The organism is Mesorhizobium sp. P2_B5, assembly GCF_056404775.1.
Genome location: NZ_JBFUDJ010000005.1, coordinates 113,713 through 341,694, shown reverse-complemented (window position 1 = coordinate 341,694; position 227,982 = coordinate 113,713). Strand labels below are relative to the sequence as shown.

General features: G+C 63.3%; 207 protein-coding genes, 1 tRNA gene, 1 other RNA gene and 1 pseudogene. 96 read left to right on the top strand and 114 right to left on the bottom strand.

Annotation, left to right across the window (positions count from 1 at the left end; all coding sequences use genetic code 11):
- The first annotated feature begins 21 nt into the window (after nt 1-21).
- The 4 genes from AC1D1N_RS19515 to AC1D1N_RS19500 are packed head-to-tail and all read left to right on the top strand — an operon-like array spanning nt 22 to nt 2,930.
- Nucleotides 22-777, top strand: a complete 756-nt coding sequence (locus AC1D1N_RS19515; RefSeq protein WP_436257964.1) for a molybdopterin-synthase adenylyltransferase MoeB — start codon at nt 22-24, stop codon at nt 775-777.
- A gap of 4 nt (nt 778-781) precedes the next feature.
- Nucleotides 782-1,270 carry a GNAT family N-acetyltransferase gene (locus AC1D1N_RS19510; RefSeq protein ID WP_477350440.1) on the top strand — a complete coding sequence of 163 codons (489 nt, stop codon included), beginning with the start codon at nt 782-784 and terminating at the stop codon, nt 1,268-1,270.
- Entirely contained in the window at nt 1,267-2,520 is a 1,254-nt protein-coding gene (locus AC1D1N_RS19505; RefSeq protein WP_477350438.1) for an aconitase X, read from the top strand. Before AC1D1N_RS19510 ends, AC1D1N_RS19505 begins: the two co-directional genes overlap by 4 nt.
- Nucleotides 2,517-2,930, top strand: a complete 414-nt coding sequence (locus AC1D1N_RS19500; protein ID WP_477350436.1) for an aconitase X swivel domain-containing protein — start codon at nt 2,517-2,519, stop codon at nt 2,928-2,930. The genes AC1D1N_RS19505 and AC1D1N_RS19500 overlap by 4 nt, the downstream gene beginning before the upstream one ends.
- A gap of 12 nt (nt 2,931-2,942) precedes the next feature.
- Here AC1D1N_RS19500 and AC1D1N_RS19495 read toward each other — a convergent pair whose 3' ends face one another.
- Nucleotides 2,943-3,944, bottom strand: a complete 1,002-nt coding sequence (locus tag AC1D1N_RS19495; RefSeq protein WP_112560544.1) for a 2-hydroxyacid dehydrogenase — start codon at nt 3,942-3,944, stop codon at nt 2,943-2,945.
- Between the two features lie 157 nt (nt 3,945-4,101).
- On the opposite strand from AC1D1N_RS19495, the gene AC1D1N_RS19490 reads away from it, so the two are divergent.
- Nucleotides 4,102-4,659 (top strand): SH3 domain-containing protein, encoded by a 558-nt coding sequence (locus AC1D1N_RS19490; RefSeq protein ID WP_436257960.1) that lies wholly within the window; start codon nt 4,102-4,104, stop codon nt 4,657-4,659.
- An 18-nt stretch (nt 4,660-4,677) separates the two neighbouring features.
- Here AC1D1N_RS19490 and AC1D1N_RS19485 read toward each other — a convergent pair whose 3' ends face one another.
- Together AC1D1N_RS19485 and irrA are read right to left on the bottom strand one after the other, a co-directional pair.
- Nucleotides 4,678-5,037, bottom strand: a complete 360-nt coding sequence (locus tag AC1D1N_RS19485; RefSeq protein WP_112560545.1) for a DUF4260 domain-containing protein — start codon at nt 5,035-5,037, stop codon at nt 4,678-4,680.
- Nucleotides 5,038-5,048: 11 nt separating this feature from the next.
- Complete coding sequence (irrA, locus tag AC1D1N_RS19480) at nt 5,049-5,480, bottom strand: iron response transcriptional regulator IrrA (RefSeq protein ID WP_436257959.1); 432 nt, start codon at nt 5,478-5,480, stop codon at nt 5,049-5,051.
- A 242-nt stretch (nt 5,481-5,722) separates the two neighbouring features.
- On the opposite strand from irrA, the gene fabA reads away from it, so the two are divergent.
- The 4 genes from fabA to AC1D1N_RS19460 all read left to right on the top strand — a co-directional run bounded on the left by fabA (nt 5,723) and on the right by AC1D1N_RS19460 (nt 10,285).
- Nucleotides 5,723-6,238, top strand: a complete 516-nt coding sequence (gene fabA, locus AC1D1N_RS19475; protein WP_023669566.1) for a 3-hydroxyacyl-[acyl-carrier-protein] dehydratase FabA — start codon at nt 5,723-5,725, stop codon at nt 6,236-6,238.
- A gap of 124 nt (nt 6,239-6,362) precedes the next feature.
- Entirely contained in the window at nt 6,363-7,583 is a 1,221-nt protein-coding gene (fabB, locus tag AC1D1N_RS19470) for a beta-ketoacyl-ACP synthase I (RefSeq protein WP_477350433.1), read from the top strand.
- A 31-nt stretch (nt 7,584-7,614) separates the two neighbouring features.
- Complete coding sequence (fabI, locus tag AC1D1N_RS19465; RefSeq protein ID WP_112566379.1) at nt 7,615-8,427, top strand: enoyl-ACP reductase FabI; 813 nt, start codon at nt 7,615-7,617, stop codon at nt 8,425-8,427.
- 304 nt (nt 8,428-8,731) lie between these two features.
- On the top strand, nt 8,732-10,285 hold the full coding sequence (locus AC1D1N_RS19460; RefSeq protein ID WP_477350431.1) for a putative bifunctional diguanylate cyclase/phosphodiesterase: 1,554 nt from the start codon (nt 8,732-8,734) through the stop codon (nt 10,283-10,285).
- Between the two features lie 31 nt (nt 10,286-10,316).
- On the opposite strand, the gene AC1D1N_RS19455 is transcribed toward AC1D1N_RS19460, so the two are convergent.
- From AC1D1N_RS19455 to AC1D1N_RS19395, 13 genes are all read right to left on the bottom strand, one after another.
- Nucleotides 10,317-11,330 carry a class I SAM-dependent methyltransferase gene (locus AC1D1N_RS19455; protein ID WP_477350429.1) on the bottom strand — a complete coding sequence of 338 codons (1,014 nt, stop codon included), beginning with the start codon at nt 11,328-11,330 and terminating at the stop codon, nt 10,317-10,319.
- Between the two features lie 90 nt (nt 11,331-11,420).
- Nucleotides 11,421-13,568, bottom strand: coding sequence for a polyribonucleotide nucleotidyltransferase (gene pnp / locus AC1D1N_RS19450; protein ID WP_112566388.1), 2,148 nt, complete (start codon nt 13,566-13,568; stop codon nt 11,421-11,423).
- A 280-nt stretch (nt 13,569-13,848) separates the two neighbouring features.
- A complete protein-coding gene (gene rpsO, locus AC1D1N_RS19445; protein WP_436257955.1) occupies nt 13,849-14,223 on the bottom strand; it encodes a 30S ribosomal protein S15 in 375 nt (124 codons plus the stop codon).
- A gap of 33 nt (nt 14,224-14,256) precedes the next feature.
- Nucleotides 14,257-14,403, bottom strand: coding sequence for a hypothetical protein (locus AC1D1N_RS19440; RefSeq protein WP_436257954.1), 147 nt, complete (start codon nt 14,401-14,403; stop codon nt 14,257-14,259).
- Complete coding sequence (gene corA / locus AC1D1N_RS19435; RefSeq protein ID WP_436257953.1) at nt 14,403-15,497, bottom strand: magnesium/cobalt transporter CorA; 1,095 nt, start codon at nt 15,495-15,497, stop codon at nt 14,403-14,405. The genes AC1D1N_RS19440 and corA overlap by 1 nt, the downstream gene beginning before the upstream one ends.
- 44 nt (nt 15,498-15,541) lie before the next feature.
- Nucleotides 15,542-16,507, bottom strand: coding sequence for a tRNA pseudouridine(55) synthase TruB (gene truB, locus AC1D1N_RS19430; protein ID WP_436257952.1), 966 nt, complete (start codon nt 16,505-16,507; stop codon nt 15,542-15,544).
- Nucleotides 16,507-16,926, bottom strand: a complete 420-nt coding sequence (gene rbfA / locus AC1D1N_RS19425; RefSeq protein WP_352555306.1) for a 30S ribosome-binding factor RbfA — start codon at nt 16,924-16,926, stop codon at nt 16,507-16,509. The genes truB and rbfA overlap by 1 nt, the downstream gene beginning before the upstream one ends.
- A 171-nt stretch (nt 16,927-17,097) precedes the next feature.
- Entirely contained in the window at nt 17,098-19,662 is a 2,565-nt protein-coding gene (infB, locus tag AC1D1N_RS19420; protein ID WP_112566400.1) for a translation initiation factor IF-2, read from the bottom strand.
- A complete protein-coding gene (locus tag AC1D1N_RS19415; protein ID WP_112566403.1) occupies nt 19,659-20,309 on the bottom strand; it encodes an RNA-binding protein in 651 nt (216 codons plus the stop codon). The genes infB and AC1D1N_RS19415 overlap by 4 nt, the downstream gene beginning before the upstream one ends.
- A gap of 38 nt (nt 20,310-20,347) precedes the next feature.
- The gene (gene nusA / locus AC1D1N_RS19410) at nt 20,348-21,943 is read right to left on the bottom strand and encodes a transcription termination factor NusA (protein WP_112566406.1); all 1,596 of its coding nucleotides are present in this window, start codon (nt 21,941-21,943) and stop codon (nt 20,348-20,350) included.
- 51 nt (nt 21,944-21,994) lie between these two features.
- A complete protein-coding gene (gene rimP, locus AC1D1N_RS19405) occupies nt 21,995-22,627 on the bottom strand; it encodes a ribosome maturation factor RimP (protein WP_436257951.1) in 633 nt (210 codons plus the stop codon).
- A gap of 162 nt (nt 22,628-22,789) precedes the next feature.
- The gene (locus AC1D1N_RS19400; RefSeq protein ID WP_436257950.1) at nt 22,790-23,077 is read right to left on the bottom strand and encodes a type II toxin-antitoxin system RelE/ParE family toxin; all 288 of its coding nucleotides are present in this window, start codon (nt 23,075-23,077) and stop codon (nt 22,790-22,792) included.
- Nucleotides 23,074-23,319, bottom strand: a complete 246-nt coding sequence (locus AC1D1N_RS19395) for a CopG family ribbon-helix-helix protein (protein ID WP_477350425.1) — start codon at nt 23,317-23,319, stop codon at nt 23,074-23,076. The genes AC1D1N_RS19400 and AC1D1N_RS19395 overlap by 4 nt, the downstream gene beginning before the upstream one ends.
- A gap of 212 nt (nt 23,320-23,531) precedes the next feature.
- On the opposite strand from AC1D1N_RS19395, the gene AC1D1N_RS19390 reads away from it, so the two are divergent.
- Nucleotides 23,532-23,696, top strand: coding sequence for a hypothetical protein (locus AC1D1N_RS19390; RefSeq protein WP_352587157.1), 165 nt, complete (start codon nt 23,532-23,534; stop codon nt 23,694-23,696).
- Nucleotides 23,697-23,741: 45 nt separating this feature from the next.
- On the opposite strand, the gene trmB is transcribed toward AC1D1N_RS19390, so the two are convergent.
- The 18 genes from trmB to AC1D1N_RS19300 all read right to left on the bottom strand — a co-directional run bounded on the left by trmB (nt 23,742) and on the right by AC1D1N_RS19300 (nt 40,965).
- A complete protein-coding gene (gene trmB, locus AC1D1N_RS19385; protein ID WP_436257948.1) occupies nt 23,742-24,443 on the bottom strand; it encodes a tRNA (guanine(46)-N(7))-methyltransferase TrmB in 702 nt (233 codons plus the stop codon).
- A gap of 20 nt (nt 24,444-24,463) precedes the next feature.
- A complete protein-coding gene (gene metK, locus AC1D1N_RS19380) occupies nt 24,464-25,729 on the bottom strand; it encodes a methionine adenosyltransferase (RefSeq protein ID WP_436257947.1) in 1,266 nt (421 codons plus the stop codon).
- Between the two features lie 204 nt (nt 25,730-25,933).
- The gene (locus AC1D1N_RS19375; protein ID WP_112393171.1) at nt 25,934-26,353 is read right to left on the bottom strand and encodes a helix-turn-helix domain-containing protein; all 420 of its coding nucleotides are present in this window, start codon (nt 26,351-26,353) and stop codon (nt 25,934-25,936) included.
- A 137-nt stretch (nt 26,354-26,490) separates the two neighbouring features.
- Complete coding sequence (lnt, locus tag AC1D1N_RS19370; RefSeq protein WP_436257946.1) at nt 26,491-28,083, bottom strand: apolipoprotein N-acyltransferase; 1,593 nt, start codon at nt 28,081-28,083, stop codon at nt 26,491-26,493.
- An 87-nt stretch (nt 28,084-28,170) separates the two neighbouring features.
- The gene (locus tag AC1D1N_RS19365) at nt 28,171-28,641 is read right to left on the bottom strand and encodes a VOC family protein (RefSeq protein WP_477350423.1); all 471 of its coding nucleotides are present in this window, start codon (nt 28,639-28,641) and stop codon (nt 28,171-28,173) included.
- A gap of 10 nt (nt 28,642-28,651) precedes the next feature.
- The gene (locus AC1D1N_RS19360) at nt 28,652-29,743 is read right to left on the bottom strand and encodes a hemolysin family protein (protein ID WP_477350421.1); all 1,092 of its coding nucleotides are present in this window, start codon (nt 29,741-29,743) and stop codon (nt 28,652-28,654) included.
- Nucleotides 29,744-29,771: 28 nt separating this feature from the next.
- On the bottom strand, nt 29,772-30,278 hold the full coding sequence (gene ybeY / locus AC1D1N_RS19355) for an rRNA maturation RNase YbeY (protein ID WP_436257943.1): 507 nt from the start codon (nt 30,276-30,278) through the stop codon (nt 29,772-29,774).
- Nucleotides 30,279-30,295: 17 nt separating this feature from the next.
- Complete coding sequence (locus AC1D1N_RS19350) at nt 30,296-31,288, bottom strand: PhoH family protein (protein WP_477350418.1); 993 nt, start codon at nt 31,286-31,288, stop codon at nt 30,296-30,298.
- An 83-nt stretch (nt 31,289-31,371) separates the two neighbouring features.
- Entirely contained in the window at nt 31,372-32,781 is a 1,410-nt protein-coding gene (miaB, locus tag AC1D1N_RS19345; protein ID WP_477350416.1) for a tRNA (N6-isopentenyl adenosine(37)-C2)-methylthiotransferase MiaB, read from the bottom strand.
- A 75-nt stretch (nt 32,782-32,856) separates the two neighbouring features.
- Nucleotides 32,857-33,657, bottom strand: a complete 801-nt coding sequence (gene olsA, locus AC1D1N_RS19340; RefSeq protein WP_477350414.1) for a lyso-ornithine lipid O-acyltransferase — start codon at nt 33,655-33,657, stop codon at nt 32,857-32,859.
- Nucleotides 33,658-33,788: 131 nt separating this feature from the next.
- Complete coding sequence (gene rimI / locus AC1D1N_RS19335; protein WP_112566442.1) at nt 33,789-34,283, bottom strand: ribosomal protein S18-alanine N-acetyltransferase; 495 nt, start codon at nt 34,281-34,283, stop codon at nt 33,789-33,791.
- Complete coding sequence (tsaB, locus tag AC1D1N_RS19330; protein ID WP_477350412.1) at nt 34,283-34,960, bottom strand: tRNA (adenosine(37)-N6)-threonylcarbamoyltransferase complex dimerization subunit type 1 TsaB; 678 nt, start codon at nt 34,958-34,960, stop codon at nt 34,283-34,285. Before tsaB ends, rimI begins: the two co-directional genes overlap by 1 nt.
- 96 nt (nt 34,961-35,056) lie before the next feature.
- Nucleotides 35,057-36,163, bottom strand: a complete 1,107-nt coding sequence (locus AC1D1N_RS19325; protein WP_477350411.1) for a DUF1513 domain-containing protein — start codon at nt 36,161-36,163, stop codon at nt 35,057-35,059.
- 2 nt (nt 36,164-36,165) lie between these two features.
- Nucleotides 36,166-37,239 (bottom strand): imelysin family protein, encoded by a 1,074-nt coding sequence (locus AC1D1N_RS19320; protein WP_477350409.1) that lies wholly within the window; start codon nt 37,237-37,239, stop codon nt 36,166-36,168.
- Nucleotides 37,239-38,840: a di-heme oxidoreductase family protein gene (locus AC1D1N_RS19315; protein WP_477350407.1), complete on the bottom strand. Its 1,602-nt coding sequence runs from the start codon at nt 38,838-38,840 to the stop codon at nt 37,239-37,241. Before AC1D1N_RS19315 ends, AC1D1N_RS19320 begins: the two co-directional genes overlap by 1 nt.
- 12 nt (nt 38,841-38,852) lie before the next feature.
- Nucleotides 38,853-39,338: a bacterioferritin gene (gene bfr / locus AC1D1N_RS19310; RefSeq protein WP_142868533.1), complete on the bottom strand. Its 486-nt coding sequence runs from the start codon at nt 39,336-39,338 to the stop codon at nt 38,853-38,855.
- On the bottom strand, nt 39,304-39,612 hold the full coding sequence (locus AC1D1N_RS19305) for a (2Fe-2S)-binding protein (RefSeq protein WP_477350405.1): 309 nt from the start codon (nt 39,610-39,612) through the stop codon (nt 39,304-39,306). The genes bfr and AC1D1N_RS19305 overlap by 35 nt, the downstream gene beginning before the upstream one ends.
- Before the next feature lie 60 nt (nt 39,613-39,672).
- On the bottom strand, nt 39,673-40,965 hold the full coding sequence (locus AC1D1N_RS19300) for an imelysin family protein (protein WP_352587124.1): 1,293 nt from the start codon (nt 40,963-40,965) through the stop codon (nt 39,673-39,675).
- Nucleotides 40,966-41,459: 494 nt separating this feature from the next.
- Here AC1D1N_RS19300 and AC1D1N_RS19295 point away from each other — a divergent pair, with 494 nt between their 5' ends.
- Nucleotides 41,460-42,713 carry an NAD(P)/FAD-dependent oxidoreductase gene (locus tag AC1D1N_RS19295; protein ID WP_477350403.1) on the top strand — a complete coding sequence of 418 codons (1,254 nt, stop codon included), beginning with the start codon at nt 41,460-41,462 and terminating at the stop codon, nt 42,711-42,713.
- A gap of 15 nt (nt 42,714-42,728) precedes the next feature.
- Here AC1D1N_RS19295 and AC1D1N_RS19290 read toward each other — a convergent pair whose 3' ends face one another.
- A complete protein-coding gene (locus tag AC1D1N_RS19290) occupies nt 42,729-44,006 on the bottom strand; it encodes a 4-aminobutyrate--2-oxoglutarate transaminase (protein ID WP_142868528.1) in 1,278 nt (425 codons plus the stop codon).
- Between the two features lie 256 nt (nt 44,007-44,262).
- Here AC1D1N_RS19290 and AC1D1N_RS19285 point away from each other — a divergent pair, with 256 nt between their 5' ends.
- From AC1D1N_RS19285 to AC1D1N_RS19275, 3 genes are read left to right on the top strand one after another with little or no spacing between them, the layout of a single operon-like run.
- Complete coding sequence (locus tag AC1D1N_RS19285) at nt 44,263-45,393, top strand: efflux RND transporter periplasmic adaptor subunit (RefSeq protein ID WP_477350401.1); 1,131 nt, start codon at nt 44,263-44,265, stop codon at nt 45,391-45,393.
- Nucleotides 45,390-46,475 carry an efflux RND transporter periplasmic adaptor subunit gene (locus tag AC1D1N_RS19280; protein WP_436257933.1) on the top strand — a complete coding sequence of 362 codons (1,086 nt, stop codon included), beginning with the start codon at nt 45,390-45,392 and terminating at the stop codon, nt 46,473-46,475. Before AC1D1N_RS19285 ends, AC1D1N_RS19280 begins: the two co-directional genes overlap by 4 nt.
- On the top strand, nt 46,472-49,543 hold the full coding sequence (locus tag AC1D1N_RS19275) for an efflux RND transporter permease subunit (RefSeq protein WP_477350399.1): 3,072 nt from the start codon (nt 46,472-46,474) through the stop codon (nt 49,541-49,543). Before AC1D1N_RS19280 ends, AC1D1N_RS19275 begins: the two co-directional genes overlap by 4 nt.
- A 234-nt stretch (nt 49,544-49,777) precedes the next feature.
- Here the strand turns inward: AC1D1N_RS19275 and AC1D1N_RS19270 are convergent, their stop codons facing one another.
- From AC1D1N_RS19270 to ffs, 11 genes are all read right to left on the bottom strand, one after another.
- The gene (locus AC1D1N_RS19270) at nt 49,778-50,524 is read right to left on the bottom strand and encodes an ABC transporter ATP-binding protein (RefSeq protein ID WP_436257931.1); all 747 of its coding nucleotides are present in this window, start codon (nt 50,522-50,524) and stop codon (nt 49,778-49,780) included.
- Complete coding sequence (locus AC1D1N_RS19265; RefSeq protein WP_436257930.1) at nt 50,521-51,366, bottom strand: ABC transporter ATP-binding protein; 846 nt, start codon at nt 51,364-51,366, stop codon at nt 50,521-50,523. The genes AC1D1N_RS19270 and AC1D1N_RS19265 overlap by 4 nt, the downstream gene beginning before the upstream one ends.
- Nucleotides 51,363-52,283 (bottom strand): nickel transporter permease, encoded by a 921-nt coding sequence (nikC, locus tag AC1D1N_RS19260; protein WP_352555365.1) that lies wholly within the window; start codon nt 52,281-52,283, stop codon nt 51,363-51,365. The genes AC1D1N_RS19265 and nikC overlap by 4 nt, the downstream gene beginning before the upstream one ends.
- Nucleotides 52,280-53,347, bottom strand: a complete 1,068-nt coding sequence (locus tag AC1D1N_RS19255) for an ABC transporter permease (RefSeq protein WP_436257929.1) — start codon at nt 53,345-53,347, stop codon at nt 52,280-52,282. Before AC1D1N_RS19255 ends, nikC begins: the two co-directional genes overlap by 4 nt.
- An 18-nt stretch (nt 53,348-53,365) precedes the next feature.
- Entirely contained in the window at nt 53,366-55,003 is a 1,638-nt protein-coding gene (locus AC1D1N_RS19250; RefSeq protein WP_477350397.1) for an ABC transporter substrate-binding protein, read from the bottom strand.
- A gap of 261 nt (nt 55,004-55,264) precedes the next feature.
- Nucleotides 55,265-56,542 carry a lytic murein transglycosylase gene (locus AC1D1N_RS19245; RefSeq protein ID WP_477350395.1) on the bottom strand — a complete coding sequence of 426 codons (1,278 nt, stop codon included), beginning with the start codon at nt 56,540-56,542 and terminating at the stop codon, nt 55,265-55,267.
- A gap of 179 nt (nt 56,543-56,721) precedes the next feature.
- Nucleotides 56,722-57,327, bottom strand: coding sequence for a recombination mediator RecR (gene recR / locus AC1D1N_RS19240; RefSeq protein WP_192249870.1), 606 nt, complete (start codon nt 57,325-57,327; stop codon nt 56,722-56,724).
- A gap of 97 nt (nt 57,328-57,424) precedes the next feature.
- On the bottom strand, nt 57,425-58,393 hold the full coding sequence (locus AC1D1N_RS19235; RefSeq protein WP_436257926.1) for a cell wall hydrolase: 969 nt from the start codon (nt 58,391-58,393) through the stop codon (nt 57,425-57,427).
- A gap of 216 nt (nt 58,394-58,609) precedes the next feature.
- Nucleotides 58,610-58,933 (bottom strand): YbaB/EbfC family nucleoid-associated protein, encoded by a 324-nt coding sequence (locus AC1D1N_RS19230; RefSeq protein WP_112560695.1) that lies wholly within the window; start codon nt 58,931-58,933, stop codon nt 58,610-58,612.
- A 30-nt stretch (nt 58,934-58,963) separates the two neighbouring features.
- On the bottom strand, nt 58,964-60,781 hold the full coding sequence (locus tag AC1D1N_RS19225; RefSeq protein ID WP_436257925.1) for a DNA polymerase III subunit gamma/tau: 1,818 nt from the start codon (nt 60,779-60,781) through the stop codon (nt 58,964-58,966).
- A 105-nt stretch (nt 60,782-60,886) separates the two neighbouring features.
- Nucleotides 60,887-60,983: signal recognition particle sRNA small type (ffs, locus tag AC1D1N_RS19220), an RNA gene on the bottom strand.
- Between the two features lie 158 nt (nt 60,984-61,141).
- Here ffs and AC1D1N_RS19215 point away from each other — a divergent pair.
- The 3 genes from AC1D1N_RS19215 to AC1D1N_RS19205 are packed head-to-tail and all read left to right on the top strand — an operon-like array spanning nt 61,142 to nt 62,867.
- Nucleotides 61,142-61,561, top strand: a complete 420-nt coding sequence (locus AC1D1N_RS19215; protein WP_112560693.1) for an HIT domain-containing protein — start codon at nt 61,142-61,144, stop codon at nt 61,559-61,561.
- Nucleotides 61,562-61,598: 37 nt separating this feature from the next.
- Entirely contained in the window at nt 61,599-62,540 is a 942-nt protein-coding gene (gene nudC / locus AC1D1N_RS19210) for an NAD(+) diphosphatase (RefSeq protein WP_436257924.1), read from the top strand.
- 21 nt (nt 62,541-62,561) lie between these two features.
- On the top strand, nt 62,562-62,867 hold the full coding sequence (locus AC1D1N_RS19205; RefSeq protein WP_436257923.1) for a Dabb family protein: 306 nt from the start codon (nt 62,562-62,564) through the stop codon (nt 62,865-62,867).
- Here the strand turns inward: AC1D1N_RS19205 and AC1D1N_RS19200 are convergent.
- Nucleotides 62,864-63,727, bottom strand: a complete 864-nt coding sequence (locus tag AC1D1N_RS19200) for a prephenate dehydratase (protein ID WP_436257922.1) — start codon at nt 63,725-63,727, stop codon at nt 62,864-62,866. The two genes, AC1D1N_RS19205 and AC1D1N_RS19200, sit on opposite strands and share 4 nt — an antisense overlap.
- A gap of 9 nt (nt 63,728-63,736) precedes the next feature.
- Complete coding sequence (locus AC1D1N_RS19195; protein WP_477350391.1) at nt 63,737-64,465, bottom strand: 3-deoxy-manno-octulosonate cytidylyltransferase; 729 nt, start codon at nt 64,463-64,465, stop codon at nt 63,737-63,739.
- Nucleotides 64,466-64,656: 191 nt separating this feature from the next.
- Between AC1D1N_RS19195 and AC1D1N_RS19190 the strand changes: the two genes are divergently transcribed.
- The 7 genes from AC1D1N_RS19190 (at nt 64,657) to AC1D1N_RS19160 (ending at nt 74,087) form a co-directional block, all read left to right on the top strand.
- Entirely contained in the window at nt 64,657-65,316 is a 660-nt protein-coding gene (locus AC1D1N_RS19190) for a c-type cytochrome (protein ID WP_112560688.1), read from the top strand.
- A 152-nt stretch (nt 65,317-65,468) separates the two neighbouring features.
- On the top strand, nt 65,469-67,346 hold the full coding sequence (locus AC1D1N_RS19185) for an extracellular solute-binding protein (RefSeq protein ID WP_477350389.1): 1,878 nt from the start codon (nt 65,469-65,471) through the stop codon (nt 67,344-67,346).
- Nucleotides 67,346-69,214, top strand: a complete 1,869-nt coding sequence (locus AC1D1N_RS19180) for an extracellular solute-binding protein (RefSeq protein WP_477350387.1) — start codon at nt 67,346-67,348, stop codon at nt 69,212-69,214. Before AC1D1N_RS19185 ends, AC1D1N_RS19180 begins: the two co-directional genes overlap by 1 nt.
- 30 nt (nt 69,215-69,244) lie before the next feature.
- Nucleotides 69,245-70,342, top strand: coding sequence for a microcin C ABC transporter permease YejB (locus tag AC1D1N_RS19175; RefSeq protein WP_436257918.1), 1,098 nt, complete (start codon nt 69,245-69,247; stop codon nt 70,340-70,342).
- Nucleotides 70,342-71,481, top strand: coding sequence for an ABC transporter permease (locus AC1D1N_RS19170; RefSeq protein ID WP_112560684.1), 1,140 nt, complete (start codon nt 70,342-70,344; stop codon nt 71,479-71,481). Before AC1D1N_RS19175 ends, AC1D1N_RS19170 begins: the two co-directional genes overlap by 1 nt.
- Complete coding sequence (locus AC1D1N_RS19165) at nt 71,478-73,106, top strand: ABC transporter ATP-binding protein (protein WP_477350385.1); 1,629 nt, start codon at nt 71,478-71,480, stop codon at nt 73,104-73,106. Before AC1D1N_RS19170 ends, AC1D1N_RS19165 begins: the two co-directional genes overlap by 4 nt.
- A 39-nt stretch (nt 73,107-73,145) precedes the next feature.
- Nucleotides 73,146-74,087, top strand: a complete 942-nt coding sequence (locus AC1D1N_RS19160; RefSeq protein ID WP_477350383.1) for a 2-hydroxyacid dehydrogenase — start codon at nt 73,146-73,148, stop codon at nt 74,085-74,087.
- Between the two features lie 12 nt (nt 74,088-74,099).
- Here the strand turns inward: AC1D1N_RS19160 and AC1D1N_RS19155 are convergent, their stop codons facing one another.
- Both AC1D1N_RS19155 and AC1D1N_RS19150 read right to left on the bottom strand, forming a co-directional pair.
- Nucleotides 74,100-74,459, bottom strand: coding sequence for a hypothetical protein (locus AC1D1N_RS19155; protein WP_477350381.1), 360 nt, complete (start codon nt 74,457-74,459; stop codon nt 74,100-74,102).
- Between the two features lie 108 nt (nt 74,460-74,567).
- Nucleotides 74,568-75,497 carry a methyltransferase domain-containing protein gene (locus AC1D1N_RS19150; protein ID WP_477350379.1) on the bottom strand — a complete coding sequence of 310 codons (930 nt, stop codon included), beginning with the start codon at nt 75,495-75,497 and terminating at the stop codon, nt 74,568-74,570.
- A 105-nt stretch (nt 75,498-75,602) separates the two neighbouring features.
- Between AC1D1N_RS19150 and AC1D1N_RS19145 the strand changes: the two genes are divergently transcribed.
- Entirely contained in the window at nt 75,603-76,613 is a 1,011-nt protein-coding gene (locus tag AC1D1N_RS19145) for a ligase-associated DNA damage response exonuclease (RefSeq protein ID WP_477350524.1), read from the top strand.
- A 1-nt stretch (nt 76,614) separates the two neighbouring features.
- Nucleotides 76,615-78,210 (top strand): cisplatin damage response ATP-dependent DNA ligase, encoded by a 1,596-nt coding sequence (locus AC1D1N_RS19140; protein ID WP_477350377.1) that lies wholly within the window; start codon nt 76,615-76,617, stop codon nt 78,208-78,210.
- A 10-nt stretch (nt 78,211-78,220) separates the two neighbouring features.
- Here the strand turns inward: AC1D1N_RS19140 and AC1D1N_RS19135 are convergent, their stop codons facing one another.
- Complete coding sequence (locus tag AC1D1N_RS19135; protein WP_477350375.1) at nt 78,221-79,429, bottom strand: hypothetical protein; 1,209 nt, start codon at nt 79,427-79,429, stop codon at nt 78,221-78,223.
- A 353-nt stretch (nt 79,430-79,782) separates the two neighbouring features.
- On the opposite strand from AC1D1N_RS19135, the gene AC1D1N_RS19130 reads away from it, so the two are divergent.
- The 7 genes from AC1D1N_RS19130 (at nt 79,783) to AC1D1N_RS19100 (ending at nt 88,345) form a co-directional block, all read left to right on the top strand.
- Nucleotides 79,783-79,858: transfer RNA gene (locus AC1D1N_RS19130), tRNA-Thr, on the top strand.
- Nucleotides 79,859-81,275: 1,417 nt separating this feature from the next.
- Nucleotides 81,276-82,259, top strand: a complete 984-nt coding sequence (locus tag AC1D1N_RS19125) for a LysR family transcriptional regulator (protein WP_477350373.1) — start codon at nt 81,276-81,278, stop codon at nt 82,257-82,259.
- A 207-nt stretch (nt 82,260-82,466) separates the two neighbouring features.
- Nucleotides 82,467-82,739: a hypothetical protein gene (locus tag AC1D1N_RS19120; RefSeq protein ID WP_436257911.1), complete on the top strand. Its 273-nt coding sequence runs from the start codon at nt 82,467-82,469 to the stop codon at nt 82,737-82,739.
- A gap of 479 nt (nt 82,740-83,218) precedes the next feature.
- Nucleotides 83,219-84,397, top strand: coding sequence for an acyltransferase family protein (locus AC1D1N_RS19115; RefSeq protein WP_477350371.1), 1,179 nt, complete (start codon nt 83,219-83,221; stop codon nt 84,395-84,397).
- Entirely contained in the window at nt 84,394-85,506 is a 1,113-nt protein-coding gene (locus AC1D1N_RS19110) for a glycosyltransferase family 2 protein (RefSeq protein WP_477350369.1), read from the top strand. Before AC1D1N_RS19115 ends, AC1D1N_RS19110 begins: the two co-directional genes overlap by 4 nt.
- A complete protein-coding gene (locus tag AC1D1N_RS19105; protein ID WP_477350367.1) occupies nt 85,503-86,549 on the top strand; it encodes a glycosyltransferase family 2 protein in 1,047 nt (348 codons plus the stop codon). Before AC1D1N_RS19110 ends, AC1D1N_RS19105 begins: the two co-directional genes overlap by 4 nt.
- Nucleotides 86,549-88,345: an ABC transporter ATP-binding protein gene (locus AC1D1N_RS19100; protein WP_112560675.1), complete on the top strand. Its 1,797-nt coding sequence runs from the start codon at nt 86,549-86,551 to the stop codon at nt 88,343-88,345. The genes AC1D1N_RS19105 and AC1D1N_RS19100 overlap by 1 nt, the downstream gene beginning before the upstream one ends.
- Nucleotides 88,346-88,466: 121 nt before the next feature.
- Here the strand turns inward: AC1D1N_RS19100 and AC1D1N_RS19095 are convergent, their stop codons facing one another.
- The 5 genes from AC1D1N_RS19095 to AC1D1N_RS19075 are packed head-to-tail and all read right to left on the bottom strand — an operon-like array spanning nt 88,467 to nt 93,706.
- Complete coding sequence (locus tag AC1D1N_RS19095; RefSeq protein ID WP_112560674.1) at nt 88,467-89,297, bottom strand: dipeptide ABC transporter ATP-binding protein; 831 nt, start codon at nt 89,295-89,297, stop codon at nt 88,467-88,469.
- Entirely contained in the window at nt 89,297-90,142 is an 846-nt protein-coding gene (locus AC1D1N_RS19090) for an ABC transporter ATP-binding protein (RefSeq protein ID WP_112560673.1), read from the bottom strand. The genes AC1D1N_RS19095 and AC1D1N_RS19090 overlap by 1 nt, the downstream gene beginning before the upstream one ends.
- Nucleotides 90,142-91,026 (bottom strand): ABC transporter permease subunit, encoded by an 885-nt coding sequence (locus tag AC1D1N_RS19085; protein WP_477350522.1) that lies wholly within the window; start codon nt 91,024-91,026, stop codon nt 90,142-90,144. Before AC1D1N_RS19085 ends, AC1D1N_RS19090 begins: the two co-directional genes overlap by 1 nt.
- A gap of 26 nt (nt 91,027-91,052) precedes the next feature.
- Nucleotides 91,053-92,060: an ABC transporter permease subunit gene (locus AC1D1N_RS19080; RefSeq protein WP_192249812.1), complete on the bottom strand. Its 1,008-nt coding sequence runs from the start codon at nt 92,058-92,060 to the stop codon at nt 91,053-91,055.
- 47 nt (nt 92,061-92,107) lie between these two features.
- Entirely contained in the window at nt 92,108-93,706 is a 1,599-nt protein-coding gene (locus AC1D1N_RS19075) for an ABC transporter substrate-binding protein (protein ID WP_477350364.1), read from the bottom strand.
- 476 nt (nt 93,707-94,182) lie between these two features.
- On the opposite strand from AC1D1N_RS19075, the gene AC1D1N_RS19070 reads away from it, so the two are divergent.
- On the top strand, nt 94,183-96,162 hold the full coding sequence (locus AC1D1N_RS19070) for a long-chain-fatty-acid--CoA ligase (protein WP_477350362.1): 1,980 nt from the start codon (nt 94,183-94,185) through the stop codon (nt 96,160-96,162).
- A 66-nt stretch (nt 96,163-96,228) separates the two neighbouring features.
- A complete protein-coding gene (locus tag AC1D1N_RS19065) occupies nt 96,229-96,930 on the top strand; it encodes a class I SAM-dependent methyltransferase (RefSeq protein WP_436261873.1) in 702 nt (233 codons plus the stop codon).
- 243 nt (nt 96,931-97,173) lie between these two features.
- Here AC1D1N_RS19065 and AC1D1N_RS19060 read toward each other — a convergent pair whose 3' ends face one another.
- The 4 genes from AC1D1N_RS19060 to pgi form a co-directional block, all read right to left on the bottom strand.
- Nucleotides 97,174-99,642, bottom strand: coding sequence for an adenylate/guanylate cyclase domain-containing protein (locus AC1D1N_RS19060; protein WP_436261872.1), 2,469 nt, complete (start codon nt 99,640-99,642; stop codon nt 97,174-97,176).
- 80 nt (nt 99,643-99,722) lie between these two features.
- Entirely contained in the window at nt 99,723-100,817 is a 1,095-nt protein-coding gene (locus AC1D1N_RS19055; RefSeq protein WP_112560666.1) for a branched-chain amino acid ABC transporter substrate-binding protein, read from the bottom strand.
- A 403-nt stretch (nt 100,818-101,220) separates the two neighbouring features.
- Entirely contained in the window at nt 101,221-101,952 is a 732-nt protein-coding gene (locus AC1D1N_RS19050) for an HAD family hydrolase (protein ID WP_477350360.1), read from the bottom strand.
- Nucleotides 101,949-103,592, bottom strand: coding sequence for a glucose-6-phosphate isomerase (gene pgi, locus AC1D1N_RS19045; RefSeq protein WP_477350520.1), 1,644 nt, complete (start codon nt 103,590-103,592; stop codon nt 101,949-101,951). Before pgi ends, AC1D1N_RS19050 begins: the two co-directional genes overlap by 4 nt.
- A gap of 367 nt (nt 103,593-103,959) precedes the next feature.
- Between pgi and pdxR the strand changes: the two genes are divergently transcribed.
- Both pdxR and AC1D1N_RS19035 read left to right on the top strand, forming a co-directional pair.
- Nucleotides 103,960-105,453: a MocR-like pyridoxine biosynthesis transcription factor PdxR gene (gene pdxR, locus AC1D1N_RS19040; RefSeq protein ID WP_477350358.1), complete on the top strand. Its 1,494-nt coding sequence runs from the start codon at nt 103,960-103,962 to the stop codon at nt 105,451-105,453.
- 207 nt (nt 105,454-105,660) lie between these two features.
- Nucleotides 105,661-107,283, top strand: coding sequence for a trimethylamine methyltransferase family protein (locus tag AC1D1N_RS19035; RefSeq protein WP_477338256.1), 1,623 nt, complete (start codon nt 105,661-105,663; stop codon nt 107,281-107,283).
- A 16-nt stretch (nt 107,284-107,299) separates the two neighbouring features.
- Here AC1D1N_RS19035 and AC1D1N_RS19030 read toward each other — a convergent pair whose 3' ends face one another.
- The gene (locus tag AC1D1N_RS19030) at nt 107,300-107,698 is read right to left on the bottom strand and encodes a hypothetical protein (protein WP_477350356.1); all 399 of its coding nucleotides are present in this window, start codon (nt 107,696-107,698) and stop codon (nt 107,300-107,302) included.
- A gap of 131 nt (nt 107,699-107,829) precedes the next feature.
- Between AC1D1N_RS19030 and AC1D1N_RS19025 the strand changes: the two genes are divergently transcribed.
- Nucleotides 107,830-108,249, top strand: coding sequence for a GFA family protein (locus AC1D1N_RS19025; RefSeq protein ID WP_112560661.1), 420 nt, complete (start codon nt 107,830-107,832; stop codon nt 108,247-108,249).
- Nucleotides 108,250-108,319: 70 nt separating this feature from the next.
- Here the strand turns inward: AC1D1N_RS19025 and AC1D1N_RS19020 are convergent, their stop codons facing one another.
- Nucleotides 108,320-110,125, bottom strand: coding sequence for an IlvD/Edd family dehydratase (locus tag AC1D1N_RS19020; protein WP_477350354.1), 1,806 nt, complete (start codon nt 110,123-110,125; stop codon nt 108,320-108,322).
- A gap of 145 nt (nt 110,126-110,270) precedes the next feature.
- On the opposite strand from AC1D1N_RS19020, the gene AC1D1N_RS19015 reads away from it, so the two are divergent.
- Nucleotides 110,271-110,723 carry an SRPBCC family protein gene (locus tag AC1D1N_RS19015; RefSeq protein ID WP_112560659.1) on the top strand — a complete coding sequence of 151 codons (453 nt, stop codon included), beginning with the start codon at nt 110,271-110,273 and terminating at the stop codon, nt 110,721-110,723.
- 235 nt (nt 110,724-110,958) lie between these two features.
- Here AC1D1N_RS19015 and AC1D1N_RS19010 read toward each other — a convergent pair whose 3' ends face one another.
- Entirely contained in the window at nt 110,959-112,137 is a 1,179-nt protein-coding gene (locus AC1D1N_RS19010; RefSeq protein WP_477350518.1) for an Mrp/NBP35 family ATP-binding protein, read from the bottom strand.
- Between the two features lie 157 nt (nt 112,138-112,294).
- Between AC1D1N_RS19010 and AC1D1N_RS19005 the strand changes: the two genes are divergently transcribed.
- The 10 genes from AC1D1N_RS19005 (at nt 112,295) to AC1D1N_RS18960 (ending at nt 122,469) form a co-directional block, all read left to right on the top strand.
- On the top strand, nt 112,295-113,194 hold the full coding sequence (locus AC1D1N_RS19005) for a LysR family transcriptional regulator (protein ID WP_352582093.1): 900 nt from the start codon (nt 112,295-112,297) through the stop codon (nt 113,192-113,194).
- Between the two features lie 135 nt (nt 113,195-113,329).
- Entirely contained in the window at nt 113,330-113,809 is a 480-nt protein-coding gene (locus AC1D1N_RS19000) for a formate dehydrogenase subunit gamma (RefSeq protein ID WP_112560655.1), read from the top strand.
- Nucleotides 113,806-115,362: a formate dehydrogenase beta subunit gene (locus AC1D1N_RS18995; protein WP_477350351.1), complete on the top strand. Its 1,557-nt coding sequence runs from the start codon at nt 113,806-113,808 to the stop codon at nt 115,360-115,362. Before AC1D1N_RS19000 ends, AC1D1N_RS18995 begins: the two co-directional genes overlap by 4 nt.
- Before the next feature lie 10 nt (nt 115,363-115,372).
- Nucleotides 115,373-118,285 (top strand): formate dehydrogenase subunit alpha, encoded by a 2,913-nt coding sequence (gene fdhF, locus AC1D1N_RS18990; protein ID WP_436257898.1) that lies wholly within the window; start codon nt 115,373-115,375, stop codon nt 118,283-118,285.
- 2 nt (nt 118,286-118,287) lie between these two features.
- The gene (gene fdhD / locus AC1D1N_RS18985) at nt 118,288-119,118 is read left to right on the top strand and encodes a formate dehydrogenase accessory sulfurtransferase FdhD (protein ID WP_436257897.1); all 831 of its coding nucleotides are present in this window, start codon (nt 118,288-118,290) and stop codon (nt 119,116-119,118) included.
- Nucleotides 119,108-119,422 (top strand): formate dehydrogenase subunit delta, encoded by a 315-nt coding sequence (locus tag AC1D1N_RS18980; protein ID WP_192249786.1) that lies wholly within the window; start codon nt 119,108-119,110, stop codon nt 119,420-119,422. The genes fdhD and AC1D1N_RS18980 overlap by 11 nt, the downstream gene beginning before the upstream one ends.
- Before the next feature lie 139 nt (nt 119,423-119,561).
- A complete protein-coding gene (locus AC1D1N_RS18975; RefSeq protein ID WP_477350348.1) occupies nt 119,562-121,115 on the top strand; it encodes an alpha/beta fold hydrolase in 1,554 nt (517 codons plus the stop codon).
- A gap of 109 nt (nt 121,116-121,224) precedes the next feature.
- A complete protein-coding gene (locus AC1D1N_RS18970; protein ID WP_477350346.1) occupies nt 121,225-121,704 on the top strand; it encodes a carboxymuconolactone decarboxylase family protein in 480 nt (159 codons plus the stop codon).
- 77 nt (nt 121,705-121,781) lie between these two features.
- Nucleotides 121,782-122,144 (top strand): nuclear transport factor 2 family protein, encoded by a 363-nt coding sequence (locus tag AC1D1N_RS18965; RefSeq protein ID WP_023688799.1) that lies wholly within the window; start codon nt 121,782-121,784, stop codon nt 122,142-122,144.
- A gap of 10 nt (nt 122,145-122,154) precedes the next feature.
- Complete coding sequence (locus AC1D1N_RS18960) at nt 122,155-122,469, top strand: hypothetical protein (protein WP_352582106.1); 315 nt, start codon at nt 122,155-122,157, stop codon at nt 122,467-122,469.
- Nucleotides 122,470-122,488: 19 nt separating this feature from the next.
- Here AC1D1N_RS18960 and AC1D1N_RS18955 read toward each other — a convergent pair whose 3' ends face one another.
- The 10 genes from AC1D1N_RS18955 to AC1D1N_RS18910 all read right to left on the bottom strand — a co-directional run bounded on the left by AC1D1N_RS18955 (nt 122,489) and on the right by AC1D1N_RS18910 (nt 132,232).
- On the bottom strand, nt 122,489-123,187 hold the full coding sequence (locus AC1D1N_RS18955) for a hypothetical protein (protein WP_477350344.1): 699 nt from the start codon (nt 123,185-123,187) through the stop codon (nt 122,489-122,491).
- A gap of 152 nt (nt 123,188-123,339) precedes the next feature.
- Entirely contained in the window at nt 123,340-124,767 is a 1,428-nt protein-coding gene (locus AC1D1N_RS18950) for a gamma-aminobutyraldehyde dehydrogenase (RefSeq protein WP_436257892.1), read from the bottom strand.
- 26 nt (nt 124,768-124,793) lie between these two features.
- Complete coding sequence (locus AC1D1N_RS18945) at nt 124,794-125,609, bottom strand: ABC transporter permease (protein ID WP_477350342.1); 816 nt, start codon at nt 125,607-125,609, stop codon at nt 124,794-124,796.
- Nucleotides 125,599-126,567 (bottom strand): ABC transporter permease, encoded by a 969-nt coding sequence (locus AC1D1N_RS18940; RefSeq protein WP_477350340.1) that lies wholly within the window; start codon nt 126,565-126,567, stop codon nt 125,599-125,601. The genes AC1D1N_RS18945 and AC1D1N_RS18940 overlap by 11 nt, the downstream gene beginning before the upstream one ends.
- A complete protein-coding gene (locus AC1D1N_RS18935) occupies nt 126,564-127,562 on the bottom strand; it encodes an ABC transporter ATP-binding protein (protein WP_477350338.1) in 999 nt (332 codons plus the stop codon). The genes AC1D1N_RS18940 and AC1D1N_RS18935 overlap by 4 nt, the downstream gene beginning before the upstream one ends.
- A gap of 176 nt (nt 127,563-127,738) precedes the next feature.
- Nucleotides 127,739-128,893, bottom strand: coding sequence for an ABC transporter substrate-binding protein (locus AC1D1N_RS18930; RefSeq protein WP_112560642.1), 1,155 nt, complete (start codon nt 128,891-128,893; stop codon nt 127,739-127,741).
- Nucleotides 128,894-129,103: 210 nt separating this feature from the next.
- On the bottom strand, nt 129,104-130,015 hold the full coding sequence (locus tag AC1D1N_RS18925) for a LysR family transcriptional regulator (RefSeq protein WP_436257889.1): 912 nt from the start codon (nt 130,013-130,015) through the stop codon (nt 129,104-129,106).
- An 80-nt stretch (nt 130,016-130,095) separates the two neighbouring features.
- Entirely contained in the window at nt 130,096-130,713 is a 618-nt protein-coding gene (locus AC1D1N_RS18920; RefSeq protein WP_477350335.1) for a DedA family protein, read from the bottom strand.
- A 45-nt stretch (nt 130,714-130,758) separates the two neighbouring features.
- A complete protein-coding gene (locus AC1D1N_RS18915; RefSeq protein ID WP_477350333.1) occupies nt 130,759-131,307 on the bottom strand; it encodes a class I SAM-dependent methyltransferase in 549 nt (182 codons plus the stop codon).
- 160 nt (nt 131,308-131,467) lie between these two features.
- Complete coding sequence (locus AC1D1N_RS18910) at nt 131,468-132,232, bottom strand: DeoR/GlpR family DNA-binding transcription regulator (protein ID WP_352555466.1); 765 nt, start codon at nt 132,230-132,232, stop codon at nt 131,468-131,470.
- A gap of 416 nt (nt 132,233-132,648) precedes the next feature.
- On the opposite strand from AC1D1N_RS18910, the gene AC1D1N_RS18905 reads away from it, so the two are divergent.
- Nucleotides 132,649-133,533 (top strand): phosphotransferase, encoded by an 885-nt coding sequence (locus tag AC1D1N_RS18905; protein ID WP_477350331.1) that lies wholly within the window; start codon nt 132,649-132,651, stop codon nt 133,531-133,533.
- Nucleotides 133,530-135,983: a GcvT family protein gene (locus AC1D1N_RS18900; protein ID WP_477350329.1), complete on the top strand. Its 2,454-nt coding sequence runs from the start codon at nt 133,530-133,532 to the stop codon at nt 135,981-135,983. Before AC1D1N_RS18905 ends, AC1D1N_RS18900 begins: the two co-directional genes overlap by 4 nt.
- Before the next feature lie 8 nt (nt 135,984-135,991).
- Here AC1D1N_RS18900 and AC1D1N_RS18895 read toward each other — a convergent pair whose 3' ends face one another.
- Nucleotides 135,992-136,624 (bottom strand): class I SAM-dependent DNA methyltransferase, encoded by a 633-nt coding sequence (locus AC1D1N_RS18895; protein ID WP_436257883.1) that lies wholly within the window; start codon nt 136,622-136,624, stop codon nt 135,992-135,994.
- Between the two features lie 106 nt (nt 136,625-136,730).
- Here AC1D1N_RS18895 and AC1D1N_RS18890 point away from each other — a divergent pair, with 106 nt between their 5' ends.
- Entirely contained in the window at nt 136,731-137,633 is a 903-nt protein-coding gene (locus tag AC1D1N_RS18890) for a phosphotransferase family protein (protein WP_112560634.1), read from the top strand.
- A gap of 10 nt (nt 137,634-137,643) precedes the next feature.
- On the opposite strand, the gene AC1D1N_RS18885 is transcribed toward AC1D1N_RS18890, so the two are convergent.
- The 3 genes from AC1D1N_RS18885 to AC1D1N_RS18875 form a co-directional block, all read right to left on the bottom strand.
- Nucleotides 137,644-138,117 carry a DUF805 domain-containing protein gene (locus AC1D1N_RS18885; RefSeq protein WP_436257881.1) on the bottom strand — a complete coding sequence of 158 codons (474 nt, stop codon included), beginning with the start codon at nt 138,115-138,117 and terminating at the stop codon, nt 137,644-137,646.
- Between the two features lie 228 nt (nt 138,118-138,345).
- On the bottom strand, nt 138,346-139,269 hold the full coding sequence (locus AC1D1N_RS18880; RefSeq protein WP_112560632.1) for a DMT family transporter: 924 nt from the start codon (nt 139,267-139,269) through the stop codon (nt 138,346-138,348).
- 297 nt (nt 139,270-139,566) lie between these two features.
- A complete protein-coding gene (locus tag AC1D1N_RS18875) occupies nt 139,567-140,862 on the bottom strand; it encodes an amidohydrolase family protein (RefSeq protein ID WP_477350326.1) in 1,296 nt (431 codons plus the stop codon).
- 153 nt (nt 140,863-141,015) lie between these two features.
- Between AC1D1N_RS18875 and AC1D1N_RS18870 the strand changes: the two genes are divergently transcribed.
- Nucleotides 141,016-142,770: an ABC transporter ATP-binding protein gene (locus tag AC1D1N_RS18870; protein ID WP_477350324.1), complete on the top strand. Its 1,755-nt coding sequence runs from the start codon at nt 141,016-141,018 to the stop codon at nt 142,768-142,770.
- Nucleotides 142,771-142,801: 31 nt separating this feature from the next.
- On the opposite strand, the gene ilvD is transcribed toward AC1D1N_RS18870, so the two are convergent.
- Nucleotides 142,802-144,646 carry a dihydroxy-acid dehydratase gene (ilvD, locus tag AC1D1N_RS18865; protein ID WP_477350323.1) on the bottom strand — a complete coding sequence of 615 codons (1,845 nt, stop codon included), beginning with the start codon at nt 144,644-144,646 and terminating at the stop codon, nt 142,802-142,804.
- A 273-nt stretch (nt 144,647-144,919) separates the two neighbouring features.
- Here ilvD and AC1D1N_RS18860 point away from each other — a divergent pair, with 273 nt between their 5' ends.
- Entirely contained in the window at nt 144,920-145,390 is a 471-nt protein-coding gene (locus AC1D1N_RS18860) for a VOC family protein (RefSeq protein WP_436257877.1), read from the top strand.
- Between the two features lie 156 nt (nt 145,391-145,546).
- Here AC1D1N_RS18860 and AC1D1N_RS18855 read toward each other — a convergent pair whose 3' ends face one another.
- The 3 genes from AC1D1N_RS18855 to AC1D1N_RS18845 form a co-directional block, all read right to left on the bottom strand.
- Nucleotides 145,547-147,139 carry a peptide chain release factor 3 gene (locus tag AC1D1N_RS18855; protein ID WP_352582142.1) on the bottom strand — a complete coding sequence of 531 codons (1,593 nt, stop codon included), beginning with the start codon at nt 147,137-147,139 and terminating at the stop codon, nt 145,547-145,549.
- Between the two features lie 91 nt (nt 147,140-147,230).
- Nucleotides 147,231-148,160 carry a haloalkane dehalogenase gene (locus tag AC1D1N_RS18850; protein WP_477350321.1) on the bottom strand — a complete coding sequence of 310 codons (930 nt, stop codon included), beginning with the start codon at nt 148,158-148,160 and terminating at the stop codon, nt 147,231-147,233.
- Nucleotides 148,157-148,753 (bottom strand): TetR/AcrR family transcriptional regulator, encoded by a 597-nt coding sequence (locus AC1D1N_RS18845; RefSeq protein ID WP_477350319.1) that lies wholly within the window; start codon nt 148,751-148,753, stop codon nt 148,157-148,159. Before AC1D1N_RS18845 ends, AC1D1N_RS18850 begins: the two co-directional genes overlap by 4 nt.
- Before the next feature lie 112 nt (nt 148,754-148,865).
- Between AC1D1N_RS18845 and AC1D1N_RS18840 the strand changes: the two genes are divergently transcribed.
- Nucleotides 148,866-149,933: an NAD(P)/FAD-dependent oxidoreductase gene (locus tag AC1D1N_RS18840; protein ID WP_477350317.1), complete on the top strand. Its 1,068-nt coding sequence runs from the start codon at nt 148,866-148,868 to the stop codon at nt 149,931-149,933.
- On the opposite strand, the gene AC1D1N_RS18835 is transcribed toward AC1D1N_RS18840, so the two are convergent.
- From AC1D1N_RS18835 to AC1D1N_RS18825, 3 genes are all read right to left on the bottom strand, one after another.
- Nucleotides 149,927-151,300 carry an amidase gene (locus AC1D1N_RS18835; RefSeq protein WP_477350315.1) on the bottom strand — a complete coding sequence of 458 codons (1,374 nt, stop codon included), beginning with the start codon at nt 151,298-151,300 and terminating at the stop codon, nt 149,927-149,929. The two genes, AC1D1N_RS18840 and AC1D1N_RS18835, sit on opposite strands and share 7 nt — an antisense overlap.
- A gap of 135 nt (nt 151,301-151,435) precedes the next feature.
- On the bottom strand, nt 151,436-152,230 hold the full coding sequence (locus tag AC1D1N_RS18830; protein ID WP_477350313.1) for a class II glutamine amidotransferase: 795 nt from the start codon (nt 152,228-152,230) through the stop codon (nt 151,436-151,438).
- 15 nt (nt 152,231-152,245) lie between these two features.
- Nucleotides 152,246-152,500, bottom strand: a complete 255-nt coding sequence (locus AC1D1N_RS18825; protein WP_112560713.1) for a DUF6356 family protein — start codon at nt 152,498-152,500, stop codon at nt 152,246-152,248.
- A 115-nt stretch (nt 152,501-152,615) separates the two neighbouring features.
- Here AC1D1N_RS18825 and AC1D1N_RS18820 point away from each other — a divergent pair, with 115 nt between their 5' ends.
- From AC1D1N_RS18820 to AC1D1N_RS18795, 6 genes are all read left to right on the top strand, one after another.
- Complete coding sequence (locus AC1D1N_RS18820) at nt 152,616-153,086, top strand: Lrp/AsnC family transcriptional regulator (protein WP_181056435.1); 471 nt, start codon at nt 152,616-152,618, stop codon at nt 153,084-153,086.
- A gap of 85 nt (nt 153,087-153,171) precedes the next feature.
- The gene (gene dut / locus AC1D1N_RS18815; protein ID WP_112560621.1) at nt 153,172-153,657 is read left to right on the top strand and encodes a dUTP diphosphatase; all 486 of its coding nucleotides are present in this window, start codon (nt 153,172-153,174) and stop codon (nt 153,655-153,657) included.
- The gene (locus AC1D1N_RS18810) at nt 153,658-154,317 is read left to right on the top strand and encodes an HAD family hydrolase (protein ID WP_477350311.1); all 660 of its coding nucleotides are present in this window, start codon (nt 153,658-153,660) and stop codon (nt 154,315-154,317) included.
- Nucleotides 154,318-154,391: 74 nt separating this feature from the next.
- A complete protein-coding gene (locus AC1D1N_RS18805) occupies nt 154,392-155,246 on the top strand; it encodes a hypothetical protein (RefSeq protein WP_477350309.1) in 855 nt (284 codons plus the stop codon).
- Between the two features lie 78 nt (nt 155,247-155,324).
- Entirely contained in the window at nt 155,325-156,128 is an 804-nt protein-coding gene (locus AC1D1N_RS18800; protein ID WP_436257868.1) for an isocitrate lyase/PEP mutase family protein, read from the top strand.
- A 14-nt stretch (nt 156,129-156,142) separates the two neighbouring features.
- Nucleotides 156,143-157,141 carry a proline racemase family protein gene (locus AC1D1N_RS18795; RefSeq protein ID WP_436257867.1) on the top strand — a complete coding sequence of 333 codons (999 nt, stop codon included), beginning with the start codon at nt 156,143-156,145 and terminating at the stop codon, nt 157,139-157,141.
- A gap of 5 nt (nt 157,142-157,146) precedes the next feature.
- Here the strand turns inward: AC1D1N_RS18795 and AC1D1N_RS18790 are convergent, their stop codons facing one another.
- Together AC1D1N_RS18790 and AC1D1N_RS18785 are read right to left on the bottom strand one after the other, a co-directional pair.
- Nucleotides 157,147-157,848 (bottom strand): sulfate transporter family protein, encoded by a 702-nt coding sequence (locus AC1D1N_RS18790; RefSeq protein WP_436257866.1) that lies wholly within the window; start codon nt 157,846-157,848, stop codon nt 157,147-157,149.
- 97 nt (nt 157,849-157,945) lie between these two features.
- Nucleotides 157,946-158,848 carry a DMT family transporter gene (locus AC1D1N_RS18785; protein WP_477350306.1) on the bottom strand — a complete coding sequence of 301 codons (903 nt, stop codon included), beginning with the start codon at nt 158,846-158,848 and terminating at the stop codon, nt 157,946-157,948.
- A gap of 307 nt (nt 158,849-159,155) precedes the next feature.
- Between AC1D1N_RS18785 and AC1D1N_RS18780 the strand changes: the two genes are divergently transcribed.
- Nucleotides 159,156-160,148 (top strand): adenosine kinase, encoded by a 993-nt coding sequence (locus AC1D1N_RS18780; protein WP_112560614.1) that lies wholly within the window; start codon nt 159,156-159,158, stop codon nt 160,146-160,148.
- 96 nt (nt 160,149-160,244) lie between these two features.
- On the opposite strand, the gene AC1D1N_RS18775 is transcribed toward AC1D1N_RS18780, so the two are convergent.
- The 3 genes from AC1D1N_RS18775 to AC1D1N_RS18765 all read right to left on the bottom strand — a co-directional run bounded on the left by AC1D1N_RS18775 (nt 160,245) and on the right by AC1D1N_RS18765 (nt 165,059).
- Nucleotides 160,245-161,324 carry a diguanylate cyclase domain-containing protein gene (locus tag AC1D1N_RS18775; RefSeq protein WP_477350304.1) on the bottom strand — a complete coding sequence of 360 codons (1,080 nt, stop codon included), beginning with the start codon at nt 161,322-161,324 and terminating at the stop codon, nt 160,245-160,247.
- 207 nt (nt 161,325-161,531) lie between these two features.
- Nucleotides 161,532-163,811 carry an NADP-dependent malic enzyme gene (locus AC1D1N_RS18770; RefSeq protein ID WP_477350302.1) on the bottom strand — a complete coding sequence of 760 codons (2,280 nt, stop codon included), beginning with the start codon at nt 163,809-163,811 and terminating at the stop codon, nt 161,532-161,534.
- Nucleotides 163,812-163,964: 153 nt separating this feature from the next.
- The gene (locus AC1D1N_RS18765; RefSeq protein ID WP_477350300.1) at nt 163,965-165,059 is read right to left on the bottom strand and encodes a glycosyltransferase; all 1,095 of its coding nucleotides are present in this window, start codon (nt 165,057-165,059) and stop codon (nt 163,965-163,967) included.
- Between the two features lie 222 nt (nt 165,060-165,281).
- Between AC1D1N_RS18765 and mutS the strand changes: the two genes are divergently transcribed.
- Nucleotides 165,282-168,011, top strand: coding sequence for a DNA mismatch repair protein MutS (mutS, locus tag AC1D1N_RS18760; RefSeq protein WP_477350299.1), 2,730 nt, complete (start codon nt 165,282-165,284; stop codon nt 168,009-168,011).
- Between the two features lie 101 nt (nt 168,012-168,112).
- On the opposite strand, the gene AC1D1N_RS18755 is transcribed toward mutS, so the two are convergent.
- Both AC1D1N_RS18755 and AC1D1N_RS18750 read right to left on the bottom strand, forming a co-directional pair.
- Nucleotides 168,113-168,784, bottom strand: coding sequence for a methyltransferase family protein (locus AC1D1N_RS18755; RefSeq protein ID WP_477350297.1), 672 nt, complete (start codon nt 168,782-168,784; stop codon nt 168,113-168,115).
- Nucleotides 168,774-169,451, bottom strand: coding sequence for a DUF3313 domain-containing protein (locus AC1D1N_RS18750; RefSeq protein ID WP_477350295.1), 678 nt, complete (start codon nt 169,449-169,451; stop codon nt 168,774-168,776). Before AC1D1N_RS18750 ends, AC1D1N_RS18755 begins: the two co-directional genes overlap by 11 nt.
- A 397-nt stretch (nt 169,452-169,848) precedes the next feature.
- Here AC1D1N_RS18750 and AC1D1N_RS18745 point away from each other — a divergent pair, with 397 nt between their 5' ends.
- The 3 genes from AC1D1N_RS18745 (at nt 169,849) to AC1D1N_RS18735 (ending at nt 171,592) form a co-directional block, all read left to right on the top strand.
- Entirely contained in the window at nt 169,849-170,439 is a 591-nt protein-coding gene (locus AC1D1N_RS18745; RefSeq protein WP_112560712.1) for a TetR/AcrR family transcriptional regulator, read from the top strand.
- Nucleotides 170,440-170,543: 104 nt separating this feature from the next.
- Nucleotides 170,544-171,008 (top strand): nuclear transport factor 2 family protein, encoded by a 465-nt coding sequence (locus AC1D1N_RS18740; protein WP_436257856.1) that lies wholly within the window; start codon nt 170,544-170,546, stop codon nt 171,006-171,008.
- Nucleotides 171,009-171,016: 8 nt separating this feature from the next.
- Entirely contained in the window at nt 171,017-171,592 is a 576-nt protein-coding gene (locus tag AC1D1N_RS18735; RefSeq protein ID WP_477350292.1) for a TetR/AcrR family transcriptional regulator, read from the top strand.
- Here AC1D1N_RS18735 and AC1D1N_RS18730 read toward each other — a convergent pair.
- From AC1D1N_RS18730 to AC1D1N_RS18715, 4 genes are all read right to left on the bottom strand, one after another.
- The gene (locus AC1D1N_RS18730) at nt 171,589-172,398 is read right to left on the bottom strand and encodes an MBL fold metallo-hydrolase (RefSeq protein WP_477350290.1); all 810 of its coding nucleotides are present in this window, start codon (nt 172,396-172,398) and stop codon (nt 171,589-171,591) included. The genes AC1D1N_RS18735 and AC1D1N_RS18730 overlap by 4 nt on opposite strands.
- Nucleotide 172,399: 1 nt before the next feature.
- The gene (locus AC1D1N_RS18725; protein ID WP_477350288.1) at nt 172,400-173,245 is read right to left on the bottom strand and encodes an aldo/keto reductase; all 846 of its coding nucleotides are present in this window, start codon (nt 173,243-173,245) and stop codon (nt 172,400-172,402) included.
- Nucleotides 173,246-173,388: 143 nt separating this feature from the next.
- Nucleotides 173,389-173,781: a CopM family metallochaperone gene (gene copM / locus AC1D1N_RS18720; protein WP_477350287.1), complete on the bottom strand. Its 393-nt coding sequence runs from the start codon at nt 173,779-173,781 to the stop codon at nt 173,389-173,391.
- A 43-nt stretch (nt 173,782-173,824) separates the two neighbouring features.
- Nucleotides 173,825-176,338, bottom strand: a complete 2,514-nt coding sequence (locus tag AC1D1N_RS18715; RefSeq protein WP_477350285.1) for a heavy metal translocating P-type ATPase — start codon at nt 176,336-176,338, stop codon at nt 173,825-173,827.
- Between the two features lie 187 nt (nt 176,339-176,525).
- On the opposite strand from AC1D1N_RS18715, the gene AC1D1N_RS18710 reads away from it, so the two are divergent.
- From AC1D1N_RS18710 to AC1D1N_RS18685, 6 genes are all read left to right on the top strand, one after another.
- Nucleotides 176,526-177,368: a glycosyltransferase family 25 protein gene (locus AC1D1N_RS18710; protein WP_477350283.1), complete on the top strand. Its 843-nt coding sequence runs from the start codon at nt 176,526-176,528 to the stop codon at nt 177,366-177,368.
- A gap of 33 nt (nt 177,369-177,401) precedes the next feature.
- On the top strand, nt 177,402-180,197 hold the full coding sequence (locus AC1D1N_RS18705) for a [protein-PII] uridylyltransferase (protein ID WP_477350281.1): 2,796 nt from the start codon (nt 177,402-177,404) through the stop codon (nt 180,195-180,197).
- A 58-nt stretch (nt 180,198-180,255) separates the two neighbouring features.
- Nucleotides 180,256-181,854, top strand: coding sequence for a murein biosynthesis integral membrane protein MurJ (gene murJ, locus AC1D1N_RS18700; protein WP_477350279.1), 1,599 nt, complete (start codon nt 180,256-180,258; stop codon nt 181,852-181,854).
- A 352-nt stretch (nt 181,855-182,206) separates the two neighbouring features.
- Nucleotides 182,207-183,274: a tryptophan--tRNA ligase gene (gene trpS, locus AC1D1N_RS18695; RefSeq protein WP_112560601.1), complete on the top strand. Its 1,068-nt coding sequence runs from the start codon at nt 182,207-182,209 to the stop codon at nt 183,272-183,274.
- Between the two features lie 106 nt (nt 183,275-183,380).
- Complete coding sequence (locus tag AC1D1N_RS18690; RefSeq protein WP_023672856.1) at nt 183,381-183,872, top strand: universal stress protein; 492 nt, start codon at nt 183,381-183,383, stop codon at nt 183,870-183,872.
- Nucleotides 183,873-184,149: 277 nt separating this feature from the next.
- A complete protein-coding gene (locus tag AC1D1N_RS18685; protein WP_112560600.1) occupies nt 184,150-184,719 on the top strand; it encodes a NifU family protein in 570 nt (189 codons plus the stop codon).
- A 159-nt stretch (nt 184,720-184,878) separates the two neighbouring features.
- Here the strand turns inward: AC1D1N_RS18685 and AC1D1N_RS18680 are convergent, their stop codons facing one another.
- Entirely contained in the window at nt 184,879-185,496 is a 618-nt protein-coding gene (locus AC1D1N_RS18680) for a L,D-transpeptidase (protein ID WP_112560709.1), read from the bottom strand.
- 238 nt (nt 185,497-185,734) lie between these two features.
- Here AC1D1N_RS18680 and cueR point away from each other — a divergent pair, with 238 nt between their 5' ends.
- From cueR to AC1D1N_RS18650, 6 genes and pseudogenes are all read left to right on the top strand, one after another.
- Nucleotides 185,735-186,157, top strand: a complete 423-nt coding sequence (gene cueR, locus AC1D1N_RS18675) for a Cu(I)-responsive transcriptional regulator (protein WP_112560599.1) — start codon at nt 185,735-185,737, stop codon at nt 186,155-186,157.
- A gap of 51 nt (nt 186,158-186,208) precedes the next feature.
- Nucleotides 186,209-186,613, top strand: coding sequence for an OsmC family protein (locus tag AC1D1N_RS18670; RefSeq protein WP_477338367.1), 405 nt, complete (start codon nt 186,209-186,211; stop codon nt 186,611-186,613).
- A gap of 365 nt (nt 186,614-186,978) precedes the next feature.
- Nucleotides 186,979-187,116: pseudogene (locus tag AC1D1N_RS18665) on the top strand (MmcB family DNA repair protein); the annotation flags it as partial.
- 307 nt (nt 187,117-187,423) lie between these two features.
- Nucleotides 187,424-187,924 (top strand): MmcB family DNA repair protein, encoded by a 501-nt coding sequence (locus AC1D1N_RS18660; RefSeq protein ID WP_477350276.1) that lies wholly within the window; start codon nt 187,424-187,426, stop codon nt 187,922-187,924.
- A gap of 175 nt (nt 187,925-188,099) precedes the next feature.
- The gene (locus tag AC1D1N_RS18655) at nt 188,100-188,846 is read left to right on the top strand and encodes an SDR family NAD(P)-dependent oxidoreductase (RefSeq protein WP_477350275.1); all 747 of its coding nucleotides are present in this window, start codon (nt 188,100-188,102) and stop codon (nt 188,844-188,846) included.
- Between the two features lie 43 nt (nt 188,847-188,889).
- A complete protein-coding gene (locus AC1D1N_RS18650) occupies nt 188,890-189,915 on the top strand; it encodes an RNA polymerase subunit sigma-70 (RefSeq protein WP_477338374.1) in 1,026 nt (341 codons plus the stop codon).
- Here AC1D1N_RS18650 and nhaA read toward each other — a convergent pair.
- The 5 genes from nhaA to AC1D1N_RS18625 form a co-directional block, all read right to left on the bottom strand.
- Complete coding sequence (gene nhaA, locus AC1D1N_RS18645; protein ID WP_477350273.1) at nt 189,912-191,096, bottom strand: Na+/H+ antiporter NhaA; 1,185 nt, start codon at nt 191,094-191,096, stop codon at nt 189,912-189,914. The genes AC1D1N_RS18650 and nhaA overlap by 4 nt on opposite strands.
- 360 nt (nt 191,097-191,456) lie before the next feature.
- On the bottom strand, nt 191,457-192,020 hold the full coding sequence (locus AC1D1N_RS18640) for an ActR/PrrA/RegA family redox response regulator transcription factor (protein ID WP_112560594.1): 564 nt from the start codon (nt 192,018-192,020) through the stop codon (nt 191,457-191,459).
- 143 nt (nt 192,021-192,163) lie between these two features.
- Entirely contained in the window at nt 192,164-193,489 is a 1,326-nt protein-coding gene (locus AC1D1N_RS18635) for an ActS/PrrB/RegB family redox-sensitive histidine kinase (RefSeq protein ID WP_162712055.1), read from the bottom strand.
- Nucleotides 193,490-193,521: 32 nt separating this feature from the next.
- Nucleotides 193,522-195,984: an ATP-dependent helicase HrpB gene (gene hrpB, locus AC1D1N_RS18630; RefSeq protein WP_477350271.1), complete on the bottom strand. Its 2,463-nt coding sequence runs from the start codon at nt 195,982-195,984 to the stop codon at nt 193,522-193,524.
- Between the two features lie 47 nt (nt 195,985-196,031).
- On the bottom strand, nt 196,032-196,922 hold the full coding sequence (locus tag AC1D1N_RS18625) for a DMT family transporter (protein WP_477350269.1): 891 nt from the start codon (nt 196,920-196,922) through the stop codon (nt 196,032-196,034).
- Nucleotides 196,923-196,948: 26 nt separating this feature from the next.
- On the opposite strand from AC1D1N_RS18625, the gene AC1D1N_RS18620 reads away from it, so the two are divergent.
- From AC1D1N_RS18620 to dhaK, 14 genes are all read left to right on the top strand, one after another.
- Entirely contained in the window at nt 196,949-197,647 is a 699-nt protein-coding gene (locus AC1D1N_RS18620) for a PIG-L deacetylase family protein (RefSeq protein ID WP_477350267.1), read from the top strand.
- Nucleotides 197,648-197,881: 234 nt separating this feature from the next.
- Nucleotides 197,882-199,213 carry an ABC transporter substrate-binding protein gene (locus AC1D1N_RS18615; RefSeq protein WP_477350265.1) on the top strand — a complete coding sequence of 444 codons (1,332 nt, stop codon included), beginning with the start codon at nt 197,882-197,884 and terminating at the stop codon, nt 199,211-199,213.
- 116 nt (nt 199,214-199,329) lie between these two features.
- On the top strand, nt 199,330-200,277 hold the full coding sequence (locus AC1D1N_RS18610) for a carbohydrate ABC transporter permease (protein WP_112560707.1): 948 nt from the start codon (nt 199,330-199,332) through the stop codon (nt 200,275-200,277).
- Nucleotides 200,274-201,224 (top strand): carbohydrate ABC transporter permease, encoded by a 951-nt coding sequence (locus AC1D1N_RS18605; RefSeq protein ID WP_112560588.1) that lies wholly within the window; start codon nt 200,274-200,276, stop codon nt 201,222-201,224. The genes AC1D1N_RS18610 and AC1D1N_RS18605 overlap by 4 nt, the downstream gene beginning before the upstream one ends.
- Nucleotides 201,221-201,427, top strand: coding sequence for a hypothetical protein (locus tag AC1D1N_RS18600; RefSeq protein ID WP_112560587.1), 207 nt, complete (start codon nt 201,221-201,223; stop codon nt 201,425-201,427). Before AC1D1N_RS18605 ends, AC1D1N_RS18600 begins: the two co-directional genes overlap by 4 nt.
- Nucleotides 201,428-201,429: 2 nt before the next feature.
- Complete coding sequence (locus AC1D1N_RS18595; protein ID WP_436257836.1) at nt 201,430-202,542, top strand: ABC transporter ATP-binding protein; 1,113 nt, start codon at nt 201,430-201,432, stop codon at nt 202,540-202,542.
- Entirely contained in the window at nt 202,535-203,548 is a 1,014-nt protein-coding gene (locus tag AC1D1N_RS18590; RefSeq protein WP_477350263.1) for an ABC transporter ATP-binding protein, read from the top strand. Before AC1D1N_RS18595 ends, AC1D1N_RS18590 begins: the two co-directional genes overlap by 8 nt.
- Nucleotides 203,549-203,612: 64 nt before the next feature.
- Complete coding sequence (locus tag AC1D1N_RS18585; RefSeq protein WP_477350261.1) at nt 203,613-205,256, top strand: dihydroxyacetone kinase subunit DhaK; 1,644 nt, start codon at nt 203,613-203,615, stop codon at nt 205,254-205,256.
- 70 nt (nt 205,257-205,326) lie between these two features.
- Nucleotides 205,327-205,929 (top strand): dihydroxyacetone kinase subunit DhaL, encoded by a 603-nt coding sequence (gene dhaL / locus AC1D1N_RS18580; RefSeq protein ID WP_477350259.1) that lies wholly within the window; start codon nt 205,327-205,329, stop codon nt 205,927-205,929.
- Complete coding sequence (gene dhaM, locus AC1D1N_RS18575; protein WP_142867578.1) at nt 205,926-206,315, top strand: dihydroxyacetone kinase phosphoryl donor subunit DhaM; 390 nt, start codon at nt 205,926-205,928, stop codon at nt 206,313-206,315. The genes dhaL and dhaM overlap by 4 nt, the downstream gene beginning before the upstream one ends.
- A 21-nt stretch (nt 206,316-206,336) precedes the next feature.
- Nucleotides 206,337-206,639, top strand: coding sequence for an HPr family phosphocarrier protein (locus tag AC1D1N_RS18570; RefSeq protein ID WP_192249570.1), 303 nt, complete (start codon nt 206,337-206,339; stop codon nt 206,637-206,639).
- Nucleotides 206,623-208,209: a phosphoenolpyruvate--protein phosphotransferase gene (ptsP, locus tag AC1D1N_RS18565; RefSeq protein WP_477350256.1), complete on the top strand. Its 1,587-nt coding sequence runs from the start codon at nt 206,623-206,625 to the stop codon at nt 208,207-208,209. The genes AC1D1N_RS18570 and ptsP overlap by 17 nt, the downstream gene beginning before the upstream one ends.
- Before the next feature lie 11 nt (nt 208,210-208,220).
- Nucleotides 208,221-208,646, top strand: coding sequence for a hypothetical protein (locus AC1D1N_RS18560; RefSeq protein WP_477350254.1), 426 nt, complete (start codon nt 208,221-208,223; stop codon nt 208,644-208,646).
- Nucleotides 208,647-208,672: 26 nt separating this feature from the next.
- Nucleotides 208,673-209,659, top strand: a complete 987-nt coding sequence (gene dhaK, locus AC1D1N_RS18555; RefSeq protein ID WP_477350253.1) for a dihydroxyacetone kinase subunit DhaK — start codon at nt 208,673-208,675, stop codon at nt 209,657-209,659.
- Nucleotides 209,660-209,709: 50 nt separating this feature from the next.
- On the opposite strand, the gene AC1D1N_RS18550 is transcribed toward dhaK, so the two are convergent.
- Nucleotides 209,710-209,814: a lasso RiPP family leader peptide-containing protein gene (locus AC1D1N_RS18550; protein WP_192249562.1), complete on the bottom strand. Its 105-nt coding sequence runs from the start codon at nt 209,812-209,814 to the stop codon at nt 209,710-209,712.
- A 407-nt stretch (nt 209,815-210,221) separates the two neighbouring features.
- Between AC1D1N_RS18550 and AC1D1N_RS18545 the strand changes: the two genes are divergently transcribed.
- Nucleotides 210,222-211,247, top strand: a complete 1,026-nt coding sequence (locus tag AC1D1N_RS18545) for a nucleotidyltransferase family protein (protein ID WP_477350250.1) — start codon at nt 210,222-210,224, stop codon at nt 211,245-211,247.
- A gap of 7 nt (nt 211,248-211,254) precedes the next feature.
- Here the strand turns inward: AC1D1N_RS18545 and AC1D1N_RS18540 are convergent, their stop codons facing one another.
- From AC1D1N_RS18540 to AC1D1N_RS18520, 5 genes are all read right to left on the bottom strand, one after another.
- The gene (locus AC1D1N_RS18540) at nt 211,255-212,250 is read right to left on the bottom strand and encodes a serine kinase (protein WP_436257828.1); all 996 of its coding nucleotides are present in this window, start codon (nt 212,248-212,250) and stop codon (nt 211,255-211,257) included.
- Nucleotides 212,247-212,681: a lasso peptide biosynthesis B2 protein gene (locus AC1D1N_RS18535; protein WP_112560577.1), complete on the bottom strand. Its 435-nt coding sequence runs from the start codon at nt 212,679-212,681 to the stop codon at nt 212,247-212,249. Before AC1D1N_RS18535 ends, AC1D1N_RS18540 begins: the two co-directional genes overlap by 4 nt.
- Nucleotides 212,681-212,968 carry a PqqD family protein gene (locus AC1D1N_RS18530; RefSeq protein WP_436257827.1) on the bottom strand — a complete coding sequence of 96 codons (288 nt, stop codon included), beginning with the start codon at nt 212,966-212,968 and terminating at the stop codon, nt 212,681-212,683. The genes AC1D1N_RS18535 and AC1D1N_RS18530 overlap by 1 nt, the downstream gene beginning before the upstream one ends.
- Nucleotides 212,969-213,488: 520 nt before the next feature.
- A complete protein-coding gene (locus AC1D1N_RS18525; protein ID WP_477350515.1) occupies nt 213,489-213,842 on the bottom strand; it encodes a DUF2259 domain-containing protein in 354 nt (117 codons plus the stop codon).
- A 186-nt stretch (nt 213,843-214,028) separates the two neighbouring features.
- Nucleotides 214,029-214,328 carry a DUF2259 domain-containing protein gene (locus AC1D1N_RS18520; protein ID WP_477350248.1) on the bottom strand — a complete coding sequence of 100 codons (300 nt, stop codon included), beginning with the start codon at nt 214,326-214,328 and terminating at the stop codon, nt 214,029-214,031.
- Between the two features lie 172 nt (nt 214,329-214,500).
- Here AC1D1N_RS18520 and AC1D1N_RS18515 point away from each other — a divergent pair, with 172 nt between their 5' ends.
- Both AC1D1N_RS18515 and AC1D1N_RS18510 read left to right on the top strand, forming a co-directional pair.
- Entirely contained in the window at nt 214,501-216,408 is a 1,908-nt protein-coding gene (locus AC1D1N_RS18515; RefSeq protein ID WP_477350246.1) for a propionyl-CoA synthetase, read from the top strand.
- A 291-nt stretch (nt 216,409-216,699) separates the two neighbouring features.
- Nucleotides 216,700-217,428 carry a metallophosphoesterase family protein gene (locus AC1D1N_RS18510; protein ID WP_477350244.1) on the top strand — a complete coding sequence of 243 codons (729 nt, stop codon included), beginning with the start codon at nt 216,700-216,702 and terminating at the stop codon, nt 217,426-217,428.
- Between the two features lie 178 nt (nt 217,429-217,606).
- On the opposite strand, the gene AC1D1N_RS18505 is transcribed toward AC1D1N_RS18510, so the two are convergent.
- Nucleotides 217,607-218,593: an NmrA/HSCARG family protein gene (locus AC1D1N_RS18505; RefSeq protein ID WP_352582245.1), complete on the bottom strand. Its 987-nt coding sequence runs from the start codon at nt 218,591-218,593 to the stop codon at nt 217,607-217,609.
- Between the two features lie 174 nt (nt 218,594-218,767).
- Here AC1D1N_RS18505 and AC1D1N_RS18500 point away from each other — a divergent pair, with 174 nt between their 5' ends.
- The gene (locus AC1D1N_RS18500; RefSeq protein WP_477350241.1) at nt 218,768-219,694 is read left to right on the top strand and encodes a LysR family transcriptional regulator; all 927 of its coding nucleotides are present in this window, start codon (nt 218,768-218,770) and stop codon (nt 219,692-219,694) included.
- A gap of 117 nt (nt 219,695-219,811) precedes the next feature.
- Here AC1D1N_RS18500 and AC1D1N_RS18495 read toward each other — a convergent pair whose 3' ends face one another.
- The 6 genes from AC1D1N_RS18495 to AC1D1N_RS18470 all read right to left on the bottom strand — a co-directional run bounded on the left by AC1D1N_RS18495 (nt 219,812) and on the right by AC1D1N_RS18470 (nt 227,513).
- On the bottom strand, nt 219,812-222,190 hold the full coding sequence (locus tag AC1D1N_RS18495) for a polysaccharide biosynthesis tyrosine autokinase (protein ID WP_477350239.1): 2,379 nt from the start codon (nt 222,188-222,190) through the stop codon (nt 219,812-219,814).
- 182 nt (nt 222,191-222,372) lie between these two features.
- Nucleotides 222,373-223,269 carry a UTP--glucose-1-phosphate uridylyltransferase GalU gene (gene galU, locus AC1D1N_RS18490; RefSeq protein ID WP_192249535.1) on the bottom strand — a complete coding sequence of 299 codons (897 nt, stop codon included), beginning with the start codon at nt 223,267-223,269 and terminating at the stop codon, nt 222,373-222,375.
- A 141-nt stretch (nt 223,270-223,410) separates the two neighbouring features.
- Entirely contained in the window at nt 223,411-224,361 is a 951-nt protein-coding gene (locus tag AC1D1N_RS18485) for a glycosyltransferase family 2 protein (RefSeq protein ID WP_477350237.1), read from the bottom strand.
- Nucleotides 224,351-225,301, bottom strand: a complete 951-nt coding sequence (locus tag AC1D1N_RS18480) for a glycosyltransferase family 2 protein (protein ID WP_477350236.1) — start codon at nt 225,299-225,301, stop codon at nt 224,351-224,353. The genes AC1D1N_RS18485 and AC1D1N_RS18480 overlap by 11 nt, the downstream gene beginning before the upstream one ends.
- A complete protein-coding gene (locus AC1D1N_RS18475) occupies nt 225,298-226,296 on the bottom strand; it encodes a glycosyltransferase family 2 protein (RefSeq protein ID WP_477350234.1) in 999 nt (332 codons plus the stop codon). Before AC1D1N_RS18475 ends, AC1D1N_RS18480 begins: the two co-directional genes overlap by 4 nt.
- A 44-nt stretch (nt 226,297-226,340) precedes the next feature.
- A complete protein-coding gene (locus tag AC1D1N_RS18470; RefSeq protein WP_436257818.1) occupies nt 226,341-227,513 on the bottom strand; it encodes a glycosyltransferase in 1,173 nt (390 codons plus the stop codon).
- Nucleotides 227,514-227,982: the final 469 nt, after the last annotated feature.

Here is a 227,982-nt window from a genome sequence, read left to right as displayed (position 1 = left end):
CTCTCACTATATGGTCCGGCAATGACCCCTGCCGCCCTCACCGACGAAGAGCTTGAACGTTACGCCCGCCACATCGTGCTGCCTGAGATCGGCGGCGCCGGCCAGCAGAGGCTGAAGCGGGCGCGGGTGCTGGTCATCGGCGCCGGCGGGCTCGGCGCGCCGGTGCTGGAGTATCTTGCTGCCGCCGGCGTCGGCACGCTCGGTATTGTCGACGACGACATCGTCTCGCTGTCCAATTTGCAGCGGCAGGTGATCCATGCCACCGACACGGTCGGCACCGCAAAGACCGGAAGCGCCAAGGCGGCGATCGCCCGTATCAATCCCCATGTCGCTGTCGAACAGCACGAATTCAGGCTGACGGCCGAGAACGCCGCTGCCCTCATTGCGCGCTACGACATCGTCGTCGACGGCTCCGACAATTTCGAGACGCGCTATGTCGTGGCCGATGCCTGCGCGGCGGAAAAGCGGCCGCTGGTGCACGCCGCCGTCGGCCGCTTCGACGGCTCGGTGACGGTGCTGATGCCGTTCGATACCGGCGCGGACGGCAAACCTAACCCAAGCTATCGCGACCTCTTTCCCGAGGCGCCGCCGGAAGGGTTGGTGCCGTCCTGCGCGGTGGCCGGCGTCATCGGCGCGCTGACCGGCGTCATCGGCACGCTGCAGGCGATGGAAGTGATCAAGCTGATCACCGGTATCGGCGAGCCGCTGGTCGGCCGGCTGCTGCTTTACGATGCGCTGTCGGCGCGCTTCGATACGATCCGCTACAAGAGAAGCTGACCGTATGGATCGCTCCATCGGCGTTTTGGTCACGCAGCTTGCCCCCGGCTTCGAGTGCTGGGACGAACTACGTGGCCTGATCATGCGGGCCTTTGCGCCGATGGACGGCGTCATCGATCCACCTTCCTCGGCCCATCTGCTGAGCACTGAAAGCCTCCGGGACAAGGCCGGCCAGGAGACGGTATTCCTGGCGCTGCAGGATGGCCGGATCGCCGGTTGCGTTTTCGCGCTGGAGAGGTCCGCCGATTTCTATGTCGGCAAGCTCGCCGTCGAAGCTGAATTTCAGGGGCAAGGCATCGGCAGGCGACTGATACAGGCTGTCGAGGATTTTGCCCGCGGCCGCAACAAGCCAGCCATCGAACTTCAGACACGGATCGAACTTACGGCAAATCACGCGACCTTTGCCCGTCTCGGCTTTCACGAAATCGCGCGCACCGCGCATCAGGGCTATGACCGGCCGACTTCCATCACCATGCGCAAGGAGCTCAAGTGAGCCTCGCCCTCAGCGCGCAGGAGCAAGCAGTCGCCGCCGGCCATGACGGGGCGGCGATGGCAATGCGCATCGTTGCCGAAAGCGCTGCGCTGCTTGGCGCGCCGCGGCTGATCCCGATCGCCTCGGCGCATATTGACGGCGCGCTCTATCATGGCGATTCCGGCACGCTGTTTGCCGAAAGGCTGGTCGAAGGCGGCGCGCGCGTTGCCGTGCGCTCGACGCTCAATGTCGGCGCACTCGATTTGATGGGCTGCTCGCGCGTGCGCCTCGAAGAGCCGGCGCGCGGCATGGCGCGGCGGATGATGGAGGCCTACCGCAAGCTGGGCTGCGAGCAGAGCTGGACCTGCGCGCCCTATCAGGCCGGCCACAGGCCAGCCCAGGGCAGCGACGTCGCCTGGGGTGAATCCAACGCCGTGGTCTTCTGCAATTCGGTGCTCGGCGCGCGCACCAACCGTTATGGCGACTTCCTCGACATCGCCTGCGCCATATCGGGCCGGGCGCCGGATTACGGCTTGCACCGCGTCGAGAACCGGCAGGCGCGGCTGGTGTTCGATGTTTCAGGCCTCTCCGCCTCGTTCCTCGGTTCGGAGATCGTCTGGCCGGTGCTGGGCAGTCTCTATGGCCGCGAGGTGGGCAATGCCGTCGGCGTCGTCACCGGCGTATCCCACCATCCCGGCGAGGACGCGCTGAAAGCCTTCGGCGCGGCGGCGGCATCATCGGGAGCGGTCGGGCTCTTCCACATTGCCGGCGTGACACCTGAGGCACCCGACGCCGAGACCGTCCTGGCCGGCGGCAAGCCGGAAACGGTGATCCGCGTCACGTCGGAAATGGTCGCGAAGGCCCGCGTCGGCCTGTCCACCGCACTGACGCAAACCGCCATCGATGCGGTGGCGATCGGCAGTCCGCATTTGTCTTCGGCCGAATTCGATGCGCTGGAGCGGTTGATCGCTGGGCGGCGGCTTAGCGTGCCGATTTATGCCTGCACCGGCCGCCATGTGCTCACGACGCTCGAACGGAACGGCCAGCGCAAGACACTCGAGGGGAGCGGCGTGGTCATCGTCGCCGACACTTGTGTTGTGGTGACGCCGATCCTGCCGGAGCTTGCCGGCGGCGTGCTGATGACCAATTCGGGAAAGTTCGCGCAATACGCGCCGGGCAATACCGGCTACGCCGTGCTTTACGGATCGCTGGCCGACTGCGTGGAAAGCGCCGTCATCGGTAAGCCGCACTTTACGGATATTGCCGCATGAGCGCCTTGGCCGAAATCCTGGTGCCGGGTCGTGCCGGCGAAGGCGAGGCGCTGGTGCTGACCGCGCCTATCAGCTTCTGGGGCGGCGTCGATCCGCTGAGCGGCCGCATCGCCGATGTCCGCCACCCGCAGCATGGCGAGACCATTGCCGGCCGCGTGCTGTTCCTGCCAGGCACGATCGGTTCGTCCTCCGCCTCCGCCGTGCTGATGGAACTCGTCCACAACGGCCATGCGCCGGCGGCGCTCGTGCTGCACGAACCGGACGCGATCCTGCTGCTCGGGTTGATTGTTGGCAGGGAAATGGGCTGGCGGACGCCGGTGGCGCTCAGGCTGGAGCGCGATGCGTTCGCGGCCTACCGTGGAAAGCGGGTGAGCGTCGCTGACGACGGCGCTCTTACAACCGCCATCTGAACGCCGTCGACTTCAGGTCCTGAGCGGCAGCACGCGGTCCGGCGGACGGTGGCCGTCGAAGAAGGCGCGTATATTGATGATCACCCTCTCGCCCATGTCGATGCGGCCTTCGAGCGTCGCCGAGCCCATATGCGGCAACAGCACCACCTTGTTCTTGGCGGCGAGCTTCAGCAGCTTCGAGTTCAGCGCCGGCTCGTGCTCGTAGACGTCGAGGCCCGCGCCGGCGATCTTGCCGTCCTGGATCAGCTTGACCAGAGACTCCTCGTCGATGATGTCGCCGCGCGCGGTGTTTACGATGTAAGCGGTGGGTTGCAGCAGCGCCAGCCGCCGCGCTGACAGCAAATGAAAGGTGGCTGGCGTCGACGGACAATTGACCGAGATAATGTCCATGCGGGCAAGCATCTGGTCGAGGCTTTCCCAATAGGTCGCCTCCAGCCCTTCCTCGACCGCCGGCAGCACGCGATGGCGGTTGTGGTAGTGGATCGACAGGCCGAAGGCCTTGGCGCGCCTGGCGACCGCGGTTCCGATGCGGCCCATGCCGACAATGCCGAGGCGCTTGCCCCAGATGCGCCGCCCGAGCATCCAGGTCGGCGACCAGCCGGCCCATTTCTTGTCGCTGGTCAGGACATTGGCGCCTTCCGCCAGCCGACGCGGCACCGCCAGCATCAGCGCCATGGTCATATCGGCGGTGTCTTCGGTGAGCACGTTCGGCGTGTTGGTGACGGTGATGCCTTTCTTGGCTGCCGCCTCCACGTCGATCTTGTCGACACCATTGCCGAAATTGGCGATCAGCTTGAGATTGTCGCCGGCCTGGGCGATCAGCGCCGCATCGATCTGGTCGGTTATGGTCGGCACCAGCACGTCCGCTTCCTTGACCGCCGCGACCAGCTCCGGCTGCGTCATCGGCCTGTCCTCGACATTCAGCCTGGCGTCGAAGAGTTCGCGCATGCGGGTCTCGACCGGATCAGGGAGCTTGCGCGTGATGACGACGAGGGGCCGTTTTTTGCCTGCCATTGTTTCCTCGAACCCGATCTCGTTGAGACCTCTTTAACCAAGACAGGCGAAACTGAATACCGGTCGCGGTGCCTGCCACTCCTGTAACAAGCGGTGCCGCCGAAGACAAAGAAAAAGGGGCGCCATGGCCAAAGGGCAGGCGCCGAAAGGAACGAAAGTGTCTGGTTTCGCGTCGCTTCGCCTGGTCCTCAGCGCAGCGCTTCTCGGCGCTCTCCTGCATTCCCCGCAAGCCGCGGCGCAAGGTGCTGCCGCACCTGCGCAGACGGTGACGCTTGGGCCGAGCGGCCTGCCGCTGCCGCGTTTCGTCAGCCTGAAATCAGCCCGCGTCAACTCACGCGTCGGCCCGGGCGCTAACTATTCCGTCGACTGGATGTACACAAAGGCCGGGCTGCCGATGGAAATCATCCAGGAATTCGATACGTGGCGACGCGTGCGCGATGCCGACGGTTCGGAGGGCTGGATCAACCAGTCGCTGCTGTCGGGCCGCCGCACGGCGATCGTCGCCCCCTGGCAGCGCAGCAAGGGTGGCCGAATCAATCTGCTCGACGATGCGGACAAGGACGCCAGCGTCGTCGCCATCATCGAGCCGGGCGTGACGGGCACGATCAGAACCTGCGATGGCCAGTGGTGCGAAATGACCTTCGACGGCCACACCGGCTGGATCGCCCAGTCGCAGGTCTGGGGCGCCTATCCCGGCGAGCACGTCAAGAACTGAGATTGCTGGAAGGGCCGGCTAGCGGCCGATGCGGCCGAGATGGGTATCCTGGAAGCCGCTCGACAATTTCAAACCGTAGCCGAGAGCACGGTCGACCGCGATGTGGATAATCCAGATCAGCCCGATTGCCGTCGCCATCGAATTGGCCAGGACGTATCCGGCGAGCGCCAGGAAAAGCGGGACAATCAGGATATGCAAAGCATTGTAAGCGACGGCGCCAACGCGCGGCCCGGCGAGATAGCCCAGCATCGACAGGTCGGGCGCCAGGATGAGCAGGGCAAACAGCCACCAGGAAGTACCCGACAGCGCGTAAAGGACGATGCCCACCACTGCGACGGCGGCCCATTCGAGCCGGATCACCAGATCGACCGGTTTCATTGATGTGCTATTCAGGCGCCGCGCTTCGGGCGCAGCCGCACCACGATGTCGACATTGGCGATCTCCATGCCCGCGGGTGGCTCCGGCAGGTTGGAGACGGTCACCGGACCGCTTTCGATGTCGAAAATCCTGTTTTCGCCTTCGATGTAGAAATGATGGTGATCGGAGGTGTTGGTGTCGAAATAGGTCTTCGACCCCTCGACCGCGAGGATGCGCAGCATGCCGGCCTGGGTGAACTGGTGAAGGGCGTTGTAGACGGTGGCAAGCGAGACCGGCACGCCGGCGGCGATCGCCTCCTCATGCAGTTCCTCGGCCGAAAGGTGGCGGTCGCCTTTGGCAAAAAGCAGATCGGCCAGCGCAATGCGCTGGCGCGTCGGCCTTAGGCCGGCTTCGCGAACCCGCTTGTCCACAGCGACATTTTCCTTCCGGCAGCCCAGATCCATCTATTCGTCCAAGCCCACAGTTCCGCCTCAAGACACCCCCAGAGTGGCGAAAAAACGTCATCGACCGAAACTGGACACCTCTCGACATATATTCTGTTGGCCGAATGCGATCAATAGCGCGCATTGACCCGGGCAGACGGGCGGGTTAAGCGCAAACGCCGGTTTCCGGCTCGAAATGGATTGTGTTAGGAAACCAACGACAAGGGCGCCCACCGCCCGGGACTGTTATGGGGACGAGATTGATGGCGGGTTCGAAATCCAGCTACGGTTACGAGGAATTGCTGGCCTGTGCCCGCGGCGAGCTGTTCGGGCCCGGCAACGCCCAGTTGCCCTACCCGCCGATGCTGATGTTCGACCGCATAACCGAGATCAGCGAGACCGGCGGCGCCCACGACAAGGGCTTCATCCGCGCCGAATTCGACATCAAGCCGGACCTGTGGTTCTTCGCCTGCCATTTCATCGGCAATCCGATCATGCCGGGGTGCCTCGGCCTCGACGCCATGTGGCAATTGACGGGGTTCTACCTCGGCTGGCTCGGCGAACCCGGCAAGGGCATGGCGCTGTCGACCGGCGAAGTGAAATTCAAGGGCATGGTGACGCCATCGGTCAAGAAGGTCGAATACGGCATTGATTTCAAGCGCGTCATGCGCGGGCGCCTGGTGCTCGGCATCGCCGATGGCTGGCTTAAGGCCGACGGCGAACCCATATACGCGGCGACAGACCTCAAGGTGGGGCTGTCCAAGCAATCGGCCGCCTGACCGGCGCCACTGCAGCAGGGCGTTTCCCGGAACGCGCAATGACGCTGCAGCATTTTGATTTTGCGTATGATCGCCGGCCAAAACCGGCTACGGTTTCGGGATCATCCGCTGGAAGGAGTTGCGAATGAGAAGGGTCGTCGTCACAGGCCTCGGCATCGTATCGTCGATCGGCAACAATGCCAATGAGGTGCAATCCTCGCTCTACGATGCCAAATCCGGCATCAGCTTCTCCGATTCCTTCGCCGAACACGGCTTCCGCTGCCAGGTCTGGGGCGCGCCGACGCTTGACCCGTCGGCCATGATCGACCGTCGTGCCATGCGCTTCCTGAGCCAGGGTGCAGCCTGGAACCATGTCGCCATGGACCAGGCCATCGCCGACGCCGGCCTTGGCGAAAGCGACATCACCAATGAGCGCACCGGCATCGTCATGGGATCGGGCGGTCCGTCCACCCGTACCATCGTCGAGGCGGCCGAGATCACACTCAAGAACAACAGCCCCAAGCGCATCGGTCCTTTCGCGGTGCCGAAGGCGATGTCGTCAACCGCATCGGCGACGCTCGCCACCTGGTTCAAGATCCACGGCGTCAATTATTCGATCTCGTCGGCGTGCTCGACCTCCGCGCATTGCATCGGCAATGCCTACGAGCTGATCCAATGGGGCAAGCAGGATGTGATGTTTGCCGGCGGCCATGAAGACCTCGACTGGACGATGTCGGACCTGTTCGACGCCATGGGCGCGATGTCGTCGAAGTATAACGACAAGGCGTCAACGGCGTCCCGTGCGTACGACGCCAATCGCGACGGTTTCGTCATCGCCGGCGGCGCGGGCGTCCTCATCCTGGAGGAACTCGAACACGCCAAGGCGCGGGGCGCCAAGATCTATGCCGAGATCGTCGGCTACGGCGCGACGTCGGATGGCTATGACATGGTGGCGCCGTCCGGCGAAGGCGCGGTGCGCTGCATGCGCCAGGCGCTGGCGACGGTGTCTACGCCGGTCGACTACATCAACACCCACGGCACCTCGACGCCGGTCGGCGATTCCCGGGAAATGGCCGCCATCCGCGAGGTGTTCGGCGACAAGATGCCGTTCATCACCTCGACCAAGTCGCTGACCGGCCATTCGCTGGGCGCCGCCGGTGTGCAGGAATCGATCTACTCGATCCTGATGATGCAAGGCGGCTTCATCGGCGAAAGCGCCCATATCGAAAACCTCGATCCGGAATTCGAGGGCATGCCGATCGTGCGCAAGCGTATCGATGACGCCAGGGTCGACACGGTTTTGTCCAATTCGTTCGGTTTCGGTGGCACCAACGCAACGCTCGTTTTCCAGCGCTATTTCGCATAAGGCCAGCGCTTTTATATAAGGATTGCCGGCCATGGACGGACTGATGAAGGGCAAGCGCGGGCTTGTCATGGGCGTCGCCAACGATCATTCGATCGCCTGGGGCATCGCCAAGAAATTGTCCGAACACGGGGCGGAGCTCGCCTTCACCTATCAGGGCGATGCCTTCGGACGCCGCGTCAAGCCGCTCGCCGAGAAGCTCGGGGCGTCGCTGGTCGTGCCCTGCGACGTCGAGGATAGCGCATCAGTCGCGGCCACCTTCGAGACGCTCGGCAAGGAATGGGGCGGGCTCGACTTCGTCGTCCACGCCATCGGCTTTTCCGACAAGAACGAACTCAAGGGGCTCTACGCCGACACCAGCCGCGACAATTTCGTCCGCACCATGGTGATCTCCTGCTATTCCTTTACCGAGATCGCCAGGCATGCCGCCGCTCTGATGAGCGATGGCGGCGCGATGATCACGCTGACCTATGCCGGCTCCGTCCGCGTGATGCCGAACTACAACGTCATGGGCGTCGCCAAGGCCGGGCTCGAGGCCAGCGTGCGTTATCTCGCCAATGATTACGGCCCGCGCGGCATCAGGGTGAACGGCATATCGGCGGGGCCGGTACGTACGCTGGCCGGCGCAGGGATTTCGGACGCGCGGCACATGTATTCCTACCAGCAGCGCAACTCGCCGCTGCGCCGCACGGTGACCATCGATGAGGTCGGCGGCTCGGCGCTCTATCTTTTGTCCGACCTCTCGTCAGGCGTGACCGGCGAGATCCATTATGTCGATTCCGGCTATCACATCGTGTCCATGCCGACGCTGGATGAATTGAAGCAGACCGACAGCGGACGCGATTAGAGCCTGTTCCATCCCGATGAAATCGGGGCTCTATCTCTTTTGGTTAAGCATGATCTCCGGACAAACGGCTCCCGTTTGTCCGAGAAAAGCTGAGACCACCTTTCGCAATCATGCTCCAGTTCTTCCAGTAAAATTAGATGCATTGGTAGAAACTCATTTTAAGGAGATACCTGTTATACCTCCTACGGCTAGGGCACTGCGCGTTCTTGCTGGGCGCAAAGGATGCTTTAGGATCTATGAATTCGCGTGTGATCTTTCCGGAAAGTCGAGTTGATTTTTGGGATCATGCAACAGGGACTGAGTAATGCCTGCTGTCAGCAACCCGAAGCGAACACCTGTGTTCCGGCTGCTCACCGTCGCCGCCTCGGGCCTTGGCAGCTTCGTTCTCGGACTCTGGGGTCTCCGGTTCGGTTTCGGTGACGGCTTTGCCGGCATGCAGGCGGGAACCATGGTCGGCATCGCATCGGCTTTGTGCGCGCTGGCCGCTGCCGGCGCTGCACTCTCGTTCTTTGCCGGCGTCGATGAATCGGTGGACTACGTCTTCAACGAAACCCAGTTCGACAAGCTGACCGGGCTTTTGGCGCGGCCGGCCATGGTCGGCAAGATTGCCGACGCGGCGTCGGCGACGATCAAGACCGGCGAGCCGGTGTTCCTCATCGACATCGACATCGACCGCTTCAAGCAGATCAACGACGCGATCGGCTACAGCGATGGCGACGAACTGATCCGCGCCTTCACCAAGCGACTGAGGGCTTGCATGCCTGAAGGCACGGTGATGGGGCGCATCGGCGCCGGCGAGTTCGCCATCCTCGTCTCGGAACATGAGATGCAGGGATCGATGGAAGCCACTGTCGAAACCCTGATCGAGGAGATGCTGAAGCCCTACCAGCTTGATTCCCACCTGCAATCGGTCGGCCTGTCGATGGGTATCGTGGCGATGCCGAAGGACGGCGTCGATCCGGTCCTCGTCCTGCGCCGCTCCAACCTGGCGCTGCAGAATGCGCGCGCCGGCGGAGTGGGCAACTGGGCGGTCTTCCATTCCGACATGGGCCAGGTAGCCGATTACCGCCATTGGATCGAATCCGAGCTGCACATTGCCTTCGACCGCGGCGATTTCGACCTCCACTACCAGCCGCAGCTCGACCTGCCGAGCGGCCGCATCGTCGGCTACGAGGCGCTGATCCGCTGGAAACATCCCGAGCGGGGCATGATCCCGCCGATGGAGTTCATTCCGATCGCCGAAGAGACCGGCATGATCCACCCGATCGGCAATTGGGTGCTGCACAAGGCCTGCAGCGATGCCCGCCATTTGCCCGAGGACTGCTTTGTTGCCGTCAACATCTCGCCGGTCCAGTTCATGACCAAGGATTTCGTTGGTATCGTGCGCGACACGATGGCCAGCACAGGCATCAAGCCGTCACGGCTGGAGCTCGAACTGACCGAGACGGCGATGATGCAGGACCGCGACCGCGCCGCCATCATCCTGCAGCAGCTTGCCGACATGGGCATTTCGGTGGCCGTCGACGATTTCGGCACCGGCTATTCCAATCTGAGCTATCTGATCGACTTCGCCTTCGGCAAGCTGAAGATCGACCGCTCCTTCATCAGCCGCATGGACACCGATTCCAATTCGGGTGCTGTCGTCTCCACCATCGTCGGCCTGTCCCGGGCGCTTGGTGTCGGCATTATCGCCGAAGGCGTCGAGACCGAGAACCAGGCGACGCTCTTGAGAGCAGCCGGCTGCGAGATGGTGCAAGGCTATCTGTTCGGCAGGCCGGCGCCGCTCAAGATCAAGCCCGGCGAGATCAGAGCGACCATTCCCGTCCACGAGCCGGCGCGCATCGTCAGCATGCATTGAGGCGGCGCTACGCGCCTTTCCGGAAGTTGTCCTATCGACGCGCGGCAAAGACCTTGAACATGCCATCGCGGGTGATTTCGGTGTGGCTGGAGAACGCGGCCTTCAGAACCGGCTCGTAAGGCAGCTGGCGGTTGGCCACGATGAACAGCCGCCCGCCCGGCTTCAGCGCCTTGCCCGCCGCCTGGATCATGCCGGCGCCGATTTCCGGCTCGGCCGCCCGGCTGCGATGGAAGGGCGGATTCATGACAATGGCGTCATAGCGCCGCTCGACCGGCTCGCTCAGCAGATCGATCCAGAAGAAGCCCGGCTCGAAGCCTATGTTGCCGATATTGTTTTTGGCCGCCTCAAGCGCGTCGAAATCCGCCTCGTAGAGGTCGAGCCCGGTTATGCCGGGTGAACTTGCCGCAATCTCGGCAGCGACATAGCCCCAGCCGGCGCAGAAATCGGCGATCTTGCCACGCAGGTCTTTGGGCAGGTTGTCGACCAGAAGTTTTGAACCGGCGTCGATACGATCGAAGGAAAACATGCCGGGCGCGGTGCGGAAGCGGCCATCGATCAGCGCGACAGGGTTGGCGATCCGGAGTTTTTCCGCGGCGACCAGATCGACAGGACGGCGAAGCCAGAAGGCAATGCCGTGATGTTTCGGCAGATGGCCTTCGAGCGGCACAAGCTCGTCGATCCGCTTGCGCAGGCTGTCGATGCCGTCCTCCTTGCCGCCGGCGACAACGATCAGCCCGCCAGGGGCGACGCATTCGATCGCCTCGGCAATGCGCATTTCGTTCTGGCCGCGATGGCGGCCAACGAGGACGAGCGCTGCATCGAATGCATCGCCTTCCGGACGCGGCGTCACCGTGTTGCCGGCACGCTCCAGCGCGCGGAAATGCGGCCGGAAGCCCTGCACGAGGTGAAGCGCCGCCTCAAAACCTCCCGGCAGGCGGAAGCCGGGCTCGGCGCCGAGGAACAGCACACATTCGCCCTTTTGCGGCAGAGGCAGCGCCTCGGCCTCGAAGGGATGGAACAGTGTCCTCAGCGGCTCAGCGGCCATTCTTCGATCTCATGCCTGAAACAAACCGGGTCTTAAACGAAAACGGGCGCGACCTATGCCGCGCCCGTTTCAATTTCACTATCAGGCCGCTCAGGCGGCGTTTTCTTCGCCTTCGGCCTTCTTGTCGCGGACGATTTCCTTGCCGGTGGCCTGGTCGACGACCTTCATCGACAGGCGGACCTTGCCGCGCTCGTCGAAGCCCATCAGCTTGACCCAGACCTTGTCGCCTTCCTTGACGACGTCCGAGGTCTTGGCGACCCGGTCGTTGGCAAGCTGCGAGATGTGGACGAGGCCGTCACGCGGACCGAAGAAGTTGACGAAAGCGCCGAAGTCGGCGGTCTTGACGACCGTGCCTTCGTAGATCTCGCCGACTTCCGGCTCGGCGACGATGGTGTGGATCCACTTCTTGGCCGCCTCGATCTCCTTGGCGTTCGACGAAGCGATCTTGACCGTGCCGTCATCCTCGATGTTGATCTTGGCGCCAGTCTTCTCGACGATCTCGCGGATGACCTTGCCGCCCGAGCCGATTACATCGCGGATCTTGTCGGTCGGGATGTGCATGACCTCGATGCGCGGCGCGAACTCACCGAGTTCCGGGCGGGCGCCGGTCAGAGCATGCGCCATCTCGCCGAGGATATGCTGGCGGCCATCCTTGGCCTGGTCCAGCGCGATCTTCATGATCTCCTCGGTGATACCCTCGATCTTGATGTCCATCTGCAGCGAGGTGATGCCGTTGGCGGTGCCGGCGACCTTGAAGTCCATGTCGCCGAGGTGATCTTCGTCACCCAGGATGTCGGAGAGAACCGCGAAGCGCTCGCCTTCCTTGATCAGGCCCATGGCGATACCGGCGACGGGCTTGGCCAGCGGCACGCCGGCATCCATCAGCGCCAGCGAAGTGCCGCAGACGGTGGCCATCGACGACGAGCCGTTGGACTCGGTGATCTCCGAGACGACACGCAGCGTATAGGGGAACTGGTCAGCGGAGGGCAGCATCGGACGGATGGCGCGCCAGGCGAGCTTGCCGTGGCCGATTTCGCGGCGACCCGGCGAACCCATGCGGCCGGTCTCACCGACCGAGTAGGGAGGGAAGTTGTAGTGAAGGAGGAACTTCTCCTTGTACATGCCGGTCAGCGAATCGACGTACTGCTCGTCCTCGCCGGTGCCCAGCGTGGCAACAACCAGCGCCTGGGTCTCGCCGCGGGTAAACAGCGCCGAACCGTGGGTGCGCGGCAAAACGCCGACTTCGGAGACGATCTTGCGGACCGTCTTGAGGTCACGGCCGTCGATGCGCGAGCCGGTGTCGAGGATGTTCCAGCGCACGACCTTGGCCTGGAGTTCCTTGAACACCGAACCGATCTGCTCCGAGGTGTACTTGGCGTCTTCGCCTTCGGCCGGGGCAAACGCTGCCTTGACCTTCGCCTTGACGGCGTCGACGGCGGCGTAGCGCTTTTGCTTGTCGACATTCTTATAGGCATTGCTGAGTTCGTCGCCGACGATCTTCAGCATCTCGGCTTCAAGCGCGGAATAATCCGGCGCGGTGAAATCGCGCGGCTCCTTGGCGGCAACTTCGGCCAGCTTGATGATGGCGTCGATGACCGGCTGAAAGCCCTTGTGGCCGAACATGACGGCGCCGAGCATCAGCTCTTCGCCGAGTTCCTTGGCTTCGGACTCGACCATCAGAACGGCGTCGGCGGTGCCGGCGACAACGAGGTCGAGCTTGGATTCCTGCATCTCGTCGACATGCGGGTTGAGCACATATTCGCCGTTGATGTAGCCGACGCGGGCGCCGCCGACCGGGCCCATGAAGGGGACGCCCGAGAGCGTCAGAGCGGCCGAGGTGGCAACGATCGACAGGATGTCCGGATCGTTTTCGAGGTCATGCTGGACGACGGTGACGACAATCTGGGTGTCGTTCTTGTAGCCGTCGGCGAAGAGCGGGCGGATCGGGCGGTCGATGAGACGGGAAACCAGCGTTTCCTTTTCGCTCGGACGGCCTTCGCGCTTGAAGTAGCCGCCCGGGATCTTGCCGGCGGCGTAGGTCTTTTCCTGGTAGTTGACGGTCAGCGGGAAGAAATCGAGACCCGGCTTCGGCTCCTTCATCGAAACGACGGTGGCGAGAACCTTGGTTTCGCCGTAGGTCGCGAGCACCGCGCCGTCAGCCTGACGCGCGATCTTGCCGGTTTCCAGGATGAGCGGGCGACCGCCCCATTCGATTTCCACTTTGTGGTGATTGAACATGTCTTGTCCTTAATAAGCGGAAAGGGCCGCGCCGTTTCTCGGTGCGCGGATGCCCTTTCCCTGGCTTCCTTTCTCGGGCAGCCACGGGCAAGACAACGGGAAGCTCGGGTAAATTTCGGCGCTGGATAAGCGCACGAGCGTCCTGCAATCCTGCCCCATGACCGTCCATGGGCGGTTTCGAGTGGCCCTCTGCACGCTCGAAACCGGGTCTGGCCAATCGATGCGACTGGCAGAATGCGCGACCGGCGGGCCCTCCGAAGAAAGCCCGCCGGTCAATTCGTCAACGGCGCAGACCGAGCTTCTCGATCAGCGTCTGATAGCGCGCGTCATCCTTGCGCTTGAGATAATCAAGCAGGCTGCGGCGCTGGGAGACGAGAGCGAGCAGACCACGGCGGGAATGGTTATCCTTCTTGTGGTCCTTGAAGTGGTCGGTCAGGTTCTTGATGCGCTCGGAAAGGATGGCCACCTGGACTTCCGGAGACCCGGTATCGCCCTTGGCGGTTGCGAATTCACCCATCAGTTCCTTTTTGCGCTCGGCAGTAATCGACATCGTGTTTTTCCTTATCTGTTTGAGGAAACGGGTCGCCCTCAGCCGGGATGTCGTCCAGCAGGGGCCGGTGCAAGCAAAGCGACATGGCGCGATGCTGCGGCGCATATAGGGCAATTCCCCGGAAAACACCAGCCCAATTCATAAAGCCGGCTTGTCGCAGGCTTTTGCTGGGGAATCCAAGATTTCCCTGATGCCGGAGGCCTCAAGCGCGTGGGGTACGCGCTTGAGATCTTTGTTCTGCATGTCGTTGACCCAGAACCGCTGACACTTCTGGGCGACATGCATTAGAGCCACTTCCTGCGTTTGAAGAAGACGATCAGGCCGACAGCAACGGCCAGCATGAACAGCAGCGAGGCCGGGTAGCCATAATAGGCTTTCAGTTCCGGCATATTCCATGGCGAGCTTTCAGGGTCGAAATTCATCCCCCAGATACCAACCAGGAAGGTTAGCGGCATGAAGATCACCGAGACGATGGTCAGATAAGAGATGACATCGTTGGTGCGCGCCTGGCTCAGCGACAGATGCATTTCGATAAGGCCGGTCAGCATGTCGCGCTGGTTCTCGACCAGTTCGATCAGTCGCAGTGCGTGGTCGAGCGTGTCGTTGAAAAAGATCTTCGTCTCGGGCTTCACATAGGGCACGTCGTTGCGGATCAGCGTCGCCAGTGCGTCGCGCATCGGCCACAGCACGCCCTTGAGCACATTGGCGTCGCGCCGCAATTCGTGCAGTTGCCGCATCTGATGCTTGTGCGGGGTGTTGAGCATCTCGTCCTCGATGCCGTCGACCTCCTCGCTCGCGGCCTCAATCGGCGGGAAATAGCTGTCGACGATGGAGTCGATGAGCGCATAGGCCAGATAGTCGGCGCCGCGCACCCGCAAGCGGTTGGGCAGCGAGGCGGCAATGCGCTTGCGCACGGGATCGAACGGATCGCCTTCGCGCTCCTGGAAGGTGACGACGAAATTCCTGCCGAAGAACACCGCGATCTGCTCGTAGCGATGCACCTTGACGTCGTCGATCATGCGCATGACGACGAAGGCGTGATCCTCGAAGAAATCGACCTTCGGCCGCTGGCCGGTGTTGACGACATCTTCCAGAGCCAGCGGATGCAGGTTGAAAATCCGGCCGATCTCCTCGATCAGTTGGATGTTGGCCAGCCCGGTGCAATCCAGCCAGACGACCGGCCAGTTGTCGCAATGGGTGTTGAGATCATCGATGCTGGCCTTGTCGATGGTCTTGAATTTTTCCGGTGAGATCAGCGTCAGCCGGAGCTCGGAGCGGCGCGCCGCCGGATCGGCGATCAGCGTGCCCGGCGAGGCGCCGACCGGCGGTCGCCGCGTTTTCACCGGCGCCCGCTTCTTCACACCCTCAGCCTTTGCCATCTGCCCCTCGGATGTAACCTCGAAGTGAAACTAGACGAGAGTGGTCAGCCGGCAAAGACCCGCTTCGGCTTGAACATGCCTTGCTCGATGGCGCCTATGGCGACCAGCTTGCCGCGCGCGGTTGCGCAGGCTTCCTCGGCTTCCACGGGCGCGTCGCGACCGCGGATGATGACGGGATTGCCAAGACGAATCTTGGTCGCCGCTTCGTCGCTGATTGCGATCTGCGGCAGGCAGTCGAGCGCGGCCGCCGTATCGACAAGCAGCGCATCGATGGCGCCGAAGTCGATCGGCGCATCGACAACATCGGCGTCGCCGTCAGCTTCGCGCTGTTCGCCGAAACGGGCGGCCTCCAACTCAGCGACGGTGACGAAATCTTCCTGGGTGAACGGCTCTACCTCAACCCGGCGTAGTTCGGCGATATGACCGAAGCAGCCAAGGTCGCGGCCCATGTCGCGGGCCAGCGAGCGCACATAGGTACCCTTGCCACATTCGACCTCGAACAGGGTGCGGTCGGCAGCGTGCTCCACAATATCGAGGCGGCCGATTTCAATCTCCCGCGCGGGTATGTCGACCGTCTCGCCCTCGCGGGCGAGGTCGTAGGCGCGTTCGCCCGCTATCTTGATGGCCGAGAATTGCGGCGGCGTCTGCATGATGACGCCGGTGTATTTCAGCAGCAGCGTCCTGACGTCGACCTCGGCCGGACGCCGGTCGGAGTTTTGCGTTACCGGACCCTCGAGGTCGTCAGTCGAGCGCTCCTCGCCCCAGGCGACGGTGAAACGATAGATCTTGGCGCCGTCCTGGACGTAAGGCACGGTCTTGGTGGCCTCGCCGAGCGCGATCGGCAGCATGCCGGAGGCCAGCGGGTCGAGCGTGCCGGCATGGCCGGCCTTTTCGGCCTGGAACAGCCATTTGATCTTGGAGACGGCTTCGGTCGAGCCCATGCCGACCGGCTTGTCCAGCACCACCCAGCCGGAAATCGGCCGGCCCTTCTTCTTGCCGCGGCGCCCCACTATTTCTGGTCCTTGTCGTTGTCTTCGCCATCGGCACCCAAGTCTCTCGCGACTTCGGGCGACTTCAAGAGATCGTTGATCCTGGCAAAATTGTCGAAGGACGTGTCGAGCTTGAAGCGGAACTCAGGCATGAACTTCATCTGCCGCAGCGCGCCGGAGACGCGGCCACGGACGAATTTCGCGTGCTTGTTGAGCGCGTCGATCACTGCACCGGTATCCTTGGCGCCGAGCGGCGAGACAAAAGCAGTGGCAACCCTCAAGTCGGGCGACATGCGCACTTCCGAGACCGACACCACGGTATTCTCGATCAGCGGATCGATGATCTCGCCGCGCTGCAAGGTTTCGGAGAGTGCATGGCGCACCTGTTCGGCGACGCGCAACATGCGCTGGGATGGGCTGGAGACGGTTGGACGGGGCATTTTTCTCAATCCTGAAAGCGTGAGGCGCGGGATAGGACCGTGCCGCACGTCTCATACTTGTTCTATGCATGTCGTTTATCCCAAAACCGCTACGCACTTTTGGGCGACATGCATTAAAGTTAGGGCGGCGGTCTTTCGACCACCGCCCGGTCGTATCGACAGTATACGAACTCAGAGCGTCCGGGTCACCATCTCGACGCGGAAGCACTCGATGATGTCGCCGACGCGCATGTCCTCGTAGTTCTGGAAGGCCATGCCGCACTCCTGACCGCCCGGGACTTCCGCAACTTCGTCCTTGAAGCGCTTGAGCGTCTTCAGCGTGCCTTCGTGGATGACGACGTTGTCGCGGATCAGGCGTACGCCCGCACCGCGCTCGACCTTGCCTTCGGTGACACGGCAGCCGGCAATCTTGCCGACCTTGGTGATGTCGAAGATCTCGAGGATCTCGGCATTGCCGATGAAGGTCTCGCGACGTTCCGGCGACAGCAGGCCAGAAAGCGCCGCCTTCACGTCATCGACGAGGTTGTAGATGATCGAGTAGTAGCGGATCTCGATACCGGCAGCGACAGCGGCAGCACGTGCCTGCGCATTGGCGCGGACATTGAAGCCGATGATGGCGGCGCCCGAAGTCTCCGCCAGCGACACGTCGCTCTCGGTGATGGCGCCGGCGCCGGCGTGAACGATGCGTGCACGCACCTCGTCGGTGCCGAGCTTGTCGAGAGCAGCGCTGATCGCCTCGATCGAACCCTGGACGTCGCCCTTGATGACCAGCGGGAATTCCTTCAACCCGCTCGTCTGCAACTGCGACATCATCTGTTCGAGCGAGCCGCGCTGGCCGGCATGCTTGGCCACCGCCTTCTCACGGGCCAGACGCTGACGATACTCGGTGATCTCGCGGGCGCGGGCCTCGTTGTTGACGACGGCGAAGCGGTCACCGGCCTGCGGCGTGCCTTGCAGGCCAAGCACCTCGACCGGCATAGCCGGAGGGGCTTCCTTAACCTGTTCGCCACGGTCGTTGACCAGCGCGCGCACCCTGCCCCACTCGTTGCCGGCGACGAGAATGTCGCCCGGCATCAAGGTGCCGGTCTGCACCAGCACGGTGGCGACGGGGCCGCGGCCTTTGTCGAGCTGGGCTTCGATGACGACGCCCTCGGCGGTGCGGTCCGGATTGGCCTTGAGATCGAGAATTTCGGCCTGCAGCAGGATCGCCTCGAGCAGCTTGTCGAGATTGGTGCCCTTGGTCGCCGAGACTTCGACGTCCAGCACTTCACCGCCCATCGATTCGACGAACACCTCATGGCGCAGCAGTTCCGAACGTACCTTCTGCGGATCGGCGCCGTGCTTGTCGATCTTGTTGATCGCCACGATGATCGGAACGCCGGCTGCCTTGGCATGGCTGATCGATTCGATCGTCTGCGGCATGACGCTGTCGTCGGCCGCCACCACCAGGATGGCGATGTCGGTGGCCTGGGCGCCGCGGGCGCGCATCGCCGTGAAGGCGGCGTGGCCGGGCGTGTCGATGAAGGTGATCTTCTGACCGTTCTTCTCAACCTGATAGGCGCCGATATGCTGGGTGATGCCGCCGGCTTCGCCCGAGACGACATTGGCGTTGCGGATGGCGTCGAGCAGCGAGGTCTTGCCGTGGTCGACGTGGCCCATGATGGTCACGACCGGCGGCCGCGACACCAGGTCCTCGGCATTGTCGGCGATGTTGAACAGGCCTTCCTCGATGTCGGACTCGGCGACGCGGCGGACCGTGTGGCCGAATTCGGTGGCGACCAGTTCAGCCGTGTCGGCGTCGATAATGTCGCCCGGCTTCAGGATCTGGCCCTGCTTCATGAAGTACTTGACCACATCGACGGCGCGCTCGGACATGCGCTGCGCCAGTTCCTGGATGGTGATGGTTTCGGGCAGGATCACTTCGCGCATAACCTTCTCGCGCGGCTCGTTGTGCATCGCGCGCTTGAATTTTTCCTGGCGGCGACGCATCGACGACAGCGAGCGGGCGCGCGCATCCTCGTCGGAAAGCGCCGTGTTGAGGGTCAGCTTGCCGCGACGACGGTCTTCCTCAGCCTTGGTCGGCTTGGCCGGACGCGCCACTTCGGGCGTGACCGGACGGCGAACCGGTGCCCCGACGCCGGTGCGTTTCGGCTTGACCTCTTCCTCGTCATCGACCGTCGCCAGTTCGGCGGCCAGCGGCGCGCGACGGCGCGCCTCTTCCTCGGCACGGCGGCGGGACTCGGCCTCAGTCTGCAGACGAGCTTCTTCCTCGGCCTGACGGCGCGCGGATTCCTCGCGCTCGCGCTTTCGGCGTTCCTCGTCCTCAGCACGGCGCTTGGCGTCTTCGGCGGCGCGCTGGCGATCCTCGACTTCGCGAACCTTGGAACCTTCGAGCGCCCTGCGCCGGGCTTCCATTTCGCCACGCGACAATTCGTTCAGCACCATGCCGCTGCGTTCGACCGGCGGCGGCGGGGGCGGCGCCTTGGGCGCTTCCTGCACCACGGGGGCTGCCACAACCGCGGGCTTGGGCGTCAAAACGGGTGCAGCCACCGGCTCCGGCTTGTCGCCGGGCATGGAGAATTTGCGCTTCTTGATCTCGACCTGGACCTGCTTGGTGCGGCCATGCGAGAAATTCTGGCGCACGACGCTCTGCTCGGTACCGGGGCGCTTCAGCGTCAAGGTCTTCTTCGGTGTAACACTCAACGTCTTGTCGTCGCCCGATTTCGTATCGCTCATTCCATATCCTCTGCAGCATCATCTTCGTCAGCAACGGCCGCAAGCATTGCCAGATCGTCGGGGGTTCCGCCCCGATATCGGTCGAGCGCAACCATGCGCTTCTCAACCGCCTTGCCCGCGTCTCCCGCGAGAACGGCAGCATGTATCACATTTGTGCCCCCCAATGCCAAGCTCAACTCGGCCTCGGAGAAAAGTTTGTAGGCAAGGACTGCAGGCCCGCCGAGGTGGACAGTTGCCCGCCGCGCCTGGCTGATCTTGCGCACGCCGTCGTCGGATGCTTCGGTCGCGTGGAGCACGAAAAGCGCCAGTCCACTGCGCACCGCGCTCTCGACCTTGGTGGCGCCGAGAGCGATCGCGCCGGCCTTGCGAGCAAGGCCGAGCATGCCCAGAGCGGATCGTGCAAGCAGTCCGTCGACCATGCCACCGAGATCGGGCGGCACGGTCACTTGCGCCTTGAAGGCGCGGGCAAACAGGTTCTTCGCCGCCGCCTTGTCGATATGTAGGCGGTCGGCGCTCACCCAACAACCACGGCCGGGCAGGTTTCTCTTGATGTCCGGAACGACGGCCGAATCCGGGCCGACGACGAAACGGATCAGCTCATCCGGCTCGGCTTGCCTGCGGGTAACGATGCAGGTGCGATCGTTCATCTCGTCCTGGGGCGGGTTGTGTGCGATGCGGTTTCACCTCACGCACCAACAGCTTCGTCAGCCGGGACCTGTTCGGCTGCAAGCTCGTCTTCGGTGATCCAGCCGGCCTTGAGGCGGGCTGCCAGAACCATCTGCTCGGCATCGGCGCGCGACACGCCGTGATTGGCGAGCACGCCCGGATAGACCTTGGTCTCGCCGTCCTTGCGTTCCTTCCAGCCGGTGAGGTCGTCGGCGGCATAGCCGGCGAAATCCTCGATCGTCTTCACGCCATCCTCGCCGAGCGTCACCATCATGGCGGTGGTGACGCCGGGGATTTCGCGCAGCTCGTCGGTGACGCCCAGCGCCTTGCGCTTCTCGTCATGCTCGGCTTCGATTTTCTCCAGATATTCGCGGGCGCGGGTCTGGATCTCTGAAGCGGTGTCTTCGTCGAAGCCGTCGATCGAGGCGATCTCGCCCGAATCGACATAGGCAACTTCCTCGACGCTGGTGAAGCCTTCGGAAGCCAGCACCTGGCCGACCATCTCGTCGACATCGAGCGCTTCCATGAACAGCGACGAACGTTCGACGAATTCCTTCTGGCGGCGCTCGGATTCCTCGGCCTCGGTCAGGATGTCGATATCCCAGCCGGTGAGCTGGGAAGCAAGACGCACGTTCTGGCCGCGGCGGCCAATGGCCAGCGACAGCTGATCGTCCGGCACCACCACCTCGATGCGCTCGGCATCTTCGTCGAGCACGACCTTGGCGACTTCCGCCGGCTGCAGCGCGTTGACGATGAAGGACGCGGCCGAAGGCGACCACGGAATGATGTCGATCTTCTCGCCCTGCAATTCGCCGACGACGGCCTGAACGCGGCTGCCGCGCATACCGACGCAGGCGCCGACCGGATCGATCGAGCTATCGCGCGAAATGACGGCGATCTTGGCGCGCGAGCCCGGATCGCGGGCGACCGACTTGATCTCGATGATGCCGTCGTAGATTTCCGGCACTTCCATGGTGAAGAGCTTGGCCATGAACTGCGGATGGGTACGCGACAGGAAGATCTGCGGGCCGCGCTGTTCGCGGCGCACGTCGTAGACATAGGCGCGGACGCGGTCGCCATACTTGTAGTTTTCGCGCGGGATCAGCTCGTCGCGGCGGATAATCGCCTCGCCACGGCCGAGATCGACGATGACGTTGCCATATTCGACGCGCTTGACGGTGCCGTTGACGATCTCGCCGATGCGGTCCTTGTATTCGTCATACTGGCGGTCACGTTCGGCCTCGCGCACCTTCTGCACGATGACCTGCTTGGCCGACTGGGCGGCGATGCGGCCGAAATCCATCGGCGGCAGCTGCTCGGCGATGAAGTCGCCGAGCTGGGCGTCGGGATTGCGCTCGCGCGCCGAGGAGATGGCGATCTGGGTGGCGTAGTCGTCGACCTTCTCGACCACTTCCATCAGCCGCTGCAGCTTCATCTCGCCGGTGGTGGCGTTGATGTCGGCGCGGATGTTGGTTTCCTGGCCGTAGCGCGAGCGCGCAGCCTTCTGGATCGCATCGGCCATGGCGGCGATGACGATCGACTTGTCGATCGACTTTTCACGCGCGACCGCATCGGCGATCTGCAGCAGTTCAAGTCTGTTGGCGCTTACAACCATGTCTTTATCTCCCGAACTGGGTGCCGGAGCTTTGGCCCGGCAGCTCAATCGTTATTCCTGTTCGTGTTCTTCCGTGGCGTCTTCGGAAGCATCATCTTCCGGCTCGCCGCGGCGTTTCTTGGCTTCCTTGCGTTCCCGATTGTCCTTCGACAGGGCGTCGCGGATGAGGTCGTCGGTGAGGATCAGCCGCACATCGGCGATCGCGTCATAGGGCACGCGCACCGTCGGCTCTTCGCCATAAGCGGCCTTGTCGCGCTCGATCAGCACATCGTCTTCAGCGGCTTCGGCGATCTTGCCTTTGAAACGCTTGCGGTCGGCAACCAGCACCGAGGTTTCCATCTTCACCAGATGGCCGGTCCAGGTGACGAAATCCGACTTGCGCACCAGCGGCCGGTCGATGCCGGGCGACGACACTTCGAGATGATAGGCCTTCTCGATCGGATCGTCGACGTCGAGGGCCGGCGACACCGCGCGGCTGACCTCTTCGCAATCCTCGACGGTCATGGTGCCGTCCTCGCGCTCGGCCATGATCTGCAGCGTCAGCCCGTTCTGGCCCGACAGATGCACCCGCACGAGGCGGAAACCGATGCCGCGCAACACCGGCTGAACGATCAGCGCGATGCGCGCATCGATGCCGCTTTCGCGGATGATGCGGTCGTCGGCTTCGCTTGCCGTTGCAGTCATGCGGTTCCTGTCGTTTTCTGATACCGAGCGGCAGGTAATAAAAAAGAGCGGGACCGGGTGGACCCACTCTTCGTCATACCGACCAAGAATTTGAGGCTGATATAAACGATCCCGGCCGGTGTTTCAAGTCTCGATGCCAGCGCTGATCGTGACGGCGGCTGCTTATAGCTGCCGCGGCCATTTCTGGGATGCATGCATGACCGTGATGATCTCGATCTCGCGACCGACCACCCGATACGGAACGAGGTACGGGATATCGGTCAGCACAAGCTCTCGCGTGCCCCTTATTCGCCCGATGCGTCCCATTGCCGGTTGTTCGGCAAGGTTGTCCGCCGCGGAGACGATGCGGGCAACGACCCGTGCGGCGGCGTTGGGGTTGTCCTTTGCTATAAAGGCGCCAATCTGATCGAGCCGTCGCAGTGCGCGGATCGTCCAGCGGACCCGGCTCATCGGTCGAGAGACGGCTTGACGTATTTCGCCACCACTTCGGCCAACTCTTGTTCGCTTGCAAATTCACCGCGGTCGGCCTCGCCCAACCCAGCCTCGATCTCTGCAAGTTGCCATTCTTCCCTGGCAACGTAGTCTTCGATCGCCTGAGCCGCGACGTAGGAGCGGGAGCGGTCAACTTTACCCGCCAAGCGGTCAAGCTTGGCTGCCATCTCATCAGAGAGCCGTACCGTAAAAGCAGCCATCGGCGCCTCCATTCTGGTTAATGTTGAAACCAATCTGGTTCACATTGAATGTGGTGGAACCAATCCGGTTCGTCAATTGCTATAGACAGTCGCATTGCGCGGGGCGCATGCCGCCTATGCGGTAACGGCCCTGTGATTTCAGACGTCGCATCCCTATCTGTGTTGCACTGCACAAACCGAGATGGCGCGGTGGCGCGCGAAAGGTCAAGACAATGAACAAGCGTACTGTGTTTTCCACCATAGGCGACGCCTTCGCCCTGTTCGGAAGCGCCGTTGCCGCCTCGCGGGCCGTCGAAGCCGGCCGCAAGCCGCGCGCGAACGATTTGCGCCGGCTCGGCATGGACCCGACCGCTTTCGACAAGATCGGCCGTTTCTAAATCTGAAGCGGACCACGATGCCGGGACCGTTGGTCCCGCATCGGACTATTTCCTGACGAAGGTGAGATAGGCCGGCCGCCGGCCCTCGCGAATGGCTTTTGCCTCGTAGCGTGTGCCAGGCCAGCCTTCATAGGGCCGATGCCAGTCGGCCGCGTCCTCAGCCTGCCACAGGAGCGCGCCATGCGCCCGGCAGTGCAACAAGGTCCAATTAACATAGGTGTCGATGTCGGACGCGAAGCGGAATTTTCCGCCGGGCCTCAGAACACGCGCGAACCGATCGAGATTGAGCGGGCTGACAAAGCGCCGCTTCCAGTGCTTTTTCTTCGGCCAGGGATCGGGGTAGAGCAGGTCGATGCCGTCGAGCGAAGCCTGAGGCAACCAATCGAGCAGCCGCGTGGCGTCGTCATTGTGAACGCGAAGATTGGCGAGCGGCTTTTCCCGCACCGCCATCATCAGCTTGGCCATGCCGTTGACGAACGGCTCGACACCGATGAAGCCGGCCGCCGGGGCCTCCGTGGCCCGATGCAGCAGATGCTCGCCACCGCCGAAGCCGATTTCCAGCCGAACCGTTGAAACATCCGCTGCGAACAGCGTGCGCAGCTCTGCCGGCGCATCGGCGGAGAGGTCGAGGCCATAGGCGCCAAGACCGCTTTCCAGCGCCGCCGCCTGCTGCGGGCGAATGGTCTTGCCATGCCGGCGGCCGAAGAACCCTTCGGTCGCCCGGCTCCGCCTTTCCTTTGGATCCATGGCTGGGTCGCGCGCCGCCCTCAGGCGGCGACCGCGTCCTTGAGCGCCTTGGCCAGATCGGTCTTCTCCCAGGAGAAGGACCCGTCGCGGCCGGCCTTGCGGCCGAAATGGCCGTAGGACGACGTCTTGGCGTAAATCGGCTTGTTGAGGTCGAGATGCCTGCGGATGCCGGACGGCGACAGATCCATCACGGTGCGCAGCGCCTCCTCGAGCTTAGCCTCGTCGACCTTGCCGGTGCCGTGCAGGTCGACATAGACCGACAGCGGCTGGGCAACGCCGATGGCGTAGGAAAGCTGGATGGTGCAGCGATCGGCGAGCTTGGCCGCCACGACATTCTTGGCGAGGTAACGCGCCGCATAGGCAGCGGAACGGTCGACCTTGGTGGTATCCTTGCCGGAGAAAGCGCCGCCGCCATGCGGGGCCGCGCCGCCATAAGTGTCGACGATGATCTTGCGGCCGGTCAGGCCAGCGTCGCCATCCGGGCCGCCGATGACGAACTTGCCAGTCGGGTTGATGTACCACATGCAATCGTCGGCAATCTTGAGGTCGCCGAGCGCCTCGCGGATATAAGGTTCGACGACCTTGCGGACCTTCTTGGAATCCCAGCTCGCATCGAGATGCTGGGTCGACAGCACGATCTGCGTCGCTTCCGCCGCCTTGCCGTCGATGTAGCGGACGGTGACCTGGCTCTTGGCGTCGGGACCGAGCTTGCCGGCCTCGCCGTTGTTTTCGTGACGGGCGGCTGCGAGCAATTCGAGGATCTTGTGGCTGTAATAGATCGGTGCCGGCATCAGGTCCGGCGTTTCGCGGCAGGCATAGCCGAACATGATGCCCTGGTCGCCGGCACCTTCCTCGCCCTGGCGGTCGGCGGCGTTGTCGACGCCCTGGCCGATGTCAGGCGACTGGCCGTGCAGCAGAACCTCGATCTTTGCCGTTTTCCAGTGGAAGCCGGCCTGCTCGTAGCCGATCTCGCGAATGGCCTTGCGGGCGACCGACTTGAACTTGGCCGGATTGACGACCGGGTGGCCGGCGGCATCCATCAGGATCTTGCCAGCCTTATCCTTCTTCAGCAGCGTCTCGGGAACGCGGACCTCGCCGGCGATGACAACACGGTTGGTGGTGGCCAGAGTCTCGCAGGCGACGCGGACTTTCCACGGGTCCATGCCGGTCTTCTTGGCCTCGCGATAGACCAGATCGACGATCTCGTCGGAGATGCGGTCGCAAACCTTGTCGGGATGACCCTCGGCAACGGATTCCGAGGTGAAGAAGTAGTTCTGCCGCGTCACGGGTGTCCCCTCTTGAAAAAACGATCGGCAGGGCTGCCGATTTTGGCGCGCCACGTGTTAACGGTGCCGGGCGCCGCTCGTCAAGCGGTGCCGCGGTTCTGGCATGAATGTCGCAGCAATATATCTTGTACCACCGGCGGCTTGGCGCCGCCGGCAGTCGAGCCCTTGAGCTACTCCGGCCAATGGGTCAATCGACGCACCGGATCACTCGGCATCTTCGGCAGCAAGGGATTTCACCAGATCAATGATCCGGCGGCGCACCTTCACATCCGCTATCTTGACGAAGGCGCGGTTGAGCTGAAGTCCTTCCGGACTGCCGCAGAATTCGACGGCGAAAGCCATCGAAGCGTCCTCGGCAAATCCTCTGTTACCCACCGGCTCCTGCCCTGGCGCATCCTCGAAAAAGAAGGCGACAGGCACGCTGAGTATCGAGGCTATTGCCTGCAGGCGGCTGGCGCCGACGCGATTCGTTCCCTTTTCATATTTTTGGATCTGCTGAAACGTAATACCGAGATTTTCACCCAGCTTTTCCTGGCTCATTCCAAGCATATTGCGCCGAAGCCGGACGCGACTTCCGACATGGATGTCGATCGGATTCGGTTTTTTCTTGTTTTCTTCTGTCATTTTTTCCTCGCCGAATTTTTCCGGCCTTTTCTATTTTTCTCGCCCAAACGAAGCCGGAGCCAACTGCCCCAACAGAAACACCAACCGACTTCGAGAAAATTAGGCGGGAACAGTATGAGTTTCTAATGTGTCGACTGTCAATTCACCCGTAGCCGTTGCCTTACGTTCAAGCCGAGGGCGATCACGGCAAACAGGAACATGATCAGCATTCCGTTAATGCGCCGTTGACCGGCGGAGATGAAGGCCTGCCCGGAGATGGGCACCCGCACGTCGATGGCGCCGCGCGCATCGACCGCCAGGGCGTCGACGATGCGCCCGCGCGTATCGACAACGGCCGAAATGCCGTTGTTGGCTGCGCGCAACAGGGGCAATCCATTTTCCACCGCACGAATCTGCGCCTGCCTGAAATGCTGGTACGGCCCGGGTGTGTCGCCGAACCAGGCGTCGTTGGTGACATTCACAATAAGCTGGGATGACGTTGCGTCAACTGCCACCAGATCGGGAAAGATCACCTCGTAGCAAATAAACGGCAAGGCGCTTATGCCGCCGGGCAAGACGATCGGGTGGCGTTCATTGCCGGCCGCAAAGTTCATCGGTCCGGCGACAAGCTGTTCGATGCCGAAGCGGCTGAGCAGACCGGAAAACGGCAGATACTCGCCGAAGGGCACCAGATGGACCTTGTCGACGGCGTCGGCAATCTCGCCCTTGTCGTCGATCGCCACCACGGAATTGTAATAGCGGCTGCCGGCATCGGCCCCCGATCCGCCCTCCTCGCGCACAACGCCGGCAATCAGCATCTGCCCAGGCTGCAGCATGTCGCCGAGCGCGGTCAGCGCATCGGGGCGCTCGGTGAACAGAAACGGCACCGAGGTCTCCGGCCACAGGATCAGCTGCGGTTTGTTATGACCTGGATCCGGCGCTGCGGCCGACAGGCCCATCATGGTGGCGAAGATGCGGTCGCGCACCGAAGCGTCCCACTTCTCGCTGAGATCTACATCCGGCTGCACGATGCGGACATCGAGATTGTGCGTTGCCGGCTTGTCGGGGGTCGCCAGCCTGAAATAGCCGAAGCCGACATGGGCGGCGACGAGAGCGGCAAGCAATACCAGTCCGAGGCGCAGATGCCGGCGCGCGGCGAGCAGAGCCGGCATGGCAAAGACAAAGACCGCCAGCGCGTTCATGCCGATCATGCCGGTCACCGACACGCTCTGCATCAACAGCGGCACGGGCATCGCCGCATAGCCGACGGCATTCCAGGGAAAGCCGGTGAACAGGAAGCCTCGCAGCCATTCGGTCAGGCCAAAAGCAAAGGCAAGAGCGGCGATGCGGCCGATGTCGTTGGTCCATAACAGCCGGGCGACGACCGCGGCGAATCCGTAGAAAAACGCCAGCGCCAAAGGAATGCCGACGACCGCGAAGGGCAAGGCCCAGGCGAAACTGTCGGCCTCGACCAGAAGCGCCTCGCCGATCCACCACAGGCCGGCGAGGAAATAACCGAAACCGAACCACCAGCCGATGGCAAAGGCTGGCCGCAGGCGCCTGAGCCAGCTGTCAGAAGCTTCGCCGGTGGCGCCGTCGAGCAGCCAGACCAGCAGCGGAAACGAGACGAAACAGACGGCGAAGAAATCGTAAGGAGCCTGGGCGAGAACCGCGAGCGCGCCGGCAAGAAACGCCACCAGCGCGCGCCGCCAGCCCCAAAGCAGAATTATCCGGCCGGCCAGGCGCTCCATGCAGACTTCCCAAGTCGTGCGAATCAGGAGCCAAGATTTATCAGATTTATTGAAATACGACTCGCTGCGAACCGGCCAATCACTGCGTTACCGGTGCCAGCCGTCGATGCTGAAGCCGCTCAGCTGCTCGGCCTCCTCGCGCGAAACGGCACGCAAGGTCTGGGTGAAGGTCCAGATATGGCCTTCGGGATCGCGCGCCCGGTATTGCCGCTCGCCGTAGAAATGGTCGGCAGGCGCCTCGACTATCTCGGCTCCGGCCGCCCTCGCCCGTTCGCAATGCGCGTCCAGGCCGTCTTTCAGCCGCACACAAACCGCCTGGGTGTTCTTGCCGCCGACGGTTGCCGGGCTGGCGACGTGATCGGCCCATTCGGAATCGACGATGATGTAGCCGTCGCCGAAACGCATTTCGGCATGGACCAGCTTTCCGTCGGCGTCGCTGACCACCATGCTCGGTTCGAAACCGAAAGCGGCTTCAAGCCAGATCAGTGCAGCCCTTGGATCCCTATAGAAAACCCCGGAACCGAACGTGGTGTGCTTGAACGGGTCTTCGACCGTCATGCGGCGCGAATCAGGCCTGCTCGGTGCGAGGGGTGGCGCGGCGGCGGCGCTCGCCTTTCTGGTTCTGGACGATGCGCACGCGCTTGACGCGGCGCGGATCGGCGTCGAGCACGTGGAACTCGAAGCCGGGTATCGCCTGGACCACTTCGCCACGCGCGGGCACGCGGCCCAGCGTGTTGAAGATCATGCCGCCAATGGTGTCGACATATTCGCCATGTTCGCCGGCGGTAAAGTCCTCGCCGATCATCTTGGCGACCTCGTCGATCTCAGCCTTGCCGTCGACGACGAAGACGCCCTCGCCGGTCTGGGTGATCAGCGGCTCATCTTCGTCATGCTCGTCCTCGATGTCGCCGACGACCATTTCGACGATGTCTTCCAGCGAGGCCAGGCCATCCGTGCCGCCATATTCGTCGATGACCAGCGCCATCTGGGTGCGCGTTGTCTGCATGCGACCCATCAAGTCGGAGGCAAGCATGGAGGGCGGCACGAACAGTACCGGGCGGATCAGATTGAGGTCGCCGATGGTGCGTCGGAGATCTACCTGGGCGAGGTCGAGAAGCGTCGTTGCTGGCGTCTTCCTCGATGTCCTGCCCTTCTTGACGCGGGCGACCTTGGTGATGTGCGCCAGCACGTCACGGATGTGAACCATGCCGCGCGGGTCGTCGAGCGTCTCGGAATAGACCGGCATGCGCGAATGGCCGGATTGCTCGAACAGGCCGAGCAGATCGCCCAAAGTCGTGGTGATCTCGACCGCCTCGATGTCGGCGCGCGGCACCATGACGTCCTCGACGCGCACTTCGCGCAGGCGCAGTATGTTGTTGAGCATGGCGCGTTCGCCGGGCGAAAAAGACTCGGCATCGCTTGTCGTTTCGGCAAGCGCGCCGGCGATTTCCTCGCGCAGGCTGGTGCCGTTGCGCTGCCGGAACAGGCCCAAAACGCGGTCGAACAGAGACGGACCGGCAGGCGATGGCTCGCTGGCAATACTACCAGAAGCGGGGCTGCCGGTGATGGTACTCGGACTCGATCCCTCTTCCGTAGTATCGGAAGGCTTGGTCGCACTGCCAGCCTCGGGGCGGGCGGCAGTTTCTGGTTTGTCGTTCATCGTCGTCCGGTCAATTGGTCTTTTGTCATTACGTGTAGGGATCGGGAATGGCAAGCCTTGCAAGCGCCGCGCGCTCGATAGCTTCCATCTCCTCGGCCTCTGCATCGGTCTCGTGATCGTAGCCCAGCAAATGCAGCAGGCCGTGGATGACGAGATGGGTGATATGGTTCTCGAAGGGCTTCTCTTCCAGGGCCGCTTCGCGCGCGACCGTCTCGGCAGCGAGCACGATATCGCCCAGCATCGGCGGCAGCTTGCCGCCCTTGGGGAACGGAAAAGCCGGGAAAGACAAGACGTTGGTGGCCTTGTCCCTGCCGCGCCAGCCAGCGTTGAGGGTGCGGATATGGGCATCGTCGGAAAAGACGATGCTGAGCTCGGAAGGGCCGGCAGCAGCGGTTTCGGCAAAGGCGGCCGCTACGGCGCGGTCGACCAAAAGGGTCAGCGCCGCCTCGCCGGGCCAATCGCCGGCCTCGACCGATAGGTCGATCTCGACGGGGATCGAACTACCCCCGCCACCAGTCTTTATGTCTTCAGGCATGAGCCCGCATCGTCACATCAATTCTCGGCGCCGAGGCCGCGCGACAGCTTGGCGTCGCGGTCATAGGCCCTGACAATTTCCGCCACCAGCGGATGGCGCACGACGTCGCCATCGTTGAAGCGCACGGTTACCGCGCCGGCCACGCCGTCAAGGACACGCAAGGCTTCGACCAGGCCCGATTTGGTGCTTGGAGGCAGATCGATCTGCGTCGGATCGCCGGTGACGATCATGCGCGAATTCTCACCGAGGCGGGTCAGAAACATCTTCATCTGCATCGGCGTGGTGTTCTGCGCCTCGTCGAGGATGACGGCGGCGTGTGCCAGTGTTCGTCCGCGCATGAAGGCCAGCGGCGCGATTTCGATGACTTCGGCGGCGATAGCACGCTCAACCTTGTCGGCCGGCATCATGTCGTAGAGCGCATCATAAAGCGGCCGCAGATATGGATCGACCTTTTCCTTCATGTCGCCAGGCAGGAAGCCCAGCCGCTCGCCGGCCTCGACCGCCGGTCGCGACAGGATGATGCGCTCGACCATGCCGCGTTCGAGCAACATCGCCGCATGCGCCACCGCCAGATAGGTCTTGCCGGTGCCGGCGGGACCGATGCCGAACACCAGTTCCGAGCGCTCCAGCGCCCGCATATAGGCGTCCTGGTTGAGCGAACGGGCATAGATGGTCTTCTTGCGGGTGGATATCTGGGCGGCCGAGACCTTGCCCTTGCGCTCCAGCGTCGGCAGCGTCAGCTGGTCGTCGGCGGCAACCGCCATGCGCACGGCTCCGTCCACGTCGGACTGGCCGATATCGGTGCCTTTCTGGAGAATGCCATAGAGATTGTCGAGCGCGCGGCGCGCCTGCTCGGCCGCCGAGGCCGAGCCCTTGATGGTCAACTGGTTGCCACGCGAGCGGATGTCGACGCCGAGCTTCTGCTCGAGCCGGGCCAGGTTCTCGTCAAACTGGCCGTACAGGGCGCTGGCAAGCTTGTTGTTGTCGAAAGTCAGAACGATGTGCGCCATGTCAGAGGCCCCGGATGTCTGGTTCTGGGGCAGAGTCTTCACTTCAGCAGCGCTCAACCGTCTCTCCTCATCTGCCGAGGCCATCAGGCCAATTCGGCGAACAGGCTATTGTAGCCCGTCTTCGTGATTCGCACCCGGATAATGTCACCGATTTCGCCGGCCTTTTCATCAACAATAACCGGCTGCAGCCAAGGCGAACGGCCGACCTTCTGGCCAGCCTGACGGCCGGGCTTCTCGATCAGCGTATCGATGGTGCTGCCGACCAGGCTCAGGCCGAAATCCTGCTGCTGTTTGAGCAGCAGCGCCTGCAGCCGCTGCAAGCGCTCATCCTTGATCGCTTCCGGCACGTGATCGGGCATATCGGCCCCCGGCGTGCCGGGGCGCGGCGAATATTTGAACGAGAAGGCCGAGGCGTAGTTGACCTGGCGCACCAGTTCCATCGTCGCCTCGAAATCGGCGTCAGTCTCGCCGGGGAAGCCGACGATGAAGTCACCGGACAGCGCGATGTCGCCGCGGGCGGCGCGGATGCGCTCGAGTAGCGCCAGGTAATCCTTGGCCGTGTGCCTTCGGTTCATCGCCTTGAGGATGCGGTCGGACCCGGATTGCACCGGCAAATGCAGATACGGCATCAAAGCCGGCAGGTCGCGGTGGGCAGCGATCAGTTCGTCGTCCATGTCGCGCGGATGGCTGGTGGTGTAGCGCAGCCGCGCCAGGCCGGGGATCTCGGCCAACCGGAACAACAGGCGGCCCAGGCCCCATTCCGCGCCGTCTTCGCCCTTGCCGTGCCAGGCGTTGACGTTCTGGCCAAGCAGCGTCACCTCACGCACGCCGGCGTCGGCCAGGCGCTCGGCTTCGGCGACGATCTGCGCCACCGGCCGCGACACTTCCGAGCCCCTGGTATAGGGCACGACGCAGAAGGTGCAGAATTTGTCGCAGCCTTCCTGAACGGTGAGGAAGGCGGTGACGCCGCGCTTGATGACTTCGGCACGCTTCGGCTGCGGCAGGTGCTCGAACTTGTCCTCGATGGCGTATTCGGTCTCGACAATCTTCTCGCCGCCGCGCACCCGCGCCAGCACGTCGGGCAACCGGTGATAGGTCTGCGGACCGATGACAAGGTCGACGGCGGGCGAACGGCGGATGATTTCCGCGCCCTCGGCCTGCGCGACGCAGCCGGCGACGCCGATCAGCATTTCGCGCCCTGCTGCGGCGCGTTCGGCCTTCATGTCACGAATGCGGCCGAGTTCGGAATAGACCTTTTCCGCCGCCTTTTCCCTGATGTGACAGGTGTTAAGCAGCACAAGGTCGGCTTCGGCGATGGTGTCGGTCGCGGTATAGCCGTCGGCGGCCAGCGCATCGGTCATGCGTTGTGAATCATAGACATTCATCTGGCAGCCATAGGTCTTGACGAAGACCTTTTTGGCCGGGGCGGACGCCACAACCTTGCTTTCGGCGGCAATGTCGGTGTCGTTCCGCTCTATCGTGTTCAAATCCATCCGGCGGCTTCTAACGCCTTTCCGTGACAAAAAACAGACGATTCTCGAGATGCGCCGATAGGCGCACTGCCTGCGCTAGCGGCTCGGGAGGGGGTCGGCGATTGCCGCCTGCATCATCGCGCGCACCTGGCTTTCCATCAGCCTCGATGTCTCCTTGCGGTTCGAGCCCTTGGAAAAGACGATTGGCTCGCCGAAATGCACTTCGACGTCGAGGGCGCCTTCGGCCATCAGCACCTTGAGATGCGGCATCAGGTCCTGATCGCCGATCCAGGCGGCGATCGACCTGTGACGGCGGCCGAGCGGCACGCCGTGCACCCGTGTATAGGCGATCGCCAGCGGCTGGATGAAGACCTGCTCGGCCGCGCCTTCCGAAATCGCCATCGAGGCGGCACCGAACAAGGTGCTCTTGAACGGCAGCATGGTGTTGCCATCGCCAGTCGAGCCCTCGGCAAACAGAACCATGGCATCGCCCTTGGCCATGCGGCTGGCGATCTCGCTGGCCTGGTCGCCCGCCGTGCGCTTGCGCTCACGCTCGATGAAGACTGTGCGTTGCAGCTTCGACAGCCAGCCGATCAGCGGCCACCCCTCCATGTCCGCCCTGGCGATGAACGTCACATCGGCAAAAGAGCCGAGCACCATGATGTCGGTCCAGGAGATGTGGTTCGAGGCGACCAGCAGCGGGCGCTGGCTGGACAATTTGCCTTTGACGTGGATGCGCAAGCCGAGTGTGCGGACAATGAGCCTGTGCCAGACCTTCAGAATGACCGTCTCGCGCCAGATTCCGGTCTTCATCGACAGCAGTTGCAGCGGCACAAGCGCCAGCGAGCCGACGACAACGAGGCTCAGCGCCAGGAAAATCCTGATTTTTCCGATCATGCGCCTGGCCGCCTTATCGCTACAGCGCCGCGCGTCCCATTGGTCGCGCAAAGGACGCTGTACCCCTTAGATTGGCGCATGATCCCTTTCTGAAAATCGTTCCGATTTTCAGGGTCATGCGCGCGCTCTCGCTAACGAAGATCGCGGCGCATGACAAGCGCGCCGGTCGGGCCATGTTCGGTCGAGCGGTAATAATTGGCGCGGTGGCCGACCTGGCGGAAGCCGAGCCGTCGGTACAGGGCGATCGCGGCGACATTGGTCTCGTCGACTTCGAGGAACAGCGCCTCGGCGCGCTGCGCGTGCAGTTCGCGCAGCACCGCGTCCATCAACTGCCAGCCGAGCCCCTGGCGGCGATGCGAGCGCGCCACCGCCACGGTCAGGATCTCGCCTTCGCCGGCGGCAAGCCTGGCCAGCACGAAGCCGACCGGCGGCTTGGCGCCCTGGCCGATCTCACGCGCAGCATAGCCGAACACGGTGTCCTGCTCGAGCAGCGCGGCGAACTCACCATCGGTCCACGGCCGGACGAAATCCTCGCGATGCAGCGCCGAGACCGCCGGGCTGTCGGCGATGGTCAGCGGTTCGAGCGCATAGTCCCTGCGGCGCGGCTGGAGGAAGGGAATGCGCATTATTTGTCCTGCCGCGATAAAATGAACCCCGCCTGCGGCTTGGCGTCGGCGCCGCGCAGATAGAGGGGTTTCGGTTTTTCGCCCTCGCCTTTTGCCGCTGCCAGCCGGGCGTAGATCGCAATGTCGGCAGTGGCCGTTGTGGGGCCGATATCGAAGATGTGTCCGACCGCCGCGGCGATCTGCTCAGCCGCCGTGCCGGCAAGCACCGGACGATTGTTCGCCGCCATTCCCGCGGCTTGCGCAAGTGTGGTCACCGCCGGACCATAGCGCAAAATCGCATCCGCATCGTAAAACGCGGCATGGATCTCCTCGCGGCCGGCGTCGAGCGCGGCCAGGACCGGGCGGCCGGGGAATGGCGCGCTTGCTTCTGCCGCCAACGCTTCCAGCGTCGTCACGCCGATCGCCGGGATTTTCAGCGCCAGCGCCAGGCCGCGCGCCGCCGACACGCCGACACGCAGGCCAGTGAACGAGCCAGGGCCAACGGACACCGCGACCGCGCCAAGGCCGGCATAGTCGGTTTCGCCCGCCTTCAGCGCTTCATCGATGACGGCCATCAGGTGTTCGGCATGGCCCTTGCCGAGATCGCGTACGGAGCGGCCGAGCTCCTTGCCGGCCGCCGCGTCATAGACGCAGGCGGCGCAGAGATTGGCGGCACAGTCGATGGCAAGCAGTTTCATGGGCGACCGGTTCGAAAAACAGTCTCCCTCTGCCCGCCATGGCTCGCCGCCGCAAGAGCCAGCGTGTAAATTGTTAAGCGGCTTCGCTTCGGCGGCCTATGCCACCGCCTCGATGCGCAGCATGTGGTTGTCCCAGACATAATCGGGCTCGGAGCGCGTCGTGCCGCTGCCTTCGATGATTTCGCCAGCACCTGTCGTCGCCATGAAGCCCGGCCCGTCGGGTGCCAGGCCGCAGACCTCGACCAGCACCTTGGTGGCGACGATCTTGCCGCTGGCGGCATCGATCACGGCCAGCGAATTGCCTTCCGGTGACGACACCGCGACCGTTCCAGCAACCGGATTGGCCGCGACCGAACCGATATAGTTCTTGAAGCCGGACAGCACGTCCTGCGGCATGTCGATCAGCTGCAGGTCCTTGCCACGGGCCGCGCGGCCGACCAGCAACGGACGGTCGGTGCCTGGACCACGATACTGGCAGCCGAACCAGATGGTGCCGGACGCATCGGCATCCATGTGGCGGATCGACAGTTGGTGCAGGGAAGCCGGCAGCTCGTGTTTTTCGATGAGGTCGCCGGTCACGCGGTCGACCAGCACATAAGACGGCTTCATCGTCGCGATGTTGAGTTCGGCGCGGCCATAGTCCGGATGGGTCTCGATGCCGCCATTGGCGATGGCGACCGTCCTGCCGTCGCCAAGCAGCAGAAGCTCGTGCGGCCCCATGCCATAGGTCGGGAACTCGCCGATGCGGCTGAATTTGGCGCGTGCGTCGTAGATTCCGACGACGCCGGCGGCATTGTCGAAATCATTCTCGGTGGCGTAAAGCAGCGCCCCATCGGCCGAGAACACGCCATGGCCGAAGAAGTGCCGAGCGGTGATGCTGGCAATGGTCTGCGGCGCTTCGCGGCCGCTGTGGTCGAAGACCACGGCGAAGGTGCCGGGCTGCCTGGCGAAGACCACGGAGCGCTTCGATACCGGATCGAAGGTGACGTCGTGGCCACGGTCGGGCAGGTCGATCGCATGCAGTAGTTTGCCGGCTTCCGACAGCATAGCCGCGCCAAAACTGCCGTCGCGCTTGACGAAGGCGGTGGCAAAGACCGCATCCGTGCTGAGCGTTTCCGCCCAGGCCCGAGGCGCCATAGCCGCTATGAAGCCAGCGCCGGCGGCCTTCAGAAAATCGCGGCGATCGATCAGTGGCGTCCTCATGATCAGTCTCCGTCGAGCGAGGAGAAGCCGGCGGTCAGGCCGAATTCGGCCGTCAACCTGGTGCCGATCAAGCCTGACAGGCTGGAGGTGATCAGCGCGAAATGTTCGAGCTTCTCGCGCTGCGCCGGATCGGCCAGCGCCTTGTCGATCGGGCCCTGGACTGACCTGGCGGTGGCGATGCCGTTGACCAGCTGGATATGGATCGATTCCGCCATCCAGCGTGCATCCTCCGGCAGCGCGTCGCCGAGTTTCGAGGCCTCAAACAGCGTGTCGATGCCTGAGAGATTGCCGGCTAATGACAGGCCGGTGTTCTGCGAGCGCCAGAAGATCGCCTGCCTTGGCTTGTCGGCATCCGGCTTGGCGCCGAGAAAACCCTTGAGGCGCACGTCTCGGACCATCTCCAGCTCGTTGATGAAGACGCCGACCAGTTCGTTCACCGCTTCGGTGCCGTCGCGATAGAGCGCGTTGTCGGGTCCCGGATTGGCCCACAGGGCCGCAAAGCCGTCCGGCTTTTTCCAGGCTGCGTCGACGTCGGCGGCCATCGTCTCGATATTCTTGGCAATCGCCGCGCCGTAGGCGCAGCGGTACGGATCGTCCTTGCCGGCGAGCGCGTCAGCGCCATCGCCATAGAGCACGAACTCCAGCGCCCCTAACCCCTGCATGGCGACGCTCTTGCCCGCCAGCTGCGCCGGGTCGCTGGCGGTCGGGTCCTTGGCGGCCAGAGCGGCCTGCACCTGCTTCAGGCCGATGCTCTTGCGGTCCGGCCAGTAGAGCATGCGCTCCAGCCGGTTGTTCTCCTTGATCGGCCCGAAGCCGATGATTTCGGCCGACGACCAGGCTGCGACCGTAGCCGAGAATTCGGCATGCGCGGCGTCGAGATTGCCCTGCGAAGGTGCCTGGCAAAGCGCGTCCATGGCCTTGGCTAGGCCGTCCGCATGATCATGCAGACTGGCATAGGCGGGACGGACAAAGCCGTCGATCGCGCGCTGGATGACGTCGGAGGCTTTCACCGCGGCCGATGCCGGGGAGGACATGGCCAGCGCTAGCGCGAGGGCAGGCAAAAAGCGCTTCAGCATCAGAGTGACTCCAGGAATTTGATGAGAGCATCGCGGTCGGCCGCATCGGTAGCGGCAAAGCGGTCGCGCGCCTTCTGCCCCTCGCCGCCGTGCCAGAGGATAGCTTCGGTAAGCGTACGCGCACGCCCGTCATGCAGGAAGAAGCTGCTGCCGTTGACCGTCCTGGTGAGCCCGATGCCCCAGAGCGGCGGTGTGCGCCATTCGCTGCCCGTCGCCTCGCCAACGACCTGGCCATCGGCGAGACCGGGACCCATGTCGTGTAGCAGGAAGTCGGAATAAGGCCAGACCAGCTGGAACGCTTGAGCTTTGTTGGGCGTGCCGCGCATGGTGACGAATTTCGGTGTGTGGCAGGAGATGCAGCCCATGTCGTAGAACAGTTTCTTGCCGGCGAGCACGGCGGGATCGCCGACATCGCGCCGCGCCGGCACGGCAAGGTTCTGCGAATAGAAAGTGACAAGGTCCATCACCGGCGACGGCGCCTCGACAGTACCGAGCCGCTTCTGGACGCCGTTCGGCATGACGAGGCAGGCCTTTTCGGCCGTGGTGCAATCGCCCCAATGGTTGGGCTCTTCCGGCGTCGAAATGCCGATATCGCCGTCAAAGGCATCCGCCGCCTGCTGGCGGATCGAGGCGGTTTGCGCCTTCCAGCCGAAGCGGCCGAGTGTCAGTTCGCCGCTGCTGACGTCGCGTACGATGTTGGGTTTGCCGGAAATGCCGTCGCCATCGCGGTCGTCCGGATCGGCGTGGGCAAGAATATCGGCCGGTGCGATCTGTTCGATCAGGCCAAGGCCGATCATCGGCGGCGTCAGCCGCGGCGACACTGTGGTGTGCGGGTCGAGCGGGCCGTAGCCAAGACCATCGATGGCATAACTCGGTTTACGCAGCGAAACGACGGTGCCGTCGCCAAGCGCAACCTTTTCATCGCCATAGTCGACACGCATGCGGCCTTCGCCCTTGAGGCCGGGAACCGCCAGTTCCTGCAATTGCGTGCCGTAGACAGGGTCGGGGAAGTTCAACACTTTGTGCCCGGCGATCTCGGCCTTTTCCTCCGCTGTGCTGGCATCGCGCGCCAGCCGCAGGAACATCGAGGTGGTGCGGCTGTCGGCTGACGGCGGACGGCCGCGGCCGTCCTTCAAATGGCAATTCTGGCAGGCACGCTCGTTGAACAGCGGCCCGAGACCATCCGAGGCCTGGGTCGAGGACGGCGACGACACCCAGTTCTTGCGAAAAAGCGCGTTGCCGAGCTTGAAATTGCCCTCTTCCTCGAAGGTGATGTTTTCAGAGGGTTGCGAGAAGGCGTCGCGGTCGACCTGCTTGCGCGAGGTGCCGGCGCCGCCTTGCATCGTTTCGAAGGCTTCCGGTTTGGAGAAATCGGCGGTCGGCCTGGTGACGGCAATGACGCGGGCCTCATCCTTCGGCGTCAGGTCGGTGCGGCTGGTGGCGGGGCCGGTCGGGTCCACAGCACCAGCCAGCGCCGGGGCCGAAACAATCGCAAGGATGGCAATCGAAAGCCCGCGAAACGGCTGGTATCGCGGGTTTTCGAGGAGCGGCAGGCCGTTAGCCCGACGCAAGCGGCGCGGAAAATCTAGGAGGCGCCGCATTCCCGCATGGTCCTATTCCGCCTCATCCGCCGATGCGGCGTTGAGCTGGCCGTACTTTTCCTCGCCGATCGAGGCCAGCAGGTCGAGCTGCGTCTCGAGGAAGTCGATATGACCTTCCTCGTCGGCCAGCAATTCCTCGAACAGCTTCATCGTCACGTAGTCGCCTGCTTCTTCACAGATCTCGCGCGAACGCTTGTAGGCGGTGCGCGCGTCATACTCGCCGGCAAGATCGGATTCGAGCACTTCCTTGACATTCTGGCCGATGCGCAAAGGCGCCACGGACTGCAGATTGGGATGGCCTTCGAGGAAGATGATACGGGCCACCAGCCGATCGGCATGGTGCATTTCCTCGATCGATTCGGCGCGTTCCTTCTTTGCCAGCTTGGCGTACCCCCAGTCCTCCAGCAGACGGAAGTGCACCCAGTACTGATTGACGGCGCCGAGCTCCAGGAAAAGAGCTTCGTTAAGCCGCTCTATGATCTGCTTTTCGCCTTTCATGGGTTCTGCTCCCGTATTGGACGCGCAGGCCTCTAACGCGATCCAGATGTGAAACGATGTCGCTGCTCGCCTCCGAGCGGGCGTGGTAATTTTCGGTGACCCGAATGATCGTTTCGACCACATTTGGGAAGCAGCCGCAACAGCGACCGCGCTTTTGCATCGTGTGATAGACTTTCGCCGGCACGATGAGCTGCCAGGGATCCTGATCCAGCAGATCGACGATCGTCTGCTCAATCTCCTTTTCGGTGATGATATTGCAATGGCAGATCAGCATGGATTGGCTCTGGCTGACGGCGCCTCCTCCGCGCCGTTTGGCTGGTGGTTGGTTGGGGTGTTACTTGAACACCTTCTCCGGTGCATCAAGGCTGTCGGAACCCTCAAAAGCAATATCGTTGAGCTTCAAGGCACCAACGGCGCGTTCGATCGACTTGGTCTGGTCGACCAGCGCGTCGATTGCCGCCTGCACCGTGGCGTTGCCTTCGGTGTTGCCCTCGGCGATCTGCTGGTCATAGGCCTCACCGGCCACAGCCCGCGCCTTGATCGCCTCCATCTTGGCGACCGAGACGTCGAGCTTGTCGGACAGTTCCTTGTCGATCGCCGGATCGGCCGCCTTGACCATATCGTGCACCGACGGGCCCGAAACGACGGTGCCGTCAAGGCGCGCGTAGCTGGCGAGGTAGGCGGCGCGGATGCCGATCGCGTCATAGAGATGCGAGTTGTAGGTGTTGTCGGAGAAGCAGTCGTGCTCCTCTTCCGGATCGTGCAGCAGCAGGCCGAGTTTCATGCGCTCGCCGGCAAGTTCGCCGTAGGACAGCGAGCCCATGCCGGTGAAGATCACCGAAATGGCGGTGTTCGGCTGGCCGTCGAGGAGGTTCTTGCGGGCGGCGCCGTCTTCCTTCCAGTTGCCGACCATCTCCTGCAGGTCGGAGACCAGCAGATCGCTGGCCGACTTCAGATACTGCGCGCGGCGGTCGCAATTGCCGCCGGTGCAGTTCTTGAGGTCATAGTCGGTATAGGGTCGCTCGCCGGCGCCCGGGCCGGTGCCGTGCAGATCCTGGCCCCAGAGCAGGAATTCGATGGCATGATAGCCGGTCGCAACATTGGCTTCGATGCCGCCGGCTTCCTGCAGCGTGCCGGAGAGGAACTCCGGCGTCAGCTTCGAGGCGTCAACCTTCTTGCCGTTGATCTCGATTTCCTTGTTGGCGATCACATTGGCGGTGTAGAGCGCGTTGGCATCGGACTCGGTGCCATAGCTCTTGGCGACATAATCGATCAGGCCTTCGTCCAGCGGCCAGGAGTTCACCTTGCCTTCCCAGTCGTCGACGATCTTGTTGCCGAAGCGATATACCTCGGTCTGCTGGTAAGGCACGCGCGACGCCTTCCAGGCATCGCGGGCGGCGTTGAGCGTGTCGGCCGATGGATTGGCGAGCAGCGCGTCGACTGCCTTGTCGAGCGCCTGCGCGGTGGTCAGCGAATCCTCGTACTTGGCCAGCGCGATGTCGGAATAGGTTTTGATGACCGCCTTGGCGTCGGTCTCCGCCGCCTTGGCAGGCAGGATGAAAACCGCCGCCGTCAACATTGCCGTGGCACCGATCGCAGCCAGCCTGCCGCCATATCGTGCTGTCATCATCATTCTCCAGTTCAAAGGGAATTCGCTAAAAGGCGCGCGTGCCAAACGGTGCCAGGACACAGGCATGCCATAGGTCACAACGGATGCCGCGCCGTTGCGCGGCTCACGGTAGAAAGACACCAAATGCCTCCAATCGAACGGGTTCAAGGCCCAAACATCAAAGGGATGCGCTGACGCGCGAGCCTCCATAAAGCGATGGCGGCGCTGGAAGTCAACTGGCGAACCCCAGAAAATTCAATTGAAACAACAGTTTAGAATTATTCTAAACTAGGACTATCAACTTTAAATCGTATCCCCAGCAGCCCTGGTAAGAGACACCGAGATTGACAGACGACCATTCCGGGTGCGACCCGGACCCGGGCTCTTGCGACGGCGGCAGACAATCGCCATCTGGCGGAACAGCTCACAATCAGAGAGCATGATGTCGTCCGCAAACCGCTTCACACTTTTCGGCATCATGCTCCAGATTTGAAACAGGAATTCGGGTTGCGATGAAGAACGGTGTCGTCATTGTCGGTGCGGGTCATGCGGGCGTGCAAGCGGCCGCCAGCCTGCGCGAGGAAGGCTATGACGGACCAGTCATCCTGATCGGCGACGAAAACGAGCTGCCCTACCACAAGCCGCCTTTGTCGAAGACCTTCATCAAGGATGCCGAGGCCAAGGCGCAGCCATTGCGCGGCGAGGCTTTTTACACCGGCAGCACCATCGACTTCAGGCCGGGCATCCGAATCGACCGCATCGATACGGCAGACCGCAGGCTGGACATAGTGGGCGGCGGCGCGCTTGCCTTCAGCCGCCTTATCCTGGCCACCGGTTCGCGGCCGCGGCTTCTGCCGCTGCCGGGCGGGGACCTCTCGGGCGTGCTGTCGCTGCGCTCGATCGCCGATGCGCGGCTGATCCGCGAACTCAGTGCGCAGAGCGACGATGTAGTCATTCTCGGCGGCGGCTTCATCGGGCTGGAAATTGCGGCGACGCTGCGAGTGGCCGGCCGCAACGTCACCGTGGTCGAAGCCGTCGACCGGCTGCTCGGCCGCGCCGTGGCGCCGGTGGTGGCGAGCCATGTCCGCCAGCGGCTGGAGGCGCTGGGCGTGCGCATCCTCACCGGCACCACCATTGCCAGGCTGGAGGGCGAAAACGGCCATGTCTCAGCCGCCCTCACTTCCACCGGCGAAAGGCTGCCGGCACGCATGGTCATTGTCGGCATCGGCGCGGTGCCGAATGTCGAACTGGCGCAGGCCGCCGAGCTGACTGTCGCCAATGGCATCCGCGTCGACCAGCAGATGCGCTGCTCGGTGCCTGACATCCTCGCCATCGGCGACGCCGCTTCCTATCGCCACTGGTCGACCGGCGGCGACGTGCGGCTGGAATCGGTGCAGAACGCCACCGACCAGGCCCGGCTTGCCGCGCGCACCATAACCGGCCACGCCGACAGCTATTCGGCCGTGCCTTGGTTCTGGTCGGACATCGGCGACATGAAGTTGCAGATGGTCGGGCTGACGTCGGGCGGCGACAGTCATGTCGTGCTGGGCGACCTCGGCGATAACAAGTTCTCGATCTACCATTATGCCGGCAAACGGCTGCTCGGCATCGAATCGGTCAATCGCCCCGGCGACCATATGCTCGGCCGCAAGATGCTCGGCGTCGGGTTTTCGCCGACGCCGCAGACGGTAGCGGAAGGCCCTGATGGGCTGAAGGCGGCGCTGGCCGCCTTCCAGCAGGACGAGCCGGCCAGAGCTGCCGGCTAGCCCAATGTCTATCGACTAAGCAGCGCAGACTTCGCGGATCGAGCTTTCCAGAATGTCGAGCGCCTCGTTCATGACGTTGTCCTGGATGGTGATCGGGGCCAGGAAGCGGATGACGTTGCCGTAGACGCCGCATGTCAGCAGGATCAGGCCCTTGTCGAGCGCCTTCAGTCGAATGGCGTTGGCGATCTCAGCCGACGGCAGGCCTTTCTTGACGTCGTTGAATTCGACCGCGTTCATGAAGCCGAGGCCCCTTATATCGACAATCTCGGGCACGTCGTCACGGATCGCCTGCAGCCGTTGCTTCAGCCTGGCGCCCAGCGTGTTGGCGCGGTCGCAGAGCTTTTCGTCCTCGATTACGTCGAGCACGGCGTGTGCTGCAGCGACACCGATCGGGCTGCCGCCATAGGTGCCGCCGAGGCCGCCGGGGCCGGGCGCATCCATGATTTCGGCGCGGCCGGTGACCGCCGCCAGCGGGAAGCCGCCGGCCAGGCTCTTGGCCATGGTGGTGATGTCGGCCGCGACTTCATGATGGTCCATGGCAAACATCTTGCCGGTGCGGGCAAAGCCGGTCTGCACCTCGTCGGCGATGAGCAGCATACCGTGCTGGTCGCAGAGTTTGCGCAGCGCCGTCAGGAACTCGCGCGGCGCGTCATAGAAGCCGCCCTCGCCCTGCACCGGCTCGATGATGATGGCGGCCACGCGGGCCGGATCGACATCGGCCTTGAACAGTCTGTCGAGTGCCGCAAGCGAATCCGCCACCGACACGCCGTGTAGCGGCACCGGGAACGGCGCATGGTAGACGTCGCCCGGCATGGCGCCGAAACCGACCTTGTAGGGCACGACCTTGCCGGTCAGCGCCATGCCCATGAAGGTGCGGCCGTGGAAGCCGCCCGCAAAGGCGATGACGGCCTGGCGACCGGTGGCGTTGCGGGCGATCTTGATGGCGTTCTCGACCGCCTCGGCGCCGGTGGTGACGAAGATGGTTTTCTTCTCGAACTTGCCGGGCAGCATGGCGTTCAGCCGTTCGGCCAGCCTGACATAGCTCTCATAGGGCACCACCTGGTGGCAGGTGTGGGTGAAGCGGTCGAGCTGCGCCTTGACCGCCTCGATCACCTTGGGGTGGCGATGGCCGGTGTTGACGACGGCGATGCCGGAGGAGAAATCGATGTAGCGGCGGCCTTCGACGTCCCAGATCTCCGAATTCTCAGCGCGGTCGGCATAGATCTGCGTCGTCATGCCGACACCGCGCGAAATTGACTGGTTCTTGCGTTCGGAAATGGCTGCGTTCTTCATGGTCATCCCTCGTCGGGCTGGCGCCCGCCCTTGCTTGACAGGTCTCAAGCCTGTTCTGGCCTTATTTCACGTTTTCCTCAAGTCGGCACCGTCGCCCGGCGATTGGGCCTGCCGTCGGTGCGCGGCACGTCGACAGGTCCTAACCCGCTGACCGATACGCGTACGAGATCGGTTTCCTTTTCCTTGGGATCGACTATCCTCCCGGTGTCTGTGACAGCTCACCCGTCATGAGCGTGCCGGATCGGTGAGGGACCCTATGAGCAGAAACGCGACATCGTCCGCCCCGCAGCCCCCCGCCTCAGGCCTTTTTTCGTTTTCTCCCATCCTCTTCGCCTGTGCGATCGCGCCGTTCATTCTAGCCGGCTGCCAGAAGCAGGAGGCGGCGGCCAAGAAACTGCCGATCATGGTGCGCACCAAGACGGTGGCCATGGCCGATTATGCGCCGCGGACCTCGCTGACCGGAGTGATCGCGGCGCGCACGCTGAACAATCTGTCGTTCCGTGTCGGTGGTCGCGTCGCCGAACGGCTCGTCGATGTCGGCCAGCATGTCGACAAGGACGCCGTGCTTGCCCGCATCGATCCGCAAGAACAGGAATCCGATTTGCGCTCGGCGCAGGCCGATCTCGATGCCGCTCAGGCGCAACTGACCCAGGCGGCCGCCACCTTCGAACGGCAGAAAACCCTGCTTGCCCAGGGTTTTACAACCAGGCGGGACTATGATGCGGCCGACCAGGCGCAGAAGGTGGCGCAAGGCAGTGTCGATCAGGCGCAGAGCGCGCTTTCCAACGCCAGGGAGAACCTGTCCTTCACCGAGCTCAAGGCGGGCGCTGCCGGCGTCATCACCGCTCGGCAGGTCGAAGCCGGGCAAGTGGTGCAGGCGGCACAGACGGTCTTCACCGTCGCCGAGGACGGTGACCGCGATGCGGTGTTCAATGTCCAGGAAACGCTGGTCGCCAAAACGGCGCCATCGCCCACGGTGACGATCACGCTGCTGGCCGACCCGCAGGTGAAGGCCTTGGGCAAGGTGCGCGAAGTCTCCCCGGCGGTCGATCCGGCTTCGGGGTCGGTCCGGGTCAAGGTCGGCATTGCCGACACGCCGGAAGGCATGCCGCTCGGCGCCACCGTCATCGGCTCGGTCAACGCCAGACCGGCGAAAGCCGTCATCCTGCCCTGGCAGGCGCTGACCTCGATCGAGGGCAAGCCGGCTGTCTGGATTGTCGATCCCTCGACCAAGGCGGTGGCGACAGCCTTGGTCAATGTGCTGGCCTTCGATTCCGGCGTGGTCGTCGTCGACAAGGGGCTGGAGGCCGGACAAAGCGTCGTCACCGCCGGTGGCCAGTTGCTCAGCCCCGGACAGGCGGTCGAGATATCGGGAGCAGCACAATGAGGCGGCTGCGTATCCTGCCTTTTGTACCTGCCCTGGTTGCACTGGCGACACTCACTGCCTGTTCGAAGTCGGAGGAAAAGCCGCCAGAGATCATCCGGCCGGTGCTGTCGATGGTGATCGAGCCGCAGACGACGCGGACCTTCGGCTTCGCCGGCTCCATCGAGCCGCAGGTCAGCGCCGACCTCGCCTTCCGCCTGCTCGGCCGCGTCGTCTCGCGCGACGTCAAGGTCGGCGATATCGTCAGCAAGGGCACGACGATCGCCACGCTCGATCCGACGGCGCTCGAGCTTGCCGTACAGGCTGCAAAGGCCGAACTCTCCAATACCGAGGCGCAATTCGCCAACGCCGCCGCCAGCGAGGACCGCCAGCGCCAGTTGCTCGCCGCGGCCAACACCTCGCAGGCCGTCTTCGATGCCGCGCAGCAGGCCAGGCAAGCGGCCGAAGCCGGCGTCGAGCGGGCCAAGGCAGCGCTTGCCAAATCGCAGGAGCAGCTTGGCTATGCCAGGCTGTTCTCGGACTTCGACGGCGTCGTCACCGCCACCGGCGCCGAGGTCGGCCAGACGGTTTCGGCGGGCCAGACCATCGTCACCGTGGCGCGCTCGGATTTGCGCGAAGCGGTGGTCGACATTCCCGACCAATTGATCGGCGACCTGGCTGTCGGCACGTCGTTCGAGGTCATCCTGCAATCGCTGCCGTCGATCCAGACCAAGGCCACGCTGCGCGAGATCGCGCCGCAAGCCGATAGTTCGACCCGCAGCCGCCGCGTCAAGCTGACGCTCACCGATCCGCCGCAGGCCTTCCGGCTCGGCTCGACGGTGACGGCGACACGGGTGGCTAAGGTGGCGCCGACGATCGAGCTGCCGCTGTCGGCGCTGCTGCAGAAGAATGGCGGCGACAAGGTCTGGATCGTCGATGAAAAGACGTCGAGCGTCTCGACGCGCGACATCAAGATCGCCTCGAAGGGCGCCGCCAGCTTCATCGTCGCCGAAGGACTTGAGGCCGGGATGCGCGTCGTCACCGCCGGCGTCCACAGCCTGGTGGACGGCCAGAAGGTCAAGATTCCACAAGGAGGGGCGTCATGAAGGGGTTCAACCTCTCCGACTGGGCGCTCAACCACCGCTCGCTGGTCTGGTACTTCATGCTGGTCTTCGTCGTCGCCGGCATCTTCGCTTACCTCAATCTCGGCCGCGAGGAAGATCCGAACTTCACCATCAAGACCATGATCGTCCAGGCCAATTGGCCGGGCGCCTCGGTCAACGAGACGGTGCGGCAGGTCACCGACCGCATCGAAAAGAAGCTCGAGGAACTGGACAGCCTCGACTTCACCCGCTCGGTCACCACCGCCGGCAAGACCGTCATCTTCGTCAACCTGAAGGACACCACCAAGGCGCGCGATGTCGTGTCGAACTGGACCCAGGTGCGCAACATGGTCAACGACATCGCGCCCCAATTTCCGCAAGGCGTGCAGGGGCCGTTCTTCAACGACCGCTTCGGCGACGTCTTCGGCAATATCTACGCCTTCACCTCGGACGGGCTGACGCCGCGCCAGTTGCGCGACTATGTCGAGGATGTCAGGACCCAGATCCTGACTGTGCCCAATGCCGGCAAGGTCGATCTGGTCGGCGCCCAGGACGAAGCCATCTATCTCGAATTCTCGACCCGCCAGATCGCAGCCCTCGGCCTCAACCAGCAGGCGATCGTGGCCAGCCTGCAAGCGCAGAACGCCATCACGCCGTCGGGCGTCGTCGAATCCGGACCCGAGCGCGTCAGCGTGCGGGTCGGCGGCCAGTTCACCTCCGAGGAGAGCCTGCGCGGCATCAATCTGCGCGTCAACGACCGCTTCTTTCGGCTGAGCGATGTGGCGACGATCCGACGCGGCTATGCCGACCCGCCGACGGCGCTATTCCGCTTCAACGGCCAGGACGCGATCGGGCTTGCCATTGGCATGAAGCCCAACGCCAATCTGCTCGAATTCGGCGCCGCACTCGAGCAGAAAATGGACGAGGTGCTGGCCGACCTGCCGGTCGGCGTCGGCGTGCATCTGGTCGCCGACCAGCCGGTGATCGTGGAGGAAGCCGTTTCGGGCTTTACCCGGGCGCTGGCCGAGGCCGTCGCCATCGTGCTTGCCGTGTCCTTCATCAGCCTCGGCATGCGCGCCGGCTTCGTCGTGGCGCTGTCTATCCCGCTGGTGCTGGCCATCACCTTCACGGTCATGGCCTATCTCGGCATCTCGCTGCAGCGCATTTCGCTGGGCGCGCTGATCATCGCACTCGGGCTGCTGGTCGACGACGCCATGATTGCGGTCGAGATGATGGTGGCGCGGCTGGAGGTCGGCGACAATCTGCGCAAGGCGGCGACCTATGTCTACACATCGACCGCCTTTCCGATGCTTACCGGCACGCTGGTGACGGTCGCCGGCTTCATCCCGATCGGCCTCAACAACAGCGCCGCCGGCGAATACACGTTTACACTGTTCGTCGTTATCGCGGTCTCGCTTTTGGTGTCATGGATCGTGGCAGTGCTGTTTGCGCCGCTGTTGGGCGTCACCATCCTGCCTGCGACGATGAAGCAGAAGCATGAACAGCCCGGACGTTTCACCAGCCTGTTCCGGCGCGTGCTGGTGGGCTCGGTGCGCCACCACTGGCTAACTATCTTCGTCACGGTGTTGTTGTTTGCCGGCTCGATAGCCGGCTTCGGCCTCGTCCAGCAGCAGTTCTTCCCGCCTTCGGACCGGCCTGAGCTGATTGTCGACTGGAACCTGCCGCAGAACTCGTCGGTCACCGAGACGCGCGACCAGATCGAGCGCTTCGAAGGCCGGGCGCTGGCCGGCAATCCCGACGTCGACCATTTCTCGTCCTATATCGGCCAGGGCGCGGTGCGCTTCCTGCTTGCCTTCGACGTGCAGCCGGCCAATCCCTATTTCGGCCAGACCGTCATCGTCACCAAGAGCATCGAGGCGCGCAACCGGGTCAAACCGGTGCTGGAGAAGCTGCTGCGCGAGGAATTCGTCGGCACCGATGCCTTCGTCAAGCCGCTTGAACTCGGGCCGCCGGTCGGGCGCCCGGTGCAGTACCGCGTCGGCGGACCCGACATCCAGACGGTGCGCGATCTGGCGCAGCAATTTTCCGGCCTGATCTCGGTCAATACGAAGCTGGCGGCGCCGACTTTCGACTGGAATGAGCCGCAGCGCGTGCTGAGGGTCGACGTGCTGCAGGACAAGGCGCGTCAGCTCGGCATCACCTCCTCCGACATCGCCAGCGCGCTGAACAGCACGGTCGGCGGCGCCACCATCACCCAGGTGCGCGACGCCACCTATCTGATCAACGTCATCGCCCGCTCGCGCGAGGCCGAACGCGGCTCGATCGACACGCTGCATAACATGCAGCTGCCGACTGGAAACGGCGAGGCGATCCCGCTCGCGGCGGTGGCCAATTTCCGCTACGACCTCGAACAGCCCACGGTGTGGCGGCGCAACCGCATTCCAACGATCACCGTGCGCGCTGGGCTGGTCGGCGATGTGCTGCCGGCAACCGTCGTCAACGAATTGAAGCCGTCGGTCGACGCCTTCATCGCCAAGCTGCCGCCGGGCTATTCGGTCGCCACCGCGGGCTCGGTCGAGGAAAGCGCCAAAAGCCAGGGACCGATCGCCGCCGTCGTGCCGCTGATGCTGTTCGTCATGGCGACCATCCTGATGATCCAGCTGCAAAGCTTCCAGCGCCTGTTCCTGGTGGTGGCGGTGGCGCCGCTCGGCCTGATCGGCGTGGTCGCGGCCCTGGTGCCGAGCGGCGCGCCGCTGGGCTTCGTCGCCATTCTCGGCGTGCTGGCGCTGATCGGCATCCTGATCCGCAACTCGGTCATCCTGATCGTGCAGATCGAAGACCTCGTCGCCGAGGGCAAGGACCGCTGGGCGGCGGTGATCGAGGCTACCGAGCACCGCATGCGCCCGATCGCGCTGACGGCGGCGGCGGCGAGCCTGGCGCTGATCCCGATCGCGCGCGAAGTGTTCTGGGGGCCGATGGCCTACGCCATGATGGGCGGCATCATCGCCGGCACGGCGATCACGCTGCTGTTCCTGCCGGCGCTGTACGTGACGTGGTTCCGGATCAAGGAGCCGAAGGAAGCGGAGAGGGGCGAGCTTGGACACGGGTGAGACGGTAACGGAAGGCGGAGCGGCCTGAGCAAAGTTCGATCGCCGAGTTCCCGCCCACCCCCCTCTGGCCTGCCGGCCATCTCCCCCGCAAGGAGGGAGATCAGCAGCTTCCGCCGTATCGCATATCTTGCAACGTTGGAAATTGGCGAAACCATTCGCGGGATCCGATCTCCCCCCTTGCGGGGGAGATGTCCGGCAGGACAGAGGGGGTGCGACGGATCGCGACCTTTCGCACTACCCGCGCACAAACCCCTCGCTCGCCCTCAACAGATTGCGCGTGTAATCCTTCTCCACCCGGTGCCCGATCAGCTGGCTCGCGGTGAGATTCTCTACCGCCTCGCCGCTCTGCATCACCATCAGCCGCTCGCACATATGGGTGATGATGGCGAGGTCGTGGCTGACCATCAGGAAGGTCAGCTTGCGCCGCCGGCGAACCTCTTCCAGAAGGTTGAGCACTTCGGCCTGCACCGAGGCGTCGAGCGCCGAGGTCGGCTCGTCGAGCAACAGGATCGAGGGCTCGAGGATGAGCGCGCGGGCAATGGCGACGCGCTGGCGCTGGCCGCCGGACAGCTGGTGCGCGTAGCGGAAGCGAAAACCGTTGCCGAGGCCGACCTCGTCCAGCGCCTGCTGGATACGCTTTTCGCCATCGGCAAAACCATGAATGGCGAGCGGCTCCTGCAGCAGGCGATCGACGGTCTGGCGCGGATGCAGCGAGCCATACGGGTCCTGAAAGACCATCTGCACCTCGCGGTAGAAGGCCTTGTCGCGGCGCAGTCCCAATGTCTTGCCGTTGACGGTGATGGTGCCGGATTTGGCCGGCACCAGGCCAGCGATGGCTTTCAGCAGCGTCGATTTGCCGGAGCCGCTCTCGCCGACCAGACCGAAGGAATCGCCGGACTTCACTTCAAGGCTGACACCCTTCAGCGCGCGAAAACGGTCGAACACCACCTCCAGCCCGTCAATGGAAATGGCTGGCGTCATGCCGCCCACTCCGGCTTGCGGTCGAGCACCGGCAGCGGATGGCGTTCGTAGCCGATCCTGGGCATGCAGTTGAGCAGGCCGCGCGTGTAGGGATGTTGGGCGTCGCGCAATTCCGAGGCCTTGAGCTGTTCGACCACCTTGCCGGCATACATGACAATCACCCGGTCGCAGAAGGAGGCTACCAGCCGCAGATCATGCGAGATGAAGATCAGGCCCATGCCACGCTCGCTGACCAGGCGGTCGAGGATGCCGAGCACGTCAAGCTGCACGGTGACGTCGAGCGCCGAGGTCGGCTCATCGGCGATCATCAGTTCCGGCCCGGCGATCAGCATCATGGCGATCATGGCGCGCTGCCCCATGCCGCCGGAGACCTCGTGCGGATGCAGGTCAAAGACGCGCGCCGGGTCGCGTATCTGCACCGCTTCGAGCATGGCCAGCGCCCGCTCGCGCGCCTCGGCCTTTGAGACCATCTCGTGGGTGCGCAGCGTTTCGACGATCTGACGGCCGATGCTCATCACCGGGTCGAGCGAATATTTTGGATCCTGCAGGATCATGGCAATGCGCTTACCCCGCAGCGCCCGACGCTGGCGGGCCGGCATGGCCAGAAGGTCGGCGCCGTCGAAGGCGAGCGTCTTTGCCGACACACGCGCCTGCGGCGGCGTCAGCCCCATGATGGCGCGGCCGGTCTGCGACTTGCCGGAACCGCTCTCGCCGACAATGCCCAGTCGCTCGCGGCCGAGCGAGAAGGAGACGCCGCGCACCGCCTGGATGAGGCCGGTGCGAGTTGGGAAATCGACACGCAGATCGTCGACATCGAGAAGCGTGCCCTTCACAGCGCTCATTGGTCTCCGCTCCTTGGATCGAGCGCGTCGCGCAGGCCGTCGCCGAGCAGGTTGAAGCCGAGGCTGACGATCAGGATGGCGAAGCCCGGCGCGCCGGCAACCCACCACTGATCGAGCACGAAGCGGCGGCCGGACGCGATCATGGTGCCCCATTCCGGCAGCGGCGGCTGCGCGCCGAGGCCGAGGAAGCCGAGGCCGGCGGCGGTGAGGATGATGCCGGCCATGTCGAGCGTCACCCGGATGATCAGCGAGGAGATGCAGAGCGGCATGATGTGACGCAGCACGATGCGGAACGGCGAGGCACCCATCAACTGCACCGCCTTGATGTAATCCGAGTTGCGAACCGTCATCGTTTCGGCACGGGCAATTCGGGCGTAAGGCGGCCAGGAGGTGATGGCGATGGCGAGTACGGCGTTTTCGATGCCGGGACCAAGTGCTGCGACAAAGGCCAGCGCCAGGATCAGCTTGGGGAAGGCAAGAAAGATATCGGTGATGCGCATCAGAATGGCATCGGTCCAGCCGCCGGCATAGCCAGCGACGGTGCCGACCAAAAGGCCGATGGGGGCTGCGATGATGGCGACGAGGATGACGACATAGAGCGTCCAGCGCGAGCCGTAGAGAATGCGAGAATAGATATCGCGGCCGAGATCGTCGGTGCCAAACCAATGCGCGCTGCTCGGCGCTAAAAGCCGCGCGTTCTTCAAATCGCCGACGGTCGGGGAATAGGGCGCCAGCACGTCGGCGAAGGCAGCGACCACCAGCAAGGCGATGATGATCAGCAGGCCAAGAAATGCCAGCCGGTTGGCGGAAAAGCGCCGCCAGGCGACATAGGCACGGCCGAGCCTTGCCTGCACGCGCGAGGCCGGCCGCTCGCTGAGCAGCCAGTCACGACGGGTCTGGACGGTCGCGATACTCATCCTGTCTTGGTCCTCGGGTCGAGCAGCTTGTAGAGAAGGTCGGACAGGAGATTGATGCCGATGAACACCGAACCGATGACGATGGTGCCGCCAAGCACGGCGTTCATGTCGGCGTTCTGCAGTGAATTGGTGATGTAGAGGCCAATGCCGGGCCAGGAGAACACGGTCTCGGTCAGCACCGAACCTTCGAGCAGCCCGGCGTACGAGAGCGCGATCACCGTGACCATCGGCACCGCGGCGTTGCGCAGCGCATGGCCCCAGATGATGCGCGTTTCCGACAGGCCCTTGGCGCGTGCGGCGACGATGTATTCCTGCGACAGCTCGTTCAGCATGAAGGAGCGCGTCATGCGGCTGATATAGGCAAGCGAGAAATAACCGAGCAGCCCTGCCGGCAGGATGATGTGGCGGTAGGCGTCATAGAATACATCCCACTGCCCCTGCATCGCGGCATCGAGAAGATAGAAGCCGGTGATCGGTGTGAAGGTGTATTCGTAGACAACGTCGAGCCGCGCCGGGAAGGCGACCCATTGCAGCTTGGCGTAGAACAGGACCAGCGCCAGAAGGCCGAGCCAGAAGATCGGGACGGAATAGCCGATCAGGCCGATTATACGCACGATCTGGTCGATCAGGCTGCCACGTTTGACCGCCGCCAGCACGCCAAGCGGCACGCCGATGACCGAGCCAATCAGAGTTCCCAAAGTCGCCAGTTCGATGGTTGCTGGAAAGGCACGACGGATGTCGGTCATGACCGGATTGGTGGTCAGCACCGACGTGCCGAAATCGCCGTTCAGCGCAGCCTTCACATAGAGGTAGAACTGCTCGACCAACGGCAGGTCGAGCCCCATCTCGCGGCGCGTTCGCTCAACGACATTGAGAGGCGCCCGGTCGCCCAACACCGCCAGCACCGGGTCGATCGGGATGACACGGCCGATGAAGAAGGTCACCGCGAGCAGACCGAGATAGGTCGTGATCGCGATGACCAGGAAGCGGCCGATGAATGATGCGACAGCGACGGCGCGAGCGCTGCCGCGCCCCGCCGCCACTTCGTTTTCAGCTGCGCTCATGCGGCGCGTCCGCCGGCGCTATTCCTTGGAGACCGGACCGACGAAGTTGCTATCGAAGCTCGGGCCGAGCGCGAAGCCCTTGAGGTTCTTGCGCAGGCCAGCCACTTCGAGCTGCTGGTGAATGATCACGAACGGGCTGGTGTCGAGGATCTTCTGCTGCAGATCCTTGTACATGTCAGCGCGCTTGCCGGCATCCTTCTCGAGCAGAGCCGCTTCCGTTTCCTTGGTGAGTTCCGGAATATCCCAGGAGTTGCGCCAGGCGAGCGTGCGCGACTTGCCGGCATCCGAATTGTCGGGGTTCGACGCAAAGGTCTGGGCATTGGAGTTCGGATCGAAGTAATCCTGGCCCCAATTGCCGATATAGATGTCATGGTTGCGGGCGCGGTACTTGGTCAGCGTCTGCTTGCCGTCGCCGGGGATGATCTCCAGCTTGATGCCGGCCTGGCCCAGCGTCTGCTGGATCGATTCCGCCATACCTGTGGTCGGCTGTCCCGTGCGTACGTCCATGGTGACGCTGAAACCGTCTGGCAGGCCGGCCTTGGCCAGCAGTTCCTTGGCCTTGGCGACGTCGAGCTTGAAGGGATTGTCGTCGACGGCGCCGAGGTCACCCTTGGGCAGGAAGGACTGGTGGATTTCGCCGATGCCCTTGAGGATGGTCGTGCTCAGCGCATCGTAGTCGACCAGATATTTGAACGCCTGACGTACCTCGGGCTTGGCGAGGTTCGGGTTCTTCTGGTTGAGGCTGATGTAATAGACCGTGCCCTTTGGCGCGCTGGTCGTGGTGATGTCGGCGTTCTTGCCGATGGCGTCGAGATCATTCGGCTCGAGGTTGCGGGCGACGTCGATGTCGCCGGCTTCGAGCGCCAGACGCTGGGCCGAGCTTTCCTTCATGTTGCGATAGATGACGCGGGCAAGCTTGGCCTTTTCGCCATAATAATTGTCGTTGCGCTCCAGAACAACTGCCTCGTTGGCGCGCCATTCGCGCAGCTTGAAGACGCCGGAGCCGGCATAGCCGGTCTTCAACCAGGCATTGCCGAAGTCATTGTCCCATTTGTAGTCGGCGCTCGGTGTGGCCGCAGCGACATGTTCCTTGACCAGCTTGGCGTCGACCACCGAAGCAACTGTTGCCGACAGGCAGTTCAAGACGAAGCTCGGCGCGTAGGCCTTGTCGACGGTGAACTGAAAGGTGGTTTCGTCGACAGCCTTGGCCTTGTCGGTGACGTTGTCGCCACTGATGCCGAACTGGCCGATGATGAAGGCCGGGCTCTTGTCCAGCTTGACGGCGCGCTCGAACGAATAGGCGACGTCGGCCGCGGTGATCGGATTGCCGGAGGCGAATTTCAGGCCGGGCTTCAGCTTGAACGTATAGACCAGGCCATCGTCGGAGACGGTCCAGCTTTCGGCGAGATCGCCCTTGACCTTGGAGGTGTCGCTGAGATCGAGGCGGACCAGCAGGTCATAGGTGTTGCCGGTAACCTCGGCGGTCGACAGTTCGAACGCTTCGCCCGGATCCATGGAGATGATGTCGTCGATGGCGAAACCTTCGACCAGCGTGTCGGCAGGCGTCACGGCGAAGGCTGGCGCCACAAGCAGCGCGGACAGCGCGGCTCCTGCGAGCAAGGCGCGAGAGCGTAGAGCAAACTTTTCCATCATCATGGTGATTATTCCCTGTTTTGTTGATTGTTGACCCCGAGATCCCGGCTCAGGGCTGCAGCGTTCTTTTTCGCGGTCGTAGGACGGCCGTTCACCCCTTACCGTGTTGGTTTTTGTCCAGTTGGTCAACACCCTATCCGGCAGCCCTCCAACCGGCAACGGGCATTTTATGAGCCGGCATATTGGAGCGGAATGCGCGACGGTTGTCGAAGCATGGCCGGCCAATTGCAGCCTCCGACGGGGCAGAATCTGCTCTTCTCTGTGCTACTTGATCGCGTCGACCAATTCAGCGTCGGGGAAGCAGGTGGGGGCGCGGCCGTTCTTTTTCTGCCAACTGCCGATCGAGCGGCGGGTCTTGAAGCCGGGCAAGCCGTCGGCGCTGCCGACATCATAGCCCTTTGCCTCCAGCGCCCGCTGCAGGGCGGCGATGTCGGAGCGGTGCAGCCCACCGACCGGACCCCAGCTGCCGGCGAAGTCAGCGTCGCCATGGGCGATGCGGTCGGCGCCATGGCCGATGAACAGGGCGTAGAGGTCGCTGGTGTTGTACTGTTTCAACACGTAGAAATTGGGCGTTGCGATGAAGGCTGGACCGCTGCGCCCGGCCGGCATCAAGAGAAAACCTTCGGCCTTCAATTCGCTGGCCGGAAACGCTTTGCCGCCGACACGGCTGATGCCCATCGCAGCCCAGTCCGAAACCCTTTTGCCCTGGTCGGGACCTTCGAGCGAGCAGGAGACGCTCTCCGGCACCGTCACCTCGAAACCCCATCCGCGGCCTTTCACCCAGCCGTAGTGGACGAGATAGTTGGCGATCGAGGCCAGCACATCAGGCGTCGAATTCCAGATGTCGGGGCGCCCGTCACCGTCGAAATCGACGGCATGCTTCAGGAACGAGGTCGGCATGAATTGCGGCTGGCCGAGCGCGCCGGCCCATGACGATTTCATGGCGCCGACCGGCGCCAGACCGCGCTCGACGATTTCGAGTGCGGCCAGCACTTCAGTGCGGAAGAAGTCTTTTTTGGTCGACATGAACGCCTTGGTGCCCAGCACCTCGAACGCGTCGTAAGGCATTTTCGCGGCGCCGAATCCGGTCTCGCGGCCCCAAATCGCCAACAGCACTTCACCCGGCACGCCGTAACGTTTCTCGATGGCGGCCAGCGTCCTGGCGTTGGTCGCCTCGCGCGTACGGCCGCCAGCGGTGACGGCGCGCACCGTCTTTTCGGCGAAATAGGCGCCAGGCGAGCCGAACTCGGCCTGATGCTGCTTTTGCGGGGTTTTGGGCTTTTCTCCGGGCAGGACGAGGTCAGGCAATTTGAGGTTGGGCTTCACGCCCTCGAAGGCGGCATCGAAGGTGGCTTTGGAGATGCCTTTGGCTTTTGCTTCGGGCCAAAGGTCGGTCTGCAGCCAGGCGCGGAACTGGTCGTCGATTTTGGCGGCGGGGGCGGGGGAGATGAGGAGGAGAGCGGCGAGGGCTGTGAAAAATAAAAGTAGGGCCAATCTGAGAGGTTTGCGTTCCTTCACACCCCCCTCTGTCCTGCCGGACATCTCCCCCGCAAGGGGGGAGATTGGCAGCTTCATTGGCGACGGTCTTCTTGCAACGTGGGTGATTGGCGAAAGCTGCGATGACATCTGATCTCCCCCCTTGCGGGGGAGATGTCCGGCAGGACAGAGGGGGGTGGGCGGGAATGCTGTCATCTCAGAGGCCACTTTTCCCGCCAATTGCGTCAAAACGCCGTCCGCGATCGCAACGCGGCGGCCAGTGTACCCTCATCGAGATAATCCAGCTCGCCGCCAACCGGCACGCCATGCGCGAGCCTGGTCACCTTGACCTCGAAACCCGAGAGCTGGTCGGTCAGATAGTGCGCCGTCGTCTGGCCCTCGACAGTGGCGTTGACGGCGAGGATCACCTCCTTCACCTCGCCGCCGGCAACGCGGTCGACCAGCGAGCGGATGTTGAGTTGTTCGGGGCCGATGCCGTCGAGGGGCGACAGCGTGCCGCCGAGCACGTGGTAGCGCACGTTCATCGCCGCTGCCCGCTCCAGCGCCCAGAGATCCGATACATCCTCGACGACGATCAGCGTTGAGGCATCGCGGCGCGGATCGGTGCAAATCATGCAGGGATCTGCTGTGTCGACATTGCCGCAGGTCGTGCAGATGCGCACCTTGTCGGCCGCCTCGGCCATGGCGGCGGCGAGCGGCGACAAAAGCTGCTCCTTCTTCTTGATGAGGTGCAGTGCCGCGCGCCGCGCCGAACGCGGCCCGAGCCCCGGCACCTTGGCCAGGAGCTGGATCAGGCGTTCGATCTCGGGACCGGCGATTCGCTTGGACATCGCACTGATCTAGGATTTTTCGGCGCGCTTTGAAACATGCACCAAACGCACAGAGCCCGCCATGCTGCCATTGCGGGCTCTGAAAATGCTGCGGACCTTAGTAGGCTGACGCTGGCCGGGTCTGGTCGGCAATCATCGCGCCGATGGCGTCGGTGTTCTCGGGCGTCGACTGGAAGCCCATCGACGCTTCCTGCGTCGCCGAAGGTACCGAGGTGATGTAGCGGGCGTTCAGCGTGCCACCGAACCGCGAGGCATCGGGCTCGGCCATCGGCTCCTGCATCGCCACTTCCGTCTGCTTGGTGGCGACGCGGGCGCCCTTGGCGGGCGCCACAGCAGCCGTCACATAGGTCTGCTCGACCGGGGCCTGGCTAGCCTTGGCCGCGCGAACTGCCGCAGCCTGCTTGGCGGGGTCCGGACGGACGATCGTTTTCACCACCGGCTCGGCGTAAGCCACCTGCACCGGCGCTTCAGGCATAGGCGCACGCGATGTCGCGGAGGCAACCATGGTCGTGGGTTCATCCGGCAGCGGCTGCCAGTTGCGGCCGCGCTTCTCGTAGAAGGCGTTGCCGCCGGCAACCATGGTGTAGTGCATGTTCTTGTAGGGGAACTTCAGGCCGGCTGTGTGGAAGTACATCGTGTTCTTCAGCTTGGCCTTTCGCTCGCCCTTGAGCACCGCCTCGGCGGCTTCCTCGACATCGGGCATCGCCTTGGAATTCATCGGCCGCGTCATCACGCCGGGCGCGAACTGGCCCGGTTCGCCCACCACCTGGCAAATGGTGCTGCCATGATTGCCGGAGCGCAGCCGGTTCATCACCACCGTGCCGACGGCGATCATGCCGTCGCGACTCGACCGGTTGGACTCGAAGAACATTGCCCGCTCAAGGCATTCCTTCTCCTTCGGCGTGTTGCGGTAGGCGCGCGTTGAGAGGAAGCTGGGGGTTATGGCGTCGGTCAGGCTGGCGACCGACATGCCGTGAGAAGACGTGGTCTGGCTGCAACCCGCCAGGAACAAGGGGGAGAAGATGATGCCGAGCAACAGCGGCGTCTTCCATCGCGTCGCGATCAACAAAAGTGCCTCATTTTCCAGATGCCGCCCGTCCCAGGATGTGGCAAGAATGAGACTCTTAAAGGCAAAAAGATGGCTAAAGGATTAGCATTCGTGCAGCATAGGTAAAACTTTATAAATGCCCGGATATGTCCGCGTGAGCAAAGCCGGGGAAAGTCTTAACAATAGCCCCTGCAGCCGATTTCCGTTCATAATCAATTAACTGGTGAAGCCGGCTCAGAACGGCAATTTCATTCCGGGCGGGATCGGCAAGCCTGCCGTCAGCGCCTTGGTCTTCTCCTGCATGATCTGCTCGACCTTATTTTTGGCGTCATTGTGGGCGGCCAGAAGCAGGTCTTCGAGGATCTCGACATCGTCCTCCTTGAACAGGGACGGGTCGATCTTCAGCGACTTCATTTCGAACTTGCCGGTCAGCGTGACGCTGACTAGGCCGCCGCCGGCCTGCCCACTTGCTTCAAGCGTGGCGATCTCGTCTTGCATGGCCTGGAACTTGGCCTGCATTTCCTTCGCCTTGCCCATCAGGCCGAGAAGATCTTTCATGGTCGGGTCCTTTGCGGATTCGTGCTGTGGTCAGGTTTCGTCGTCGTCGGCCGGTGGCTCGACCGGCACTTCGGCCTTGTCCGTGTCGACGTCCGGCGCGTCGGGAATGCGCACGTCGATGATCTTGGCGCCGGGAAAGCGCGCCAGGATGGCGGCGACTGTCGGGTCGCTTTTCGCATCGGAGAAAGCGGTCTCGCGCTTGGTCGATTCCATCTCGGCCAGCGTCTGGCCGCCTTCTTCCTTCGACAGCGACACCAGCCAGTTGCGGCCGGTCCAGGCGCGCAGCTTGGCAGTCAACTCGTTGAGCAGCATTTTCGGCGCATCGTCGGTCAGGCTGACGTCGATGCGGCCGGGTTCGATGCGCACCAGGCGCACACAGCGCTTGACCTGTACCTTGAAGGCCATGTCGCGCTGCTGGTCGGCAAGGGCGACGATGTCGGCCAACGACTTCACCGGCACCGGCGGCGTCTCAACGACCGGCTCCGGGGGCGCAACGAAGCTGGCCGGCAGCGGTTCGGGCTCGACCAGGCGCATCGTCTGCGCGCCGCTGCCGGGCGACGGCATCCGCGTCTGGGCCACGGCACTTGCGCCGCCGCCATTGCCTGGGCTCGTCGGCGCACCGTTCGGACGCGGCGTGCCACTCGAGACGGAAGCGCCGCTCTCCAGCGATTTCAGGGCCTCGTCCAGGGTTGGCAGGTCGGCGGCATGCGCCAGCCGGATCAGCACCATTTCGCCAGCGCTGACTGGGCGGTTGGAAGACTGCACCTCTGGGATGCCTTTCAAAAGCATCTGCCAGGTCCGCGACAACACCTTGACCGACAGCGTGCTCGCGAATTCGGCGCCGCGCCGGCGCTCGTCCTCGGACAGGGAGGCATCGTCGGCGGCGGTCGGTACGAAGCGCAGCCGGGTGACGAGATGGTTGAATTCGGCCAGATCGGTGAGCACCGCGGCCGGGTCGGCGCCGGTGTCGTACTGGTTGCGGAATTCGGCGAGCGCAGCGGCGACATCGCCCTTCATCACATGTTCGAACAGGTCGACGATGCGGGCGCGATCGGCGAGCCCCAACATGGCGCGCACCGCCTCAGCACTGACGGCGCCGCCGCCATGGGCGATCGCCTGGTCGAGGATGGACAGCGAATCGCGGGCCGAGCCTTCGGCGGCGCGCGCGATCATCGCCAGCGCGTCGTCGTCGACCGATATGCCTTCCTTGCCGGCAATGGACGACAGATGCGCGACCAGCGCGCCGGCGTCGATGCGCCTCAAATCGAAGCGCTGGCAGCGCGACAGGACGGTGATCGGCACCTTGCGGATTTCGGTGGTGGCGAAGATGAATTTGACGTGCGGCGGCGGCTCTTCCAGCGTCTTCAACAAGCCGTTGAAGGCCTGGGTGGAGAGCATATGCACTTCGTCGATGATGTAGACCTTGTAGCGCGCCGATACCGGGGCGTAGCGCACGCGCTCGATGATGTCCCTGATGTCGTCGATGCCGGTGTGGGAGGCGGCGTCCATCTCGATGACGTCGACATGGCGGCCTTCCATGATCGCCTGGCAATGCTCGCCCAAGACGGCAAGGTCGACCGATGGCTGGTCGACTGTCGGCGTCTTGTAGTTGAGCGCCCGCGCCAGGATACGCGCCGTGGTCGTCTTGCCGACGCCGCGCACGCCGGTCAGCATCCAGGCTTGGGCGATGCGGCCGGTGGAGAAAGCGTTGGTCAGGGTGCGGACCATCGGCTCCTGGCCGATCAGTTCGGAGAAATTCGACGGACGGTATTTGCGCGCCAGCACACGATAGGCGGCGGCCTTTTGCTTATCCAGGTTTTCTGGGCCCGAATTTCCGGCTTCGCTCATTCGCCCGTAAAGCTCCAAAAAGGCCGCGTCCGAGGTGGCCGATTCCTGCTAATAGTCTCGCCCGCGCTGCAATGCGTCGTCAATGTCGCGAGAGGGGCCGATGAGGTGGGAGGCTGGAACAATGACCCGTTCCGGGCTCGTTAGGGCTGCTTCCTTCCGGACCTGACCCGGTTGGCGAGTGGATCGTCCACCACCAACCTCCCGCGTTCCATATCGGCAATTGCGCGATGAAATGCAAGGGTGCATGAGAATCGGACGCCCTTGAGCTCCGCCCCTCAATGAATCGCTTGCAGCCCCCGTGCAGCCGCTCTAGCGTTCATGAGTTTGGGAAATAATGCGAGAAACGCAAGGGAAACGCCAATGCTGCCGGGCCTCAAGGCCGGATTCACGCTCGACTCCAGGCTGGAGGCGGACAGCGAGCAGTTGATGTGGCTCGGCCTGTGCGAACTCAGAGTGATGAACGACCGCCGCTGGCCATGGCTGGTCCTGGTACCGCAGCGGCCCGGCATCGAGGAAATCCACGACATGACGCCGCTCGACCAGGCGATGCTGACCTTCGAGACCAATATGGTGGCGCAGGCGCTGAAAAGAACCACTGGCTGCACCAAGATCAACACCGGCGCGCTCGGCAACATCGTGCGGCAACTGCATGTCCATGTCATCGCCCGGTCGGAAGGCGATCCGGGCTGGCCGGGTCCGGTATGGGGGCACGGCATGCGCGAACCCTATCAACGCTCCGAAATCCGCCGGTTTGCGCAACAGATAAAGGCGGCGCTATAAACTGCGCTCGTGTCCATCCCTGAACCTTCGAGCCTCCATGACCTTTCGCCTGTTTGACGCGCCCTTGCGCGAGCCGAGCCAGTTTGTCGGTTTTGCCGGCAACACGATCGACCGGCAATCCGAGACCCGCGCCGATGATTCCGTCGAAAAGGCGCTGGCCGACCCGACGGCACGGCTTTTGCCGATGCATGGTGGCCGGCTTTATCTGAAACTCAGCGACGGCAACTTCGACCCTTGGTTCGATGTCGCCGGCAGCGAGTTGCTGCAGCCGTCCTTCGCGCAAGGCGTGCTGCTCGGCTTTGCCGAGAGCAATCCGGTGCTTGCCGTGCCGGTCGGCCTCGATCCTGAACGGCTGCCGGAGACCATCAAGGCCATCGACTATCGCTCGGTCTACATGCAGGGGCTGATCGATGAAGCGGCGGCGGGCGCACTGGCGCAAGGGGCGGCGCTGCTTGCCTGGCATGCCAGCCATCGCTTCTGCAGCAAATGCGGCCATGAATCCGAAATGCGTGCCGGCGGCTACAAGCGACACTGCCCCAACTGCGGCACCGAGCATTTTCCGCGCACCGATCCGGTGGCGATCATGCTGACGGCGACACGGGAGAAATGCCTGCTCGGCCGTGGCCGGCATTTCGGGCCGGGAATGTATTCGGCGCTTGCCGGCTTCATCGAGCCGGGCGAGACGATCGAGGCGGCGGTGCGCCGCGAGACGCTGGAGGAAGCCGGCATAAGGCTCGGCCGCGTCGTCTATCACGCCAGCCAGCCCTGGCCGTTCCCCTATTCACTGATGATCGGCTGTTTCGGCGAACCGCTCAACGAGGACATCCAGGCCGACCTGAACGAGTTGGAAGACTGCCGCTGGTTTTTCCGCGACGAGGTGCGCTCTATGCTGGAGAGGACGCACAAGGACAATCTGGTGACGCCGCCGAAAGGCGCCATCGCGCATCATTTGATCCGCGCCTGGGTCGACAGCGAATAGTATGGATAACGGGAGCAAGAAATGATCCGTCACACCGTGGTTTTCACCCTGAAGCACCCACAGTACTCGTTGGAGGAAAAAAGGTTCCTCTCCGACGCCAAGCGCATTCTCGGCGCGATCAAGGGCGTTGCCCATTTCGAGCCGCTGCGGCAGGTCAGTCCCAAGAACGACTATCACTTCGGCTTCTCGATGGAGTTCGCGGATCAGGCGGCCTACACCAGATACAATGAGCATCCCAACCATGTCGCCTTCGTGCGCGACCGCTGGGTGCCGGAAGTCGCGACCTTCATGGAAATCGACTACGTGCCGCTGGCACTTTTGGTCTAGTCCGCGACCTTCCACTGCTCGCGCGACTCGCTCGCGGGATAGACACCCAGGATGCGCACTTCACGCGAGAAGAAGCGCAGTTCGTCGAGCGCCAGCTTGACCCGCGGATCGTCGGGATGGCCCTCGATGTCGGCATAAAACAGCGTCGCCGTGAAAGCGCCCAGCTGGTAGCTCTCCAGCTTGGTCATGTTGATGCCGTTGGTGGCGAAGCCCCCCATCGCCTTGTAGAGCGCGGCCGGCACGTTGCGGACGCGGAAGATGAAGGTCGTCATCATTTTGGTGTCGGCCGAGGGCCGCTGGGCCCACTGCTTGTTCTTGGTCAGCACGACAAAACGGGTGACGTTCGAGTCGGTGTCCTCGACATTCTTCTCGATGATGTCGAGGCCATAGAGCTCCGCGGCAAGTGCGGGCGCGAGCGAGGCCATGGTGCGGTCCTTGAGCTCGGAAACCAGCTTGGCCGAACCCGCCGTGTCGCCCGCGACCACCGGCTTCCAGCCGTTCTTGCGGATGTATTTGCGGCACTGCCCCAGCGCATGGATGTGGCTGTGCACCGTCTTGATCTCTTCGCGCTTGACGCCCGGCAGCACCATCAGCTGGAAATGGATCGGCAGGAAATACTCGCCGACGATGTGCAGTTTCGATTCCGGCAACAGATGGTGGATGTCGGCGACGCGGCCGGCGATGGTGTTTTCGATCGGGATCATGGCAAGGTCGGCCTTGTTGGTCTCGACCGCGTTGAAGGCATCCTCGAAGGTCGGGCACGGCAACGGCTCCATCGACGGGAACATGTTGCGGCTGGCGGTGTCGGAATTGGCACCGGGCTCGCCCTGGAAGGATATTCTGTTGGTCTTTTCAGGCATGCCGATGTCTCAGATTGAAAGGATGGTTCTGGCGCGTTCGAGGTCTTCCGGCGTGTCGACGCCAAGCGGCAGCGATTGCACGATCTCGGCGTCGATGCGCATGCCGGCCTCCAGTGCCCGCAGCTGCTCCAGCCGCTCGCGCCGTTCCAGCGGCGACGGTTTCAGCGCGACGAAGCGCTCGAGCGCTGCGCGGCGATAAGCGTAGAGGCCAACATGGTGATAGAGCGGCCCCTCGCCCCAGGGCGCGGTGGCGCGGGTGAAATAGAGCGCCTTGAGCCGCGTCGCCGACAGTGGCGAACCGACGATCTTGACGACGTTGGGATTGGTCTTTTCCTCGTCGCGGACAATCTCGACGCCGAGCGTGGCGATGTCGACCGCAGGGTCCTCGAAAGGCCGCAGCGCCGCCCCAATGATTTCGGGATCGATGGTCGGCAGGTCGCCCTGCACATTGACGATGGTTTCGACCTTGCGGCCGGGATCGAGCGCGGTCAGCGCCTCGAAAATGCGGTCGGAGCCGGATTCATGGTCGACCCGCGTCATCACTGCCTCGAAACCGTGCCCACGCACCGCTTCGGCAACGCTTTGCGTGTCGGTTGCCACCACCACCCGGCCAAGCCCGGCCTCGGCGGCGCGGCGGGCGACATGCACGATCATCGGCGCGCCTTGTATATCGGCCAGCGGCTTGCCCGGCAGGCGCGTCGAGGCCATGCGGGCCGGGATCAGGATGAGCGTGGACATTGGGGCTGCTGGCGTTTGAAAAGACAATGGGAAAAGTGGCAAAAGGTCTCACTGGAAGCGCCCTTATAGGTGTTGCAACGCTGGAGCAAAAGACCTAGTTTCCGCCCGATTTGACCGGCTCGACGGGGCTGGTCACGATACCGACGGACGGAGTGGACGATCGGTCCGCCGGAAAAGGGAGCAAGGGGCGCATGGATTCCAACGAAGTCAACAAGCTGCTCGCCGGATTGCTCGGAACTTGTTTCGTCGTTTTCTCGGTCGGCCTGGTATCTGACGCGCTGTTTGCTTCGCCGGCGCCGGAAAAGCCCGGCTACGCCATCGAGGCGACCGAGCCGGCTGAAGGTGGTGGCGCCGGACCTGCCGTAGAGGCCAAGCCGATCGCCGATCTTCTGGCCAGCGCCAATGTCGAGCAGGGCGCTGCCGTGTTCAAGAAATGCCAGGCCTGCCATTCCGGCGAAAAGGGCGGCCCGAACAAGGTCGGCCCGGACCTCTGGGACATCGTCGACCGCCCCGTCGCCGAGCATGAAGGTTTTGGCTATTCGGCCGGCATGAAGGACTTTTCCAAAGGCGGCGCCGAGAAGTGGACCTATGACAACCTCAACCACTTCATCACCTCGCCGAAGAAGTTCGTGAAGGGTACGGCGATGGGCTTTGCCGGCCTGCCGAAGGACGAGGACCGCGCCAACGTCATCGCCTATCTGCGCACGCTGTCGGACAGCCCGAAGCCGCTGCCGACCCCCGGTGCAGCCGCTGACGCAACGGCGCCGGCCAAGCCCGCCGAGGGTGCCGCTCCGGCGAAGCCGGCTGAAGGTGCCGCTCCCGCAGCACCGGCTCCGGCGCCTGCCAAATAACCGAGTTGTCATCTCGATGACCTCAGAAAAGCCGGGTTCAGCCCGGCTTTTCTGTTAGGAAAATCGCATATGCGGCGACAAAGCCGGCGCATGGCGGTTTTCACCGGCGTCAAATCATCTAGGATTGCCAGGCATCGCGAAGAGGAGAACGCATGACGGTTGGCCGTACGCTTCTGAGGTCCTTTCTGGTTGTGGCCACCCTCGCAGGCGGCCTGCAGGCGACCTTGGCGGACGAGTGGCGCACCACCTCCTCGCTGATCGGTCCCTCCAAATATGGCGAGAATTTCCAACGCTACGATTATGTGAACCCGGACGCGCCGAAGGGTGGAACCTACAATTCGGTCGTTTCCGGCACATTTGACAGCTTCAATCCCTACATCGTGCAGGGCTCGCCGGCGGCCGGCCTGCAGCCATTTGGCGGCGGCCTGCTCTACGACACGCTGATGGATCAGGCGACTGACGAAGGCAGCGTCAGCCACCCGCTCATCGCCGATGCCTACAAATACCCGACCGACTATTCCTCGGCCACCTACCGGCTCGACCCACGCGCGAAATGGCATGACGGGCAGCCGATAACCACCGAGGACGTGATCTGGTCGTTCCAGGTGCTGAAGGCCAACAGCCCGATGTACAGCCGCTATTTCGAAAACGTCACCGACGCAGTCGCGGTCTCGGACCGTGAGGTCGAATTTCATTTCGACCAGAAGGGCAATCGCGAATTGCCCAAGATCCTCGGCGACCTCGTTGTGCTGCCCAAGCATTGGTGGGAAGGCACCGACGCCAACGGCAAGAAGCGAGACATCACCAAGGGGACGCTGGAACCGCCGCTAGGCTCGGCGGCCTACAAGATCGCCAGCTTCAAAGCGGGGTCGGAAATCGTCTGGCAGCGCGTGCCCGACTATTGGGGTGCCAAGCTGGCGGTGAAAATCGGCCGCGAGAATTTCGACACCCAGCATTTCACCTACATTCTTGACGACAACGCGTCCTGGGAGGCGTTCAAGAAGGGTGGCCTCGACGACATCAAGCCGGAAAACAGCTCGAAGCGCTGGGCGACGTTTTACGATTTCGCGGCGATCAAGGCCGGCGACGTGATCAAGCAAGAATTCAAGACCACCTCGCCCGAGCCGATGCAGGCTTTCATGCTCAACCAGAGACATCCGCTGTTTGCCGATCGTCTGGTCAGGGCCGCGCTCACCTACCCCTTCGATTTCGAATCGATGAACCGCACGCTGTTCTTCGGTTTCAACAGCCGGACCCACAGCTATTTCCAAGGCACGGAACTGGCCTCGAGCGGCCTGCCGCAAGGCAAGGAACTGGAAATCCTGGAGAAGTACCGCGACAAGCTGCCGCCCGAACTGTTCACCCAGGAATTCAAGCTGCCGGTCTACGATTCGCCGCAGGCCGAGCGCAAGTATCTGAAGCAGGCGGTCGACCTGTTCGCCCAGGCCGGCTGGGTGATCAAGGGCGGCAAGATGGTCAACGCCAAGACCGGCGAGCCATTCAGGTTTGAAATCCTCGGCTCGGGTGAAACCGACCAGGTTATCTCGAGCCCCTGGATCGCCAATCTGCGCAAGATCGGCGTCGATGCGACATTGCGCATCGTCGACCCGAGCCAGTACACGAACCGCGTCAGAAATTTCGATTATGACGTGATCACAGGGCAGCTTCAGCAGTCGGAATCGCCCGGCAACGAGCAGCGCGATTTCTGGAGTTCGAAAGCAGCCGACACACCGGGATCGCGCAACTATTCCGGCATCAGGAACCCGGTCGTCGATGACCTTGTCGACCGCATCATTTTTGCCACGGACCGCGATGACCTCGTCGCCACCACGCATGCGCTCGATCGCGTGTTGCTGTGGAATTACTATGTCGTGCCGCAATACTACCGCGCCGTGGTATGGCTCGCTTACTGGAACAAGTTCGGCATCCCGGAAAAGCAGCCCGGCTACCGTGGCGCCGACATCGATTCCTGGTGGATCGATGCGGACAAGGAAAAGGCGCTGGCCACCAAGTACAAGGGCAGCAATTGATGGCGGTGCTTCCTCGCCGCGACTTTCTGGCCCTCGGTGGCGCCGCGGCCGCTGCTGCGCTGCTTCCGGGCAAGGCTTTCGCCGCCAGCCCGACCGGCGCGAAGCTGCACGGACTATCGGCTTTCGGTGACCTCAAGTACAAACCGGACTTCACCCACTTCGACTATGTCAATGTCGATGCGCCGCAAGGTGGCACCTTCAATTTCCTGCCACGCACCTGGGGCTGGAACCAGACGCCGCTGACCTTCAACACGCTGAATTGTTTCGTGCCCAAGGGCGATTCGCCGCAGCGCATGGAGATGTGCTTCGACGCGCTGATGGTGAGGGCATATGACGAGCCTGACGCCGTCTACGGGCTGATCGCCGACGCGGTGACGATCTCCGACGACCGGAACGGTTTCACCTTCTCGCTGCGCCCGCAAGCCCGTTTCCATGACGGCACGCCGCTTACCGCTGAAGACGCCGCCTTCACCTTCAAGCTACTCAAGGACAAGGGCCATCCGGACTTTTCGCTGACACTGACGCATCTGGATGACGCGATCGCCGTGGATACCCACACGCTGCAGCTCAAATTCTCCGGCAAGCAGACAAGCCGCACCATCCTCAACGTCGTCGCGTTCCCGATCCTGTCAAAGGCTTTCTATACTGCCAACCCGTTCGATTCCTCGCAGATGAACCCGCCGCTGGGGTCAGGCGCCTACAAGGTCGGCCGCTGGTCGGCGGGGGCGTGGATCGAATATGAGCGCGTGGCTGACTATTGGGGCAACGACCTGCCGGTCAATCGCGGCCAGAACAATTTCGGTCGCATCCGCGTCGAGTTCTATCAGGATCGCAACGCTTCCTTCGAGGCGTTCAAGAAGGGAGAAATCCTCTACAAGGAGGAAGCCGTCTCCCGCATTTGGGCGACTGGCTACGACTTCCCCGCTTTCATTGCCGGCAAGGTGGTGAAGCACGAATTCCCGGCTGAAACCATGCCGTCCATGCAGGCCACTGCCGTCAACCAGCGGCGCGAGCAGTTCCGCGATTCGCGCGTGCGCCAGGCGATCGGCCTCTGCTTCGACTTCGAATGGACACGGCGCAATTTCTTTTACGGCTCCTATGAGCGATCGCAATCCTGCTTCGAGCAATCCGATTTTCGTGCCGAAGGCTTGCCGTCGCCGCAAGAGCTGGCTCTTCTCGAACCGCTGCGAGATCAGGTCCCCGCTGAGGCTTTTGGCGAAGCCGTGATCCAAGACGTATCGAACGGCTCTGGCCGTGACCGCCGATTGCTTGGCAAGGCGGCCAAGCTTTTAACCGAGGCCGGCTGGAAACGCTCCGGCGATTTCGTCGTGAACGACAAGGGCGGGCGGCTATCGGCAGAGTTCCTGGTCGACGACCAGATTTTCGAACAGGTCTACTCTCCCTGGATCGAAAACATGAAGGCGGTCGGCATCGATGCCTCGATCCGGCTGGTCGATGCGACGCAGTATCAGCTGCGACAGAATTCGTTCGATTACGACCTCATTTCGGCCGCCTTCATTTTCGGCGCCACGCCAACCCGTGACGATCTGGAACTGTTTTTTCATTCGCGAGCCGCCACCCTGTCGGGAACACGCAATCTGCCGGGAACATCGAGCCCGGCCATCGACGCCCTGGTCGACGCCGCTGGCGCCGCCGAGGATCGCGAAAGCCTGACAATTGCCATGCGCGCGCTCGACCGGGTCTTGCGTGCACGACGCGATTGGATTCCAAGTTGGTTCCTGGCGAATCACCGAAGCGCCTATTGGGACATGTTTGGTTTTCCCGAGCGGAAACCCGATTTCGGCTTTCCGGTCGAAGCGCTCTGGTGGGTCGACAAGGGCAAGGCGGCAAAAATTGGCAAAGCCTGACATGACCGTTCGCGCAGGACTGGCGGCCTGATGGGCGCCTACATACTGCGACGCATCCTGCTGATGATCCCGACCCTGCTCGGCATCATGGCGGTCGCTTTCGTCGTTACTCAATTCGCACCGGGCGGACCGGTCGAGCAGGTTATCGCCAGCCTGACCAACCAGGGCGGCAGCGACCGCCTCGGCAGCGGCGGCGGCGATGCAGGAGGTGGCGGCAATTTCGATGTGGCCGGCGACGTCGGCTCGAAATACCGCGGCGCGCAAGGGCTCGACCCGGAATTCATCAAGAAGCTGGAAAAGCAGTTCGGCTTCGACAAGCCGCCGCTCGAACGCTTCGGCATGATGCTGTGGAACTACGCGCGCTTCGATTTCGGCGACAGCTATTTCCGTGACATTTCGGTGCTCAACCTGATCCTGGAGAAGATGCCGGTTTCAATTTCGCTCGGGCTGTGGATCACGCTGCTCTCCTATCTGATCTCGATTCCCCTTGGCATCCGCAAGGCGGTCAAGGACGGCTCCGCCTTCGACGTCTGGACCAGCGGCGTGATCATCATCGGCTATGCCATACCGGCCTTCCTGTTCGGCATATTGCTGATGGTGCTTTTCGCGGGCGGCTCGTTCTGGGACTGGTTCCCGCTGCGCGGCATCGTCTCCGACAATTGGGACCAATTGTCGTGGCCGGACAAGATCGTCGATTATTTCTGGCACATGACCTTGCCGCTGACGGCGCTGGTGCTGTCGGCCTTCGCCACGACGACGCTGCTGACCAAAAACTCCTTCCTGGAAGAGATCCGCAAACAGTATGTGGTGACTGCCCGCGCCAAGGGCCTGTCGGAGGGGCGGGTGCTCTACGGACATGTGTTCCGCAACGCCATGCTGATCGTCATTGCCGGCTTTCCCGCTGCCTTCATCTCGGCCTTCTTCACCGGCTCGCTTTTGATCGAGAACATCTTTTCCCTCGACGGTCTCGGGCTGCTCGGCTTCAGGTCCGTGTTGGCGCGCGATTATCCGGTCGTGTTCGCCAACCTCTATATATTTTCGCTGCTTGGCCTGTTCGTGACGCTGCTGTCCGACCTGATCTACACATGGGTAGATCCGCGCATCGATTTCGAGCGGAGAGACGTCTGATGACGCAGGCCGCAGCCGAGACGACACCGACAAGGATCGCGCGACCCTGGCTGTCACCGCTCAACCTGCGGCGCTGGCAGAACTTCAAGGCCAATAGGCGCGGCTACTGGTCGTTGTGGATATTCCTCGCTCTGTTCGTGCTGTCGCTGTTTGCCGAACTGATCGCCAACGACAGGCCGATCGTCGCCTACTACAAGGGCGAGATCCTGTTCCCGGTGGCGGTCGCCTACCCGGAAGAAAAGTTCGGCGGCTTCTACGCCGTCACCGACTATCGCGACCCGGTCATCCGCGACGAGATCAACGCCAATGGCTGGATGATCTGGCCGCCGATCCGCTATTCCTACCGCACCGTCAACAATGCGATCCCCGACGCCGCTCCGGCAAAACCGTCGTGGGAATACGACGCGCAGAAGCGATGCAGCCAGTATCCGCAGGGCGCTGCCGATCCTGACTGCATTGTCGGCAACTGGAACTGGCTGGGTACCGACGACCAGGCGCGCGACGTGCTGGCGCGCATCATCTACGGGTTCAGGATTTCCGTTCTGTTCGGACTGATCCTGACCGCGGGCTCGTCGGTGATCGGCGTCGCGGCCGGCGCGCTGCAAGGCTATTTCGGCGGCTGGACCGACCTTCTGTTTCAACGCTTCATAGAAATCTGGTCAGCGATACCGCTGCTCTATCTGCTGCTCATCGTCGCCGCCATCCTGCCGCCCGGCTTCTTCATCCTGCTTGGGCTGATGCTGCTATTCTCCTGGACGTCGCTGGTCAGCGTGGTGCGCGCCGAATTCCTGCGCGCCCGCAACTTCGAGTACGTCAACGCTGCCCGCGCGCTTGGCGTGTCCAACCGCACCATCATGTTGCGCCATCTTCTGCCCAACGCCATGGTGGCGACGCTGACCTTCATGCCTTTCCTGGTCAGCGCCTCAATCTCAACGCTGACCTCGCTCGACTATCTCGGCTTCGGCCTGCCGCCAGGCACCGCTTCGCTCGGCGAACTGCTAAAACAGGCGCAGAGCAACCTCAATGCCCCCTGGCTTGGCATATCCGGCTTCGTCGTCATCTCGCTGATGCTGTCGCTGCTCGTGTTCATCGGCGAGGCGACGCGCGACGCGTTCGATCCGCGCAAGGCGTTCCGATGAGCGAGCCCCTGCTCTCCGTCCGCGATCTCAGCGTTGCCTTCACGCAAGGCGGCAACCAGTCGGTTGCGGTCGACCACATTTCCTTCGATCTCGCCAAGGGCGAGACGGTGGCGCTGGTCGGCGAATCCGGTTCGGGCAAATCGGTGTCGGCGCTGTCGGTGCTGAAGCTGCTGCCCTACCCCACAGCCAGCCATCCCTCGGGCAAGATCCTGTTCCAGGGCGCCGACCTGCTGGCGATGAACGAAAAGCAGTTGCGCAGCGTGCGCGGCAACAAGATCACCATGATCTTCCAGGAGCCGATGACCTCGCTCAATCCGCTGCACACGATCGAGCAGCAGATCGCCGAGATCCTGGCGCTGCACCAGGGCATGGGCGACCGCCAGGCCAAGGCGCGGACGCTGGCGCTGCTCAACGAGGTCGGGATTCGCGAGCCGGAAAAACGCCTCGACGCCTATCCGCATCAGCTGTCAGGCGGCCAGCGCCAGCGCGTCATGATCGCCATGGCGCTGGCCAACGAGCCCGAACTTTTGATCGCCGACGAGCCGACGACGGCGCTCGACGTCACCGTGCAGGCGCAGATTCTCGAATTGCTGGCGGGGCTGAAGGCCCGCAAGGGCATGTCGATGCTGTTCATCACCCATGATCTCGGCATCGTCCGCAAGATCGCCGACCGGGTCTGCGTGATGACCAAGGGCAAGATCGTCGAGACCGGGCCGACCAAGGAGATCTTCGCCAACCCGCAGCACGCCTATACCAAGCACCTCCTGGCGGCCGAGCCGAAAGGCAAGCCGCCGGCCGCAAACGCCGCCGCCAAGCCTGTCATGACCGGCAAGGACATCAAGGTCTGGTTTCCCATCAAGAAGGGTTTCTTCCGCACCACCGTCGACAATGTGAAGGCGGTCGACGGCATCGACGTTACCGTGCGCGCCGGCCAGACGCTTGGCGTCGTCGGCGAATCCGGTTCCGGCAAGACGACGCTTGGCCTGGCGCTGGCCCGGATGATCTCGTCGACGGGAACCATCCAGTTCAACGGCAGCGATATCAACCAGTTGTCGTTCAACGCCATGCGGCCGCTGCGGCGCGAATTGCAGATCGTCTTCCAGGATCCGTTCGGCTCGCTCAGCCCGCGCATGTCGGTGTCGGAAATCATCGAGGAAGGCTTGAAGATCCACGAGCCGAAACTCTCGCCCGACCAGCGCGACGACAAGGTCGTCGACGTGCTGAAGGAGGTCGGGCTCGACCCCGCAACCAGGAACCGCTATCCGCATGAATTCTCCGGCGGCCAGCGCCAGCGCGTCGCCATAGCGCGCGCCATGGTGCTCAATCCGCACTTCGTCATGCTGGACGAGCCGACCTCGGCGCTCGACATGAGCGTGCAGGCGCAAGTGGTCGACCTGTTGCGCAATCTGCAGGCCAAGCACGACCTTGCCTATCTGTTCATCAGCCACGATCTGAAAGTCATTCGCGCCCTTGCCAACGACGTCATCGTCATGCGCAATGGCAAGATCGTCGAAGGCGGCCCGTCCGAACAGATTTTCGAGCGGCCGCAGACCGACTATACCAAGGCGCTGATCTCGGCCGCGTTCAGGATCGAGACGGCGCCGGTCGGCATCGTCAGCGAATAACGGGTTCAGGCTGGACTAACAGGGAAGAAAAATCCGCAAATGGAAAAAGGCAAAATCCTGCTTGCCGTCACCGGCTTTCATCCGCAGCGCTGGCGCGAGCTGCTGTCGGCGGAACGCGAGGTGGTGCTGGAGCCGGACGGTGCTTCGGACCCGTCGATCACCTATGCGGTGGTGTGGAAGCAGAAGCCGAACCTCTTGAAGTCGCTGCCCAATCTGCGTGCCATCTTCTCGATCGGCGCCGGCGTCGATCACATTTTCGCCGATCCCGGCCTGCCCGACGTGCCGATCGTCAAAGTGGTCGCCGACAATCTTACCCAGTACATGACCGAATATGTCGTGTGGCGGGTGCTCGACCATCACCGCCAGGGCATGCTCTACCGCGCCCAACAGCCGAAGAAGATCTGGCACGAGCCGCCGCAACGGCCGGCCGGCGACATTTCGGTCGGCATTATGGGGCTCGGCAATCTCGGCCGTGCGGCCGCGTCGGTGCTGTTGTCGCTCGGTTTTGCCGTCAATGGCTGGTCGCGAAACGACAAGACCATGAAAGGCGTCTCGACCTATGCCGGCGAGGCCGGACTGATCCCCTTCCTCAACGCCACCGACATATTGGTGGTGCTGTTGCCACTGACGCCGGACACGCAAGGCATCATCAACCACGGCGTGCTGAAGGAACTGCGCAAGCGCAATGGCCTCGGCGGCTCGGTGCTGATCAATGCCGGGCGCGGCCGGCTGCAAAAGGACGCAGACATTTTGCGCGCGCTGGATGACGGCACGTTGAAGGAGGCAAGCCTCGACGTTTTCGAGGTCGAGCCGCTGCCGAAAACCAGCCCGCTGTGGGGCCATCCGAAAGTGTTCGTGACGCCGCATGCGGCGGCAACCTCGGACCCCGTTCACCTGGCGCCGATCATGCTTCGCCAGATGAATGCCTTCGAGCGCGGCGAAAAGCTCGACAATCTGGTGGATCGCAAGGCTGGTTACTGAGAAAGTCCAGGTTCAGCTAGGCAGGGCGAACTTCTTCTGCTTGTTGGACTTGCCGCAGTCGCGGCGTTCTAGTGAGCGGTTCATGGCGTCGATCTTGCCGCTTGCCAGATCGACGTCGCGCTTGCTTTTGGAACGCATATCCGGCGTGAACGGGCCAAAGCCCATGGCCGGATTGGAGAAGCTTGGCTTTGCATCCGTCGAAAGATGATATTGCTGCGCCAGCCCGTTGCGCTGCGCCAGCAATTGATCGCAAGGCACGCTGTCGTACTGCAGCGACGATTGCACGTCCTGGTCCTGCCGTTCGGACATCGAACTGCCCATGCAGCCGGTCATCGCCAGGCAAGACGCCAAGACCATCATTTTCCAGCGCATCCGTTTCTCCTCAATGCCGAACCGAGCGGACCTTCTCTCGGCAGATATTCTATCTGATGCCGCGCCAGCCGAAAAAATCCTATTCACATTTTCGAACAGGACGAGACATCAGTCAGACGATAGCGTCGCCAGCACGGCCAGCCCATCGACCGGCTGGCGGCGATCCAAGCGGATGACCGTGGGCTGCACGGACAGCACCGACAGGCCGCTGGTGGTAAGCACCCTCTCGACATAGGCTTGAGAATGGGCGTAGCGGCGCGATGGCCGCAGCGCGAAACCGGCTTCACCCGCCGCCTCGCCTTCGCCTGGCGTCTCGACGGAAAAGGCAAACAGGCCATTGGCGGCCAGAATGCCGGCGACGGCCTTCACCACGCCGTCGAGCGCACCGACATAGATGAACACGTCGGCCGCCACCACAAGATCGGCGTTCGGACCGGCATAGGCAAAGTGTTGCAGGTCGGCCTTGGCGAGCAGGTCGTAGACACCCTTGGCGCGCGCCTTCTTCAGCATGGCGGCGGAGATATCGTAGCCCACCAGTCGATCGGCGATTGGCCGCAGTCTTTCGCCCATCAGGCCGGTGCCGCAGCCGAGGTCGAGAGCAAGCGGAAAACGACCGGGCCTTGCCGCTCGAATGGCACGATCGAGGAACTCAGGCAGCCGGTAACCGAGCTTGTTGACCAACTCGCCCTCGAAGCTTTCGGCATAATGGTCGAACAGCGTTTCGACGAAGGCGCTGGGTGGCGCCGCGGCAGCAGGCGCCTTGCCGATCAGTTGCAGCTTCAGCGTCGCCCCGAGGCGATCCGCCGGGTCGAGTTTCAGCGCCATCGCCCAGGCCTGCGCCGCCAGGTCGAACTGCTCGCTTGTCTCCTGCATCTCGCCGAGGCGGAACCAGCCCGCCGCCCATTGCGGCGCCAGTTCCAGCGCGCCGAGCAGCAATTCCGCTGCTGCCGCAGGGTCGCCCGAGCCGAAAAGCATCTCGGCATAGTCGGCACGGCGGTCGGCGGTCAGGTCGCCGGACGAGGTTTTCAGCGTTTGCATGGCGATGGGTCCGCCGGCTGATGCGGCCGGTGGCTGGCTGTAGGACGAGTCAGCAGTCTCTTGCAACAGGCTTCCCGCACCGGAATTAGCCACTATCTTGACGGGATGCGCGCCAGCGATCTGCTTCATCCCCGGCCGGAGGGCCTCTATTGCCCGCCCGGCGATTTCTTCATCGACCCGGTGCGGCCGGTCAATCGGGCCCTGATCACACATGGCCATTCCGACCATGCCCGCTCCGGCCACCGCTCGGTGCTGGCCACACAACAGACGCTCGACATTATGGGACTGCGTTATGGCGAGGACTTTGCCGGAACGACGCAGGCGGTGACGCTCGGCGAGGCAATGGCGCTGAACGATGTCACCGTCACCTTTCATCCGGCCGGCCATGTGCTGGGCTCGGCGCAGATCGCGGTCGAGCACAAGGGCAGGCGCATCGTCGCCTCCGGCGATTACAAGCGCCAGAAGGATGCGACCTGCGCACCCTTCGAGCCGGTGAAATGCGACGTGTTCATCACCGAGGCGACCTTCGGCCTACCGGTGTTTCGCCATCCGCCCGACACGGAAGAGATCGCCCGCCTCCTCAAATCGGCGGCGCAATTTCCCGAGCGATCGCATCTGGTTGGCGCCTATGCGCTGGGCAAGGCGCAGCGGGTGATGCGGCTGCTGCGCGATGCCGGCTATGACAGGCCGATCTACATCCACGGCGCGCTGGCGAAACTCAGCGAATATTATCAGAGCCAGGGCATCGACTTGGGCACGCTGGAGCCGGCAACGGTGGACAGCGGCGGCAAGCAAGATTTCGCCGGCGCCATCGTCGTCGGCCCGCCATCGGCCTTCGCCGACCGCTGGGCGCGGCGCTTTCCCGACCCGATCTCGTGCTTTGCGTCGGGCTGGATGCGCATCCGCCAGCGCGCCAAGCAAGGCGGCGTCGAACTGCCACTGATCATCTCCGACCATGCCGACTGGAACGAGCTGACCGCCACCATCAAGGAGACGGGCGCCGGCGAAATCTGGGTAACGCATGGCCGCGAGGAAGCGCTGGTGCGCTGGTGTGAGCTGGAAGGCATCGCCGCGCGGCCGCTGCATCTGGTCGGCTATGAGGACGAGGGCGATTGAGTTGAACCGCTTCGCCGAACTCCTCGACCGCCTGGTGCTGACGCCGTCGCGCAACGGCAAGCTGACGCTGCTGGTCGACTATTTCCGCAGCGTCGAGGATCCCGACCGCGGCCTGGCGCTGGCGGCGATTACCGGCGACCTCAACATTGCGGCGGTCAAGCCGGCCATGCTGCGCACGCTGATCACCGAGCGCATGGACCTGGTGCTGTTCGGCTATTCCTACGACTATGTCGGCGACCTCGCCGAAACCGTCTCGCTGGTTTGGCCGCAAACGCCGGGCCATATCCCCAACCGTGAGCCGACGCTCGGCGATGTCGTGGCGAAACTGCAGGCGGCAAGCCGCTCCGATGGGCCTAAGGTGCTGGCCGGGCTGCTCGACAGCGCCGGCATTTCGGCGCGCTTCGCCATCATCAAGCTGGTCACCGGCGGCCTGCGCATCGGCGTTTCGGCTCGGCTGGCCAAACAGGCGCTGGCCGATCTCGGCAAGGTCGATGTCGCCGAGATCGAGGAGCTGTGGCACGGGCTGACACCGCCTTACATCTCGTTGTTCGCCTGGCTGGAGGGCAAGGCCGAAAAGCCGCAGCGGACGGCGCTCGCCCTGTTCAGCCCGGTGATGCTGTCGAACCCGGTCGGCGACGGCGATCTCGAAAAGCTCGATCCGGCCGACTATGCCGCCGAATGGAAATGGGACGGCATCCGTGTCCAGGCGGTGTGCGAAGGCGGTGTGCGCCGGCTCTATTCCCGCACCGGCGACGACGTCTCCAGCGCCTTTCCGGATCTCGCCGAAGCCATGAATTTTTCCGCCGCGCTCGACGGCGAATTGCTGGTCGGCGAACCTGCGGCGACCGGGACCTTTTCGGACCTGCAGCAGCGACTGAATCGCAAGAGCGTGACGCCGAAGATCCAGCAGCAATACCCGGCCTTCATGCGCTGCTACGATGCGCTGCAGATCGACGGCGAGGATTTGCGGGCGCTGCCCTTCCAGGAGCGACGGGCCCGTCTCGAAGCCTTCATCAAGACGCTCGACCCCAGCCGCTTCGATCTCTCGCCGCTGGTCGACTTCACCGATTGGCCGTCGCTGGAGGAATTGCGCCGGACGCCGCCGCACCCGATCATCGAAGGCGTCATGCTGAAGCGCTGGGATTCGCCTTATCTCGCGGGACGGCCGAAAGGCCCGTGGTTCAAGTGGAAGCGCGATCCGCACACGGTCGATGCCGTGCTGATGTATGCGCAACGCGGCCACGGCAAGCGCTCCAGCTTCTATTCCGACTATACATTCGGCGTCTGGTCGGGGCCGGCAGGCGCGGAGGAACTGGTGCCGGTCGGCAAAGCCTATTTCGGCTTCACCGACGAGGAGCTGAAGCAGATCGACAAATTTGTCCGCGACAACACGGTCGAGCGTTTCGGCCCAGTGCGCTCGGTGCGCGCCGACCGCAAGCAGGGGCTGGTGCTGGAGGTGGCGTTCGAAGGCCTCAACCGCTCGACCCGGCACAAATCCGGCGTCGCGATGCGCTTTCCTCGCATTTCGCGGCTGCGCTGGGACAAGCCGACGACCGAAGCCGACCGCATCGAGACGCTGCAGGCACTGTTGGATTGATAGGCGTAGTTTACGGCTCGATCGAGACGCGAATCTCGTAGATATCGACCGCCTTGCCCTGCTTGTCGAAGTCGGAGTTGATGGCGATGCTGCCGGCCGCGCCTGGGGGCTTGTCGGGGAACTTCACATCGAACAGATATTCGTTGCGCTGCTGGCCGACAGCATAGCGCTTGCGGCCGCAATCGCCGAGATCGCCGAAATTGCAGTCGATGGAGATCTGTGTGTCCTTGCCGTCCTCGGCACGGGCGACGATGTCGAACACGGCATGCTTGCCGGCAAGCTTCTCGAGCACACCTTGCCCGACATCGAAGCTGATAGCCGAGCCGGACGCGCCGGAGCGGATGCGCAGGAAGGAGCCGGTATCGTCCTGCACGACATCGGCCTTGGCGTCGGAGGGCGTCGCCACATGAGTTGGATCGGTGGGTGTAAACACGTTAATCCAGTCACGCGCCTGTTCGGCCGCACCAGGCTGTTGCGGCGCGCCAGGCTGCTGCGGCGCGTTTGTATCGGGCGGCGTGAAATCGTCATCGTCGACCGTCGGCGGCGCCTCGGGCGGGGCCGTGTCGAGTTGCGCCGGTGTTTTGAAGACACCGGTCTGGACGGCGAAATAGAGGCCGATGCCGGCGGCAGCGAGCAAAGTGACGCCAAAGAAGATCGCCGTCAGCGGCAGGCGGCGGCCTCTTATCCGCCTTTCGTCGCGGTCAGGCGCCACTTCCGTCGCGGCCTCGGCCGGCGCGGAATCGGCCATGTCGATCGCCGGGGCGCCGGGAAGCGCGGCGTCGGGCATGATGTCGGGGACGACCGGCAGCACGCGCGAGCGCGGCGCGTCGGATGCATCGGGCTGAACCGGCTCATCAACGACGATCGCCGGCGACGGGCCGGCCGCGACGCCTGTCGGGGCATCGACAGCAGGCGCTTCGGCGGCGCCTTGCGTCTCCGCAGTATCTTGGGCCTGAGCGGCGCCTTGCGTCTGCGCAGCGTCTTGCGTCTGCGCGGCGACATCGGGGACCGCCGGCAGGAATTCCGATTCGATCTCGGTGATCTTTTCCTGCACCGCCTTGCGGCGCTTGATGGCGGCTTCCACCGTCACGCCGGGATTGGCCTGAAGGACGCGATCCAGCGCCGCGAAGGCCGATCGATAGACCCTTTCGCGAAACGCCCGGTCCTCGGCATTGCCTTTCTCGAAGGCGTTGCGGATCGCTTTTTCGATCGCGTCCAAGCGAATTTCCCCTGTCCGTTCGCTCACATTGCCATGATCGTTAGCCGCAGGCGACCAATCAATCAACGGGCGAGCGTCCGCATTCTGCCTCGGCGGGGCGTTGAAAGCCAATTTCCAGGGTTTTTAACAATAAAATCAGCCTGTTTCGCCACCTTCCCGGACAATTTACGCGCAGACCGCCGAGATATTCCCATGCGATCGAAAAACGAAACGAGACGTGGCTCCTTCCAGCGCAAACGGGAAATGCCGGGACGATTTGCCGGATACCGCCTTGAAATCGCGGTTGCCCATCTTGAATTAGCGGCCGGTTGAGTCTATCACCCAGCCGATCTTGGAGGCCCTGCGCTTCCCGGGCCGCTTTAGCTCAGTTGGTAGAGCACATCATTCGTAATGATGGGGTCAGGTGTTCGAGTCACCTAAGCGGCACCAATTTTCTACTGAAAATGCTTTATTCCCAGTAGGATACAAGAACTGGATGGATTTCCATCCACCCGAAAACCCACCTTAGAAGGCTTCGTTGGCAGCCCTATGAGAGTCGCGTCTCACCTGTACAATGGCGGTCTAGGCGACGGCATCAGTTATCGGATTGAACCAATCCCGCTTGCAGGCCGTATCAAGATTGTCCAATTGTTTGCCCTTGGTCTCAAGCGCTATCTCCCATGCCGCAAATCAGGACCGGCCCCCTCCCAACGGACTTCGTTCTGGGCAAATGAGCAAACGGCTGTGCGCCAAGTTATCAGATTCACCGGCGATGGTTCCTGAGATCCACCGGTCTAGGCTCTTGGTGAGGTTAAGCTTCCAAGTCTCAACCGTACATGACTCGCCGAACTGCCCACCGGCGTGCCTTCAATCTGATGCACCTGGACATAAAGGCTGTCGCGTAGTTGGCACGTGTTGCCGGTGTAGGCGCACCCGTCAGGCGTGAAGCGGCAGCGTCTAGGCATTTGTCGGCCCGAACCTGTGTCTAGCCAGACCCAGCACAAAAGTCAGACCGACGACAGCCAAGATAGCCAGAACCATGAAGAGGGCCGAAACCGCAATCACTCTCTTCCACTCGGTCTTGAGGTTGTGTGCCTCGTGGTAGACCCGGGTCGCTAGAATGCCGCGCCACCCGATTGCGACGATAATTAGGGCAAGAAGAATATTCCTTCCGCCATCGTTCATCCCGATTCTGGCAGCAAAAGTGATTCCCGCGATGAACAATGCATAGAGGAACAAGGCCAGAGCAACGGCGCGGCCCTTTCTTTTGACAAGGAAGAAGCCTCCTTGTGCACACGCAGCGGTCGGCGGGCGAAACAGTTATGGTAATTTCGGCGCGCATCCGCCCGACTCGCGCACTAAACGCCCAACAAGAATTCCGCAGAAAGATTTCAAATGTCAGATTTTCTCTACTGGCTAATCGTTGTTTCCGCGCCAAAGACGCATTTCCAAGAACAGGCTTTGTATTCTTGGCGACAGTCTCTACCCCTGCTGGGCGTGCACATACTGTAGACTTGCGCACAATCCGAACCGCAGCTTTTACGCTCTCCGGCGTCTGCTAGGACGCTTTCGTCGATATTGGTCTTGGAAGTCACACTACATTGATGAATATAACCTGGTAGGCTCGATGACTCATTCGTGTCGCTGCATTGCTCGGCGGCAATCGCCGATACATTTATAATGGCAACAAAACCGAGAGAAACTAAGCTTACAAACGATATGTAGCGCATGATTTCTCCTTTTGATTAATGATTTACTGGAGGAGCTGGAACAAATCCATTGCACCAGCTTTCATTGATTTTGAATGATCAATGTCGCTTGAAGATACTTCTCCACTCATATGTCGACAGGTTTAATTATATCGATTATGGTGCTGCTGTCTTGTGCTATGTTTTGTTCAGCCTGCTGCAAGAATTGCAGCGGTGATGCCCGGGGGCTGCCGATGCGTTACCTGAACTCCGCTCACTATATCGATGTGGTGGCCAAGACCGGTTCGATCCGCGCCGCCGCGGAATTGCTCGCCATAACCTCGACGGCGCTCAACCGGCGTATATTGGCGATGGAGGCCGAACTGGGCGTTGCGATTTTCGAGCGACTGCCGCACGGCGTGCGATTGTCCAGCGCCGGCGAACTTCTAGTGCAGCACATGCGCAACCAGTTATCCGATATGGAGCACGTGAAATCGCAGATTGCAGACCTTGCTGGCGCCCGGCGCGGCCATGTGGCGATCGCCTGCAGCCAGGCGCTATTGCCCTACCATCTGCCGATGCAGATCTCACTCTACCGCAAGGAACATCCGAATGTGACCTTCGGAGTGCACCTGCGCGACCGGGAGGAGGCCGAGCGCGCCTTGGTCGATCACACGGCCGACATCGCCATCGTCTACGAGCCAACCCGGCTGGCTGCTTTCATGACGCTGATGCGGGTGCACCAGCCGGTGCATGCGGTTATGCGGCCCGATCATCCGCTGGCTTCTCACGAGACAGTGCGGTTGCGCGCTTGCCTCGACTATCCAATCGCGCTTCCCACATCAAGTTACGGCGTGCGCTACCTGCTCGACATCGGGGCGCAATCGTCATCGCTGCAGCTGGAGCCGGTGATTCAGTCGGACAGCTTCGAATTCCTGCGCAACCATGCTATCTCGGAGGATATCATCACCTTCCATTTCCCAATTGGCCTGTCCCACCAGGCGATGACCGGTGACATGACCTCCCGGCCGCTCGACCCGCGCGACGTGCCCGCTGGCATGCTCTATGTCGGCCAACTCAAGGGCCGCACCCTACCGGTGGCCGTTGCCCGTTTCGCCGACCAGCTTTTCGCCTCGCTGGCGCAGCAGTATGACGTGTCGTGATGGCACCTGCCACTCAGCTCGATGCACCTGGAAAGGGCTGTCGCGTGGTTGCAAGCGTTGCCAGTGTAGACGCACCGTGAGGGGTGAGGCGGCACTGTCCAGCCATTTGTCGGCCCAAGACAATGCTAACAGGCCGCCAAGCCCACCAGTGCAATACCGGTCCTTTCTGAAGCGGCGTGGAAGTCACGACGAAAAGCGCATCATCCAATGCAGGCTTCGGCGCGTGGTGGACCCTTCAATCCGCTTGAGGGCGCGCATGGCATCCACCTCTCCAAAATTCCCAAATTTCACCTATCACAAACCACCGTAAAATCCGCCTATGTGGCTGCCGCCACTGGTGCGGATGTCTCCGGTTCTCTGTTCCAGCACCGGGATTGTCGCGCTATCGGGAAGGACTGCGTCGTCAGACGCTTGGCCATCGATTATGCTGCGTCGCGCAAAATCAATAGTTTCGATTTTGCCGATTATTCGGCAATATAAACTTCAGTCATAAAATACAACACCTATCTTCTTGAGATATTTTTGTAGCCTACTGAAGACATCAAGCCATGCAGATTCGAGACATGCAATTAAACCAGGTCTTCGTGATAAGACACAACTCGCCCGACGGGCATGGCGCGCGAGAAAATCCGTCAACGACACCGCGCATTTGCCAATCATATCCATTTTTAAGCATTCACTCACATAAATATTACAGTTCGGAAGATATTTTGTGTTGCACTGCACCATTGCCCGGCTACACCATTTCCTGGGGGATTCAGTACCAGGACGTGCGCCGTGGAGGATTCCGCCAAGGTGACCAGCTTGAGTTTTTCGCTGGCCACTACCGATTTCGAGACTGCCTCGCGCACAAGGCGCGGGTTTGACGTTGTCGGCGTACTGTCAACGCTGGCAGACCTGAGACCCGGAATGGCAGGCCGCCGGCTTCTTCGGAGATATCAGACCGGCGGAAATGGCTGATGGTCGCGCGCGACAATCAGCTGGACGCGCTACGCGCCATCGCTGTCACGATGGTTGTCTATTCTCATTTCCTGGCACCCAACGGGTCCTCCTTTTGGGGCCATATCGGCGTGCGGCTGTTCTTCGTGCTGAGCGGCTTCCTGATCACCCGACTGCTGCTCGAAGCCCGCGCCGCGGCCGAATTCGAAGCCGGCCCTGCCTTGAGATCCTTCTACATCAGGCGCGCGCTGCGCATATTCCCGCCCTATTTCGCCGTGCTCGGGTTCGTCTGGCTGACCGATCTGGAGCAGTCCAGCGGATCGCTCGCCTGGCATGCGCTTTACCTATCAAATTTCTGGTACGCGCTGCGCAACGAATGGACACCCTGGCTACTCTGCCATTTCTGGAGCCTGAGCATCGAGGAGCAGTTCTACATCGCCTGGCCGCTGGTCGTGCTTCTCGCACCGCGCCGGCGCGTGGAAGCGATCACTATCGGCGTCATCCTGTTGTCGCTGGCCTATCGCTGCTACTGGCCGATCACCGCCACCCCGGCGCTGGCGCGCGACCTGCTGCCACCGGCATCGATGGATGCGCTGGCCTTGGGTGCTCTGCTTGCCTGCTGGCGGACCAGAGGCACTGGCCTGCCGCAATGGATGCGGCTATGCTGGCCAGCCCTTGCGGCCATCTTCCTGGCGATTGAGTGGCTTGTCCCGGCACCGGCCGATCCCATGCTGGAATGGGCCCGCTGGGCGCTGCTGCAGATCCTGCCCCTGGTGCCGCTGGTGGCCGTCGTCGCCGCCTGTTCAGCCGGCCTTGGCGGCGCCCTCGGCCGGGTTTTCGAACTGCCGCCGCTGCTGTCACTGGGCCGCATCAGCTACGGCGTCTATCTCTACCATCCGATCCTTCTGTCGCTCGCCGTCAAGTCACAGCCCTGGATTCCGCTCAATGTCTCGGAGCAGGGGCCAGGGCGGTTCCTGGTCGCGAGCGCCGCCACGATCGCCGTCGCTTCGATCTCGTGGACGGTTTTCGAAAAGCCGCTCAACGGGCTCAAGCGCCGCTTCCCCTATGTCGCGCGCCGCCGCTCCCAGGCACGCGCCGGCGATGCCGTCTGGCTCGGCAGGGCGGCGGAAGCCTATCCCAGCGGATTCCCCGATGGCCGCGCCGCGCTCGACCTCCAGCGAACGGATGCGCAGAGATGACCGTCGCGCCGCTCGTCTCCGTCCTGCTGCCGGTCTACAATGCCGGGCCTTATCTCGCCGCTGCGCTGGGGAGCATCCTGCGGCAAGACTACGATCGCCTGGAGGTCATCGCTATCGATGACGGGTCGACTGACAATTCGCTCGAGATCCTCGAACGATACCGCCGGGCCGACAATCGCGTTTCTGTCATCTCACGTGAAAACCGTGGCCTCGTCGCCACCCTCAATGAAGGGCTCCGACTGGCCCAGGGCGAGCTGGTTGCGCGAATGGATGCGGACGATGTTGCCTATCCCTGGCGCCTCTCGCGCCAGGTGGCACTGTTCGAGCGGCGGCCCGAGCTCGGCTTCTGCGGCGCCTGCGTCGATACCTTGCTTCACGGCCGTATCGCCAAGGGCAGGCTCGACCCGGCGTTCCGATCCGGCCGGCTCGACATACTGTCGATGTTCTTTACGATATTCATGCACCCGACGGTGGTCTACAACAGGAAGGTCATAGGGAACGACGATCTCTATTACGATCCAAAATACAGGCACGCCGAGGATTTCGATCTCTTCAGGCGGCTTGCTCGCCGTTTCCCAGCGACCATCTCGCCCGAGAACCTGCTCGTCTATCGCATCCATGCTGGAAGCGTGACCATGCGGCATGCCAAGGAAATGCGCAGGACGCATTTGCGGATCGTGGCCGAAAATCTCGAACGTGAGGGGCTCGCGGAAGCCACCGCGGATCTGCGCGACATCGGCGAGGTGGTCTCGTTCGACACGGTTGCGCGCGCAGCCGATTTCATCCGTGCGCTGGAAGAGCGGATTTCCGCGCTGCCGGCCAGCACACGGCCAAGCTTCGAGGCCGGCGCGCTGAACCTGTTCTATTTCCTCTACCAGCTCGTCAGCGACGAAAGAAAGCCGCCGCTGACGCATGAATTGCTGACGCGGACAGCGAGATGGAACTTCATCCGGCGCCGCGAACAATATGCGCTGCGTCCCGGCGTCTGGGCGCCCTGGCTCAGCCTGGCCTCGATAGCGGCCGGAAAGCGGGCGGACGCGGTGGAGTACTTCTTCAAAACTACGCCGGCCGAAGCGGTGCTGGCGCGTTATCAGCGGGGAATAGTATGACCGACAGGCCCCACCCGCTCCTGCGCGATCACCCGTTTGCGAGTGTGCCTGTCCCGACAGCTCCCCGATCGGAGCGGCCGTCGTTCGAGGTCAGCTTCATCGTCTGCACGCGCGACCGCGCCGCTGTGCTGGAGGCCTGCATAGCGTCGATCCAGACTGCATGCCGGGCGCACGCCGCCTTCGCGGCTGAGTTGGTGGTGGTCGACAATGGTTCACGGGACGGCACGTCAAAGCGGCTGGCCGGTATCGCCGAAACGTCAGACATCCCAGTCACAGCCGTCTCGGAGCCCCGTCCCGGACTAGCCGCTGCCCGCAATGCCGGACTGGCGCGAGCGCGAGGCCGCGTACTGGTCTTCATCGACGATGACTGCAAGCTCGATCGCGACTATCTCCGCGACCTTGAACGGCACTACCGGAGCGGCGAGAAGTGGCTGATCCGCGGCGGCCGCGTCGAGCTCGGTGATGCCCGGGACCTGCCTTTCACCATCAATCGTTGGGAGGCGCGCGAGCGGCTGACCCCGGCGGTGCACCCGGGCGGCTTCGTGCTCGGCTGCAACATGACCATGCACCGCGACGTCGCGGCCCGCATCGGGCCGTTCGACGAACGCTTCGGCGCTGGCGGCCCGCTACGCTCGGCTGAGGATACGGATTATCTCGTGCGGGCGATGCTGCTCGGCATGCCGGTCGAGTATGTGCCCGACATGACGGTCTTGCATCATCACGGCAGGCGAGACCGCAAATCGATCGACAGGCTGCACCGCGACTATAGCTTCGGTAATGGTGCGCTGTGCCTGAAACATGTGCGCCGCGCCCCTTGGCTGCTTCGCCATGTCTATTGGTCCGCGCGGGCCGCGTTCAAGGAGCTGGCGGGCCGTCCTCGCTTCGACCGCGACCTCGATCTGTCGCACTGGCCTATTGTCGTCATGAATCTGGCAGGTGCCGCCAGATTTGCGCTGCTCGTCATGATGGGATGGCCAAAACGGCTGCCGCTGCGCCAGGACCGGCAAGCCAGCGAAGCCAATGCCGAGGCCAGAGCGCGATAATGTCACGGATTCCGTCAGCCCTGCCAATGCTGCGCCGCGCCCTTGGTGGCAGGCTGTTGCGGCTCGTTCCCATCGTGGTGGGGCTAGGGCTTGCGGGCGCCGCGCTGGAAGGCCTCGGCATCGGCCTCATCATTCCGCTGCTCGGCATCATTATGGGGCGTGGCGAAACATCAGGCATGGCCGGTTTCTCCGCCCTCCTCCAGCAGGTTGGAGCTGACCTCGGCGAGCGCGAGCGGCTGATCGCCATTTCGGCCGCCATCCTCGGTTCGATCGTGCTGAAGAATGTCTTTGCCTTCGCCAACACGCTACTGACCAGCTTCATCTACGGCAAGGCAGGTTATTCGATCCGCAGCGCACTGTCGGAGCAGTTGCTCAGGGTCGGCTATCCCTTTTTCCTGCAGCAAAGCCCCGGACGGCTGCTCAACATCATCTCCAACGAATCCTGGCGAGCGTCCGACGCTATCCAGGCCCTGCTCGGCGCGATCGTCAGCGCCTCGGCCGCCGTCATCCTGCTCGCCTTCCTCGTGCTCCTGTCCTGGCAGATGACGCTGCTGGTGACGCTGGGGCTGGCACTTGTCCAGCTGGCGCACGGGATTTTGTCGTCCAATCTGAAGGCGCCGAGCCGCAGCGTCGTCTCGCGCAACAGCGCACTCGCGTCGCAGATGCTGCATCTGGTGCATGCTGGGCGGCTGATCCGCATCTTCGGGCAGGAGAGCCGCGAAAAGGCGATTTTCGCCAAAGCGTCCGACGGGGTGCGACGGGCGGCTTTCGTGCTTTCAATCCGCCAGGGCGTGTTGCCGCCGCTGACCGAGGTGTTGCACGCGATGCTGTTCCTGGCGGTGGTGATCGGAGCCTGGCTGGCGAATGTGAGCTTCCCGCTGACCGTCGCCTTCCTCATCCTGCTCTACCGGCTGCAGCCGCATATGCGCGCCTTGCAGATGTCGTGGAGTCAGCTGCAAGGCATGAGCGGCTCGCTGGAGGAGGTGCAATGGCTTCTCGATCCTTCCGACAAGCCCGAGGCGCCGCAGGGCAGCCTGCCGTTCGACGGCTTGCGCCAAGGGATCAGCTTCGATGATGTGAGCTTCGCCTATTCCGGTGCCCTGTCCGGCCCCGACGCGCGCAAGGCGGTGCTGCATCAGGCGGTGTTCGACATCCGCAGCGGCCGCTCGACGGCGCTGATCGGCCGCTCAGGCGCGGGCAAGACGACGATCGTCAATCTCCTGTGCCGCTTCGTCGAACCCGACAGCGGCAGGATCCTCGTCGATGGGGCACCGCTTGGTGAAATCGACCCACGGCAGTGGCTGCGGAACATTGCCCTGGCCAGTCAGGAGCTGGAGCTGGTCGACGGCACCATTTTTGAGAACATTGTCTACGGCCACGACACGGCGTCGGCCAGCGACGCCATGCACGCCGCAAGGCTGGCCGAGGCACATGAATTCATCGAGCACCTGCCGCAGGGTTACGCGACACTTGTCGGATACCGGGGCATCAACCTGTCAGCCGGACAAAGGCAAAGGATCGCCCTGGCGCGGGCGCTGGTGCGCGATCCCGATATTCTCATCCTCGACGAAGCCACCAGTGCGGTGGATGGGTTGTCGGAAGCCGCTATTGTCGAGACGCTAAAGTCGCGGGCCGGCCGCCGCACCACCATTGTCATCAGCCATCACCACAGCACCATCTCGTTCTGCGACGACGTGGTGATCTTGAGCCGCGGTCGGGTGAAGAAACAGGCCCCCTTCGCAACGCTGGCAAAGCTCAGCATGGACGAGCTTTACCAACACGGAGCGGGTGAGTGATGGGACGCACCCGAATCTGCGACGCGGCTTGCGCCCGGCAGCTCGCGGATTGCGATCAATCGTGCCGGCAAACCACCGCCGTGACGCATTCCCGATTGTGCAAAAGCAATTGCCAGGGAGGTCAGGCGGCCTTTTTCTTCGCCAACCTGGCCTTGATCGAGGCGACGTCGGCACGCGGCGTCGCGGCGAACAGCGTCCTCGTATAGTTGTGTTTGGGGTCGGCAAAGACCTCTTCGCGCGAGCCGTATTCGACCGCTTCGCCGAAATACATCACCATCACATCGTCGGCGATGTAGCGCACGACCGACAGATCGTGGCTGATGAAGACATAGGTCAGCTGGAATTCGTCCTGCAGGTCGGCGAGCAGATTGAGCACCTGCGCCTGCACCGACAGATCGAGCGCGGAGACCGGCTCGTCGAGCACCAGCAGGCTCGGGTTCAGCATCAGCGCGCGGGCGATGGCGATGCGCTGGCGCTGGCCGCCGGAGAACATATGCGGGTAGCGGTTGTAGTGCTCGGTTCCGAGGCCGACCTTCTTCAGCATCTTCATGGCGAGGTCGCGCCGCTCTTCGGCCGGCTTGTCGGTGTTGATCAGCAGCGGTTCGCCCAGAACATCGCCGATCTTCTGGCGCGGATTGAGAGAGCCGTAAGGGTTCTGGAAGACGATCTGCACCTTGCGGCGCATCTCCTTGGTCAACCCGCTCCTGGCGATGTCGACCTTGTTGCCGTCGATGAACAGTTCTCCCGACGTTGCCGGATCGATCAGCGTGATGATGCGCGCCAGCGTGGACTTGCCGCAGCCGCTTTCACCGACGATGGCCAGCGTCTTGCCCTTGTCGACGCTGAACGAGACGCCCTTGACCGCATGCACGGTGCGCGCGCCGCGAAACAGGCCGCCGCCGACGTGATAGTCGCGCTTGATGTTCTTGCCTTCGACGACCTTGATGCTCATCAGGCGACTCCGGCGGCCGGTTCGAACAGCATGTCTGAGACGGTCGGCAGCCTGTCGCCGACGGCGTTGTCCGGCAGCGCCGACAACAGCGCTCGGGTGTAATTGCTCTTCGGCGATTCAAACAGCGACAGCACGTCGGCCTCTTCCATCTTGCGGCCCTTGTACTGGACGATGACGCGGTCGGCGGTCTCGGCCACGACGCCCATATTGTGGGTGATCATGATCAGACCCATGCCGTATTTGACCTGCAGCGAGACCAGCAAATCGAGGATCTGCTTCTGGATGGTGACATCAAGGGCGGTGGTCGGCTCGTCGGCGATCAAGAGCTTCGGATTGCAGGCAATGGCAATCGCGATCATGACGCGCTGGCACTGGCCGCCCGACATCTGGTGCGGAAACGAGTTCAGCCGCTCCGCCGGCTCGGCAATGCCGACCTGCGTCAGCAGTTCAATGGCGCGCTCGCGGCGCTGGGCCTTGTCCATGCCCATATGAAAGCGCAGCACTTCCTCGATCTGGAAGCCGACCGTGAAGCACGGATTGAGGCTGGCCATCGGCTCCTGGAAGATCATCGACATGTCCTTGCCGACGATCTTGCGGCGCTCGGCCGGGCTCATCTTCAGGAGGTCGCGGCCATTGAAGCTCATCTCATCGGCAGTGACCGTCGCGGTCCACGGCAAAAGGCCCATCACCGCCAGCATCGACACCGACTTGCCGGAGCCGGATTCGCCGACGATGGCCAGCACTTCACGTTCGTTGACATGGAGCGAGACGCCGTCGACCGCGCGGAACGGGCCGGATGCGGTCTGGAACTCGACGACGAGATTGCGGATGTTGAGCAGCGCCATCACGACCTCCTCAGCTTCGGATCGAGCGCATCGCGCAGGCCGTCACCGATCAGGTTGATGGCCAGAACGGTGATGAGGATGGCGAGGCCAGGGAAGGTCACCACCCACCAGGCGCGCAGGATGAATTCACGCGCCGAGGCGAGCATGGTGCCCCATTCCGGTGTCGGCGGCTGGGCGCCGAGGCCGAGGAAGCCGAGAGCGGCCGCCTCGAGGATGGCGTTGGAGAAGGACAGCGTGCCCTGGACGATCAGCGGCGCCAGGCAGTTGGGCAGGATGGTGCGCAGCATCAGCCGGATATGTCCCGCGCCGGCAACCTTGGCGGCGACAACATATTCACGGCTCTTTTCGGCCATGACAGCGGCGCGCACCAGGCGGGCAAAATGCGGCTGCAGCACGAGCGCGATCGCCAGCATGGCGTTGAACAGGCCGGGGCCGAGGATGGTGACCAGAACCAGCGCCAGCAGCAGCGACGGGAAGGACAGGATCAAATCCATGATGCGCATGATCGCCACATCGACCCAGCCGCGGAAATAGCCGGCCAGCAGGCCGAGCGTGATGCCGCCGGTAAGTGCCAGCGTGACGACGACGGCGCCGATCAGCAGCGAGAAACGCGCGCCATAGAGCAGGCGCGAGAGCATGTCGCGGCCGACCGCGTCGGTGCCAAGCAGATATTGCGCGCTGCCGCCCGCCTGCCATGCCGGCGGCCGCAAGAAAGCGGTCTTGTCCTGGATGTCGGGCGCATAGGGCGCTAGCAGCGGCGCAAACAGAGCTGCCAGCACCAGCAGGATGAAGACGAACAGGCCGATGACGGCGCCGCGGTTCACCGAGAAATAGTGCCAGAAGGTCCTGAAGCCGGTCAGGCGATCAGGATTGCCGGCGGCCATCGGGGCGATTTCGGTCGACTGGCTCATCACGCCGCCCGTATGCGCGGGTTGATGACGGCATAAAGCACGTCGACGATCAGGTTCACGGCCATGACGATAAGGGCGATCAAGAGCAAGCCCGACTGCACGACGACATAGTCGCGCTTGGATATGGAATCGACCATCCACTTGCCGATGCCCGGCCAGGCGAAGATGGTTTCGGTGAGAATGGCGCCGGCGAGCAGCGTACTGACCTGCAGGCCGATGGTGGTGACCACCGGGATGAGCGCATTGCGCAGCGCGTGCACGCCGATGACGCGGGACGACGACAGCCCCTTGGCGCGGGCGGTCCGCACATAGTCCTCGCCCAGCACTTCGAGCATGGCCGAGCGCGTCTGGCGCGCGATCACCGCGAGCGGGATGGTGCCGAGCACAATTGTCGGCAGCACCAGATGGCTCAATGCCGAGCGGAAAGCATCCCATTTTCCGTAGAGCAGGCTGTCGAGGGTCAGGAAGCCGGTGATCGGCTTGATGAAGAACTGCAGGCCGATGCGGCCGGAAACCGGGGTCCAGCCGAGATAGCCGGAGAAAAAGATGATCAGCAGCAGGCCCCACCAGAAGATCGGCATGGAATAGCCGACAAGGGCTGTGCCCATCAGCCCCTGGTCGAACCAGGAGCCGCGCTTGACCGCGGCGAAGATGCCCGCGGGAATGCCCAGCAGCATGGCGAAGATCATGGCAAAGACAGAGAGCTCGATGGTTGCCGGAAAGAGCGTCATGAAATCTTCGATGACCGGGCGCTTGGACGAGATCGACACGCCGAAATTACCGGTCGCGGCATCGCGTACATAGTGCGCATATTGCTGCCAGATCGGCAGATTGTAGCCGAACTGCTCCTTCAGTTCTTCGTAGCGCGCGGGCGACACGCCATGCTCACCGGCCATGGCAAGGATGGGATCGCCGGGCAGCAGCCTGACAAAAGCGAAGGCACAGATGGTGATACCGATCAGCGTCGGGAGCACCAAGACGATTTTGTTGAGGAGATATCGGAGCATCTTAAAAAGGGGGCGGCGCCTGATTGCACGCCGCCCGCCTAACAGTTCTATTCGGCCTTGTCGACGCCGTCGAAGCGATGAATGCCGAGCGGGTCCATCATGAAGCCGCTGACATTCTTGCGCACGACTGCGTAAACCTGGCTGTGTGCCATGAGGAAGGCCGGAGCCTGCTTGGCAAAGACAACCTGCGCCTGTTCATAGAGCTTGGTGCGTTCGGCCTGGTCGCTGGTCTTCTTGGCCTTCTGGATCAGGTCCTCGAAGTCCTTGTCGCACCAGCTGGAGTAGTTGGACACGCCGATGGCCGAGCAGGCGAACAGCGTGGCGAAGAAGTTGTCCGGATCGCCATTGTCACCGGTCCAGCCGATCTGGAAAGCGCCGGGGCGTTCCTTCTTCTTGCCTTCCTCGCGGTACTTCGTCCACTCGTAGCTGACGATCTCCGCCTTGACGCCGACCTTGGCCCAGTCAGCCTGGATCAGCTCGGCGGCACGCTGGAAGTTCGGGTTGTAGGGACGAACGCGATCGGAGGCCCAGAGCTGGATCTCCTTCAGCCCGGCATCGGCCAGCACCTTCTTGGCCGCTTCCGGATCATAGGCGTCGGACTTCACGTCCTTGTTCCATGACCACATGGTCGGCGGGATCAGGTTTTCGGCCGGCGTGGCGCCGGCGTCCTGGAACAGCGACTTGATGAGCGACGCCCGGTCGATCGCCTGGTTGAGTGCGTGGCGCACTTCAGGCTTGTCGAGCGGCGGGATGGTGGTGTTGTAGCTCATATAGCCGATGTTCAGGCCGGCCTGATCCATCAGGGTCACGTCGTTGTTGGCCTTGATCGTGCCGATGTCGGCAGGATTCGGATAGGGGGCGATGTCGCATTCGCCGGCGAGCACCTTCTGGATGCGGGCGGTCGCGTCAGGGGTGATGGCGAAGACGAGATCGTCGATCTTTTCCTTGCCCTTGAAGTAATCCGGGTTGGCCGCATAGCGGATCACCGAATCCAGCTGGTAGTCGACGAACTGAAACGGACCGGTGCCGATCGGCTTGGTCGAGAAGTCGGCCATCTTGCCTTCCTTCTCGAGCTGATCGGCATATTCCTTCGACACGATCGAGGCGAAGTCCATGCCGAGATTGGCCAGCATCGGCGCGTTAGGCTCGGTCAGCGTCAGCTTGACGGTCAGGTCGTCGACCTTTTCCCACTTGGCGACGTATTTCGGCATGTCCATGCCGGTGTAGTAGTCCCAGGTCAGGTTCGGCAGGTACTTTTCGCCGTTCCAGGGGTTTTCCTTGTTGAACTGGCGATCGAAGGAAAAGACGACGTCGTCTGCATTGAAGTCACGCGTCGGCTTGAAGAAATCCGTTGTCTGGAACTTCACGCCCGGATGCAGGTGGAAAGTATAGACCAGGCCGTCGTCCGAAATCTCCCATTTGTCGGCAAGGCCGGGCACAACTTCGGTGCCGCCATGCTTGAACTCGACCAGGCGCGAATAAACGGTACGCGACGAGGCGTCGAAGTCGTTGCCGCCCGTCGTGGTACCCGGGTCGAAGTTGGCCGGCGAGGCCTCCGAGCAGTAGACCAGCGTCTTGGCATTGGCCACGCCGCCGAGGACGCTTGCAGCCAGCAACGCGGCTGCAAAAGTCAGTTTCTTTTTCATTGAGCACTCCCTGATGTTCTTCCAAGCCCCTCTATCAGGCTCGCGAAGCGCGCATATAAGCACCGTTTTTCCGGCTTTGGAACACCCTGTTTGCCTACCCCACCGTAAGCAGAAAATATTTCTCGGCTTTTGCTTGATTTCAGAAAGAAATAGCAAAATCTGCTAATCACGGGATTGTTAACGACCGCATTTTTTCATTGATCACCAATATCGCTGGAACAATGATCCATGGGCCTGGGGTCCCTCATGCCCATCGCGACAAGCTGGTGCCTAAGGCAACAGCGCGGGACAGATTTGACGGCAAATCTTTGCCGTCCTGCCGTTGAGGCAAGACTTGCACGGCCGCCGATAGTCGCAATAGATATATGACACGCCGGATTTCCCGGAATACGCGACATCGCTGCAGCGGAGGACGCCTCACAATGCCGAGGCGGTGCAGCATGGAGCAGGCAACGAACGACTGAGGGAGGCTAGAGGTGGCAAAAGCAACAAAGACAAAGGCCCCGGCGAAAGCAAAAGCGGCAACTGCTTCAAAAGCCGCTGCCGCCAAGCCGAAAGCGCCACCGGCCAAGACCGCCGCCAAGCCTAAGGCAGCCAGCGCGCCGGCGAAGGCAAGCGCCAAGCCGGCAGCGAAACCTGCGACCAAGCCCGCGGCCGCGAAGACAGCACCTTTTGCAAAGCCTGCCGCCAGCCCTGCAGCGAAAACGGCGGCAAAGCCGGCCTCAAAACCGGCGCCGAGCCCTGCCAAAAAACTGCCGAAGACGCTGACAGCGCTTGCCGCCGGCCTGCCTGACAAACCGTGGCTTAAAAGCTATTCGAAAGTCGTTCCGGCCGAGATAGGCACCCTGCCCTACAGGTCGATCGGCGACTTCCTGGTCGGCGCCTGCAAGCAGTTTTCCGGCCAGCCGGCTTTCGTGTGCATGGGCAAGTCGATCTCCTATGCCGAACTCGAGCGGCAATCGGCCGCCTTCGGCGCCTATCTGCAATCGCAGGGTCTGCAGCAGGGCGCCCGCGTGGCGCTGATGATGCCGAATGTGCTGCAATATCCGGTGGCGATGATGGCTGTGCTTCGCGCCGGCTATGTCGTGGTGAACATCAATCCGCTCTACACGCCGCGCGAGCTCGAACATCAGCTCAAGGATTCCGGCGCGCAGGCGATCGTCATTCTGGAGAATTTCGCCAGCACCCTGGACGCGGTCATCGCCAGGACTGATGTCAAGCATGTGGTGGTCGCGGCGATGGGCGACATGCTCGGCGGCCTCAAGGGCACGATCGTCAACCTCGTCGTGCGGCGGGTGAAGAAGATGGTGCCGGCCTGGTCGCTGCCCGGCCATGTCAAGTTCAACGCGGCCGTGAAGGCTGGCGCCGGTATCGCCTTCAAGCCAGCCAAGATGGAAGCGAGCGACGTCGCCTTCCTGCAATATACCGGCGGCACCACGGGGATTTCCAAAGGTGCTGTGCTGCTGCACTCCAATGTGCTGTCCAATGTCGCGCAGAACACGCTGTGGCTGCAGGATGCCTACGCGATCAAGCCGAAGCCGGCGCATCTCAACTTCATTTGCGCGCTGCCGCTCTACCATATCTTCGCGCTGACGGTGAACGCGCTGATGGGTATGCAGCAGGGCGCCCAGAACGTGCTGGTTCCCAACCCGCGCGACATACCCGGCTTCGTCAAGGAATTGCAGAAATACCCGATGCACATTTTCCCCGGCCTCAACACGCTGTTCAACGCACTGCTCAACAATGAGGATTTCCGCAAGCTCGACTTCAAACCGCTGATCATGACGCTGGGCGGCGGCATGGCGGTGCAGAAGGGGGTTGCCGAGCGCTGGAAGGCGTTGACCGGCAACTCGATCACCGAGGGCTACGGGCTGTCGGAGACCTCGCCGGTGGCCACCGCCAACAGGTTCAGCGACAGCAATTTCACCGGCACGATCGGCCTGCCGCTGCCTTCGACCGAGATCGCCATCCGCGACGATGACGGCAACAATCTGCCGCTGGGCGAGGTCGGCGAGATCTGCATCCGCGGGCCGCAGGTGATGGCCGGTTACTGGAACCGGCCGGATGAGACCGCCAAGGTGATGACCAAGGACGGTTTCTTCAAATCCGGCGACATGGGCTTCATGGACGAGCGCGGCTACACCAAGATCGTCGACCGCAAGAAGGACATGATCCTGGTCTCCGGCTTCAACGTCTATCCGAACGAACTCGAGGAAGTCGTCGCCCAGCATCCGGGCGTGCTGGAAGTGGCGGCAATCGGCGTGCCGGACGAGCATTCGGGCGAAGTACCAAAATTGTTCGTAGTCAAGAAGGACCCGGCGCTGACCGTCGAGGCACTGACCGCCTATTGCCGCGAGAACCTGACCGGCTACAAGCGGCCGAAATACATCGAGTTCCGGACCGAACTGCCGAAGACGCCGGTGGGCAAGATTTTGCGCCGGGCGTTGCGGGAATAGGCGCGATTGACCAAGGGCACTGGTTGCGCCGGGATCGCGGAGGACAATCGACGTCCCGATCCGGCGATGTTCATTAAGGCGAACCTGCGGCTTGTGCCGGTCCCCGCGCTTCCTGAAATCCAGCTCTATACGGCTCATCCCGGAAGTGGCCTGAGGCGGCTGGTCGATCCGCATCAAAGCGCGGACGACGATGCGGTCGAGCCGGACGACGATGCGCCCGAACCGCAGCCACCCTACTGGGCCTATGCCTGGGCCGGCGGCGCGGTACTTGCGCGCTATCTACTCAGCCATCCGCAAAGCGTGGCCGGCCACCGCGTCCTCGACCTCGGCGCCGGCTCGGGCCTCGTCGGCATCGCCGCCGCGAAGGCCGGCGCCAGCGCGGTGATGGCGGCCGAGATCGATCGCAACGGCGTCGCCGCAATCGGCCTCAACGCGGCGGCCAACGGTGTCGAGATCACCATTCTCGACCAGGATATCACCACGGGCCTGCCGCCGGCGGTCGACGTCGTGCTCGCAGGCGACGTGTTCTACGATCGCGAGGTTGCCCTGCGGGTTATCCCGTTCCTCGACCGCTGCCTGGCAGCCGGCATCGAGGTGCTGGTCGGCGATCCCCGCCGCGCAGACCTGCCGCTGTCAAGACTGCGGTTGCTGGCGGAATATCAGGTGCCAGATTTCGGCGACGCAAGGGGTGCTGAGACCAGGCCGAGCGGTGTCTTCGCGTTCGAGCCGGATGATCGTAGCGCCAAGATCAAGACCAATTCACTCTGAATGACGATCCGACCTCATGGCGTACCTATGCCTCGCGCGAGGAGAACGGGAGCTATGCGCCATATGCGGACCTTGCCAGTGGTGCCGTGAATGTTAAGTCTCGGCTCCGATGCGGACGTTGCGCCCGAGTTCGAAGACTGACCGCGAACGTTCTGCGGCCTTCGCATCTATAGCGCCAATGAGCGGCGTCTCACATCCCACACCTTGCGTCCATTGGGAGGGGTCGTTGTGGACCAAGCCCTACTACCCGGGCTTGTGACAAAGCCGATCCAGCGCGTCTCGAAGTGCAGTGGCGGCATCGCCACGCTCGTCAGGGGACATAAGCTCCGGTTCAAGTTCCAGCCTGAAATGCGGCAGTTCGGTTCGAACAACACGACGAGCGGCCGCCAGATTGGCCTTCAGATCGATGACGCGGTAGGTGGCGACGGGATAGGCGATCCCCTTGACCTGGACGTGCCCCATCTCCTCACAATCGATCGTGTCCTTCACTTGCGCAAACGTCTCGTAGGAAATGAGGATGGCCCCCGGTGCCGCCTCCTGTTCCAGGCGCGAGGCGAGATTCACGGCGCCGCCGATTATCGTGTAGTCCATCCGGTCCTCGCTGCCGAAGTTGCCGACGGTGCAGTAGTCGGTATGGATGCCGATGCGGCAGCGCAGCGGTGTTTCGATCCCCATGTTCCGCCAGACTTCGGTAAGCTCGCTGATCCGCTTTTGCATGGTAAGCGCCATCTGTACGCAAGCCAGCGCGTCCTCCTTGACGCCGCGCGTCTCAGGGTCGCCGAAAAACATCAGGATCGCGTCGCCGACATACTTGTCGATCGTGGCACCATGATCCGAGGCGATTTTCGACATTTCCGTCAGGTAGTGATTGAGGAGTTGGGTGAGATCCTCGGACTCCATCTTGTCGGTGGTCTCGGTAAAGCCGGCGATGTCGGAGAAGCATATGGTCAGCTTCTTGCGCTGACTGGCGATTCTAACGTCTTGGCGGCCGGTGAATATCGAGCTGTATACCTGGGGCGCCAGATATTTGGCCAGCTTGCTGGAAAGCGCCTCTAGGGCAGTGGACTTCTCGGCGAGGTTCTCCTCCCTTTGCTTCAGCTCGGTGATGTCCGAATAGACGGCGACCGTGCCGCCGGCGCTGATCCGCCGCTCGCTTATCATGATCCATCGTCCGTCGCCCCGCCGCTGCACCCATGGTTCGTCAGGGTTGCGGTGCCGCCACAGGCGCTCGGCAACCCACTCATCGACCCGCCCCTCGGCATCCCTGATGTAGCCGCGCTCGGCGGATCGGCGAATAATCTCCTCGAACGCCATGCCAGGGGTTAGCTCGGCCTCCAGACCGGCGTATAGCAGTTCGCGGTAGCGGCTGTTGCTAAGGACAAGCCGGTCCTCTCTGTCATAGAGAGCGAACCCTTCGGAAATGCTTTCGATGGCATCGACTAGCCGCTGACGCGCTTCGGCAACGTCGCGCAGGTTCTTTTCCTCGACCTCGACAGCGGTATCCCGGAAGAGGCTCAGCGCCTCGGCCATGCGCCCGATCTCGTCGCTGCCCGCGGCCGGCAGCGGCGCACGAAGATCGCCGCCAGCGATCGCGAGCATGCCTTGGCTCACCGCTCCCAGACGGGCGAGAAGGTTGCGGTCGACATAGAGCCAGACGACCAGAACCGAGCTCAACAGGCTGAGAAAGGCGGAGCCGAGGACAACTCCGGTGCCGTAGCGCTGGACGAGCGCGGCTTCGCGACCGGAGGCAGCGATCTCGCGGTCCGCTGCTGCGACAAGACGGTCGACGGCAGCTGTGAGACTGCGCGACAGCCGATTGTTTTCGGCCAGAAGCTTTTCGCCCTGCGCGAGGACCGTAAGCTCCTCCTCCCGTGCCTTCGGGATGCTGTTCTCACCATCGGTTAGTGCCTTGAACTCGTCCACCCGCTGCCGGAAACGGGCCTGCAGCTTTTCGTCGATCTCCGAGGAAGCCGTTTCCAGAGCGGCAAGCGAGCGGCGCAGCGGAAACAGGATCAACGCCAGGTCGCCCCGCGTTGGCGCGGTCGCGGCCTTCACCAGCGCGTCGTTGACCGCCAAGATCTCCAGCAGCGCCTTCTGCTGGGGGATGTAAGCCGCAATCGCCTGGACCAGGTCGGCCATTGCCGCTGCGCGTCGATCGGGCGACAGCGACGTATCAGCCGCGACCGCCCGCCATTGCGGGAGCCTAGAATCCATCACCAGGATGCCGGTGGCCAGAAGGCGGTGGCTTCCGGTCGTCGTCGCGGCGAGGCTGTTCAGGAGCTCCTCCTTGCGGGCGACCACATCGAGCCGGGCGACAACCAGAGAGTCGAGCTCCTTCAGGTTGCGTCTCAGAACAACCGCGGCTTCCTCGATCTCAGCCAAAGGCACTGTGCCCAGCGTGGCATCCCTGAGGTCCGTGCGCAGGGCCTCAAGGCGGGACATCTCGAGCGCGACGGCAGCCGAGACCTCGCTGTGCTGAGCCCTGCTTGTCGCCGCCAGCACCGATGGCGCGGCAGCAGCGACCCGTTCGGCCTGGCGCGACAGCTGGAGGGAGGCCAGCGCCGACGGCACCCGATCCGTGGTAATTCGGTCGACGACGTCGCCAACCTGGAGGAAGGCATAAAGCGCCGCAGCGGTTGCCAGCACCGCAAGGGCGCTGATCCCGAAAAAGGCGAGCAACAGCCGGCCGCGTATGCCGAGCCGTTCCAGCATCGCGGTGAGTCGGAACAATCCAGCCACACTGGTCTGCATCAGACTAACGTCTCAGGCGGCACGCCGGCATTCGGCGAACCCTATTCAACCGGCACGTACTCCCCGCCTTGCCAGACGTACCAAACCCAGCTCTGCCTCGTGAGGTCGCCCTTGTCGTCGAAGTCGACCCGGCCCATGACGGTGTCGAATTCCTGTTCGTGCAGTGTCGCGATGATCGCTTTCGGCTCCAGCGAACCTGCCTTCGCGACCGCCTGGGCCCAGACCTGGACCGCGCAGTAGCTCAACAGCGTGTAGCCCGCGGGCTCGAAGTTCTCCGCACGGAACTGCTCCACGATCGCGGCTGCGCCGGCATTTCGCCGCGGGTCCGCCGGGAAGGTGAACAGGGTTCCCTCCGCCGCTGAGCCTGCGATCAGGGCGAATTCCTCAGTAGCCAAGGCATCTCCGGATATGAGCTGAACCGTGTAGCCACGGTCGTGTGCAGCGCGAGCAATCAGCGCAACCTCGGCATGATACCCACCCACATACAAGGCTGAGACGCCGGCGGTCTGCAACGCAGCGACCTCGGCTGAATAGTCGTCCTTCCCGGGCGTGTAAGCGTCGTAAACAGCTTCAGTCACGCCCCGTTTGTTCAGTTGCTTCCTGGTCTCGTCGGCGAGACCCTTCCCATAGGTCGAATTGTCGTGAAGGATTGCAATCTTCTTGTCGCCCCAGCGATCGGCAAGGTGGTTGCCGGCGATGAAACCTTGCGCGTCGTCGCGGCCAATGGTGCGAAAGACATTGGCACGGCCCTGTTCGGTCAGCTGCGGATTGGTCGAGCCTGGGGATATCTCAACGACGCCCGCCTCCTCGTACACTTTTGATGCGGGGATCGAGGCCCCGGAGCAATAATGCCCGACGACGAGCACCACCCCGTCAGCCACCAGCTTCTGGGCGGCCGCGACCGCTTGCTCGGGATCGCAGAAATCGTCGACCGAGATGAGCCTCACCTTCTGGCCGAGCACGCCGCCCGCCGCGTTGACGTCGGCCACCGCCATCTCCGCGCCGCGCTGTCCCTGCTCGCCGATCCAGGCAAGCCGTCCTGTCATCGCAGCCGAGACCCCGATCAGCACCTCAGCCCGCGCGGAACCGAAGACGGCCGCAAGAACTACGATCGCTATGGCGATGACACGGTGCATGTGTGCACCCCCTTACCTGTAGCTTACGCTAATCCCGTCAGAGCCGACAGCCCCTTCGGCAAGCGCGAGTGTCTCGGGCTGCTATTGCAGCGCACACCCAAGTTGGCGAAGCAATCATACACTGGAATGGCGTGTCATAACTTCGTTCGCTGAGGTCGGAATCGCGCGCCAAATCCGGACGTTACCACTGACCGGCGTGAGCGTCGCGATTGGGTCAGATCGCGACGATGCCCGCGCCGACCTGAATGTCAGCTCTTGAAGATTCCGCAGCCTGAAGCTGCCAGTCCGCTGTCTGCCCAAAACAGACGTTCGGTACTTCGATTCTCGATGTCAGCTAACCACCCATGTCGGTCATCGACGGGAAGGCCAAGTCGATTTGGCTTCAACCCCTCAAAGCCTTCCGTCAGACCGTCTCCTTGACCCGCGCCGACAGAAAGTCCGGCAAGTCGGCAACGGAATCCAGAACGACATCGGCGATCGTCGACAGCGATTCACGCGTGCCGGTGCCGGAGAGCACACCGATCGCCAGCCCGCAGCCGCCGGCGCGTGCCATCTCCAAATCGTGACGGTTGTCGCCGACCATGACGATCTCGGCCGGCCTCAGCCCGGTCAGGTCGCAAAAGGCGAGGATGGTGTCCGGCGCCGGCTTCGGATTGGCCACCGCGTCATAACCATAGGCGGCGTCGAACAGCTGGGCGACGCCGAGCGTGACCATGGTCTTCTCCGCACCGGCGGTCGAATCGTTGGTGGCGACGCCGAGCCGGTAGGATCGCTTGTGCAGCGCCGTCAGCGCAGCAACGATGCCGGGCAGCGCCACCGCCATCGACGAGCCTTGCACCGAGGTGATCTCGTTGAAGCGGGCGACGGCCAGCATCTGGTCCTCGTCGGACAGCCGCGGGAACCACAGCTCGACGACATCCATATTGGTGCCCGAGGCAAAGATCGAATCGGGCCTGAAACGTTTGTTGACGAAATCGAAGCCCGCCGCGGAAAGCAGCCTGTCCGCCTTCCAGCGATCGCCCTCGGCGGCATCCATGGCCATGAAATCGGCAATGCTGAGCCAGGTCGCGTTGAAATCGACGAGCGTGCCGTCCTTGTCGAACAATATGCCCTTGATGTCCGCCGGGTTTTTCATTGCGCACCCCGCAGCTGCTGGATGCGTGCCACCAGCCCGGCGGTGGAAGCGTCGCGCTTGGCGGCGCTCTCCTTGCCTTCCACAACAGGCAACAGACCGGTCGCCAGTTCCTTGCCGAGCTCGACGCCCCACTGGTCGAAGGAATTGATGTTGAACAAAGTGCCCTCGACGAAGACGCGATGCTCATAGAGCGCGATCAGCCGGCCGAAGGTGCGCGGGTCGAGCTTGCGGTAGAGGATGGTCACCGACGGACGATTGCCGGAGAAGACGCGGTGCGGAGCGATCTTGTCGACATCGGCCGGCTTCATGCCCTTGGCCAGCATCTGCGCGCGCGCCTCTTCCAGCGTGCGGCCCTTCATCAACGCTTCCGACTGCGCCAGGCAATTGGCGAGCAGCAGATCGTGCTGGTGCTTCAGATCAGGCTCGTGACCGACAGCAGCGGCAAGGAACTCGACCGGGATGAAATCGGTGCCCTGGTGCAGCAACTGGAAGAAGGCGTGCTGGCCATTGGTGCCGGGCTCGCCCCAGACCAGCGGTCCGGTTGGCGTCGTCACCGGCGTGCCGTCAAGGGTGACGCCCTTGCCGTTCGATTCCATGTCGAGCTGCTGCAGATAGGCCGGCAGCCTGGACAGACGCTGGTCATAAGGAATGACCGCACGGGCGGGATAACCGCAGATCACGCGATGCCACCAGCCGACCAGTCCCAGCAGCGCCGGCAGGTTCTTCTGCAGGGGGGCGGTGCGGAAGTGTTCGTCCATCTCATGCGCGCCATCGAGGAAAGCGCGGAAATTGCGCGGGCCGATGGCAATCATCACCGGCAGGCCGATGGCGCCCCACAACGAATAGCGGCCGCCGACCCAGTCCCAGAAGCCGAACACGCGATCGGCCTCAATGCCGAACTTCGCCACCAGATCGAGCGCGGTCGAGACGGCGGCGAAATGCTTGCCGACCGCTTCCTTGCCGAGCGCCTTCTGCACCCATTTGCGTGCCGTTTCGGCATTGGTCATCGTCTCGACCGTGGTGAAGGTCTTTGAGGCGATGATGAACAGGGTGGTTTCGGCGGACAGGCCCTTCAGCGTGTCATGGATATGGGCGCCGTCGATGTTGGAGACGTAGTGCGCGCGCGGGCCGTCGTGATAGGGCGCCAGTGCCAACGTCGCCATGGCCGGGCCGAGATCTGAGCCGCCAATGCCGATGTTGACGATATCGGTGATCTTTTTGCCGGTGGCGCCGGCAGCCTTGCCGGAGCGAATGGCATCGGCAAAGGCGCCCATGGCGTCGAGCACGGCAAGCACAGCCGCCTTGACGTCCTGGCCGTCGACCGTGACGCCCTTGCCCGAGAGGTTGCGCAGCGCCGTGTGCAGCACGGCGCGGTCCTCGGTGATGTTGATCTTCTTGCCGGAGAACATCGCGGCGCGGCGCCCTTCGAGGTCGGCGGCGCCGGCGAGCTTTTCGAGCAGCTCCATGGTGCGCTGATCGACCGCGCATTTCGACCAGTCGAGCAGAAGGTCGCCGTCGCTGGCCGAGAATGTGTCGAAGCGCTTGGGGTCGGCGGCAAAAGCCTCTCGCATCGTGCCCGATGCCGCCGCGCGCGCAGCACGCAAGGCGACAAGCTGTTTGTCGAAGGAGGAATGATCCACTGCCGGCTCCTGATACTTTTTCATGACATCTTATCAGACCGGATGTTTCCGGCGCGTGTCGCGGTGGAGTTATTGAGCCGAATTCCATTTCTTTCAATGCGTGGGGATGACGCAGTGCAACATAGCGGCCGTGTGGCGCAGTATTGCGGTGGTGCAGCATAACGCGACGACGCTGCGCGTCGCGCGGGCGGGATGAACGCAAGCGTCACCCGGAAAAACGCGGTGCGACGACGCTGCGCGTCGCGCGAAGGATCACTGGCATAAATCCCAGCGATCAGAAAAATTGATTGGCGCAACCCCTTGTGCCACGGTTACCTTCCGCTGGTCCAGCCAAGCAAAAAAGTTTGGCCATCGAGGAACATCTCCCATGCCACAGCGTAACGACACGGCCATATGGTCCGGCCTGTTCCGGATTTCGGCGGAATCGGGCCAGACCCTGCAGGCGCAGATCCGCCAGGCGATCGTCGCCGCTATCCTCGACCGGCAGATCGCCGCTTCGATGCCGCTTCCGTCCTGCCGCATCCTGGCCGAAAAACTCGGCGTCGCGCGCGGCACCGTGGTGCTGGCGTTCCAGCAGCTTGTCGACCAGGGTTTCCTGGTGGCGCGCGAACGGCGTGGCCATTTCGTCAATCCGGATGTGCTGGCCACCCCCGCCAAGCCGCACCAGAAGGCGCCGGACCAGCAGAACGAGATCGACTGGAAGGCACGCCGGCAGATCGCCGCCAGCGACATGCCGCCGCCGGCCAAGCACGACAACTGGATCAAGTCGTCCTACCCCTTCGTCTACGGCCAGTTCGACCCGGCGCTGTTCCCGACCGCCGAATGGCGCGAGTGCAACCGCATGGCGCTGGCGGTACTCGAGATCCGCAACTGGGCCTCCGACATGGTCGATCGCGACGATCCGCTCTTGATCGAGCAGATCCAGGCGCGACTGCTGCCGCGGCGCGGTATCTTCGCCAATCCGGACGAAATCATCGTGACGCTCGGCGCGCAGAACGCGCTCTATATGCTGGCGACGCTGCTGATGACCAAGGGCTCGAAGGTGGCGATGGAAGACCCCGGCTATCCCGACGCGCGCTCGATCTTCCGGCTGGCTGGCGCCGACATCCAGCCGGTTCCGGTCGACCAGTCCGGCATCGTAACCTCTTCCATTCCCAACGATTCCGGGTTCGTCTTCGTCACCCCCAGCCACCATTGCCCGACCATGGTGCCGCTGTCGGCGGAGCGGCGGCAGGATCTTCTGGCGCGCGCCAACCGCCACAACCAGATCATCATCGAGGACGGCTATGACAGTCAGCTTCTCGATGAGGCGCCGCAGCAGGCGCTGAAGAGCCTCGATCGTTCGGGCCGCGTTGTCTATGTCGGCTCGATGTCAAAGACGCTGGCTCCGGGCCTGCGGCTTGGCTACATCGTGGCTTCGGCTGGACTAATCGCCGAACTCAGGGCGCTACGCCGCTTCATGCTGCGGCACCCGCCGGCCAACAACCAGCGCGCCGTCGCGCTGTTCCTGTCGCTCGGCCATCACGAGGCCTTGGTGCGGCGGCTGTCGTCAGCCTTCGATGAGCGACGCAAGCGTCTGGTCCATGCGATTTCCGCATTCCTGCCCGAATGGCGCTCGACCGATTCGGCCGGCGGCACATCGCTCTGGCTGGAAGGGCCGCGTGGCACCGATTCACGCGGACTGGCCGAGGCCGCGGCGTCGCGCAGCGTCATCATCGAGCCCGGCGACCGCTTCTTCGACCGCACCGAAAAGCCGTCGCGTTTCATGCGCTTGGGCATTTCCTCGATCGCGCTGCAGCACATCGAGCCGGGCATTCGCGAACTCGCGACCGCGGCCGGACGCAGGCCGGCCGCCGCTTGATTTGCCTGTGCCGGGGCCTTGAACAGCCCCGGCCTTTGCATCACCTCCAGCATTCTGCATTAGCGCCCTGGCATATGCGACGGGGTCCACTGGCCCATAGGCTGTGCCAATGCCGGCGGCATAGTCGGCGGACAAAGGGGACGAAGCAGGCCGACGGTGGACCAATCACCGCGTCCGGTTTCGCAAGCTAAAGGTGGAGTGCCTCCCATGTCAGTGGCTCTTGAGAAGCAGGATGCGGCTCTTAAGGATGCAGCTCTTAAGCAAGAAGCTTTGGGCGATCAGCGTTCGCGGCGATCCGGCGGGCGCGAAGCGCGCCGCGCCATGCGGGCCGCACCGCTGGCCGACGATATCAGGCCGGTGCGCGCCGGCCTCGAAGGCGGCAGCTACGGCCCGCTCAACAGGAACGACCAGGAGCGCATCCATGAAGCGGTGCTGACGCTGCTGGAAACCGTCGGCTTCGCCAATGCCATTCCCTCCTGTATCGAAGCGCTGACCGGGGTCGGCGCCGTCTATGGCGATGACGGCCGCATCCGCTTTCCGCGCGGCCTGGTGCTGGACACGATCAAGAAAGCGGCGCGGAATTTCACCCTGCACGGCCAGGACCCGAAGCACGACATGCTGATCCAGGGCAAACGCGTGCATTACGGGACCGCGGGTGCCGCGGTGCATCTGGTCGATGTCGAAAAGCGCGAATACCGCGAGTCGCTGGTGCAGGACATTTACGACGCCGCCCGCCTCGTCGAAGGGCTCGACAACATCCACTTCTTCCAGCGGCCGATGGTGCCGCGCGACATTCCCGATCCGCTCGAAATGGACTTCAACACGCTCTACGCCTGCGTGATGGGAACGTCCAAGCATGTCGGCACCTCGTTCACGGTGCGCGAGAACGTGCAGCCGGCGCTGGAAATGCTGTATGCGATCGCCGGTGGCGAGGAGAATTTCCGCGCCCGGCCCTTCGTCTCCAACTCCAACTGCTTTGTCGTGCCGCCGATGAAGTTCGCCGAGGATGCTTGCGGCGTGCTTGAGGCATGTGTCGAAGGCGGCATTCCGATCCTGCTTTTGTCGGCCGGCCAGGCCGGCGCCACCGCCCCGGCGGCGATTGCCGGGGCAGTGGTCCAGGCAGTGGCCGAAGTGCTCGTCGGTCTCATCTATGTCAACGCCATCAAGCCGGGGCATCCGGCGATCTTCGGCACCTGGCCGTTCGTCTCCGACTTGCGCACTGGCGCCATGTCGGGTGGCTCGGCCGAGCAGGCGGTGCTGACTTCGGCCTGCGCGCAGATGGCGCAATTCTACGATCTGCCGGGCGGTTCGGCCGCCGGGATGACGGATTCGAAACTGCCCGACATCCAATCCGGCTATGAAAAGGGCATCACCGATGTGATGGCTGGCCTGGCCGGCCTCAACCTCGTCTATGAATCGGCAGGGATGCATGCCTCGCTGCTCGGCTTCTGCCTGGAAAGCCTGATCATCGACAACGACATGCTGGGCCATTGCCTGCGCTGCGTGCGCGGCATCGAGGTGACCGACGAAGCGCTTTCCATCGACACCATCACCGAAGTCTGCATGAATGGCCCCGGCCATTATCTCGGCAATGAGCAGACGCTGCGGCTGATGCAGACCGAGTATTTCTATCCGGCCGTCGGCGACCGCTTTTCGCCGAAGGAATGGAACGAGAAGGGTCGGCCCGACATCTTGCAGCGGGCGATCATCGAGAAGAAGCGTGTGCTTGCCGAGCGTTTCCCCCGCCATGTGCCGAAGCTGCTCGACGACAAACTGCGCGCTCGCTTCGGCGAGATGATCAAGCTGCCACGCAGCGGCATGGGTGGGTAAGCCTAACCTTACGAAGTCAGTCCGCGCTTAGCCCGAATCGCTCGACGACCTCGGCGCTGATCAATTTGCCATGCAGCGCCATCAGCACGATCTGCGCATCCAGACTGTCGCCGGTTTCAAGGGCTGCTTCGATGCGACGCTCCGCGTCCAGCCGTCGCGCCGGGCCGTTGGCCTGCTCGAACGTTTGCGGCCCGGCGATACAATAGCCGAACAGCTGTGCCACGGACCGATAGGCCTCCGGCGGCGGTTCGTCCGGCCAATGGTCTTTCATCAGATTAACGATGGTGAGCTTGACGCCCTCGGGAACAAGCGCCGGATGAAGGTCGGCCCCGCGCAGCGCGTTGTCGAGTTCCCGCAAATCACCCGAGCGGCCGAACATGCCGAGGAAACCGAGGGAAGAGCGCCGTTTCGCCATGATGGTTCCTGTTCGCTTTCAATCCATATGGTGTCACGCGCTCGCTGTTGCACATAGAGCCGGGTTGCCTGGAACGATCGGCAGACTATTTGGCGGCTGTAGACGACTAAGCGATGCTACGGAGGAGAGCCATGAAAAGGACCTATCACGGCAGCTGCCATTGCGGCGCAGTGCATTTCGAGGCTGATCTGGACCTCGCCGAGGGCATCCGCAAATGCAACTGCAGCTTCTGCTGGAAACTCGGTTACCGAAAGTCCTTCGCGCCCTTCGAAGCGTTGCGGGTGACGGATGGCAGGGACAAGATGCGGGAATACAAGGCGTCGCCGTCGAACTGGCCGGACGGCAATATCAACCACTATATGTGCCCGAACTGCGGCGCCAACGTCTTCTCTCGTGGCTATCTCGACATCATGGGCGGCAATTTCTGGGCAGTGAATGTCGCCTGCCTGGACGACGCCAGTGAAGAGGAGCTTGCCGCGGCGCCGGTCGTCTACGAGGACGGCAAACGCAACCGACAGGATCAGCGTCCGGAGATCACCGCCTATCTGTAGGGCGAACACATCAACAGCGGCCTGATCGAAATCAAGCCGCCGCTGTCGTTTTGCGTAAGCGCTTCGACGCTCAGTGATTGTCCCTCGGCACGCCTCTGGTGTGCGCGACATCCTGGTATTTCACCGCCGGCTTCAGCACCATTCCTTCGGAGAACTGGTCGACCATGCCGCGCTGGATCTCCTGCCACGGCGTCTGGTGCTGGGGATAGTGATAGCCGCCATTGCCCTGCAACGCGGCGCGCCGCTTGGTGATCTCGTCGTCGCTGACGAGGATGTTGGCGGTGCCTTTGCGTAAGTCTATGCGCACACGATCGCCGGTCTTGAGCAGCGCCAGGCCGCCGCCAATGGCGGCTTCGGGCGAGGCGTTGAGGATCGACGGCGAGCCCGACGTGCCTGACTGGCGGCCGTCGCCGATGCAGGCAAGCGCATGGATGCCCTTCTTGATGAGATAGGCCGGCGGCTGCATGTTGACGACTTCGGCGCCGCCGGGATAGCCGATCGGGCCGGCGCCACGCATGAACAGGATGGTATGCTCGTCAATGCCTTGCGCCGGATCGTCGATGCGGGCGTGATAGTCTTCCGGCCCGTCGAAGACCATGGCATTGCCTTCGAAGGCTTCCGGATCCTTCGGGTTGGACAGATAGCGCTCGCGGAATTCCGGCGAAATGCCGCTGGTCTTCATGATCGCGGAATCGAACAGATTGCCGCTGAGGTTGATGAAGCCGGCATTGACCTTCAGTGGCTTGTCGGCGCTGCGGATGACATCCTGGTTCTCGTTGGCCACGCCGCGGCAATTGTCGCCGATCGACTTGCCGTTGACGGTGACGGCGTCGGGATGCGGCAAGAGCCCGGCCTTCAAAAGCTCGGCCACCACCGCCGGCACGCCACCGGCATGGTGGTAGTCCTCGCCGAGATATTCTCCGGTCGGCTGCAGATTGACGAGCAGCGGCACGTTGAGGCCGATCGCCTGCCAGTCGTCATTGCTCAGCGGCACACCGAGATGGCGGGCGATCGCATTGAGGTGGATCGGCGCATTGGTCGAGCCGCCGATCGCCGAATTGACGACGATGGCATTCTCGAACGCCTGACGCGTCATGATGTCAGAGGGCTTCAGATCCTCATGCACCATCTCGACGATGCGCCTGCCCGTCTCGTAGGAAATCTGGCCACGCTCGCGGTAGGGTGCGGGGATGGCGGCCGAGCCCGGCAGTTGCATGCCGAGCGCCTCGGCCAGCGAGTTCATCGTGGTGGCGGTGCCCATCGTGTTGCAATAACCGGTGGACGGCGCCGAAGAGGCAACGATGTCCATAAACTCGTCATAGTCGATCTCTCCGGCCGACAGCCTCTGGCGCGATTCCCAGACGATGGTGCCGGAGCCCGTGCGCTTGCCCTTGTGCCAGCCATTGAGCATCGGGCCGACCGACAGCGCGATGGCCGGAATGTTGACGGTGGCCGCCGCCATCAAAAGCGCCGGCGTGGTCTTGTCGCAACCGATGGTCAGCACGACGCCGTCGAGCGGGTAGCCGTAGAGCACCTCGACCAGACTGAGATAGGCAAGGTTGCGGTCGAGTGCCGCGGTCGGGCGCTTGCCGGTTTCCTGGATCGGATGGCAAGGGAATTCGAAGGGGATGCCGCCCATCGAGACGATGCCTTCGCGCACGCGCTTGGCCAGTTCGATATGGTGGCGATTACAGGGCGACAGATCCGAACCGGTCTGGGCGATGCCGATCAGCGGCTTGCCCGACATCAGTTCGGCCCGCGTCAGCCCGTAATTCAGGTAGCGCTCGAGATAGAGCGCGGTCATGCCCGGATTGTCGGGATTGTCGAACCACTCCTGCGAGCGAAATTTCTTTTTGCTGGTGGGGGCGCCTGCCATCGTGGTCTCCGTATTTGTAAGACAAATCGATATGGCAACGCGCCTTGGCAGGCAAGAGGTCACACAAGCGCACCCAGACTTTGGTGCGATAGACAGACGTCGGACCCTGCGTTAGGCCTTTTCGGAGCAACGCGGGAGGGTATCGATGGCTTTGGTGATCGAAGGCGAGGAACGCATTGCCGCCCCCCTGCAGAAAGTCTGGGAAGCGCTGAACGATCCTGACGTGCTGCGGGAAAGCATTCCCGGCTGCCAGAACCTGGAGATGAAATCGCCGACCGAAATGGCGGCGACGGTGGTGGTGAAGATCGGGCCGATCAAGGCGACCTTCAACGGCGAGGTGACGTTGAAGAATTTGAAGCCGCCGCACGCTTACACCATCCAGGGCGAAGGCAAGGGCGGCATTGCCGGCTTCGCCAAGGGCGGCGCCGACGTGACGCTGACGGCCGACGGGCCGGATGCGACGGTGCTCAAATACGCCGCCAAGGCCGATGTCGGCGGCAAGATCGCCCAACTCGGCAGCCGGCTGATCGAATCGACGTCGAAGAAACTGGCCGGGCAGTTTTTCTCGACGTTTGGGGAAAAGGTGGGCGCAGCTTAAGTTGCGCCGCTAGAACTACGCCTAGTTATCCGGCGCTGGCGCCGCCCCTCATTGTCCTGCCGGACATTTCTCCCCGTATAGTGACGGGGAGAAAGACGCCGTGCCGACGGTTTCGCCAATAATCGTCAACGGTGCAGGACAAGCGGCGAGGTCGCGACAGCCCCCCTTCTCCCCGTCACTATACGGGGAGAAGGTGCCGGCAGGCGGATGAGGGGCAGCGCCGACCTAACGAAAATTACTCGAACACGATGCTCGGCACCGCCGCTGCGGCCGCGCCGCGCTCTTCGTTGACCCGCTCCCAGACCTTCGAAGCGATATCGCGATAGATTTTGGCCTCGGCGCTATCGGGCTTCGACGCCACCACCGGTGCACCTTCATCCGAGCTTTCGCGGATGCCCATTTCCAGCGGCACTTCGCCAAGGAAGGTCACGCCGAGACGTTCGGCTTCGCGCCGGGCGCCGCCATGGCCGAAAATGTCGTAGCGCTTGCCGGTGTCCGGGGCGACGAAATAGCTCATATTCTCGACAATGCCGAGCAGCGGCACGTCGACCTTCTTGAACATGTTCAACCCCTTGCGGGCGTCGATCAGGGCCAGGTCCTGCGGCGTCGAGACGATGACGGCGCCGGCCAGCGGCACCTGCTGGGCCATGGTCAACTGGGCGTCGCCGGTGCCGGGCGGCATGTCGACGACGAGCACGTCGAGCCGGCCCCATTCGACTTCGCGCAGCATCTGCGTCAACGCCGACATCACCATCGGGCCGCGCCAGATCATCGGCGTCTCCTCATCGACGAGAAAACCCATCGACATCACCTTGAGGCCGTAATTCTCCATCGGTTTCAGGATCTTGCCGTCGACCGTCTGCGGCCGGCCATGGATGTTGAGCAGCCTTGGCATGGACGGCCCGTAAATGTCGGCATCGAGCACGCCGACCCGCAGGCCATTGGCGGCGAGCCCGAGGGCGATGTTGACGGCGGTGGTCGACTTGCCGACGCCGCCCTTGCCGGACGCAACCGCGATAATCGCCTCGATGCCGGGCACGCCACGCTTGCCCGAGCTCTGCGAGGCCGGGGCGTGCGGAGCCGCGCGTGGCGCGGTTGGCGGAGCCGGCGGTGCCGGTCTGGGTGCGGGGCGCGCCGGAACCGGCGCCTCCATTCCGCCGCCCTTCTTTTCCGCCGTCAGCGCGACGACGGCGCCGGCGACGCCGGGAATCGCCTTGACGACGCGCTCGGCGGCGGCGCGCAACGGTTCCATCTCCTGCGCGCGGGCAGCGGGAACGGTGATCGAGAAGAATACTTTCGAATCGGCGATGAAAATCTCCGAAACCATGCCGAGATCAACGATGTTGCCGGTGAAATCCGGCCCGTTGACCGTCTTCAGGCGCTCGGTGACGATTTCCTTGGTGACGGACATCAGGTCTTCCTTATGCAAGCTTGCGCCTGAGATAATGCAGTTTCCCGGCAGAACCAAGTCGTGGCGCAACAGCCGGCGTGCTCTGCCCGGAAATCGACGGAATGGCTGAGGTGCCCAACTGCGTCTGGCGCCGGCGCCCGGCGCCGGTTAGCTTGCGCCAATGATCGACAAGCTGGAATTCTTCATCGCGCTGGCCAGGGAGGAGCATTTCGGCCGGGCGGCGGAACTGTGCGGCGTCACCCAGCCGACGCTTTCGGCCGGGATCAAGCAGCTGGAGGGCCAGCTCGGCGTGATGCTGGTGCTGCGCGGCTCGCGTTTCCAGGGCCTGACGCCCGAGGGCAAGCAGGTGCTTATATGGGCGCAGCGCATCGTCGGCGATACACGCGCAATGCGCGAGGAGATGCGGGCGGCGCGCCACGGCCTTTCCGGCCGCATCCGCATCGCCGCCATCCCGACCGCGCTTGCCATGGTGGCGCGGCTGACGACGCCGTTTCGGGCCAAGCATCCCGGCGTGACCTTTTCGATCCTGTCGCGCACCTCGATCGAGGTGCTGTCGCTGCTCGGCAATCTCGACATCGATGCCGGCATCACCTATCTCGACAACGAGCCGCTCGGGCGGGTGACCAGCGTGCCGCTTTATGACGAGCGCTACCAGCTGATCACCGCGGTCGGAAATCCCTATTCCGACCGCGACAAAGTGACATGGGCCGAGCTCAGCCAGCTGCCGCTCTGCCTGCTGACGCCGGACATGCAGAACCGCCGCATCATCGATCAGCATCTGGCCGAAGCCGGCACGCAGGTGCGGCCTACGCTGGAATCCAATTCGATGATCGTGCTGTTCTCGCATATAAGGACCGGGAAATGGTCGTCGATCATGCCACTTAACCTGGCGGAAACATTCGGCTTTTCCGAACCTATCCGGGCCATTCCGATCGTCGAGCCGGATGCCAGCCACACCGTTGGGCTGGTGGCCGCACCGCGCGAGCCGCACACGCCGCTGGTACAGGCGCTGCTGGACGAGGCGATGGCGCTGGCAGACGATTTCCGCAACCACCGCTAGGCTAGACAATGCAGGCTGACGGGTTTCGATAGAAAATTTCTATCAAGCAACGGATCAGCTTTATTGATTTCGGGGGTTTCCTCTGATTTCGTAAGCACTTAGCGCGAGACCGCTATCGACCAGGGAGGGCGCTGCATGACGATGCAGCCTGCAAGTACCGAGATCCAGTCGCGCACGGCCGCGATCATCCAGGAGTTGAAGGACCTCGAGGGTCCACTGCTGCCGATCCTCCACGGCATCCAGGAAGAATTTGGCCACGTACCGCAGGACGCCGTGCCCGTCATCGCCGATGGGCTGAACCTGTCGAGGGCCGAGGTGCACGGTGTCGTGACCTTCTATCATGATTTTCGCGCCCGCCCGGCCGGGCGGCACGTGCTCAAGCTCTGCCAGGCGGAAGCCTGCCAGTCGATGGGTTCGGATGCGATCGCCGCAAAGGTCAAGCAGCTGCTCGGCATCGATTTCCATGAGACCACCCGCGACGGATCGGTTACACTTGAGCCTGTCTATTGCCTCGGGCTTTGCGCCTGTTCACCGTCGGCGATGCTGGATGGTGAGGTGATCGGGCGGCTCGATGACGAGAAGATCGAAGAGATCGTCGCGGAGGTACGCTCATGATCCCGCGCATCTACATTCCAGGTGACTCCGGCGCGCTGGCGCTCGGCGCCGAAAAGGTCGCCAAGGCGATTCGTGCGGAACTGGCCGAACGAGGCATCGAGGCCAAGATCGTGCGCAACGGCTCGCGCGGCGCCTATTTCCTCGAACCGATGGTCGAGGTCGCGACCGCCGAGGGCCGCGTCGCTTACGGGCCGGTGAAGCCTTCCGATGTCAAGAGCCTGTTCGACAGCGGCTTCCTCAAGGGTGGCCATCACAAGCGCTGGCTGGGCGCGCCTGACAAAATCCCGTTCCTGGCCAAGCAGACGCGCCTGACCTTCGCGCGTTGCGGCATCAACGACCCGCTGTCGCTCGACGCCTACAAGTCGCTCGGCGGACTGAAGGGCCTGCAGAACGCGGTGGCTCTGGCGCCGCTCGACATCGTCAAGCAGGTCACCGAATCGGGCTTGCGCGGTCGTGGCGGCGCTGGCTTCCCGACCGGCATCAAGTGGAAGACGGTGCTTGATACCGCCGGCGAGCGTAAGTACATCGTCTGCAACGCCGACGAAGGCGACAGCGCCACTTTCGCCGACCGCATGATCATGGAAGGCGATCCCTTCGTGCTGATCGAAGGCATGGCGATCGCCGGCATCGCCACCGGCGCGACCAAGGGCTTCGTCTATATCCGCTCGGAATATCCGCATGCGGTGGCTGTCATGAACAAGGCTGTCGAGGTCGCCCGCAAAGCCGGCGTGCTCGGCGTTAATGTGCTGGGTTCGCCCAACGCCTTCGACATGGAAATTCGCGTCGGCGCCGGCGCCTATGTCTGCGGTGAGGAAACCTCGCTGCTGAACAGCCTTGAAGGCAAGCGCGGCGTGGTTCGCGCCAAGCCGCCGCTGCCGGCAATCCAGGGCTTGTTCGGCAAGCCGACGGTGATCAACAACGTCATCTCGCTGGCTTCGGTGCCGATCATCATGGACAAGGGTGCCGCCTTCTACAAGGATTTCGGCATGGGCCGCTCGCGCGGCACCATCCCGATCCAGATCGCCGGCAACGTCAAGCATGGCGGCCTGTTCGAGACGGCGTTCGGCCTGACGCTCGGCGAAATCGTCGACGACATCGGCGGCGGCACAGCGACTGGCCGGCCGGTGAAGGCAGTGCAGGTCGGCGGCCCGCTCGGCGCCTATTTCCCGCGCGCGCTGTTCGACACGCCGTTCGACTACGAAGAGTTCGCGAAGCGTGACGGGCTGATCGGTCATGCCGGCATCACCGTGTTCGACGATACCGCCGACATGCTGAAGCAGGCGCGCTTCGCCATGGAGTTCTGCGCCATCGAAAGCTGCGGCAAGTGCACGCCCTGCCGCATCGGCTCGACACGCGGGGTGGAAACCATCGACAGGCTTGCCGCCGGCATCGAGCCGGAAAAGAACCTGGCTCTGGTCACCGATCTCTGCAACACGATGAAGTTCGGATCGCTCTGCGCGCTGGGTGGCTTCACGCCCTACCCGGTGATGAGCTCGATCACCCATTTCCCCGAAGATTTCAAGCCCGCGCCGGCGCGCGTAGCTGCTGAATAGGAGCTGGCAGATGAATATCAAGGCCGACTTCCCGACACTCATCGAAGAACTCGACTACGGAACCCCGGAATCGAAGGCGCAAAAGCAGGTCACGCTGATCGTCGACGGCCGCAGTATCAGCGTGCCGGAGGGTACGTCGATCATGCGCGCGGCGATGGAAGGCGGGGTCGAGATTCCAAAACTCTGCGCCACGGACATGTTGGACTCGTTCGGCTCCTGCCGCGTCTGCCTCGTTGAGATCGAAGGGCGCGGCGGCACGCCGGCATCCTGCACGACGCCGGTCGGCGAAGGCATGGTGGTGCGCACGCAATCCGAGCGGCTCGACGCCATCCGCCGCGGTGTCATGGAGCTCTACGTCTCCGATCACCCGACCGGCTGGAACGAGAAGGCCGGCACCGGCGCCAGCGAGTTCGACGCGGTGGCGAAGTCGGTCGGCCTAACCGAGAACCGCTTCGGCATCGAGGGCCGCAACCACGTCAAGCAGGAAAACGGCGTCGCGCCCGGTCATGGCTCGCTGGCGGTCGACTACATCGCGCGCGATGAGTCCAACCCCTATTTCACCTATGATCCGGCGCAATGCATCGTCTGCTCGCGCTGCGTGCGGGCCTGTGAGGAGGTCCAAGGCACCTTCGCGCTGACCATCGAAGGCCGCGGTTTCGAATCGCGCATGGTCGCCGGCATGCACGAGGATTTCATTGCCTCCGAATGCGTGTCCTGCGGCGCCTGCGTGCAGGCCTGTCCGACCGATGCGCTGCGCGAAAAGACCGTACTTGAGAAAGGCATGCCCGAACGCTCCGCCGTCACCACCTGTGCCTATTGCGGCGTCGGCTGCTCTTTCAAGGCCGAAGTGAAGGGCGACGAAGTTATTCGCATGATGCCCTACAAGGACGGCAAGGCGAACCACGGCCACTCCTGCGTGAAGGGCCGTTTCGCCTATGGCTACGCGACCCACAAGGACCGTATCCTGTCGCCGATGATCCGGGAAAAGGTCAGCGATCCCTGGCACGAGGTGAGCTGGGAAGAGGCAATCGCCCATACGGCCAAGGAATTCCGCCGTATCCAATATCAATACGGACGCACCTCGATCGGCGGTATCACGTCCTCGCGCTGCACGAATGAGGAGACCTATCTGGTGCAGAAGCTGGTGCGCCAAGGCTTCCGCAACAACAATGTCGATACCTGCGCCCGCGTCTGCCACTCGCCGACCGGCTACGGCCTCGGCCAGACCTATGGTACCTCGGCCGGCACCCAGGATTTCGATTCCGTCGAGTTCACCGATGTCGCCGTCATCATCGGCGCCAATCCGGTTTCCGCGCATCCTGTGTTTGCTTCGCGACTGAAGAAGCGGCTGCGCCAGGGCGCCAAGCTGATCGTGCTCGATCCGCGCCGCACCGAAATGGTCAAGTCGGCGCATGTCGAGGCCGACTACCACCTGCCGCTGAAGCCCGGCACCAACGTGGCGGTGCTGACGTCGCTCGCGCATGTCATCGTCACCGAAGGGCTTTTCGACGAAGCCTTCATTCGCGAACGCTGCGACTGGACAGAGTTCCAGGACTGGGCCTCCTTCGTCGCTTTGCCGGAGAACAGCCCCGAGACCGTCGGCAAGCTTTCCGGCGTCGACCCGGAGCTGATCCGTGGTGCCGCGCGGCTCTATGCCAAGGGCGGCAACGGCGCAATCTATTACGGCCTCGGCGTCACCGAACACAGCCAGGGCTCGACCACGGTGATGGCTATCGCCAACCTTGCCATGGCGACCGGCAATATCGGCCGCCCGGGTGTCGGCGTGAACCCGCTGCGTGGCCAGAACAATGTCCAGGGCTCATGCGACATGGGCTCGTTCCCGCATGAACTGCCGGGCTACCGCCACATCTCCGGCGAGGCGGTGCGCGACATCTACGAGACTTTGTGGGGGGTGAAGCTCGACGACGAACCGGGCCTGCGCATCCCCAACATGCTGGATGCCGCTGTCGACGGCTCCTTCAAAGGCATCTACATCCAGGGCGAGGACATCCTGCAGTCCGATCCTGATACCAAGCATGTCGCAGCCGGCCTGGCGGCGATGGAATGCGTGGTCGTGCACGACCTGTTCCTCAACGAGACAGCGAACTACGCGCATGTCTTCCTGCCAGGGTCGACCTTCCTGGAGAAGGACGGCACCTTCACCAATGCCGAGCGCCGCATCAACATGGTGCGCAAGGTGCTGGAGCCGAAGGCGCGCTACGCCGACTGGGAAGCGACGCAGGAGCTTGCTCGTGCGATCGGGCTTGACTGGAACTACCAGCATCCCTCCGAGATCATGGACGAGATCGCCAAGACGACGCCAAGCTTCGCCGGCGTCTCCTTCGATCTGCTCGACCGTGTCGGATCGGTGCAATGGCCCTGCAACGAGAAGGCCCCGCTCGGTACGCCGATCATGCATATCGACGGCTTCGTGCGCGGCAAGGGCAAGTTCATCCGCACCGAATATGTGGCGACCGACGAGCGGACCGGGCCGCGTTTCCCGTTGCTGCTGACCACCGGCCGCATCCTCAGCCAGTACAATGTCGGTGCACAGACAAGGCGTACCGAAAACGTCATGTGGCACTCGGAAGACCGGCTGGAAATCCATCCGCACGACGCCGAGAACCGCGGCCTGCGCGATGGCGACTGGGTGCGGTTGACCAGCCGCTCGGGCGAGACGACGCTGCGTGCGCTGATCACCGACCGCGTGTCGCCCGGCGTGGTCTACACCACCTTCCACCATCCGGACACGCAGGCCAACGTCATCACCACAGACTTCTCCGATTGGGCGACCAATTGTCCGGAGTACAAGGTGACCGCGGTGCAGGTCGGCGCGTCGAACGGGCCTTCGGACTGGCAGCGCGACTACAACGAGCAGGCCGAGCAGAGCCGCCGCATCGCTCGGCTGCAGGCGGCCGAGTAGTCTTGGCCGCGCGCCGCAAAGCGACGACGCAGACCTCGCGGCTGGCGCACCGCGCCAGCGGCACGACCTCGGCCAACCGAATGGTGCCGGAGGAGACGCCGGTGGCGTTCTCCTTTGCTGGCACCACCCATGCGGTGATGATGGCGAGCCCGGCTGATTTCGAGGATTTCGCGCTGGGCTTCTCGCTGACTGAAGGCATCATCGCCTTGCCCGACGAAGTCGAGGCGATCGAGGTCGAGGACCATGGCGCCGGGATCGACATCCAGATCCGGTTGAAAGACCAGGCCAATACGCGCTTCGAGGCGCGACGCAGGCGCTTGGCCGGCCCGGTTGGCTGCGGACTGTGCGGCATCGAATCCATCGAGGAAGCGATGCGCTCGGTCGACAAGGTTGGTGAGTCCAAGCTTACGCTTGAAGCCGACGACATTGTTCGCTCGGTGAGGCTGTTGTCGAAGGTGCAGCCGCTGCATTCCGAAACCGGCGCCGTGCATGCCGCGGGCTTCTATGTACCGGGCAAGGGCATTGTCATGGCGCGCGAGGATGTCGGCCGCCACAATGCGCTGGACAAGCTGGCCGGCGCGCTGGCGAAGGCCGGCATTAACGGTGCCTCGGGCGCCGTGGTCGTGACCTCACGCGTCTCGGTCGAGATGGTGCAGAAGACGGCGGCCATCGGCTCGGCTTTCATCATGGCTGTCTCGGCGCCGACCGCGCTTGCCATCCGCACAGCGGAAGAGGCAGGAATGACGCTGGTGGCGCTGGTGCGTGGCGACGATTTCGATGTTTTCACCCACCCGGAACGGGTGGTCTTGGGAGTTGCCCAGCATGTCGCATGACGAAGACCACATCACGAGCACCAGGGAAAAGCTGGTGCGCATGGCCAATCAGATCGCCGCCTTCTTCCATTCGAGGCCACGCGAGGAGGGTGTCGCGGGTGTGGCCGAGCATATCAACAAGTTCTGGGAGCCGAGGATGCGGCGCCAGTTCTTCGAGATGCTGGACAGCGGCGGCGAAAATTTCGACGAGCTCGTCGTCGAGGCCTCGGCCCGGATAAAGCGGCCAAAGACCGAGGAGCAGGCCGATATGAGCATCGGCTACGTCCAGCCCACAGGTACAGAGAGCGCCGCTCCACAGAAATAGGCTCTCCCCAGAAGGGGCCGGGCGAAAGCGGTTCGGACCGCAAGGCTATATTCCTGTTTTCTAAAGTTTGACTGCCGCATCCGGCAGGCGTCTGCTATTGTCAGCGATCAGAAATCGTCTGGCCGGGCGGGATGCAGTCGTGAGGCCGATCGAGACGCGATATGCCCTCAGCGGCGACGTGCGGATCGCCTATCAGGTGGTCGGCCAGGGATCGTTCGACCTGGTTTTCGTGCCCGGCTTCATCTCCAATCTCGACCTGCATTGGGAAGACGAGGGTTATACCAGGCTGTTGAAACGGCTCTCGGCGTTCTCGCGACTGATCCTGTTCGACAAGCGCGGCACCGGCCTGTCCGACCGCGTCGACCCACGCCATCTGCCCAGCTTGGAGACCCGCATGGACGATGTGCGCGCGGTCATGGATGCCACCGGCAGCGGCCGTGCCGCCCTGCTTGGGGCCTCGGAAGGCGCGCCCCTGGCGATGCTGTTCGCCGCCACTTATCCGGAACGGACGCGGGCGCTGGCGCTCTATGGCGGCTATGCGCATTTCCACAAATGGGTGATGCCGCCCGAACGCCTCGAGGCCTTCATTGCGACCGCCGGCACGGCCTGGGGCACCGGCGCCACTCTGCCCAACTTCGCGCCGGGCCGGGTCGATGACCCGCATTTCACCCAGTGGTGGGCGCGCTTCGAACGGCTGTCGGCCAGCCCGACGGCGGCGGCCGCCCTGGCCCGGATGAATGCCGACATCGACGTGCGCGGCGTTCTTTCGGCGATCCGGGCACCGACCCTGCTCATCCATCGCCGCAACGATGTGCGGGTCGACCCCGACGCCAGCCGCTTCCTGGCGAAAAAGATCGCGAATGCGCGGCTGGTTGAAATCCCCGGACGCGACCATCCGATCTGGACCGGCGACGTCGACCGGGTGGCCGACCTGATCGAGGAGTTCCTGACTGGCCAGCGCGCCGTGACCGAAGCGGAGCGCGTGCTTGCCGCCCTTCTGGTGACACGCGTCTACGACACGGCGCGGGTGGGCGATCGCATGTGGGGCGAACGCAGCGAGCGCTTCCAGGAGAGCTGGCGGCAGTTGGTCGGCCGTCATGGCGGACGCGTCGCCGGCATCCATGGCGAATTGATGATCTCGCGCTTCGACGGGCCGGCGCGTGCCATACGCTGCGCGGCGGCACTTCGCGATGCGGCGCAACAGATGGGCATTGCGAGCGCCCAGGGCGCACATGTCGGCGAGGTCGAAATGCGCGGGCCGCCGATTGGGCTGATGGCACGGGTGACGATGCAGATCGCCGCCCATGCCGGGCGCGGCGATATTCTGGCGTCGCGGCTGGTCGCCGATCTGGCGGCCGGTTCCGGCCTGCATTTCATCGATGCCGGGCGTGTCACGGTGGATGAGCTGGACGAGCCGCTGGCGCTGGTCCAGGCGACGTCGGAACAGCATCTCGAGCCGGCCTGCCGTCCCAAGGCCAGGCCTGCCGAGCCGGCTCAACTGACGGCGCGCGAAAGCGAGGTGGTTGGCCTGATCGCCGACGGCAAGAGCAATGCCGCAATCGCTGCCGAGTTGAGGCTGAGCGAGCATACGGTCAAGCGTCATGTGGCCAACATATTGCTGAAGCTCGACCTGCCGTCGCGGGCGGCGGCAGCGGCATTTTCCGCCAGGCACACTGGCCCGGACGGGCCATAGCAGCCATGGCGCTTTCGGGCGAAGCAGCCAAGGCAGCCTCGGCGCTACCAATTCTCTCCATGCAGGCCAGGCGGATGTCGCCGGGAAGGCGCTGCGAACGGAGGATGCAATGCTGAAGTCAAACAGGTCGATCAAATCGCTGATGATAGCGGCAAGCGTTGGCGCGCTGTTCACTATCACCCCTGCCAAGGCCGAGGATGGCGCGGCGGCCGCCGCTTACAAGGACATCGAGGCGACGCTCGGCTCGGTGCCGGACATGTTCAAGACGCTGCCGGATGTCGCGGTTGCCGGCGCCTGGGCCGAGATCAAGGGCGTGCAGCTCAACCCGAAGACCGCGCTCGACGGCAAGACCAAGGAGTTGATGGGGCTGGCCGTCGCCTCGCAGATCCCGTGCCAGTACTGCATCTATTTCCACACCGAGGCGGCCAAGCTCAATGGCGCGACCGATGAGGAGATCAAGGAGGCGATCGCGATGGCGGCCATCGTGCGCCACTGGTCGACGATGCTCAACGGCAGCCAGGTCGATTTCGCGACCTTCAAACAGCAGACCGACGGCGTGTTTGCGGCCGTCAAAGCGAAGTCGCAGTGAATGAACCTGCCCGGCGCTCATCGCCGGGCGGTGCTTCCGATCATCAACCGCCCGATCGACGGGCCATGGAGGAAAAAATGCTGACCAAGACGCAAAGCGTGGACGGCGCGGCGATCAAGAAAGCGATCGAAGGACGGGACGGCAGGATGCTGGCGAGCTTCTATGCCGACGATGCGCTGGTGCGGGTGATCGATCGCAACAACCCGCCGAGCAAGCCGCGCGAGATCCGCGGCCGGGCGGCGATCAGCACGTTCTGGGACGATATCTGCAGCCGGGCAATGACCCACAAGGTCGACACCACCATCGCCGATGGCGACAACCTTGCCTTCACCCAGGCCTGCGCCTATCCGGACGGGACGAAAGTGTTCTGCGCAGCGATGCTGGAGTTGAAGAACGGCCGCATTGCACGACAGACTGTCGTGCAAGCCTGGGACGAGTGAGGAGGCCGATATGTTCAGCGCCAGATGGCAGATCGACGCCAAATTCGGGCACAAGCAGACCGTGCTTGACCTGCTCAAGAAATGGGAGCGCGAAATCGGCTCTCAGGTCGGCATCGCCGACCTCAAGTTCCAGATCATGACCGGCTCGATCGGCGCGCGGGAGGCGACGGTCGAGTCGCATCACCAGGTCGAGAGCCTGGCCCAGTTGGAGGCGTTCTTCGCCAAGATCGGCAAGATCGATGCGCACGCCAAATGGGGCAAGGAGATGGAGCCCTATGTCGTGTCAGGCACCAGCCTCTGGAATATCTACCGGATCGTGGAGTAGGAACTGCGACTTTCGGCCGTCAGTTGCGGCGGCCGAAATTCGTTTTCTGCCCGGCGAAGCGGCCTTCCCTGGCCAATCCGGCTGCCGCGACACGCGCCGGCTGATTGGGCAGCGTGGCCTGCTTGGCAAGGGCGGCCGCTATCAGGGCGTCCGCCTGGCGGGCGCGCTGGTCCGCGCCGGCATCCCCGGCAGGGTTGCCGGCCACAGCGTAGGCCGCTGCTCGCCGGCGCGGCTTGAAGGCAAGATAGAGAAGCAGCGCGCCGAGCAATCCGCCGCCGATGACGATCGTCAGACGCGCGCCAGTCACGCCGGTGCGCTCGATCTGGGTCGGGCTGGCGGGGTTCTGGACGACGGTGAGCTTGTCGCCGACCTGCGGCTCGCGGCCGCCGTCCTTGTTCAGCTCCATCGTCGCCTCGACGGCATCGGCGCCGGTGCCGACGCGCAAGGTGCCGGTGAATTTCTGCTTCACCTTCCACTCTTTGTCCGCATGAACCGTCTTGAACGCGTCAACCAATTCGCAGGGGATCGTGGCGGTGCTGACAGTCTTGTAGACGATCTTGTGCGCAGTCGATTCCATGTCGCATTCGACGTTGACCACGAGGACTTCGGCCGGCACTTCCGGCCAACCGCCTTTCTTCAGCATGTCCTTGCCGCCGAAGAAGGCCATCACCAGGCAGAAGCCACCAATCATGACCAGCTTGATCTTGGTCGTATTCATGCGCAAACCCCCTCGCCGCGCGGTTTCTCGGCAAGGAGGCTGCTCGTTCAGGTTGAACATTCAGTAAACCGTGAACTCTCGCCATGCCGCGAAAGTAACTCACGCTTAATACACAGAAAACGGCAGGGCGAATATTTTAGAGATAGTATCTGCTACCCGTGAGCCACCATAACATGACGCACAGCAGTGTAGTCCTCCAGCGCGTAGAGCGACATGTCCTTGCCGTAGCCCGACTGCTTCAGTCCGCCATGCGGCATCTCGTTGGTCAACATGAAGTGAGTGTTGATCCAGGTGCAGCCGTACTGAAGACGAGCAGCCGTCGCCATGGCGCGCGAGACGTCCTTGGTCCACACCGATGACGCCAGGCCATAGTCGCTGTCATTGGCCCAGTTCACGGCCTCGTCGACCTCGGAGAAGCGGGTGATCGAGACGACCGGGCCGAAGACTTCGCGGCGCACGATTTCGTCTTCCTGCAGCGCGCCGGCAACGACGGTCGGCTGGTAGTAAAAGCCGGAGCCCTCGCCCGGCTTGCCGCCGGTGGTGATCTCGATGTGCTTCAATTCCGAGGCGCGCTCGACGAAGCTTGAGACGCGGTCGCGCTGGCGGCGCGAGATCAGCGGACCGATCTCGTTGTCGGTGTCGTCCGGCTGGTTGTACCTGATGGTCGAGACCGCGGAGGACAGATCGGCAACGAGCTTGTCGTAGATCTTCTTGCCGGCATAGATGCGGCAGGCCGCGGTGCAGTCCTGGCCGGCATTGTAATAGCCGAAGGCGCGCAGGCCGTTGACCACCGCGCCGAGGTCGGCATCGTCGAAGACGATGACCGGCGCCTTGCCGCCGAGCTCCAGATGGGTGCGCTTGACCGATTTGGCAGCCGCCTGCAGCACCTTCTTGCCGGTGGCGACATCGCCGGTGATCGAGATCATGTTGACCTTGGCGTGATTGATCAGCGTGTTGCCGACGCTGTCGCCACGGCCGAGCACGACGTTCACGACGCCTTCGGGCAGCACCTCTGCCAGGATCCTGGCCAGCTTCAGCGCCGTCAGCGGCGTCTGCTCCGACGGCTTGAAGACGACGGTGTTGCCGCCGGCAATCGCCGGCGCCAGCTTCCACGCCATCATCATCAGCGGATAGTTCCACGGCGCGATCGAGGCGACGATGCCGATCGGGTCGCGCCGCACCATCGAGGTGTGGCCGGGCAGATATTCGCCGGCGACTACGCCGGGCATCGAACGCACCGCACCGGCAAAGAAGCGGTAGCAGTCGACGATTGCGGGGATTTCGTCATTGAGCACGGCATTGATCGGCTTGCCGCAGTTCAGCGCCTCGAGAGCGGCGAACTCCTTGGCCTCGGCCTCGATGCGATCGGCGATCTTGAGAAGATAGGCCGAGCGCTGCGCCGGCGTGGTGCGCGACCAGGTGATGAACGCCTTTTCGGCGGCAGCCACCGCCGCCTCGATCTGGGCGGGGCTTGCTTCCGGCAGGTTGAGAATGGTCGCCCCGGTCTTTGGATTGAGGATCGGCTCCTCGGTCTCGGCGCCGTTCTCGAATTTCGAGCCGATCAGCATCTGGGTGTCCATGGACGTCTCTCCCTTACGAACTGACGTTATTTGCCCGAACCGGCGATCTGGTCGCCGTCGCGGGTGAGGTAGTAGGCAAACAGGATGGGCAGCAGCGTCACCAGCACCACGACCATGGCCACGACATTGGTGACCGGGCGCTGGCGCGGACGGATCAGCTCCTCCAGCATCCAGATCGGCACGGTCTGCTGCTGGCCGGCGGTGAAGGTGGTGACGATGACCTCGTCGAAGGACAGCGCGAAGGCCAGCATGCCGCCGGCAAGCAGTGCGGTGGCGATGTTGGGCAGCACGACATGCCGGAAGGTCTGGAAACCGTCAGCGCCGAGATCCATCGAGGCCTCGATCATCGAGCCCGAGGTGCGGCGGAAGCGGGCAACCGCATTGTTGTAGACGACGACGACGCAGAAGGTGGCGTGGCCGAGCACGATCGTCCAGAACGAGAACGGGATATCGGCCAGCGAGAAGGCCGAGCGTAGCGCGATGCCGGTGATGATGCCGGGCAGCGCTATCGGCAGGATGACCAGCAGCGAGATGGTCTCGCGGCCGAAGAATTTTGTCCGCGACACGGCGGCGGCGCACAGCGTGCCCAGTATCAAGGCAATCGCCGTCGAGATGGTGGCGACGCGGACCGAAAGCGACAGCGCCTGCCAGACATCCGGCCGGTTCCAGGTGACGGCGAACCATTGCGTGGTCAGCCCCGGCGGCGGCCAGACGAAGCTCTTCTCTTCCGTGGTGAAGGCGTAGACGAAGATCAAGAGGATCGGCAGATGCAGGAAGAGCAGGCCGCAGGCGGCTGCGATCTTGAGGCCGAGCGGGGCGGATTGCGAACCGTCAGAGCGCATCGAAGGCCCCCATGCGCTTGGCGCCCCAGAGGTAGAAACCCATGATGATGATGGGCACCACCGTGAAGGCTGCGGCGAGCGGGATGTTGCCGGCGGTGCCCTGCTGCGAATAGACGGCCTGGCCGATGAACAGCCGCGACGTGCCGATGATCTGCGGGATGATGTAGTCGCCCAGCGTCAGCGAGAAGGTGAAGATCGAGCCGGCGACGATGCCGGGCAGTGCCAGCGGGAACAGCACGTTGCGGAAGGTCTGGCCCGGCGACGCCCCAAGATCGGAAGAGGCCTCGACCAGATTGCCGGGCACGCGCTCCAATGCCGCCTGCACCGGCAGGATCATGAAGGGCAGCCAGACATAAACGAAGACGATGAAGGTGCCGGTGGCGGAGACCGACAGCGAATTGCCGCCCACGACCGGCAGCGACAGCCAGCCATCGAGCACCCAGAGCAGATGCAATTTGGCGAGCAGCCAGGTCAGAATGCCTTCCTTGGCGAGGATCAGTTTCCAGGCATAGATCTTGACCAGGTAGCTCGACCACAGCGGCAGCATGACGCCGAGATAGAACAGCGCCTTCCAGCGGCCACGGGCATAGCGCGCCGCGTAGTAGGCGATTGGGAAGGCGATGATGGCCGAGGCCAGCGTGACCAGCGCCGCCATCGTCACCGTGCGCAGGATGATGTCGAGATTGGCGGCCTGGAACAGGTCGCCATAGGTCTTCAGGGTGAACTCATGGTTGATGAGGCCGGAGAATTCGTCGATCGAGAAAAAGCTCTGTGCCAGCAACGCGAACAGAGAGCCGATATAGACGACGCCCAGCCACAGAACCGGCGGCAGCAGCATGAGGAACAGTAGCAATCGCGGCCGGCGCCAGAACAGGTCGGAGAGCGCACCACGCATGCCACCGCTGCCGGGCAGGATGGCGGGAGCAGTGGCGCGCGGCATGGCGGCGTCGAGGCTCATGCCGGCTCGTCCATCAGATGCAGATGCTCGCGGTTGAAGGTGAGCACCACCCCTTCGCCTTCCGCCGGCAATTTTGTGCCGGCCGGCACGATGGCGTGCAGCCTGAGCCCATCTGCGTCAAGCGCCAGCTTAGTGGTGGCGCCGAGATAGTTGGTTCCGACCAGGCGCGCGGCAACGCCATCGCCTTTCGCAGCGCGGCCTATGCGGATGGATTCAGGGCGCAAGCTGCCCCAGCGGTGCTGGCCGGAGCAACGCTGGACGAAATCCGGCGGCAGCACGTTGGACGAGCCTACGAAATCGGCGACGAAACGTGTCTTCGGACGCTGGTAGATGTCTTCCGGCGTGCCGATCTGCATGATCTTGCCGTCATTGAAAACGGCGACGCGATCCGCCATCGACAGCGCCTCGCCCTGGTCGTGGGTGACGAAGACGAAGGTGATGCCGAGCGCCTTCTGCAGCGATTTCAGCTCTTCCTGCATGTTCTCGCGAAGCTTGAGGTCGAGCGCGCCGAGCGGCTCGTCGAGCAATAGCACCTTGGGCTGGTTGACCAGCGCACGAGCAAGCGCGACGCGCTGGCGCTGGCCGCCGGAGAGCTGGCCGGGACGGCGGGCGCCATAGCCGGGCAGACGCACCAGCGACAGCGCCTCTTCCGCCGCCTTCTGCCGTTCGGCCTTGCCTACGCCCTTGACCATCAGCCCGTAGGCAACGTTGTCGAGCACGTTCAGATGCGGGAACAGCGCGTAGTCCTGAAACACCGTGTTGACGTTGCGGCGATAGGGCGGCACGCCCTCGGCGCGCTCGCCGAAGATGGAGATCGAACCCGAGGTCGGCTGCTCGAAACCGGCGATGAGGCGCAGGCACGTGGTCTTGCCGGACCCTGAGGGGCCGAGCATGGCGAAGAACTCGCCCGGCACGATGTCGAGATCGACGTCGTCGACGGCGCGAACGCTGCCGAAATGGCGAGACACTTTCTGAAAGGAAACGGCCGAAGTCATGGGTTGCCAGTCTGTTGCCTGGTTGATCTTCTGATGTCGCGCGCGACCCGACCTCCCCCTCGATGGGGAGGTCGCGGCGAAGCCGCGGGTGGGGGTGATGGCGCGGCCTATCGGACAGGCCTACACCCCGACGCTGCGCGTCGACCCTCCCCACAAGGGGGAGGGTAAAGGCGAAATTACCGTCCGCCGATGACGCCGATATAGTCCGACACCCAGCGGTAATAGGGCACGCACTGGTCGTTCTGAGTGGCGCACTTCGAGACCGGGGTCTTCCAGAACTTGATCTTTTCGAAATTGTCGTAGCCGTTGGTCTTGCAGCCTTCGTCGGTCAGAAGCTCGTTGCCCTTGCAGGCAGCGGGGACTACCGGCAACGAACCAAACCAGGCCGAGACATCGCCCTGCACCTTGGGCGACAGCGAATGTTCGAGCCACATATAGGCGCAGTTCGGGTGCGCGGCGTCGGCCTCCATCATGGTGGTGTCGGCCCAGCCGGTGACGCCTTCTTCCGGCACGGTCGAGGCGACCGGCTTCTTGGCGGCGACCAGCGTGTTGACCTGGTATGGCCAGGAACCCGAAGCGACGACGCCTTCGTTCTGGAAATCGTCGACCTGGATTGCGGCGTCATGCCAATAGCGGCCGACCAGCGTGCGCTGGACGCGCAGCAATTCGAGCGCCGCCTTGTACTGGTCTTCGTTCAGCTCGTAGGGGTCTTTGATGCCGAGTTCCGGCTTGTGGAACATCAGGTAGTTGGCGGCATCGGCAATGTGGATCGGGCCGTCATAGGCCTGGACGCGGCCCTTGTTCGACTTGCCGTCGGGCAGGTTCATTTCCTCGAAGACGACGTTCCAGCTCTTGGGCGCCTCCTTGAAGACATCGGTGTTGTACATCAGGACGTTCGGGCCCCACTGATAGGGAACGCCGTAATGCACCTTATCGACGGTGAACCAGGGCGCATCCTTCAGCCGGTCGTCGACGCTCTTCCAGCTCGGGATGAGATCGGTGTTGATCGGCTGCACGCGCTTGCCGGCAACGAGACGCAGCGAGGCATCGCCCGAAGCGGTGACCAGATCGAAGCCGCCCTCATTCATCAGCGAGACCATCTCGTCGGACGTGTTGGCGGTCTTGACGTTGACCTTGCAGCCGCTCTCTTTCTCGAAGGAGGTCACCCAGTCATAGCCCTTGTCGGTTTCGCCGCGCTCGATATAGCCGGGCCAGGCAACGATGCTGACCTCGCCTTCGCCCTTGCCAAGCTCCTTGACCTGGGCGACGGCCTGACCGGAAAAGGTCAGCGCGACCGTCAAAGCCGTGCACGTCTTCAGAAATGAATTCATCGTCAATCTCCCATTTTGGCGCCTGACTGCGAAGCCGGTCTTCGCTGCGGTCAGCCGCAGGCTGAAAAGTGTCAGTTCGTCCGATGGACACTTACCGCTCTAGCGGCGGTTCGGTCCCTGAAATGAAAAGTGCTTGGAAAATTCCGGTTTCGCAAATTGATTTATCAGAAACACGATATCGGTTTTTCCGATAGATAGCTGCACATCCGATCAACGCTGCTGGCGTACCGTCCGCTGCGATTGGGCAAGGCCGATGAAGTCGCGCGCCGCCTGCGGCAGGCTGGAGCCGCGGCGCCAGACCATGCCGACCTGGACGACCGGCAAAGTGCCTGAAATATCACGCGATTCTATGCGGTCGCCTTCCAGCGACCATGGCCGATAGACGAGGTCGGGCAGCAGCGCCACGCCGGCGCCGGTGGCGACGAGGCTGCGCACAGCTTCCACGGAGCGGGTGCGGAAGGCGACATGCGGCTTGGCTCCGATCGCCGCCAGAAGCTTGCCGGTGCTTTCCTCGATCTCGTCGACGGTGAGCATGATCAGCGGTTCGCCGGCAATGTCGCCAATGCCGATAATGTCGGCGCTGGCCAGCTTGTGGCTGAGCGGCACCCACAGCCGGTAGGCCGAGACTTCGAGGATTTCCGACTGCAGCGCCGTGCGGTCGCGCAAATTGGAGGTGACCATGACGGCGATATCGAGCTTGCCGCCGATCAGGAGATGCTCGAGATAGTCGCCATTGTCTTCAATGGCCGAGACATCGACGCCGGGATAGGCGCGGCGGTAGCGCGCCAGAAGGTCGGACAGCACATAGCCGGCGACCAGTGAGGTGACGCCGAGCTGCAGGCGTCCGCCAGCCACCACCTGTTCGTCGGAGAAAGCCCGGCGCGCATCGGAGACGTCGGCCAGGATCTTGGTGGCATGGCGCAAGAACTGGTGGCCTTTGTGGGTGATGTTGAGGCCGCGCGGATGGCGCTCGAACAGTTCGACGCCGAGATCGCTTTCCAGTTCCTTGATCGCTTCGGTGACCGAGGATTGCGAGATGGAGAGGTTTTGTGCCGCGCCTGACACCGTGCCCTGCTCGGCGACGGCAATGAAGAACTGCAACTGGCGGATGGTGAAGGCCATGGCCGGACTAAACACCGGCGCAGCAGGGAAGGAAAGCCGGCGCCGGGCTTATCCCTAGCAGGATATCTGGCGCGGTGCGCTCAGCCGAACAACAGCCTGATGCGTCGCCGCCACGCCGAGCCATAACGCAAGGCAAGCATGAAGGTCGCTTCCAGCGCCACCACGATGACGATGATGCGAAAGCCGATGGCATAGGAATCCCGGCCGCTGCCGCGCATGAGGTAGCCGGTGATGAGAAAGCCGGTGTTCCACAAAGTGGCGCCGAGGAGCGTCGTCGCCACGAAGGGCAAGAGCGGCAGGCGGAGCGCGCCGGCCGCGATCGGCAGGTAGTTGCGCACCGTCGGAATGAACTGCGCCAGCAAGGAGACCCTGACATGATGGCGGCGATAGGCCTCGCCGAGCCTGGAATAGGTCGCATAACGCAGGCAGACATATTTGCCGAAGCGCTCGACCAGCCTGTCAGCGCGATCCAGTCCAATGCGACGGCCCACTCCATACCAGACAAGGCAGCCCGTGATGGCGGACAGCGTCGTCACCAGGAGCAGGACCGTCAGCCTCGATAGATCAGGGGCTGCCGTCATGCCGAGGAACAGCAGCAGCACGTGCGAGGGCGGCACCGGCAGAATCTTTTCGGTTAAAGCGAGGCAGGCGACGCCGAGCAGCCCGAGGCCCAGGATCGCCGACAGCGGATCGGTCATGAGAAACGCCAGTCATAGGTTTTGAGGTTCTTGATCCTGGACACCTTACACCGTCGCCGGCGGGAAGTTGCGGAAGGTGCGGCCAAGCCGGGTCGCTTCCAGGTCAAGCCTGTCGAGCAATGTCTGGTCGAAAGGGCAGCGGCTGCCCAATGTGTATTGGTAAAGGGCCACGCCCGGCCGCAGAGCGCCGAACACGCCTTCCAGTATAGCGAAAGCCTTGCGCGGTGACATCAGCCGAAACGGCAGACTGCTGATGGCGGCGCCGGCCACCGAGCCGTCGAACAGAGGCGGATGGCGCATACCAACCGCATCCATCTCGAAGATGCGCGCGGCGGGAAAGCGCCGCGTCAGAAGCGAGGCAAAGTCTGGGTCGGCTTCGACCAGCGTTAGATCCTGCTCCCTGACACCGCGCTCCAGCAGCGCCTGCGTGAATGGGCCGGTGCCCGGTGCAAGCTCCAACACCTGACCGGTCTCGGGACCGATCTCGCGCGTGATCGGAGCAGCGAGACTGGAACTGGAGGGTGTGACCGAACCGCTGCGGAGCGGCGCCAGCGTCCACGCCATCAGGAAAGACAAAGCGTCGTTTGCAGACATGGTGACCTCACTGCTGATGCGGGCGATTCGCCTGACCCGCCTTTCGATGAGGCGCTGTTTGCCGCGACCGGATTGCATGAACATTGCGAGGCGCAGGCTTGAGCGAAAGATTTGTCGGGAAACGCGCTCCGCTCTCCGGTGCTCGGGGGATCAGAATTCGCTAGGCGGCTGCGATGCTAAGGCGTGCACCAGCCTCCGCCAGGGCAGCGGCAATGTCGCGCGGCGGCGGCTGGTCTGTGGCGAGTTCGGAAAAACCGTCGAAGCCGCAGACCTGGACCAGACCCTGGCGGCCGAATTTGGTGTGGTCGGTGATGACCAGCGAGCGCTGGCCGCGCGACAGCACCATGCGGGCGAACTCCGCCTCCTCCAGATCATAGTCCGCCAGCCCCGCGGCAGCGTCCACCGCGCCGATCGAAATCACCGCGTGGCTGACCGAGAAGCGGCTGACGAAGTCGATGGCCGAGGCGCCGAAGGCTGCACCGGAATCGCTGCGCAGCTCGCCGCCTGCCATATAGACCTTGTTGCCGTTGACCGTGGCCAGCGTGCGGGCGATGTCGGACGAGTTGGTGACCACCGTCAGTCGTCGGTGGCCAAGCAGCTCGCGGGCCAGGAACGAGGTCGTTGTGCCGGTGTCCAGCATCACCGACTCGCCGTCCCGGATAGTGGCGGCGACCATGCGGGCAATCAGCCGCTTGGCCTCGGCATTGTCGCGCATGCGCCGTTCGAACGGCGCCTCGCCGGCCATCGACGGCAGGCCGATGGCGCCATGCATCTTCAGCACCGAGCCATTGCCGGTGAGCGGCTTGACATCACGGCGCACGGTTTCAAGCGAGACCCCCAGCCGGTCCGCCAGGCTGGCGATGGTGACGGTACCCTCTTCCTTCAGGAGGCGGAGGATTTCGCCATGCCGTTTCGAATGGATCATGTGGCCTCTCGAATTCTGCGATCTGCCCGGTTTTAGGGCAATACAGACGTTTTTAAAGGAATTGCAGGCGATTTCGGGCAAAACACCCAAAAAAAGTCACAACATTTGATTGACACCCGGGCGGCACTGGCGTGACATTGATGGCGTGACAGGCTTCGGAACTGCCACAGGAGGGTGATGGCAGAGCCGCAATTCACGGACCGGACCGTCTGGCCAGACCGTCTGGGATTGATCTGGCACAAAGGCTTTTCAAATCCGCGGGGGCGGAGACCGGGTATCAAAACCTGGCCAAAGGGGCTCGTCGGTGCGGCGCGGGAGAGTCCCGGCGTCCCGCACCGACGAGATTTTTGCGTTCCCCCAACCCTCTTTGCGCGGGGCGCCGCCTTGTCGAAGCTCCGCCAAATCAGGGGTGGCCCGTGACTGCTGAAGATCGCATCCGGGCCCTGCCCTGCTGGAACGGCAGCGTCGACATTGCACCGCTGCCGGGCGGCCTCAGCAACGCAAACTACCTGGTCAGGGACGCGGCCGGGCGGCACGTCGTGCGTCTCGGCCAGGACTATCCGTTCCACCACGTCTTTCGCGACCGCGAGGTAATGACATCGCGGGCTGCGCATGAAGCGGGCTTCGCGCCGGCGGTTCGATATTCTGAACCTGGCATCATGGTCACGGAATTCCTCGGCGCAAAAACCTATGTCGCAGAAGACGTGCGCGCCAATATCGGCCGGGTGGCCGCGCTCATGCGCGGATTCCATCGCGAGATGCCCAATCACATCTCCGGCGCCGGCTTCATGTTCTGGGTCTTCCATGTCATCCGCGACTATGCGCGCACACTGAGCGAAGGCGGCAGCCGCAAGCGCGACGAGCTGCCACGGCTTTTGGCGCTGGCCGACGAGTTGGAGCGGGCGCAGAAACTGCTGCCGATCGTGTTCGGCCATAACGATCTTTTGCCGGCAAATATTCTTGACGACGGTGACAGGCTATGGCTGATCGACTTCGAATATGCCGGCTTCAACACCGCGATGTTCGACCTTGCCGGCGTTGCCTCCAATGCCGAGATGAGCGACGCCGAGTCCTTCGCCTTCCTCACCGCCTATTTCATGCGCGAGCCGGACGAGGCGATCCGTCGTTCTCATGCGGCCATGCAATGCGCGTCGCTGTTGCGCGAGGCGATGTGGAGCATGGTTTCCGAGCTTTATCTCGATGCGCCCGGCATCGACTACGTCGCCTATACCGCAGAGAACCTGACGCGGCTCGACGCAGCGCTGGACAATTACCGCACGAAATACGGAACACAGCCATGACCTTGCCAACGCAAGCCGGCATCGTCGTCATCGGCGGTGGCATTATCGGCTGTTCGACGGCCTATCATCTGGCGCGCGACCACAAGGCCGATGTCGTGCTGCTGGAGCAGGGCAAGCTGACCTCCGGCTCGACCTGGCATGCGGCCGGGCTGGTCGGACAGCTGCGCTCGTCGGCCTCGATCACCCGGGTGCTCAAATATTCGGTCGAGCTATACAAGGGGCTGGAGGCCGAGACCGGGCTCGCCACCGGCTGGAAGATGACCGGGTGCCTCAGGCTTGCCGCCAACGCCGACCGCTGGACCGAATACAAAAGGCTGGCGACGACAGCAAAAAGCTTCGGCATGGACATGCAGTTGCTGTCACCGGCTGAGGTGAAAAAGATGTGGCCGCTGCTGGAGACCAGCGACCTCGTCGGCGCGAGTTGGCTGCCGACCGACGGCCAGGCCAGCCCCTCCGACATCACGCAGTCGCTGGCCAAGGGCGCGCGCATGCATGGCGCGAAGCTGTTCGAGGATGTCCGCGTCACCGGCTTCGACATGAAGGAAGGGCGCATCACCACTGTGAAGACCAACAAGGGCGACGTCGCCTGCGACAAAGTGGTGAACTGCGCCGGGCAATGGGCACGCCAGGTCGGCGCGATGGCCGGCATCAGCGTACCGCTGCAGCCGGTCAAGCACCAGTACATCATCACCGAGAAGATCGACGGCCTGGCGACCGACGCGCCGACCATCCGCGACCCCGACCGCCGCACCTATTTCAAGGAAGAGGTCGGCGGGCTGGTGATGGGTGGCTATGAGCCGAACCCGCAGGCCTGGGCGACCGGCCTGCCCGGCGGCGATGTGCCTGACGAGTGGGAATTCCGCCTGTTCGACGACGATTACGATCACTTCGAGCAACACATGAGCCAGGCGATCGCGCGCGTGCCGGCGCTGGAGCGGGCCGGCGTCAAGCAGATGATCAACGGACCGGAAAGTTTTACGCCGGATGGCAGTTTCATCCTCGGCGTCGCGCCCGAATGCGCCAACATGTTCGTCGGCGCCGGCTTCAACGCCTTCGGCATTGCGTCGGGTGGCGGCGCCGGCTGGGTGCTGGCGCAATGGGTGGTCGATGGCGAGGCGCCGCTCGACCTCTGGGTGGTCGACATCAGGCGCTTTTCCGGGCTGCACCGTGACCGGCAATGGGTCAGCGACCGCACGCTGGAAGCCTATGGCAAGCACTACACGATCGGCTTCCCGCATGAGGAGTACGTCTCGGGCCGGCCGCGCATCGTCTCGCCGCTCTACGACCGGCTGAAGCTTCACCGCGCCGTCTTCGGCTCCAAGCTCGGCTGGGAGCGGCCGAACTGGTTTGCGCCCGAGGGCACCAAGCCTGAAGATATCTATTCGATGGGCCGGCAGAACTGGTTCTCAGCGGTCGGTGACGAGCACCGGCATGTGCGCGAAAAGGTCGGTATTTTCGACCAGTCCTCCTTCGCCAAATACGAGATGACGGGTGCGGACGCACAAAAGGCGCTGGACTGGATCTGCGCCAACGATGTCGCCAAGCCGATGGGACGGCTGACCTATACGCAGCTTCTCAACACGCGCGGCGGCATCGAGGCCGACTTGACGGTGGCCAGGCTCGCCGAGGACAAATTCTACATCGTCACCGGCACCGGCTTCCGCACGCACGACCTTTCCTGGATCGGCGACCATGTCGGCAAGGAACTCGACGTGACGTTGAAAGATGTCACCGAGGATTTCGGCACGCTGTCGCTGATGGGGCCGCGCGCCCGCGACGTGCTTGGGGCGGTCACCGAGACGGATGTCTCGAATGCCGCCTTCCCATTCGGCCATGTGCGCGAGATCGGGATCGCTGATCACACAATCCGGGCGCTGCGCGTCACCTATGTCGGCGAGCTTGGCTGGGAGTTGCATGTGCCGATCGCCGCCACCGGCGAAATCTTCGATGCGCTGATGGCGGCGGGCGAGCCGCACGGCATCCGCCCGGTCGGCTACCGGGCGCTGGAATCGCTGCGGTTGGAGAAGGGCTATCGCGCCTGGGGTTCCGACATCACGCCCAACGACACGCCGCAGGAAGCCGGCCTCGGCTGGGCGGTGAAGCTGAGGAAGAACACCGATTTCGTCGGCCGCCGGGCACTCGAAAAGGTCAATGGCGCGGCGTTAAAGAAACGCTTTGCCGGCTTCACTGTCGATGATCCCGATGTCGTGCTGGTCGGGCGCGAGACGATTCTGCGCAATGGCGAACCGGTCGGTTACCTCACCAGCGGCGGTTATGGCTACACGGTGGCTAAGAACATCGGCTATGGCTATGTCCGCAATGCCGACGGCGTCAGCGACGACTTCCTCAGCTCAGGCGACTATGAGCTGGTGGTGGCGATGGAGCGGACGCCGGCCGAAATCCATCTCGAGCCGATGTACGATCCGGCGATGAGCAAGATCAAGGCATAGATCCTGGATCAGCTCATGCGCAGCACGAGGCCGCGGCTGGGCACCGTATCCGCCTCGCCGGGCATCGAGACATAGGGCGCAGTCTCCTCGGCGCGAACGACCCTGCCCTCAGCCTCGAGCGCAGCGATGCGTTCGGCAAAGCCGGCGTTCCACAGCGTGTTCTTGACCGTCAGCACGATGACGCCGCCCGGCCGGCAGATGCGGATCAGTTCGTCCAGCCCGTCAGCGCCGACATGGCCGGAGGTGAAGACGCCGGCCGAGACGATGCCGGCATAGGCATTGTCGGCAAAGGGCAGCGGGCCGCCGAGCGCCAGGCAATGCAGCGCCGAATAGACGCCCTTTGCCGCCGCCCTGGTGAGCATGCCCTGCGAAATGTCGAGCGCCTCGACCTGGGGGTAGCCGGTAATGGCCAGCCATTCGCCGATCAGCCCGGTGCCGGCGCCGGCATCGAGCAGCGGGGCGGCGCCGCGCGGCAGATGGCGGGCGAGCAGGGCCAGGCAGATCGTTGGGTGGCGGTAGCCGGCGGCCGACATGTCGGCATCGTAGGTTTCCGACCAGTTATCATAGATCGCGGCCACGTCCTCGGGCCGTTGCGCCGCATAGGCGGCGCCGAGCCCGCCATGATCCTTGTTTCCCGCCATCGCTGTTTCTCCGCCAGCTCGATGCTCACCCTCGAACCGATGATAGCCAAACGGCGAAAACTGTGGAACCGTTATCGAGAGAAATAACACGCCAGGGGCAACAGGCATGGGGATGGACGAGGTACGCGCAACACTTGCGGCGATTCCGGCACTGGCCGGCTATGACGGACCGCTGGAGCGGCTGGGCGGGATGACCAATCTCGTCTTCCGGGCCGGCGATATCTGCCTGCGTATCCCCGGCAAAGGCACCGACGAGTACATCAACCGCGCCAATGAAGCGGTGGCGGCGCGTGAGGCGGCCAAAGCCGGCGTCAGTCCCGAGGTGCTGCATGTCGACCCCAAGACGGGCGTGATGGCGAGCCGCTTCGTTGCCGGCGCCGAGACGATGTCGCCGGAGAAGTTCAAGCTGCGCGCCGGCAGCCCGGCCCGCGCAGGCGAAGCCTTTCGCAAGCTGCACGCGTCCGGCGCAGTGTTTCCGTTCCGCTTCGAGCTGTTTGCGATGATCGACGACTACCTCAAGGTCTTATCGACCAAGGACGTGGCCTTGCCTCCCGGCTACCACGACGTCGTGCGCGAATCCGAAACCGTGCGTGCTGCCCTTGCCGCTCACAAGCTGCCGCTTGCCGCCTGCCATTGCGACCCGCTGTGCGAGAATTTTCTCGATACGGGCGAGCGGATGTGGATCGTCGACTGGGAATATTCGGGGATGAACGATCCGCTCTGGGATCTCGGCGACCTCAGCGTTGAAGGCAAATTCGACACTGCGCAAGAAGAAGAGATGATGCGCGCCTATTTCGGCGGCGAGGCAAAGCCGGCCGAACGCGGCCGCGTCGTCATCTACAAGGCGATGTGCGACCTGTTGTGGACGCTGTGGGGGTTGATCCAGCTTGCCAACAACAATCCGGTCGAGGATTTCCGTGCCTATGCCGACGGCCGTTTCGCCCGCTGCAAGGCGCTGATGGAGACGCCTGAGTTTTCACGCCATCTTGCAGCTGTGCGCGCGGGCTAGACGTCGGCCTCTATTTGAAGACCCGCTCTATTTCACTCATCGTCACTGTATCGTCGGACTTTTTGCAGTACCAGACGATCAGCGCGATGGTGCCGATGGGGAATAATGGTGCAAGGAGCTGATGCCAACCGCTTCTATTGATGTCATGCAGCCGGCGCGTGGTCATGGCCAGTGTCGGCAAGAGGACGGCGAGATTCCAAATCGAAGAGATGATTTCATTGTTCACAACAAGATCAAGTATCGTCGCAACGATACCGACAATGATAAGGAAAAGGTAGGCAAACCAGAACTCCGAGCGACTGGCCCTGCCGGAAAAATTTACATAATTTTGGAAAAAGCTCGAAATAGCTTCCGTAAAACTCATAGGAGGCGGTATGTCTCCGAAGCGATTGCTACCAGCTGGCGGGGCTCTTAAAACAAATATCAATGGCAGGCCGATAAGGACCAAAACGATCAGCCAATGCCATATTGAAAAGCTACCCATTACCCCCCCAATCACAGTTCCCCGGAGATATTGGTCTTGGCCTATTCCCGCCAAGAATCAATCCGGGATTGCGCCCGGCAGGAAATCTACTCCGCAAGATATCGATGTAAATACCGAAAATTTTTGACAGAACACTTCAGTGATTCTGCGCGATAATCGTATTATTATCAAATGCTAAAGCGTCTCGCTTCAAAACGGTACCGTTCGACGCGCTTTACGCTTGCCGCTTCAGTTCACGCCCTTCGGCACGTTCTCCGGCGGCACCACGGTCTCCACCACCTTTTGGCGGTGGAAGATGAACAGGCCGGCGAGGACGACGATGGCCGAGCCGATCAGGATGCGCGGGCCTGGCACATCGCCGAAGAAAGCCAGGCCGAAGATCACCGCCCACAAAAGCAGGCTGTAGTGCAGCGGCGCCAGCGTCGAGGCAGGCGCCAGCTTCAGCGCCCTGGTGATCATCAGATGGGCGCTGCAGGAGACGATGCCGAGCAAGAGCATAGCGCCGAAATCGAGCGCCGAGGGCGTGCGCCAGGCACCGATGGTCATCACGGCGCCGACCAGCAGAGTGCCGATCGTCTGCCAGGTGACCAGCGTGGTGTCGCTGGTGCCGCGCAGGCGGCGGCTGAGAATGATGGCGAAAGCGAAGGCAATGCTGCCGACCAGGGCGAACATCGAGGAGAGCGAAAACGCCGCCGAGGACGGCTTCAGTATGATCAGCACGCCGCAGAAGCCGACCAGGATGGCAGCCCAGCGGCGCCATCCGACCTTTTCGCCGAGCAGGAAATGCGACAGCGCCGCCACATAGATCGGCCCGGCCATGTAGAAACTCATCACGTCGGCAAGCGGCAGATAGACAACGGCGGCATAGAACAGAGCGGTATCGACCGTTGTCGCAACCACGCGCAGAGACTGGAGGACAGGCCGCTCCATCTGGAACAGCTTCGCAGTGCCCTGGTTGGCGATCATCGGGCCAAGCACGATAAACGCGCCGAGCGAGCGGATAAACACCACCTGGCCAACCGAGAAAGAGGCGACCAGCCATTTGCCCATCGCGTCGTTCAGCGCAAACATGAAGTCGCCGGCCAGCATCAAGAGAATGCCGGCCAGAAGCACGTTCCTGATCGTAAAGTTGCGAGCGAGCCACTGGGCCATGCGGCTCCCTAGCTCCAAGTCGCCGCTTTGACGAGGCAAATCGGTAAGACCAGCGGCGGAAATCGGCTGTCTCCATGCCTTTCCTGGTATCCGCAACCTTGCTGGGAAAGCCGGCCTATTTGGGCCGCGGGCGGATGATGATCGGGCGATAGATGATCGGCCTGTCCCAGGGATCGAAAGCCGAAACCCTTCTGAATTCGGCGCGCCGATCGAGGTCGATGCGCTGCAGGCACTCGGCAAAGGCATCGTTCTTCTTGGTGAAGCAGATGCAATGGCCTGTTGGGCCGGCCTGATTGCCTACGACGCCGACGCACTTGCGGCATTATGCCGGCGGTTCACCTGGCCCGGCCGCCCGGCGATCGACAGCCGCGTCTCCTGCTTCGTGCGCTCGGCCACTACCTTGCCCCTGGCAACGACGCAGAGCCGTTCGGCGCGCAGGCGCAAGGCCTCTATCGGGTTGCCGGCGTCGAGGATAACGAAGCTGGCGCGCTTGCCCACGCTGAGGCCGAGATGATCGAGGCCCATGATGGCGGCGTTGACGTTGGTGACCATGTCGAAGCAGCGTGCCATGTCGGCCGGGCTCGACATTTGCGCGACGTGCAGGCCCATGAAGGCGACGTCGAGCATGTCGGCGGTGCCCAGCGAATACCAGGGGTCGAGCACGCAATCCTGGCCCCAGCCGACACGGATGCCGAGCGCCAGCATCTCCTTGACCCGGGTCAGGCCACGGCGCTTGGGAAACGTATCGTGGCGGCCCTGCAGCATGATGTTGATCAGCGGATTGGGGATCGCCGACACACCGGCCTCGGCGATCAGCGGTAGGAGCTTGGAGACGTAATAATTGTCCATCGAATGCATGGAGGTGAGGTGCGAACCGGCCACCTTGCCCTGTAGGCCGAGGCGCTGCGTCTCATAGGCAAGCTGCTCGATATGGCGTGACAGCGGATCGTCGGTCTCGTCGCAGTGCAGGTCGACCATCAGCCCGCGCTTTGCCGCGATTTCGCAAAGTTCGGTCACCGAGCGCGTGCCGTCGGCCATGGTGCGTTCGAAATGCGGGATGCCGCCGACGATGTCGACACCCATGTCGAGCGCGCGCAGCGTATTCTGCCGCGCCGTCGGCGAGCGATAAAACCCGTCCTGCGGAAAGGCGACCAGTTGCAGGTCGATATAGGGCGCGACAATCTTCTTGACGTCGAGCAGCGCCTCGACCGCGAGCAGCCGGTCGTCGCAGACATCGACATGAGTGCGGATGGCGAGCAGCCCCATCGAGACCGCCCAGTCGCAATAGGCGAGCGCCCGCTCACGCACGGCATCATGCGTCAGCAGCGGCTTCAGCTCGCCCCACAGCGAAATGCCTTCGAGCAGCGTGCCCGAGGCGTTGATGCGCGGAATGCCGTAGGACAGCGTCGCATCCATGTGGAAATGCGGGTCGACGAAGGGCGGCGAGATCAGATTGCCATGGGCGTCGATCGCCGTGCCGGCGCTGACGTTCAACTTTGGCTCGATGGCGACGATCGTCTCGCCGACAATGCCGAGATCGGCGATAGTGCCATCAGGCAGCGTTCCGCCGCGCACAACAAGGTCGAAATCCATCTGTCGTCATCTCCCTGCAGATTGAGCGCGCTATCGTCTTGATGGGCACCCCTCTTTTCCAAAGGTTCCATCCGGCGGCAACTCGCTCTATAAGCCGCCAGTCGCCCCCGTGGCGAATCCGAAATTCGTCTCAGTCAGGCATGGGATCAACCATTGTTTCGCTTCTTCCGTTCGACGGAAAACCAGCGCCTCATCGCGAGGCTGGTCAGGGAATCCTTCCAAGAGCACAAGTTTGGCTATGCCGCCGCGATCGCGTCGATGCTGGTGGTGGCCGCCATGACGGGCGCCAGCGCCTGGATCCTGCGCGAGATCACCAATGAATTCGTGATCTACAAGAGGCTGGACCGCGTCAACCTGATCGCCGGGGGGGTCGCGGCGATCTTCGTCTTTAAAGGCATCGCCAACTTCGTCCAGGCCTATTTCATGAGCCGGGTCGGCAACGCCATCATCGCCGACCGGCAGCGCAAGATCTACGACCGCATCCTGGCCCAAGGCATCGAGTTCTATCATTCGACCTCGTCGTCGGAGTTGATCACCCGCATGACCAACAATGCGCAGGCGGCGCGCAACGTGCTCGACCTTGTCGTTACATCTTATGTGCGCGACCTGATGACGATGGTTGTGCTGGTGGGGGTGATGGTCTGGCAGCAGCCGGCGCTGTCCCTGATCTGCTTCGTCATCGGCCCCATAGCCATTTACGGCGTCAACCACATCCTGAAGCGCGTGCGCAAGATTGCCGCGCAGGAATTCCGCTCGCTCGGTCAGATCGTGCAAGTGATGCAGGAAACGGCGGTGGGCGTGCGCGTGGTAAAGTCCTTCGGCCTCGAAGGCGCGATGCGCAAGCGCATGTACAAGGCCGTGTCGGACGTGGAGAACCGCGCCAACAACATCGCGACGCTGGAAGCCGCCACCAGCCCGGTAATGGAGACCCTCGCCGGGCTGGCAATTTCCGGCTCTGTCCTGGTCAGCGGTTTCCTGGTTCTGGGTGGCGGCCAGATGCCGGGCAACATCATGGCCTTTATCGCAGCGCTGCTCTTGGCCTACGAGCCGGCCAAGCGCCTGGCGCGCGTGCGCATCTCGCTGGAAACCGGCATTGTCGGCGTGCGCATGATGTTCCAGCTTGCCGACAGGCCGCTGACGCTGGCCGAGAAGCCCGATGCAAAGCCGCTGCGGGCCGGGCCGGGCGAGATCCGTTTCGACAATGTGAGCTTCGCCTACCCGGAAAGCTCCCCGGTGTTCGAGGGACTGGACCTGACGCTTGCCGCCGGCCAGATGACGGCGCTTGTCGGGCCTTCGGGCAGCGGCAAGTCGACCATCCTCAATCTGATCATGCGCATGTACGACCCGCAGAACGGCAAGGTGATGTTCGATGGCCAGGACATCTCCGACGCCACGCTCGCCTCGGTCCGGGAGAAGATCGCCTATGTCAGCCAGGACACGTTCCTGTTTGCCGGCACGGTGATGCACAACATCCGCCTCGGCCGCCAGGACGCGACCGACGAAGAGGTGATCGCCGCCGCCAAGGCCGCCAATGCGCACGACTTCATCAGCGCCGTGGCCAAGGGTTATGAGACGGAGGTCGGCGAGAACGGCGCGCTGCTTTCAGGCGGCCAGCGCCAGCGCATCTCGATCGCGCGCGCCATGCTGCGCAATGCGGAGATCCTGCTGCTCGACGAAGCGACCAGTGCGCTCGACGCCGAATCCGAGGCGCTGTTCCGCGATGCGCTGCAGCAACTGACGGTCGGGCGCACCACGATCGTCATCGCCCATCGCCTGTCGACCGTGCACCAGGCCGACACGATCGTGGTGCTGGAAGCCGGCAAGGTGGTGGAAAGCGGCGCGCATCGCACTCTGCTCAACCAGGGCGGGCTGTATCAGAAGCTTTATGAGTATCAGTTGATGCCGTGAGGATTTCCGGATGAGGGGGCTGGCGCAGACCTCACTCCGGCACGTGCCTCACCGCGCCCTTGTCGGCGCTGGTTGCGAAGGCGGCGTAGGCGCGCAGCGCGGTCGTCACCTTGCGCTTGCGCTTTTCCTCGGGCTTCCAGGCCAAAGCGCCCTTCGCTTCCATCGCAGCACGCCGAGCATCGAGTTCGGCATCGCTGACCGCCAGGCGGATGGTGCGGTTGGGAATATCGATCTCGATCGTATCGCCTTCCTGCACCAGTCCGATGGTGCCGCCTTCCGCGGCCTCCGGCGAGGCATGGCCGATCGACAGGCCTGATGTGCCGCCGGAGAAGCGGCCGTCGGTGACCAGCGCGCAGGCCTTGCCCAACCCTTTCGACTTCAGATAGCTCGTGGGATAGAGCATCTCTTGCATGCCGGGGCCGCCGCGCGGTCCCTCATAGCGGATGACGACGACATCGCCGGCCTTGATTTCGTTGGACAGGATCGCCTTCACCGAAGCGTCCTGGCTTTCGAACACGCGCGCCGGGCCGGTGAACTTCAGGATCGATTCATCGACGCCGGCCGTCTTCACGATACAGCCGTCGAGCGCCAGATTGCCTTTCAGCACGGCAAGGCCACCATCCTTGGAGAACGGCGTCTCGGCCGAGCGGATGACACCTTTTTCACGATCGAGATCGAGATCGTCCCAGCGGCGGTCCTGACTGAACGCCACTTGCGTCGGCACGCCGCCCGGGGCGGCGAGGAAGAAATCGCGAACGTTCTGGCTGGTGGTGCGGGAAATATCCCAATGGTCGAGCGCTTCGCCAAGGCTTGCCGTGTGCACGGTCGGCAGGTCGCGGTTGAGCAGCCCGGCATTGTCGAGCTGGCCGAGGATGGCCATGATGCCGCCGGCGCGATGGACGTCTTCCATATGCACGTCCGACTTGGCCGGCGCGACCTTGCACAGCACCGGAACACGGCGCGACAGCCGGTCGATGTCTTCCATGGTGAAATCGACCTCGCCTTCATGGGCCGCCGCCAGAATGTGCAGCACGGTGTTGGTCGAGCCGCCCATGGCGATGTCGAGCGTCATGGCGTTCTCGAAGGCGCCCTTGGAGGCGATGCTGCGCGGCAGCGCGCTCTCATCATCCTGTTCGTAATAGCGCTGGGCGAGATCGACGATGAGATGGCCCGCCTCGACGAACAGCCGCTTGCGGTCGGCATGCGTGGCCAGCGTCGAGCCGTTGCCCGGCAGCGACAGGCCGAGCGCCTCGGTCAAACAATTCATCGAATTGGCGGTGAACATGCCCGAGCACGAGCCGCAGGTCGGGCAGGCCGAGCGTTCGATGACCTTCACGTCCTCATCCGAGATCTTGTCATCGGCGGCGGCAACCATGGCGTCGACGAGGTCGAGCGCCTGCGTCTTGCCGGCCAGCACCACCTTGCCGGCTTCCATCGGGCCGCCGGAGACAAAGACCGTCGGGATGTTGAGACGCAACGAGGCCATCAACATGCCAGGCGTGATCTTGTCGCAATTGGAGATGCAGACCATGGCGTCGGCGCAGTGCGCGTTGACCATGTATTCGACGGAATCGGCAATCAGCTCGCGTGACGGCAGCGAATAGAGCATGCCGTCATGGCCCATGGCGATGCCGTCATCGACGGCGATGGTGTTGAACTCCTTGGCGACGCCGCCGGCCTTCTCGATCTCGCGCGCCACCAGCTGGCCGAGGTCCTTCAGATGCACATGGCCCGGCACGAACTGGGTGAAGGAGTTGACCACCGCAATGATCGGCTTGCCGAAATCCGAATCCTTCATGCCGGTGGCGCGCCACAGGCCGCGGGCGCCGGCCATGTTGCGGCCATGGGTGGTGGTGCGGGAGCGATAGGCAGGCATATTTTTTCCTTGGTGGCTGGCTGCGCTCGTTGGGCGGCGCCGCGGCGCTGAATTCGGACCGCAGGCGTTATAGACGTCACAATCTGGTATGGCCACAATTTTGCGATGCGCCAGATTCTCGTAACGAATCAGAGTTTGCGAAAAAGATTGCGGACCAGTGTCGGATCGCGTGGCCGGCGCGCGTCCTTGGATCAACGGCAAGGGGAATGGCTCCATTTCTGGAGTCAGCCGTTTCACCCGTAACCGCAACAAAGACATACCGAGGAGCACGACATGCAAAAGATCACCACCTGCCTGTGGTTCGACGGCCAGGCCGAAGAGGCTATGAATTTCTACGTCTCCATCTTCAAGAATTCGAAGGTGCTGAGCGTTCTGCGTTGGCCCGAAGGTCACGCAGATGCGGGCAAAGCGCTGGTGACCACGTTCGAACTCGACGGTGTGCAGTTCCAAGCGCTCAATGGCGGACCGCAATTCAAGTTCAACGAGGCGATGTCACAGTCGATCGACTGCAAGACGCAGGAAGAGGTCGACTATTTCTGGGACAAGCTCATCGAAGGTGGTGGCGAACCGTCGCAATGCAGCTGGCTGAAGGACAAGTTCGGCGTCTCCTGGCAGGTCGTGCCGGAGCAACTGCCGCGCCTGCTTCTGGATCCGGACCGGGCCAAGGCCGGGCGGGTGATGTCGGCAATGATGCAGATGGGCAAGATCGACATTGCGAAAATCGAGGAGGCGGCGAAGGGGTGAGAAGCGGTCCGCGTAGCGGACGAAAAGCCAATTGCTTGGCTTTTCGAGCTTCGAACGCCCTGAGCCGTGCGAAGGGCCGGGCGGCCATTGAGGTCGGTGCCGCCCCTCATCCGCCCTTCGGGCACCTTCTCCCCGTGAACGGGGAGAAGGAAGAGCTCACGCCGCCTTGTCGCGGACTTGATAGTCCTTGATCGTCGCGAAGCGGATCGCCTTCCAGCGTTCGGCTTCGTAGTTCAGCGAGAAGGCGTGCTGGGCGAGGAACACCGGGTCGTTGTCGAGGTCGCGGGCGATGTCGCCGCGATGCGCCTCGATGAAACGAAGCGTCTCGGCCTTGTCGTCGGCCGAAATCCAGCGGCAGACGGAAAAGCGCGACATCTCGAATTCGACCGGCAGCGTGTATTCGAAATTCAGCCGTTCCTTCAAAACGTCGAGCTGCAGGGCGCCGACGACGCCGACGATGGCCGGTGAGCCATCCTCCGGCGAAAACAGCTGCACGACGCCTTCCTCGGCCATCTGGTGCAGCGCTTCCTTGAGCTTCTTGGCCTTCATCGCATCGCCGAGGCGAACGCGGCGCAGGATTTCCGGGGCGAAGTTCGGCACGCCGCGAAACAGGATTTCCTCGCCCTCGGTCAGCGTGTCGCCAATGCGCAGCGTGCCGTGGTTGGGAATGCCGACGACGTCGCCGGCAAAGGCTTCGTCGGCGGTGACGCGGGTGCGGGCGAAGAAGAATTGGGGCGCCGACAGGCTCATCGGCTTGCCGGTGCGCACCAGCTTGGCCTTCATGCCGCGCTCGAGCTTGCCGGAGCAGACACGCACGAAAGCGATGCGGTCGCGGTGGTTGGGGTCCATGTTGGCCTGGATCTTAAAGACGAAGGAGGTCATCTTCTCCTCGGTCGCCTCGACCTTGCGGGTGTCGGCCTCCTGCGCGCGCGGCGGCGGCCCGAAGGCGCCGAGCGCCTCGATGAGGTCGCGCACGCCATAATTGCGCAGCGCCGAGCCGAAATAGACCGGCGTCAGATGGCCTTCGCGGAACGCGTCAATATCAAGAGGTCGGCAAGCCTCCCGCGCCAGCTCCAGTTCCTCGATGAAGGCTTCGCGCTCGTTTTCCGGCAAAAGGCCGGCGACGCGGTTGGAATCGGGACCGTTGACCGGCGTGCGCTCTTTCTCCGCATCGCCCTTGCGCACGGCGTTCAGCGCCAGGTGATAGGTGCCGGCAAACGTCTTGCCGCGGCCGATCGGCCAGGTAATGGGGGCCGTGTCCAGCGCCAGCTTCTGCTCGATCTCGTCCAGAATCTCAAACGGGTCGCGGCTTTCGCGGTCCATCTTGTTGATGAAGGTGATAATCGGGATGTCACGCAGCCGGCAGACCTCGAACAGTTTCAGCGTGCGCGGCTCGATGCCCTTGGCGGCGTCGATGACCATGACCGCCGAGTCCACCGCCGAGAGCGTGCGATAGGTGTCGTCGGCGAAATCCTCGTGGCCGGGCGTGTCGAGCAGGTTGAAGACATTGTCTTCATACTCGAAAGTCATCACCGAGGTGACGACCGAAATGCCGCGCTCGCGCTCGATCTTCATCCAGTCGGACCGGGTCTGGATGCGATCCTTCTTGGCCTTGACCTCGCCGGCAAGCTGAATGGCGCCGCCGAACAGCAGAAGCTTTTCGGTGAGCGTCGTCTTGCCGGCGTCGGGGTGGGCGATGATCGCGAAAGTGCGGCGGCGCGCCACTTCCTCTTGTATTGCTTCAGGCATTCTCTGGGATTTCCGTGTGACAGGCCGGGCTTCTAGCAGCGCAGTGTCGGGCTGTCGACCGGTGCGGCGGCGCGGACGCCGCCGCATTGCTTCAGGCCAACTCGCTCATGCGGCTTGCTGCAACGACCTCCGGAAGCCAGCCGGCAATGGCGTGGCCAATCGCATCGGCGTGATCTTCCTGCAAATAGTGCGCGCCAGGCCCGAGATTGATGAACCGGCAGTTTTTCAGCCTGGCCGCGAATTCGCGTGCAGCCTGCGGCGCAATCAGCGCGCCGGGATCGCCAGCAAACAGGAGTTTCGGGTAAGTGGACAGCCGCAACGCGCGATGGTCGTGATCGCTGATGGCGGCAACGTCGGCGGGCTGGCCCTCGATCGGCAATTCCCTGGGTAAACGCAGCACGGGTTTGCGCGATTGCGGCGTCGGGAACGGCGCCCGGTAGGCAGCCATCTCCTCGTCGCTCATTGTGCGCAACACCGAGGCCGGCAGCACCTTTTCGACGAAGACATTGTCGTCCAGGACCAGTTTTTCGCCGACACCGGGCGTGCGCAGCGCCTTGAACAGCTCGCGGGCCTGCGGGCGCTGGTGAAAATCCTCCCAGCGCTCGAAAGGCCGGATGAACTCCATGAAGGCGAGGCCGAGAATGCGCTGCGGCCGCCGTGCCGCGAGATGGAAGGCCAGTGCCGTGCCCCAGTCCTGCGCGACAACCACCACATCCCTGATGTCGAGCGCCTCGAGGAAGGCGTCGAGATAGCGGACGTGATCGAAGAAGCGATAGTCGATATCGGGCTTGCCGGACTGACCGTAGCCGATCAGGTCGGGCGCGATGCAACGGCCAAAAGGCGCGATATGCGGGATAATGTTGCGCCAGATATGGGACGAGGTCGGGTTGCCGTGCAGGAACAGCACGGTCGGGCCGAATGCGCCGGCCTCGACATAGGACATGGTCGAATCGAGCACGGCGAGCTCCGACCGCTTCGATGCGGTGGCGCCGGTCGGTTGTTCGTCGGTCTTTGTGTTCATCTGGCCTGCTCCTTCGCAAATACCGTGCTGAAGATGATTTTCTTGAACCGGTCGAGCGGTGCGGGGCTGCGCTCGACCTTCATGCGCAGCATGGCGCCCTGCCAGGACGACAGCAGGAAATCGGCGAGATCGTCGGGGTCGAACGCTTTGGTGATGTCGCCGGCGGCCTGGCCTTCGGCGATGCAGGCAGCGAAGGGCTGGCGCCAGCGCTCGAAGATAGCGACCAGCCGCAGCCTGAGCGGCTCGCTGTGAACAGCCGTCTCCAGGCTGAGATTGCCGATCATGCAGCCGCGCGCCCAGTCATGTGCCTCAAGCTTCGAAGTGATGACATCGAGGTAGCGTCGCAGCCTGCCTGTGGGAGGCGTGCCATCCCGCGCCAAGGCCGCTTCGACCAGCCCGCTGACATAGGCGAAATACCACTCCAGCACCTCGCCGGCGAAGTGCTCCTTGGAGGCAAAATGGTTGGTGAAGGAGCCCGGGCGGGCATCGGCGGCTGCAACGATGTCACGCACGCCGGCTGCGGCATAGCCGGAATTCCAGATGGTCTGGAAGCCTGCATCGAGGAGTTTTTCGCGGAGTGATTGTCTAGCCATGGGGAAATAATACGTACGTACGTATTTATGTCAAGCACGCAAGTTTGCATTGGCAAAAGCCACCACAAAATGGCAGGTGGGAGAACTCATCGGCAACAGGACGGAGGATAGCGTGGCGAAGCAAATCGTCGTCATCGGCGCGGGCATTATCGGCGCTTCGATCGCCTGGCATCTGACAAAGGCGGGCGCACGGGTCACCGTCGTTTCCGAGAGCGGCGCCGGCGGTGTCGCCACGCCCAATTCCTTTGCCTGGATCAACGCGAGCTGGGGCAATCCCGAAATCTATTTCCGGCTGCGCAGCCGCGCGATGGCCGAGTGGAAGCGGCTGGCAAACGATCTGCCGGGACTACCGCTCGCCTGGTGCGGCGGACTGTGTTGGGACTTGCCGGTCGATCGGCTCGAAGCGTATGCGGCCGAACACGCTTCATGGAGCTACGGCATCGAACGCGTTGACGCTAAGCGGGCGGCGCAAATCGAGCCCAACCTCGTCGAGCCTCCCGAATTCGCTGTCTATGTCGCTGAGGAAGGCGTGGCCGAACCGGTTGCGGCGGCCAAGGCGCTGCTGGCCGATGCGGAACGGCACGGCGCGAAAATCACAACGGGAGCCGTTACTGCTCTGATGCATTTCGACGGCAGGGTCTTCGGCGTAGAGATTTCCGGCCAGCGGATTGCCGCCGACGAGGTGGTAATCGCGGCCGGCACCGGCGCCCCGGCCATTGCTGCCACCGCCGGCATCAAACTGCCGATCGAGACGCCGCCTGGTCTGATTGTGCACTCGCGGCCATACAAAAAGCTGCTCAACGGGCTGGTGCATGCCGAAAAGCTGCATATGCGCCAGACCGCCGAGGGTCGCATCATCGCCGGCTCGGATTTCGCGGGCGGCGATCCTGGCGACAACCCTGACGCCACGGCGAGCGAACTGTTTGCGGCAGCGAAGGCAGCCTTGCGCGGCGCTAACGGGCTGGAGCTTGATTTCCACACGGTCGGCTACCGGCCGACGCCGACCGATGGCTTTCCGATCGTCAGCCGCGCCGAGGGCATGGATGGCCTCTACGTCGCGGTCATGCATTCGGGCATCACGCTGGCGCCGGCGGTTGGACTTTTCGCCACACGCGAAATCCTCGATGGCGAGCGCGACCCGCTGCTGGCGCCCTACGGGCTGGAGCGTTTCGCTCAATAGCCCGGCGGCCGGCGAAAGCCACCGGTGAGCGGTTCGATTGCTCTGGCGATACCGAGCAGCCGCGCTTCCGACCAGCGCGCGCCGACCAGCTGCAGGCCAATGGGCAGGCCGTCGCGGTCCTGCCCGCAAGGCAGCGAAAGGGCCGGATGGCCTGAGTAATTGAAGACCGCGCCATAGGCCGGCAGCATCCAGTAGCTTTGCTCCTTGCCGTCGACCTTGATCGATGTGCCCGGTTCGCAATGCGGAAAGGCCGTGGTCATGGCGACCGGGCACAGCAAGGCATCGCAATTTTCGAAGAACCTGTCCCAGGCGAGGATGGACCTGTCACGGCGGGCGAGCGCCTCGAACCAGCGCGCGACCGGAGTCGGCTGTTCAGGCGGTTCGGGTTGCGCGCCCTCCAGCATCATGCCGATCAGCGCGCCGCCTTGCTCGAGATCGTCATGCAGGTCGAGCTTCGGCAGTTTTGCCTGCTCGACAGTCGAACCTGCCGCCTCAAGCTGCCTAGCCAGAATGTCGACGGAAACACTGATCTCGCCGGCCACCGGAAAGCCGGCAAAGGATGGCGCGACGGCGATGCGGAGCGACTTGAGATTGACCTCCAGCATGGCCTCGACCGGCACCGGCGCGAGGTCGGTGTCGGCTCCATCGGGGCCGGCGATGACTTTGTAGATCAGCGCCAGATCGTCCACCGAGCGGGCCAGCGGGCCGAGGCAGGACATAAGTCGCACGCTACGCGCGACACCGCCCGGATCGGGAAAGGCGCCGGCCAGCGACACACGGTGCTCGGTCGGCTTCAGACCATAGACGCCGCAGAAAGCGGCAGGCAGGCGGATCGAATCCTGCATGTCGGTGCCGACATCGAACGGCGTCATCCCGGTCGCCACCGCTGCCGCGGCACCACCGCTCGAGCCACCGGCGGTGCGGTCGAGGTTCCACGGATTGCTGGTGCGACCGAACAGCGGATTGTCCGACTGCCAGTCGCCCAACATAGTCGCGACATTGGTCTTGGCCGTTAGAATGCCGCCGGCAGCCTTCAATCGGGCAACGACCGGGCTGTCCGCTTTTGCCACATAGTCGGCGAATGGCGGAAAGCCGACGGTGGTCTTCATATCAGCCGTTTCGTGCATGTCCTTCAAGGTGAAGGGCACACCATGCAACGGACCGAGCGCGTCGCCGCGCGCCAATGCCGCGTCGGCCTCTTTTGCGCGCTCACGAGCCCCTTCACGGTCGAGATTTATGACCGCGTTGACAGCTTCGTTGTGCCGGTCGATCTGCGCCAAATGCGCGTCAAGCGCTTCGACGGCGGATATTTTTCGCGCAGCGATTGCGGCGGCAAGGTCGGTGGTCGAGGAGAAGACGAGGTCCATGACGAATGCTCCGGCTGCTGTCCCGCTATGACGGCTTGAAGCCAAGTTCAGCATTCGAGGATAGGTAGCGCTTGATCGGAATTGCGCTAGCCGGTTCGGTCGAGGGGGGCGCGAAGGAATGCGGCCTAGATTGGCTTAGACGACCAGCGCTAACCTTGCCGACGCCGGAACAAACGGCCGAATCGCCATGCCATCATCTGTAATGGTCACGAAACTCGCCGGCGGAATGGCCTGCCAGTCGCCGCCTTCGCGGTCGAAGGGTTCGGACACGATGCAACGGCCGCCATTGCGAACCGAAGTGTAGAGCGTCGGTGCGTGGGCGTCGCTGGCGTAGCGCACGGCATAAAGCGCATGCCCATCGGAAAAGGCGGCGGTGAGCTTCAAGGCCAGCTCCAGACCCGCGCGGCGTGAAGCCTCGATGACGCGGGCGGTGGCGCGCGACACGGCACCTTGCGGGTCACTGGTGAGATCCTCGTCGATCATCAGCAGGAAAAACAGTTCGGAATCGGTGGTGCCTTCGCGCTGGTCGAAGACGGCATCGGAGAGCGAATTCTCCAGTGCGCGGCGGATTTTCTCGAAGCCGCCGATCTGGCCGTTGTGCATGAACGACCAGTTGCCGGAGATGAAGGGATGGCAGTTCATGCGGCTGGTGGCGCCGCCGGTCGATGCCCTGACATGGGCGAGAAACAGGCCGGATTTGATCTGCCGGCACAGGCTTTTCAGATTGGGGTCCGACCAGGCCGGCAGGATGTCGCGGTAGAGGCCGGGTTCGGGCCGATCGCCATACCAGGCGAGACCGAAACCATCGCCGTTGGTCGGCGACTTGGCTTCCTGGGCGCAATGGCTCTGCGCGATCAGCGAGTGACAGGGCGCGGTGACGATGTCTTCGAGGAAGACTGCTTCACCAAGATAGGCCGCCCAACGGCACATCGCTTTGACCGTTCCTTAGGCGCGATCCAAGAGAGCCTGGGGCTCTTTGACCGCGTGTGAGCCTCTGTTGTGCGTCCGCTCATAGAGTTCGCGAACGATTCGGCTTGCCGTAGTCTCGAAGAGAAATGGCAAGAAAGCGTGAACAAGCGCGGCTCCGGCAGCCATCAGGAGGCGCGAGGAGAACCAGGCGGCAAAAGCCATGTGGCTGAAATAGGTTTCGCCGACCTTGGCCGGGTGCGAGGTGAAAAGCTTCGAAAACAGCGTCGTCATGGTGATCCCTCCAGCCGGGATAAGCCCCGATGCTGGGTATCTTGCCACAGGAGAAAGGTTCATCGGTCTCAATTTGTCCTTGCCTAACGCTGTAGTTCGGGACATTCATCCCAACATGGCGCTTGAATTCGATGAAATAGACCGAAGATTGCTGGCTGAGCTGCAACGCGACGGCACGCTGTCGGTCGACCAGCTCTCCGAAAAAGTGTCGCTGTCGCGCAATGCCTGCTGGCGCCGCGTCAAGCGGCTGGAGGAGGACGGCGTCATCACCGGCCGGGTGGCGCTGGTCGATGCCGACAAGCTCGGGCTCGGGCTTTCGGTGTTCATCCTGATCCGCACCTCCAACCACGATCCGGACTGGCTGCAGAAATTCCGGGCGGCGGTGACCGGCTTTCCCGAAATCACCGGGGTCTACCGTATGTCCGGCGATCTCGACTATGTGCTGCGCGCCCGCGTCGCCGATGTGAAGGCCTATGACCGGCTCTACCAGCGGCTGATCGCCAAGGTGGCGCTTTCAGACGTCTCCGCCTCCTTCGTGATGGAAGAGATCAAGGAGACGACGGTCGTGCCCGTGGAACTGCGCTAGGTCATCGTGACGCCGCAAAGAAAGCCGTTGATAGCGTGGCGGGCGAGTTGACCGAATCGCGGTTCGCGCCGATAGGATCGATTTTATGCGCGCAGCCCTCCACACCTCCTCCGTCATTGGTCCCACTGTCGGCTTCGTTCGGTTGCCGCATGGTGAAGGACTTCCCCTCCCTGCCTATGAAAGCACCGGTGCCGCCGGCATGGATTTGCGCGCCGCGGTCCCGGATGACCGGCCGCTGCTGATCCTGCCGGGCAAGCGCGCCTTGGTGCCAACCGGGCTGATCCTGGAGATACCCGAGGGGATGGAAGGCCAGGTGCGGCCGCGTTCCGGCCTTGCCTTCAAGCACGGGCTGACCGTCCTCAATTCACCGGGCACGGTCGACAGCGATTATCGCGGCGAGGTCAAGGTGCTGTTGGTCAACCTTGGCGACGAGGATTTCGCTGTGACGCGCGGCATGCGCATTGCCCAGATCGTGTTTGCCACGGTGACACAGGCGACGGTCGAGGAGCGCAGCCTGGCCGGCGGCACAGCGCGCGGCGCGGGCGGATTCGGATCGACCGGCACCGCCTGAATGAGCATACCAAAACTGGTCATCTTCGACTGCGACGGGATACTCGTCGACACCGAGAACCTTGCGAACCGGCGGCTTGCCGAGTGGCTGAGCGAGGCCGGCTTCACCACCACATTCGAATATTGCCGCAAATATTTTTCCGGCCGCAGCATGGCTTCGGTCCAGAAGGAAATCGAAGAGACGACCGAAGTCAGGCTTGGCGCCGATTTCGTCGATCGCTGGAACGCCGGTCTGCCGGATCTGTTCTCCCACGGCGTCGAGGCGATCCCTTATATCAGCGACTTCATCGAAGTGGTGCGCACGGCCGGCATCGCCTACTGCGTCGCCACGTCGGCACGCATCTCGAAGATGCACATCACGCTCGGCCAGACCGGACTGCTGCCGCTGTTCGAGCATGCGATGTTTTCTTCGACCATGGTCAGCCGCGGCAAGCCGTTCCCGGACCTGTTCCTGCATGCGGCCAAGACCATGGGTTTTGCGCCGGCCGACTGCATCGTCATCGAGGACAGCGTCGCCGGGACACAGGCCGGCGTTGCCGCCGGCATGCGCGTCTATTCCTATCATGGCGATCCCTATTCCGACCGCGATGGCCTGGCCGACGCCGGCGGCTTCCTGTTCGATGACATGCGCGCACTGGCGGGGCTGGTGCCGATCCACTGATGCGGGCAGCTTGCCAGGCTGGACGCTTTGGGAGGCTGTGCTACGGTTTGCGCGCCCGACACCCTGAGGCGCCCATGCCAACCAACCTGCTTCGCTTCATCCTCGCCCTAGTGTTGCTGCCATGGCTGTGGACGGCAGCGGGCGCGCAGGCCGTAAGCTTCCCGGAGTTCCGCAGCGCCGTCCCCGGCCATACGGATGTGACCTATCTTGATCTCGCCAGGATGGTCATCCCCGACCTCGCGGCGGACAGTAACGGCTTTTACCGGGGCGGATTGCCGATCGACATGCGCCACATCGAGGGCCCGGATAGCGGCGGCTCGCCACCCGAGACGTCAGGCCTCTCCAACGCCGGCGTGCTTGCGGTCAAAGCCGGCGGCAAGGACCGGCTGGTGATGCTCTATGACCTCGGCGACTCTCCCGACAGCGCCGAAGGCTATGCCGTGCTCGCGCTCTACGACGTCACCGGAAAGCCGAAACTGCTCGACGCGGTCAATGTCGCCGTCGACCGCAGCACCTACTTTCGCGATCCGGGCAAGCTTTCCGTCGATGCAAACGATGACGTCCTCACCACCATGAGCACGCATTTCAATTCGAGCCAGGGCTATGTGATCACGCCGCTGATCATGGTGCAGGACGACGAGTTCGAACTGATCGACATGATCTATACGTTCGACGAAAACCTCTGTGCCTACAGACGCACGCAAGATGTAGCGTTCCAAACCATCGCTGACGGGCAGCCTTATGCCGCGATCAAGGTGACGGTGAGCGACACCACGACGCCCAGCGAAGAAAGCTGTGATGGGCAGCCGCCCGAGCCTGAATCTCACGCGATTTCCGTCACCTATCACTGGGACAAGAAGACGTCGCACTACGTTAAGGATTCCGACGCGCTGGACAAATTGGCAGGAGAGAACGCCAGACGCTTCTGAGCCAACCGCATTCGTTTGCCCGGCGCAAATCGGCACGATAGAATCTAGCTGACATCTCCGCATCTGAAGGGAAGCACCATGGACAAGGGCAAGATCTTTCGCGACCTGCACGCCTCGACCTTCGTGATGCCCAATCCCTGGGACGTCGGCACGACCAAGCTTCTGGCGTCCTTCGGCTTCAAGGCGCTGGCGACGACCAGCGCTGGCTTTGCCTTTTCGCGTGGCCTGCCCGACGGCGCGGTGACATTCGAGGCGATGATCCACCATTGCCGCGAGCTGACGGCGGCAACCAGCTTGCCTGTCTCGGCCGATCTCGAGAAAGGCAAGGGCGACAGCGCAACCAGTGCCGCCGAGACCATTTTCGCCGCTGAGGCCGCCGGCCTCGCCGGCTGCTCGATCGAGGACCATACGGGCGATCCGGACAAGCCGATCTATGAGTTTTCGCACGCCGTCGAGCGCGTCTCCGCGGCAGCGGAGGCGGCGCGCGCACTCAGGCACGATTTCGTCTTCACCGCCCGGGCCGAGAATTTCCTGTGGGACAAGCCGGACCTCGACGACACGATCAAGCGGTTGCAGGCCTTCGAGAAGGCCGGCGCCGATGTGCTCTATGCGCCTGGCCTCAGTGATGTCGAAACGATCCGGAAAGTCTGCTCGGCGGTGAGCCGGCCGGTCAATGTCATGGCACTGCCTGGTTTCACCATCGCCGACCTCGCCATGGCCGGGGTCAAGCGCATCTCGCTTGGGCCGTGGCTGACCAATTTCGCCTTCGGCATGCTGGAAACAGCGGCGCGCGAGATCCAGCAGGACGGCACGTTCGGCTTCACCCGCGCCGCCATGCCGTTCAGCAAGCTGCAGGCGCTGTTTGCCGAGTCCTCAGGCTAAGAAGGGCCTGGCGCATGACGCTCACCGTCGTCGACATGCACACCGGCGGCGAGCCGCTCAGGATCATCACCAGCGGCTATCCCGACATCCCCAAGGGCACGATCCTGGAGAAGCGCGCCTATGTGCGCGACCATCTCGACCATTTGCGCAAACTGCTGATCTTCGAGCCGCGCGGCCATTACGACATGTATGGCGCGCTGCTGGTGGAACCCTATTTGCCCGGCGCCGACCTCGCCGTGCTGTTCATGCACAATGAGGGCTATTCGACAATGTGCGGCCACGCCATCATCGCGCTCGGCCGCTATGCTGTCGACCAAGGCCTGGTGGCGAAACAGGAGCCAATCACGACCGTCAACATCGAGGCGCCATGCGGCCTGGTCCTGGCTTCGGTGGAAGTCAGGGACGGCAAGGCCGGCGCCGTGTCGTTTGAGAGCGTGCCGGCCTTCCTGTTTGCCCGCGACCAGAAAATCGACTTGGCAGGATACGGCAAGATTATCTTCGACATCGCCTATGGCGGCGCCTTCTATGCGCTGGCCGATTGCCATCAGTTCGGGCTGGAATTCGGCCGCAGCCGGGTGCGCGATTTCGTCGATGCGGCGACCGCGCTGACGGAGCGGCTGAAGGCGGAGTTCCCTCTATCGCATCCCGATCATCCCGATCTCGCTTTCCTTTACGGCACCATCCTGACCGATGGGGGCGATGCGTTTTCCGGCGAGGCGACGAAAAATGTCTGCGTCTTTGCCGATGCCGAGGTCGACCGTTCGCCGACCGGCTCCGGCGTCACCGCAAGGCTGGCGTCAATGCATGCCAAGGGCGCGATTGAGATTGGCCGGGAGCGGACCTTCGAAAGCATCGCCGGCTCGCGCTTCTCCGGCGCGGTGGCGCGCACGACCAAGGCCGGTCCGCATGACGCCATCATCGCCCGTGTCGGCGGCCGCGCCCATTATTCGGGGCGAGCCGAGTTCACTGTCGAGCCGGATGACGAATTGGGGCGCGGTTTTCTTCTGCGTTGAAAGGGCTATCGCCTGGCGCTCTCCCGCACGCCGATCGCCTTGTGCAGGTGTACCATCATGGCGGCGGCGAAGAGCGGCGTCAAAAGGTTGAGCAGCGGCACGGCGAGGAAGGCAGCGATGAGCAGTCCGGCCAGAAACACCGTGCCGGCATATTTCCTGCGCAACGCCCTCGCCTCGTCTTCCGGGCGAAAGCGCATGGCGGCGAATTCGAAGAATTCGCGGCCTAGCAGGTAGCCGTTGACGATGAAGAAGGCAGCGATGTTGATGCCCGGCACCAGCAGAAGCAGCAGGGCGACGATGTTGCCCAGGATGACGACGCCGAGGAACTTCACCGACAGCACCAGCGAGCGCAGCGCCGGCATGGCCCTGCCTGCCGGGTCGCCAGGAAAGTCGGTGCGCTCGACCACTTCGGCGATGTCGTCGAGAAACAGGCCGGCTACGATTGCCGTCACCGGCGCGATCAGCAACGCCATCCCGAAGGCAAGCGCGATGGCCGCGATGATGCCGCTCAGCCATCCGGCCCAGGACGGCAGGCCGGGCAACAGCGAGTGAACCCACGGCAGGGCCAGCCAATCGACAAGCCCGGTGAGAGCAAACCACACGGCCACGAGCGCCAGCACGGTCAGTCCAAGCGTCTTCAGGAAAACCGCGCGGAATTCGGGAGAGAACAGGCGGCTGAAGGCGGCGCGGGCAGCGTTGGAGATCACGGCATTTCCACCCCCGGGAACAAACTGATATCTCCGACATAGGCGGAGACCCGGTCAGTCGCAAGTCTGCTGAAGCGGACGCAATTCCGACCAGAAACTAGCGCGCCAGCGCCGGCGAACGGGCCGGGATGGTCATCGCCGCAACGCCGGCGACGACGCAACCCATGCCCCAGAACGCCGTCGGCTCCAGGCTTTCGCCGAGGAACACGACACCGATACCGACGCCGATCGGCACGCGCAGATAGGCTTGCGACGTGGTGCCGACCGAGCCCAGCGTGTGGATGAGGCGGAAGAAGATGCAGAAGGCCAGCGCCGTCGAGAACACCGACAAGGCCAGCAAGGCCAGGATCGACGCCATTGACGGCGACAGCGTCCAGGGGTGATCGACCACCAGGCTCAAGGGTACGAGGATGATCGCGCCGCACAGCATCGAACCGGCGGCCGGCAGCATCGGGTCGAGTCCCCTGAAGCCGCGGCCGAAAATGGCGGCACCGGCATAGCAGACGGTCGCCGCGACAACCGCAAGCTGAGCCCACAACTGATGGCCGAGCCCGCCAAGCGCCTGGGTGCCGACGATCAGGCAAATGCCGGCTATGCCCGCTCCGACACCGAACAGCTTGCGTGCGGTGACCTGCTCGTGGCGGGTGATGAGCGCGGTCAGCAAGAAGGTGAAGATCGGCGACGTCGCGTTGAGAATGGTGGCAAGGCCGGCATCAATGGAGCGCTCGGCGGCGGCGATCAGCGTGAACGGCACGACGCTGTTGAGGCAGGCCTGGACCATGAAACGCCACCAGGTCGCACCGTCCTTCGGCATGGCGAGGCCGCGCCAGCGGATTAGCGCGAGCAGGATGCCGCCGGCGATCAAGGTTCTGGCAGCGATGAAGGTGATCGGCGGGATCGTCTCGACACCGATCTTGATGAACGTATAGGACGCGCCCCACAGAGCGGCCAGCGCGCCAAGCAGCGCCAGTTCGGTGGTCATGTCGGTCTTTGCTTGCATGTCTGTGAGCGCCTTCAGCAGCTGTGATCGAAGTCCCTCTAATCCGCTGAGGGGAGGAAATGCTTCGATGACGACACAACTGTAGCCGCACATCACGGCAGTGCGCATGGTCCAGTTCGATTTGACGGCTAGGCAAAACCCTTCCAAATCGAGAGCCTGATCCGTCCCGATTACATCGGGACGGGGCTCTATTTTTGTTTGACCATGATCTTGTCCGAAAACCGGGTTCCACTTTTCGGGATCATGGTCTAGACCCGCGCCCGGCCGGCGTGGCAGAAAGCCGGCAGATTCCAAGGCGGAGACATTGATGCCGGATTATGACGTGCTTTGCATCGGCAATGCCATTGTCGACATCATCGCCCAGTGCGACGACGCTTTTCTCGAAACCAACGGCATCATCAAGGGTGCGATGAACCTCATCGACACCAGGCGCGCCGAGCTGCTCTACAGCCGCATGGGCCCGGCGATCGAGGCCTCCGGCGGCAGCGCCGGCAACACGGCGGCGGGCGTCGCCAGTTTCGGCGGCCGCGCCGCCTTCTTCGGCAAGGTGTCGAACGATCCGCTCGGCGAAATCTATGCCCATGACATCCATGCCCAGGGCGTTGCCTTCGACACCAAGCCGCTCGAAGGCCAGCCGCCGACGGCGCGCTCGATGATCTTCGTCACCCCCGACGGCGAGCGTTCGATGAACACCTATCTCGGCGCCTGCGTCGAACTCGGGCCGGAAGACGTCGAGGCCGACAAGGCATCCGGCGCCAAGGTGACCTATTTCGAGGGCTATCTGTGGGATCCGCCGCGCGCCAAGGAGGCGATCCGGCAGACGGCGAGGCTCGCACACGAGGCCGGACGCGAAGTGTCTATGACGTTGTCGGATTCGTTCTGCGTCGACCGCTACCGGGACGAGTTCCTCGAGCTGATGCGCTCGGGCACCGTCGACATCGTCTTTGCCAACAGCCACGAGATCAAATCGCTCTACCAGACCAAATCCTTCGACGAGGCGCTGGCGGCCATCCGCAAGGACTGCAAGATTGCCGCCGTCACCCGCTCCGAAAAAGGCTCGGTGATCGTGCGCGGCGAGGAGACCGTCACCATCCAGGCGACGACCATCCGCGAACTGGTCGACACCACGGGCGCCGGCGACCTCTATGCCGCCGGCTTCCTTTATGGCTATACGGCCGGGCGCAGCCTGAAGGATTGCGGCGATCTCGGCTCGCTCGCTGCCGGGCTGGTGATCCAGCAGCTCGGGCCGCGGCCGCGGCAGAACTTGCGCAGCGCGGCCCAACTGGCCGGGCTGCTTTAGGGGCGTCTTTCCTTCTCCCTTTGCGGGAGAAGGTGGATCGGCGCAGCGCCCAGCCGGATGAGGGGTGCCGCCGGATCGGGCTGTCCGGCGCTGCGCTCAGGCGGTGCGGCGAAGGTCGTCGGACGTAGGCCCGGGTTCCAGCGCGTCGGTGGTGACCAGCCGGTCGCGACCGTTTTTCTTGCCGATGTACATGAGCCGGTCGGCGAGCGCGACCAGCGTGTCCGGATCGGCAGCCTCCGTCGGATAGATCGCAACGCCGACAGTGCAGCCGACATGGATGTCGCCACCCGGAGCGGGAACCTTGATGCGCAGCCGCTCAAGCACGCGCTCCGCCACGCGCACGGCCTTCTCCCTGGCCTGCTCCGCGTTCCCCGAAAACAGGAAGGCGAACTCGTCGCCGCCAAGGCGCGCAACGAAATCAGCGCTGCGCAGGGTGGCGCGAAGCTTGTCCGCCACGCGCTGCAGCAACGCATCGCCGGCCTCGTGGCCGAGCGTGTCGTTGACCTCCTTGAAGCGGTCGAGGTCGATGAACAGAAGGCCCGCCGCGTCGCCGGAGCCGGAGCAACGATCGATCACCGATTTCAACTCGTTGTGGAAGGCGCGGCGGTTGGGCAGGTCGGTCAACGCGTCGTGGTTGGCCGAATGGTCGCTCTGCTGTTTGGCGAGCTCGATCTCGCGCTTTTGCGCGGAGAGCTCCTCATTGGCGGCCTTCAGCTCCAAAAGCAGTTCGGCGTTGAGATCCTCGACGACCTTCCGGTCGCTAATGTCGACGACGAAGCCTTCCAGGAATTCCAGTTCGCCGGCCTCGTCCCAGACGCCGCCGCCGATCTCGCGGACCCAGAGCGGCTCGCCGACCTGCGGCACGATGCGGTAGTCGACGTTCCAGTTGCAGCGCGCCTCGAGCGCGGTGTCGACGGCGGCATAGACGGCGGCAAGATCATCCGGATGGATGGCCGAGACGTAGTCGCGCACCGCGTTGTGGATGAAATCGCTCGGCCGATAACCGCTGACGGTGAAAATGCCGTCGCTGATATAGAGCATGGTGTAGGACGGATCGTTGCGGCAACGGTAGAGATAACCGTCCATGCGGCCGGTGATGCTGAGCAGCGCGTCCAGCCGCTCGTCGTGGTAGACCCCCTGGCCAACCGCGGATGCAGAAACCCCGTCATGCTTCATGGCCGCACCCCCGTTAGCGGTCTGAGCGCGCCGTAGATGCCGTGGCGGCAAGTCGGCGAGAGGGGTTCTATATCAGCTGAATATTATCAATCTCTTATGGGGCGGCGCGAATAGGCCATCGGTGCAAGCGTTCGGCGATACGAGCCGCTGCCAACGCCAGCGACTCTGCCCAAGCAAGAAAAAGACCGCCGCGGCGCGGACCGCTCGTCAAGTCCCCGCCGTATACGCGGCAATCGCCGCCATGTTGACAATGTCACTGTCCTTGGCGTTCAGCGAGACGATCTGCACCGGTTTGTTCAAGCCGACCAGTAGCGGGCCGATGACGGTGGAGCCGCCGAGCTCCTGCAGCATCTTGGTCGAGATCGAGGCCGAGTGGAACGCCGGCATGATCAGCACGTTGGCCGGGCCGGTCAGCCGGATGAACGGATATTGCGCCATGGCGCGGGCGTTGAGCGCGACGTCGGCGGCCATCTCGCCATCATATTCGAAATCGACGCGGCGCTTGTCGAGGATGCGCACCGCTTCCTGCACCCGCTCGGAGCGCTCGCCCTGCGGGTGGCCGAAGGTCGAATAGGCCAGCATGGCGAGCCGCGGTTCGTAACCCATGCGGCGGGCAAAGCCTGCCGCTTCCTCGGCGATGTCGGCGATCTGCTCGGCATTGGGCATGTCGTGCACGGCGGTGTCGGCGACGAGCACGGTCTTGCCCCGCGCCAGCACGATCGACACGCCGATGACGCGATGGCCCGGCTTGGCGTCGATGATGCGGCGGATGTCATCGAGCGCGGTCGAATAATTGCGGGTCACCCCGGTGACGATGCCGTCGGCATCGCCCAGCGCCACCATGCAGGCGGCAAAGTGGTTACGATCGTTGTTGATCAGGCGCTGGCAGTCGCGAAACAGGAAGCCTTTGCGCTGCATGCGCTCATAGAGAAAGTCGGTGTAGATGCCGTTGCGGCGCGACAGCCGGGCATTGATGATCTCGATGCCTTGCTTGTTCAAGTCGATGCCGGCGTGCCTGGCATTCTCCTTGATGACATCGTCGCGGCCGAGCAGGATTGCCGTGCCGAGCTTCTGATTCACATAGGAGACGGCGGCTCGCATCACCTGTTCCTCCTCGCCCTCGGCAAAGACGATGCGCTTGGGTTGGCGCCGGACGCGATCGTAGATGCGCTGCAAGGTGGAGGCGATCGGGTCGCGGCGGGCCGAAAGCTCCTGCGCATAGCGGTCGAGGTCGAGGATCGGCTTGCGGGCGACGCCTGACTCCATCGCCGCCTTGGCCACGGCGAGCGGAATGGCCGAGATCAGGCGCGGATCGAACGGCACCGGGATGATGTAGTTGGGGCCGAATTTCGGCCGGTTGCCCTGATAGGCGGCGGCGACATCGTCGGGCACGTCCTTGCGCGCCAACTCGGCCAGTGCGCGGGCGGCGGCGATCTTCATGTCGTCATTGATGGTGGTGGCCCTGACATCCAGCGCACCGCGGAAGATGTAAGGGAAACCCAGCACATTGTTGACCTGGTTTGGATAATCAGAACGCCCGGTGGCCATGATGGCGTCGGTGCGGATCTCGGCCACTTCCTCCGGCGTGATTTCCGGGTCGGGATTGGCCATGGCGAAGATGATCGGGTTCTTGGCCATCGACTGCACCATCTTGGTGGTCAATGCGCCCTTGGCCGACAGGCCGAGGAAAACATCGGCGCCATCAAGCGCTTCGGCCAGGCTGCGCGCCTCGGTCTTCACCGCATGCGCCGACTTCCACTGGTTCATGCCCTCGGTGCGGCCCTGGAAGACCACGCCTTTGGTGTCGCACAGAATGATGTTTTCCGGCGCAAAGCCCATCGCCTTCATCAGCTCGATGCAGGCGATGCCGGCGGCACCCGCGCCATTGCAGACCATTTTCGTGGTCTTCATGTCGCGGCCGGTGATCTCCAGCGCGTTGATCAGTCCGGCGGCGGAGATGATGGCGGTGCCGTGCTGGTCGTCGTGGAAGACCGGGATGTCCATCAGTTCGCGCAGCCGCTGCTCGATGATGAAGCATTCCGGCGCCTTGATGTCCTCGAGGTTGATGCCGCCGAAGGACGGTCCGAGGAAACGCACGCAATTGATGAATTCGTCGGCATCCTCGGTGTCGACCTCGAGATCGATGGAATCGACATCGGCGAAGCGCTTGAACAGCACCGCCTTRCCCTCCATGACCGGCTTGGAGGCCAATGCGCCGAGATTGCCGAGGCCGAGAATGGCGGTGCCGTTGGAGATGACGGCGACCATGTTGCCGCGCGTCGTGTAATCGAAGGCGCGGCTGGGGTCCTCGGCGATGGCCAGGACCGGAACCGCGACGCCAGGCGAATAGGCGAGGCTCAAATCGCGCTGCGTGGCCATCGGCTTGGTGGCGACGACCTCCAGCTTGCCGGGGCGGCCCATGGCGTGGAATTCCAGCGCCTCCTGGGCGCTGACGGACGGGCCGCTGTTTTCGGTTTTCTTGGCCATGATGCTTTTGATTTCCTCGCCGGTGCCGGACCCTTGAGACGGGTGCGTGTTTTTGAACTTCCGGATTAAGGCTACACGCCACCCCTGTAAACCGCCAAGCGCGGCGAAGCTGCTTCAACGCGCACCAGATCGCTCGATGCCGATGCCGCGTTTCTACAGCGCTGCGATCTCTCGGGCATGCTGGCGCACCGTCGCCCACCGACGCAGCGTTCTGGTCCCGGGGAAGGGCCATTCGGAAAGCGGCGGCTCCGTGCTTCCCATGCGTTCGCGCAACGCCGACAGGAAAGCCATGAGTTCCCGCCGCTGAGGCCACACCTTCGCCATTGTGCGTGCACGGATCTCTTCGCGGGGAATGCCGCGGTCACGCAATTCTTCGACCGCGCGCCGGATCGCCGCCGGCTCAGGCTCGGCGATGATGCAAGAGTCTGGGTCGAAATAGACATCGCGGCCGCCAAGGCTTGGCGTGCTCACCACCGGCAGTCCGGCCATCATATACTCCATGCTGGAACACATCGCCCCTTCCGCCGCCGACAGGCACAGCCCAACCGCGGCCTGGTTGTAGGCGCGATTGACCTGCTGCGGCGTCAGCCGGTCGGTCAGGCCATCGACGATCGGGTTGGCAATATGATGCAGAGGCGACTGAGCCTGCAGGCGTCGAATGAAGGCGCGATCGCCGGAGGCGGGCAATTCGCCGATCGATACAGTGATATGGAGCAATCTCTCGACGTCGAAGGCGAGATAATGACGCTTGGTGTACGAGATGCGGGCATTGTAGACGGCGTCGAATTCGACCGGAACCTCAGGCAAAGGTCGGAAAATGTCCTCCGAGACCATCAGATTGTGATTGGAAAAGATCGCCGTGCCTCCGACCGCGATGACACGTCGGCGTTCCTCCTCGGTGTTGCACAGAAAAATCAGCTCATGCAGCGGGAAGCGCTGGCGATACCAAGCGAGATCTCCGCCTATTTGTTCAACGATATGCGGTCGTTCGAGTGTCCAACTCGGCATCATGAGGAACGCGGCCCGCCGCGAGGCCAGCCGCCGGCCGATGGCGGCGATGGTTGCGAGCGGCCGCTGTCCGCCGATCGGTGTGTAGATGATCAGTGGATCGTGGCTGACCAGATGAATGGCCACCTGCATGTCGCCATCGAGATCGGACAGAGGGCCGCTTCGCGGAAGCAGAAAAGGCAAGCGCTTGCGTGCCGAACGCTTGAGGCGGTCAAGCGCCCGGCCGGCATGCTGCCTCATGCGATCGGTCGGCGAGCCGGTCGCCCCGAACGTTTCCTCAAACGATTTCCGGCCAACCCCGTCCATAATCCGCCTCACCAACCCCGATGGATGATTATGCCGACCACCAGCGTCTTGCAATGCCGGCGGCGCTGCCTGTCAATGGCGAGAGAGGCCCGGTCGTCCCCTGCTTTTCGAGCCGCCGGCATTAAACCCCGCATCCACATCTGCTAGCGTGCCGGCATGAACATGCACACTTCCGCAGAAACCGACGCCCCCGAGGTGACACCGTCGGCGCCCGCCTCCGGCAGCGTCACGCCGATGATGGAACAGTATATCGAGATAAAGGCGGCGAACCCGGATTCGCTGCTGTTCTACCGCATGGGCGATTTCTACGAGCTGTTCTTCGACGATGCCGAGAAGGCGAGCCGGGCGCTGGGCATCGTTTTGACCAAGCGCGGCAAGCACCAGGGCCATGACATTCCTATGTGCGGCGTGCCGGTGCATGCGGCCGACGACTATCTGCAGAAGCTGATCGGGCAAGGTTTTCGCGTTGCCGTCTGCGAGCAGATCGAGGACCCGGCGGAAGCGAGAAAGCGCGGCGGCAAATCGGTGGTGCGCCGCGACGTGGTGCGGCTGGTCACGCCCGGCACCATCACCGAGGACAAACTGCTGGCGCCATCGGAATCAAGCTTCCTGATGGCGCTGGGACGAGTGAAGGGCGGCAGCAGCGAACACGCCTTTGCGCTGGCCTGGATCGATATCTCGACCGGCGTTTTTCGCGTTGCCGAGACCACGGCCGACCGCCTGCTGGCCGATGTCTTTCGCGTCGATCCGCGCGAGCTGATTGTCGCCGAGCCGGTGTTTTACGATCCCGAGCTGAAAGCGGTGTTCGACGTCATCGGCCGCGTCGCCAGTCCGCAGCCGCCTTCGCTGTTCGATTCGGCTTCCGCCGCGGGGCGCATCGCGCGTTTCTTCGAGGTGGCGACGCCGGACAGTTTCGGCGCCTTCTCGCGCGCCGAATTGTCGGCGATCTCCGGCGCCATTGCCTATGTCGAAAAGACGCAAAAGGCCGAGCGGCCGCCTTTGTCGCGCCCTGAACGCGAGGAGCAGGGCTCGACGCTGTTCATCGATCCGGCGACGCGCGGCAATCTGGAACTGTTGCGCACGCTGTCTGGCAGCCGCGACGGCTCGCTGTTCAAGGCGATCGACCGCACGGTGACCGGCGGCGGCGCCAGACTGCTGGCCGACCGGCTGATGGCGCCGCTGACCGATCCGGCGGCGATTGCGGCCAGGCTCGATTCGGTGTCGTTCTTCCGTGCGGAGACTCAGGTTTGCCAGGCGGTACGGTCAAGCCTGAAGGGCGTCGCCGATATGCCGCGCGCGCTGTCGCGGCTGGCGCTCAACCGTGGCGGCCCGCGCGACCTCGGCGCGCTGCGCGCCGGTTTCGAGGCGGCGGGCGCGATAGCCGAAGTCTTCGCCACCACCACCTTGCCACATGAATTGGCGGAAGCCCTTGCTGCTATTCAAGCGTTGCCTGGATCGCTGGCCCAGCATTTGACCCAGGCGCTCGGTGACGAGCTGCCGTTGCTCAGGCGTGACGGCGGCTTCGTGCGCGGTGGCTACCATGCCGAACTCGACGAAATGCGGGCGCTGCGCGACGAATCACGCAAGGTCATAGCCGGGCTGGAGCGCTCGCTGATCGAGGAGACCGGCATCCGCTCGCTTAAAATCCGGCACAACAATGTGCTGGGCTATTACATCGAGGTGACCGCCAACCACCACTCGATCATGACCGGCAGCGACGGCGCCAAGGCGCGCTTCATCCATCGCCAGACCATGGCCAACGCCATGCGCTTCACGACGACCGAGCTTGCCGAACTCGAGACCAAGATCGCCAATGCCGCCGACCGGGCGCTGAGCATCGAGCTTGCCGCCTTCGACACGCTGACGGCCGAGGCTGTCGGCGAGGCGCAGAGGATCCGCGCCGGCGCCGATGCGCTCGCCGTGCTCGACGTGTCGGCGGCGCTGGCGCTGTTGTCGGAGAGCGAAGCCTGGTGCCGGCCGCTGGTCGACTCCAGCCTTGCCTTCGACATCTCGGGCGGACGCCATCCGGTGGTAGAACAGGCGCTGCGGCGTTCAGGCGAAGGGCCGTTCGTCGCCAATGATTGCGATCTGTCGCCGCAAGGCGGCGCCAAAGCCGGCGCCATCTGGCTCTTGACCGGCCCGAACATGGGCGGCAAGTCGACCTTCCTCAGGCAAAACGCGCTGATCGCAATCCTCGCCCAGACCGGCTCCTTCGTGCCGGCAACGTCAGCCCATATCGGCGTTGTCGACCGGCTGTTCTCACGCGTCGGCGCCTCGGACGATCTGGCGCGCGGCCGCTCGACTTTCATGGTCGAGATGGTCGAGACGGCGGCGATCCTCAATCAGGCCGGCGAACGGGCGCTGGTGATCCTGGATGAGATCGGCCGCGGCACCGCCACTTTCGATGGTCTGTCGATTGCCTGGGCGGCGGTCGAGTACCTGCACGAGAAGAACCGCTGCCGGGCGATCTTTGCCACCCATTTCCATGAGATGACGGCGCTGTCCGGCAAACTGCCACGCCTCTCCAATGTCACCATGCGGGTCAAGGAATGGGAAGGCGACGTGGTCTTCCTGCACGAGGTCGGCAAGGGTGCCGCCGACCGTTCCTACGGCGTGCAAGTGGCCCGCTTGGCCGGACTGCCGGAAGCGGTGGTCGGTCGCGCCAAAGAGGTGCTGCACCAGTTGGAAGAAGGCGAGGTTTCGGGCAAGGCCAACCGGCTTGTAGACGATCTGCCGCTGTTTTCGGTGGCGGCGAGGCGGGAAGCGCCCAAGCCGGCGAAGAGCGATGCTCTGGGCGCTGCAATCGGCGAGATCAACCCCGACGAGATGACGCCGCGCGAGGCGCTGGAGGCGCTCTACCGGCTGAAGGGGCTGGCGGGCCGCTAGATCAGGATGACGTTTCGTTGAATCGTCACCCTGATCTAACTCCTTGTTGGAGCATGATCTTTTCCGAAAACCGGTTCCCACTTTTTGGGATCATGCTCTAATCAAAACAATCGGAAGATCGGCGTCACCAGCCTTGCCGACTGGAGCCAGCCGAGCAATTCGACCGCCAGTATCGCCACAAGGAAGTAAGAGCTGTCGATAGCGGTCCGCTTCAGCGCCACTGAGTCGAACGTGACGGAAGACGGATCCAAGACGCCGTCGTAATCGCGCCGCAGACGGGGAAAGAAGGCCGGCACGCTTCGACGATAGCGCCGATAGGCCTCGCCAAAGATCGCATCCAGCGCGACCACCTCGCGCGCCGCGACATAGGAAAAAACCAGCCAGGTGAAGGCAAAGAGAAACGCCGAAAGGATCAGCGACCCGAATGTCAGCCCAACGCCAGCCAGTCCAAGGGCCGAGAAGAAATAGAGGGGGTTGCGCGTATAGGCATAGGGGCCGGTTGTGACGAGTTCACAGTTCTTGCGTCCGCCAACATACAGCGATGCCCAACAGCGGCCGCCGATACAGATGAGGACCAGCACGGTACCTACAAGTTCTAGCATCTCGCGAGAGGTGCTGCCTTGCGGCCACCCACTCTCCGCAAGCAGGGCCGGCGCCAGGACAACGGGAGCAACCAGCCAAAGGAAGCGCATCCTTCTGCCTTGTTGAAAAGCCGTTGGGGAAAGCGGCATCGGGGACTTCCTCTGCATTTGCGTCACCGCCTCAGTCGTCACGCACCGCGGCTCCCTTGTCGGTCCAGGCTGGCGGCAATCCCATCCGATCGCCGAGGAAGCCGACCAGTCCGGGCGATTTGCCGAATGCCTTGCAGGCCGGATATTTCGGCCCGCCGCCGAACATGGCGCGCAACTCCGCCCTGGTCGGCAGCGAGGGCAGCTTGTTCAGCGGCGTCTTGCCGGTGACCAGGAGCTTGCTGAAATCGTGGCCGAACTTCGCCGCCAGGTCGTAGGCGTCGCCCTCGCGGGCGACCCGGCCGGAATCCAACAAGGCGTTCGCGCCGCGCCCCCAGATCATGGCCGCCGCCTGTTTGCCGTTGTCACCAATCGCTTCGGCTTCGAGTGACAGGCTGCCCAATCCGATCGGCAGACGAGGAACCGGAACCCGCATATCAGGCAGTGCGACGGAAATCGCCGTCGAGGCAACTTTCGAAACGCCGACCGCCAAAGCGTTCGTCGGCGTCACGTGCGTCACCATAGCGTGGACCGTCAGGTCAGCGGGCTCGGTCAGATCGACCACCCGGAAGCGCTGGCTCAAGCCCGAGCAGAGCGTCCTGTCCACAGCATTGGTGACAAGGCTGCGCTGCGCTTGGGACAGTGTCGATTTTCCGGCGGCGGGCCGCGAAAAGCCCGTCGGAATGATCCGAACGGTTTTTGCCGCAAGCACGTCGTCCTTGCTAACCCGCAGCGGGCTAACAAACCGTCCGACGGTTTCAACTCGTCATAGGATTGCAGTGAGCCTACCTGATCCAGGGGCGCAGACGCGCAGCCAACTGCGAGCAGGCTCAAGGTCAGCACAAACGGCCATATTATGCGGTGGTCCGCGCGGCATGCGCGCGGATCGCCCGAACTACGACTGATATGAGCCTCGCGACGGGAACGCAAGCAAGCTGCCATGGATGCCTCCGCATGGGCGCGCCCGGAGGGGCGTGTGTGGGGAGCGTCAATAATTGCACTCAGTGCAATAAATTGATGGCACCATTATGGCGAGGTGTGATGACGGGGCTTGAATGTGCACCAAATTTCTTGTCGCATTTGAGGAACGGTCATGGCAGGAGCGCTCCATGAACGATGCGCCAAAATCAGAAGGCCTGCGCGAGCGGAAGCGGCGAGAAACGTCCCACCGCATCGCCGAAGCCGGCCTTAACGCTTTCCTGGCCAATGGCTACGACGCGACCACGCTTGACGAGATAGCTGCAGCCGCCGGCATCTCGCGCCGGACGTTCTTCCACTATTTCAAGAGCAAGGATGAGGTTCTGTTTGCGTCGTTGAGCCACTACGCAAGCGTGGTCAAAGCGTCGGTCCTTGCCGAGCCACCAACCGGAATGGCAATCGACATCGCCCGTGACGCATTGCTCAATCTTGTCGGCAGCTTCCAGGGTGCAGAAATGATGGCGACGGCCAAGGTCATGCGGGAGAGCAAGACGCTGCGCTCGCGCAGGCACACGGGCTACCTGCAGTTCGAGCAAGCCATCTTCGATGGGTTATGCGAGTTGCGGCCGGACCAGGCACGCAACAGTCTGCGACTGGTCTCCCTGGTGGCAGTCGCCGCGTTTCGCCTGGCCGTCGAAACATTTCAGCAGCAAAACGCCAGGCAGCCGCTGACCGGATATGTCCGGGATGCCTTTGAAAGGCTGAAAGCCGAGGTTCGATAAGTCCCAGCCACCTGAGGCCGTCGCAAAGGACACAGCTGTGTTGACTAATTGTACCGATCGGTACAATGTCGGCTATCGAGGATCGAAACCGACAGGAGATTTCCATGAGCCGTCCGCCCTTGCCGCCATTCACGGCCGAAACGGCAGCGCAGAAGGCGCGCCTTGCGGAGGACGCCTGGAACAGCCGCGACCCCGAGCGGGTTTCGCTCGCCTATACCGAGGACAGCACCTGGCGCAACCGCGCCGAGTTTGTTTCCGGCAGAAGCGAGATCGTCGGCTTCCTCAAGCGCAAATGGGCGCGCGAGCTGGACTACCGTCTGATCAAGGAAGTGTGGACCTGGAACGACAACCGCATCGCGGTGCGCTTTGCCTATGAATGGCGCGACGACAGCGGCCACTGGTTCCGCTCCTACGGCAATGAGAATTGGGAGTTCGACGCGGCCGGGCTGATGCGCCGCCGCGTCGCCAGCATCAACGACCTGCCGATCACTGAGGCCGAGCGCAAGTATCATTGGCCGCTCGGCCGCCGGCCGGACGACCATCCGGGCCTGACCGAACTCGGGCTGTAAAGTCGCTAATGCGGCGCATCGCACCCGACCGCGACCAGCTGCTGGCGATGGTGGCTGAGGTCTTTCGCGAACACGGCTATGAGGGCGCGAGCATCGCGCTGATCGGCGCGGCGACGGGGCTGGGCAAGGGAAGCCTTTACCACTTCTTCCCCGGCGGCAAGGAAGAGATGGCAGGGGCCGTCATCGCCCATATCGACGGCTGGTTCGAGGACAATGTCTTCGCACCCTTGCGCGACGGCACCGATCCGCGAGCCGGGATCGAGCATATGTTCGAGGCGACCGACAGCTATTTCCGCTCGGGGCGCCGGGTGTGCCTTATCGGCGCCTTCGCGCTGGAGGAATCGCGCGATCTCTTCGCCAGCCAGATCAGGGACTATTTCGGCCGCTGGGTCGGGCACCTCGCCGATGCGCTGGCGCGAGACGGGCACGGAACGACCGAGGCGGCCGAGCTTGCCGAAGAAGCCGTCTCCGCCATCCAGGGCGCGCTCACGCTTGCCCGCGCCGTCGACGATGCCGGCATGTTTTCGCGCGCGCTGCGCAGGACGCGCATGCGGTTGGGGCTGACAGCAGGCGACGATATCTAGACAGGTTCGAAGCGGAAGCCTGTCTCGGTTCGAAAAACCCGGCCGACTCCCGGTGAATCGAGATGCGTTCCCGCAACGAAGCAGGCGTTGTCGGCGGCAAGGGCCAACAGTCGCAATCGGCTTGCGCGTGCCTGCTCCCGGTCGGCGTCGAATTCCCAGGCGATCTCCGGGCGATCGAACTGAAGCGACGGCACATGCACGGTGTCGCCCCAAATCAACAGTGTTTCGCCGGCGCTCGTCACGCGAAAGCACGTGTGCCCGGCTTCATGGCCGGCGGCGGCGATGGTCTCGATGTTCGCGCCCAGACGCTGTCCGGCGTCGAAGGGCTGTGCTCGGTCGTGGAAGCGTTCCAGCCTCGCCACTTCCCGGAACATGTCGAGTTCAGCTCGCGGGACAAGCAGACGAGAGAGTTGCGGGAAGCCGTCGCCACCATCGGCAAGGATCAGCCCGTGGATATGGTCGAGATGGGTATGGGTGAAAGCAACGGTCCGTATCCGCCCAGTGGCGATCTTCGCCTCGCGCATCGCCTCGGGCAGATGCCCCATTGTCGAGTGCCAGGCGTTCGAGGAGCCCGTGTCGATGAGTGTGATGTCGTTGCCGTCATCTATGGCAAACGCGTTGACCGATAGCCTGAGCGCACCGTCGACGAGTGATACCTGCGACGGCAGGTCATCGCCGAATGCAATGTCTCCCGGCTGGCGCAGTCGCCTTACTGGCATGTCGACATAGCCGTCACGCAGCGACGTGACCGTGATATCGCTGATTTTGTACGCGGTGTGACGAGGCCCGGTCGAAATCCGTTCCAATCTAGATCATCTCCAGCCCGCGCTTGCGGGTCGGCGGCGGGAAGGCGCGGTCGAGCTCGGTGAGGTCTTCGCCGGTGAGCTTGATGTCGAGAGCAGCGACGTTCTGGCGGACGTGCTCTTGGCTGCTGGCCTTCGGGATGGCGATAACACCTGGCTGCGCCATCACCCAGGCAAGCGCGATCTGTGCCGCCGTGGCGTTGTAGCAAGCGGCGACGGTCTCCAGCCTGGCATTGCGCGCCAGCGCGCCCTGCTCGACCGGCGAATAGGCCATCAGCGGAATGCCACGTTGCCGGCTCCATGGCCCGAGATCGAATTCCGGGCCGCGCCGCGACAGATTGTAGAGCACCTGATTGGTCTGGACATTGTCGCCCGAGCGCAGCCCGGTCAGCTCCTCCATCTCGTCGGTGTCGAAATTGCTGACGCCCCAATGGCGGATCTTGCCGGCCTTTTTCAAAGCCTCGAAAGCCTCGACGGTTTCAGACAGAGGCACGCTGCCCGGCCAGTGCAGGAGATAGAGATCGATGCGGTCGGTGCGCAGGCGCTTCAGGCTGTTTTCGCAGGCCCGCGCCACGCCGGCGCGCGAGGCATTGGACGGCAGCACCTTGGAGACGAGAAAGAGTTCGTCGCGGTGTCCGGTAATGGCTTCGGCCACCACCTCCTCGGCGCCGCCGCTGGCATACATTTCGGCGGTGTCGATCAGCGTCATGCCGAGGTCCAGCCCGAGCTTCAGGGCGTTGACCTCGCCGGCACGGCGGCGGGAATCCTCGCCCATCTTCCACGTACCCTGTCCCAGCACCTGGACGGCTTCGCCCGAAGGCAGCGTGGTGGTTCTGATCGTCGTGGGCATAGAGGCTCTATCTTTGTTTACGCAATTCCGGACGGAAAACCGCTCGCACTTTTCCTGGAATTGCTGGTGTGGCGGTCGATGCGTATGCCAATCACAGGCACGGGGAGAAATCCAGAATGGATCTCCTGCATGATCGCGGATGCCTACTTCACCGGATGGGCTGCGAGCCAGTCCTGCATCTGCTTGATCTCGGCTTCCTGCGCGGCGATGACGCCTTCGGCCAGCTTGCGGATTTCAGGATCCTTGCCGTTGGCGAGTTCCACCTTGGCCATGTCGATCGCGCCCTGATGATGCGGGATCATGCCGCGCACGAAATCGACATCGGCATTGCCGGTGTATTGGGAGGCCATCATGTCGGCATGCATCTTGTCCATCGCCGCCTTGTAGCCTTCGGTCGACGGACCGGTCGCGTCTGTCGCCATCGCGCCCATGTCGTGTTTCATCTCCTCGGACTGCGCCGGAACGCTTTCGAGGAAAACGGCAAGCAGCATTCCAGCCGCCATCAGCAAAAGCACGATCTTTTTAGCCAAGGTCATCCATGATCTCCTGTTGATAGGATTTCGTATTTGGGGGTTGAGTTCAGAGTTTCAATGTCCTGAGCCGCAATGCGTTGGCGATCACCGAAACCGAGGACAGGCTCATCGCCGCCGCCGCCAGCATCGGCGACAAAAGTGTGCCGGTCAGCGGATAGAGCACGCCGGCGGCAACCGGCACGCCAAGCACATTGTAGAGGAAGGCAAAAAACAGATTCTGGCGGATGTTGCGGATCGTCGCCTGGGCCAGCGTTCGCGCCCGAACGATGCCGTTGAGGTCGCCCTTGACCAGGGTGATCCCCGCGCTTTCGACCGCAACGTCGGCGCCCGTGCCCATGGCGATGCCGACATCGGCGGCGGCAAGTGCGGGTGCGTCGTTGACGCCGTCGCCGGCCATGGCGACGCCGGTGCCATTGGCGCGCAGTTCCTCGACCAATGCCGCCTTCTGCTCCGGCAGCAGGCTGGCGCGCACCTCGTCGATCCCGAGGCTTTTGGCGATTGCGCGCGCCGTGCGCTCATTGTCGCCGGTCGCCATGATGATCTTCAGTCCCCTGTCGTGCAGTGCCCGGATCGCCTCGGCCGTCGTTGCCTTGATCGGGTCGGCGACGGCGACGATGCCGGCCAGTTTTTTGTCCACTGCAACGAACATCACGGTCTTGCCCTCGGCCTGCAGCGCTTCGGCTTTGGCCGACAAGGTAGCCGTGTCTACGCCGAGGTTGGTCATCATGGCGGCGTTGCCGAGCGCGACCTGCTTGCCCGATATAGTGCCGAAGACACCCTTGCCGGTAACGGCTTCAAAGCCGGAAGCATCACTGAGTGTCAGGCCGCGCTCGCCGGCGCCGTCGACGATGGCTTCGGCCAGCGGATGCTCCGAGCCTTTTTCGAGGCCAGCGGCGAGCGCCAGCAATTCGTTCTCCGCTAGGCCAACCGCCGCGACGACATCGGTCAGGCGCGGCCGTCCCTCAGTCAAGGTTCCGGTCTTGTCGACGATCAGCGTGTCGACCGAGGCGAAACGTTCCAGAGCGGCGGCTTCCTTGATCAGCACGCCGGCATGCGCACCGCGCCCGGTGGCGGTCATGATCGACATCGGCGTCGCCAGGCCGAGTGCACAGGGACAGGCGATGATCAGCACCGAGACCGCCGAGACGATGGCGAAGATCAGGCTGGGCTCGGGGCCGAAGACGGCCCAGGCGGCAAAGGCGGCAAGCGCCACCAGCACGACGGCGGGGACGAAGTAGAAGGAGACGCGGTCGGCCAACCCTTGAATCGGCGCGCGTGAACGCTGTGCTTTGGCCACCAGTTCAACGATGCGCGCCAGCGTGGTTTCCGCGCCGACCTTTTCGGCGCGCATGATCAGCGAGCCGTTCTTGTTGAGTGTGCCGCCAGTCAAAGTGTCGCCCTCGGTCTTTTCGACCGGCAGCGGCTCGCCCGAGATCATCGATTCGTCGATGGAAGAACGGCCTTCCAGCACGACGCCGTCAACCGGCACGGCATCGCCCGGGCGGACGCGCAGTCTGTCGCCGGCCTTGACGGCGTCGAGCGGGACGTCGGTCTCGGAACCATCCACGCCCAGCAGCCGCGCCGTCTTCGGCGCCAGGTCGAGCAGCGCGCGGATGGCCGAGCCGGTCTTTTCCCGGGCCCGCAATTCGAGGACCTGGCCGAGGAGCACCAGCGCGACGATGACGGCGGCGGCCTCGAAATAGACCGGCACGGTGCCGCCATGACCGCGGAACTGATGCGGAAAGATGTCCGGAAACAGTGTCGCCACGACGCTGTAGAGATAGGCGGCACCCACACCGAGCGAAATCAGCGTCCACATGTTGGGGCTGCGGTTGACCAGTGAATCCCATCCGCGATGGAAGAACGGGAAGGCCGCCCACAGCACGACGGGGCTCGCCAGCGCCAGTTCGAGCCAAACCATCGTGCGCCCGTCGATAAAAGCCTGGAAGGTCAGGCCGAGCATCGGCGCCATGGCGACGATCAGCAGCGGCACGGACAGCACCGTACTGACCCAGAACCGCTTGGTGAAGTCGACCAGTTCGGGGTTCGGACCCTCATCGCCGGTGGGAACGCCCATCGGCTCCAGCGCCATGCCGCAGATCGGGCACGAGCCGGGCTTGTCGCGAATGATCTCGGGATGCATCGGGCAGGTGTATTGCGTGCCTTTCGGCATTGGCAGCGGTGCCGGCCTGTCGCCGAGATATTTCTGCGGCTCGGCCTCAAACTTCGCCTGGCATCCGGCCGAGCAGAAATAGAAACCCTGGCCTTCGTGCCGGAAGAAATGCCTGGCTGTGGCACGATCGACGCTCATGCCGCAGACCGGGTCCGTGGCGGTCAGGTATTTTTCAGGCTCAGCGACGAATTTCGTGCGGCAGTTCTCGCTGCAGAAGTGAAAGAGGCGACCGCCATGCTCGACCGACGGCTTGCCCGCTGCCGGATCGACGCTCATGCCGCAGACGGGATCGCGCACCACGGCCTCGGCGGTCGGCGCAGCCGCCTTTGCCGCACAGCAGCCGCCATCGGCCGTGTGCGCGTGGTGGTGATGCTCGGAATGCGCCATCGAATAAATTCCTTCATGTCTGTCTGGGTGTGGAGGTAGTGCTTCCAGTAACTGGAAGGTCAAGGGGCGATTTCCACCTTTCGATCATGGTCGCCATCGGACGGCATCGAGGGAAAAATCGCTTACGCAATTTCTTTCCTATGTTATGGACGCGGCCACCTGCATCCGCTGCATCGAACCCACCCACATGAAATGCCTGGTTATCAATCTCGATCGGTCCCGCGACCGCCTCGCCCATGTGTCGGCCGAGTTCGCCCGCATCGGCGTCGCCTTTGAACGGGTCGTCGCCATCGACGCGCGCGATCGGCCGGATCTGGCCGAAATGCCGCAAAGAAAAAAGCGTTTGCGTATGGCCGACACCGAGATCGGTTGCCTGCTCAGTCACAAACAGTGCTGGTCGATGATCGCGGCAGGCGATGACGCCTATGGCGCCATCTTCGAGGACGATGTCGTCTTCTCTGACAATGCCGGCCCATTGCTTGCCGGTGCGGACTGGATTCCCGCCGATGCGGACATCGTCAAACTGGAAACGTTCTTCAATCGAACCGTGATTGCACGCAAGCAAGTTGCCTGTGGCCACGGTTTTTCCGCGAGCAGGCTGCACGCCGTCCATATCGGCGCGGCCGGGTACATCCTGTCGAGACAGGCTGCACGAGACCTCATCGAGGCGACGGATGAGATCGCCATCCCCGTCGATCATCTCGTCTTCAATCCGCGTTTTGCGACCTCGTCCCGCGACGTCATTTATCAGCTTGTGCCGGCTTTGTGCCTGCAGGCTCAGTTCCTTGGCGAAGGGCCAGTGCAATTGCCGAGCCTGCTCAAGCAGGAGCGCGAAGAGGAATGGGCCGCAAGCGGGATGGGCAAAAGGCGCCACAAGCCGATTGCCGCCAAGGTGAGGATCGAAGCCTGGCGGCTGGCGCGGCAGATCGTCGATCTCTTCCGGCTCCGGCAGGAGAATGTCATTCCGTTCGAGTATCGCGGCCGGCGCGTCCGGCGGCCCCATACACAGCGCCGTGAAAACGCGCTATAGACGCCGCCGAAAGGCGAGGCCGACCGGTAACTTATGGCAAAAATCTCCCTCAAACTCGACGAGCTGATCGACGGCGACGCCCTGCGCCGCGAGATGACGGCGCTGACCTCCGCCGGCAACGGTGCCGAGTCCGGCGCGCGCGTCGGTGCGCTCAAGCTGTTGAAGGGACGCCTGACCGAGGGTCGCAAGATCGCCGAGCGCATGCTGATGGACGATGGCAGCGGCGCGGCGTGTGCTGCCCGGCTGTCGCATCTCATGGACGAGATCATCCGCGCCCTCTACGAGTTCGCCGCGACCCATGTCTATCGGGTGAAAAACCCGTCGACCGCCGAACGCATGGCTGTCGTCGCGGTCGGCGGCTATGGCCGCGGCACGCTGGCGCCGGGTTCCGACATCGACCTCTTGTTCCTGCTGCCCTACAAGCAGACGCCGTGGGGTGAACAGATCGTCGAATACATGCTCTATATGCTGTGGGACCTCGGGCTGAAGGTCGGCCACGCCACCCGCAACATCGACGAGTGCCTGAGGCTGTCGCGCAGCGATATCACCATCCGCACCTCGATCCTGGAGGCCCGGTTCCTGTGGGGAGAGCAAAAGCTCTTTGACGAATTGCTGACCCGCTTCGACCATGAAGTGGTGCGCACCACCGGGCCGGAATATGTGCAGGCCAAGCTCGCCGAACGCGACGAGCGCCATGCCAAGGCCGGCGAAAGCCGCTATCTGGTCGAGCCCAACGTCAAGGACGGCAAGGGCGGTCTGCGCGATTTGCAGACGCTGTTCTGGATCGCGAAATACTTCTATCGCGTGCGCACCGGCGAGGAGTTGGTCGACAAGGCTGTCTTCACCGAGGCCGAATACAGGGAGTTCCTCAAGGCCGAGGACTTTCTGTGGGCGGTGCGCTGCCACATGCATTTCCTCACCGGCAAGCCCGAGGAACGGCTGCATTTCGACATCCAGCGCGAAATCGCCGAGCGTCTCGGTTACACCACCCATCCCGGCCTGTCGGCGGTCGAGCGCTTCATGAAGCACTATTTTCTCGTCGCCAAGGATGTCGGCGACCTGACCCGCATCTTCTGCGCCGCGCTCGAGGAAGAGCAGGCCAAGCACGTGCCGGGCTTCAACCGCATCTTCCTCACCTTCCAGCGCCGCAAGCGCAAGCTGGCCGGCACGTCCGATTTCATCGTCGACAACCATCGCATCAACGTCGCCGACGACACGGTGTTCGAGCGCGACCCGGTCAATCTGCTCAGGCTGTTCTGGTTCGCCGACAAGCACGGGCTGGAATTCCATCCCGATGCGCTGAAGCTGCTCACGCGTTCGCTCGGTCTCGTCAACAAGTCGCTGCGGCGCGACGAGGAGGCCAACCGGCTGTTTCTCGACATCCTGACCTCGGACCGCAATGCCGAGCTCAATCTGCGACGCATGAACGAGGCCGGCCTGCTCGGCAAGCTGATCCCCGACTTCGGCAAGATCGTCGCCATGATGCAGTTCTCGATGTACCACCACTATACGGTGGACGAGCACCTGATCCGTTGCATCGGCGTGCTGGCCGAGATCGAGCGTGGCGACGGCGAAAAGGTGCATCCGCTGTCGCACGCGCTGATGCCGGGGCTAAAGAAGAGCCGCGAGGCGCTTTATGTCGCCGTGCTCTTGCATGATATCGCCAAGGGGCGGCCGGAGGATCACTCCGAGGCCGGCGCAAGGATCGCGCGGCGCATCTGCCCGCATATGGGGCTGTCGGCCGCCGACACCGAGACGGTCGCCTGGCTGGTCGAGAACCATCTCGTCATGTCGATGACGGCGCAGACGCGCGACCTCAACGACCGCAAGACGATCGAGGATTTTGCCGCAATCGTGCAGTCGGTCGAACGGCTGAAAATGCTGCTGATCCTCACCGTGTGCGACATCAGAGGCGTCGGGCCGGGTGTCTGGAACGGCTGGAAAGGCCAGCTCCTGCGCACGCTCTACTACGAGACCGAACTCTTGCTGACCGGCGGTTTTTCGGAAGTGTCGCGCGCCAAGCGCACGGCGGCATCACGCGAACGGCTGGCAGAGGCGCTTGCCGACTGGCCGGACAAGGCGCGCAAGCGCTATGTCGGCCTGCACTATGAGAATTACCTCTTGACCGTCGATCTTGCCGACCAGCTGCGCCATGCCGAATTCATCCGCGAGGCGGACGCGGCGGGCAAGAAGCTCGCCACCGTGGTCAGGACACACCAGTTCGAAGCGGTGACCGAGATCACCGTCCTGGCGCAGGACCATCCGCGCCTGCTTTCGGTCATTGCCGGCGCCTGTGCGGGGGCCGGCGGCAACATCGTCGACGCGCAGATCTTCACCACATCCGACGGCCGCGCGCTGGACATCATCCTGATCTCCAGGGAGTTCGACCGCGACGAGGACGAGCGCCGCCGCGCCGAGCGCGTCGGCCGGCTGATCGAGGACGTGCTGTCGGGCAAGAGCTGGCTGCCGGAGATGATCGAGAAGCGCACCAAGCCGCGGCGCGGCGCCAAGGTGTTCAAGATTCCGCCGCGCGCCGAGATCCGCAACACGCTGTCGAACCGGTTTTCGGTGATCGAGGTCGAGGGGCTGGACCGGCCGGGCCTGTTGTCCGAGATCACCAGCGCGCTGTCGGACCTGTCGCTCGACATCGCCTCGGCCCACATCACCACCTTCGGCGAGAAGGTCATCGACACTTTCTATGTCACCGACCTGACGGGACAGAAGATCGACAGCCCGGCGCGCACCGCCGCCATCCACACCAGGCTTATCACAGCGCTCGAGGGCGTGGCCCCCGAGCGCGGCGGCAAGGCCAAGGCGGCGGCCGAGTGACCATCACTTTGTCCCAATCACCCCCTTTTTCCCAATCATCCAGGCAATCTCCGCGCGCATGAGCCTCGTCAAGAAATTCGCCACAGTTGCATCCGGCACGCTGATGAGCCGCGCGCTCGGCTTTGGCCGTGAAATGCTGATGGCGGCCGCACTCGGCACCGGACCGGTGGCGGACGCCTTCAACGCCGCCTTCCAGTTTCCCAACACGTTTCGCCGGCTGTTTGCCGAGGGCGCGTTCAACGCCGCCTTCGTGCCCCTGTTTGCCAAGGAGATCGAGACCCACGGCACCGACGGCGCCAAGCGCTTTTCGGAGGAAGTGTTCGGCGTGCTGTTCTCGGCGCTGCTGGCGCTGACCATCGTCATGGAACTGGCGATGCCGCTGATCGTGCGCTATCTGGTGGCGCCGGGCTTTGCCGACACGCCGGGCAAGTTCGAGACGACCGTCCTGCTTGCGACGATCATGTTCCCCTATCTCATCTGCATGTCGCTGGCGGCCATGATGGCCGGCATGCTGAATTCGCTGCGCCGCTATTTCGCGGCGGCCGTTGCGCCCGCTTTCCTCAACATCATCCTGATCAGCGTGCTCGGTTATGCCTGGTACCACGGCATGGATGCGCATGATGTCGGCTTCAGCCTGTCCTGGGGCGTGCTGGCGGCCGGCCTGGTGCAGCTCGCCATCGTCTGGGTGGCGGTGCGCAATGCCGGCATCGCCATCGGCTTTCGCCGGCCGAAGATGACGCCCAACGTCAAGCGGCTGCTGATCCTGGCGCTGCCGGCGGCGATCACCGGCGGTATCACCCAGATCAACCAGCTGATCGGCACGGCGATCGCCTCGGCGCAGGACAGCGCCGTGTCCTCGCTGGCTTACGCCGACCGCATCTACCAGCTGCCGCTCGGCGTCGTCGGCGTCGCGGTGGCGATCGTGCTTTTGCCGGAACTGTCGCGGGCGCTGAAATCGGGCAATCTGGTCGAGGCGGCCAATCTGCAGAACCGCTCCGTCGAATTCACATTGTTCATGACCTTGCCCGCGGCGGCGGCACTGTGGGTCATGTCGGAACCGATCGTGCGGCTGGTCTATGAGCGCGGAGCCTTTGCCGCCAACGGCTCGACGCCGACGGTTGCTGCGATCCTGGCGATCTTCGGTCTCGGCCTGCCGGCCTTCGTGCTGATCAAGGCCTTCACCCCCGGCTATTTCGCGCGCGAGGATACGCGGACCCCTATGATGTTCGCCGCCATTTCGGTGGGCGTGAACGTCGCGACCGCGCTGACGCTGTTTCCCAGGATGGGCGCGCCCGGCATTGCGGTCGCCTCGGCCGTCGCCGGCTGGGTCAACGCCATGATGCTGCTCGCCGTGCTGATCCGGCGCGGCCATTGGGGGCGCGACGTGCCACTACTCAAGCGCATCCCGCGCCTGGTGCTGTCGGCGGCTGTGATGGCGGTGGCGCTCTATTTCGCCGAACACTGGCTGGCCGTCAGGCTCGGCCCCGGCTCGCCCTTGGTGATCAAGGCTACGACATTGCTGGCGCTGGTGGCCGGCGGCGCGCTGCTCTATTTCGTCACCGCCTTTGCCACCGGCGGCGCCGATTTCGGCATGATAAGGCGCAATATCGGGCGCAAGGGTTCGCCAACGCCTAAGGAACGCTCTGAAGATCCGTAAGCTGATGCGATCAATCTTGACTGTCAGCGCTGCCCCTCATCCGCCTGCCGGCACCTTCTCCCCGTATAGTGACGGGGAGAAGGGAGAGAAACCGGCGATGACGGCCTCTTTCTCCCCGTCTCTATACGGGGAGAAATGTCCGGCAGGACAATGAGGGGCGGCACCAACCTGGCTGGTCAAGGGACAGGCGCTACAAGCCCAAGAGCATGGGAACCATGGCAATCCAACCTGACGCCATCGCTCTACCTCTTACCTCCAGCCTCTTGATCGTCTCTCCGCCTTCGTCCATAAGCGCGCCGTCGCAAGACTTTCGCCGCGTGCGAAACGGCCCTCCACAAGCCATGAGGAACCCATGACCGCCTTCAAACAGCTCGTCTTTTCCGGCGTCCAGCCGACCGGCAATCTGCATCTCGGCAATTATCTCGGCGCCATCAAGAAATTCGTCGCCCTGCAGGACACGTCCGACTGCATCTATTGCGTCGTCGACCTTCACTCGCTGACCGCACAGCTCGTTTATGACGACCTTGCCGACCAGACCCGCTCGATCACCGCTGCCTTCCTTGCCTCCGGCATCGACCCGAAGAAGCACATCGTCTTCAACCAATCGCGGGTGATGCAACATGCCGAACTGGCCTGGATCTTCAACTGCGTGGCGCGCATCGGCTGGATGAACAAGATGACGCAGTTCAAGGACAAGGCCGGCAAGGACCGCGAGAATGCCTCGCTGGGCCTGCTCGCCTATCCCTCGCTGATGGCGGCCGACATCCTGCTCTACCGCGCCACGCATGTGCCGGTGGGCGAGGACCAGAAGCAGCATCTGGAGCTGACCCGCGACATCGCGCAAAAATTCAACAATGACTTTTCGAGCCGCATCGCCAGCCTTGGCGTCGGCGTCGAGATGCAGGTGGGCGAAGAGACGGTGAACGGCTTTTTCCCGATCACCGAACCGGTCATCGGCGGCCCGGCAGCGCGCATCATGAGCCTGCGCGACGGCTCCAAGAAAATGTCGAAATCGGACCCGTCCGACCTGTCGCGCATCAATTTGACCGACGATGCCGACACCATCTCGAAGAAGATACGCAAGGCCAAGACCGACCCGGAGGCCTTACCGAGCGAAGTCGACGGTCTGGAAAGCCGGCCGGAAGCGGAAAACCTGGTCGGCATCTATGCCGGGCTAGCCGAGATGTCGAAGGCCGACGTGCTGAAGGAATTCGGCGGGCAGCAGTTTTCCGTGTTCAAGCCGGCATTGGCCGACCTTGCCGTGGAAAAACTGGCGCCGATCGCCGGCGAGATGCGCCGCATCGAGGGCGACCGCGCCTATGTCGACGCGGTGCTGAAGGATGGTGGCGAGCGCGCCGGCGTGCTGGCTGAGACCACGATGAAGACCGTGCGCGACATTATCGGCTTGCTGCAGGGCTGAGCCCGGCCGTCACAGTGCACTGCACCACACTGACATAAGGCCGGCGGCTTGCCGCCGGTCTGCCGCGGTGGCAGATTGCGGCCGAAAACACATCGAGTAGATAGACATGGTCTCCAAACGCCTCAGTCGCGAAGCCGGCCATCGCAGGAAATTCCTGACGATCATCGACGACACGCCGGAGTGCGAGCGCGCCGTCGCTTACGCCTCGAAGCGGGCGCAGAGCACCAGCGGCACACTGGTCTTGCTCTACATCATCACGCCGGATGATTTCCAGCACTGGCTGGGCGTCGAAAAGATCATGCGCGAGGAGGCCAACGCCACGGCACGCGCCGCTCTCGACGGCTATGCCAACAAGGTGCGCCAGAAGCTCGGTATCGAGCCCGAAATGGTGGTGCGCGAAGGCAAGCCGACCGAAGAGATCCACAAACTGATCGAGGAAGACCAGGATATCGCCATCCTGGTGCTGGCCGCAGGCGCAGGCAAGGAAGGGCCCGGACCGCTGGTCGGCGCTGTCGCCGGCAAGGGCGCGGCCTTCCCCATTCCGGTCACAGTGGTGCCGCAGAATTTGTCGGACGAGGAGATCGACAGCCTCGCCTGAGGTGAGCTGATATTCAGGTGAGGCCGGCCTGCAAATAGCGGCTTTCTGCGCTTCCGGTGCTCACGTACTTCAAGTACGCTCCGCTCCGGTTCTCGAAAGCCACCATTTTCGGCGCGGCCTGACCTGAATCTCAACGCACCTCGGTTTGCGGTAAGGGCCAGCAAAAACATTCCGCCAGCCAGCCGTTTGAGCGATGCGTTTCGCTTGAATGTCCAGCCAATTGAGCCTATTTAGAATTATTCCAAACTAGCTGCCCGAATGGGGCACGGAGACGGCCATGTTCATCCAGACCGAATCGACGCCGAACCCGGCAACGCTGAAATTCCTGCCCGGCAAGGAAGTGCTTGTTGAAGGCACGGCCGATTTCCGCGATGCCGACAGTGCAGCGAGCGCCTCGCCGTTGGCCGGCCGCCTGTTCGAGATTCCCGGCGTCACGGGCGTGTTCTTTGGCTATGACTTCATCACCGTGACCAAGGACGGCCCCGACTGGCAGCATCTGAAGCCGGCCATCCTCGGCGCCATCATGGAGCACTTCATGTCAGGCGCGCCTGTCATGGTCAATGCCGGCCCCGCCGCCGAGACCAGCCAGACCGGCGAATTCTACGACAAGGCCGACGAGGAACTGGTCATCACCATCAAGGAACTGCTCGACACCCGGGTGCGCCCGGCGGTCGCCCAGGATGGCGGCGACATCACCTTCCGCGGCTTCGAGAACGGCACCGTGTTCCTGCACATGAAGGGCGCCTGCGCCGGCTGCCCGTCTTCGACCGCGACGCTGAAGCATGGCATCCAGAATCTACTTAGGCATTTCGTTCCGGAAGTGCAGCAGGTTGAACAGGTCTCGTAAGGCCCTCTTCACTCATTGAACGAGCAACAAAAAACCGGGCCGAATTGCCCGGTTTTCTGTTTTGGACGTCCGTTGTTGCCTAGACGGTCCGCGTCATAAAACTTTTAGTTGGCCATGATCTTCCCGAAAACCGGTCTCCACTTTTCGGGATCATGGCTCCTACATCACAATAACCTTGGCTCCGACCGACGTGCGGTCGTAGAGGTCGATAATGTCCTGGTTCATCAGCCGGATGCAGCCCGACGACATCGCCTTGCCGATCGAATTCCACTCCGGGCTGCCATGCAGGCGGTAGCCCATATCGCCGCCCTTGTTGAACAGATACATGGCACGCGCGCCGAGCGGGTTCTTCAGGCCCGGCTCCATGCCGCCGGCAAACTTGGCCAGTTCCGGCTGGCGCTGGATCATCTGCCGCGGCGGGGTCCAGGTCGGCCATTCGCGCTTCAGCGCAATGTGGGCGGTGCCGTGCCATTCAAAACCTTCGCGGCCGACGCCGATGCCGTAGCGGATCGCCCGGCCGTCGCCTTCGACGAAGTAGAGAAACTTGTTCTGGGTATCGACGACAATGGTGCCTGGCTTTTCCGAGGTGTCGTAGTTCACCTCCTGCCGGTGGTACTTCAACGGCACCTTCTCGATCGGGATGCGCGGCAGCTGATAACCTGCATCGTTCACCGCGCCGTAGTTGTTGGAGAAGAGCCGCGAGCCGATCGTGCTGCAACCCGAGATCGCGGTCGACAACGCAAGTGCAGCGACGATTGCAAATGACTTCATGCGCATGAAATGGTCCGATGCCCCGCCCAGAATCGAGCGGCACGTTGCGGCCGCTTTTCCTGAATCATTCATGCTGGCATTTGCTTTGCTTGCCAAGCGCGCGATGCCTATATGCGAGACCTTACCCGCTGGTAAGCCGTCAACTATGGCATTTCGGCAACAGGGGTCACGGGATTGTGAAGGAAAAACAATGGGCGGTCCTGTCGGATGGCCTGGAATCAGGGAACCACATCGAGGAACCACTATGAATGTTGGCGATGCCGCGGTGCGGTCCGGCCTGCCGGCCAAGACCATCCGCTACTATGAAGAGATCGGCCTGATCGCGCCGGCGCGCGCCGGCAATGGCTATCGAGATTATTCCAGCGACGACATCCACCGGCTGGCCTTCCTGCGCCGCGCCCGCAACCTAGGCTTTTCAATCGACGATTGCCGCCAGTTGATGGCGCTCTACCGCGATCGCAGCCGCGCCAGCCACGATGTGCGCGAGATCGCCGCCGCCCATGTCAGCGCGATCGAGGAGAAGGTGCGCGAGCTGCAATCGATGCGCACGACCTTGCAGAAGCTGATCCACGCCTGCCATGGCGACGACCGGCCGGACTGCCCGATCCTGGACGATATTGCGGGGTCGGCGCCGGCCGAAGACAGGCCGGCTTCGGCCACGGCTTGAAGGACTGGGCGCCGGACGCTTTCGGCGCTTCGCAGGGAGGGCGATCCAGCGATGATGTCGGCAACCGTTGAACTTCGCACTGTCGAGGGCACGCAGGCCGCGATGGGCTGGGCCGGCGGACATACGGTGGTCGTCGACCGGCCCGAAGGCAAGGCCGGCGGCATGGGGCTGGGCTTCAACGGTGCCCAGATGCTGGCGCTGGCGATCGGCGGCTGCTTCTGCAACGACCTGCGCTATGTCGCCGAGGAGATGGGCGTTGGTCTGGGAAAGATCGCCGTCAGCGTGACCGTGAACCTCGACGGCAAGCCGTTGCTGGCGACCTCAGCCACGATGACCGTTTCCTGCGAAACACTGGACGGCTCAGATCCCCGGAAGGTCATCGACAAGGCCGGTGAGATTTCCGCGATCAGCAACTCGCTGCGGCGGGGCGTGCCGGTGACGGTCGAGGTGGCCTGAAGGCATGCCCCAGGGGTTGATTGGGGTGCCACTATGGTCTGGAAGGGGCCGGTTCGGGCCGCCATGGCTGGGGTGGCGCACGAAAGCTGACTTCCGTAGGTCTGATATCTCGTTTGACTAAAATACGGAACGTCCAATGGACAAGAACGGAACCAAAGCGGTTACATCAGACCTTTGCGTTCACGGCACAAGACTTTAGTCCTGCCGCCTTATAGTTAAGAGCGGAAGTTGATCGGCACGACATAGGGCCGCCCCGGATTAATACCAGACCGCACCCAGACGAATATGGTGCGATCGCGTAAGGCGCTCGGATCAAGCCGTCACCCCAGGTTTGCCAACCGGATAATCGCCCGCAGGTGGCTGCCATGCCGATCATCTCTCCGATTCCCCTCCATCCCCTGATCGATAGCCGCCAGTCGGAACGCGCCATGCTGGTGCGGCGTGGCGTGCAGCGGCTGTTGCGGGACATGGGCCCCTCTGCAGAAACTGGTCCACTCTTGCCACGACAGGCCTGACTGCCCGATTTTGGATGATATGGCGGGCGTGCGCCGGGCGAAGGCGCTTCGGCGGTGACATAAGCGGTTTCTCGACCATCCCGCTTCTCACGAACGCGAAGATGACACCGATCAGAGATTCGATCCAACGCAGTATTGTCCGCAGTACTTCCCGTGGCGTCTGGCCCATGACGTGACATGCCTCCCAGATTATTAATCGCATCAGGATTATATTCCTATCTGGCCGGGTTTGTCAATCGGATTTTTGCCCAGGTATAGGTTCAAACCGTGAACAAAATCTGGCATGGTGGCTGCCATGCCGATCATTTCGCCGATTCCCCTCAATCCCCTGATCGACGGCCGCCAGTCGGAACGCGCTATGCTGGTGCGGCGTGGCGTGCAGCGGCTGTTGATGCAGATGGGCATGCATGTGCTGCCTGAACTGTCACTGGCGACAGGCCGGCGCGCCGATCTGGTGGCGCTGTCCCGGCAAGGCGACATCTGGATCATCGAGATCAAATCCTCGATCGAGGATTTTCGCGTCGACCGCAAATGGCCGGATTACCGGCTGCATTCCGACCGCTTCTTCTTCGCCACCCATCCCGGCGTGCCGGCGGAGATCTTCCCGGAGGAATGCGGCTTCATCCTTTCCGACGGCTACGGCGCCGAGGTCCTGCGCGATGCGCCGGAGCACCGCATGGCGGCGGCAACGCGCAAGGCGCTGATGCTGCGCATTGCGCGGGCGGGTGCGGCGCGGCTGCTAGCAGCGGAGCTTGCCGGGGTAGCGGTGCCGGCGCTGGAGGGAGAGAGCGAATAACAGCGCGCCGGGCCGACGACGGCGCTTCGCCGCTGGTGCCCCGACCATGGCTTCGCGCAGGCCCGCCGATCCATTCAGAGAATTTTTTGACCTGCACCGATGATTTCCGATCACCTCGGCTGTCCTGATCAGTAGGCGCGTTGGATGATCCGGCGGCCGGAACGAGAGGTGATTCATGCGATCGTTACAAGGTCAGAATGTCGTCGTCGTCGGAGGCAGCCGGGGTGTCGGCCGCTCAATCGTGGAGGCTGCGCTTGGCGAGGGCGCGACAGTGCTGGCCGTTGCCCGTGGCGCAGCGGCGCTGAAGGAACTCTCCTGGGAGACATCAGGTTTGAAGACGCTTGCGGTCGACGCCACCGACGAGACCGCACCCGATGCGGTTTTCGCCGCGCTCGAGCCGGACGTGCTGGTGATCTGCGCCGGCGCCCTTGCTCCGTCCGCGCCCGTCCAGGATCAGAGCTGGGAGGACTTCTCGGTGAACTGGGAAATGGACGTCAAGGCGTCGTTCCTGTTCTGCAAGGCCGCGCTCCAGGGCCGGCTGAAGCCAGGCAGCCGGGTTGTGCTGATCTCCAGTGGCGCAGCCTTGACCGGCGGACCGCCGTTCGCCGGCGGGTATGCAGGCGCAAAGCGCATGCAGATGTTCCTGGCCGGTCATTGCCAGAAGGAATCGGATCGGCTTGGGCTGGACCTGCGGTTTATGGCGCTCGCACCGGCTCGCATCATGCCAGGGACCGGCATAGGCGATGCCGGGCTCGATGGCTTTGCGGCCTATTTGGGCATCCGGCCTGCAGACGTCCTCGCGAGCATGACCGACATGCAGACGCCGGCCGATGTCGGCCGCGCGGTGGTCGCGCTCGCCACCGACAAATTCGAAGGCAGCTCCTTCGCCGTCAGCGGCAGCGGACTTGCGGCAGCGGCGTGAGGCGCGCACGATGCCAGGAAGGTTCAGCACCGCAGGCTCCTCCATGACAGACGCTCCTGGCCCCGTTGAGCCCTTGGGCCGGCCGATCCTCGATCGACCGGCCTTCGAGCGTTTGACGGCGGCCCACCGCCGCGAGCTCAAACTCCATTGCTATCGGATGATGGGCTCGCTGCATGAGGCAGACGACCTTGTCCAGGACACTTTCCTGAGGGCGTGGCGCGGCAGGTCGCAATTCGACGGCCGGGGCTCGGTGCGCGGCTGGCTCTATACGATCGCGACCCACAGCTGCCTCAACGCCATCAAGGCGAGGTCGACGGCGCATCGCATTCTCCAGCAGCCCGGACGACCTGAGACCGACGGGCGGGCCACCGGCGGGCCCGCCGCCGAGTTCACCTGGCTGGAGCCCTATCCGGACACAGAGCTTCCGGACCTCGTTGACGACGAGCCCGGTCCGGAAGCGCGCTACGAAGCCCGTGAAGCGGTGCAGCTCGCCTTCGTGGCGGCGATCCAGCTTCTGCCGCCCAGGCAGCGGGCCATTCTGCTTCTGTGCGATGTGCTGGGATGGTCGGCTGTCGAGACGGCGCAATTGCTGGGCGGCTCGACCGCTTCGATCAACAGCGCCTTGCAGCGGGCCCGCGCAACGCTGGGCGAGCGATATCCTCAGGGGCGTCCGCAGCAGCGGTCACGGCCCAACCGGCAAGAGGCGCTGCTGCTCGAGCGCTACATGCAGGCCTGGCAGGCGGCCAAGCTCGACAGCCTCATCGAACTCTTGAAGGAGGACGCCACCTATCACATGCCACCATGGCGGGAATGGTACCGGGGACGCCAGGCGATCCATGCTTTCTTCGAGACCATCTGGGGCAATTTTTCGAGCTACCGCACGGTGGCCATCGGAGCCAACGCCCAACCGGCGGTCGGCGTCTACGCACGCAGCCATCAGGATCTATTATGGCGCCCGCATTCGCTGCATGTCATCGAAGCTGCGGACGGCAAAATCGCCTCGCTGACGATCTATGTGCCGCCGCTCGGACCCGAACTGTTCGCGGCTTTCGGCCTGCCGCCAATCTAGTCTTCGTCAATCTCCCCCACGGCCGGCGCCATCAGCAGCACGGCGGCGCCGAGCAGTGCGGCGATGAACGAGCCTGCAAGGATGCCGACCTTGACCGCGTCCTGCAGCGCCACGTCGTTGGCGAAGGCGAGCAAGCCGATGAACAGGCTCATGGTGAAGCCGATGCCGCACAAAAGCGAAATGCCGATCATGTGCAGCCAGCCGGCGTTGACCGGCAGGTCGGCGAAGCCGAGCCGGATCGCCAGCGCCGACGAGCCAAAGACGCCGACCAGCTTGCCCAGCACGAGGCCGGCGGCAACGCCGAGCGTCAGTGGCTCGACCAGGGCAGCGGCGCTGAGGCCGGCCAACGACACGCCGGCATTGGCAAAGCCGAAGATCGGGATGACGAAGAAGGGAACGATCTTGTGCAGGCCGTGCTCCAGCCGGTGCAGCGGCGAATGGTCGAGATCGTGGCCGCTGCCGGGAGACACTTTGAGCGGGATGGTGAGCGCCAGCGCGACGCCGGCCAGCGTCGCGTGCACGCCCGATTTCAGCACCAGGACCCACAGGATCGCGCCGAGCACGAGATAGGGCGTCAGAGCCGTCACCCGCACGCGGTTGAGCACGACGAGCACCGCGATGACGGCGAAGGCGGCCGCGAGATAGTCGAGCGACAGTCCGCTTGTGTAAAATATGGCGATGATGATGACGGCGCCGAGATCGTCGATGATGGCGAGCGCGGTGAGGAAGATCTTCAGCGAGGCCGGCACGCGGTTGCCGAGCAGCGACAGCACTCCGAGCGCAAAGGCGATGTCGGTGGCGGTCGGGATCGCCCAACCGGAGAGCGCGGCCGCATTGTTTCGGTTGATGGCGACATAGACCAGCGCGGGAACCAGCATGCCGCCGGCGGCGGCGACGCCCGGCAGCACACGGCGCGGCCAGGTCGAGAGCTGGCCATCCAGCATCTCGCGCTTGATCTCGAGGCCGACCAGCAGGAAGAACACCGCCATCAGCCCGTCATTGATCCAGTGCGAGAGGCTGAGCGGACCGAGATAGGCGTGGAGTGCGGCGAAATAGGTTTCGGCCAGCGGCGAATTGGCCACGATCAGGGCCAAGGCAGCCGCCACCATCAGGATGATGCCGCCCGCCGCCTCGCCATCGAGGAATTCGCGAAGGATGGATTTTGGCCGCTCGTCGCGCATGTTTCCTCCGTTGCCGGGTTTCCCGGTGGCGTTAGCGATGATGCGCAAAGGTCGATGGCAGGGCAAGCGCAACTCTTTCCAGCGTTGGCGCCGCCCCTCATTGTCCTGCCGGACGTTCGTCATTCGAAAAGCCAAGCAGTTGGCTTTTCGTCCGCTTCGCGGACCATTCCTCAACTCCCCGTATAGCGACGGGGAGAAAGGGCAGCTTCAGCCTAGCCGTCGTTTCCTGCAACGTCGGCGATTGGCGAAACCAGCGATGAGAGCGCCCCTCTCCCCGTCTCTATACGGGGAGAGGATGCCGGCAGGCAGGTGAGGGGCAGCGCTGAGGTTCGGCAATTGGCGGCCTGCGCCGCGTGAACCTCAGCGCGGCGCGCGCTTGGCCAGTATCCGCTGCAGCGTGCGGCGGTGCATGTTCAGCCGGCGCGCGGTTTCCGAGACGTTGCGGTCGCACATTTCGTAGACGCGCTGGATGTGTTCCCAGCGCACGCGGTCGGCCGACATCGGGTTTTCGGGCGGTGCGGCGCGTTCGCCGGCGGTGCGGGTAAGTGCTGCAAACACATCGTCGGCATCGGCGGGCTTCGACAGATAGTCGATGGCGCCGAGCTTCACCGCCGTCACCGCGGTGGCGATGTTGCCGTAGCCGGTGAGGATGACCGTGCGGGCGTCGTCGCGCTTCTCGCGAATGGCGGCGACGACGTCGAGGCCGTTGCCGTCGCCGAGCCGCATGTCGACCACCGCATAGGCCGGCGGATGGGCGCGCGCCTTGGCCACCGCCTCCTCGACGCTCTCGGCCGTTTCGACCACGAAACCCCTGGTTTCCATGGCCCGCGCCAGCCGCGTCAGGAACGGCTTGTCGTCGTCGACGATCAGCAGCGAGGTGTCCTCGCCTTCAACCATTGCGCCAATTGTTTCTTCGCCAGTCATCGTCTCAAAAAATCCTGCTGCCTTAATTTTACGCAGATATAGTTCCTGAACGCCATTGTCCAATTTTGCCGGTCTAAGCCAGTGCATGACCCCGAAAATCGTAATCGATTTTCGGAAAGGATCATGCGCCAAATCGAAATGCCTCAGGCGGTGTCGAACATCGAGGTTCCCACCGATTCCGGGTTTAGGAAGACGGTGCGCGGCCACGATATCTGCACGATGGCGCCCTCGCCCAGCCCGCTCGAATTGCGGAAATCGAGCGTCGCGCCGGAGCGTTCGAGCAAGGTCTTGGCGATGAACAGCCCGAGACCCAGGCCACCGCCGGCTTCGTTGCCCTGGCGCGTCGACATGTAGGGCTCGCCGATGCGGTCGATGATTTCGGGCGGAAAGCCCGGCCCGTCATCGATGATCGAGAAGGTGACGTCGAGCTCGTCCCAGCTCCAGCGTACGGTGACGGTGTTGCGGGCGAAGTCGACGGCGTTCTCGACCAGATTGCCGAGGCCGTAGATGACGCCGGGGTTGCGCCGCCCGACCGGTTCGGGGCCGATGCGCTCGCCCGGCCGCAGCTTGATCGAGATGCCGAAATCGCGGTGCGGCGCCGTCACCTCCTCGACCAGCGAGGTGAGCGGCAGACGCGACAGATGCGCCTCGCCCTCGGAGGACAGGCTGGTCAACCGTTTCAGGATCTCGCGGCAGCGCTCGCTCTGCGACCGCAGAAGTTTGACGTCCTCACCGTATTTCGGGTCGTCGCCCAGCGCCTTTTCCATCTCCTTGGAGACAAGGGCGATGGTGGCGAGCGGCGTGCCGAGCTCGTGCGCGGCTGCGGCGGCGAGGCCATCCAGCGCCGACAGATGCTGCTCGCGCTGCAGCACCAGTTCGGTGGCGGCAAGCGCATTGGCAAGCAGGCGGGCTTCCTCGGCGACGCGGAAGGCATAGATGGCGGTAAAGGCGATCGAGGAAAACACCGCCATCCAGATGCCGGCGACATAGATAAACGGCATTGGCAGCGGCGCGCCCTCGTACCAGGGCAGCGGCAGATGGAAGAACACCAGCAAGCTTGCCCCCACTATCACCAGCCCGCCAAGAATGGCGGTGAGACGCAGTGGCAACGATGTCGCCGAGACGACGACAGGCACAGTCATCAGCAGCGAAAACGGATTGGTGAGACCACCGGTCATGTAGAGCAGGCCGGCAAGCTGCAGGCTGTCGAAGGTCAGGATGAAAAAGGCTGGGAACGGGGTCAGCCGGTGCGCTGCCGGATAGCGGAAGGTCAGAACCAGGTTCAGCCAGGCCGAACAGGCGATCAGTGCGAAACAGAGGCTGACCGGCAGCGGGAATTTCAGCCCATAGGCGACAACCAGCACAGTCAGGCTCTGGCCGACAATGGCCAGCCAGCGCAGCCGGATCAGCGTGTTGAGGCGCAGCCGCTGGCTTTGCTGGAAGTCGGGCGCATGCAGGATTTTGATCATGGCCAAGGATTATAGCCGGGAAAGCAGAAACGCTAGGTGCCGCGCGGTTTTGCCCGAGCGGTGGCAGCGGCGAGCAGCGGATTTTCCGGCCAGACATGGCGGGGGTAGCGGCCGCGCATGTCGGTGCGCACATCGGCCCAGGAGCCGCGCCAGAAGCCGGGCAGGTCGCGCGTCGTCTGGATCGGCCGGTGGGCCGGCGACAGAAGTTCGAGCGTCAGCGGCACGGTGCCGCTGGCGATAGCGGGATGGCGGTCGAGGCCAAACAGTTCCTGCACGCGCACCGCCAGCACCGGCCACTCGCCATCATAGCGGATCGGCACATGGCTGCCCGAAGGCGCATCGAAATGGGTCGGCGCCAGTGTGCCGATATTGCGCTGCAATTCATGCGGCACCAGCGCCATCAGGCCTGAAGACAGCGTGCCCGGATCGATCGCGGCGAAGGACGCCTTGCCTGTGAGGAACGGCAGCAGCCAGTCGTCGAGGCGTTCGATCAAAGCGGCATCCGAAACATCGGGCCAGGGCGCACCGAGGCCGCGATGCAGCCAGCCGAGGCGCTGGCGCAGCGTCTCCCCCTCCTTGCCCCACTCCAGCAGAGAGAGCCCGTGTTCGCGCAACGCATCCAGGATGGCGCGGTCGGCGTCAGTGCCGGTGGGCGCGGGCAGCATACGCTCGGACAAAGTGATGGCACCGAGCCTGGCGGTCTCACGCACGCGGACTGCGCGCCGCTCGCGGTCGAAGTTCACTTCGCGGCGGGTCTCGATCCTGTCGGATAGGGCGGCGCGGATGTCGGCCTCGTCGGCCGCGGCGGCCGCCGTGATGCGGGCATTCTGTGCCTTGCCTTGCAAATCAGCGACGACCAGCCAGCTTTCGCCCGCCAGTGGATCGGCGGCATGCACCATGGCGCCGGAGCCATTGGCGAGCACAAAGCGTCCGCGCTCGCCGCGCGCCCTGGCGACGCGGTCCGGCCAGGCGTGGATGAGCAAAGCGCCGGCACCTGCTAGCGCATCGCCTTTGCCGCCGCCCGCCTGCTTCGCCAGCCGCTCAGCCAGCTGCCTTGCCGCAATGGCGCGCGGCGATTTCTCGGTGCGAAAGCGCATCAATCGACGCTCGAGGTCGGCGCCGTCGCCGCCGAGACCACGCTCGGTGAGCAGCACGGCCAGCATTGCAGCCTCCGTCGCATGGCCGGTCCCAGCAGCTTCGGCGACCATGTGCGCCAACCGTACCGGCAGCGCCAGCTTGCGTATCGCGCCACCCTGCTCCGTCAGCCGGCCGGCGTCATCAATGGCGTGCAGCGCGCCGAGCAGGGTCCGCGCCTCGTTGAGCGCCGGCGTAGGGGGCGGATCGAGGAAGGACAGGCTCACCGGATCGGCGACGCCAAAGGCGGCGCAGTCGAGCAGCAGGCTGGACAGATCGGCTTCGAGGATCTCGGGCGGGGTGAAGGCGGGCAGTGCCGCCGTCTGCTCGGCCCGCCACAGCCGGATGGCGACACCTGGCTGCGTGCGCCCGGCGCGGCCGGCGCGCTGGTCGGCCGATGCCCTGGAAACTCGCACCGTCTCCAGCCGGGTCAGGCCGCTTGCCGGCTCGTAGCGCGGCAGCCGCGACAGGCCGGAATCGATGACGACGCGCACGCCGTCGATGGTGATCGAGGTCTCGGCGATCGACGTCGCCAGCACCACCTTGCGGCGGCCGGGCGGCGGCGGCTTGATGGCGGCGTCCTGCGCCCTGTTGTCGAGCTGGCCGTAGAGCGGCACGATGTCGGTGTCGGCGGTGAGGCGGTCCTGCAGCCGCTCGGCGGTGCGCTCGATCTCGCGCTGCCCCGGCAGGAAGGCGAGCACGCTGCCCCTCTCCTCGGCAAGCGCCGAACGGATTGCCTTGGCCATGGCGTCATCGACGGGAACACCAGCCGGCCGCTCGTCGTAACGGATCTCGACGGGAAAGGCCCGGCCTTGACTTTCGATCACCGGCGCGCCGGACAAGAGTTTCGCCACGCGCGCGCCGTCGAGCGTCGCCGACATCACCAGCAGCCGCAAATCCGGCCGCAGCGCGCCTTGCACATCGAGCGCCAAAGCGAGGCCGAAATCGCCGTCGAGCGAACGCTCATGGAACTCGTCGAAAATCACCGCCGAGACGCCGGGCAACTCCGGATCGTCGAGGATCATGCGCGCCAGCACGCCTTCGGTGACGACCAGTATTTTTGTCCGGGCCGACGTGCGGTTTTCCATGCGCATGGCATAGCCGACGGTGGCGCCGGGTTCCTCGCCCAGCAGTTCGGCCATGCGGCGGGCGGCGGCGCGGGCGGCGAGCCGGCGCGGTTCAAGCAGGACGATCTTGCCGGCGCCCAGCCACGGCGTGTCGAGCAGCGCCAGCGGCACCAGCGTCGTCTTGCCGGCGCCGGGCGGCGCCACCAGCACGGCGCTGTTGCCAGCGCCGAGCGCCTCGCTCAGCGCCGGCAGTACGGCGGACACCGGAAGCTCCGGCAAGGCTCTTGTCGTCATCGCGTCCGCATATCAGCGGTCACTATGGCCGTGCAACCGGCGCTCGCTCACAGTCTTGTTCGCGACAGCGGGCTCCAGCGCACCGTACCCAACCGCACTTCCTCGCGCACCATGGTCAGCAGGCCGGAAGCGCCAACGACGGCGAGGCCGACCAGGGACAGCCAGTCGGGATATTCCTGGAAGAACAGCGCGCCGAGGATCACTGCCCAGATGATCTGCGAATAATGCGTTGGCGCGATGCGGTTGGCGGGCGCGTATTTGACCGCAAGCAGTTGCAGGAACTGCCCGCAGGAGGTGAAGGCGCCCGATACTACAAACCATACCAGCTGCCTGGCATCCGGGAGCTTGAACGAGGTGGCGGCGGCGGCGATTCCGTTGAAGACCAGGGCACAGCCGACCAAGACGCCGAGCATGGTCGTGCGCTTTTCCTGCTGGGCGAGCGAGCGCGTCAGGATGATGCTGGTGGCGGCAAGGAAGGCGACGCTGAAAGCGGCGAGGTGGCCGAGATGCAGCTCGCGAAAGCCCGGCTGCACCACCAGCATGACACCAGCAAAGCCGGCGACCACAGCCAGCCAGCGCCATGGGCCGACCTTCTCCTTGAGAATGACGGTAGAAAGGACGGTGACGCAGAGCGGCGCCAGGAAGATCAACGCATAGGCCTCGGCCAGCGGGATGGTGGTGAAGGCATAGACGCCGAGCACGCCCGACGCGATGCCGGCCCAAGTGCGGGCCTGCACCGCCCACGGCCGTTTGGTCCGCCAGAAGTCCCGCCAGCGCTCGCCTTTCGGCCGGGTGAAGAGCAGGAAGAAGCCGGAAAACAGCGTCACAAAGAAACCGATCTCGAAGACGGTGAACTGTGCGCCAAGGCTCTTGATAACGGCGTCGCTGCACGAATAGCTTGCATAGGCGATGAGGGCGAGCAGGATTCCGTTCGTCACGTTTTTCCATTTCCGGGGAGAGTGCGGTGAAGGTATTGGCGCTCGGGGCGCATCCGGACGACATCGAGATATTCATGTTCGGTACGATGGCTGCCTATGCGGCACAAGGCGCAGAACTCACTTTTGCCATAGCCACCGATGGCGCCAAGGGCGGCAAGGGCGACCCAAGCGTTTTGGCTCGTGTCCGGCGCGAGGAAGCGGCGGCCACTGCGGCTTTGCTCGGCGCGACCCCGCGCTTCCTCGACTTTCCCGACGGCGAACTGGTGGCGGATGCGGCACTGATCAGTTTGCTGAAAACGCTGATACGCGAGACAGCAGCGGATCTGGTGATCACGCATGCGCCCAACGACTATCACGCCGACCACCGTGCGCTGTCGGACGGCGTGCGCATCGCGGCTTCCTTCGCTGTCCCGGTGCTGCATGCCGACACGATGGGCGGAACCGGATTTTCGCCGACGCATTACGTCGACATTTCCGCCTACCGCGATGTCAAAGCACAGGCGATCCGCGCGCACCGCTCGCAGATGCCGGAGCAATATATCGACAGGGCGCGCGTCCAGAATGAGTTTCGCGCCGGGCAATGCAACGGCGTCGCCGGTTCACTGGCCGAGGCCTTCCGCTTCGAGCCGACATTTCCCTTCGCCGATATCCGCGGGCTGCTGCCGCCCGCGCCGCCTGTTCGGCCGGTGACGCCACAGACGAAAATTGTAAGGGACGCCGGCTAAGCAACCTCCAGGCGAACCCTCCGGCAATCATTTCCCAACGATTTCAATCCTCGTTTCGAAATGCTGCGGCGCAGCAACGAATTCACTTGCCTTGTTTAGTAAAAATTGCATCACTAAACAAATTACTAAACATCTGCGACGCACCGCGCCGCCATGTTTGGGCCCTCGGAGGAGCGAGGGTTGAGGGGCTCTTGAAACCGCCATCCGGGCGCGTTTCGCAAATGGGAGGAAGGCATGAAATCGAGCTTGAAACTGGCGTTGGGACTGACTTCGGCGATCACCGCGTCGACAGCTGTCTCGAACGTTGCGCACGCTGAAGACCTGACGCTGTGCTGGGCCGCCTGGGATCCGGCCAACGCGCTTGTCGAACTGTCCAAGGACTTTACCAAGGAAACCGGCATCGGCATGAAATTCGAATTCGTGCCGTGGACCAACTATGCCGACCGCTTCCTCAACGAGCTCAATTCGCACGGCAAGCTCTGCGACCTGATCATCGGCGACAGCCAGTGGATCGGCGGCTCGGCCGAAAACGGCCACTACGTCAAGCTGAACGACTTCTTCGACAAGGAGAAGATCAGCATGGACGACTTCGTGCCGGCAACCGTCGTCGGCTATTCCGAATGGCCGAAAAACACGCCGAATTACTGGGCGCTGCCGGCCATGGGCGACGTCGTCGGCTGGACCTATCGCAAGGACTGGTTCTCCAAGCCGGAACTGCAGAAGGAGTTCAAGGAAAAGTATGGCTGGGATCTCGGCCCGCCGACCACTTTCGACCAGTTGAAGCAGATCGCCGAATTCTTCCAGAAGCGCGAGATCGACGGCAAGACCGTCTATGGCGCCTCGATCTACACCGAGCGTGGCTCGGAAGGCATCACCATGGGCGCCATGGACGTGCTTTACAGCTTCGGTTTCCAGTACGAAAACCCGAAGAAGCCCTACGAAATGGAAGGCTTCGTCAACTCCGAGAAATCGGTGAAGGGGCTGGAATTCTACAAGGCGCTCTATGATTGCTGCACCCCGCCCGGCGCCTCGAACAGCTACATGGGCGAAGGCGTCGATGCGTTCAAATCCGGCCAGGTGGCGATGCACATGAACTTCGCCTTCACCTGGCCCGGCCTGCAGAAGGACGAGAATGTCGGCGGCGACAAGATCGGCTACTTCGTCAACCCGAAGGGTCCGGACGGCGACCAGTTCGCCCAGCTCGGCGGCCAGGGCATTTCGGTTGTGTCCTATTCCGACAAGCAGGAATCGGCGCTGAAATACATCAAATGGTTCGCCAACAAGGACGTGCAGGCCAAGTGGTGGTCGCTCGGCGGCTATTCCTGCCTGAACGCGGTGGTCAAGGACCCGGCCTTCCCGTCCAGCCAGCCCTATGCGCAGACCTTCCTCGACTCGATGGCGATCGTGAAGGACTTCTGGGCCGAGCCGAGCTATGCGCCGCTGCTGCAGGCGTCGCAGAAGCGCTTCCACGATTATGTCGTCGCTGGCCAGGGTTCGGCCAAGGATGCGCTCGACGGCCTGGTCAAGGACTGGACGCAGGTCTTCCAGGACGACGGCAAGATGTAATCGGACCAACGGCTCCTCCCGAGCCAGACCGACGCGTCCCGTGCCACCCTTGGCACGGGACGCAGTTCAGATAAATTCCAGTGTCGAGACTTGACGTGACCGAAGCAGGACTCACCATGCTCAATCGGACTGCGGAGAACGTTGCCCGGGCGACCCCGGAGCCGTTGGCCCGCAAGGTCCGGGGCATCAGCGACAAGGGCCTCGCCTGGCTGTTCATCTCGCCGACGATCCTGTTGCTGCTCGCCATCAACATCTTCCCGCTGTTCTGGGCGATCTATCTGTCCTTCACCAACTTCCGGGCCAACCGGCCGAACGAGGTGGTGAAGAACCTCGGCTTTGCCAATTACCAGCGCATCCTTGGCGACCAGGACATCTGGATCGCCATGCAGACGACGGCACATTTCGTGTTCTGGACCATTCTTTTGCAGACGCTGATCGGCTTCACGCTGGCCTGGCTGATCGACCGCAAATTCCGCGGCCACGCCTTCTGGACGACCATCATCCTGGTGCCGATGATGCTGTCGCCGGCGGTGGTCGGCAATTTCTGGCGCTTCCTCTACGAGCCGCAGATCGGCCTGTTCGCCTACGCCATCTCGTTCGTCACCCGCATCCCGCCAACCGACATCCAGATGCTGTCCAACGTCGAGCTGGCGCCGTGGTCGATCATCATCGTCGACACCTGGATGTGGACGCCCTACGTGATGCTGATCTGCCTCGCGGGCCTGCGCTCCATCCCCGAATACATCTATGAGGCGGCCGAGGTCGACCGCGCCTCCAACTGGCGGCAGTTCTGGTCGATCACACTGCCGATGGCGCTGCCCTTCATCATGCTGGCGGTGCTTTTCCGCGGCATCGAGAACTTCAAGATGTTCGACATGGTCAATCTGTTGACCGGCGGTGGCCCCGGCTCGACCACCGAGGTCGCCTCGATCACGCTGAAGCGGCAGGCTTTCGAGAGCTGGCGCACCGGCTATTCCTCGGCCTTCGCCATCATCCTGTTCGTCGCCGTGTTTGGCCTCGCAAACATCTACGTCAAGGCGCTCAACAAGGTGAAGCAGAGATGAGCCTGACCACCGCCCACTCCGTCGTCGCCCCGTCGGGAACGGCAAAAGGCATCGCCGGCACGATCATCGTCGCCTACGCGCTGATCTCGATCGTGCCGCTGTTGTGGATTTTTGCCACCAGCTTCAAGACGCCGCCGGATTCGATCGCCTATCCGCCGAAGATCGTTTTCCAGCCGAGCATCGAGGGCTATTGCAACCTGTTCACGACCCGCACCCGGCAGACGCCGGAATACATCAACTCGCTGGGGCCGGCGACCGGCTTCTGCGACGAGACGGTGCGCAAGCGCAACATGGTGATTGCCGGCCCGTCCAACTTCCTGCCGCGCTTCGTCAACTCGCTGATCATCGCCTTCGGTTCGACCTTCTGCGCCGTCTTCCTCGGCACGCTGTCGGCCTACGGCTTCTCGCGCTTCAAGGTGCCGCTGGCCGATGATCTTCTGTTCTTCATCCTGTCGACGCGCTTCATGCCGCCGATCGCCGTCGCCATTCCCATCTACCTGATGTACCGCGAGCTCGGCCTCTCCGATACAGCGCTCGGCATGATCCTGCTCTACACGGCGGTCAATGTCTCGCTCGCGGTGTGGCTTCTCAAGGGCTTCATCGACGAGATCCCGCGCGAGTATGAGGAAGCGGCGATGATCGACGGCTACACCAGGTTGCAGGCCTTTTGGCGCACCGTGCTGCCGCAGGCCACCACCGGCATTGCCGCGACCGCCATCTTCTGCCTGATCTTCGCCTGGAACGAATATGCCTTCGCCGCTCTTTTGACCTCGGGCACGGCGCAGACCGCGCCGCCCTTTATCCCGACCATCATCGGCGAAGGCGGCCAGGACTGGCCGGCGGTGGCGGCGGGCACGACGATCTTCCTGGTGCCGATCCTGGTCTTCACCATTCTGCTCCGCAAGCAATTGCTGCGCGGCATCACCTTCGGCGCGGTGCGCAAATGAGCCTGACCCAACCCACCAAACGCAAATCGCGCTGGCCGCGCTGGGCTCGGCGCGGCTTGCTGGAAAACATCGCGACCGCAATCATCGCCATCGGCTTCCTGATGCTGTTCCAGCCCTTCGCGCTGGCGCTCTACACCTACTCCTTCATCACCATGCTTGCCGGCACGGTGATGTTCATCATCGTCTCGAAATTTCCGGAATAGTCATGGCCGAAATCCGCGTCCAACACCTGAGAAAGGCCTTCGGCGATTTCGTCGCCGTGCAGGATTCGAGCTTCGTCGTCGAGGATGGCGAATTCTTCGTCATGCTCGGGCCGTCGGGCTGCGGCAAGACGACGACATTGCGCATGATCGCAGGCCTCGAACTGCCGACCGGCGGCCAGATCCTGCTCGGCGGCGAGGATGTCACCATGCGCCGGGCGCGGGAGCGCGACATCGCCTTCGTGTTCCAGCTGTTTGCGCTCTACCCGCACATGAATGTGCGCAAGAACATCGGCTTCCCGCTTTTGGCCCAAGGCATGCCGTCGGCCGAAATCCGTCAACGCGTCGAAGAAACCGCAAAGCTGCTGCGCATCGACCATCTGCTGAACAAATCGGTCTCAGGGCTTGCCGGCGGCGACCGCCAGCGCGTCGCGCTCGGCCGCGCCATCGTGCGGCGGCCAAAATGCTTTTTGATGGATGAGCCGCTCGGCACGCTCGACACAGAGTTCCGTGACCTGATGGTCCATGAACTGCGCGAGCTGCACAACCGCATCCATGCCACCACCGTCTATGTCACCCACGACCAGATGGAAGCGATGTCGATGGCCGACAAGATCGCTGTCATGAACCATGGCGTCATCGAACAGTTCGGCAGCCCGCGCGAAATCTACGACCGCCCGGCAACCATGTTCGTTGCTGACTTCATCGGCTCGCCGCCGATGAACTTTTTGGGCTTTGGCGGTGGACTGGCCAAGGGGGCAAAGGAAATCGTCGTCCAGGGCGCGAAGGTGGCGGTGCCGGAGGTGCGCGAGGACATCGCACCAGCCGACATGGCGCTTGGCATAAGGCCGGAACACATCCGCTTCGACGACGCCTCAAAGCTGCGTGGCGCGATCTACGGCACGGAATATCTCGGCACGACGCAGATCGTCGCGGTGGAAACGGCGGACGGCATCATCAAGGCGCGCGTGCCGGCCGAAATCCGGCTCGCTGCTGGTGATCATGTCGGCCTGACCTTGAACAGCGCGCGGCTGTCGCTGTTCGACAAGGGATCGGGCCGCGCGGTGCGCACCGCGATCCACGACACGGCCTCTCAAGGGAGAGCGCAGCATGGCTGACGTGCACATCAAAGGCGTGACCAAGACTTTTGGCGACCACGCCGCCGTCAGCAATCTCGACCTCCAGATCAAGGATGGCGAGTTCGTCGTGCTGCTCGGGCCGACCGGCGCCGGCAAAACGACCACGCTGCGCCTGATCGCCGGGCTGGAGCAGCCGGACGCCGGCACGATCCATATCGGCGGGCACAATGCGACGGCGCTGTCGCCGGCCGAGCGCGACACGGCCTTCGTGTTCCAGCAGTATTCGCTCTATCCGCATCTGTCGGTCTACGACAACCTCGCCTTCCCGCTGCGCTCGCCGGCGCGGAAAATACCGGAGGACCAGATCCGCCGCCGCGTCGAAGAGGTGGCCAGGATGGTGCGTATCCACCACAAGCTGAACAACCGCTCGACCAAGCTGTCCGGCGGTGAAATGCAGCGCGTCGCCATCGGCCGCGCGCTGGTGCGCAAGCCCTCGATCTATCTGATGGACGAACCGCTGTCGTCGCTGGACGCCAAGCTCCGCGCCGATCTCAGGCTCGAGCTGAAACGCATCCAGGCCGAGCTCGGCGCCACCATGCTCTATGTCACGCATGACCAGATCGAGGCGATGACCATGGCCGACCGCATCGGCATCCTCGCCGATGGCGTGCTGGTGCAGATCGGCACGCCGCGCACGATCTATTCCGAGCCGGCAAATCTTCATGTCGCGGCACGGCTCGGCCAGCCGGCGATCAATCTTCTGCCTGCCGGACTACTGCCCGATGGCGGCGCTCCGACCGGCACCAAGACGATCGGTGCACGCACCGAACATCTGTCGATCGAGAAGGCCGCGAACGGCCACGCCGACGGCGTCGTCGATTGGGTCGAGCATCTCGGCGACCAGAACCATCTGCATGTGACGGTGGGGGCCAAGAAGCTGGTGACGCTGACCGACCCCGATACGGATCTGGCGCAAGGCGACCAAGTGGTGATCCGCTACCGGTCGCCGCTCTATTTCGGCGCCGACGGGCAAAGACTGATGTGAGGTTTTCGGTGTCTCGCCAAAGGTACGGCACCGGCTTCTGATTGACGAATACAGGACGAATTCGATGAAGCACTTTTTCAACCGCAGGGAAACGATCGTCACCGAGGCGCTGGACGGTCTGTTGCGGACCATCGGTTCGGGCGATCTCGCGCGCCTCGACGGCTATCCCGAAATCAAGGTCGTGTTGCGCGCCGACTGGGATAAGACCAGGGTCGCCGTTGTCTCCGGTGGCGGCGCCGGGCACGAGCCTTCGCATGCCGGCTTTGTCGGCCAGGGCATGCTGACGGCGGCGGTCTCGGGCGAGATCTTTGCATCGCCAAGCGTCGAGGCGGTGTTGGCGGCGATCCGCGCGGTGACCGGACCGGCCGGCTGCCTGCTGATCGTCAAGAACTACACCGGCGACCGGCTCAATTTCGGACTGGCGGCCGAGAAGGCACGCGCCGAAGGGTTTCGCGTCGAGATGGCGATCGTCGCCGACGACATCGCCTTGCCAGATATCAACCAGCCGCGCGGCGTTGCCGGCACCCTGTTCGTGCACAAGATAGCCGGCCATCTGTCGGAGACGGGAAACGATCTGACAGCGATCGCAACGGCGGCGCGCACGGCGGCGAAGGATATCATCTCGCTCGGCATGTCGCTGTCGTCCTGCTCGATCCCCGGCCTGCCGCATGAAGAGCGGTTTGGCGAAAATGATGGCGAACTCGGCCTCGGCATCCATGGCGAGCCGGGCGTCGAGCGCATCGCGGTGCAAAGCGCCCACAAGCTTGTTGCAATCATGGCGGAGCGGCTCGCGGCAAGGCTCGACCCGAAGGCCAACCACGCGCTGCTGATCAACAATCTCGGTTCTGTGCCGCCGCTCGAAATGTCGCTGGTCGCCAATGCGGTGCTGGCCTCGCCGCTGGCCAGGACCGTGAAGCTTGCCATCGGCCCCGGCCCACTGATGACGGCACTCAACATGAACGGCTTCTCGCTGTCGCTGATCGAGCTCGATGCGGCGCGCGAGGCGGCCTTGCTGGCGCCGGTCGGCCCGCACGCCTGGATGCCGGCAAAGCCCGTTGCAGCGCCTGCCATCGTGCCGATGGCGAAGGCAGCCGGACAAAGCACGACGCGCAAGCCGAGCGAGGATGCGCGGACAAGGCGGCTTGTCGTCACGGTCTGCGAGCGGCTTATCGGGCTCGAAGAGACATTGAACGGGCTGGATGCCAAGGCAGGCGACGGCGACACCGGTTCGACCGTAGCGACCGGGGCGCGCAGTGTGCTGGAAAGGCTCGATGCGCTGCCGCTGGCCGATCCGGCCGCCACGCTGGCGGCGGTGGGCGATCTCCTGGGTGTCGCCATGGGTGGTTCCTCGGGCGTGCTGCTGTCGATCTTCTTCACGGCGGCAGCGCAGGCTACGAATACGGGTGCGACCCTGTCCAAGGCGCTGCTTGCCGGCCTTGACCGGATGACCTTCTACGGCGGCGCCAAGATCGGCGATCGCACCATGGTCGATGCGCTGGAACCGGCGCTGAAAGCGCTCGACGCCAGGAACCTGGACACTGCGGCGACAGCAGCCCGGCACGGCGCCCAGGCGACGGCGGCCATGGAGAAGGCGAAAGCCGGGCGCTCCGTCTATGTCGGCACCAAATTGCAGGGCGTGGTCGACCCCGGCGCGCATGCCGTTGCCGAAGTGTTCGCGGCCGCCGCCGCCCTGTATGCAACGGCCTGACGGCATGCTTCAGTTGTCGAATGAAAAATCTTTCGATACTGCCGGCAGGACCGAAACCGGGAATTTGGATATGGCGGTCTTTGATCTTGCCAGGCTGGTCACGGCCGCTGCGGACACGATTGCCGCCCACGCCGAGGAGTTGACCGCGCTCGACCAGGCGATCGGCGACGGCGACCACGGGCTGAACATGAAGCGCGGCTTTGAAGCCGTGCGGGCCGAGGCAGCGGCGTTTTCGGCCAAACCGGTGCCCGAGGCCCTGAAGGCGATCGGCACCAAGCTGGTGATGACGGTGGGCGGCGCGTCCGGGCCGCTGTTCGGCACGCTGTTCCTGGCGCTCGGCAAGGAGATTTCGGCAGAGCCGGATCACGCCAACCTGACGGCTGCCTTCGGCAAGGCGATCGAAGCGGTGGCCGCCAGAGGCAAGTCGCAGGTCGGCCAGAAGACGATGCTCGACGTGCTGCAGCCGGTGCATGACGCGCTTGCGGGTGGAAAGACGGCGGCGGAGATCGCCGATATCGCTGATCGGGCGGCCGACGCGACCATTCCGATGAAGGCCCTGCGCGGCCGCGCCTCGTTCCTTGGCGACCGTTCTATCGGTCACATGGATGCCGGCGGACGCTCGGTCGCGTTGCTGGTGCGGGCGATCGGCGAAGCGCTGGAAGGTCAGCCATGAGCAATGTCGGCATCGTCATCGTCTCGCATTCGCCGCTGGTCGCCGAAGGCACCGCTGACATGGTGCGCCAGATGGTGGGCGACGAAGTGCCGCTTGCATGGTGCGGCGGAAACGGTCATGGCGGGCTCGGCACCAGTGTCGAGGCAATCATGGGCGCCATCGAAAAGGCGTGGTCGGAGGCTGGCGTCGCCATCCTCGTCGATCTCGGCGGCGCCGAGACCAACTCGGAGATGGCGGTGGAAATGATCGGCGAGCCGCGGGCGCAGAAGATTGTCGTCTGCAACGCGCCGATCGTCGAAGGTGCGGTGATGGCCGCGACCGAGGCGTCCGGCGGCGCCTCGCTGAAGGAAGTGGTGGCGACGGCGCATGAATTGTCGCCGTCGTGAGTGAACGGGAATTTTGAGCGCATGTCCGCATTTGCCGAGGCGACCGTCCTGATCACCCACGAGGTGGGTCTGCATGCGCGCCCTTCGGTGAAGTTCACCAAGCTCGCCAAGAGCTTTGCCGCCGAGGTGGAAATAGCACTCGCCGCCAACGGTCCGTGGTTCGACGCCAAGAGCATCGTCAAGGTGATGGCAACCAGGGCGCCGAAAGGCACCATGCTGCACATAAGGGCCAGCGGCGAGGCCGCTGCTGAGGCGGTCGGCGCGTTGGCTGAACTGGTGCGGCGCGATTTCGACGAGGGCGCGGGCCATGCCCGAACCGCTTAGGCTGCAAGGTATTTCGGCTTCGGCCGGCTATGCCGAAGGGCCGCTGTTCAATCTCGACCGCGGCCCTGCGCGCTACACGGGCAAGGCGACAGCCGGCGAGGAGAAGGCTGCTCTGGAAGCAGCACTCGCCAGCGCGACGGACCGGCTTGCGACCCTGATCGAAACCGCCGATGAAGAGGCCGCCGGCATTCTCGAGTTTCAGCTTGCCATGCTGGAGGACGAGGCGCTGACCGGGCCGGCCTTCGCCGCGATCCCGTCTGGCATGCCGGCTGACCTAGCCTGGCGGCAGGCGTTGGACGCTGAGATCGCCGGCTATGAAACGTCAGACCAGGACTATTTCCGGGCGCGCGCTGCCGACATGCGCGATATCCGCGACCGCGTGCTGCGCGCGCTGACCGAGGAGCAGGAGAGCGCTGCGCCAGCGGGCGCCATTCTCTATGGCGAGGACATTGCGCCGACGCGCTTTCTCGAGACCGACTGGAGCGCCGGTGGCGGCATCGCGCTAAGGGCCGGCAGCACCGCCAGTCATGTTGCGATGCTCGCGCGCTCACGCGGTGTGCCGATGGTGGTGGGGCTTGGCTCTTCGCCGGCTAATCCCGATTGCCTAGCCCTGCTCGATGCCGAACATGGCGGCATTGTATTGGCGCCCTCAAAGGCCGAGATCGAAACCTTTCGCCGTTCGTCGTCTTCGTTTGCGGCACGCCGCGACAAGGCCGACGCCTATCTGGCGAGGCCGGCAGTGACCAAGGCCGGCACGACGGTGCGTGTGCAGGTCAACATCGCCGACCCGTCCGATGTCGACGTCATCGACATTTCGACCTGCGACGGGGTCGGGCTGATGCGGACTGAATTCCTGTTCGGCAGGGCGGCGCCGGACGAGGAGACGCAATACCGCGCCTACCGCAAGGTCCTGGAATGGGCGGGCGACAAGCCAGTGACCATTCGCACTGTCGACGCCGGCGGCGACAAGCCGGTGCCGGGCTTTACGGTCGAGGAGGGCAACCCGTTCCTCGGCCTGCGCGGCATCAGGCTGTCACTGGCAAGGCCGGACGTGTTTCGTGTGCAGATCCGGGCGTTGCTGCGCGCCGCCGTGCACGGCAGTCTGAAGGTGATGTTTCCAATGATTGCCGTTAGCGAAGAATACCAACGTGCCGCCGCTCTGTTCGCGGAAGAGCAGGCTGGGCTCGTCGCGCGCGGCGTCGCGCAAAAAATGCCGCCGCTCGGCATCATGGTCGAGGTGCCGTCGGTGGCGATCGCGCCGGAGGCGTTTGCCGATGTCGCCTTCTTCTCGATCGGCTCCAACGATCTGACCCAGTATGTGATGGCGGCAGCCCGCGACAACGCTGCGGTGGCACACCTCAATTCGGTCCGCCATCCGGCCGTATTGCGGCTGATTGCTGAAGTCGCCGCTTTCGGCCTGCGCGCAAAGATCCCGGTCAGCCTGTGCGGCGATGCCGGCGGCGACCCCGCAGCGATACCGGCCCTGATTGAGGCCGGGCTGCGCGATCTTTCCGTCGCTCCTGCACAACTTGCCATGGCCAAGGCGACTATAGCAGATGTTGCGATCTAGGCGTGGCTGAGATGGTCGACAAGACACCAGAACCCGGCTCCGACGAGGCGATCCGCGCCTACAAGACGATCCTGTCGCAGGTCATCGACCAGCGCCCGTCGGGCATGCGCCAGCGCCTTGCCGATGCGCTGGGCAAGCACCGCAGCTTCGTGACGCAAATCTCCAGCCCAGCCTATTCGATCCCGATCCCATCGAAACATTTGCCGGCTATTTTTTCTGTCTGCCATTTCAGCCCGGCCGAGCGCGATCATTTTCTCGCCGCCTATCATCTGGCGCATCCCGGCAAGATGTCGATCGCCGCAGGCATGCGCAAGACGCGGCATGTCTCGCTGATCGTGCCCGATTTCGGCGACGACAAGCAGAATGCGGCGCTCGACAGGGCGGTCAATGATTTCATCCAGAAGATCACCAGCATCACCGGTAACAGCGGGGGCTGAGCGTTTCCTGGTGTTCGGGAGGACACATGAAGAAATTTCTGAATTCAGTCGACACGGTGCTGACCGAAAGCCTCGACGGCTTGGTTGCTGCCCATGCCGACATTCTAGTGGTCGGTGACGAGCACAAATTCATCCGCCGCAAGGTGCTGAAGCCGGGGAAGGTGGCGCTGATCTCGGGCGGCGGCTCCGGCCACGAGCCGCTGCACGCCGGCTTTGTCGGCCACGGCATGCTGGACGCCGCCTGCCCCGGCCAGGTCTTCACCTCGCCGACGCCGGACCAGATGCTGGCGGCGGCCACAACCGTCGACACCGGTGCCGGCTGCCTGTTCATCGTCAAGAACTATGAAGGCGACGTGATGAATTTCGACATGGCCGCCGAGATGGCCGACGGCGTCGTGCAGGTGGTGACGAATGACGACGTCGCAGTCGAAAACTCGTCCTATACGACCGGCCGGCGCGGCGTTGCCGGCACGCTGGTGGTCGAAAAGATCATCGGCGCCGCCGCCGAGCAAGGCATGGCGCTGGCGGATCTCAAGGCGCTCGGCGACCGCGTCAACGGTGCGACGCGTTCAATGGGCGTGGCGCTGACCAGCTGCACCGTGCCGGCGGCGGGCAAGCCGACCTTCGACATTGGCGACGGCGAGATGGAATTCGGCGTCGGCATCCATGGCGAGCCCGGCCGGCGTCGCGACAAGTTGAAGAGCGCCGATGCGATCGCCGAGGAGATTTGCGCCGCGATCCTGGGCGATCTCGGCGACAAGGCGAATGGCCCCGCCCTGCTGTTCATCAACGGCTTTGGCGGTACGCCGCTGATGGAGCTTTATCTGATGTACAATAGCGCCCGCAAAATCTTCGAAAACAGCGGCGTGACAGTGACCCGCTCGCTGGTTGGGTCCTATGTGACGTCGCTCGACATGGCCGGCTGCTCGATTACGCTGACCATGCTGGATGGCGAAACGACGGGCTTGTGGGACGCGCCGGTGCATACGGCGGCGCTGCGCTGGGGAATGTAGCGGAGAGGCTTTGCCCTATACTCCAATCAGGCGGCGTTATGAGCCGGCCGTCAGCCCGCCGGACCGATCGGACCGGACGCACCGTTGTCCGCGGTCACGCTGGACAGCTTGCCCGCCTTGCGCAGCACCGGCGCCTCATATTGCTTCTTGGTCATTTCATTTCCCCCTTTGCCAGCAAGCGCATAGTGGTCTGACAATGGCTTTGGCTTCAGCAAACCGAAAATCGCAGAAGTCTTAAGGCGCCTTTGACGCCCCGCCGGCCACCAGACTGGACAATTTTCCCGCCTTGCGCAGCACAGGCGCCTCATACTTTTTCTTGGTCATTCCAATACCCTCCAGATTCCAATGCAAAAGAATGGACGGAAACCTCGGAAAGTCAATTCATGAGCCGGTTCTGCCACCATGCGCTGGCTTCATGCATGCTTTTCTGCAACATACGCCCTCCCAGAGCAGTTCACCGAAACGACGAACTGCTCTGGCTTCTTGTTTTGACGCAATTCCGGACGGAAAACCGCTTCACACTTCCCGGAATTGCTCCAGTGGGCTAACGTCATCCAGGTTAATGCTGCCATCTCTTGCGCCTGCCGATGAAAAACTGCTGCTGACCTTCGCCGATCCGGAGGCGTCGGCTGCTGTTGGCAGTGACGTTGCTGCCAAAACCTTGCTGGCACTGCTCGCCAATGCCGAGTTCCACGGCGTGCTGCCGATCATGCTGCGCAAGCTCCGGGAAATCGGCGATGCGCGACTGCCGGCAGACGCCGCCTTGCAGCAAAAATTGTCGGAACTGCGCGACCAGTCGACGCTGGCGACCGGCCAGTCGATGCTGTTGCAGTATCATGGCGATCGCATCATGAAGGCATTGGCGGCGAAAGGCGTTCCGGCCCGCATCGTCAAAGGGCCGGTCTTCGCGCGCAAACTTTACCGCCACGCCGCCGACCGGCCTTTCACCGACATCGACATTCTGGTCGAGCCGGCCAGCATCGTCGAGGCCAATGCCGTGATTGCCGGATGCGGCTTCGAGCTCTGGAGCGGCGAGGCGCAGTCGCAGGATTTGCAGGAGTTCAAATGGCTGGAGAAGGAGAATACCAGCCTGCTGATCGAACTGCACGGCAATCTGGTGCATGATTCCGGCATGCGCCGGCGGCTGTCACTAGGCTTTCGCGAATTGCAGATCATCGACAGTGGCGAGGCCGACACGCCGGCCGCGCTGCTGACCATCGCCATCGTGCATGCCGCGGGCGGGCACAAGTTCCACCGGCTGCAGCTTTGCGTGGACGTGTTGCAGGGTGTGCGCGCGCTGCGCTCGCATGCGGACGAGGACCGGCTGTTCGAGGCGGCGCGCATGAGCGGCATCGAGCTCGAACTGGCGACGGTTCTCAATGTGACGGGGCGGCTGTTTAATGCACCGCGCGCGGTCGAACTGGCCGACCGCATCGAACCCGATCTCCCGATACGTCTGGCCAAATGGCTCATCACCGGCGACACGCTGCTCAGCGTCAATTCCAGGGACAAGATGCATTCGCGTCTGCGCCGCGACGCCTTCCGCTGGGTCCAGCGGCTTGCCAGGCCAAAGCCGCATTTCGCCTGAATGGTGCTTAGTCCCGCGCCGCCAGCGCCGAGCGGATCAGCGGGGCTGCCTCGGCCGGGTTCGCACCGACTTCCAGCGTAAATGTCGGAACGGCTTTGACCAGCATCGCGATTGTTGCCATGCGGCGCCTCTGCGCCGGCAAAAGGCCGGTCATGCCGGTCCTGACATTGTCGGCGGCGAGCGCCACCATGGCGTCGGTCCTGGCCATCGGCACCAGCCGGGTTTGCGCGTCCGCCGAGCGGGCGAGATGAAGCAATGCTACGACCGGCCGGTCGACTGTCTCCTCGATGCGGATGATCTCGGCGAGACGTTCCAGCGAGACGGCCTGCTCGCCATTGGTATCCCATTTGTCGCCAAGGCAGGGAGCCACGAAAGGCAGCATCGCCGCCGTGTTGCGGTGGACCTTCACCTTGCGCGGCAAGCCCCAGGCCGTGATACCGCCGTCGGACGCAAGCTTGAGGATCATGACGTCGTCCGAGCACAGGCCGAAGCCTTGCGATGCCAGCGCCAGCGAGGTCGTCGACTTGCCGGTGCCGCTCGGCGCATGGACCAGCACGAGCGCCTCGCGGCCGGGCAATGTCAGGCCGGCGGTATGGAGCATATGCTGGCCGCCGGCATCGAGGGCGGCATCCAGCACCATCATCAGCAACGTCCACTTGACCTTGGCGTCGGGATGAACACGGATTTCGGCCCAGCCCTCATCGGCGTTGATCGAGGCGGTCTGCAGGCCGGGAAAGATCAGGTGAACGATGCCGCCGCCGTCGATCATCCGACAATGGCCTTCCTCCGGCACCTCGCCGTCGAAAGCGAGGTTGCCGGCAGGTGATTCCTGCAGCGCCGACGTCTCGACGATGTTGACGCGGAAAGCGGGCTCGACGGGTTCGGCCACACGCAAGGTGCCGAGCATGAGGTCGAAACTCGGCCAGAGATCGGCCCGCGAGGCCGATATGCTGATGACCTGGCCCTTGAGGTCATAGCAGAAAGTGGCCGCCGAACCGGTCAAGCAGCGTGCGCCTTTCCGGCATCGGCGTGATGGCGATAGATCTGCACCATGCCGGGGAGGCTGTCGCTGACCACCGGCCGGCCGTCGAGGCAAACCCAGCAATGGGCGGACATGCGCGGCGCCTGCATCGACTTCGGATCGACGCCGAAGCGCAGATCCGGATCGAAGCCGGCAAAGCGCAGGAAGCGGTGGGCGAGCAGGCCTTCCCTGAGGCATCTTCGATCGCGCATCAACCAGGGGTGCCGGACGGTGCGGTTGACGGCAGCCACGATGTAGGCGGACGACAGGCCGCGATAGGGGGTAGGCGCGCTGAGCGGCGCCCATTTCAACACCGATTCGAAGCTGCGGCGGCCGATCAGGACCGGCATCAGCCGCGCGCTTGTCCACAAATGGACGCGAAACAGGGTGCGCAGGAGAACACCGTCCGCCATCACACAGCCGGGTCGGCGAGAATGCCTTCGCCCACCAGTTCGGCGGCCAGCGCCGCCATGTCCTGGTCGAGCGTATCCTTGTCGACCTCGAACTCGTCGGACAACAGGACGACGATCTGGTCGAGGCTGCGGGCGCCGTCGACCTTGTCGAGAAAGGCTTCGGTGGTTCCGTTGCAGGTGTAAAGCTGGCCGCTGCGTGCGAGCAGCACGACGGCGCCATCACCGACATGCTGGACCGAGGCGTCGTCGGCCAGCCGCAGAACCATTTCAGAAGCGATTTGGGCCATGGAGCCCCTCCAGACCATTTTCCTGAAGAGGAGATAGCGCGGCGATGCGGCGATGTCCATTACGCGGACGGGACGGAGAACAGGCCGGTCGAAACGATCTGTGGCAATCCGGCAACGGCAACACCTCTACGACACACGCTACCAAAACACGGTGGAGACATCCAATCCTGGGTTGTGGTAAGTTCCACGCCGTCGCAGGGATGAGAGCAGGACTCCGCCCCCAGAAATAGTCGGCGCGCAAACCGTCAAGCCGGCTGTCGGACAGGGTCAAGGTGTTGCTTTTCTTACCTTAAGTAAGCTATGGAGTCGCCGGGTTTTGGGAGACTTACGAGTATGCGTTACAATTGGGAGCGGGCTCCGACGGCGTTCGAACGCCATCGGAAGGCACTGGCAGCCGCTATATTGATTGCAGGTGGCGTCGGCCTCATGCTGGCGGCCTTGCCGCTTTAAGAGCTGATATCCGACACGAGCCTCACGGGGCCCATAAGCCGTTGCTGCCTGCCGCGAGGCAGGCCGCGGCTCATCGTGCGTACCCGGTCACCGCGATGAAGCGGCGGTCGCGTCCCTCAAAACCCTGGCTGAAACGCTGCACCAGCACAGCCAGCACGGCCGGTTTGCCGGGCGGCGCGTATTTGTAGGATTCCGACAGGCTGTAGGTGGTCGGGCAGTTGCGCGAGCCTGGCACAGCCTTGTCCTCGTGCAGCACCTTGAACGGCTTGCCGTCCTGCCCCTGCAGGGACAGGCGGAAGCCGAGCGCCTTGCCCGTCTTGTCACCTTGAAGTGCCTTGTCACCTTGAAGTGGCTTGTCGCCCTGCTGATCGTCCGGCTTTGCATCGTCGAAGCTTGCCGAGCAATCCGTCTTGCTGTCGGCCAGGATCTCATCGAGCTGAATGGTCGAAATCCCTGTTTCATCATAGAACGGCGACAGCCATTTCTGTCCGGCTTGCTCGAGGCGGAAGATGTCGTTGTACTCGACCGTGTCGTCCGGGAAGGTGAACCTGTCAAAAGCTGTACGCTCACCGCGCGCGGCGATGGCATATTTGGCCAGGATGGGTGCGGCCTACTTTGCCGCCTGCGCCCGTGCCTGCTCCACCGTCGTGGTCGCCTCTTCCGACTCGTCGACGACGAGGATCGGCTTGCCGCCGACGAATTCGTCGGTTCTTGTGTCGATGACATCGATCTGCGACCAGCCGGAAACGGCGGCGTCGATCTCGCCATATTGCTCGAAGGCGAAATAATTGCCGTCGGGCGAAAAGCCGATGATGCGCCTTGCGGCGGCATCGCCGGCCTGGGCGGCGGAAACGATCGTCAACAGCAGCGCTGCACCCGCAGCAAATCCAACCCCGTATCGCATCATCATTGCGCGCCCTGCCCCGATTTCAAACCCGGCCAATCGTGCCTGCAATTTATGGCCAAGGCGAGATCGACTATCCGCCGAATTTCGGGAGCCACATGGCATTTGGGGGGAGACATGGCCGCGAAAACCCGCATAGGCTATTGCAAGACAGGGAATTTTCCCGAGGGAGGGATGAATGGCGTCACGCTACCACGAGGTCTACGCCGGCTGGAAACGTGATCCGGAACAGTTCTGGGCCGATGCCGCCGAGGCGATCGACTGGTATTCGCCGTGGACCAGCGTGTTCGACGCCAGTGCGGGCGTTTACGGGCGCTGGTTCAACGGCGCCACCTGCAACACCTGCTACAACGCCATCGACCGCCATGTCGCCGGCGGCCGCGCCGACCAGATCGCGCTGATCCATGACAGCGCCATCACCGGCACGGTCAAGAAATTCACCTATGCCGAGCTGAAGCGCGAAGTGGTGGCGCTGACGTCGGTGCTGAAGAACCGCGGCATCGTCAAGGGCGACCGCGTCATCATCTACATGCCGATGGTGGCCGAAGCGGCGATCGCCATGCTCGCCTGCGCCCGCATCGGAGCGGTGCATTCGGTGGTGTTCGGCGGCTTTGCCTCGCACGAGCTTGCCACCCGCATCGACGACGCCAAGCCGAAGCTGATTATTTCGGCGTCGTGCGGCCTGGAGCCCGGACGCGTCGTCGCCTACAAGCCGCTGCTCGACAAGGCCATCGATATGTCGCGTCACAAGCCGGACGCGTGCCTGATCCTGCAGCGCGACCAGCTGCGCTGCGAGCTAAAAGACCATTACGACATCGATTTTGCCGACGCGGTTGCGCGGGAGCGCGCCGCAGGCGCCAATGTCGACTGCGTTCCGGTGCTCGCCACCGACCCGCTCTACATCATTTACACTTCCGGTACGACCGGCCAGCCAAAAGGCATCGTGCGCGACAATGGCGGCCATATGGTCGCGCTGAAATGGACGATGGAAAACGAGTTCGGCGTCAAACCGGGCGAAGTGTTCTGGGCGGCCTCCGATGTCGGCTGGGTGGTCGGCCATTCCTACATCGTCTACGGGCCGCTGCTGCATGGCGCGACAAGCGTGCTGTTCGAGGGCAAGCCGATCGGCACACCCGACGCCGGCACCTACTGGCGGGTGATATCGGAGCACAATGTGGTGGCACTGTTCACCGCGCCGACCGCCTTCCGCGCCATCAAGGGGCAGGACCCCAAGGGCGAGTTCGTTGCGAAATACGATTTGTCGAAGTTCCGCACGCTGTTCCTCGCCGGCGAGCGCGCCGACCCCGAAACCATCAAATGGGCGGAACAGAAACTCAATGTGCCGGTGGTCGACCATTGGTGGCAGACCGAGACGGGATCGCCGATGACCATCAATCCGGCGGGCCTCGGCCTGCTGCCGGTGAAATACGGCTCGCCCGGCGTGCCGATGCCGGGCTACGACATCCGGGTGCTCGACGATGCCGGCCATGAAGTGCCGCGCGGGATGCTCGGGAATGTGGTGGTGAAACTGCCGCTGCCGGCCGGCTGCCTGCCGACGCTGTGGAACGCCGACGCCCGCTTCCGGCAGGCCTATCTTGATGAGTTCCCCGGCTACTACAAGACCGCCGACGCCGGCATGATCGACGAGGACGGCTATCTTTATGTCATGGCGCGCACCGACGACATCATCAATGTCGCCGGCCACCGGCTGTCGACCGGCGCCATGGAAGAGGTGCTTTCAGCGCATCCCGATGTCGCCGAATGCGCTGTCATCGGCATCGCCGACGCCATGAAAGGCCAAGTGCCGCTCGGCTTCGTCGTGCTCAATGCCGGCGTCGCCCGCGATGCCGCTGCCATCGAAAGCGAGGTGGTGGGGCTGGTGCGCGAACGGATCGGTCCGGTCGCCGCCTTCAAGACGGTGGTGACGATCAAGCGGCTGCCCAAGACGCGCTCCGGCAAGATCCTGCGCGGCACCATGCAGAAGATCGCCGACAAGGAAGAATGGACGATGCCGGCGACCATCGACGATCCCGTCATCCTCGACGAGATCACCGTGGCGCTCAAGGCCCGCGGCATCGGAATCTGACCACTCGCGCTGCGGGGGCCAAGCCGGCACAGAGGCGTGGTGGCGATCGGCTGAGCCACGGATCCGGCTGCTGCTCGACCACAAGGCGGTCTGATCGCCAGGCCTTGAGGCCCGCGGCGAAAGCAGCCGCCGTTATGGAATTTCCAACGCCTGCCATGTATCCACGGGTTTGCGGCGCGTCACAAAGGCGCGCCAGTGGAAACGAAACCCGATTTTCGGCAGGCATCGAGCCCAGTGGCCTTGTTTCAGCGATCCAGACCCCCTCGGCCGGCGCCGCGCGAGCGCCTGGAAATGGATATGGAGGATACCGTCGTCTACGCGATCGGCGACGTGCATGGCTGCTACAAGGAATTGCTGTCGCTGGAGGAGAAGATCGCGCTCGACGGGCTGCAATTTCGCGGGCGCAAGATCATCGTCATGCTTGGCGACTATATCGATCGCGGGCCGCAATCGGCGCGCGTGCTAGATCATCTGCTGGCGCCGCCGCCGAAAGGGTTTTTGCGCGTCTGCCTGGCGGGAAACCATGAAGTGGCGATGCTGAACTATCTCGACGGCTATCTGTCGCGGGACAGCTGGCTGGCGGTCGGCGGCCGCGAGACGCTGTTTTCCTACGGCGTCGACCCGGAGCGACTCAGCAGCCTCTATGCATCCAGCGACGAGGTCGACAGGCGCATAAGGGAGGTCATCCCCGTCGATCATATCGACTTCCTGCGTAGCCTGCCGGTGTTGCTCTGTTCGGAGAAATTCGTGTTCGTCCATGCCGGCATCAGGCCGGGTATCGACCTTGTGGCGCAAGACGAGCAGGATCTGCTCAACATCCGCGACGAGTTCTTCGATGCCGCCCATCTGCTCGACCGCTTTGTTGTGCACGGGCACACGCCGGTCGACACTCCCAAGCTCGACGGGCGACGGCTCGACATCGACACCGGCGCCTTTCACACTGGCCGGCTGACCGCCGTCAGGATCGCCGGCAAGTACGGCCGGCTGCTGTCGTCCGGGAATCAAGGGCAAGTGCCTTAGCCAGAGCAATTCCGGGAAAGTGTGAGCGGTCTTCCCGGAGAAAGCGCGTAGCGCTTTCCCGAAGGGAATTGCGTAAAAACAAAGAGATAGCGTGGTTCGGGCCGCTCCAAGTCTTTTGCGGCAATTCCGGAAGAACACCCCGCAACGCCGTCATAGCGCGAGCACGGTTTCGCTGCTCTCAGGTCGGCGCAAGCTCGGCCTCAGGGGTGGCGCCATAGGACAGCAGGTCGCCTTGCCATTTGCTGCGCTTTAGGAACTGCTCCCATGTCAATGCATGCGGATCGATTTTACGGCTCCAAGTCAAGTCGCGCTCGGGAGCGAAATAGCCATATTCGACGGCGTACTCGTTCATGCCCACCAACTCGCGCACGAAAGGCTCGTTGGCAGCAAACATCGGAAAGTGGCGCAACAAGTCTTCGCGCGAGTACGCGGAGGCGTAGCGCGCCGGCTGCCCGGTGACGCGCACAAACGTGTTCACCATTTCCTGCGGCGAGATAAGCTCGCCAATAACCGGCAGGGCTTTGCCAGCGTATTGCGCCGGGTGATCGAACATCTCGCGCACCGCTGGTCCGGCCGCGGTGAGCGGATCACAGAACGGCATGGGGGCGTCCGGCGGCAAGTATATGGCGAACGTTGTGCCGTCCTTCCCGCGTTGAGGTACGTAGTATTCCAGGAAGTTGGTGTAGAAAAACGCCAGGTACACGAACGAGCTGCGAACGGGCAAGGAGCGAATGTAGTCCTCTACCCTCGCCTTGTCCGTGAAGTGCGGCGCCCACTTGGTGCCGCCAGTGCGCGCTCTGACGTTTTCGAGCGAGCTGAAAACCACATGTTCGACGCCAGCGGCCACCGCCGCATCGGCCAACTCCTTGCCGAGGGCAAACTCGGGTTCCTCTGGCTCCACCGTGACAATGTTCGGCGTCATCAAGTACGCACCGGCCGAGCCTTTCAGAGCCTCGGTTAGCTCGGCCTGCCTGCCGATTTCAAGGGGGGCCACCACGACTTCGGCACCCTTTCGCGCCAAGGCTTGCGCGGGCTGGCTATCGAGGCGCCGAGTCAGGGCGCGTACCCGGTAGCGCCCACTATCGAGCAGGGCATCGGCGACACTGCGGCCTTGCTTACTCGAGGCACCGACAATAGTGATCAAAGGCTTATCGGCTTGGGTCATGCTATTTCTCCTAGTCTTGAGGGCGTAGACTGTTTCCGATCGTTCCCCATCAGAGCCCGCTAAAGCAGTCAGCGCGACGAGGTCTGTCCTAGACCACGAAGTTTCGGCTGCTCCGAGCTATATTTGAAATCGTAGAAATGTTCGGCTACTATCCATTCCATGGATACCAGGCGCTTGGACCTCAATCTGTTGGTTACCCTGGAGACGCTGCTGGTCGAGCGGAACGTCACGAAGGCGGCTGCCCGACTGCACCTGAGCCAGCCAGCGGTAAGCGCCCAGCTAAACCGTCTCAGGCATGAGTTCGATGACCTACTGCTAATCCCTGCCCAGCGGGGGATGACGCCGACGGTCAAGGCAATGGAGTTGCTCGATCCGTTGCGCCAAGCCCTTGATCAAGTTCGCGCCACGGTCGCCTCGCACAGGAACTTCGATCCGAAGAAGGCCAAACTGACCTTCGCAATCGCTTGTACGGATTATCTGCAAGCGGCAGTGGTCAAGCCGCTCGTTATGGAACTCCGGACGCGAGCGCCCGGTGTTCGCGTCGCGATACGCAATCTGGACGTGCCGCAGATGGAAGCGCAGATGGCACGCGGTGATGTGGATTTGGCACTTATGACGCCGCAAGCGGCCCCGCCAGGTCTTCGCACTCGGCATCTGTTCGATGAGCGCTATGTGCTCATCGGCCGTCGGAAGCATCCGCAGCTGCGGGATGGAATCACGGTCGCTGAATTTGCTAAGCTGGAGCAAGTGATCGTATCCTTGGACGGCGGCGGCTTCGTGACGCCGGTGGACAGTGCTTTGGCAGCTCTCGGACACAGGCGTAACGTGGTGCTCTCTGCGGCTTCGTTCCTGCTCGTCCCCGAGATCGTGTCCCACTCCGACTTCGTGGCGCTGGTCCCGGAACGGCTGGTACGCGGCTCTGCCGACCAGCTTGAAGTGATAGACTGTCCATTTCCCGTTGAAGGCTTTGCGGTGGGAATGGTGTGGCATGAGCGCGGTCACGGACACAGCGGCCAACGCTGGATCCGTGAGACTATTGTCTCGCTTATCGCGCATCGATCCTCTTCTCAGGTGCGCGAAACTCACAGCCAGAGCATTTGACCGTTTCACGGAAACGGCGAACTGCTCTATCTCTTTGTTTTCACGCAATTCCCTTCGGGAAAGCGCTACGCGCTTTCTCCGGGAAAACCACCCACACTTTCCTGGAATTGCTCTAGACTAGGCGGCCGTCTTCGACCGCAGGTCCGATTTCTCCAGATAATAGGTCGAATAACGATCGAAGAACTTCTCCGAGCCGCCGAGCGAGCCGTATTTCGCCAGCTTCTTCAGGTCGACTTTGTTGAGCACGGCGCCGACGATCTTGTTGGCAACATAGGGCTCCTGTTCCAGCAGCGAGCGCACCATGGCGCGCGGTGTGCGGCCCCATTCGGCGACCAGCACGAAACCGTCGACCAGCGGCGCGAAGGCCTTGGCGTCGACCACGGGGCCGAGCGGCGGCAGGTCGACGACGATGTACTCGAACGTTTCCTTGGCGTTGTCGATGAAGCGCCGCATGCCGGCCGACGAAAGCAGCTCGCTGGTGTGCGAGAACTGGCCGCGCAGCACGGCCGGGATGATCGCCAGTTTGGTCTGGCGGTCGACCTTTCCGACCGACTGCCAGGTCTGGCCGTTGACCACGGCTTCCATCAGCCCTTGCTCGGCCTCCATGCCGAGGTTGCGGCTGAGGCCCGGATTGCGCAGATCGGCGTCGATCAAAAGGGTTTTCGAGCCGTTGGCGGCAAGCAATCCGGCCAGATTGGCGGCGACCGTCGACTTGCCCTCGCCAGGCAGGATCGAGATCACACCAATGACCCGGCTGCCTTGCCCTTCCATGACGACGTCGAAGGCGATCTTGGCGTTGCGCAGCGTTTCGGAGAACATCGATGCAGGCGCATCAACGCTGACCCGCATGCGCGCCCGTTTCTCGGCCGCCGACAAGGTGTTGGTGCCTTTGGCATCCGCCGCACCCTCATCGGCATCCTTGCTCAGCCTGCCGCCGATCGTCGGCAGATAACCCAGGAATTTGAGGCCGACGCGATCGCGAACGTCCTCGCCGGTCCTGAAGAACCGCTCGTTGAACTCGTTCAGGCCGCCAAAGCCGGCGCCGAGCAGCACGCCAAGCACCAGCGCAAGCGCCAGCACCCTGGAGGTGCGCGGGCTCGAGGCGGAAAGCGGTGCTGACGCATCCGAGATGATGCGGACCTTGCCGACCGGGAAGGACTGCTGCTGCGAGGCTTCCTCATAGCGGCCGAGGAAAGTCTGGTAGAGCGTGGTCAGCGCCTGCGCCTGCTGGTCGAGTTCGCGCAGCTTGACTTGGCTCTGGTTGTCGACGGAGCTCTTGCCGGCGGCGTCGGCGATCTTCTGCCTCAACGCCGTCTCGCGCGACAGAGCCACTTCATATTCGTTGCGATAGCTTTCGGTCAGCTGCTTCAACTCGCCGAAAATCTGCGTCGACAGATCGGCCTTCTCCTTGGCCAGCGCCACGGCTTGCGGATGCTCGGCGCCGAAATTGGCCGTCACGTCCTGCAGTCGCTTGGCGACCGTGAGATAGCGGGTCTTGAGCGTTGCAATGACCGAGCTCGCCGGCTGGTCGCTCGATATGGCGGAATCGTTGAAGGCGTTGTCGGAACCGCTGTCGACGATGGCCTTGTATTGCTGGTAGCGGGCGCCGGCGCGCGCCGTATCGGCCTGCGCGACGATCAGTTGGGCGGTGAGGTCGGCGATCTGCTTGTCGCTGATCAGCTGACCGTCACTGTTGGCGGCCAGGCCGTGCTCGGACCTGAACTTCTCGACCGCGAGCGCCGCTGCCTGCGAGTTCTGCCGAAGTTCGGTCAGCCGGCCCTGCAGCCAAACCGCCGCGCGCTCGGTGGCGTCGAAGCTGGCGTTGAGCTGGTCGGCGAGATAGGCGTCGGCATAGGCCTTGGTGATGGCGGTGGCCAGCGCCGGATTTGTCGATTGGTAACCGATGGCAATCACATAGCTGCGGCCGGTGCGCTGTGCCAGCACCTCGCTCTGCAGCTTCAGCACGGCATAGTCATGGCGCGCCGTCTGCATCATCGCCTGGCGCGTCGCTTCATCGACATTTTCCATGCCGGGAATCTGGCCGGCGGAACTTGAGCGGAAATAGCCGACCACGCCGCGCACGAAGCCGATGCCCTTGGCCACGGCTGATTGCGGCGGGTTCATGAATTCTGCGTTCTGGTCAAGCTTCAGCTTGTCGACCACCACTGAGGCCAGCCGCGCCGAGTTGATGATTTCGATCTGGCTGAGAAGGGCGGCATCGGTCTGCATGGTGACGGATGTAGCCGAGATGTCGTCGACCACCTTGTTCAGGCCTTCGTCGATCAGCACGCTGGCGACCGACATGTATTGCTTGGGCGTGGTCTGCAGATAAAGCACGCCCATGAACAGGCCGATGATGGCGCAGACCGCCACCACCTTGACCTGCCGCGCCGCCATGCCAAGCAGGCGCTCGACGTCGATGAAATCTTCACCCTTTTCCTGATCGGTGTTGGGCAATGGCATCCTCTTGTCGAGAGGAAAGCTGGCATAATTCATCTTCGGTCCAATTCTAGGTTACAGGCGCCGGAGCGAGACGGGCTTCTCGCCCGAAGCTGCGGAGATCGGGGGCGAGATATGCAACGCAAGCTTCGTGCCATCTGGCGCCGGGCCTGAAGGGCCAGGCGCGCAAGCATGGGCTGCGCCATCGTCCAAACGCATATGCCCTCGAAAGATGGGCATTATGCGGCCACTTCCTGACGCTCATGCGACCGCACGAACGCCTGCAGCATTTCCAGCACCGGCCCCTTCATGTCGTCGCGCGCCAGCGCGAAGGCGATGGTGGCCTCTATGAAGCCTTCCTTGGAGCCGCAGTCGAACATGCGGCCGTTGAAGGGCTGGGCGTAGAAAGACTGGCTTTTCGACAGGCGGACCATGGCGTCGGTAAGCTGGATTTCGTTGCCGGCGCCGCGCTGCTGGTTGCCGAGCAGTGAGAATATCTCGGGCTGCAGGATGTAGCGGCCGTTGATGTAGTAATTCGACGGCGCGTTGGCCGGCGCCGGCTTTTCCACCATCGCCGTCACCTCGAAGCCGCCGCCGGCCTCAGCGCCCCGGCCGACAATGCCGTATTTGCTGGTCTCAGACGGGTCGCAGCGTTCAACGGCGATGACGTTGCCGCCGGTCTGCTGATAGAGATCGACGGTTTCGGCCAGGCAGCCGCGGCTGCCGAACGACACCATGTCGGGAAGCAGGAGCGCAAACGGCTCGTCGCCGATGACTTCGCGCGCGCACCACACCGCATGGCCGAGGCCCTGCGGCGACTGCTGGCGGATGAAGCTGGTCGCGCCGGCCACCGGCAGCATGCTTTCGAGCGCCTCCAGCTGGGTCTTCTTGCCGGTCTGCTCAAGCGTTCCGATCAGTTCAGGATGCAGGTCGAAATAGTCCTCGATGACAGCCTTGTTGCGGCCGGTGACGAACACGATGTGCTCGATGCCGGCTTCGAAGGCCTCGTCCACCGCATATTGGACGACGGGCCGGTCGACGACGGGCAGCATTTCCTTGGGCATCGATTTGGTCGCCGGCAGGAACCGTGTTCCGAGCCCCGCCACCGGGATGACTGCCTTCCTGACTTTCTGCATCTGGTATTCCTTCTGAGAGAAAAGATTTCTACCTATCGCCGGCTGATTCATTGTTGGAGCATGATCTCGGACAAAACGGGAACCGTTTTGTCCGAGAAAACCGGTTCCCACTTTTCGGGATCATGCTCTGGCCCGCATGCTTCATCTCCCCGTCCCCACGGCAAACTGTGCCGCAACCCTCCGCAGCCGGACGGCGATCGGCATCGACATATGCCTGACAGCTGCCGGATCACTTAGCGCGGTGCGTATCGCCTTCAACGGCGAGCGCGCCTTGATGTGCTGGACCAGCGACAGGAACGATGCCGCCTTGCGCAGGCTGCGGGCGCGCCTGGCGAAGGCGGCCGCGGCAGCCGCGTCCATGGAATTGGTCTCCGCGAAGACCGCATCGGCCTTGCGCATCGCCTCGACATGGTGAAGTTCGAGCACACGCGAGATCGAGCCTGTGCGGATGTGGTAGATATAGCCGGTCGTCGGCTCGACCACGCATTTGCCGCCCTTGGCCAGCGCGTTGGCGAGCAGGATGTAATCCTCGCCGATGCTCAGATTTTCATCATAGCGGAGCCCGTTTTCGGTCAGGAAGCGGCTCTGGAAGATCGGCTTGAGATAGCCAAGATTGAACGTGGATTCGAAAACGATGTTGCCGGCGATGTAGTCGGCGAGCGTGATTTCACGCAGGCCTTCCAGATATTCGGCGGGGAACATCGTCGCTTCGGCAACGCCGTCCTCGCGCACCACCTGGAGGTTGTCGACGGCGATCACAGCGCCTGCCTTTTCCGCCCGCGCGATCATGGCGGAAAGCCGCCCGGGAAGGACGGCATCGTCGGAATCGAGCACCGCGACCCAGCGGCCGGAAGCCAGCTCGAGCCCGGCATTCCTGGCGCCGCCCGGTCCGCGGTTTGCGGGCAATGCGACGACGCGGACGGTGTCCTGCGGGTAGGCTCTTGCGACGTCGAGCGTGTTGTCGCGCGACTGGTCGTCGACGACGATGATTTCGACGCTCACATCGCGCTGGGCCATGGCGCTGACGATCGCCCGGTCAAGCGTGGCCGCGGCATTGTAGGCGGCGATGACAAAGGAGACGTCAGGCCGCACGCTTGCCTCCCTGCTGCGGGGATGGCAGGCCGTATTGGCGGATCTCGCTGATACCGACCAGGCCGCTGACGACGCCGACATGCATGATGCCGCGCAGCACGCTGCGGTTGCGGCGAACCGGGCTGATCGCCGTCAGTGCCGCCATGCCGAAACAGTAGGCGGCCTTGGCCGAGGCAAGGCCGACGTCCTTCACGCGTCTGGCAGCACCGGCATTTTGTCCGATGAGGTGGCCATGTGTCTGGCCGAAGCGGAAGCGGCGGCGGCGCAGCCAGTCGAACGCGGCTCGGGCGGAAGGCACTACTTCCTCGACCCAGGCTTCCGGCGCGAAGGCGATGCGGCCACCGTCCCTGACCATGCGATCGAAGAATTCAGTGTCCTCGCCGCCGCTTTGGCCGCGCGCCAAGCTAAAACGCCGGTCGCGCAGGCTGTCGGCGCCCATTCTGAGCAGCACGTTGCAGGTGTAGCCGGTGCGGATTTCGCCCTGCACCCAGACCGGCAAGGTCGAATGGAAATCGCCCTTGCGCATCCAGTCCGGCGCGTCCGCGCGGTAGAGCGCCCGCACCGGACCGAGCACGGCCTCGGCGCCGCTCGTCTCGGCGGTGGCGACCAGCTCGGCAAGCCATTGCGCGGAGGCGGTTTCGTCGTCGTCGATGAAGGCGACAAAATCCGCCGTGCTGGTGTCAAGACAGGCGTTGCGGGCGACCGAGATGTTGCGTGCCGGGGCGTGCCGGTAGCGGACCAGCAGCTTCAATTCCCGCGCCAGCTCGGTCACCAGCGACTCGGCGGTCGGCTCGTCGTCATTGTCGGCAACGATGACGCCGATGCCGAAGCCGGCAGGCATGTTCATGGCAGCGAGCGAGCGCAGCGTGTCGGCCAGTTCCGGCCGGCGAAACGTGCAGACGCAAATATCGATGCGGCGATCCCTCGAGGCCATGCTCATGACGCCACCTTGCGCTGCGATCCCGCCCCGAGCAGTTGCAGCCAAAACCCGACCGACCAGCCGAAATGCATGACCATCGCCGAAATGCCGGTCAGCACATTGTTGGGGTTGCGCTGGGCAATCGCGGTCCACACGCCATAGCCGAGACACACCGAGGCCCAGACCAGCAGCGGCACCGCCGCTAGCCAGTGGATGAAGGAAAATGCCGCGAGAAGAACGACAGGCGCCACCAGCAGCGGGATCATCTGCCGTACCTTCGGGATCATGCCATGCTTGAGCACATTCTTGGCGCGGCCGCGGCCATAGCCGAGATATTGGAAATACAGGCCCTTCAGCGAGGAACGTGGATAGTAGACCATCTGCGTCTTGCCGCTCATCCAGATGCGATAACCGGCCTGGCGCAGCCGGTAGTCGAGCTCGGCATCCTCATTGTGGCTGAAGGTCTCGTCATAGCCACCGACCGCGGTGAAGGCTGAAATCCGGATCAGCGCGTGATGGCCGTGATCGACCCATTCGCCGGCCGAGAGGTGCCTGTGCTTGGAGCCACCGGTGCCCAATTTGGAATTCTGCGCCGCCGCGACCGCTTTCTGCACCGCGCCGCTGCCGCTGGTCAGCATCGAGACGACGACCGAATCGGCTGATGTGGCCAGCGCCTCCTCGACCAGCCGGTCGCAATAATCGGCGGGATACCCGCCATGAGCGTCGATGCGGATCAGATATTCGGCGCCGGCGCCGTAGCTGGCGACGGCGAGGTTGATCGCGGCGCTTTGGATGCGCTTTGGGTTGTGCAGGAGGATGACCTGGGGGTCCTTGGCCGCAACCGCCTCGACAATGGCCAAAGTGCCGTCGGTGCTGCCGCCGTCGGCAACGACGATGCGGGCGCCGAGCCTTAGCGAGGCTGGCCTCAGTTGCTCGAGCAGCGCCCCGATATGCGCCGCCTCGTTCAGGCACGGGATAACGATCAGGCTTGGCGGAAGCGCTTTCGTTTGCGTCATCGGCGCCTTCCCGCGCTCTGTATTTTTGTCATCGCCAATCATCCCTAAGCCAGTGCCTCGGTGACGAAGGAGCCGGGTGAAACCACCAGGCCGCGCAGCCGGTCGACAAAGGCGCGGCAGTCGCTGCGGTCGTAGCTCCAGGTTCGCGGATTGCGGGCCAGCACGCGCGCCTTGGCCTTGCCGAAGCGCTCCTGGTCCATGCGGCCGAGCGCGGTTTCCAGCGTCTGCGGCGTGGGGTCGGACAGCAGGATGCCAATGTCCTGCTGGTTCAGGAACCGCCCGGTCTCGGTGTTGCCCATCGAGATCGGCACCGCGCCGAAGCGGCAGCCCTCATAGAGACGGTTGGGCAGCAGCCATTCCGAATTCTGCCCTTCCTCGAAGAAGTCGATGGCCCAGGAGAAATGCACTTCGCCGTAGATCGCCGCCATGTCCTCCGGGTTGCGGTAGGGGCCACGGAAAGAGAGATAGGGCTCGGCTTCGACAAAAGCGTGGAAATCCGGGAATTCAGAGAGTGCCGGACGGCCCCGCAGGACGACCTCGAAGCGCCCGCCCTGGCGGCGGGTGAAATCGGCCAGCAGCTCCAGCGAGCGGCGGCAGCGCAGCGCGCCGAACCAGCCGATGCGCCATGGCGGCGCGACAGGGTTTTCGGCCTTCAAGCGATCGTCCGTGGAGACCGGCGCGGTTTCGAAATATTTGTTTTCGACCAGCTCCACCGGCGCCGCGACTTGCCCGAACGGCTTGAAATAGTTGGCGATGAAGGCCGGCGAGCTGGTCACCAGAAGCTTCACGTCGCGGGCGAGATAGCGTTCCGCGGTGCGCAGCGCCCGGCCCAGCATGTCGTTGCGCAGCACCAGGCGGTGGATGTCGAGGCATTCGTAGACAATCGGCACGCCACCGCGAAAGGCTGCCTTGGCACGTCTGGCCAGCGCCAGCATTTCCAGATTGCGCGCGATGATGAGATCGGGCTTCGGCATCGCCCCAAGCTTCGAGCCTATCGACAGCGCCGCCCTGGCGACCGCCGCCATGCGCTGGCCGAATCGGCCGTCACGCGTCGCGCCAAGGTCGATCGGCTGCAGCCCCTCGACGTCGGGAACAGCATTTGTGGTCCGACGGAAGCCGGCCAATGTGACCCGCGCGCCGCCTGCCCTGAGCATTATGATCCGCCGGCGCACGGCCGGGTCGGAAACGTCGTGCACAAGGTACAAGACATGCAGCATGAAAACTCGACCGCTATTGGCCCACCCAAAGGAATGCTAACGCAGCTTTTGCTGCATCGCAACATTTTTGGTGCACCGTAGCAAAATTAGCCACCTCTACCGCGCCGCACAAATATATCGCCAGAAGTCGGTAGCGCGCAAAAAGTGGCTACACAGGTGAGCCCCAGAACATGGTACGACCTGCGGAGCCGGCAGTTTCGGGCAATTTTGCCCCGTGCGCGGCAAAATCGCGATCCGATCACGCCGACCACCAAAACTCCGATGTCGATGATCGTGGTAAACCAATTGCTAATATTGTGTTGCACCGCAACAAAAAATGATGTTGAATTCACCCTAGGGAAGTTGGGGTTTTGAATTGGCCAGGGGATCCGCGCTGCATTCTGTTGCAGTGCGGGATGATGAGCGCATGGCAGCTCAGCTGCACTTTTGGAATAGCTTGCGAAGACCCCTGATGCCAACTGTTTAAATA

Excerpts from the sequence above, each read along its gene's own strand:
- AC1D1N_RS19515 (WP_436257964.1), top strand. The coding sequence starts at position 22 with ATGACCCCTGCCGCCCTCACCGACGAAGAGCTTGAACGTTACGCCCGC.
- AC1D1N_RS19510 (WP_477350440.1), top strand. The coding sequence starts at position 782 with ATGGATCGCTCCATCGGCGTTTTGGTCACGCAGCTTGCCCCCGGCTTC.
- AC1D1N_RS19500 (WP_477350436.1), top strand. The coding sequence starts at position 2,517 with ATGAGCGCCTTGGCCGAAATCCTGGTGCCGGGTCGTGCCGGCGAAGGC.
- AC1D1N_RS19495 (WP_112560544.1), bottom strand. The coding sequence starts at position 3,944 with ATGGCAGGCAAAAAACGGCCCCTCGTCGTCATCACGCGCAAGCTCCCT.
- AC1D1N_RS19485 (WP_112560545.1), bottom strand. The coding sequence starts at position 5,037 with ATGAAACCGGTCGATCTGGTGATCCGGCTCGAATGGGCCGCCGTCGCA.
- irrA (WP_436257959.1), bottom strand. The coding sequence starts at position 5,480 with ATGGATCTGGGCTGCCGGAAGGAAAATGTCGCTGTGGACAAGCGGGTT.
- fabA (WP_023669566.1), top strand. The coding sequence starts at position 5,723 with ATGGCGGGTTCGAAATCCAGCTACGGTTACGAGGAATTGCTGGCCTGT.
- fabB (WP_477350433.1), top strand. The coding sequence starts at position 6,363 with ATGAGAAGGGTCGTCGTCACAGGCCTCGGCATCGTATCGTCGATCGGC.
- fabI (WP_112566379.1), top strand. The coding sequence starts at position 7,615 with ATGGACGGACTGATGAAGGGCAAGCGCGGGCTTGTCATGGGCGTCGCC.
- AC1D1N_RS19460 (WP_477350431.1), top strand. The coding sequence starts at position 8,732 with ATGCCTGCTGTCAGCAACCCGAAGCGAACACCTGTGTTCCGGCTGCTC.
- AC1D1N_RS19455 (WP_477350429.1), bottom strand. The coding sequence starts at position 11,330 with ATGGCCGCTGAGCCGCTGAGGACACTGTTCCATCCCTTCGAGGCCGAG.
- pnp (WP_112566388.1), bottom strand. The coding sequence starts at position 13,568 with ATGTTCAATCACCACAAAGTGGAAATCGAATGGGGCGGTCGCCCGCTC.
- rpsO (WP_436257955.1), bottom strand. The coding sequence starts at position 14,223 with ATGCGCCGCAGCATCGCGCCATGTCGCTTTGCTTGCACCGGCCCCTGC.
- AC1D1N_RS19440 (WP_436257954.1), bottom strand. The coding sequence starts at position 14,403 with ATGCATGTCGCCCAGAAGTGTCAGCGGTTCTGGGTCAACGACATGCAG.
- corA (WP_436257953.1), bottom strand. The coding sequence starts at position 15,497 with ATGGCAAAGGCTGAGGGTGTGAAGAAGCGGGCGCCGGTGAAAACGCGG.
- rbfA (WP_352555306.1), bottom strand. The coding sequence starts at position 16,926 with ATGCCCCGTCCAACCGTCTCCAGCCCATCCCAGCGCATGTTGCGCGTC.
- infB (WP_112566400.1), bottom strand. The coding sequence starts at position 19,662 with ATGAGCGATACGAAATCGGGCGACGACAAGACGTTGAGTGTTACACCG.
- AC1D1N_RS19415 (WP_112566403.1), bottom strand. The coding sequence starts at position 20,309 with ATGAACGATCGCACCTGCATCGTTACCCGCAGGCAAGCCGAGCCGGAT.
- nusA (WP_112566406.1), bottom strand. The coding sequence starts at position 21,943 with ATGGTTGTAAGCGCCAACAGACTTGAACTGCTGCAGATCGCCGATGCG.
- rimP (WP_436257951.1), bottom strand. The coding sequence starts at position 22,627 with ATGACTGCAACGGCAAGCGAAGCCGACGACCGCATCATCCGCGAAAGC.
- AC1D1N_RS19400 (WP_436257950.1), bottom strand. The coding sequence starts at position 23,077 with ATGAGCCGGGTCCGCTGGACGATCCGCGCACTGCGACGGCTCGATCAG.
- AC1D1N_RS19395 (WP_477350425.1), bottom strand. The coding sequence starts at position 23,319 with ATGGCTGCTTTTACGGTACGGCTCTCTGATGAGATGGCAGCCAAGCTT.
- AC1D1N_RS19390 (WP_352587157.1), top strand. The coding sequence starts at position 23,532 with ATGAACAAGCGTACTGTGTTTTCCACCATAGGCGACGCCTTCGCCCTG.
- trmB (WP_436257948.1), bottom strand. The coding sequence starts at position 24,443 with ATGGATCCAAAGGAAAGGCGGAGCCGGGCGACCGAAGGGTTCTTCGGC.
- AC1D1N_RS19375 (WP_112393171.1), bottom strand. The coding sequence starts at position 26,353 with ATGACAGAAGAAAACAAGAAAAAACCGAATCCGATCGACATCCATGTC.
- lnt (WP_436257946.1), bottom strand. The coding sequence starts at position 28,083 with ATGGAGCGCCTGGCCGGCCGGATAATTCTGCTTTGGGGCTGGCGGCGC.
- AC1D1N_RS19365 (WP_477350423.1), bottom strand. The coding sequence starts at position 28,641 with ATGACGGTCGAAGACCCGTTCAAGCACACCACGTTCGGTTCCGGGGTT.
- AC1D1N_RS19360 (WP_477350421.1), bottom strand. The coding sequence starts at position 29,743 with ATGAACGACAAACCAGAAACTGCCGCCCGCCCCGAGGCTGGCAGTGCG.
- ybeY (WP_436257943.1), bottom strand. The coding sequence starts at position 30,278 with ATGCCTGAAGACATAAAGACTGGTGGCGGGGGTAGTTCGATCCCCGTC.
- AC1D1N_RS19350 (WP_477350418.1), bottom strand. The coding sequence starts at position 31,288 with ATGGCGCACATCGTTCTGACTTTCGACAACAACAAGCTTGCCAGCGCC.
- miaB (WP_477350416.1), bottom strand. The coding sequence starts at position 32,781 with ATGGATTTGAACACGATAGAGCGGAACGACACCGACATTGCCGCCGAA.
- olsA (WP_477350414.1), bottom strand. The coding sequence starts at position 33,657 with ATGATCGGAAAAATCAGGATTTTCCTGGCGCTGAGCCTCGTTGTCGTC.
- rimI (WP_112566442.1), bottom strand. The coding sequence starts at position 34,283 with ATGCGCATTCCCTTCCTCCAGCCGCGCCGCAGGGACTATGCGCTCGAA.
- tsaB (WP_477350412.1), bottom strand. The coding sequence starts at position 34,960 with ATGAAACTGCTTGCCATCGACTGTGCCGCCAATCTCTGCGCCGCCTGC.
- AC1D1N_RS19325 (WP_477350411.1), bottom strand. The coding sequence starts at position 36,163 with ATGAGGACGCCACTGATCGATCGCCGCGATTTTCTGAAGGCCGCCGGC.
- AC1D1N_RS19320 (WP_477350409.1), bottom strand. The coding sequence starts at position 37,239 with ATGCTGAAGCGCTTTTTGCCTGCCCTCGCGCTAGCGCTGGCCATGTCC.
- AC1D1N_RS19315 (WP_477350407.1), bottom strand. The coding sequence starts at position 38,840 with ATGCGGCGCCTCCTAGATTTTCCGCGCCGCTTGCGTCGGGCTAACGGC.
- bfr (WP_142868533.1), bottom strand. The coding sequence starts at position 39,338 with ATGAAAGGCGAAAAGCAGATCATAGAGCGGCTTAACGAAGCTCTTTTC.
- AC1D1N_RS19305 (WP_477350405.1), bottom strand. The coding sequence starts at position 39,612 with ATGCTGATCTGCCATTGCAATATCATCACCGAAAAGGAGATTGAGCAG.
- AC1D1N_RS19300 (WP_352587124.1), bottom strand. The coding sequence starts at position 40,965 with ATGACAGCACGATATGGCGGCAGGCTGGCTGCGATCGGTGCCACGGCA.
- AC1D1N_RS19295 (WP_477350403.1), top strand. The coding sequence starts at position 41,460 with ATGAAGAACGGTGTCGTCATTGTCGGTGCGGGTCATGCGGGCGTGCAA.
- AC1D1N_RS19290 (WP_142868528.1), bottom strand. The coding sequence starts at position 44,006 with ATGAAGAACGCAGCCATTTCCGAACGCAAGAACCAGTCAATTTCGCGC.
- AC1D1N_RS19285 (WP_477350401.1), top strand. The coding sequence starts at position 44,263 with ATGAGCAGAAACGCGACATCGTCCGCCCCGCAGCCCCCCGCCTCAGGC.
- AC1D1N_RS19280 (WP_436257933.1), top strand. The coding sequence starts at position 45,390 with ATGAGGCGGCTGCGTATCCTGCCTTTTGTACCTGCCCTGGTTGCACTG.
- AC1D1N_RS19275 (WP_477350399.1), top strand. The coding sequence starts at position 46,472 with ATGAAGGGGTTCAACCTCTCCGACTGGGCGCTCAACCACCGCTCGCTG.
- AC1D1N_RS19270 (WP_436257931.1), bottom strand. The coding sequence starts at position 50,524 with ATGACGCCAGCCATTTCCATTGACGGGCTGGAGGTGGTGTTCGACCGT.
- AC1D1N_RS19265 (WP_436257930.1), bottom strand. The coding sequence starts at position 51,366 with ATGAGCGCTGTGAAGGGCACGCTTCTCGATGTCGACGATCTGCGTGTC.
- nikC (WP_352555365.1), bottom strand. The coding sequence starts at position 52,283 with ATGAGTATCGCGACCGTCCAGACCCGTCGTGACTGGCTGCTCAGCGAG.
- AC1D1N_RS19255 (WP_436257929.1), bottom strand. The coding sequence starts at position 53,347 with ATGAGCGCAGCTGAAAACGAAGTGGCGGCGGGGCGCGGCAGCGCTCGC.
- AC1D1N_RS19250 (WP_477350397.1), bottom strand. The coding sequence starts at position 55,003 with ATGATGATGGAAAAGTTTGCTCTACGCTCTCGCGCCTTGCTCGCAGGA.
- AC1D1N_RS19245 (WP_477350395.1), bottom strand. The coding sequence starts at position 56,542 with ATGTCCGGCAGGACAGAGGGGGGTGTGAAGGAACGCAAACCTCTCAGA.
- recR (WP_192249870.1), bottom strand. The coding sequence starts at position 57,327 with ATGTCCAAGCGAATCGCCGGTCCCGAGATCGAACGCCTGATCCAGCTC.
- AC1D1N_RS19230 (WP_112560695.1), bottom strand. The coding sequence starts at position 58,933 with ATGAAAGATCTTCTCGGCCTGATGGGCAAGGCGAAGGAAATGCAGGCC.
- AC1D1N_RS19225 (WP_436257925.1), bottom strand. The coding sequence starts at position 60,781 with ATGAGCGAAGCCGGAAATTCGGGCCCAGAAAACCTGGATAAGCAAAAG.
- AC1D1N_RS19215 (WP_112560693.1), top strand. The coding sequence starts at position 61,142 with ATGCTGCCGGGCCTCAAGGCCGGATTCACGCTCGACTCCAGGCTGGAG.
- nudC (WP_436257924.1), top strand. The coding sequence starts at position 61,599 with ATGACCTTTCGCCTGTTTGACGCGCCCTTGCGCGAGCCGAGCCAGTTT.
- AC1D1N_RS19205 (WP_436257923.1), top strand. The coding sequence starts at position 62,562 with ATGATCCGTCACACCGTGGTTTTCACCCTGAAGCACCCACAGTACTCG.
- AC1D1N_RS19200 (WP_436257922.1), bottom strand. The coding sequence starts at position 63,727 with ATGCCTGAAAAGACCAACAGAATATCCTTCCAGGGCGAGCCCGGTGCC.
- AC1D1N_RS19195 (WP_477350391.1), bottom strand. The coding sequence starts at position 64,465 with ATGTCCACGCTCATCCTGATCCCGGCCCGCATGGCCTCGACGCGCCTG.
- AC1D1N_RS19190 (WP_112560688.1), top strand. The coding sequence starts at position 64,657 with ATGGATTCCAACGAAGTCAACAAGCTGCTCGCCGGATTGCTCGGAACT.
- AC1D1N_RS19185 (WP_477350389.1), top strand. The coding sequence starts at position 65,469 with ATGACGGTTGGCCGTACGCTTCTGAGGTCCTTTCTGGTTGTGGCCACC.
- AC1D1N_RS19180 (WP_477350387.1), top strand. The coding sequence starts at position 67,346 with ATGGCGGTGCTTCCTCGCCGCGACTTTCTGGCCCTCGGTGGCGCCGCG.
- AC1D1N_RS19175 (WP_436257918.1), top strand. The coding sequence starts at position 69,245 with ATGGGCGCCTACATACTGCGACGCATCCTGCTGATGATCCCGACCCTG.
- AC1D1N_RS19170 (WP_112560684.1), top strand. The coding sequence starts at position 70,342 with ATGACGCAGGCCGCAGCCGAGACGACACCGACAAGGATCGCGCGACCC.
- AC1D1N_RS19165 (WP_477350385.1), top strand. The coding sequence starts at position 71,478 with ATGAGCGAGCCCCTGCTCTCCGTCCGCGATCTCAGCGTTGCCTTCACG.
- AC1D1N_RS19160 (WP_477350383.1), top strand. The coding sequence starts at position 73,146 with ATGGAAAAAGGCAAAATCCTGCTTGCCGTCACCGGCTTTCATCCGCAG.
- AC1D1N_RS19155 (WP_477350381.1), bottom strand. The coding sequence starts at position 74,459 with ATGCGCTGGAAAATGATGGTCTTGGCGTCTTGCCTGGCGATGACCGGC.
- AC1D1N_RS19150 (WP_477350379.1), bottom strand. The coding sequence starts at position 75,497 with ATGCAAACGCTGAAAACCTCGTCCGGCGACCTGACCGCCGACCGCCGT.
- AC1D1N_RS19145 (WP_477350524.1), top strand. The coding sequence starts at position 75,603 with ATGCGCGCCAGCGATCTGCTTCATCCCCGGCCGGAGGGCCTCTATTGC.
- AC1D1N_RS19125 (WP_477350373.1), top strand. The coding sequence starts at position 81,276 with ATGGTGCTGCTGTCTTGTGCTATGTTTTGTTCAGCCTGCTGCAAGAAT.
- AC1D1N_RS19120 (WP_436257911.1), top strand. The coding sequence starts at position 82,467 with ATGCAGGCTTCGGCGCGTGGTGGACCCTTCAATCCGCTTGAGGGCGCG.
- AC1D1N_RS19115 (WP_477350371.1), top strand. The coding sequence starts at position 83,219 with ATGGTCGCGCGCGACAATCAGCTGGACGCGCTACGCGCCATCGCTGTC.
- AC1D1N_RS19110 (WP_477350369.1), top strand. The coding sequence starts at position 84,394 with ATGACCGTCGCGCCGCTCGTCTCCGTCCTGCTGCCGGTCTACAATGCC.
- AC1D1N_RS19105 (WP_477350367.1), top strand. The coding sequence starts at position 85,503 with ATGACCGACAGGCCCCACCCGCTCCTGCGCGATCACCCGTTTGCGAGT.
- AC1D1N_RS19100 (WP_112560675.1), top strand. The coding sequence starts at position 86,549 with ATGTCACGGATTCCGTCAGCCCTGCCAATGCTGCGCCGCGCCCTTGGT.
- AC1D1N_RS19095 (WP_112560674.1), bottom strand. The coding sequence starts at position 89,297 with ATGAGCATCAAGGTCGTCGAAGGCAAGAACATCAAGCGCGACTATCAC.
- AC1D1N_RS19090 (WP_112560673.1), bottom strand. The coding sequence starts at position 90,142 with ATGGCGCTGCTCAACATCCGCAATCTCGTCGTCGAGTTCCAGACCGCA.
- AC1D1N_RS19085 (WP_477350522.1), bottom strand. The coding sequence starts at position 91,026 with ATGGCCGCCGGCAATCCTGATCGCCTGACCGGCTTCAGGACCTTCTGG.
- AC1D1N_RS19080 (WP_192249812.1), bottom strand. The coding sequence starts at position 92,060 with ATGCTCCGATATCTCCTCAACAAAATCGTCTTGGTGCTCCCGACGCTG.
- AC1D1N_RS19075 (WP_477350364.1), bottom strand. The coding sequence starts at position 93,706 with ATGAAAAAGAAACTGACTTTTGCAGCCGCGTTGCTGGCTGCAAGCGTC.
- AC1D1N_RS19065 (WP_436261873.1), top strand. The coding sequence starts at position 96,229 with ATGTTCATTAAGGCGAACCTGCGGCTTGTGCCGGTCCCCGCGCTTCCT.
- AC1D1N_RS19060 (WP_436261872.1), bottom strand. The coding sequence starts at position 99,642 with ATGCTGGAACGGCTCGGCATACGCGGCCGGCTGTTGCTCGCCTTTTTC.
- AC1D1N_RS19055 (WP_112560666.1), bottom strand. The coding sequence starts at position 100,817 with ATGCACCGTGTCATCGCCATAGCGATCGTAGTTCTTGCGGCCGTCTTC.
- AC1D1N_RS19050 (WP_477350360.1), bottom strand. The coding sequence starts at position 101,952 with ATGAAAAACCCGGCGGACATCAAGGGCATATTGTTCGACAAGGACGGC.
- pdxR (WP_477350358.1), top strand. The coding sequence starts at position 103,960 with ATGCCACAGCGTAACGACACGGCCATATGGTCCGGCCTGTTCCGGATT.
- AC1D1N_RS19035 (WP_477338256.1), top strand. The coding sequence starts at position 105,661 with ATGTCAGTGGCTCTTGAGAAGCAGGATGCGGCTCTTAAGGATGCAGCT.
- AC1D1N_RS19030 (WP_477350356.1), bottom strand. The coding sequence starts at position 107,698 with ATGGCGAAACGGCGCTCTTCCCTCGGTTTCCTCGGCATGTTCGGCCGC.
- AC1D1N_RS19025 (WP_112560661.1), top strand. The coding sequence starts at position 107,830 with ATGAAAAGGACCTATCACGGCAGCTGCCATTGCGGCGCAGTGCATTTC.
- AC1D1N_RS19020 (WP_477350354.1), bottom strand. The coding sequence starts at position 110,125 with ATGGCAGGCGCCCCCACCAGCAAAAAGAAATTTCGCTCGCAGGAGTGG.
- AC1D1N_RS19015 (WP_112560659.1), top strand. The coding sequence starts at position 110,271 with ATGGCTTTGGTGATCGAAGGCGAGGAACGCATTGCCGCCCCCCTGCAG.
- AC1D1N_RS19005 (WP_352582093.1), top strand. The coding sequence starts at position 112,295 with ATGATCGACAAGCTGGAATTCTTCATCGCGCTGGCCAGGGAGGAGCAT.
- AC1D1N_RS19000 (WP_112560655.1), top strand. The coding sequence starts at position 113,330 with ATGACGATGCAGCCTGCAAGTACCGAGATCCAGTCGCGCACGGCCGCG.
- AC1D1N_RS18995 (WP_477350351.1), top strand. The coding sequence starts at position 113,806 with ATGATCCCGCGCATCTACATTCCAGGTGACTCCGGCGCGCTGGCGCTC.
- fdhF (WP_436257898.1), top strand. The coding sequence starts at position 115,373 with ATGAATATCAAGGCCGACTTCCCGACACTCATCGAAGAACTCGACTAC.
- AC1D1N_RS18980 (WP_192249786.1), top strand. The coding sequence starts at position 119,108 with ATGTCGCATGACGAAGACCACATCACGAGCACCAGGGAAAAGCTGGTG.
- AC1D1N_RS18970 (WP_477350346.1), top strand. The coding sequence starts at position 121,225 with ATGCTGAAGTCAAACAGGTCGATCAAATCGCTGATGATAGCGGCAAGC.
- AC1D1N_RS18965 (WP_023688799.1), top strand. The coding sequence starts at position 121,782 with ATGCTGACCAAGACGCAAAGCGTGGACGGCGCGGCGATCAAGAAAGCG.
- AC1D1N_RS18960 (WP_352582106.1), top strand. The coding sequence starts at position 122,155 with ATGTTCAGCGCCAGATGGCAGATCGACGCCAAATTCGGGCACAAGCAG.
- AC1D1N_RS18955 (WP_477350344.1), bottom strand. The coding sequence starts at position 123,187 with ATGAATACGACCAAGATCAAGCTGGTCATGATTGGTGGCTTCTGCCTG.
- AC1D1N_RS18950 (WP_436257892.1), bottom strand. The coding sequence starts at position 124,767 with ATGGACACCCAGATGCTGATCGGCTCGAAATTCGAGAACGGCGCCGAG.
- AC1D1N_RS18945 (WP_477350342.1), bottom strand. The coding sequence starts at position 125,609 with ATGCGCTCTGACGGTTCGCAATCCGCCCCGCTCGGCCTCAAGATCGCA.
- AC1D1N_RS18940 (WP_477350340.1), bottom strand. The coding sequence starts at position 126,567 with ATGAGCCTCGACGCCGCCATGCCGCGCGCCACTGCTCCCGCCATCCTG.
- AC1D1N_RS18935 (WP_477350338.1), bottom strand. The coding sequence starts at position 127,562 with ATGACTTCGGCCGTTTCCTTTCAGAAAGTGTCTCGCCATTTCGGCAGC.
- AC1D1N_RS18930 (WP_112560642.1), bottom strand. The coding sequence starts at position 128,893 with ATGAATTCATTTCTGAAGACGTGCACGGCTTTGACGGTCGCGCTGACC.
- AC1D1N_RS18925 (WP_436257889.1), bottom strand. The coding sequence starts at position 130,015 with ATGGCCTTCACCATCCGCCAGTTGCAGTTCTTCATTGCCGTCGCCGAG.
- AC1D1N_RS18920 (WP_477350335.1), bottom strand. The coding sequence starts at position 130,713 with ATGACCGATCCGCTGTCGGCGATCCTGGGCCTCGGGCTGCTCGGCGTC.
- AC1D1N_RS18915 (WP_477350333.1), bottom strand. The coding sequence starts at position 131,307 with ATGTCTGCAAACGACGCTTTGTCTTTCCTGATGGCGTGGACGCTGGCG.
- AC1D1N_RS18910 (WP_352555466.1), bottom strand. The coding sequence starts at position 132,232 with ATGATCCATTCGAAACGGCATGGCGAAATCCTCCGCCTCCTGAAGGAA.
- AC1D1N_RS18900 (WP_477350329.1), top strand. The coding sequence starts at position 133,530 with ATGACCTTGCCAACGCAAGCCGGCATCGTCGTCATCGGCGGTGGCATT.
- AC1D1N_RS18895 (WP_436257883.1), bottom strand. The coding sequence starts at position 136,624 with ATGGCGGGAAACAAGGATCATGGCGGGCTCGGCGCCGCCTATGCGGCG.
- AC1D1N_RS18890 (WP_112560634.1), top strand. The coding sequence starts at position 136,731 with ATGGGGATGGACGAGGTACGCGCAACACTTGCGGCGATTCCGGCACTG.
- AC1D1N_RS18885 (WP_436257881.1), bottom strand. The coding sequence starts at position 138,117 with ATGGGTAGCTTTTCAATATGGCATTGGCTGATCGTTTTGGTCCTTATC.
- AC1D1N_RS18880 (WP_112560632.1), bottom strand. The coding sequence starts at position 139,269 with ATGGCCCAGTGGCTCGCTCGCAACTTTACGATCAGGAACGTGCTTCTG.
- AC1D1N_RS18875 (WP_477350326.1), bottom strand. The coding sequence starts at position 140,862 with ATGGATTTCGACCTTGTTGTGCGCGGCGGAACGCTGCCTGATGGCACT.
- ilvD (WP_477350323.1), bottom strand. The coding sequence starts at position 144,646 with ATGCCTGCCTATCGCTCCCGCACCACCACCCATGGCCGCAACATGGCC.
- AC1D1N_RS18860 (WP_436257877.1), top strand. The coding sequence starts at position 144,920 with ATGCAAAAGATCACCACCTGCCTGTGGTTCGACGGCCAGGCCGAAGAG.
- AC1D1N_RS18855 (WP_352582142.1), bottom strand. The coding sequence starts at position 147,139 with ATGCCTGAAGCAATACAAGAGGAAGTGGCGCGCCGCCGCACTTTCGCG.
- AC1D1N_RS18850 (WP_477350321.1), bottom strand. The coding sequence starts at position 148,160 with ATGAACACAAAGACCGACGAACAACCGACCGGCGCCACCGCATCGAAG.
- AC1D1N_RS18845 (WP_477350319.1), bottom strand. The coding sequence starts at position 148,753 with ATGGCTAGACAATCACTCCGCGAAAAACTCCTCGATGCAGGCTTCCAG.
- AC1D1N_RS18835 (WP_477350315.1), bottom strand. The coding sequence starts at position 151,300 with ATGGACCTCGTCTTCTCCTCGACCACCGACCTTGCCGCCGCAATCGCT.
- AC1D1N_RS18830 (WP_477350313.1), bottom strand. The coding sequence starts at position 152,230 with ATGTGCCGTTGGGCGGCCTATCTTGGTGAAGCAGTCTTCCTCGAAGAC.
- AC1D1N_RS18825 (WP_112560713.1), bottom strand. The coding sequence starts at position 152,500 with ATGACGACGCTGTTTTCGAAGCTTTTCACCTCGCACCCGGCCAAGGTC.
- AC1D1N_RS18820 (WP_181056435.1), top strand. The coding sequence starts at position 152,616 with ATGGCGCTTGAATTCGATGAAATAGACCGAAGATTGCTGGCTGAGCTG.
- dut (WP_112560621.1), top strand. The coding sequence starts at position 153,172 with ATGCGCGCAGCCCTCCACACCTCCTCCGTCATTGGTCCCACTGTCGGC.
- AC1D1N_RS18810 (WP_477350311.1), top strand. The coding sequence starts at position 153,658 with ATGAGCATACCAAAACTGGTCATCTTCGACTGCGACGGGATACTCGTC.
- AC1D1N_RS18805 (WP_477350309.1), top strand. The coding sequence starts at position 154,392 with ATGCCAACCAACCTGCTTCGCTTCATCCTCGCCCTAGTGTTGCTGCCA.
- AC1D1N_RS18800 (WP_436257868.1), top strand. The coding sequence starts at position 155,325 with ATGGACAAGGGCAAGATCTTTCGCGACCTGCACGCCTCGACCTTCGTG.
- AC1D1N_RS18795 (WP_436257867.1), top strand. The coding sequence starts at position 156,143 with ATGACGCTCACCGTCGTCGACATGCACACCGGCGGCGAGCCGCTCAGG.
- AC1D1N_RS18785 (WP_477350306.1), bottom strand. The coding sequence starts at position 158,848 with ATGCAAGCAAAGACCGACATGACCACCGAACTGGCGCTGCTTGGCGCG.
- AC1D1N_RS18780 (WP_112560614.1), top strand. The coding sequence starts at position 159,156 with ATGCCGGATTATGACGTGCTTTGCATCGGCAATGCCATTGTCGACATC.
- AC1D1N_RS18775 (WP_477350304.1), bottom strand. The coding sequence starts at position 161,324 with ATGAAGCATGACGGGGTTTCTGCATCCGCGGTTGGCCAGGGGGTCTAC.
- AC1D1N_RS18765 (WP_477350300.1), bottom strand. The coding sequence starts at position 165,059 with ATGAGGCAGCATGCCGGCCGGGCGCTTGACCGCCTCAAGCGTTCGGCA.
- mutS (WP_477350299.1), top strand. The coding sequence starts at position 165,282 with ATGAACATGCACACTTCCGCAGAAACCGACGCCCCCGAGGTGACACCG.
- AC1D1N_RS18745 (WP_112560712.1), top strand. The coding sequence starts at position 169,849 with ATGAACGATGCGCCAAAATCAGAAGGCCTGCGCGAGCGGAAGCGGCGA.
- AC1D1N_RS18740 (WP_436257856.1), top strand. The coding sequence starts at position 170,544 with ATGAGCCGTCCGCCCTTGCCGCCATTCACGGCCGAAACGGCAGCGCAG.
- AC1D1N_RS18735 (WP_477350292.1), top strand. The coding sequence starts at position 171,017 with ATGCGGCGCATCGCACCCGACCGCGACCAGCTGCTGGCGATGGTGGCT.
- AC1D1N_RS18725 (WP_477350288.1), bottom strand. The coding sequence starts at position 173,245 with ATGCCCACGACGATCAGAACCACCACGCTGCCTTCGGGCGAAGCCGTC.
- copM (WP_477350287.1), bottom strand. The coding sequence starts at position 173,781 with ATGACCTTGGCTAAAAAGATCGTGCTTTTGCTGATGGCGGCTGGAATG.
- AC1D1N_RS18715 (WP_477350285.1), bottom strand. The coding sequence starts at position 176,338 with ATGGCGCATTCCGAGCATCACCACCACGCGCACACGGCCGATGGCGGC.
- AC1D1N_RS18710 (WP_477350283.1), top strand. The coding sequence starts at position 176,526 with ATGAAATGCCTGGTTATCAATCTCGATCGGTCCCGCGACCGCCTCGCC.
- AC1D1N_RS18705 (WP_477350281.1), top strand. The coding sequence starts at position 177,402 with ATGGCAAAAATCTCCCTCAAACTCGACGAGCTGATCGACGGCGACGCC.
- murJ (WP_477350279.1), top strand. The coding sequence starts at position 180,256 with ATGAGCCTCGTCAAGAAATTCGCCACAGTTGCATCCGGCACGCTGATG.
- trpS (WP_112560601.1), top strand. The coding sequence starts at position 182,207 with ATGACCGCCTTCAAACAGCTCGTCTTTTCCGGCGTCCAGCCGACCGGC.
- AC1D1N_RS18690 (WP_023672856.1), top strand. The coding sequence starts at position 183,381 with ATGGTCTCCAAACGCCTCAGTCGCGAAGCCGGCCATCGCAGGAAATTC.
- AC1D1N_RS18685 (WP_112560600.1), top strand. The coding sequence starts at position 184,150 with ATGTTCATCCAGACCGAATCGACGCCGAACCCGGCAACGCTGAAATTC.
- AC1D1N_RS18680 (WP_112560709.1), bottom strand. The coding sequence starts at position 185,496 with ATGCGCATGAAGTCATTTGCAATCGTCGCTGCACTTGCGTTGTCGACC.
- cueR (WP_112560599.1), top strand. The coding sequence starts at position 185,735 with ATGAATGTTGGCGATGCCGCGGTGCGGTCCGGCCTGCCGGCCAAGACC.
- AC1D1N_RS18670 (WP_477338367.1), top strand. The coding sequence starts at position 186,209 with ATGATGTCGGCAACCGTTGAACTTCGCACTGTCGAGGGCACGCAGGCC.
- AC1D1N_RS18660 (WP_477350276.1), top strand. The coding sequence starts at position 187,424 with ATGCCGATCATTTCGCCGATTCCCCTCAATCCCCTGATCGACGGCCGC.
- AC1D1N_RS18655 (WP_477350275.1), top strand. The coding sequence starts at position 188,100 with ATGCGATCGTTACAAGGTCAGAATGTCGTCGTCGTCGGAGGCAGCCGG.
- AC1D1N_RS18650 (WP_477338374.1), top strand. The coding sequence starts at position 188,890 with ATGACAGACGCTCCTGGCCCCGTTGAGCCCTTGGGCCGGCCGATCCTC.
- nhaA (WP_477350273.1), bottom strand. The coding sequence starts at position 191,096 with ATGCGCGACGAGCGGCCAAAATCCATCCTTCGCGAATTCCTCGATGGC.
- AC1D1N_RS18640 (WP_112560594.1), bottom strand. The coding sequence starts at position 192,020 with ATGACTGGCGAAGAAACAATTGGCGCAATGGTTGAAGGCGAGGACACC.
- AC1D1N_RS18635 (WP_162712055.1), bottom strand. The coding sequence starts at position 193,489 with ATGATCAAAATCCTGCATGCGCCCGACTTCCAGCAAAGCCAGCGGCTG.
- hrpB (WP_477350271.1), bottom strand. The coding sequence starts at position 195,984 with ATGACGACAAGAGCCTTGCCGGAGCTTCCGGTGTCCGCCGTACTGCCG.
- AC1D1N_RS18615 (WP_477350265.1), top strand. The coding sequence starts at position 197,882 with ATGAAATCGAGCTTGAAACTGGCGTTGGGACTGACTTCGGCGATCACC.
- AC1D1N_RS18610 (WP_112560707.1), top strand. The coding sequence starts at position 199,330 with ATGCTCAATCGGACTGCGGAGAACGTTGCCCGGGCGACCCCGGAGCCG.
- AC1D1N_RS18605 (WP_112560588.1), top strand. The coding sequence starts at position 200,274 with ATGAGCCTGACCACCGCCCACTCCGTCGTCGCCCCGTCGGGAACGGCA.
- AC1D1N_RS18600 (WP_112560587.1), top strand. The coding sequence starts at position 201,221 with ATGAGCCTGACCCAACCCACCAAACGCAAATCGCGCTGGCCGCGCTGG.
- AC1D1N_RS18595 (WP_436257836.1), top strand. The coding sequence starts at position 201,430 with ATGGCCGAAATCCGCGTCCAACACCTGAGAAAGGCCTTCGGCGATTTC.
- AC1D1N_RS18590 (WP_477350263.1), top strand. The coding sequence starts at position 202,535 with ATGGCTGACGTGCACATCAAAGGCGTGACCAAGACTTTTGGCGACCAC.
- AC1D1N_RS18585 (WP_477350261.1), top strand. The coding sequence starts at position 203,613 with ATGAAGCACTTTTTCAACCGCAGGGAAACGATCGTCACCGAGGCGCTG.
- dhaL (WP_477350259.1), top strand. The coding sequence starts at position 205,327 with ATGGCGGTCTTTGATCTTGCCAGGCTGGTCACGGCCGCTGCGGACACG.
- dhaM (WP_142867578.1), top strand. The coding sequence starts at position 205,926 with ATGAGCAATGTCGGCATCGTCATCGTCTCGCATTCGCCGCTGGTCGCC.
- AC1D1N_RS18570 (WP_192249570.1), top strand. The coding sequence starts at position 206,337 with ATGTCCGCATTTGCCGAGGCGACCGTCCTGATCACCCACGAGGTGGGT.
- ptsP (WP_477350256.1), top strand. The coding sequence starts at position 206,623 with ATGCCCGAACCGCTTAGGCTGCAAGGTATTTCGGCTTCGGCCGGCTAT.
- AC1D1N_RS18560 (WP_477350254.1), top strand. The coding sequence starts at position 208,221 with ATGGTCGACAAGACACCAGAACCCGGCTCCGACGAGGCGATCCGCGCC.
- dhaK (WP_477350253.1), top strand. The coding sequence starts at position 208,673 with ATGAAGAAATTTCTGAATTCAGTCGACACGGTGCTGACCGAAAGCCTC.
- AC1D1N_RS18550 (WP_192249562.1), bottom strand. The coding sequence starts at position 209,814 with ATGACCAAGAAGCAATATGAGGCGCCGGTGCTGCGCAAGGCGGGCAAG.
- AC1D1N_RS18545 (WP_477350250.1), top strand. The coding sequence starts at position 210,222 with ATGCTGCCATCTCTTGCGCCTGCCGATGAAAAACTGCTGCTGACCTTC.
- AC1D1N_RS18535 (WP_112560577.1), bottom strand. The coding sequence starts at position 212,681 with ATGGCGGACGGTGTTCTCCTGCGCACCCTGTTTCGCGTCCATTTGTGG.
- AC1D1N_RS18530 (WP_436257827.1), bottom strand. The coding sequence starts at position 212,968 with ATGGCCCAAATCGCTTCTGAAATGGTTCTGCGGCTGGCCGACGACGCC.
- AC1D1N_RS18520 (WP_477350248.1), bottom strand. The coding sequence starts at position 214,328 with ATGATGATGCGATACGGGGTTGGATTTGCTGCGGGTGCAGCGCTGCTG.
- AC1D1N_RS18515 (WP_477350246.1), top strand. The coding sequence starts at position 214,501 with ATGGCGTCACGCTACCACGAGGTCTACGCCGGCTGGAAACGTGATCCG.
- AC1D1N_RS18510 (WP_477350244.1), top strand. The coding sequence starts at position 216,700 with ATGGATATGGAGGATACCGTCGTCTACGCGATCGGCGACGTGCATGGC.
- AC1D1N_RS18505 (WP_352582245.1), bottom strand. The coding sequence starts at position 218,593 with ATGACCCAAGCCGATAAGCCTTTGATCACTATTGTCGGTGCCTCGAGT.
- AC1D1N_RS18495 (WP_477350239.1), bottom strand. The coding sequence starts at position 222,190 with ATGAATTATGCCAGCTTTCCTCTCGACAAGAGGATGCCATTGCCCAAC.
- galU (WP_192249535.1), bottom strand. The coding sequence starts at position 223,269 with ATGCAGAAAGTCAGGAAGGCAGTCATCCCGGTGGCGGGGCTCGGAACA.
- AC1D1N_RS18480 (WP_477350236.1), bottom strand. The coding sequence starts at position 225,301 with ATGAGCATGGCCTCGAGGGATCGCCGCATCGATATTTGCGTCTGCACG.
- AC1D1N_RS18475 (WP_477350234.1), bottom strand. The coding sequence starts at position 226,296 with ATGACGCAAACGAAAGCGCTTCCGCCAAGCCTGATCGTTATCCCGTGC.
- AC1D1N_RS18470 (WP_436257818.1), bottom strand. The coding sequence starts at position 227,513 with ATGCTGCATGTCTTGTACCTTGTGCACGACGTTTCCGACCCGGCCGTG.